The following is a 230,686-nucleotide window of genomic DNA, read 5'->3' as shown; positions in this document are numbered from 1 at the left end:
CTTGATCTCCTGTTTTTGAATAGTATGAAAAAGCTGTTTTGAATTTAGGGTATATTAGTGTAAAATCATCTGCTCCATCATAATAAACTCCCGTTTTTCTTCCCATAGATCCAATATATGAATCCTTATATTGAATAAAATTATAATTTTCTTTATTAGTATAAAATCCATTAGGATCTAAATTCATATCATAATCTTTGTTCAGTATATTAACCAATTGGCCAAATTCCCAAAATACGGTTTCTATTTTCCAATGATGATCTGTCTTAAAAAATAAATCATCTAGTGGAATTCCACTTTCAGTTAAATTTTGTCGTAAATCAATGTTGTCTACATCTTTTTTGCTAAGCAAGTCCAAAAAGTTATCTGCAGTTTCATTAGCATAATTATATGGGATTCCTGTAGATAATTCCGAATAACCTCTAATATATTTATCCGGTGTCATCAAATATATAAATTTTGTATTTTTATTAACTAACCCTTCTTTAAAAGCTTGTGTTCTTGTCACAATTTCATATACTGGATTAGGTTGATATGCTATAAATGTGTAATGCATAAATCCATTTTTATCTTTTATAACTTCAAAATTATTTTCTTCATTTTTATCCATTACTTTTTGTAAGTATCCATATCCATCTATAAATCTATATCTCCCATAAACATTTTCATTTGCTGTACTTTCAACTAACTTAGATACTTGATCTAAGTTTGATAAGTTTATCTCTTTATCTTTAAATACTTCTTTAAATTTAGTGTACATGGAGTATCCATTGAAAATAGAAAATAGAAATAGAAATCCTATGAATATTATTGAAGTAATTATTTTTTTCCTAAATATGTTCTCCATTGATTCATATTCCTCCTTTCTTCTAAAAAATAAAATCTTTCTTCTAAAAATTAAAATATATAAAAGGATTATATGTTCCTTTTATGATATAAGTAATGCATACAAAAAACAATAAAATCATAACAAATGGATATATAACTTCAAGTACTTTATGTCCTGGTGCACTATCTACAATAAACTTATTTGTTTTCTTTGCAATCGGAGTACTAAATATAATAGCTGCTATAAAGAAAATTAAATTTTCTTTGATAAACATGAACGTGTAATCACTCCAAAAACCATTACTCTTAGCTCCAAACATGCACCCTATGTAATTTCCAGCTTCTATTAAATCTTTTGATCTAAATAAAACCCATCCCAAATTAATAATAAACAATGCATAAATATGTCTTACTTTATTATTGATTTCTAATTTTTCAAACGAAAAAACTTTTTCAATCGTAATAAATACAAAATTTAATAATCCCCATATAATAAAAGTCCACTCAGCTCCATGCCAAATACCAGTTAAAAGCCATACAACTAGTAAATTCCTTATAACCTTATCTTTATTTGATACTCTTGATCCACCAAGAGGAAAGTAAACATAGTCTCTGAACCATGAACTTAAAGATATATGCCACCGTCTCCAAAACTCTGTAATAGATTTAGATATATATGGATAATTAAAATTCTCATTAGTCTTAAATCCAAACATTAGACCCAAACCAATCGCCATATCTGAATATCCAGAAAAATCGAAAAATATTTGAAGTGTATATGCTATTGATCCAAGCCAAGCAAGACTTATAGGTATGGCAATATTAGAATTCATTTGAAATATCCTATCTACAATTACAGCCATACTACTCGATATTAAAACTTTTTTACTTAAACCAATTATAAATCTGCAACATCCTACTGAAAATTTTCTTAAAGTCTCTTTTCTATTTAATATTTGCTCGCTAATTTCTGTGTAACGTGATATTGGTCCAGAAAGAACTTGAGGAAAAAATGCTATATAAAGTCCTACATAGCAAGGATTTTTTTCAGCAACACATTTTCCTCTATAAACATCAATAACATAAGAAATAGCTTTAAAAGTAAAAAATGAAATACCTATTGGAAGTGCTAACTTAGGAACTACTAATTGATAACTTTGCATTTCGTTAATATTTCGAATTACAAACCCTAAGTACTTAAACACAAAAAGCAGCGATAAGTTAATTGTACACATAATTATTATAATTATTTTAGAAACTTTCTCATTTCTTCTGTATCTTTCAATTCCCAACGCAAAAATATAGTTTATTAATATAGAACTGATTAGTAAAAGTACAACTTTTGATTCTCCCCATGCATAGAAAAACAAACTGAAGATAAGTAATATTATATTTTGTAATTTCCTAGAAAAAATTGTTCCATAGTACATTAATAAAACTATAGGTAGAAAATAGAATAAAAATATTACGCTTGAAAAAAGCAATATCTTCCCCCCTTACTATTGTTCTTATTTTTATATAATTTTAAATCTTTAATAGTATATAAATTTTAATTTCATACATATAATCTTTATTTGTTTGGCAGAAGTGCATCTAGCATTTCCTTATCCCACTTACCGGTATTTGAATCATATATTCCAAACCATGAACACAATTCCCAATATCCAAAACTAAAACCGTAATTTTGAGCTTCTTTTCTAACGGCCTCTGTCCAACGCTTTCGATCTTCAGCAGGTGCATTTTGATTAGCTCCAAATTCACCTAAAAATATATTAACATCGTTTTTCTCAGACCATTTTTTTGCAATATCAAAACGTGATTTTAAATAATCTATTTCCTCTTTAGACCCATTCCACTTAATATCCTTTAGATTCTCAAATCCTGGATGATATTGATTCCCTTGAAAAGTAAAGTTATTTGGTTCATAATAATGAAACGATACTGCTATATTTTCATCCTTTGGAATCGAAAGTGCCTCTAACCTATATACAGAATAATAATTATCTGGTCCGACAATTATCATTCTATTTTTATCATTCTTACGAATTTCTGCTACCCCATCTTTTATGAATCCATTCCAAATATCGCCTTTTAAATTATCTTTAGGTTCATTCAATAATTCAAAAACAAGTTCTGGGGGATAATCTTTATACCTTTCGCTTAGTTGCCTCCAAATACTAATAAAACAGTCTTTATATTTTTCTGGATCCTGCATTACCTCCTCAAAATGATGAAAATCTAATATCACAATTAAATTATCTTTAAGTGCATAATTCACATATGAATCTAACTGTTTCATAAAATCCTCTTCAAGGACATAATTAGGTGAATTCTTTGCATAATCTGAAAATCTTACGGGTACTCTTACACTATCAAATCCAGCTTTTTTTATATCATCAAAATATTCTAGCTTCATTTGAACACCCCATGAAATACCTTTAGGTGCTTCAAGCGTATTTCCAATATTCATACAAGACTTAAATTCCAAATTTTTTCGACTTTTAGAATCACATTCAAATAAAATCCCTGATGTAATTATGATACACACCATAAATAAACATATTATTATATATCTAGCCTTTATAATTGATTCCTCCTTTTTTCACTAATTAAAGAAAAATCTTCACACCAGTCAATTTATTATTCTATTCTAAGAAGTTTTATTATTCTTCTCTCTTTTCCACCACCAATATAATGTGGCAAATGCTGCGCATATAATGCAAGCTATAATTCTTACTGAATTCAAAAATTTCTCACTTAATATAAATTTATCATTGTTTGATAAAATGTTTGATATCTCCTCCGGTCTAGGGATACTCTTACTAGTACCATCTACTTCCCTAGCACTTAATGTCCAGGATTTAATTAATTGAACATCCATTATTTCTATTAATCTATTATCTAAAACAGCACTTATTCTTATATTTTGAGCCTCTACATCTGGCTTCACTGATAAACGTCCATTCTCATTTATTGATACCCCATCTATACTATCTAATAGTTGAAACTTTACATTTTTATTAGTTTCGTTAGTTCTATATTCTGAGATCGATTCTCCTACAACTGGTATCTCTACAATATTGTCACCTTTAATCGATATATCCGAATTTAAATAATATTCAATACTTGATTCTTTATTTATTAGTTGAAAGTTACTTAGACTAAATCTACCTTTATCATTCTCCGGCATTGTAGCAATAATTCCCCACGAAGTGATTTGAGTTATTCCGTTAAAAGCGCTTTCACTATTCGCTCCTTTCTCTTTAAAGCTATTAAACGGCATATATATTCTTCCCTTAAAACCTTGTGGTAATTCTATTGTCCCAAAAGAAGGTTGCATTTTCTCCAACATTTCTGAAGTTTCCCTCTTAACTACAATGTTACTATTATCTGATGGGGATAAAACTTTTCCATCATATCTTTTTACATCCATATTTATCCTTATTGTATTATCACTTTCATTTGATATATAAAAACTCATCGCCTCATAATTAGACCAGTCTCTATATTGGTTTTCATATAAATATGCGGTATAATACCCCTTACCTAATCCCATGGTATTCATATCAACATTTAACTGATATTCACTAGCTTTACCTATTTCTATTTCTATATGTCCTGCATCCATTATTTTTTGAATATTCACTGGATTAAAATTCTCATAATCTGAATCTGATATTCCATATACACTCATAGAATTCATAAAACATACTAATGTAATACAAATAGTTGTTATTATTTTTCTTCGTAACTTTTCAAATATCATTATATCCCCCTATTGACGCAAACATAACCTTTAAATATATTCATAACTTACTATTTACTATATATATAACATTTCATCAAATTCATCTAAATATTTCAATTTGATCTGTTCCACGCTTTCTTGTTTCTGCCTTAGCAAATCATGTTTACACTCAACTTGCCAACTTGACAACTTACTTTTAAAAACCTCATCTTCTGCTATAGTTTCATATTCTTGTATTTTATATAATTGTAATGACGTATCTATTTTTTGTTTTTTCTTTTTAAATGATTCATTATAATTTATTTGTTTATCTAATATAAATCTAATAGTTATTTCATCTTCAATTTTTACAGTTATTACTTTATTATTTTTGAATTTTAGATCTGTTTTTATAACCGCATATTCATAGTTAAAGTCATTAATTATAATTTCTCCGCATTCCTCAGATTTTAACTTCTTGTTTAATTTTATACGTGGAAGTTTTCTGTTTAGTAAATTCGATTTCTTTCCCCTACTCAATATATTAATTCTAATGTCATCAAAAATACTGTTATTTTTTTCAATATATTTAGGTAATGTAGGCTCTCTATCATAAATTAATGATAATAATTTTTTAAGGTTAGAATCATCTATTTCACTAATTTTAAGTGCATATTTCCAACTCTCTCTAATTTCACTTACTTGAACAATTTGTCCTTTAAATTTAGACACATACCTTTCTGTAGATAGCGCTATATCTAAACTTCTATCGTAAGGTATATATATTGGTTCATCTAAAACAATTCCGATACCACCTTCGGAAATATCAATAGTTTTACAATTAATTGTCTTATTACCATAAGAAATATTACAATCAATTTCTACAGAAACTCTCTCTGATTTCCTATAAGCGTTTCTCCCTAACATGAAAAATATTGACATTATAATATTGTATAGATTTACTATAAGCCAAAACAATAAAACACTATATGCAGGAGAACCCGTCTCAAATGTCATTTTAATACAATTTATAATCCCAATTACAGAAAGCACCGCAAAAAAAGAATGAGGTATAATCTTTTTTATCTGATAATTTCTATCATCTTCAGCCTTTCCATCTTTTCTTGTCACCGCAAACTTTCTTTGAGATATTCCCAAAGTCTCAAGAATAACAACAGGAAGAAGTGATGGAAATAAAATAGTTTCATATATATTAGTCCATTTAGTACTTCTTATGTTATTTGATAATTTCTTAAGAGTTGCATCACTAAATAAATACATTGGCAACCAAAAAATAAGAACCTGTATCAGATTACATTTTAGAACAACTACTCCAAATACAGAAAACATAATTGGGGCCATTATATATGCCAATCTTTTTAAGCAAGAGTACCAATAAGAAATAGCGGATATATAACTAAGTTTTTGCTCTATATTAAGGCCTTTTCTAAAAAGAATGTTTAGTTTTCTACCTGTCTGTATACACCCTCTGCTCCACCTTTCCCTTTGCTTGATTAAACTTTTTAAATCTGATGGTGAAAGCCCTGAGGCATGGATCTCATTAATTGCATAACACTTATATCCTTTGCTTTGAATTAGTAATCCTGTAGCGAAATCTTCAGTTATTACTTTCGTGTAAAATCCACCGATTTCTTCTAATGCTTTTCTCAAAATCATTGTATTAGAACCACCATATATAACTGAATTAGTCTTATTTCTTGAAACTTGTACATCACGGTAAAAATAATCTTGTTCATTAGGAATTCTCCCTTCGGAGAACAAACAGTATTGAAATAAATCTGGATTATAAAAACTCTGCGGAGTTTGAACAAATCCTATTTTTTCTTCAGTTAAGAAATAAGGAACACATGTTGTTAAAAAATCATGCATTGGAATCATATCTGCATCAAAAGTTACAATTAATGGTGAATTTGTTTTTGCTAATGCATTATTTAAGTTTCCTGCTTTAGCATCTATATGTTCAGTTCTAGTTATATAGTTAATCCCCATTGAATCTGCAAGTTCTTTCATTTCTGCCCTATTAGAATCGTCACAGATAAATATATGTACTTTACTTTTGTCTGGATAATCCATGTTAATACATCCATTAACTGTTTTATATAATAATTCTACTGGTTCATTATATGTTGCTATAAATACATCCACATCTGGAAATAAGATATCATCTACATTGGGCTTAACAGGATATTCTATATTTGACATACTATAATAATGTATAGCTGCCTCTATCATACCTACTATTTCAACCAGTAGTAAGTAAATCCCACATGTAATCGCCACAATTCCGTACCCAAAAGGTATTGTAAAGAATATTCTCCATACAAGATAAATAACAGAGGATACTATTGTTCCTATAATTAAAAATTTATTTCTTAAAACTTTCAAATTCATAACAATCACCTCTTTCGACTTTTTTCTCCAATTAATACTGTTGTTATTCTAATATAATGATATCAGTTTATTTGTATTAAAAATATATTGAGTATTTGGGTTTAATTCTTGAATAAGGAAATAAAATAGAGGAGCATATTATAAATATAACTCCTCTACTTTAAAATACTGTTTTCTTATTTAAGAACTTAAGAACAACTTATGTCATTTATACAATTCAAAGCACATTGCTTTGCTCTTTGACATCCATCTCTTTCACCTTGTTCATAACCATCATTGAAAGCAAAAAAAAGATACAGATATAAACGTATCTGTATCCTGAATAAAATTTATAGTTAGATGCCTAGCCAAGTGGGATGGCTAATGCAGTCTTCTTAATTATTATAATTCAATTAAGAAAAAATCTTTATATTAATTCTACATGTAAATTATACTAACACATGCATATATAGTAATCTTTTTATGTTCATTGTGGCATTTCAAAATTATTTTATTCAACATATTTTTTATATAGATTCTTTATCATAGATATCAATTGAGTATGGTAGAACTAACCCGCCACACGATAGTAAAGAAACTACTATTTGATGACCATATACATTCTTACTTTTTAAGTGAGAATTATGAAATGAACACTTTTCAATTGGATTTTTAGCCTTTGACGAGGGCTTTGTCTTTTCAGAAATAGTGTCATCAATAATAAAGTATATTGGTTGTCTTGATTCTCTTGATTTAGCCCAGATCAGTTCTATGATACACGATTTCAATGCTCTTTCTAAAGGTTTTTCATCCCAATTACTATTTGAAAAAAATCTAGTACTACTAGTTCGATGCCTCGAAGGAGCAAGCTCCGCTATGTCGGAAAAAGAAACATCTTTTATTTTTTTAACCTTACCAGATGAGGATCCTCAATGTAAGTAACATTTTCTATGCGTGGTGAATATGCTAATATATGGTGCTCCGGCATATAATTAGTATGTAATTGAGAGGTAATTGCAATGATGAAGCTTGCTTTGATAGGCTGTGGAAAATGGGGAAAAAATTATCTTAAAACTGTAAATGCTATAGATGGTTGTGAATTGAAGTGGGCCTGCGACCTAGACTATGAAAAGCTAAATCAGGCAGCTGCTGTTTACCCTCAGACTAGGTTCACTGAAAATAAAGCAGATATATTAAATGACAGTGAGGTACAGGGAGTTATCATAGCCACAACACCTGAAAGTCATTACATGCTGGCGAAGGAAGCAATAAGCAAAGGTAAAGCTGTTCTCGTAGAAAAGCCTGTGACAATTAACAGGAAAGATAGTCATGATCTAATTGAATTGGCTACTGCTCAAAATACCGTATTGATGGCCGGCCATACATTGATTTACCACCCTGCTGTCAAAAGGATAAAGGGGCTTCTAGAAGAAAAACATATTATCGATGATCTCTGTTACTTGAACATGTCCAGAACCAGTTCCACCTCTCAGGCCCCCAATGTAGATGTTCTTTATGATCTGGCAGTTCATGATATTTATCTTTCCCGCCACCTCATAGGGATGGACCCTATCTGGGTAATTGCCCATGGTGAAAGATATATTCAAAGTACTTATAACAATGTTATCAATATACTGTTGGGGTTCCCCAATGGTAAAATAGCTTCTATATTTGCTAGCTTCATTCATAGGTCAAAAACCAGGAAAATAACACTGGTTGCATCAAAAACAAAATTGGTATTTGACGATACACAAACTGCTGATAGAAAAATCAAAATCTTCAATAAGGTCGAGCAGGAACATTTTTTGGCAATGGAAGATAATTCGGAACCTCTGACACTGGAGTGTATTCATTTTATGGAATGTATTAGAGAACACAAGGAGCCTCTTAGCGGCAAAGAAAATATAGAATTTGTAGCAAAAATAATCGATTGCATTTCAAAATCTCTCGCAAAAGGCGGAGAGAAAATCAACATCTTTTGATGGAGATGGTAAGCACTATAATCAGAAAGGTGTGGTGAAATTATATTGTATGTAAAGATCTATTCAAAAGAATTTGAGAATGAATGGGAGGCATTTGTGAGGTCCTCAGTTAACGGCACTTTTATGCAGGAGAGAAGATTCCTAAGTTATCATCCTTCAGACAGGTTTTCAGATCATTCCCTGATATTTATGGAGGATAAGAGAATCATTGCTGTTCTTCCTGCTGCCGTTATAGAGCAAGAGGATAAACGCATCCTAGTTTCCCATCCTGGCGCTTCCCATGGAGGGCTCATAGTAAAGTCCAGTCTAGGCACTAAAAAATGTCTGGAGCTTGTAAGTGCCCTTATTGAATATTGTGCCACTGCTGGTTTTGACTATATACGGCTAAAACCTGTTCCGAAGGTTTACCATAAGGAGCTTTCAGACCAACTGGACTTTGCTTTAAGGTTTTCTGGGTTTAGGCTTGAGTATACAGAGCTGGCCACAGTCCTTGAGCTAAAAAAAGGTGAGGGATCTTTTGCAAAGCGGGTAATGAGTGGCACAGCTTTTCGAAACTATCAGAAGGCATTGAAAAGTGGGCTATCAGTGGTGGAGGATGCCGATATAAATGATTTTTGGCCCATTTTGGAACATAAACTTAAACTTAATCATAATGCAAAGCCTGCACATACATTAGATGAAATCAGACATCTAAAAACCCTTTATCCAGACAGGATAAAACTCTTTGCAGCATATGAAGGAGTAACTCCTGTCGCAGGTGTTTTGGCATTTTTACTGAACGATAGAGTTATAAACTGTTTTTATATTGCCCACCACGATGGTTTTCAGCATAAGCGACCCTTAAACCTTATTTTCGGTCATATGATGGAATGGGGACTAAAAAACGGCTTTTCTTATTTAGATTTTGGTATTTCCACTGAGGCAAAAGGAAGTATCGTTAATACAGGGTTGTTCCATTTCAAAGAAGGCTATGGAGGACATGGACTACTTCGGGAATGCTATTTGTATGAAATAAACAATAGGCAATAATTTAAAGGAGTGAGGTAATGAAATTAGCAGGTCATCAACCAAATTATATTCCCTGGCCAGGATATTTTGTTAAGATGGCACAGTGTGATATTTTTTTTATTTTAGATACTGCTCAGTTTCAAACAGGCAGTTCATTGGATAATAGGAATCTTATCAAAACTTCCCAAGGCACTCAAATACTAACAGTGCCGGTAAAACGCAAAGGCATGGGCTTGCAGCGGTTTAATGAAGTTACTGTCATACCGGGCTTTAAAAGGAATCATCTTATGGCACTCAAAGTAAACTACACAAAGGCGCCTCATTTCAAAGAAGTTTTCCCAATGATGGAGCAGGTATTGCAAGATACTGGATATCTTATAGATACCAACATAGCTTTTATCAAACTGGTACATGACCTGCTTGGACTTAAAACAAAGCTTGTGTTTTTATCAGATTTACCTCAATTTTCTGAGCTTCGAAAAAATGAGCTGATAGTTGCAATCTGCCGCCACTTTTCTGCTGATAGCTACCTGTCCGGTATTGGAGGAAAAGCATATAATAAGCCAGAGATTTTTGAAAAACAAGGTATTAAATTGGAGTATTTGGATTATGAGCCTATATCATATCCCCAGCTTTGGGGCAATTTTATACCCAACTTGTCAATAGTTGATATGTTATTTAATTGTGGGACAGCAGGCACACGCAAGCTTTTATTGAAAGAGGTGTAAGTATGAAAAAAATACTGTTTTTTGCACATAGTTCTAAATATACTCTTGGTCTACCCCAGGGCTTTGGAGAATTGAACTGCCCTGTTTTTATCCTGAAGGATTTAAGTAGAAGTTCTATAACAGATGCAATTGACAACTTTAGGCCTGATATTATGATAACAACGGGATGGGCTTACCGCAGATATAGCCGTAAGCATATAGACGAGCTTACGAAAAGAGCTTCTAAATATAAGGTAAAACATGTCTATTGGGCAACTGAAGATCCAAGATGGACAGAAAAATGTTCCTTCAGGTGTATTGAAACCTTTAAACCTAATGCAGTTATGACCATACATCCTGGTAGTGTAAATAAATACAGGGAGCTTGGGCTTCCAGCCGGGCATCTGGATTTTGGCTGCAATCCCGAATTCAATAAAAGTGAACCTCCAAGTAGTAAATATGATTATGATGTGGTCCTAATTGGAAATGGCGGACGAGAGTGGAAGTCATATCGGAAGGATAGCGTTCAGATATTACTTAAGCCTTTGGTAGAAAGAGGATATAACATTGCTATTTGGGGTAAGCGCTGGGACAGTTTTAATGAGGAGCTAATGGGTTTTAAGATCCCAAAGCACATGCTTAAAGGTGAACTACCTTATGAGGAAACAAATAAAGTATATAATTCAGCTAGAATTATATTAGGTTTGCAAAATGACCATGACATGTTAACATCTCGAACTTTTGAAGTACTAGGTTCGGGAGGTTTTTTGCTTACGGTACCAACACCATCTGTCACCAAGCTGTTTATAAATAATGTTCACCTGTCATGTGCCTCTTCCCAAGAAGACACAGTTGACCTGGTAAATTATTTTCTTAAAAATACCGCAGTACGACAAGAAATAGCGCGTAATGGTCAGCAGGAGGTTTATTTAAGACATAGTTATAAGGAACGGGCCAGACAAATTCTTGATTTCTGCAGTTTAGTTGAAAGGAATTGAAATTGAAATGGATAATCAGACAACTATTAAACAAAGGGTTTCATTAATGGGTACTAGCATTTCTGGCGGAACTGATGCAAAAGTAACTTTTTATCCAGCCCCGCCGAGTACTGGTATAATATTTATCCGTAACGACCTGCCAGGCTGCCCTAAAATAAAATGCTCACTAGAAAAAGCAAAGGTTGAATACAGATGGACTTCTCTTGTTGATGGAGATGTTCGCATCGAACACACGGAGCATGCCTTGGCAGCCTTATCAGGATTATGCTTAGACAACGTATTTATTGAGCTAGAACAGGCCAGCCTGCCCGTAACAGAGGATTACAGCAGTAAAATGTTCAAAGAGGCACTCACAGGAGCTGGGATAGTGGAACAAACTGCCAAGAAGGAAACGATAAAAATACTTAAGCCAATTATTGTATATAAACATGAAAGCTTAGAGGATATGGAATATGAAAAGTTCCTTATGGCTCTTCCCTACGATGGATTTAAACTAACCTATATGGTTGACTATCCCAATCTGCCGCAATTTTCTCAAGTAGCTGAAATGGACATAACTCCAGAAACCTTTGCTAAAGAGCTGGCAGATGCCCGTTCTTATATAATTGAGTCAGAGCTTGAAGATGTTGTAAACCTAACTGGGAAAGTCAGCTCAAATGTATTGGTAGTCAAATCCGCGGATGAGTACAGGTCGTGGAAATGGCCCAATGAACCTGCCAGACATAAAGTCCTTGACCTTCTCGGAGACCTTGGGCTACTTGGGAAAAAGGTACAGGGACATGTAATAGGATTCAGATCCGGTCACCGGTTAAATCTAGAGCTGTGTAAAAAAATTTATGAGGAGTGTAATGATGAGAGTTTTACCTAAACCTATGCTTGGTATAGATGAAAAAACACTTGTGAATGAAATCAATAGTGCTCTCAGAGTACTTATTACAGGTGCAGGTTCCGTATACGGGCAGGGTATTATCAGGTCACTGAAAGAATCGGTGCTTCCTGTTGAAACAATAGCAATTGACTCTAATCCATATTCCCTAGGTTTATTCTTTGCCCACAAAAGCTATATCGCTCCACAGGTAGCAGATGAAGAAATCTATTATATGTTTATTAAAAATCTTTGTATAAATCATCAGATTAAAGCGATATTTATCGGCTCTACAGCGGAGCTTCCCTTTTATTCAAGAAATAGAGAATCACTTGAAATATCTACAGGAGCAAAGGTGTTTGTAAATCCTCCTACAGTGATAGAGCTTTGCACCGATAAGTGGCTCACCATGTGCCATTTATCAAGCTCAGGTTTTCAAATTCCTGCAACTATCAGGTACCCTGAAGATGCTGGCATGCTCTCCTCATTTATTGAAAGCACTGGGTTTCCCTTGATAGTCAAGCCGCGTTTTGGACGTGGTTCAGTAGGTGTTGTTCTAGTTAAGGATAAGCAGCAGCTACTTGAAAATATAAAGGGTAAGGAAAGCCTAATAATACAGGAATACCTTACAGATGAGGAGCAAGAGTTTACCGTAGGGATTTGCATAAATCAAAAAGGAAAGGTCATTTCCAAAATAGCTTTAAGGCGGTATTTACTGGAAGGAGTTTCTATTGCTGCAGTTTCTGATGATTATCACCATATTGCAGATTATTGTGCCAAGGCTATAAGTACATTTGGAGCCTATGGGGCTATAAATATTCAATTGCGCCTTAAAGACTCCATGCCAGTAATTTTCGAAATAAATCCTAGGTTCAGCAGTTCTACAGGCATGCGTTTACTATTTGGAATAAATGAGCCAGAAAGCTTAATACGCTCAGAGGTGCTTTGCCAGGAGGTAATACCCGGCAGCCCAGCAACTGGCCTTGTACTTAGACAGTACATGGATTATTACTTCTCACTAGATAAGCTTAACTCGCTTTCTACATCCAGACTTCACTAGATATGCTAATGCATCTTCTTCCTATAAAAATTTGCGTTTAATACATTTTTATTCTAGCATTTTGAATTTGACAACAGTGTGTCATATTCAAATGCAATTGATAAAATAAAAAAGAATGATCTACTAGGGTGTATAGACCATTCTAAATACTGGTTAATATTTATTTAATAGGGGATAAATAATTTTTAACTACTTTATATTTATATACTACCGTAGATTTGTGACAATAATATGACAAAATATATATAATTTATATTTTTATAAAACAAGAAAATTTCTTTAGTTCACTATTTCTCTAATATAAATTTTTCAACAGATTTCTTTAATCTATTAGCTAAAACAACTTGATTTTCCATGGAACCTTTCGCTTCATTCATAATTAAATTTATTTCAGATAAACTATGATTAATTTCAACTGTTGAATCTGAAGTTTTTCCTGATATATAAGCAACTTCATCAATGACTTTGCTAATTTCTCCAATTGAGTTATTCATTGATTTAGCAGATGAAGTGACTTCTATAGATATATCATTTATAAGCTTAGCATCATTTTGATATTGCTCACCCGTTTGAAGTAATAATTCATAATCTGCCTTAACATTGTTATCAATATAATTTAAAATATCTTGAGAACTAATTGCAAGGTTATCAAAAACTTCTCTTACTTGGACAATGAGATTGTTCACATTTGAAATAGCTTCTGCGGATTGCTCAGCTAGTTTTTTTACTTCTTCAGCTACTACCGCAAACCCCTTACCTTGTTCACCTGCTCTTGAAGCTTCAATAGACGCATTTAATGCAAGGAGATTTGTTTGAGATGAGATACCTTTTATGGTATCAGACATTATCCTAATTTCTTCAACTATTTTACCTGCTTCAATAGCTCTAAGAATTTTTTCTTGTTTTTCACTATAAGTTATATTTGCTTTTTCAAGTGAACTAGAAACTTTTAGTTTCATTTCCTCTGCCCTTGTTTCCATTTCAGTTGATGAAGTTAAACTATCTTTTACTTTAGTTAAAAGTAATTCTTTTGTCTTTACTATCTCTTCTATGGATAAATTTGCTTTTTGAGTAGTATCTATTAAACTAAACGCTTCATCAGAAAGTGTAGATGAAGTTGAATTAATAGTATTTATGCTTGACCTAGAGCTTTTTGTACCTTCTAATAATTCATAGCTTGAAGTATTAATATTTTGAGAAATATTAGTTATATCTGATACTAATATTTTTATATTTGATACAGCTTTATTTAAACTCTCTCCCAACTTGCTTATATCGTCATGTCCTTTAAAATTAATCTCCCCGGACAAATCTCCATTGCCTAATTTTTGTGTGAAACTCAATACTTTTTTAAGTCTTTTTAAAACCAATTTATCATAAATATAAACTATGATAAAAACTGATATTATTATACTTATAGCAGCAGATACAAAAACACCAACAGCACCATCTAAAAAGAAAGTAGCCACACCTACTCCCTGTAGTGCATCTCTTCCTCTTGCTATAGCTAAATTTACACCTTGTCCTATATAGGAGCTGACGCATTGCACAATTACAATAGCAATTATTAATTTAAATTTAATAGAATCCAAAGTAGAACTTAAAATTTTTTCTTTCATGTTCATAAAAATTCCTCCTCAAAAGTAGAATTATATCGTCAATTTTTTACAATTTGATTGAAACCAAAAACATTTTTAATAAAATTTGGAGTTTCTTCCATGGTGTTTCTTTTTATAAAAAATACGAGTAAAGCTTGAGTTTACTCGTATTAACTTCTTTTCATAAATCTTCAGTTCTAAATTATACCAGTTTAGTATTTATAGTATCAGTTTATTTACTAAAAGTACTTTTGTCAATATGCAAATTAACACATTATCCATGTTTCTTAAGTTTAAATATAGCAAATATTTTTTAATTGAAAGTTTCTAGTTAATCACTTTAGCTTTTGCCTGATTCTCTTCAATTTTAGTATTAACCAAAGAATACATAACTGGCACTACTATAAATGTAAGGAAAGTTGCTGATGCAAGTCCAAATATTATGGTTACAGACATTGGTCCAAATAATGTACTCTTTGATAGTGCAAGTGGTATAAGCCCTGTAATAGTTGCTACTGAACTTAATATTATAGGTCTGAATCTTAAACTTACAGCATGTATACAAGCTTCATCTATGGAAAGACCTTCATGTCTGCCTTCAATTATATATTCTACAAGTAAAATGGCATTTCTTATAACTACTCCTATTAAACTTATTATTCCCATAACAGCAGTTAAGGATAGCGGCATGTTACACATTAGCAGCCCTATTATTACTCCTATTAATGATAGTGGCAGTGAATATATTATTACAAGAGGTTGTATAAACGACTTAAATTGAACAAATAGAATGATATAAATTATTACTATTGTAAGCACGCCCGCAATACCTAAGCTTGTAAAGTTTGTTTCTATTTGATTTTGTTCTCCATCATAAAGAACATTTACACCATTTAGATCCATTTTACCTATTTCCTGCTTCAATTCATTTTCTATATCACTTGAGTTAGAACCTGATTTTAAATCACTAAATACTGTTACAGTCTTTTCCTTTTTATAATGCTTTATTTGATCCAATTGAGAATTAAGTTTTATATCTGCAACTTGAGATAGTAAAATCTTATTACTTGTAATACTTGATTTTACTTGTAAGTTTTTCAAATCTTCTACTGAGCTAATATTGCTTTTAACTAATATATCGTATTCGCTTCCGCTTTTTCTATAAACAGACCCTGCATATCCTTTTAAGGCAATGTTTATCTGTTTTAAGATGTCAGACTTTAACAAACCATATTGAGATGCTTTATCACTATCTATATTCACTTCATATTCATATGTCTTTTTAGCTGCATCATCTCTTACATTTGTAGTACCTTGCATATTTTTTAATTTCTCTTGTATTTGTTCCGACGCAGCATAAATATTATCTAAATCATCTCCTGTAAGTCTTAATCTAATCAGTGATCCTATTGGTTCTGCTTGTTCTAAAAGTTTTACTGTTGCAGTTCCACCAGATATTTTATTATCCAACTGAGTTTGTATATATTCTACAAACTTTTCTCTTGTTTTAAATGTTTTAGTTTTATCTAAATCTACTTTAACCATAATTCGTGCAGTATCTTTTGATGGTGCAACTGTAGGGAGTGTAATGTAAAAACTAGGCATCCCGCCTCCTATCGCTGAAGTATAACCTGTAACTTCTTCTTGGGGTTTTAAAACATCTTCTACTCCTTTTACTAATTCACCAGTATTTTCTATGTCTTCAAATTTTTCATTAGAAACATCTATATAAATAACATTCTTATCTACATAAGGGAAAAATTGCGACCCTAGTAAATTCATTAATCCCATTGAAACTGCAAATATAAGTAAAGAGGCAGCAATCACTTTTATTTTATGCTGAAGCCCATAATTCAAAAGTTTATGAAAGAACTTTTGAATTTTATTTTCCTTCGCAGCTACTTTACTTTTCTTAAAAAATAAGGATGACATAGCAGGAGTTATAAATAATGCTGATATATATGAACAAGTTATACAAATCATTACTACTTGTGGCAGTGTTCGTATAAATTCTCCCACAGCTCCCGGTATATTTAAAAGAGGGGCAAAAGCGCCAACTATAATTAACGTGGAGGTAAATACAGGCACAAATAACTTTTTAATTCCTCTAAACGCTGCTTCATCTCCAGACAATCCATCATCAATTCCAACTTGTACAACATCACCTATTACAATTGCATCATCTACCAATATTCCGAGTGCTATAATGAGAGCTGTAGTTGACATTTGATGAACTTTTATTCCTAAAACCTCCATAGCAATAAATGATAGAGCAATAGATATTGGAATTACTGAAGATACTACTAGTGCATTCCTAATTCCCATCCCTATAAGAACAGTTATAACAACTAGAATTACACCTTCTTCAAGATTTTTCATAAAGAAGGAAACCGATTCATCTACGTCTTTAGGTTGAAAAGTAACCTCATCTATCTTTAAATCCTGTGGCAATTGTTTCTTTACCTCATCTAATTTTTTTCTTACATCATCTCCAATTAAAACTATATTTTTATTATCTTGAAAATACCCTGCAAGGAGCACTGCCTTTTCTCCGTTATCCGTGAACTTATAAGCTGAATCGTCATCATAATCCATCTTCACAGTAGCTATATCCTTAAGCTTCAAAGTTTGTCCACTCTCCGTTGAAACTCCTACAATTGTATTTTCTATATCCTTAATGGATGTGAAGCTTCCAGGTGTTTGCACTTTAATTTTCCCAGTTTTAAGCTCCAAATCTCCAGATGGAATTTCTACATTTTGCGCCTTTAATACTCCACATACTTCCTCAAGAGAAATAGAGTATTTATTTATTTTACTTAAATCCACCTCTACTTTTACTTGTTTATCCTGTTTTCCTTTTATATCAAATCTTGAAATACCACTGACATTACCTAATTGCTTCTTAATATCATCAGCATAATTTCCTAGTTGTTCATAAGAATAATTTTCACCAGATACGCTTAAAATTATACCTGCTGTTTCAGTAAGCTTTGTATCTATCGTACTTTCTTCACAGCCATCTGGAAGCTCTGATTTTAAATCTTTGACCTTATCTCTTAATGCTCGCCAGGCTTTATCTTTATCAGCATCACTATTTAAATAAACAATGACAATAGATGCACTATTTTGTGAGAAAGATTCAGCATAATCATATCCATCTATTTCTTCTACCTTATCTTCTATTTTTTTTGTTACTAAACTTTCTACATCTTTAGGAGAAGCTCCTGGATAAATAGTTGTAATCATTGCTGCTGGTGATGAAACATCTGGACTTTCTTGTTTAGGAATATAATGATAACATCCTAGACCAGCGACGATAGCAATTAACACTAAAAACAATACTATCTTTTTATTTTTTATAGCAGCATTTATCAATCCCATAATTTCTCCTCCTTTAGTTTACTGAAACTTGATATCCAGCTTTTATATTTTTCATACCTTCATTAACAAGATTATCTCCACTTTTTAAGCCTTCCACACACACTTGATTTTCGTTAGTCTGCCCTAAAGTTATATTTTTCTTAACAGCACGTCCGTCTTCTACAACATAAACATAATCTTGTCCATCATTTAAAATAGTCGTAATAGGAATCCAAATTCCACCCTTTTCTCCTTCATTAATATAAACTTTTACAGATTGGCCTATATAAAATTTACTATTATCTATCGGAGTTAAAAGTTTAATTTCTGCACTATATGTCCCTGACTTGCTATCAGCCATTTGAACTATATTCATAACTTCTCCCTCTACTTTAGCATCATCAATTTTAACTTGTGCTTTTGTTTCAAGCTGTATCTTCTTTACATCTTCATCAGATAATCCTACTGTAACCACCTGATTTTCACTTCTAATTAATACAACTGGATATCCTGCTGGCTGCATTTCTCCTTCTTTACAAATAACATCTACTACATAGCCATCTACATCTGCTGTAAGAGAACCATCTTCAAACAAATCAACTTTCGAATTATAATCAGCCTTTGCAGCATTAAGCTGCCCAAGTGCTGCTTTCTTATCTTCACTCCTAGTTCCATTTTGAACCTGATTTAAAGTTTCCTTTGCAGCGTTAAATTCACTTTCACTTCCATCTAATTTAATTTTAATATCATTAAGCTGCTGCTTAGTAACTGCATGCATTTCATATAAAGTAAGGTTTTTATTATATAAATCCTTGCAGTAATTATAATTATCCTCAGCATTTTTTGCTGCAATTTGTGCTTTATTTATATCCTCTGCATCCGCTCCATTTACTGCTTTTTCATACTGTGCTGAAGCAGCTTCCATTTGTGCTTTTGAGCCCTCCATTGCAAACTTTAAATCTGTTTTATCTAAATCAACAAGCTTATCTCCTTTTTTAACCTGCTGTCCTTTTGAAACATATATTTTAGCTACTTTTGCTGAGCTTTTAAAAGAAAGCTTTCTAACTTCACTCCCTCCTGTCAAGCCTTCATATTCCAAGGAAACTGGATAACTTTTATCTTGAAGTTCTACAGTTTTTACTGGATAAGTTTTTGTTTCTGCTTTTGAGTTACTTTCATCGCTACAGCTGCCTAATATAAAAATATTAAGAAATACTACACATCCTGCTAATATTTTCTTATTCATATGTCCTCCTATTATTTATGAAGTTCTATCCTTCACCTAATTCATACTTTTGATTTCTTTACAAACTTAGTTGTTACTTAATATCCAAGGTTTTTGTATGCTATCTTTTAAATTGTTATAAGTATAAACAAGTTTTCTTATTCCAGTATCTAAATCTTCACTTTCTAAAACCTGCTTATCATAATCATTTTCAAGAATTAATCCCATATCTACTTGTGCTTTCCCAAAACTTAATTTTGTATTTGTTGAATTAACCTGCTCTTTCAAAGTATCTATTTTATTTTCTAAATCAAGAAGCGTTGAATAGCCTTCTTTTAATCCATTTTTAAGGTTCCTCTTTGATTCCTCTAGTTTAACTTTTGCTTCGCTCACATTATAATCTCCATTAATATATTCTCCATATGCATTTAGCTTAGCTAAATATTCCATCTGTTTTTGTTGATATTCTATTAGTTTTAAAGCATAGGAACCTGAATCAAATTCATATGTTCCATCCTCCTTAGCTGTTATGCTTAAAGCTTTATCTGGAAGCTTCTCTGTATCCTTTATCATAATGTCTTTTATTCCATCATCTTTTAAATCTTTCATGTAATCTTTAGTAAGTTTTAATATTTCAGTATCATATTTTAAATATTTATCTATTTTGTCATCTATATACTCATCCATAGAACCACTTATTTTAAATTTTTCATATTTCATGCTATCGTCAAGTTTATAAGTATTTTTTATATCCAAATCTGTAAGCACTTTAAAATATTCTTTGTTATCATTTAACAAATTCTCCTTTGCCTTTATGTCATTTTCTAATGATTTTAATTCAATTTCTGCATCTTTAACTTCAGTAGGCGTTGCCATTTCCAATGATAATTTCCCTTTAATAAAATCAAAATCTTTTTTCTTAAGTTCTAAATATCTTTTTGATTTATTCATATCAATTTCTTTTAAAATCATATCGTTATATTTGTTAGTTATATCATTAGCAATTTGGTCTTCCATGAATTCTTTTGACTCTTTTGTTTGTTTTTCTTGAAGTTCAAGCTTATCATAAGGAAAATCATATACTTTCTGACCAATAGATTCATAATAATCATTGGTCTTTTCTTGAAGATTAATTTTATCTTGGTACATTTTAATTTCTTTTGATTTCAATTTTAGTTTGTCACTATTGCTTATAGCAGCTTCAATTGCTTTATCTAATGTAAGAATTTTTCTTACTTCAGTAATTTGTAGATTTTGAGTCTTAGTTGAGATATCTACTATTTTCTCATTTACTAGAGTTGTTTGAACCTTAGTTAACTTTTCCTTATCTTCTACTGCAAACGCTGGTAGAGAGCTGCTATTAATAATGCTTAGAACAATTCCAATTATTAATACTTTTTTTATTTTTTTACTCATTTACATCCACCTCTATATTATTAATTCTAAAACTCATTTTATTCTACAGTTGTATATTATCTTTACAACTGTATATTTATAATTTATACTGTTGCTATATAGTAATCAAGAAACAATATTTTTAATTTATACACTTAATCTACAATTTGGAATAAATGTAGATTATTAGTTTGGAGGAAAAAATATGAGTAATAATACAACTACAGAAACCCTTGATCTAAGAATAAGAAGAACTTATAAGTTACTATCTGATTCTTTAATATCATTACTTACAGAAAAAAGCTTTGAAGATATTAGAATTTCAGATATCTGTGATAAAGCTATGATACATAGAACTACCTTTTATAAACATTTTGAAGACAAATACCAATTGCTTGATTTTTTATTAAGACAATTAATAAAAGATTTTGAGGAAAAAAGTATGCAATATTCTGATACAGAAGACTCAAAGAAGTATTATACAAATTTATTTAAACTTCTTCTTGAACATATGTGTGAAAATAAGAAAATGTATTGCGTGGGATTATTAAAAAATGGTTCTGCAATGAAAACGCTTCAAAAAATAGTACTTGAATGCGTAAAAGCAAAACTTAAAAATGATGAGGCTAGTGGAATTAAATTTATTGTCCCTATAGATATCATTGCGGACTTCTATTCCCCTGCTTTAGTTTATTCTGCCGGTGAATGGCTTGAAGAAGGTATGCCTATATCAATTGACCAAATGGTTGAATATTGCAATACTATAGTTGGTGCATTACATATAAGTGATAGAAGAAAATAGTTACAATAGCTAGGTAAATTATTACTGCTTTCTTATTTAGCTTTTCAACAGTAAATTATTTAATATCTTCAACTATATAGATAAAATTTATGATAAACCTCAACAAAAAAAAGACTCCAAGGTTAGTTAAGCCTTGGAGTCCTTTTTGCTTAAATTTAATTTTCTAATCAAATTTAATTATTTATTTTTATAATTTACCTTCATAATCTTCAATCATGTGTTTAACCATAAAGCCACCAACACTTCCATTTTGTCTAGATGAAAGGTTGCCCTTATCTACATGTTCATAATCACCTAATCCAATTTCTGATGCAACCTCAGTTTTTAATCTGCTTAAACCTTGTTTTGCTTCTGGTACTAAAGTTCTGTTTCTTCCACTTTTATTTGAAGCCATTTCTATCTCCTCCTTTAGCAATTAATTTATTGGACACTATTATATTAACCATCATTACAAAAAATAATCTATTTAATTAATAACAAAAATAGCATTGAAAAGTTCTATTAGATAACTTTATATATTTTGTAATTAAAACTCGTTTCTTAAAAAATAAAGAAATTTCTATTTTAAATAAAAACAGATAACAGACCAATGTATCAATTGATCTGTTATTTTCATAGGCTCCTATTAAATTTAAAAGGTACACATAATCCTAAATTTTCTACTAAAAAATCATTCAGTAACCTCTGCATATATCCTTACTATGTTGCTATGATCACGTTCTACTTTCAATATTTTAATTAAATTATTATCCCAAATATACTCAGCTGCCTCGTTAAAATCTTCTGCGCTTAAATTTGCTTCATTACTTGATAATGTTATTATGGATTTCTTTCCTGATTTAATTGTTGGTACTGACTTTATTTTTTCTAATACTACATTTACATTATCACCCATACTCTCATTCCTTTCATATAACTATTATATAAAAATCAACTTATTTTATTCTTATAAAAATAACAAAAGCTAATGAGGCATCTCTATATATTTGTACTTGTCTACCAGCTTAATAATATAATTATAGTTCAATAATTGGTTAGAAGTAATTAATTTTTTGTTAATAATTATTCTACAAAAAATAATAGATGCGCTAAGAATTACCTTAATGCATCTATTAAAATTTATTTATTAAAAATTTTTTGTAATTTTTATTATATACTTGCCACCAAGCCAGCCAGTATTTCCATTTTGTCACAATAATAGCTTGTCTTTATTTTGGAGGCATTATAGTAGCAATTCCTTTAAGCACCTCAACTCCATTTTGATTAGTACATATAGTATTTAATTTTATTCTATTCTTTTCTTCAATCTTCTCTATTATTTCAACCTCAGCTTTAATTGTATCTCCTATTTTTACTGGGGCTAAGAATTTCAGTTCTTGTCCAAGATAAATTGAACCTGGGCCAGGCAACTGCATACCTAGCACTGCAGACACTAAACCAGCTGTTAGCATTCCGTGAGCTATTCTACCTTGAAACATTGTTGCCTCAGCTTCAACTTGATTTATGTGTGCTGGATTCAAATCTCCTGTTATACCGGCATATAAGTATACATCGGTTTCTGTAATAGTTTTTTGAAAAGAAGCTTTATCCCCAATATTTAATTCTTTTATAGTCAATCCTTTCATTTGCAATTCCTCCTTTTTAAGCTATACATAATCCTTATCTTCTTTTGCAATTCAAATTAAACAAAGTGAAATATGCTTTGTAATGCAATTAATACAAATACTGTCCCTGTCTTTATACAAGTGATTGCAAATATATCTTTATATGATTGTTTATGAGTTAGGCCTGCAATTCCTAGTAATGTAATAACTGCACCATTATGAGGTAATGTGTCCATTCCACCTGAAGCCATTGCAGCTACACGGTGAAGTAATTGAGGATCTATTCCTACACTATTTGCCCAAGTTAAATATTGTTTACCAAAGGTATCAAGAGCTATACTCATTCCCCCTGATGCAGAACCTGTAACTCCAGCAAGAGTATTAACTGTAACTGCTTCTGAAAGTAATGGGCTTCCATTTGGATTAATATTTGTTAAAGCATGAGCTATAGATTGAAATCCTGGTAAAGTCTTTATAACATTACCAAAACCTACTTCTGATGCTGTATTCATAACTGCTAATAATGATCCAACTGCACCTGCATTAATAGATGTAGCTAAGTTACCTTTCATACGCTTTGGATTAATAGCAACTGCAAGAATAATACCGCATACAAGTGCAATCATAAGTGCCCAGTTATTCATAGAACCGATAACTCCTGCTTCTGGAATTTTGTAAGGTTCCTTAGTTACCCAAGATACTATATCCCATTTTGGAAATACAACTTTTTGTAAAATTAAAGTTATTCCTAGTACAGATATTAGTGGTAATGCTGATATAAATGGATTTGGTAAATTACCGTCTTCAACCATGACAGGTTCTTGCTTATGATTTTCTCCGTAACCTTCTCCATTTGCTTGAGCTTTACGTTTACGCCATTCTAAGTAAGATACTCCACAAACTAAAACGATAATCGCACCCAATGTTCCAAATACTGGAGCTGCATAAAGATCTGTGTTAAAAAACTTCATTGGTATAGAGTTTTGAATTTGAGGTGTTCCAGGAAGTGCATCCATTGTGAATGTAAAAGCACCAACAGCAATAGTTGCAGGAACAAGTCTTTTTGGTATATCTGCTTCTTTAAATATTGAAGCTGCAAATGGATAAACAGCAAATGCTACAACGAAAAGGCTTACTCCACCATATGTTAATATAGCTGCTGCTAAGATTACAGATAACATAGCACGCTTTTTGCCTAACTTCTCTACTATAAATTTCGCAATAGATTTTGCTGCACCAGATTGTTCCATGACCTTACCAAATACAGCACCTAATAAGAAGAATGGAAAGTAAACTTTTACATAGTTACCCAAATTAGGTAGAAATATTTCTGTATAAGTTGGCATTACTGCCATTCCAGAAAATACAGCCGCTGCTATTGCAAATATAGGTGCGAAAACAATAACTGAGAACCCCCTATAGGCCATGAACATTAATAATGCTAAACTTAATAAAATACCTATAACTGCCATATATAAAACCTCCGTTATTTTATTATTTTTCTTTTCTACTACTCTATCCGTCTTTTCATTTATCTAAGTTTGTCCGTTATTTTAATCCCATAATTTTATCTTCAAAAATTCTTTCATCCATTATCTTTAAGTCTTTTGAGATTATTGGATTGAAATCCATTTGATCGAGAATATCCTTTTGTATATCTATACCTGGAGCTATTTCTTCCAAAGTCACTCCATTACTTGATAATCTAAATACTGCCCTTTCAGTTACATATAATACTTGTTGTCCAACATCCCTAGCATAATCTCCGCTAAATGTTATCTGTTCAACATCCTTTATGAATTTTTTTGATTTACCTTCATTTTGAATTATTAACTTGCCATCATTAACACTGATCTTAAGTCCTCCCGCTGTAAAAGTTCCACAGAATATAACCTTCTTTGCATTTTGAGTAATATTTATAAATCCTCCACAACCTGCTATCTTAGGACCAAACTTACTTACGTTTATGTTACCTTCTTCATCACATTGAGCTAGTCCCAAAAACGCTACATCTAATCCTCCACCATCATAAAAATCAAATTGAGATGATTGATCTATTATACTATCTGGATTTATAGCTGCCCCGAAACTTAAACCTCCTGCTGGAATTCCACCAATCGGGCCAGATTCGATAGTTAATTTCATTGTATCACCTATACCTTCTTCATTGGCGACAATTGAAATTCCCTCTGGCATGCCTATTCCTAAATTCGTAACTGCATTTGGTATAAGTTCCATTGCACAGCGCCTTGCAATTATTTTTCTTTCATCCATTGGCAGGCATTTGATAGTATTTGATGGCATTTTTATCTCTCCGCAAAAAGCCGGATTAAATGCTTCAGAGAATGTCTGCATATGATCTTCAGCATTTGCTACAACTATTGCATCTACAAGTATTCCAGGAATTTTTACGAGTTTTGGATCTAAAGTTCCTTTTGATACTATCTTTTCAACCTGAATGATAACTTTTCCCCCTGAATTTTTAGCTGCTTGGGCCATTGCTAAACCATCAAGGGTTGCAGCCTCTTTCTGAAGGCTTGCATTTCCATCCTCGTCTGCGTAAGTAGCCCTTAGTATAGCTATATTTATCGGAAAAGCCTTGTAGTATAGATACTCTTTATCATCTATTTCGATTACCTTTACAATATCTTCAATAGTATATTCATTTAATTTTCCACCTTCAACTCTCGGATCCACAAAAGTTTTTAAGCCAACATGAGTTATTGTCCCTGGCTTTCCAGCCGCAATATCTCTATACAGACTAGATATTACTCCTTGTGGAAGATTATAAGCTTTTATCTTATTTTCAATGGCAAGCTTTTGAACCTTAGGTGCTAACCCCCAATGTCCTCCAATTACCTTTGAAAGAAGACCTTCCTGCCCTAAATGATTTAATCCTTTTTCCTTACCATCTCCTTGCCCTGCTGCATAAACAAGCGTTAATTTGTTAGGGCTGCCCTGCTCTAGGTAAATTTCTTTAAGCTTCTTAGAAATCCCCTCAGCATGTCCAGCGCCTATGAATCCTCCAAATGCTACTGTGTCTCCACTTTTTATTAATGAGATTGCATGTTCAACTGACATTATCTTGCTCATATCTTATCCTCCTTTTCACATACTCCATAAAGCAAGAGTTTAATATTTATTGATAAGTTCGTTTATACTTATTTATATAAGCAACATCCATGCCAAAGTTTTAAAGGAGAATTTAACGTAAAATAGGGCTTTATCCGTCTAGAATTAAAGATAAAACATATAATACTCGAAAATTATGTACGTTTTTCCGTACATAATTTTAAGTAAACATTTACATATTGTGCGTGTTTCCGTACAATTATTTTCCATAAAAAAAGTAGTTGTTCGCATTAGCGAACAACTATACTTGTATTTTATACTTTTCTATTTTCTCATATAAACTGGTACGACCTATATCTAAAATTTTTGCAGCTTTTGTTTTATTCCCATTTGAAGCTCTAAGAGCAAGAATAATAGCATTTTTCTCGCTTTCCTCAATAATGTCGTGAAGTCTCTTAGGAATTATCGACGCTTTTTTACCTGTAATTTCTTTCGGTAAATCATCTACATTAATTACTTCACTATCCCCCATAATATTAATTGCGCGCTCTAAAATATTCTCTAACTCTCTTACGTTACCTTTCCATTCATAGGTTTTAAGATATTGTTCAGCTTCTTTTGAGATTCCTTTAACTCTTTTATCTAAGTCCACTGAGAGCTTTTTAATAAGATGATTTGAAATTAGTATAATATCATTTCCACGTTCTCTTAAAGGAGGAATTTCGATTGTTACAACATTAAGCCTATAGTACAAATCCTCACGGAACTTCCCCTCTGAAACTAATCTTTCAAGATTTCTGTTTGTCGCAGCAATTATTCTTATATTAATCTTCTTAGTTGCAACGCCACCAACCTTTTCAACTTCTCTTTCTTGAATAACTCTTAAAAGCTTTACCTGCATATGAAGAGGCATATCTCCAATTTCATCTAGAAATATTGTTCCTTCATTTGCAATTTCAAATTTTCCTATCTTCCCTTCTTTTTTTGCTCCAGTAAAAGCTCCCGCCTCATAACCAAACAACTCTGATTCAAGCAAATCACTTGGAATAGCCGCACAATTAACTTTAACAAATGGTCCTTCATGGCGGTTGCTTTCTGAATGAATAGCATGGGCAAAAATTTCCTTTCCAGTACCGCTTTCCCCTAAAATAAGTACATTTGAACTGGTATGTGCCGCCTTTTGCACTATTGCCTTAGCTAAAAGAATAGTATCACTTTCTCCTATTATATTTTCAAGAGAATAGCTAGCTGTATTTAATTCCTTAAGCTTTGATTTATAATTAGCCAATTCCTTTTCTATTACACTAATCTTTTTGTAAAGACTATTTAATTCTTTTACATTTCTAAATAGAACTTTTCCCACTACCCCAATAATTTCTCCATTCTTTATTATTGGTATTCTCGATGCTATCATATAATTTCCTTTAATCCTATGAAGCTGGGCTACTTCTTCTTTACCTGTTTCAAGCACTATTGGCATTCTTGTATTCTCTATAACTTCACTAACATGCTTGCCTATTGCATCTTCTCTCTTTATTCCTAAAAAATCTGTATATGCATTACTCATCATAGTTATTATACCCGCCTTATCAATAATAACCATTCCATCATAGGCAGTCTCTATTACTGTATTTAATATTTCAGTACTATTTCTCTCTTCATCAAGTTTATGAAGAAGTTGATTATAATTTGTAACATTACTAAAAATTAAGATTGATCCTTTTAAATCACTTGATTCACATAACGGTATAATACTCAATATCAAATTCAACTCACCAACTACTATTGTTCTCTTGATTTCTTCTCTTTTAGTTGATAAAAAATATGCTATTTCTGAATTTAGTATTAATTTATTAATATCTTCTCCCAAGCTGTTTTCACAATCTATATCAAAAAGAATGCTGGCAGCCTCATTAATAAAAAATATGTTGTTACTATTGTCTACAGCTATTATTGCATTAAACATATTATCCAATATAACTTTGAATTTTTCTAAATAGTTTGCTAGTAATGGCTCTTTCCCCATATAATAACCTCTCTCATAAGTCATATTTTTAACTTTAGTTTACTAAAAATTCTATATAAATTCAAAAAAGCTTTTTAAGGCTCCAAGTTCTTTAAGATTTCAATATCTATATCTTCCTCATAATTTACTCCATTTATCTCAAAACCATTTAACTGCATAAATTCTTCTTTATATCCTTCGTAATCGGATAATGTTTTAAAATTATCTGGAGTAATTTTCTCCCACAAATCATTCACTTCACTTTGTATATCTTCCCTAAGCTCCCAATCATCCATTCTAAGTCTTCCTGCTTCATCAAATTCAGCTGGATTTATTGAGTATACTTTTTCATTAAACATTCTTTGAGTCTGCATTATACAATTTTCGTGCAAGCCTTTTTCTTTCATTACCTTATATAGTATTGCTGCGTAAAGAGAAAAGCTTGGTATAAATGCACTTGCCTTTGTAACCAGTGCTTTATTCACTGAAACAAAAGCTTTCCCATTAATCTTATTTTTCCATTCCTTATCTATTTCTAAAGCAGAATTTTCAAGGTGACGTTTAGCCCCACCTATAGTTCCTTCCTTATAGATTTTGTATGTTCTTGGTGACCCAATATATGAATAAGCAATTGTTATAGCTTTATCTGAAAGACAGTCATTTTGAAGGAGTAATTCGCACCAATCCTTCCAATCTTCCCCTCCCATAACCTTCTCCGTCGCTCCAATTTCCTCTTCCGTTGCTGAATTAATTTTTGTCGTAATTAACTCATCTTTTTCTATATCAATTGTTGGCCCTGAAAATGCCTCTGAAGTAGTTTTTAATGTTGAATCATATATTTTTCCTGTCTTCGGATCTTTTCTTCTTGGAGCCGCCAAACTATAAATAAGCAAATCAATTTTTCCAAACTCTTTCTTTATATAATCTATAACATTTGCTTTAACTTCATAAGAAAATGCATCTCCAATAAAATTCTTTGCAATAAGACCTTCCTTTTCTGCAAATTCCTTAAAAAATATGTTATTATACCATCCAGCGGTGCCTGTTCTTCTATCTGTAAAACCAGTTTCAAATGAAACTCCTATTGTATCTGCCTTTGCTCCACCAAAAGCTAATGAAATTCTTGTTGCGAGTCCAAATCCTGATGATGCTCCAATAATCAATGCTTTTTTAGGCCCATTAAATTGTTTAGCCTTTTTACAATATTCTATTTGATTTAGTACTTCTTTTCTACATCCATATGGATGAGCTGTCTTAGCCATTCCTTTAATTAATTCAGGTTTAAATCTCATGGTATACCCTCCAATAAACTTGGTTACTATTTCCTTTTATTATATCAATTTCACATATAAAATAAACAATTATTTATCTTATATATTTAATATGTTAATTTCACTTTTGTACAAAGTTTATTGCTAGCATAATAATCTCTGCTATCATATAATACCGTATTAATAATGTTTTATGAGAAGGAATTAAATGAGCAAACTAAATCCAGAAAAACTTTCAGTTGAATTTAGAAAAGGGGTTACTTCTACAGAACCTATTATACCAAGACGCTACACATTAACTCACAATGATATGACTGCAGAACTTTTTTTAACAATTGGATTAAGATATGCTAATGATAAAATTACTGCCATGAGAGATGAAGTACTAGGCGAATGGGTTAAGCCAAAGGATAAATACATTTTTTATGTGTATCTATATGTAGATGGACAATTTGGCTCAGAAGTAGCAGCTATACGAGATTATATTTTTAGACGAGAACTTCCATTAGCCCTAGAATCTATACGGTATGGAGATAGGGACTTTTTTAATACACATCCTGAATTAAATAATTCTAGAATAACTGTTAACTTTTCATCCACAGATTCACAATACAATAAAATAGAAAATTGGGGTACTTTCCAAGACTACGATATTACAATGAAAATGGTAAACTAAAGAAGCCTGCTCGAGGTGAAGTCCTCGCCTTAAGCGCATTAGTTCCAATTCTAAACAATGAATTAATACTTTCTAAATATCTTCTAATATAATATAAAATTAGGCCCTCAAATGTTATTCTTAACATTCGAGGGCCTAAAATAATTGGCTAGGATGACAGGATTCGAACCTGCGAATAATGGAGTCAGAATCCATTGCCTTACCGCTTGGCGACATCCCAATATGTGGGGTGAACGATGGGACTCGAACCCACGACAACCAGTGCCACAAACTGGCGCTCTACCAACTGAACTACGTTCACCATAATAATATATTTAATAATATAAATTCACTTTCCAAATTTAAAAAGTAAATATTACTAAAATATATGTTATTAAATTCATTTGCCTGTTTATTATAAAATACATATTTTTATTTGTCAATAATATACATACTTTCTTTTTATAGATAGATAACGTATAAGTTAGGCTCATGTGATAAATTACCTAAATAAGTAACATATTGTGTTTCATTGGAGTTATTATTTTTAATCTTTTTTATATCTACTATTTCACTCATTACAATTAATTTTAAAAAAATTATATTCTTATCATTAATATTACTACACTCAAATCATAATTTTTCATCAATTATATTAAATACATAATAATATTGTTGATGATTTAAATATGAATGAAAAAAGATATCTGACTTCTAAAATCAGATATCTTAATAAAAATAAGTTAGGCATATATAAATATTATAATTTCTTTAATTATTTTATAATTTTAAATTCATAACCTTGCTTTTTTAAATATTCTATTATTCCCGGTAAAGCTTTTGCTGTTTCTTCTTTTCCATAAGTATCATGCATTAATATTAATGCCTTTTCTCTATTGCCTATAGTTTTTATAGCCTCCTGAGTCAACTTACTTGCATCTTTATGTCCACTTTCTGCATCTCCAGATAATGCATTCCAATCAATTTGATGCCAATCTCTTTCATGCAAAGCTTTGTCTATAGCCTCTGCTCCTTGTGGATCCTTCTTGCTCCAAGTCTCCTGCCCACCTGGAAATCTAATAGCACGAGATGAAAAATCCTGCCCTAAAACATTTTTTATAGCTTTATCTGTTTTATCAAAATCAGACATACAATTATCTAAATTTATCTTTCCATTTGGGAATAAGTATTTATAATCATGTGAATAAGAGTGAATGCCAATTCCATTACCTTCTGCTATTTCTCTCTTTACTAAGTTCTTGCTTTCATCATCTTTATCAACATATTTTCCTATAAGAAAGAAAGTTGCATGTACATTTTCAGATTTAAGAATATCTAATATTTGTGGTGTTACTGTTTCTGATGGACCATCATCAAAAGTTAAATAAGCAACTTTTTTACCATCAGCTCCATCTGGTTTTTGTCCTTTAATTTGCTGATCAATATACTTTTCCAAATATGCGACATTTTCTACATTACTTTCGCTTTCTTTATTTAGTGAATCATCATTTTTTTGGGTATCTTCATTATTTCGTTCAGCATCTTTACCATTAGTTTGTGCAAAACTACTAACTGCTTGTACCGCTTGATCTTTCCTAAAAAACTTTTGATCCATTATTGCAAATCCTACAATTCCAAATAATACAACTGCAATAAGTAATATAGAAATCCTCTTTTTCTTAATACTCTTCACTCTATTCTTATTATTTATATAATTACGTTTCATTTTTCTACCTCTTATAAATTGGCCATTTTCTATTATTTTTACAATTGATGCTTAAACTGACTGTTATAGAGTTCCGTATAAATTCCGCCCTTATTTACAAGTTCATCATGATTTCCTCTTTCAACAATTTTACCATTCTTCATAACAAGTATTATATCTGCATCCCTTATAGTTGAAAGTCTATGGGCTATAACAAAACTTGTACGTCCCTTCATCATTGAAAGGAAAGCACTTTGTATTTTTAATTCTGTTCTTGTATCTACACTACTTGTTGCCTCATCTAATATAAGCATTGGTGGATCTATAAGCATTACTCTTGCTATAGTTAAAAGTTGTTTCTGACCTTCTGAAAGGTTTCCTCCAGATTCAGTTATAAGCGTATCATAGCCATCTGGAAGTCTCTTTATAAAGCTATGAATAAATGCTGCTTTAGCTGCATTTTGAATTTCTTCTAATGTAGCATTTGGTTTACCATAAGCTATGTTTTCCCTTATAGTCCCCTCAAAAAGCCATGTATCTTGAAGTACCATACCAAATTGACTTCTAAGATTATCTCTCTTAAGATTATTTATTTCCCTGCCATCTATAGTAATCTTACCTTTATCTAAATCATAGAATCTCATAAGCAGGTTAACCATAGTAGTTTTTCCAGCACCTGTGGGCCCTACAATAGCCACTGTACTTCCTTGATTTATATCCACACTGAAATCTTCTATAAGTTTCACTTTTTTATCATAAGAGAAAGATACATTTTCAAACTTAACATTTCCTTCACATCCAGTTACATTTTCAGAGTCCTTAGCATCTGCTTTTTCTGGCTCTTCATCTATAACAGAAAATATTCTTTCACAAGATGCTAGAGCTGCTTGAAGCTGAGTAGCAACACTTGTAATATTGTTTATTGGTTGTGAAAATTGAGTTGAATAAGTTAAAAAACTCGAAATCACACCAACACTTAATCCACTTAAAACTGAAAGTATACCCCCAACCAAACCTACTAAAATATATGTAATATTATTAACAAGTCTTGTTGCTGGATTTGTAAGTGATGAATAAAACTGAGCAAGCTGTCCACATTTATAAAGTCTTCCGTTAATTTCTCCGAAGCTTTCCTCAGCTTTTGTTTCATATCCAAAAAGTCTTACTACCTTTTGATTTCCTATGATTTCTTCTATATATCCATTTAATTCTCCTAAAGTCTTTTGTTGCTCTTTAAACATTTTATTAGATCTTTTTGTAATAAAAGAAGCAATAAGGAAACAAAATGGTGTCATTACTACTATTACAGCTGTTAATTTAAAACTTAAGCTTACCATTAAAATAAGTGAACTTAATATTGTAATTATACCTGGATAAAATTGTGTTATACCTTGAAATAATCCATCTGAAATATTATCCATATCATTTGTAAGTCTACTTATAATATCTCCATGAGGATGTCTATCAAAATATTTTAGAGGAAGATTACTTATCTTACTTAACGCTTCATTTCTAAGATCCCTTACTGTGTTATAAGCTACAATATTGGCAACTATGGTAAATAGCCATGTAAATAAGGCACTTATTACATAAATTATTCCAAGTATTATAATTGTTTTTATTAAACCGTCAAAATCAACTTTGCCCTCTGTAATTATTTTATCAATAGCTTTTCCGACTATTAATGGCATAAAAGCAATAAGGATATTACTTATAAGTGCAAATATTAAAGATGCAAACATATAACCTTTATATTTTGAAACATAACCTATTAATCTAGAAAATGTACTTTTTTTCATTTACATAGCCTCCTTTGTAATTTGAGAACTACATATTTCTTTATAAACCTCTGATTCTTTAAGCAATTCTTCATGTTTTCCAACTCCTGCGAGCTTTCCATCATCTAAGACGATTATTAAATCCGCATCTTTTATAGTGCTTATTCTTTGAGTAACCATCATTACAGTTGTACCTTGAGAATTTTCCTTAAGAGCTTCTCTAAGAGCTGCATCTGTAGCATAATCAAGGGCACTTAAACTATCATCCATAATTAATATTTCTGGATTTTTCACTAAAGCTCTTGCTATAGTGAGTCTTTGTTTTTGACCTCCAGAAAAATTAACTCCTCCTTGAGAAATATATGTATCATATTTCTCAGGCATTTTTTCCACGAAATCAGCTGCCATTCCTATTTTAGCTGCTTTCTTAACTTCATCCATAGTCGCATTTTGAGATCCCCATCTTATATTTTCTGCTACAGTACCAGAGAATAAAACAGCCTTTTGAGGAACTAAGCCTATGTTATCATCAAGTTCTTTTTTATTTAAATCTTTAACATTAATTCCATTTATTAATATACTTCCTTTAGTTGTATCATATAATCTAGGAATTAAATTAACTAAGGTAGTTTTTCCTGAACCTGTACCACCTATTATTCCAACCATTTGTCCTCTTTTTATTTCAAAAGATATATTTGTAATAGCATCTTCCTTAGAATCCTTGTAAGAAAAAGATACATTATCAAATTTAAGTATTGGCATATTTTTATCATTATTTTTACTAAAAGTGCTATTTCCACTATACTTAATGCTTGCCTCCGTATTAAGTACTTCATTTACACGAGCTGCACTAGCTGCTGCTTTAGTAAAGGTAACTATAAGATTAGCTAGTACTATAAGAGCTGATAAAACCATATTTATATAGTTAATATAAGCAATAACCTTTCCTGTTGTCATTGCACCTTCATTTACTCTTATTCCACCAAACCAAATTACTGCCATAAGTGCAAAATTCATTATTATACTTGTAACTGGATTCATAAGTGCAGATATTTTTCCTACGTGAATTGCAGTGCTTGCAAGTTCTTCATTTGATTCTTTAAATCTTACCTTTTCCCCTTCTACTCTGGCAAACGCTCTTATAACTCTAACTCCAGATAGATTTTCTCTTAATATAAGTGCTAATTTATCAAGTTTTTTCTGAACCACTTTATAGAGAGGAAGTGATTTACTCATAATGAGATATATAGCAAAGGCAAAAAATGGTATTGATAAATACATTATTAAAGATAATTTAAGATCAAGATACATAGCCATTACAATTCCACCAATGCAAAGAAATGGAACTCTTATAGCTAGTCTTATAAGCATTGCAAGACCAAGTTGAAGTTGATTTACATCATTTGTTACACGATTAATAAGAGATGGTGTTCCAAAATCATCAATCTCATTATAGGAAAAAGTTCCTATCTTTTTAAACATCTCATTTCTAAGAGTTGTACCAAATCCCTGTGAAGCAATTGACGCAAAATATTGACAGGTAAAAGATGACACAACTCCAAGAATTGCCATTAAAAGCATTATTAATCCTACCTCAAAGATGTATTTAACATCTCCTGTTCCTATACCTTTATCTGTTATGAGAATCATTATTGTAGGTATAGATATTTCAAAAATAGCCTCAAGCAATTTAAATATAGGTCCGAGTATAACTTGTTTTTTATAAGGCTTTGCGAATCTAAATAAATTATTCAAAGTTTATCCTCCATTCTTTAGTGTATTGTTGAATATTTTTCTAATTTCCTTTATTATTATATCAAAAATGAATACATATAAAAAATACATGATATATATGAGTGTCATATATATTTTATATATGAGAAGGTGAAAAAATGGATATTAAACAATTAAAATATTTTTATGTAATTGCAGAAGAGGGCCAAATAACAAGTGCTGCTAAAAGACTTCACATCGCTCAGCCTCCTTTAAGTTACCAACTAAAAAGCCTCGAAGATGAGTTAGGTGTAAAACTTTTTGAAAGGGGAAGCCGTAATGTTACACTAACAGATGCAGGACATATACTTTATAAACGTGCGCAGCAGATATTATCTTTAACAAAATCTACAGTTGACGAATTAACAGATTTTAAAGATGGAGCTTATGGAACTCTATCCATCGGTACTGTATCTTCATCTGGCGCATCACTTTTAGACAGCAGACTAAGTATATTTCACAACAATTATCCATATATAAATTTTGAAATTTATGAAGGAAACACATATGAACTATTAAAATCACTAACTAAAGGTATAATTGAAATTGCCATTGTTAGAACTCCGTTCAACAATTCTGAAATAAACTCAATTTTATTACCAAAAGAACCTATGGTTGCAGCAATGGTAAAAGACTTAAGTTGGACTGATAATAAAATTATTGATATTACAGAATTAAAAAATAAGCCACTAATATTTTATAGAAGATTTGAAAGACTCATCCTTAAAGCATGTTCAGATTCTAATTTTGAGCCAACTGTGTTCTGCAAAAACGATGATGCAAGGACGTCCTTGCTTTGGGCAAACGCTGGACTTGGAATAGCTATAGTTCCAAAATCTTCAATAAAATTAATAGGCTCTTCAAATATAATTTTCAAAGAAATTGATAATGAAGATTTATCAACCCAAATAGCTATAATATGGTCTAAAAAAGGTTATCTTTCATCTGCTGGGAAAAATTTCTTATCCCTTTTCCAAGTTACATAAACTTTTCGTGTAAACTTGTAGCAATTCTACATGCAGTCATGTTTTGTGTTAGATTCAGTATCCAATGAATCTTAATTGGTGATTCTAAGACCAAAAGTATGCTGCCCATTTCTAGTTCAGATTCATTTAAAAGTAAATATAATTTGCTCATCCTTAATACTTAGTTATTTTATTTCCTATTAATTAATAATTATTATTGACTAATAAATTAAATTACTATATAATAATTTTAAAGATAAAGTTCTCACTTCTTTTAATTTATGGTAAATATATTTTTGGAATATGATCTTTATTTACAATGAGAAATAAAAATACCGAGATAGGTTATTCTAAATTTCGAAGGTATTAATATTATATATAGAATGTTAAAAACATTGATGAAAAGGATGTGTGATTATGAGTTCAAAAGAAATTTTTGAAGAGAGAAGATCTATAAACTTTTTTGATACTGAAAAAAGTTTGGATGATAATTTATTGAAAGATATTATAAACCTTGCTGCACTCGCACCTTCAGCATTTAATCTTCAACCTTGGGAGATAGTCGCTGTTAAATCAAAAGAGGCGAAGGAAAAATTGTATAGGCTATCAAGTAATCAACCAAAAGTACTTGAAGCACCAGTAACATTAATCATTGCTGGAGATAAGAATGGTTATGATAAATCTAATCCTATATGGGATATTTTTCTTAAGAATTTCAACGGTGATGAAGAAAAGTTAGCTAACGTTCAAGGTTATGCGTATAGTTTATATGGTACTTCTGATGAAAGAAAAATAAAATTTGCTGAAAGCAATGCAGCTCTATTGGCTATGTCAATTATGTATGCAGCCAAATCCTTTGGAGTGGACTCTCATCCTATGAGCGGGATCGACTTTGAAGGGATTAAAAAGGAATTCGAACTTGATGATAATAAGACAGTAGTAATGACAATTGCCCTTGGTTATTTAGACGAAACAAAAACTCTTTATCCAAGAGCATATAGAAAAAATTATGAAGAAATAGTTAAAGAAGTATAGTTAATTTTAGGAGGTATTAAGATGACTGAGTTAAAACAAGTTTATAAATGTGAAGTTTGCGGTAATATTGTAGAGGTTGTGCATGGTGCTGGTGGTACATTAGTGTGTTGCAATCAACCAATGAAGCTTAAAGTAGAAAATACAACTGAAGCTGCAACAGAAAAACATATTCCTGTAATCGAGAAAGTTGATGGTGGTGTTTTAGTTAAGGTTGGTTCAGTTGAACATCCTATGCTTGATAATCACTATATAGAATGGATAGAAGTACACACTGAAAACAATGTGTATAGAAAATTCTTAAAACCGGGCGAAAAGCCAGAAGCTTTCTTTAAATTGGATGAAGAAGTTCTTTTTGCACGAGAATACTGTAACTTACATGGATTGTGGACAGAAAAGGACTCTTAAATATTATGATTATATAGCTTTAATTTGAAATCTTTTTGATTTATAGCTTATAGATATTTATACAACCAAAACTCCCCTTTATATATAATAAAACCATGAATATAGGAATCCCCTCCTTATATTCATGGTTTTTTATTACAAATCATAAAAAACTTAGTTCAAAACGCCTTGTATTAACAAATGAAATTTTTCTTCTAACCATATATATTAAGAGCTCAAACCTTATGAATTAGACGAACCACTTGCTCCAGAAAGCAACCAAGGCTTTTGTAACTCTGATTTTAATGTATTATATCCATCAACCGCAGTTCTTAATTGGACATCTAAGTCTAAACTATTAACTACTAAAGTATCATAATCAGATTTAGTCATTAAACCTAAATCATATTTAAGTTTTGCATTACTTAATTGTTTATTTGTTAGATCAATATTTTGCTTAATATAATTGATGTTATCTTCTGTTGCAAGAAGATTTGTGTATAATGTTTTTAATGTATCTTTTAATTGTTTTTTAGTCTCATTTAAATTTGTTTCAGCTGTATAAACACCTAATTTAGCATTTAAGTATGATAGACGTCTTGATAAAGCATTTGTATAAGCACTTGCATCTGATTCATATTGATTATAATCTTTCACATACTTTTCATATTTTTCAAGAGTATCAACTGTAGCATCTAAAACAGGTTTATTAGCCCCATCTGACGTTCTTTTTGCATCATTTACATACTCTTCAGATACTTCATTGTCTTTATCATTGAAATAATCCTTATTAAGCTTAGTTAATTTTTCATTATATTTTAACTCAGTATCAATTATATTATCTAAATATTCATCTACAGAACCATCTATTTTAAATGACTCATATTTAATATCTTGCTGTAAACTATATTGTGTTACATCTTTACCAGTTAATACTTTAAAACTATATTCTGCATCTTTTAAAGCATTTTGGCTCGCTTTTAGCGAGTTTTGAAGACTTACAACCTGAAGCTCAGTACTTTGCAAATCAATTGCTGTTGTGAGTCCTAAGCTTTGCTTTAATTTCGCATCATTCAGCTGCTTAGTTTTTACATCTATACCTTTTATGGACTTATCTATTTTCATTTGACTTGTAACCATATTATTATAAGCAGTAGTAGTTTTTTGTATTAATGAATCTTCATCAAAATCTCTTTGTTGTTTAAGTTGATCTAATGTGGTATCACGAGTATCACTATTAAGATCCTCTTTATCACCTGATACTCCTGTAGCATCATCAATATTTTCATTAATATCATTAAATTTATCTTGATAAGTTATTTTTTTGTCATCAAGCTTTAATTTATCACTGTTACTAATAGCTGAATTTATTGCATCCTGCAATGTAAGAATTGGTTTTCCATTTACTTGTGCTACTGTACTAACATTAGCATTTGTATTTTGAGCTGTATCTGCCGCAAATGCTGGTACAATACTTCCACTAATAACACTTACTCCAATTGCTAAAGCAACTAACTTATTTATATTATTTCTCATGGATGATCTCCCTTTCACTAAATCTTATAATTTACTAATTCTTTTTAATTTTTTCAGTATTTAAAGGGACTATCTAAAAGTATATTTTAGAATAGTCTCTTTAAAATATTAAACTTTCTATAAACTTGTATTTACTTCTTCATTAACCTTTAATGGTTTCTTTTTAGTAACTTTTTTAAACTTATTTTTAAAATCATCTAATATTGTATAAGCTATCGGTACAACAACTAAGGTTAAAATTGTTGCAGTAATTAATCCTCCTATTATAGCCTGTGACATTGGTGCACTCATTTCTGAACCTGAACTTGTAGAAACAGCTGAAGGTATCATACCAAATATCATAGCCAAAGTAGTCATGACAATCGGACGAAGTCTTACAAGCCCTGCTTCTATTAAAGCTTCATTTCTTGGCATTCCTTCTTTAATTCTTTCTTTCGCCGCATCAATAAGCAGTATTCCATTCTTGGAGACCAGACCCATAAGCATTATTATACCTATTAATGCAGTCATAGTTATTTCATTTCCAAATACAAATAATCCAAGCATTGCTCCAATTATAGCAAGCGGAAGTGAGAACATTATTGCTGCTGGATCAATAAAGCTTTCAAATTGTGCTGCCATAACTAAATATAAGAAAAGTATTGATAGCACTATTGATTGTAATAAACTTATCATACTCTTTTGCATCATCTGATTCATCCCACCAAGAGATAGAGAAACCCCATCTGGTAGTTCACTTTTTATCTTTTCAAGATATTTATTTTGGAAAGTTCCCGTAGATGTACCTGTTACGTTACAAGAAATTTCAATTTGTGCTTGTCTATTATATCTGTGTAATTCCGCTGAAGTTGTTCCAATAACTTTCTTAGTTACTTGTGTTAATGGAATTTGAGTATTATTCGTACCTGATACATAAATTCCATCAAGGTCGTTAAGATTTTTACGCTGAGTATCTTCTAAGGACACTTTAACATCATATCTATTGGTTCCACCATCGTATTTTGTTACAGTTGAACCATTAAATAAGATTGCTAAAGTACTCGCGACATCTGAACTGTTAACACCTAAATCTGCAGCTTTATCACGATCTACATCCATTTTTACTATTGGTGACCCAGACTTATCATTACTGCTTACATCTCTTGCATTAGGATCCTTAGACATATCTGCCTTTATTTTCTCTGCAAATTCTTGAAGCTTTACTCGATCATCTCCAACAAGATTGTAAGATACATCTTTAGATGATCCTCCACCGCCTCCCATTGATGCAGCTGATACGGTAACTTGAGTTCCTGGAATTCCATTTAGATCTTCTCTAAGCTTTTCAGCTATCTGTCTTGAACTCTCTTTACGCTCTTTTTTATCCACCAACTCAATCTTAATTGATGTTCTACTTTTACTAACTGTAGAGTATAAAAATTTCACTTCTGGATACTTATTTTTAATGATTTCTTCAAGTTTTTCATTTTTTTGTTTCGCAGTATCTAAAGTTATTCCTGAATCAAAATTAGCACTAACTGTCACCTGACTATTATCAGTTGAAGGCATCATAGCAAAACCTAATGTAGTTGCGAGTCCAATACTACTTACAAACATAAGAGCACAAATAACTAAAATCACTACTCTATGATGAAGAGACTTCTCCAAAAGGTGAGAATATTTTTCAGCTAAAGTATCAAATTTTTCATTAAACAACTTAAAAAACTTACCAACAAATGTTTTACTTTCTTTCTTCTCTGCCTTGAGCATTTTAGATGACATCATAGGCACAAGAGTGAAGGATACAAACAATGAAACCGCCATACTAAAAACAATAGTAAGGGAAAATTCAATAAAGTATTTTCCAAGTATTCCTTCTATCATTGCCATCGGTAGGAATACCGCAATAACAGCTGAAGTTGTTGCAATTACTGCAAACCCAATTTCAGAAGTTGCATCTCTAGCAGCTTCCAATGGACCTTTACCCATATGCAAATGTCTTACAATATTTTCAATAACAACTATAGCATCATCAATTAAGAGCCCGACGGCCAGCGATAACCCCATCAAGGACATTGTATTTAATGAAAAATCCATCAATTTCAAACAAATGAAAGTGGTGATAATTGAAATTGGAAGAGATAATGCACTTATAAGAGTACTTTCCCATTCATATAAGAACAAGAATACTATAATAACTGCTAGTACACATCCTTCTATAATAGTTTCCATAACCCCATCAACTGTTCTTTGAATTGATTCTGAGTTATCACTAACAATATCAACATGTACGCCTTCTGGCAAGGAGCCTTTAATTTCATTTAGTATTGCCTTAACATTTTTTGCTACTTCAACAGTGTTAGCACCTGATTGCTTCACTATATTTATACCAATTGATTGGTTTCCTTGATAAAAAGCAAGACTTGTTTTATCTTCAAATGTATCTTCAACTTTTGCGACATCTTTTAATCTGATTTCTGTTCCATTTTTCTTTGTTATTAGAATATTCTTAAAGTCTTCTACTTTTTGTATCTTACTATTTGTTGTAATAGAAATTTCATTATCTCCATTTGTAACTTTTCCGCTTGATTGGTCAATATTATCAGTTTTAATACTGCCAATCACTTGACTTGCAGTAAGACCATATGATACTAACTTATCATTATCCAAATTTATATGAATTTCCCTTGTATCTTGACCTGATATATCCACTGATCCAATCCCTGAAACTGTGTATAGCTTTGGTTTAATAGTATTATCTACAATATCCGACAACTCTTTATTATCCTCTAATCCATAAATAGCTATAGATAAAATAGACGATGCTGACATATCAAATTTAGAAATAACCGGATCATTTGCATCAGTAGGTAATTCACCTCTAATACTTGAAACTTTATCTCTAACTTCTTGTGCTGCAACTTCGGAATTTTTACTTAACTCAAATCCTACAGTAGTTTGTGAAACCCCATTTGTTACAGTTGAAGTTACTGTATCCACTCCTGAAATTTTCTGAACTGCTTCTTCAACTTTCTTTGTTACTTTTGTTTCAAGTTCTTGTGGCGTTGCACCTGGATATGTAACCACGACTGAAACATAAGGTATATCTGCATTTGGCATATCATTAAGTACTAATTTCTCATAATTTACATAACCTAAAATAGTGAGGGCAATCATTATAACTGTAATAAATACGGGTCTTTTTATACTAATATTTGCTATATTCATTTATAATCCCTCCTATCTTAAGAAACAATATCTATTTCATCACCATCTTGTAATGAACCTGTATTAGAGCATATTATCTGATCTCCACTCTGTATACCAGATGTTATTTCCACATTATTTTCATCAGTTTCTCCTATGACAACTTTTTGCTTTTTAGCTTTTCCATTATCATTAATAAAAACTGAATAATTACCTTCACTTCCAACTAAAGCATTTATAGGTACTGTAATCATTTGAGTCTTTTCACCACTAATAAGTTGTACTTTACCAAAAATACCTGGATATAATGTTTTATCACTATTATCAATCTTTATTTTGCAATTAAAAACTCTAGCAGATGTGTCTGCTGAAAGATCTATATTTTGTATGATTCCATCATACTTTGTATCACTTCCGTCAACAGTAAGTGTAGCAGCTTGTCCTATCTTCACACTGTTTATCTTATCTTCTTGTATTTGAACTTTTGCATACACTGCTGATATATTGTTTACAGTTGCAAGAGCTGTACCTGGAGATGCCATCTGCCCTATACTTACACTTTTTCCTGTAATCACCCCACTTATAGGTGCTTTAATCACAGTATTATTTAAGTTATCTTGTAAATTTGATAAGCTTACTTTTTGAGCTTCTATATTTGCCTTTGCTGTTTCAATACTTACATTACCTGCCTCATAATCAGCTTGGGCACTATTTAATGATTTCTCTGCTGCCAGAAAATCAACTTGGGATATAACCTCTTTCTCATAAAGAGCTTTCTGCCTATCATAGTTACGCTGTACATCATCTAAATTAAGCTTAAGCTTTTTTAAAGAAACTTCTGCAGAACTTAATTGTTGTTCAGTTACCTTTATTTGACTTTCTGATACTTTTATATTATTTCTTATATCTTGATCATCTAATGTAATTAAGGCATCTCCTGCATTTACATATTGCCCATTTTCCAAAGATATACTAACAACCTTTGCTGATAACTTACTAGCTACAATTCCTTGCTCACTGGCTTCTAATGTAGCTTTATATGTATCCCCAGAATTTTTGTCAACTAACTTAGCCTCTTGAGCCTCAACTGCTACTTTACTTGCTGCAACTGCTGTTGGAATATTTTTTTTAGCTGCTGTAAACTTTCTAACTCCTACAACAGCGCCTATTACAGCTATAACAATAACTGCATATATAACTATCTTTTTTACATTTTTCATTTTCTATCCTCCCATTTTGTAACGGTGATTATCACGATTTTAGCTCTGTAATAAATCCAAAATTTATTATAATTTTTGGCATTATTGATTACTTTTATATTTTAAACCTTTATACACTACTTTTACCACTCCTATTTCTATTTAATTAGAAGTTTAACATTGAATTATTAACTCAATTTAAACTTTTCGCCTTATTTATAAATTTAGTTATAAAAATATAATAATTCTTATGATAAAAATATTTTTTTATAACTAATTTATTAACTTTAAAAAATATTTTACGCATAGTATAATAAGGACAGTTAAGGAGGTTAGCTGAATGTTTCATATTTTAATTGTTGAGGACGATAAAGAATTATGCGAATTATTTTCTACCGTTTTAGTGAAAAACGGTTACAATTCAACATGTGCAAGAGATGGTATTGAGGCTCTTGATATTTTAGATAGAGAATATATTGATCTAATTATTTCTGATATTATGATGCCTAATATGGATGGTTTTGAATTAACTAAAACTATTAGAGAGACTCAATTTAATATTCCAATCTTAATAATTACAGCTAGAGAAAGCTTTCAAGATAAGCAACGTGGGTTTATGCTTGGTACTGATGATTATATGGTTAAACCCATAGATGTTAATGAAATGATACTAAGAGTTGGAGCCTTACTTAGAAGGGCTAAAAGTATTAATGAAAGAAAACAGTGTGTTGGTGAAACCATACTTGAATATGATTCTCTGTCTGTTTACCAAAATGGCGAAACAATATTACTTCCCCAAAAAGAATTTCTAATTCTATATAAGCTTATTTCTTATCCTGGGCGTATCTTTACAAGACAACAGCTTATGGACGAGTTTTGGGGCCTTGACTCTGAAACAGATATTAGAACAGTGGATGTACATATTAATCGATTGCGAGATCGTTTTAAGAATAATAATGACTTTGAAATCCTAACTGTAAGAGGCCTTGGATATAAGGTGGTGAAAAAACATGAATCGTAAACACTCTTTAAAACTAGGATTAGTTTTTTCAGTCATAATTTTTTTAATCATTCTTGCTTCGGGGGTGATTTCTGCTCTCTTAGCTATTTCTCTACATATGAAAGTTTTCTCTCCTCCTAATAATATACTATACCCAATTCTTAATTTATATGCTGTTAGCGTTATTGTTGGAACAAGTATTTCAGCTGTGGTAGGGAAGAGAATATTGTCTCCCCTTGTAAAGTTCAGTGGGGCATTAATGGAAGTTGGTAAGGGTAACTTTAATATTCAATTAGATGAAAATAAATATCATATAGAAGAACTTAAAGAAATGTCTCAAAATTTCAATATAATGGTAAGAGAACTAAATAATATAGAGACTTTTCGTAATGACTTTATTGCCAACGTATCTCATGAATTTAAAACCCCTCTTGCATCTATAGAGGGATATACAATGCTGTTGCAGAGCGATAATTTAACAGATAAAGAAAAAAATGAATACACCAAGAAAATTCTTAATAATACAAAAAGATTATCGAATTTAGTTGGTATTATTTTGCAAATTTCAAGATTAGAAAATCAAGGTATCATCGCAGAAAAAAACAAATTTAAATTAGATGAACAACTAAGACAGACTTTATTGCTTTTTGAGTCAAAATGGACTAGTAAAAATATTGATTTAGATCTTGACTTAGATGAAATAACTTTCTATGGAAATGAAGAACTTCTAATGCAGGTATGGGCAAATCTCTTTAGCAATGCAATAAAATTCACTCCTGATAATGGAACTATTGCTTGTACGCTAAAACGATATGATAGCTTTATTATCACTACAATTTCAGACAACGGCATAGGAATTTCAGAAGATGTTCAAAAACATATATTTGAAAAGTTTTACCAAGGAGATAAATCACATTCTTCTGAAGGCAATGGCTTGGGGTTAGCTCTTGTAAAAAGAATTATTGATTTATGTAACGGCACAATAGAAGTACAAAGTGAATTAGGTACTGGTTCTACTTTTACTGTTAAATTACCATATTAATTGAACTTTTATAAACTGTATTTCGATCAATTAATTTTCTCTAATGACAGAGCTATATTAATTGATCTAAATGCAGTTTTTTATTATATAAATTTCTATCGAATAACCTTGAATATCTTAAAACAATTCACTCTAAAAACCTATCATCTTACTGAATAAATAATCAAATTTCCATAATACTATAAGTAATGCAATAATAACATTAATTGAAATATGTTAAGCAAAGTAATATATTGGTCCAACAATATTCAAAGGAGATATAACCAGTGAAAAAATTTATTTTCATTTTATTATTAACTTTTTTATCATTATATATATTTATAACACCTTCTATGGCTGATTCAAGATACTTAACTGAAGGTCTTTATGGGGCATCAGATTTAAATTTATCTCAAAATGCTACTCATACTGTTCAAAATAATTCTGATACTGAATATGCCTTTATAATGATTTTTGACTCCAATCAGTTGACTCAACAATACATGCTATTAAAACCTGAATCGAAAGAATATATTTTAGTTCCTATAGAACTAGGATATAAACTTTTGGTAGTCACCAATGACAGCATCACTATAAATTAAATGTAATCCATAGTTTATTTTTATTCTTACACCAAAATTCAAATTTGAAAGGTAGTTATTTGATGAAAAAATTCTTTTTTTTACTTTTATGTTTCTTACTTATCTTTACTGAACCTGCAGCAGCAAATCCAAAATCGCTTAAAGAAGGATTCTATAAAGTTACTGATTTAACTATATCAGAAAATACAACTTATACAGTACAAAATATTTCTTTTAATGAACGTATTTATGTGATTATTTTTGATTCTCATGCTCAACCTCTTCAAGGTGTTCGTCTAAAACCACAATCAAAAAAGTACAACTTAATTTCACTACAGCCAGGCTATAAGATTGTACTAATCGGCGGTGGTGAAATTAATATATCTCCTGATATTATGTTAAAATAAAAAACTAATGTTTTCTTCTATTTTTTATTAAAAACTCACTATGACTATTATAAATATGTATACTTTTCCTCAGTTTTCAAATAATAAATGAGATAAAAAATTTAGATGATATATAGAAAACATACGAGGAGGACTAGTCTAATGCAAAAAGTCACAAAAACAATGGACGGAAACCAAGCCGCAGCATATGCTTCATATAATTTTACTGAAGTGGCTGCAATATATCCAATAACTCCTTCTACACCAATGGCTGAGGGGGTTGATGAATGGTCTGCCCACGGAAAGAAAAACATGTTTAATCAACCAGTTAAAGTAGCTGAGATGCAATCAGAAGCTGGTGCTGCTGGTGCCGTACATGGATCACTTCAAGGTGGAGCATTAACTACAACATATACAGCATCTCAAGGATTGCTTCTTATGATACCGAATATGTATAAGATAGCCGGTGAACTTTTACCAGCAGTATTTCATGTAACTGCTCGTGCAATTGCAACTCATGCTCTATCAATATTTGGAGACCACCAAGATGTTATGGCAACTAGACAAACTGGATTTGCTATGCTTGCATCAAGCAGCGTTCAAGAGGTACTGGATTTAGCCTGCATAGCTCATTTAAGTGCAATTAAAGGAAGAGTCCCATTTACCCATTTCTTTGATGGTTTTAGAACATCACATGAATATCAAAAAATTGAAGTACCAAATTTTGATGCAGTAACTAGCCTTGTAGATAAATCTGCCTTAAAAGCTTTTAGAGATAGAGCTTTAAATCCAGAACATCCAGTTGCTAGAGGTACAGCACAAAACCCTGATATATACTTCCAAGGAAGAGAAGCACAGAATCCTTTCTTTAATGCAGTGCCTGACATAGTGGAAGATTATATGAAGGAATTAAAGAATATTACTGGAAGAGAATATCATCCATTTGATTACTACGGTGATCCAGAAGCTGAAAATATTATAGTAGCTATAGGTTCAGTATGTGATACTATAAGTGAAGTTGTAGACTACCTAAGAGAAAAAGGCGAAAAAGTTGGTATGATAAAAGTTCATTTATACAGACCATTCTGTGATAAATACTTCTTTAATGTTTTACCTAAGTCTGTTAAGAGAATAGCTGTTTTAGATAGAACAAAAGAGCCTGGCGCACCTGCGGAACCACTATACTTAGATGTTACTAAACTTTTCTACAATGAAAATAATAAACCAGTAATAGTTGGAGGAAGATATGGTTTAGCCTCTAAGGATACAAGACCATCTCAAATTATTTCTGTATTTGATAATCTTAAATCAGATAAACCGAAAGATAATTTCACTGTTGGTATAGTTGATGATATAACTAACACTTCTCTACCTGAAGGGGAAATAATTGATACAACACCACAAGGTACTATCAGCTGTAAGTTCTGGGGACTAGGATCAGATGGTACAGTTGGAGCTAATAAGAGCGCTGTTAAAATTATAGGTGATAATACGGATTTATATGCTCAAGCATACTTTTCTTATGATAGTAAAAAGTCTGGTGGTACTACTGTCTCACATTTAAGATTCGGTAAGAGCCCTATAAAATCTCCTTATTTAGTTTATAATGCAGATTATGTTGCGTGTCACAACAAATCTTTTATTTATAATTTTGATATTTTAAAAGGATTAAAGAACAACGGAACTTTTGTACTTAACTGCCCATGGGATAAAGATGAAATTGAAGATAAACTTCCAGCGGCATATAAAAGATATATAGCAAAAAACAATATAAAATTCTACACTATAGATGCGATTGCTATTGCTGGTGAGATAGGTCTTGGAAATAGAATTAATATGATAATGCAATCTGCTTTCTTTAAATTGGCAAACGTTATCCCTGTAGAAGATGCAGTTAAATATTTAAAAGATTCTATTTCAAAACTATATGGTAAAAAAGGTGATAAAATAGTTAAAATGAATCATGATGCTGTGGATAGAGGCATAGATTCATTAAATGAAGTTAATATACCTGACTCTTGGGCTAATGCAGAAGAAAGTAATAAACCAGTTAAAAACGAACCAGATTTCGTTAAGAATATTCAACGTCCTATGGCAAGACTTGAAGGCGATGAATTACCAACAAGTGCTTTTGCAGGTATGGAAGATGGTACTTTCCCACTTGGTACAACTGCTTACGAAAAACGTGGAATTGCTGTTAACGTTCCTGAATGGCAGACAGATAAGTGTATTCAATGTGGTCAATGTGCATTTATCTGCCCTCATGCAACTATACGTCAATTCTTAGTTAATGAAAACGAAAAGAACAATGCTCCTGAAGACTTTATCACAAAGAAAGCTGCCGGAAAGGACCTAGAAGACTATGGATACAGAATACAAATAGCTCCGTTAGACTGCACAGGCTGCGGAAACTGCGCAGATGTATGTCCTGCTCCTGGCAAAGCTCTTATAATGAAGCCAGCTGAAGAACAAATATTAGAACAGGCAGAAAATTGGGAATATGCGATGAGGCTTACTCCTAAGGAAGATTTAATTGACAGAAACACCTTAAAGGGTAGTCAATTAGTTAGACCTCTTTTAGAATTTAACGGTGCTTGCCCAGGATGTGGTGAAACACCATACATAAGACTTTTAACACAACTTTTTGGAGAAAGAATGATAATTGCAAATGCAACTGGATGTTCATCTATTTGGGGTGCAAGTGCTCCCTCTATTGCTTACACCACAAATGCCGAAGGAAAAGGTCCAGCTTGGGCAAATTCATTATTTGAAGACAATGCTGAATTCGGATATGGTATTTTCCTTGGTGTTAAACAAATTAGAGAAAAACTTGCAAACTTAATGAATGAAGGATTAGAATCATCTGACTTTAATGATGATATTAAGAATGCATTCCGTGAGTGGCTTGATAATTTTAATGATGGAAACGGTTCAAAAACAGCCTCTGCTAAAATTTTAGAAGTTTTAAAGGATTCTAACAGTGAAATTGCAAAAGAAATATTAGAAAGAAAAGATTATTTAATTAAGAAATCTCACTGGATACTTGGCGGAGACGGATGGGCTTACGATATAGGTTATGGCGGAGTTGACCAAGTGCTTGCTATGGGCGACGATGTAAACATATTTGTAATGGATACTGAAATATACTCTAACACTGGAGGTCAGGCTTCAAAATCAACTCAAACTGCTCAAGTAGCAAAATTCGCTGCAGCAGGTAAGAAAACTAGAAAGAAAGATTTAGGACTAATGGCTATGAGCTACGGTTATGTATATGTTGCTCAAATAGCTATGGGTGCAAACATGAATCATGCAATCAAAGTAATTGCTGAAGCCGAAAAATATCCAGGTCCATCAATAATTATAGCTTATGCTCCATGTATCAGCCATGGTATAAAAGTTGGTATGGGCAATAGTATTAAAGAGGAAAAGAAAGCTGTAGACTCTGGATACTGGCACCTATATAGATATAACCCATTATTAAAAGATGAAGGCAAGAATCCATTCTTACTTGAATCTAAAGAACCTTCTGCTCCATATAAAGATTTCTTACATGGTGAAATACGTTACTCATCCCTAATGAACGTATTCCCAGAAATAGCAGATAAATTATTTGACGAAGCAGAAAAGAACGCAAAAGAAAGATATGATACTTATAAGCGTTTAGCTGATATGCAATATTAAACAAGAAACGCTTCAAATACCTTATCAATAATATAGTAAATAAAATAAAAAAATCCTCGATTTTTCGGGGATTTTTTTATACGATAGTTTGAAAATCAAAAGTTATATTCCACTAGAAATAAGAAGCATGTTTTGTGAAGTGTTTCATTGGAATTTTGATGGCTATGATTCTTGATTAGAAGTTGTTCCAAATATGCTAGTTCAAACTCGCTTTTGAGACTAGCATTTTGGGTACAACTTCTAATTTAGAATCATCCATAAAAATTCCTTAGAAACCGTAATAAAACATGCTTCTTATTTCAGCGATGGACATATACTTACTTTTGATTTGTATCTACATATTCTTTTGCATTTCTTACTTGTATTTCGCTAGGAATATTTACGTTAGATACTGGTTGTGCATCTTCCATATTAGCCCATGCTGCTGCATCATGCTTTTCTATTGGCATACCAACAAATTTTTCTTTAAATCTATTTGTCATGTGTAAAGCCTCCTTTTTTGTTCAATAGAGTTTTAATAACTTGAGATTAATAATAGTATTAGCATAAAAATGAAAAGTATAACTGCAATTAATTCTTAACTTACTATTAGTTAAGAGGCAGATACTACTTTTATATTTTATGAAGCTTCTTATATTTTACTCGTTAAGCTAAAAAAATAGTATATGACAAAAAATAAAAGCCTCCTAATAAGACTTTTACTAAACCAAAACAAAGATTTAAATTTTACTTGTGCTTCTCTATTTATTAAAATTATACCTACTTATAACTATTACCAATCTTCTCTACAACATCAAATCCATATTCTTTATCAATAATATAACTATTTTCACTAGTTTTACATAGATAGAAAGCCATTAATAAATCTCCCATGCTTCCTAAAAAATTTAATATAAATATTATAGTTCCAATATTTCCCGAGATAAATATTGAAGCTACAGAAATTATGGTTACTGGAGCTAAAAGAACTAATAGAAACTTCGTTCTATGCAGTGGATTTCCCGAAACTTCCTGAACATAAGCATATAACACTTTAAAACCATATCTTACCTTACCACCAAAGATTCTATAAACAAAACCATGAATCAACTCATGTATACACGCTACAATAGAAAAAATTATTATAATAGAAATATTAAGTTTTATAAACTCAGTCCCTGTAATACTCATCATATTATTATGAAATAACATATTTGCAAACAAATTGTAGATATTTTCTTGCTCTATTAAACAGAATAGAAATGCTATAATAAAACATACTGCATGAAGTTTCCATGAAACTTTAAAAGACATATCAACACCTCCACTATGGAGTATTGACATATATTTTTTATTCTAATCCTACACTAAAGTAAACTATTTTTTTGCATTTCATGGAGTAGTGATTATAATATCTATTTTTAGAAAATCTAAATTGTACGATTCATAATAAATATCATGAAACTAATTTCCTATTTCATTTATCATCATTTCAGCATTTGAAACGTAATTTGACTTTGGATAATTTTCTTTTACTTTCTTGAAGTAAATAAGCGCATTAACTTTATCATTTGTTTCTTTATAGCATGTCCCTATTTGATATGTAATCCATGGCATAAGGTATAGATTAGGATCAATTTCTGATGCTATTATTAACTTCGGAAGTGCTTCAGAATACTTTTTTTGCTTATACAACTTATTGCCTTGATTATATATACTCCATAATGCATTAGGATTTAAATCTTTCCACAACTTATCAAACTTCATTTTAGTTTCACTATCAAAATTAGTATTTTTTATACTTATTAAAATACCGGCAGCCTTCTCATAATTACCATCCTTAAAAGCTTTCTCAGTATCATTTAACTTATTTATAATGTCCTCGTTACTCTTGTTCTTATCTGCTTCTACTTTAGAATCCTCTATCCCTTGTGGCACACTTTTGTTTTCTTCATAAGTAATATTTTCTTTATCCAAACCTTCACTTTCATCTAAAAGCTTATCAGTTTCTTCCTCTGAATCAATCATATTATTATTACCTTTAAATCTATCTAAAAAATCTTGAATATTATATGAATAGAAACGACTTGCCCCTGCTCCAGTAATAATCGTCATTATAATTAATAAACCTATTACAATGCTGCCTGTTGAACGTTTAGCTGATGTAGATTTCTTGAAATCATTATTAGGTATATATTTAATTTCATCTATGTCTATTACATTATTTTTAGCAATTAATTTTTGGGTTATTAAACTTTGTATGTATTCATTTGCCAATTCATTGTATATTAAATCCTTAGAAAGCTTTTTAAATATTTTTTCACCTTTCTTATATTCTTTCATATTAACATGGCATAACCCCTTAAGTTTTAATGCATCTGAAAATTCCTTATTGTAAGACAAAGATTTCTTCAAATCATTTATAGCTAGCTCTAATTTACCTTTTCGTATGTCTCCTATGGCCATATTATATAAAATTATAGATTTTTTGATGTTATCATTAATTCCATGTTTGTTTAATTCCATTTCTCTTATATTGATTGGCTGAGCTTTTTTTATTTCCAGATCAAAATTAACCAACTAATCTCCCCCTTAAAATTTTACATAATAACGCATAGTACCTCTTCATTTGATACTCTATTATTATAAAAAAAACTAAACTTTCCACATTTATTAAACTTTAACTAATATTTATATATAAAGTTTAGCAAATTATGTCACAAAACACAATAAAAAGTCTCATTGATAAAATCAAATTTTCTTTTTTAAAGGGTAGATAGATATTTAGATAATAAAGTTAATCATTCTTTAGAAATTTCCTTAGTAAATATCCACTGCTTATCTTTAATATTTCTCCCTTGAATAACAACCTTATCTCCATTGACTTCGATATATAAACCTTTAATATAAGGTTCTCTCCTCCTGCCACCTTCACTACCTTGATCAGGAATTATAGTATAGTGAACAGCACCAGTATGGACCATTGTAAATGGTTGATTTAATACTACACTATTTTCATCTAAGTCTCTATGAGTATGAGAAGAGAATAGTATTACTTCAGGATATTTAGATAATATTTCTTTAACTTGATCACTTTGTTTAACACCAACCCAGCTATTTGCTCCATTTCCGCTATTTAATGGTTGATGTAAGAATACAAATATCGGTTTCCCTTTTTGATATTTTTCAGCCAACTTTTCTTTTAGCCATTTTTGTTGTTCTTCAGATATAAAAGCTGTTATGGAATTCATAGTTTCTGAATTACCATCTTCCGATCCTAGAGATATAAAATGATAATCTTTTACCCATGTATCGTGATACACTTTATCTTCTTCAGCAAATTCAAGATATCTATTTATGAATGTTTGAACCTGTTCTGGTGAATTAACCTCTATATCATAGTTGAAAAATTCATGATTACCTATATTCTTAATAATTATTTTAGGCAGTAAATCTTTATTTTTATTAATGGTTTTCTTAACTGAGTCATATTGTTTTTCAATTCCTTGGTCTACAGTATCACCGTTTAAAACCAAAGCATCCATACCTGGATTTATTTTATATAAATCATTTATTGACTCCTGAAAGCTATCAATATTTTCATGGACATCGCCAAGTACTGCAAAAGCAAGATCCACATCAGGTACTTTCGATGCTGCACTTTTATCTATAGGTTTGGGTTTATTCATATATATAACTGCTGCTACTCCTGCAATTATTAATATAATGGAAATAACTACTTTCTTTATCTTCCTCATTATTACTCACCTCTTCCTTATTTTAATCAGCTTTATGAAAAATATATCATATTCTTTATAAATAATAAAACAAACCACATATTAGTTGATCAACTTAATATGTGGTTCATCTTTATATATTTAATTTGAAAGCATTTTTATTACTTATTGCAACTCATTAAATTACTTTTTTATAATTTGTACCTACTTAAAACTTTTAATAATTTTTATTAATTATTTATACAGCATTCTCTGAATCCTCTGAATCTTTTTCATTTTGAAGAACACTGTGCTTTCTTCCATAAACGAAATATACTATAAGTCCTATAATAAGCCAAACTATGAAACCTATCCATGTTATTAATTTCAATCCGCATAATAAAACTACACAACATATTATTGAAATTAATGGAGTAAATGGAACTCCTGGTGTTTTAAAAATTCTTTTAAAATCTGGCATTGTTTTTCTAAGCACTATAACTGCAACAGATACTGCTATAAAACTTAATAATGTACCTGTACTTAAAAATTCTACTATAATATCTAATGGTAAAAATCCTGCTATTATTGCAGCTATACTTCCAGTTATTATAGTTGATATATGTGGTGTCTTATGAGTAGAGTGTACTTTTGAAAATACTTTTGGTAAAAGACCATCTCTTGACATAACCATAAATACTCTAACTTGGCCATAAAGCACTACCATCATAGTAGAAATCATTCCAAGAATAGCACCTGTTCCTACTAACGCTGCACCCCATTTTATACCAACTCTAGCTAAAGCTCCTGGTACTGCATTTTCCGAAATAATTTCACCGAAAGGAACCATTCCTGTTAATACAATAGCTACTGAAACATAAAGCAAAGTAACTGCTATTAAACAAATTATAAGTCCAATCGGAATGTCTCTCTTTGGATTTTCAGCCTCTTCTGCAGCTGTAGAAATAGCATCAAATCCTATAAACGAGAAGAATATAGTAGCTGTTGCTGCAAAAATCCCTTTAAATCCAAATGGAGCAAAAGGTTGATAATTAGCAGTATCTATATGTCCCAATCCAAGTACTATAAATATAATAATTATTGATATCTTTATTCCTACAATAAGATTATTAACTCTAGCACTTTCCTTCATACCATAATATAATATGTAAGTTATTATTGCAATTATTAATACAGCTGGTAAATCTACTATTCCACCCTTACTTGGTGATGAAGTAAATACTGCCGGAAGAGATACGCCTACTGATTTTAGAATACCAACAAAAGTACCCGACCATCCCGATGCTACTGCACTACATGCAACCAGATATTCCGCAGTAAGACACCAACCAATTATCATAGCGATTATTTCACCAAATACTATATACGAATACGAATATGTACTTCCTGCTACCGGAAACATTGTTGACAGTTCACAATAACATAGTGCGCATAAACCTGCTACTATACCTGCTAAAATAAATGAAATAATTACGGCAGGTCCTGCTAAATGTGCACCTGTTCCTGTTGCGACAAAGATACCTACTCCAACTACTGCTCCAATCCCAAATGCAGCTATATCCTTAGCTTTAAGATTCCTCTTTAGGGATGTTTGCTGAGCACCTTTCAGCATCTTATCTACTGACTTTTTCTTGAAAATGTTCATAAGGGTCCTCCTATTTAATTAATATATGCCCCAAATATTTACGTTTTAATATGCTAATTTTTCAGCTTTTAAATATATATGCTGAGAAATTATAAACTTTTAACAAATCACTTGCTATTTTAACATATTTCGATAATACTCGGCAAGCTATTGATATAATGATAATTTGAATTTTTTTATAATTTTTATTTTCGCAGTGAAAATATTCATCATTATTACCTTAAGTATTATATTCCCAAAAGGAAAACTCATATAACAAAAACGCTTAAACAGATGATTATAACTCATTTTAAAGCAATATTACTTATTTATTTTATTGTTTATAAAAATCCATGCCTAGGAAATAAAAACATTTCTTTAAAGTTAAAAATTTCTTTTTTAATAATTGGGCACATTTAATTTTATATATTTAATATTAAATTTCCTATTATTCAATGTTTTATTCCTTTATAAATAAAATCACAAATTATAATTTTTTATATAAAAATTTATAATTCATTAAAGAGATACTCTCTAATATTTAGTATTTTTGAAAATATCCCCTATCAAAGACCCATAATTTAGAACAAAAAAAAAGAATGACTTACTAGGACGTAATAAGCCATTCAAATATTGGTTAATAATTATATTTTAATAGGGGTAAATAATTTTCAACTATCTTACACTTAATATATTACAGCGTGAATATGTCAGTAGTGTGGCAAAAGTATTAAAAATAATAAGCTGAATCAAAATCAAAAATTATTCTATTTGGGTACAACTTGTATATATTATTTATGACAATGGCAACTATTTTAGATTACTTTTCTTATCAATGTACCGTATTTAAATAATTTATTGTCTGAGTATCGATTGCTAAATAGAATTTCTCCACTCTCGTCAATTAAAATATCATTATCAGAACAATTTAGTAATATCTCTATCTTATTATCGCCATACTCATCAATTTTAATATATTCTATTACCCTATTATCCTTAATAGTGTTAGGAAAGTGAAAATTCCGGCTTTTAAATAATTTTTGTTCTTTTCTAAGTTTAACAAACTGTTTCATAATGCCAATCTTAACATCATGCTGCCCACCTTCAATTTCATCCCATGGCATACATCTTCTGCAATCCGGATCGTGTTCCCCTTCAAGAACTATTTCTGTTCCATAATATATACATGGGCTTCCAGGCATTGTGAAGAGAACGGCCAGTTGTTGATAAAATATATTAATATCCTTTACTTTAGAAATTAACCTTTCAGTATCGTGAGAATCCAACAAATTAAACAACACATCATTATTTTGTTGCATATACATGGTATAGCATCTATTAATTGTATATTCGAAATCTTCCTTAGTTAGACTATCATCAATCCAAAAATCAGATATGCTGTTAGTTAAAGGATAATTCATAACAGCATCAAATTCATCTCCTCTAAGCCAAGAAATTGAATCATGCCATATCTCCCCCAAAATATAGAAATCTGGTTTTATAGCTTTCATCTTTTGCCTTAATGTCTTACAAAACTTGTGTGATATTTCATTTGCTACATCTAATCTAAAACCATCAATATCATAGTTTTTCACCCAATATTCACAAACATTGATTAAATAATCAATTACTTCAGGGTTATTTGTATTTAGCTTTGGCATCTTTTCAGTGAAAGCAAAAGAGTAAAACCTTCCATCTTTTGTATCTCGATTATTATTTTCAAAAGGCCATTTATTTACCATGAACCAATTAAAGTACTTCGATTTTGGCCCCCTCTCTACAACATCAATCCAAGGCCAAAACTTAGTCCCGCAATGATTAAATACTCCATCAAGCATGATCTTAATTCCTTTTTCATGAGCTGCATTTACGAGCTTTCTAAATACCTCTTCATCTCCAAAACCAGAATCAATTTTCATATAATCAGTAGTATCGTACTTATGAGTTGAAACGGCTTGAAATATAGGAGTCAAGTAAAGTCCTGTAATTCCTAGATCTTCTAAATAATCTAATTTATTTAATATACCTTGCAAATCTCCGCCGTAATATTCCTTATTTGTAACTTTCCCCTTATGCCAAGGTTTTACGCCCTCAGTATTAATTGACGGATCTCCATTACAAAAACGTTCCGGAAATATTTGATACCATACTATATCATTTACCCAGTCAGGAGTTATATTTACATCTGCGCTATTCATCCAAGGAAATGTAAAACATTGAAGCATTCTTCCATCCATATGCATTTGCTTTTCACTTAGAAAACCATCTTCAAAGTAAAACCAAGTCTCTTTCTCTCCTACTAATTCAAAATAGTATCTACATCTCTTGAACTCCGGCTTCAATGTAGTTGTCCACCAAAGTTGTTGCTTAAGTCTCTTTTTATATGCAATTTCTTCTCTTTTACCTTCCCATTTCCACTCCCCACCTAAGATTCCTGTTGCAAAAGGATCTCCATAATGTATAAATACTTTTTTTATATCATAACCTGTTTTTAAATTTATAATTAAATCATATTCATTAATTGGATAACATAAGTTATCTGAAGTTCTATGATATACTGCTTCAAATTTCATAATGCTAATCTTTCTCCTTTTCACTTCGAGATAGCTGATACGCTATTCAAATTATAATATATAGTAAATAAAAATCTTACATAACCTTTCTCTACATCATCCTTTTACTGATCCAGCGGTTAATCCTTTTGCAAAGAATTTTTGTGTAACAACGAATATTGCAACAATTGGTACTGTCGCCATTACTGCAGCCGCAGAGAACTGGGTCCAGTTTGCTGAATATTGATCTCTAATGAAGTCTCTCATACCTGTTGCCACAGTTTGAGCTTCTTTAGCTTTTATAAGTGCTGATGTAAAATAAAATTCACTATATGTTCCAATAAAAGCAAAAATAAAAATTACCACTATCATATTTCTTATTAGGGGAATTATTATTTTTGTAAATGCTTGAAAAGTTGATGCCCCATCTATATAAGCAGATTCAGTTAGTTCTTTTGGAATACTATCCATGTATCCTTTCATGAGCCAAATATTATATGCGCTTCCTCCAGCTAAAAGTAATACTAATGCGCCTAACTTGTCCATCATGTTGTATTTATAAGCAACACCTAATATTGCTGGTAACGCCATAGTTGTTGGAAACATTTGTAGCAATAAAAGCGACATAAGTCCATATTTCCTGCCTTTAAATTTAATTTTAGAGAAGGCAAAAGCCGCCGGCATTGTCAATAATAGCTGTATTACAGCTACAGCTGTGCAAAGAATCATCGAATTTTTAACCCATATTAAAAATTGAGTTTTAGTTAAGACTTTAATATAATTCTCTAATGTAATAGTTTTAGGAAAAATAGATGATTGTGTAAATCCCTGACCTTTAGCTAATGATGCTGTAACAACAGCCATTAATGGTATAAGCACTATTATACACATAAACCAGATTACAACTCTTGAGGCCCATGCAGCTCTTCTCTGAGCAGGCCTTGTTTTCTTTTTATACTTTAATACTTCAACTTTTTGATTTTCAATTGATACCATCTTAATTAACCTCCTCAAATTGCCTTGATGCTTTCATTTGAATAAATGAAATTGTTCCTAATATTATAAATATAATAATACTTATAGTTGAAGCTATTTCATATCTTCCAAATTGCATTGACAATCTATAGTTAACTGATGCAAGTATATCTGTATAACCTGCAAATTGTGTCCCTGCTCTAGCCGGTGCACCGTTAGTTATTAAAAATGCTGTTCCGAAATTATTAAAGTTAAATGCAAAACTTGTTATTACCAATGGATATGCTGTTTGCGCAAGAGAAGGTAATGTTATTTTTAAAAATTGAGTAAATTTACTAGCTCCATCAACCTCTGCCGCTTCATAATAGGACTTTGGTATTGCCTGCAGAGCGCCTAAGCAAACATTCATCATATATGGAAACCCTAGCCATACTGTAACAACTACTACCACTGCCTGTGCATAAGTAGCGTTTGTTAACCAAGGAATTGGTTTTATTATAAGATGCATGCTAATAAGTAAATTATTGATAGCTCCATATGTTCCATTAAACAAACCTTGAAACGAAAGTACAGCAACTGTACCTGGCAATGCCCATGGAACAACCAAAATCGCCTTGTAAAAACCTCTTTCCTTTATGTTCTCATTGTTAACTAGTATAGCCATAATAAGACCTAATAAAAAACCTCCAAGTGTTGCTAATACAGCATAAACCATAGTCCATGCAAATACAGGGAAGAATACCTTGCTAAATGGTCCCTTAAACACTTCTATAAAATTTGCAATACCTACAACATGAATAACACCTTTTGAATATTGTGTATAATCTGTAAACGCAATATATATTGTATAAATTATCGGTAAAAATGATAATATGAATATTGAAATTAAGGCTGGTGATAAAAAAGGAATTGCGATATAATTCTTTTTACTTTTTACTATTTCTTTACTTTTCATGATTGCCTCCCTCTTTAGCATAAAAAAATAAAATTTAGAATAATAATATTCTTTCTATCAATCTTTATCTATTTATATAATTAGATTCATCAAGTATTCTATATAAAAATATTGTGATAAACCATTATTTGCAAATTCAAATTTCTATTATATGAAATAAGGGGAAGTATATTCCCCCTATTTCAACTATATTATTGTTGAGCTATACCTTCTTTTATTTGCTTTACAATTTCTTCTCCAGTTGTCTTAGGATCTTGTTGTCCTGCTGTCATTGCAGTTAACATGTTGCCTGCCGGAGTCCATACAGCTTGCATTTCTGGAATATTTGGCATTGGAACAGCATATTTTGCTTGTTCTGCAAATGCAATCATGTCCTTATTCGCCTTAAATGCATCACTTTCTACGCCTTCTTTAGTCACTGGAATTCTGCCACTGTCTATTATTATTGGATTGATATTATCTTGTATATATTTCATTAAATCCCAAGCAATATCTTTATTTGGTGATTTTTCAGCTACAAATGCTGTTTGAACTCCTAGAGCAGTTGTAACATTTTTTCCACCAAATGTTGGCATTGCGGCAATTTCATAGTTAATATTTGCCGCTTTAGCTGATGCAGTATCCCATGCTCCTGAGATATAGAATGCTGCATCTCCTGACATGAATCTATTTTTAGCAATATCATCAGTAGTATCTGGCGCCAAAAGTTTATCTTTAATAACTAGATCTTGAATAAATTGTAATCCCTTTATTGCACCTTCATTTGAAAGTCCTATATCATTTGGATCAAGTGTTCCGTTATTGTTCTTAAATACATATCCTCCTTGAGTTGTAAGGAATCCTAAATTATAAAATAAAGCATTAACACTGTATGAGAATCCAACGCCTGGTTCCTTCGCCTTAGTTACTAGTTCCTCAAAAGATTTTGGAACTTCTTTAACCTTGTCTTTATTAATGAATAAGGACACTGTTTCTTGAGCATATGGAACTCCATATTGTTTACCGCCTATAGTTACGGCATCAATAGGTCCCTTAGAAGTATACTTACTTGGATCTAGTAAACCACTTGGTACTTCCGCAAGTAAACCAGCTTTTTGGAATGTACCTAAATTATCATGAGGTATACCAATCATTATATCTGGAGCTGAAGAGCTGTTCGCCGCTTGCATGTATTCTTGAATCTTACCTTTATCATCGACGCAGTTAACTTTAACTCCTTTATCTTTGCCCCATTTTTCTACTAATTCTTGAAATTTTGGAAATTCTGATTCAGAAGTCATGTGTGACCATACTGTTATTGTTTTATCACCACCTGAGCTGCTACTTGTTGCTGCATCTTTTGATCCTCCTGAGCATCCAGCTAATGTTCCCATCATTAATGCTGTTGTCATTATTAACGACAGTATTTTCTTATTTTTTACCATTTCATATTCCCCCTATAATTTTGTACTTTTAAATTTTTTCAAGCCTAATAACTTTTGATTTTAGGTTTAAAAATATATGCAATGACTTTTATTCCATAATCTAGTATAATTATTATAACAACAAATTTATTTATAAAAAGAAAGTCATACAGCCATTTGGAATCGGTACCAAAAATAATTATGATATATCAACATTAAATGAGATATGTTGAATTGCACTTTTAGAATTGTTTTCTGGAACCTGTATAAAAATAATTGTGATGTATGCATTTTGAATATTCTAACACAATTAATGAATTCTATCAGATATGAACTTTTTATAGTTCTTATCTGAACATCGTTTACATTAACTATTATAATGCTATATTCATTTATAATATAGGTTTATATTATAAAAAACATTGCCAATTATTAATATTTTTTATAATATCACAGAACTCACATAATAAATTATTGCGTAAAGGAGATTTTATATATGGAATATAATTATGAAATAGTTACAACTCCCAAAAATATTCCTGCCAAAATTATTATAAATTCTTCTCCTGAAGTAGTTTATAGACATTGGCACAAGGATTTAGAATTAATATATTCTTATGAAGGTAGCTTCGTAAGTCATATAAATGGTGCAATTCACTCAATACGAAATAAAGAGCTTATTTTAGTTAATAGCGGAGATATACATTCCGTAGATGAATATAGTAAAGATAAAGCTACAACTTTATCTATCTTAATTTCATATGATTTTATAAAAGATAATTATCCAGAGATAGATAATATAGAATTTAAGCTGGACAAAAAGAATTTTAATGTGATAGACAAGCTCAATGAAATTCATGAGGAAATCTGTGGCATGTATGTGGACGATATGAAAATTAGTAATAAATCCCTTCTATTTGTTGAAGAAGAAAAACCTAATAATAAATTTCATCATTTAAAAATAAATAGTTACTTGTATGAAATTCTATATTTACTACTATACAATTATGGAATTGAAAAAGATACCCACATAACTCTTAAAACTCAAAAGCATTTGGAGCGTTTTAAAATCATTACAGAATTTATTGATAATAATTTTAAGGATAATATTTCTTTAGATGAAATAGCATGCAGATACGATATCACAAAAGAATATCTTGCAACAATTTTCAAGAAATATATGGGTATAACTGTTGGCACATATTTAAAAAACAAACGCCTTAAATCTGCATATATGGATTTAGTTAACACAGATTTATCAATTAACCAATTAGCTTTTGATAATGGTTTTCCTAATATTAAATCATTCATAAACTCTTTTAAAGAATACTATGGTCAAACCCCTTATGCATACAGAAAAGATTTAGAAAATAAGAATAAATTACTTTAAGTATAATTTCTTCTTAATAAATTAAAATTGAGTAGAATCGAAATGCCCTAATTCATATAATACCTAAAGTAATTCTATAAAGTGATAAGATGAGATACGTATTAGATACAAAAGAGTGTGAATTCTTAGGTAAAGGTAAAGAAGGCGCTGTCTATTTGACTCCTGAAGGATACGCCCTAAAGATATTTCATAATAAAAGAAAAGCTGAGGATGAAGCAAAGCTTCTTGAAGTAGTTAATGACAGTAGATTCTTTCCTAAAGTATTATTCATAGCAAATAATATGATTTTGAGAGATTATGTTCAAGGAGATAATCTTTATGATTATGTTAAAAAAAATGGTTTATCTTATAATCTTTCCATTGAGCTTATAAGCCTTATAGAAGAATTTAAACGCTTAAAATTTACAAGGCTTGATATTAGAAATGCTCATATATTTGTAGATAAGAATGAACAGATACAAGTTATTGATCCTAGAAAAGTATTTATAAAAAAGACTCCGTACCCAAAGGAAATTATTAAAGTACTTGTAAAGCTAGACCTATTTGATGAATTTTTAAAAAACCTTCTAATGTATAATCCTCAGCTCATTAAATATTGGGTTAATGGATATAACTACTTTAAGTATACATCAAAAAAAGTGATACGTATTAACATGTATGCCTGTTAGAAGATTTATATCCTTACTTTACCAAATGTTTTAATAATACTCTTTTTCTTAATCCTAAAAACCATAAAAATATCATCGGAAACATTAATTAATTTATTAAACAGAAGACAGGGTACTAATCAAGTAGTGCCCTGTCACTTAATTATGTGCTGTATATAAAACAAAAGTTCTATCTAGACTTATTTCTCCTAGCAAATAGTATAAGTCCTACTCCTAACAAAATACCCGCAATACTTATTAGTTGGGCTACTCTTATGTTTCCAAGCATCAAGCTATCAGTTCTCAATCCTTCTATAAAGAATCTTCCTAGTGAGTATAATGATATGTAGCTTCCTATAACAATTCCATCATTATGACGGCTTTTCTTATATAAAATTACTAATAATATTACACATACCATAAGATTCCACATTGACTCATACAAGAAAGTTGGATGATAATAAGTTCCACCAATATTCATACCTTTTTGAATGAACCCTGGAAATTTACTTATAAATTCATAAGGCACTTCCCCACCATGCGCTTCTCCATTCATGAAATTCCCCCATCTTCCAATAGCTTGAGCTAATATAATTGATGGAGCAACTACATCTAAATACTTTAGCATTTTCAGTTTTTTTATTTTGAAAAAGATATAAGTTGCTATAAAAGCACCTATCAACCCACCATGTATAGCTAATCCGCCTTTTCTAATATTAAATATATCCATTAAATTATTTTGGTAGTTTTGAAATTCAAAAATTACATAATACGCTCTTGCTCCAACTATGGCAGCCGGAAAAGCTATAAAAAAACAGTCAAGTATTGTATCAAAATCTACATCATTTTTCTTAGAATTATAACTAGCTAGTAATATAGCTGCTATAACGCCTAACGCTATCAATATCCCATACCATCTTATTTCAAAAGTTCCAATTTGGAAGGCTACTGGATTCATAAATAATTCCTCTTTTCTTTAGTCAGTATTTTTATTTAATTAATGATTTTATCTTGCTTTCTAAAATATCTTTTGATATTCCACCTGAATAATCATTAATAATATATCCATCTTTATCTATAATAATTGTCCTTGGTATAGCTGTAATATTATATTTATCTGATGCATCCATTTCATTATCAAATAAAACTTTCATATTATAATCATTTTCCTTAATAAATTTTTTTGCATCATCTACTGTTTCCCTTTGCCCATCAGTTAAGTTTATCATTAATATGGCTACTTTATCCTTGTACTTATTTGACATTTCGTTAAATGCAGGCATTTCTTCTCTACAAGGCGGACACCAACTAGCCCAAAAATTTAGCACTACAGGAGTTCCTCTATAATCTGATAACTTTACCTCTTTAGAATTTTCATTATAAACAGTGAAATCTTCTGCCATTACTTTTGCTTTAAATTTTGATGGTTTTGTACTCTGCTTGTTCTCATCGCCATCTTTTTCTGCCTGTATAGTAACATTCTTTTTATTATATTCTGAAGACAACAAACCATATCCAAAATATGTAACTACTAGAAATGCGGCAAATCCTAAAAAACCTATTATTAATATAATTAATTTTTTCCTATTTTCCATAGTTCCTCCTAAAACTTAAAAAGCGAAAGTATCCTATTTAAGTGCCCAGTCATAATAGATATACCTATTAAAACAAGCATAATTCCAGATACATAATTTATTATACTATAATTCTTCTTAATAAAATTAAAAGTTTCCTTTAAATTATCAATTAAAACCGCACATATTATAAATGGTATTCCTAATCCCAAACTATAAATAAGCAGCATTACTATCCCTTTTATTATATGTCTCGAATTCACTGCAATCATTAATGCTGAGCCTAGAAATGTACCTATACACGGGGTCCATCCTATAGCAAATATTATTCCAAATAAAACAGAAGAGAAAAATTTAAAAGATTTTATTTTAATGTTCAATTTCAAAGTTTTCTCCAAAAATCCAATTTTAATTACTCCCATATAGTTAAGACCGAATATAATAATTATTATTCCACTTATGATATTCAAAATTATGCTTTGCCTTTTTATTAAATTTCCTAATGAACCTGCTAATCCTCCGAGTAAAGTAAATACTACAGTAAAGCCTAATACGAACCCTAAAGAATTGGTAAGTGCACTACTTTCATTTTTCTCGGCTCTGCTCAAGTTATCGCCAGCGAAGTAAGAAATATATAATGGTAATAGAGGCAATATGCAGGGCGAGATAAATGTTATAATTCCCTCTAAAAATAATAAAAAATATTCCATTCCCTTATCCTTTCATATGAATAAAAATATATGGACCTCTAATATATACTTATTCTTTACTAATACATTATATCATTAATTTAAAATTATAGTTATTATATATAATATTTTCTATATATACCGCATATAACTTAGACTTATGTGTCACTTACCGAAATAAGTAACATATTGTGTTTCGGTTTCTAGTATAGTGATACACTCAAAGTTAATACGTATGGATAGTCATTTTAATTATAGGTTAAATATACAATTTAGGAGATCACTCCATAAATCTAATTTATATATTGTTTATCTATGAATAAAGACGAATTTGAATCTATAAGACTTCTTGAAATGATTGTATAAAAATAGAGCTAATATCCTATAGATCTCATATTCTTCTATGGATATTAACTCTGTTATGCAATTATATTTTAGTCTATAGCATAAATTTTCATAAAACTATCTAAGGTTTATTCCATATTCTTTAATACAGATTTCTAATGCCTCATCTGTAGTATAAAAATTCATTCCAGTGGAACGTGCCTTATCGCAATTTAATCTTATATCTCTTGGGTTTGTTTTGTATTTTTCTTTATCTTCTATTATTAGCTCATCTATCCTGCTTTCAAGACCAAGTTTTTTAAAAATAGATTTTACTATTTCATACCTATTTTGATTGTTTTCACTACCTAAATGATATGTTCCATAAGGAGATTTGAATAATATTTGGAAATTTTCAATCATATTATAAACATAGGTCATTCCTCTAAATTCATTGCTTGAAACTGTAATTTTTTCATTTTTCATAATACTGCTGATAGTCTCCCACAAGATATTTCCTGCCATACCACAATTTCTATCTGGCAATCCAAAAAGCCATGTGAATCTAACAATCCATAGTTCATCAATTATATCTCTTAATGATTTTTCTGCTTCAAGCTTATTTTTACCATACACTGTATCAGGAACAGCTTCATCTTCTTCTTTGAATGGACCAGGATTTGTATTTCCATTAAATACTTGTTCACTGCTTATAAACACAAGTTTTCCACCAATCTTTTTTGTTGCTTTTGCTACATTTATAGCTCCATTTACATTAATTTTATAAGCAGCTTCTGGATTCTTATTACAAAAATCAGTTACTGCTATAGCCGCTGCATGAATAACAATATCAGGATTAAACTTTTCAAAGATTTCATTTACATTCTTTTCATCTGTAATATCTAACTCATCTTTATCTGTAACTAAAAATTCGTATTTTCCCTTATAATATTGCACTAATCTGCTGGAAAAAAATCCTTTTCCACCTGTTATCAATATTTTTTCCATTTAAGATCCCCCCATTAATTACATACAATCACTTTATTTTTTCTCACTAAATTATTAGACATCTATTTTAGCTATTGAAGTTTTCACCGATACTCCATCTATACTTTCAAGCTGCTCTGAAAACTCGTTAATAACCTCCTCTGTTTCACCCGTAAGCGCTATAGAGATAACTGACAATTCATCCGCAAATGGTATTCCCATTCTTCCTTTTATACTGCCTCTAAATGATGCAACAACATCATTAAACTCATCTTGAACTTCCTTTGGATGCTCTAATATTGCACTAACTACTCCTAATTTTGACATTTTCTATTCCTCCATCGTTCTTAATATAAAAATAAGATCTTCTTTAATATGAAGATCTTATTTTTATACTATTCAAAATTTTATACATTATATTTTTTCCTATTTCATATATATTATTCACTAAATTAAAGTCGTCTATATTTTTTTATTCTAACTTATTTTTTATTAGCTTATTATCAACTCTTGAAATAATACCTTTAGAATAAGATTGAACAAAATTACCTTTATATTTTATTGATTTGTTGCTTATTAACTCTAAAACACTATTTTCTGATTTATTATTAATATATACCTTACCTGAATAATCAATAACTATATCAGTTTTATCTACTGGCTCCTTTAGATTTAATGAATTCCACTTTTTATTTGCATCTGATAATACTGCATAGAATATCTTATTAACCTTGTTATTTTCTATCTCACCAAAATATACATTATCATTCACATCTGCTCCTAATATTTTAGAACTTTTAACATTAGGTATTGATAAAGGTGCTTTAGCATTTAGTACTGTTATAGATGCACCTTCTTCCATAACCGCATTTGTACTAGTTGTGGGAACTACTACACTCCCTAAAACTTTATCACTCTTTACCTTTTTTAATTGATTCATAACGTTTGCGTAATATAAATCATATTTCCCATCGCCTTTTTTGACCTTAATATATAAGCTATGTGTTAATGTTGAAAATACTACGTTACTTATCTCCTCTTTGGAACTATTAAGCCTAATTCTCATTTTATTCAAGTCAAAATCTGCAAGATCTCTAACTTCTCCTTTTTTAGCATCAAACGATATAGGTTCAAAGTAGTATATCCCTTTGTCTTTTATTTTTTGGATTACAATCATATTATCTTCATTATTTAACCACTTATAAAATGATACCTGTGCACCACTATCAAGCTCACATTCTGTCTCTTTGTTATCATTACTATCCAATATTTTCAGCTTGTTTCCATCTATATATGAAACAAATCTACCATCTGAAGATACTTTAATTTCACTTATGTTACTTTTTATATCGATTTCTGTTTTTTTATCTGCTATATCTTCTTCTTCATCAATTTTCTCTGCCTGTATGCTAATATCTGAACCTAAATACACTTTATCTACATATAAAAATATGCTTTGCTGCAATATTAAAGCAATTGCAAACCACGTTAATCTTCTCTTTATATTCTTATTCATAAATTTCTCTCCTTTATTGTTCTACATAAAATGCTGTGGCAACAGATCTTTCACCATCCCAAGCATTAGGAGAATTTATTACATTGCCTTTATAATACATGGTTGATGAGTATCCGCCATCAAGAGCTCCTGCGTTAACCGCGCCTCTACTCATCATGATTTCTTGAACATCATATAAGCTAGCGCCAGGTGATGTTACTTTCCGTCCATCTATAACTAAAAAGATTATTGTTCCATCCGCCTTTTGACCAACAGCAGTTCTTGGGTTAAGACCTTCCTCCATTTTATTTTTCACTTGCCTTACTCCATTAATTATAATATTAGGTTTTCTAAAGCACATAGCTTCTTGAACATTTAATTTTTTAAGCTGAGAGATTGAATGATCCCCAACTATAAGCTCTCCATTTTTTGTAAATGCAACAACATTTTCAATTGTATTCTCATTAACGTTTCCTTGTGGGTAAACAACTTTTCCACCAGAAATTACAAAACCACCAGGTTCTGAACCAGTACCTGCATATGCAGTTCCATCAGAAGATTTATCTATAAATGAACCACCATTAATGGCTGCAACGGCATTATGTTCACCAGCCATATCACTTGTTTTTTGCCCCATTTTCCCTAAAAACTTGGTCATTGCCACCTTAACCTTCAAAGGATTTTTTATTTCTAATATATATGCATCAAACCTTTGTTCATGTACTTTATATCTGTTAACCTCATTACCAACTGTATATTTAACATTTACCTTTTTCATGTCTTGGAAAACCTCTGCACTATCATCATTTTCTTCAATTCCAAGCATTTTATCTAATAATGGTTTAGGGATTATATCATTTATTAAGTACGCGTGTCTTGTTGCAAGTACTGTTGAGATTAATGTTTTTCTAGTATTATCATAGGGTCCTAAAAAAAACACAAGAGGCGTAGTTACAACTAGGAATATAAGCATATCCAATACTCCTCTTAATAGTACTTTTGTATTAGATTTCTTTTTCTTTTTCCGTTTTTTAGGTCTACGATTAACTTGTTTATCCATGTATTCCTCCAATTATATGCTTTACTTAATATCTTCATTATTTCCTATTATATAGAAAATTATTTGCATAGTTGTTACAAAAAAATTAAAAATATATTTAAAAAGAGATATTTATAAAATAGGAACCAATCTCTATCTAAAAATATCTCCAACTAAATTTTAAACTAGATTTCTAAGCCATACCTTTTGTTTATACCTTTTAAATCCTAAAATAAATTTATATACTTCTTCAAATGCAACCATTGCATATACAGAGTATATAGGTAATTTTAAAACCATTCCACCAAGAAAAGCAAAAGGAATTCCAACTAACCATACACCACTAATATCTAACATTAATGCTACCTTTGTATCCCCGCCGCTTCTTAGAATTCCAACTATATTAACCCAGTTAAAAATTTTAAATGGTAAGTAAATTATAAAAACAATTAAGCATTTACTTATATCTCCTCCTACTGCATCTGATACACTAAAAAGAGTAATCAATGGATTCCTTATAATAAAGCATATCACACCCATTATTAGCGCACAAATAAATTGAAGAACAATGAAGTACTTTGCATGAGCCCTAGCCTCATCTAATTTATTCGCCCCTAATTCATTTCCTAATATAACAGCAGTTGCAGCACTAATGCCTTGGAATATTACTGTGATTATTTGTTCAACGGTTTGAGTAATTGTGATAGACGCAACAGCTCCATCTCCCATTCTTCCGTATACTAACGAATACATTGTAACTCCAAGTCCCCACATAAATTCATTTAGAATAACAGGTGAAACAGTTTTAAAATATAAATTAACAAAGTTTTTATTAAAAGACACTAATTCTTTAATTTTTGCTGCCGCTGGTCCTTTCTCATAATATACTATAGACAGAATGCACAAGCATTCAATTGTTCTAGCAATCAATGTTGCAATAGCCTCACCTTGAACCCCAAGAGCGGGTGCTCCAAAATGTCCAAATATTAAAGTATAATTTAGTATTACTTTTATAAAAATAGAAATCAATGTAATAAATACTGGCGCCTTTACTTGATTTACACCTCTTAAAAGCGCAACGTAGACATTGGTAATTGCTGTTAGTGGATAACTAATTGCAGATATTGCTAGATATCCCGCACCAATTTTTATAGTATTTTCATTAGGAGTAAATATCCCCATAACTAACTCGGGGCACATTAAACTTGGAATGACAAAAAGAATTGAACCCAGCAAAGCAATTGTAAGAGACATTCCCAATACTCTTCTTATATTTTGAATATCCTTTTTTCCAAAGTATTGAGCTGTTAAAATAGAAGAACCGCTTACAACACCAAATAACAACAATGTAAAAACAAAGAAAACTTTATTTGCTAGTCCAACTGCTGCAATCGAGCTCTGCCCCAAACTCCCAATCATTACAGTATCTACGAGATTTAAACTTGTATTTAATAGAGCCTGCAATGCTATTGGTATAGTAATTGCTACAGCTTTACGTATAAATTTTTTATCTTCTGAAATATCCTTTAAAGTTCTAGTAATAATCATAATCTTCCGTACCTCGTATATTCTGCTATTTTATCAAATTCTATTGTAACTCAGTTAAAATACTTATGTCCAGCACTAATACTTAGTTTATAACTTATTACAACCGAATCCTTACTCTTTTAAATGCATAAAAATTCTGAATAAAGCAAAAAAACCACACATGAATATGGAATAAGTTCCCTTTATATGTATGGTCTTTATACATTAAAATTTATAAATATACTTTTATGTTTCTAAATTCCCATTGTTCTGTTTTAATATATGAATTTCTATTTAGATAAAAGCATTTTTATTGAAATTGCAATCATCAATATAGCAAAACCCTTTTTTATTACTGATATAGGAACACTATTTGCAATCTTAGCGCCAAATACGGACCCTATTACCAAAAATATGCATATTAATATTCCTGCCTTTATACTCACCTGCCCTCTTCTATAATATTCGATAAAAGCTAAAATTCCAACGGGCGGCAACATAATTGCAAGTGAAGTCCCCTGTGCCTTTAACTGGTCAAAACCGCATAAATAAATAAGTGCAGGAACAATTATTATTCCACCTCCAATTCCAAACATTCCACTTAATACTCCTGCCATCAAACCAATTAATGTAAATAACATTATCTCCGTCATGACAACCTCCTATTTGATTTATTTAATTAATCAAACTTTTAATTTTATAGTTTAGCCTAAAAATTCTCATAATTACTCTTTAGTATTATAATCATTATTTTATATATCTACGCTAAGAAAAATAAAATTAGTAAAATATTTTAATATAGTATGTAATTAGTTAAATGTTTAAATATTTTATAAATTTATTGAGTTTTTAATATTGGGTGTTTTTATTTAATGATCTTGGTTGCGCTTCGCGCTTTTTTTAGATGCATGCTTTTTTAGATTCAATGATCTTGGTTGCGCTTCGCGCTTTTTTTAAAGGTGTATATTTTTTTAGAATTTAATGATCTTAATTGCGCTTCGCGCTTTTTTTAGATGCATGCTTTTTTAGATTCAATGATCTTGGTTGCGCTTCGCGCTTTTTTTAAAGGTGTATATTTTTTTAGAATTTAATGATCTTAATTGCGCTTCGCGCTTTTTTTAGATGTGTATATCTTTTATATTTTTAATCTGGTATAATAATGTAATGTTTAAATTTAACGCATATTAGCAATACTAAAAGATAGATAATCCCTTGTAAAATAACTTATTTTATGTTATTTTTTCAAATGGAAGTTATTATAGATTTTTTATTATTCAAATATTAAAATACTGAAAGAGGTGCTTAACCATAAATACAAATTATAAAACTCAAGAAAATAAATATACGCCAAAAGGTAACTTAACTGAAATTACTGTGCTAAAGAAGGATGGATCTGAACTTACTTGTAAAATAGATACATATGATGCCGAAAGAGTAAAGCAAGAAGGAATTTGGTTTGCTGAATGGCATAAAGATTTCAATAACTACTTAGTACAAACTCAATCTGTAACTAAGGTTAACGGCAAGACTACGGCTACTAAAAAAACTATTCACTCAGTAATTCTAGATGTTGATCCAAGAACTCCTATAAAGCATTTAAATGGAAATACATTAGATAACAGAAAAGAAAATTTAGAAGTATACAATAGAACATCTAAAAATGATTGTACAAAAATAGATCATGAAACAATGGGAATTATCTTAAGGGATAAATTCGGAAATCACAAAGAAACAGCCTTAATCTCAATGGAAGATGTAAATAAGGTCGTAAGGGATAATTATAACTGGGTTATATATAAAAAAGGTTCTGAATTAATGGTTGTAGCTAATACTCCTGAAGGCAGAATTCGTTTAGATAACTTAATTATGAATCCTGATGAAACAATGAAGGTGCATCACATAAATCTAAATCCTTTAGATAATAGAAGAAAAAATTTAGAAAATCAACCTATCTAAAATTTGATAAACGTGAATATAAGTCATTAATTAATACTAATAAAAAGGGAGGACATTCTATTTATAATAATAAGTGTTTTCTCTTTTTTTTATTTAATAAATATGAGAATTATGTCACTTCTATTAACAATTTATTGGAATTTTGTTATTTTTATTTAAGAGAATTAGGTGTAAACTATTAAGTAAGAGAATTTGTGTGACTAAATATGAGGTGATTAATTTGACTAAATTTGAAATACTATTTGGGGATATCACTAAGATTAAGTTTGATGCGATTGTAAATGCTGCAAATGCATCTTTACTTGGTGGTGGCGGAGTTGATGGTGCAATTCATCGAGCTTGTGGTGATAAATTACTTGAAGAATGTAGACATTTAAATGGATGTTTAACAGGAAAATCAAAAATAACTAAATCCTATGGGCTGAGAGATTATGGGATATCATGGGTAATACACACCGTTGGCCCCATTTACAGAAATAATGGCACAGAAGAAAAATATTTACGAAGTGCGTATCGCTCAGTTTTTGAAATTGCAGAAAATTATTCAAATTACTATGCTAAGCAGTGTAATGAAATCTTAGATAAAAATCTTTATCGTTTTAATACAAGCAGGCAAAAAGATCTTTTAGTAAAAGAATTTGAAGATTATATAAAAGAACATCCAATTAGAACTATTGCTTTACCCTCAATAAGTACTGGCGCATACTCATACCCACTAAAAGATGCTTGTAGTATAGCCTTAGATGAAATTCTAAATTTTATCGAAAATTCGCCTGAAGTTTTTGATAAAATTGCAATGGTCTGCTTAGATGAAAAGACTTATGATATGTATCAATCTTTATATCAAGAGAAGCTATAAAAATACAAACATAAATGCTTGTTTATCATTTATAAATCAAAATTAATAGCAGGTTATCCTAGTTTTGCTTGTCCAAATCTAAATTTGATTCATGCAAAACTAAATAACCTGCTATTAATATTTTCTATTAATCCATATAGAATTAAATCTGCATTTATTTTAAGTATATATTAAAGTCTATGCAAAATATCTATCTAAAAGTCCTTTGAATGCTTTTCCATGTCTAGCTTCATCTTTACACATTTCATGTACTGTATCATGGATAGCATCTAAGTTTAATTTTTTAGCAAGTGTTGCTAAATCTTTTTTACCTTGACATGCACCATGCTCTGCATCAACTCTCGCTTGTAAGTTAGCTTTTGTATCTGCTGCTACTACTTCACCTAATAATTCTGCAAATTTTGAAGCATGTTCTGCTTCTTCAAAAGCTATTCTCTTATAAGCTTCTGCTACTTCTGGATATCCTTCTCTATCAGCTTGTCTTGACATAGCTAAGTACATTCCTACTTCTGTACATTCACCAATAAAGTTTGCTTGTAATCCATCAATTATTTCTTTATCCACACCTTTAGCAACTCCGATTACATGTTCATCAGCAAAAGCTAAGTCTCCACTTTGTTCTACGAACTTGTCTGAACCTACCCCACACACTGGGCATTTTTCTGGTGCTGCTTCTCCTTCATAAATATATCCACACACTGTACAAACGAATTTTTTCATAATTTATTCCTCCTAAAATTTTAATTTATTTTAATTATATTTACTTATTTTTCTTTTGTTAATTTATTAATATTTAGCTATCTGCTACATTTGTTATTATATAATAATTATTATCCGCTGTAAAGAGTTTTTTAATAAATATTTGAAATTTATAACGAAATATTTATTAAACTCTATTATATCCCTATAGATCCTTTTTACTCCAAGAATATTATACTATTGTCCGTTAGTAAAAATGCATGCAGCAACATTTCTGACCACAAAAATTTCAGCCTAAATAATTCATTATTTCACTTGTACCTCCAGAAGATGATATAACTAGTTATATAGATGTTACTATACACGTACTTTAATATAATTACAAATACCTTCTCTAGTATTAAACAATAACACTTTAAATTGTTAATAATATCTGAATGTTTTATTATATATCTATAAACTTTATTGTTTGAATATTGATATTTACTGTATAATGTATTTATACTTAATTTTAAAGGAGTGTTTTTATTGTTTGGATATGTAACTCCCTTAAAGGCAGAAATGAAAGTAAAAGATTTTGCTAGATTTAAATGCTATTATTGTGGTTTATGTTGTCATATTAAAAATGAATTCGGTAATTTGCCTAGGATGGCTTTAAATTATGATATGACTTTTTTAGGCTTGTTATTGGACGCATTAATCCCTGAAGAATTAGAGGTTTCGAAGTATAGATGTTCACTTCATCCCACTGAGAAAAAAGCTGTAATTGTAAATAATAAAGCTTTATCCTACGCAGCCGCTATGAATATATCTTTATTTTATTACAAGCTTTTAGATGATGTTAATGATGATAAAAATATAAAGAGTAAATTTTTCTCAATTCTTTTGTCGACATATAAAAGAAAATTTTCTTCTTCAGTTATAAATATTAATGATAAAATTATGGAATCGCTAAATAAGCTTTCCACCTTAGAGAGCACAAAATCCTTTGCCTCTATTGATGAAATATGTGATCCATTTAGTGATTTAGTCGGGATAATCTTGCGAGACTATCCTTTTGAATTAATAAACGATTCTCCTGAACTAAGAAATACTTTATATAGTTTAGGGTATTCTATAGGCAAATGGATTTATTTAATTGATGCTTTAGACGATTTAAAATCTGATATGGAAAAAGGAAAGTTTAATCCAATAGATTTTTTATATAATAAAGATGCCTTAATATACGATAAATTTATAGGATTGATAAAATCAAAAATAGAATTTACAATTTTAAATTGCGGCTATAGCTGTAAAGAAAATTTAGAACGCTTGAAACTTAGGAGAAATGAAGATATATTATATAACATAATAGAATTAGGCTTAATGGATAAATATAACAATATAATTAATCATCCAGAAACTACTAATGAAACTAAAAGGAGAGATTTATAATGAATCCATATGAAATATTAGGCGTAAAACCAGGTGCCAGTCAGGATGAGATAAAAAGTGCTTATAGAAAATTAATTAAACAATATCATCCTGATCAATTTGGTGATAATCCTTTAAAAAATTTAGCTCAAGAAAAAATGATTGAAATTAATGAGGCTTATGAAAAATTAACCAAGAACCCAAATGCTAATTATAGCAATAATTCTTCTTATAATAATTCTTCTAGCAGCTTTTCTGATTTTCAAGAAATAAGAAGATTTATTCAATCTGGAAATTATGCAGCTGCTGAAAGCAGATTAAATTCTAATAATAATAGAAATGCAGAATGGAATTATTTATATGGCGCTGTACTTTTAAACAAGGGATGGTTTGATTCCGCTTTGGAACATATGAATACAGCGGTAACTATGGATCCAAATAACTTCGAATATAGACAAGGTTTAAACTCATTGAGGCAAAGAGGAAACAATTACTCTAATCCATATTATAGAACAACCAACACAAACAATGCAGACATGTGTAACTGTTGTATAAATCTTTGGTGTTTAGATTCTTTATGCGAATGTGCTGGTGGAGATTTGATTGGCTGTTGCTAATCTTTAGTTTGTTAAGGCTTTCCCATGAAAATTCACAGTACAAACTTGTACTTATTTAAAGAGGTGAATAATTTTATGAATGCAAAATCTATTGCTGAAAGTGGAATATTAGTGACTTTAACTCTAATAATACTTTATGCTGCTTCTATTATGTCAATAAGTACTTTATCTATTTTGACAGTTGCTTCATGCTTAATTCCTATATCAATTATTAGAACTTCAATTAAAGGAACAATACTGGTTTATATTGCATCCAGTATATTAAGCTTTTTCTTAACTCCAGTTAATATTGCTTTTTTATATACTTTATTTTTTGGTATTTATGGGATAGTAAAGTACTTTATAGAAAAACGCAGAAACATTGTTATAGAGATATTCTTAAAGTTAATTTCTTTTAATATTCTACTTTCTCTAATGTATTTTGTTATCTCAAATTTCTTAGATACTTTTAATATTAAATCGCCTATCTATTTAATGTGGATAGCAGGACAAATCGGCTTTTTAATATATGATTATGCCTTAACTCTTATAATAAGTTTTTACTTAAATAGAATTCACAAGCATGTTTAAATATAGGTGTGCAATAATTTGCATAAAGATGTTACCATCTTTTAGTAATGTCTAAAAAATAAACATAATAGTGAATTTATCAATATTATATAGATATTTTGCATTTGGTGAAAGAAAACTCTAAAGTCAGTTTAGCAAAAATCATATAATTCAGATGACTTAATGCATATAGACAAACTATATTTAACTTGTCTATATGCAGCTTTTATCATTCCTTATATTTTGTAATTAATTTATTTAAAAATTCAACTGTTTTGACTGGTGCTTTTCCTACTGATGTTTCACCAGCTAATAGAAATCCTGTAGCTCCTATCTTTATGAAATTATATATACTTTCCACTTCTGAAATAGCCGGCATTTTTCCGCTTTTCATACTATTAAAAAGGTGAGTTCCGATGATTATATCTTTTCCCTTATCCTTAATAACTTCTTTTATTATTTGCTCTTCATATACTGGCGTATCTTCAATTGATGTTTCTGGAATAAGATCTCCTCTGCCTATTACAATTCCATCTGCCTCAGTCAAAATAGTTTTTATATTATTTACGCCATTTAAGGTTTCAATCTTTGCCCAAATTTTTGGTTGAATACCACCTTCCATATTTTTATTTAAGAATAGTTTTATATCTTCTATATCTTCTTTACTTTCAACAAATGATTGGCATATAATATCTACTTTATTTTTTATTCCCCATCTTATTGCATTCTTATCATTTTCACTTAATGAGAAAGCTTTTCTTTCTAAATTTTTTATATTACAGCCCTTCCCTTTTCTTATTATCCCCCCTCTTATTGTAACAACCCTAATAAGTCCATCTTTTTTACCTATAACATTAAAAATCATGGTATTATCTTTTATTCCTATTTGTTCATAGTCCTTTTCATTTAATATTTTATTTTTTATATTTAATGGAATTATCTTTGTTTTTATTTTATTAGTATCTTTGTTTATCTCTTCATATTTATCTTCTCCACAAAAATAAATTTCTTCTCCATCATAAACTTTATATATATATTGAAATTTACTAGATACTCTTACTTTATTCCCTGAAAGGTCCAGCACAATTTCTATGTTATCTTTTATTTCCTTCGCCATCTCAAAAAATTCTAAAAATTCTGTTGCACTTCCGTGTATAAAATTAAATCTTAATGCATTTACGCCACTATCTATTATACCTTTTAGTATAGTTCTATCTTTTACATTTGGTCCTACTGTTCCTATTATATACATACTGTCCCCCAAATTTATCATTACTCTTATTCATATTATAAAATAACGTTAATTATCACCTATTCATTGTCCAAAATGTTCTAAAATATAATACAAAGAATAAATTAATAATGAATAAAGTATTTCAAGGAGGTCTTTTATTTGAAGAAATTACATTATATTTTTATTGTTCTTTTTCTTTTTTCCACTATTAGTGGTTGTAGCTTACAAGATCCTAAATACATAAGTTTATCTGTAAAACCGAACAATCATTATTATATTGATGAAATTAGAAATAAAATATTAAATAATGAAAAGTTTACCCTTTATGTGTTTGATACAAACTTATATAAGGAAATAGATGTTCCTAGTGATGAAAATATAATAATTGAAGATTTTATTTCTTCTTTAACTAGTGATAATTATTCTGATGAGGCTGCTGATAAAAAAGAGCCTTACAGAATAAAACTTATTTTTGATGATAAGAAACAGTATTTAATAAAAGTTTTTGATGATTGTCTCATATCTGTTTCTCCATGGGATGGAAACTTTAAAGAAGATATAGTATCAATAAAGAATTTACCTTTAAGATATAATCTTTTCGACTTCTGCAATCATATTGCAAACGAACCCTTAACTAAATAAACCCAGTAATATTAACATTTACAAAATATCGATAAAATTTTTGCCCCTTATAACATAGTACTAGATATTATATAAAAATATGAAAAGGTACTTTTATTTGTGAACATCCATAAAAAATTTAAAACCTATTATAAAGAACATTGGTAGACTGCTCCTTATAATAGGTTTGTTAAACTAATGCAAGAAATATTTATCTTCACTTTACTACTAATAATCTCTGGTCATCTTACTCTTATCTAATAGTTTGGATATACCAGTCTTTTCCCAATCCGATATCTCACTAGTAGCTTCATCAAAAGTTCTTCCTTGCCCTACAAGTATACCTACCATGATATATTTCTGAAATAAATGTTCTAAACTAACTCCACCATTAGCTTCTTCTAATGCATCATCAACTAATGGAGTAATATATCCAATCCAATCATCAGGGCTAAAATCATATGTATCTGCCAGTGCTACCCTAGCTTTAGAAGCAGTATTTATATTTTTACTTTCTGTAAGTATTCCAATCTTAGGTATTCCGCTAAGTTCTGTAATAACTCCATGATGAGAATTAAATTCGGTTGTTAAATCTTTCCCAGCAGTAAGATCAAAATGCTTACCTCCTGACCATGATTCTACTTTACTTAAATCATAGACTATACCATCAACTGCCACATAAATTGGCTTTCCATTACTTCCATCATATTGTGCTAATTCTTCTAAAGTAAATTGTTTTTGTTGCCTGCAATAATTTTCTCGTATAAGATCTTCGATTGTTTTTAAATCAAAATAAATAGACATAAATACCCCTAAACTATTTTTATCTATAAACATTTTATTAATATAATAATGATAATATGATACTTGTTTATTAATGTAGAATTTTTCTAAATATTGTACTACTTCTTAATTTCTATTATTATCAAATAGAAATTAAGGAATAATCTATAAAAACCACTCAAATTTAACACAACTTGAGTGGTTTTCTTATTAAGACCTTTCAAAACTTTATCTAAAATTATATTCTGTAACAATACTTTCTCTATTCTTAGTTTTATCATTAAAGTATTCATAAAAAGATAATGCTAAAAAGCTTCCTGTGATATTATACACCTTACTAAATCCTAAGTTTTGAAGTGCTAAAGTAGCATTATAACTTCTTTGTCCTGTCCTACAATGTAGATATACTGGTTTATCTTTTGGTATTTCATTTATTCTTTGTCTTAATTCACTTAATGGAATATTTACTGCATTTTTAATATGGCCGCTTGCAAACTCGCCTCTTTCTCTTACATCTATTATATGAGAATCATGCTCTACAAGGCCTCTTACTAAATCAACATTAACCTGTTTAAAGTCACCATTTAAGAGATTAGAACCAACATATCCTGCATAGTTAACCACATCTTTTGCAGTAGAAAATGGTGGTGCATAACACAATTCTAAATCTTTTAAATCTTCTAAAGTGCCTCCAAATTTTATAGCTGTAGCAATTACATCTATTCTCTTTGTGACATCACCTTTACCTATAGCTTGAGCTCCTAAAATCTTTCCTGTTGGAACTTCAAATAATAATTTTAAGTGCACTGGTGATGAATTAGGCATTATTCCTACTTTATCTGTAAGTATAACCCTTACAACATCATATTGTATTTTCATATTTAAGACATTTATAAGCGCTTCATTTAGGCCTGTCGATGCTCCATTATAATCAAAAACTTTTATAGCCGATGATCCTATATAGCCCTTATTTATTCCCTTCTTTCCGTTCATATGGTCTGCAACGGATCTTGCCTGCTTTTGAGCTGGTCCTGCAAGGGATAATTTTTGTACGGAATGAGTTAATGAATTATAAACTTCTATTGCATCTCCAACAGCATAAATATTCTCATCATTTGTTCTGTAATTTTGATCTACCTTTATTGCACCTGTTTCGCCAATGTCCAATGCTGCTTCTTTAGCTAAAGCAGTTTCAGGTGAGACACCAATAGCCATTACTACAACTTTAGCATTAACTTTTTTACCTGATTCTAAAACTACTGTATCCTTTTCAAATTTTTCAACTTTATCTCCTACAATTAAATCTATTCCATGATCATAAAGTTCTTTATGAAGAATTTGAACCATATCATAATCAAATGGCCTTAATATTTGATCTGTTCCTTCTATAAGTGTCACATTATAATCAGCTTCCCTTAAATTTTCAGCTGCTTCAACCCCTACATATCCACCGCCAATAACGACTATGTCTTTTGCATCCATTGATTTAATGTATTTATTTAGTTTATCTATATCAACTACATTTCTTATTGTAAAAACATTCACTTCTTCTATTCCTGGAATATTAGGTACAATTGGCTTAGCTCCTGGAGATAACACTAACTTATCATAGTTCTCTTTATATGTTTCACCAGTTAGTAGATTTTTAATAAGTGCATATTTTTCTTCTTTATTTATAGATAACACTTCATTATTTACTCTAGCTTGAATATTATATTGAACTAGAAATTTTTCTGGACTCATTAAAACCAATCTATCAGCTTCATCTATTAACCCACTTAAATGATATGGTAGGGCACAATTCGAAAAAGATACATGTGGCCCTCTTTCAAACATTATTATTTCATCTTCTTCACTAAGCCTTCTAAGTCTTGCTGCAGCTGATGCTCCCCCTGCAACTCCTCCAACTATTAATATTTTCTTCTTCATAATCACGAACCTCCTATTTTATCATAAAAGTCATTTATTTACTTCCATGACTTTATTATATATAAATCTCTAGAAAATTTATGCGATCTAGTCACACACATATACTATAGCAAAAGAAAACAAACTATTTTCTTTTAGTTCCTGCATATGACCCCATTCCACCTGAAACATTGACAACATTAAATCCTTGACTTGTAAGTGTATTACATGCTCTTGCGCTTCTGCCACCTGATTGGCACATTATGTAGTATTCTTTACTTTTATTTAAATATTTTTCTGGCTCATTTAAAAGTTTACCCATTGGTATATTTTTAGCACTTTTTATACTGCCACCCTTATATTCATAATCTTCTCGGATATCAATCAACTCAACCTTTCCTATTAACTCATCAATATCATTCACATTAATTACTCTTCCATTATCCTTCTTAAATAATCCAAACATTTTAATTCCTCCTCAAATTTTTCTTAATTAGTATTTCTTAAATCATTAATATCATTAATTTTTTATTATTTCATTTAAATCTTTTAATAATATTATTCTTTTTATCTATTTTCTCTAATACTGGATAATTGCCAGATAAAGCTTGTATATAACTTGATTTATCATCTAATATATCTAACTTACTATTCCTAGTGTGACTCCTTGATATTATTATATACTAGTATCTCAAAAACATTTGTGATTTAGTCACACAAATAAAATCCATTAAAAAAAAGAGGATATATTATTCTCAGTTTCCTCTCTTCTTATTATTAAACTATTTAAAATGCCATAATGACCATGCAATTTTAACATTTCGTACCTTAAAACAGAATCATTCCTATTTTATAGTAATGTTATTGTATCCTATGGCTTTTTTAGGGCATGCTATAGCACACTTTCCGCATTGAATACAATCTGGATGGCTTAATATATCACCTTTATAATCATATGGAACTAACCCTAATGGACATTTCTTTTCGCAAATTTTGCAAGATACACATGTATCTGATACATGCAATACGTTTTTACTTTTTCTAAATTTTCCTGTGATTGATGCTAAAGTTCCCATAGGACAAAAGCTGCACCAAGTTCTATGATTGAATACTAGGGATAATGCTATACCTATTATAGTTGTTACTACAATCAATCTATAAACGACCATTCCTATTCCATAAAGGTTCCCCCAATTTTTATATACTCCTGAGGTAAACATTGTCATCATTATTGTTAGAATAACCGCTCTAAAATAATAGGATTTAAAAAACTTAGGCGGCTTTCTCTTATTACTAAATTTTGATACTACGTTATCATAAAAATTTCCTCTTGGACATAAATTTCCGCACCAAAATCTCCCCTTATAAATAGATACAATTACTGGTGCTATCATACAAATTAAAGCCACCACTGCAAATCTCAAATCAAACATACCTAATACTATAAATGCGATTAATAGTGTAAATGAATACTTCTTCCATAACTTTAAAAATTTTTCCAAATAAAATCCCCCCGATTTGTTATTTATTAAATAAGCGCTTTCTATTTTTTTACCTTCGCTTTTTTGGTTCTCTTTTATTCTAATAAATATCGCTATTCTTATCTGTGACAATGTCACTCAACTAAAGTATTATCATTTTTCACTCAAACAAAAGTATGTCTTATTCGAATTATCACTTAATTTAATTATCTTAACTTTTCCCTAGCCCCTTCTACTTCAAAATCTGGAATTATGTTTTTAATGTCTTTTAATTTAGTATCTTTTGAAATAGACATAGGTAAATCAAGCTTTTTATAAACTTCATTTAAATCCATGTTTAATCCAATTGATAATTCATTTAAGGTCATATAACCTTTTATTTCTTCTGGATTTATTTTTGTTCCAGAAGTTATAGGCGGTGGAGTAATTTCATATACTCCCATAATTTTAGTGATTCCAATTCCACCAAAGAATAATACAAATACAAAAATTAGTACGAATATTGGTTTGATGGCTTTGTTCCTAATCTTAAATTCTAAAGTATTATTTTTAGGACATGAAAGTATACAGATTTGACAATTGATACATTCAGCTGATTTTACTTCTTTCTGCTCTGAAACTTTAATATTAACAGAGCAATTTTTATTGCATATACCACAATTAACACAAGTATTTTCATTTCTTGTAATTTTAGCTGGACTTAATTTTGAAATCATTCCATAAACAGCACCCATAGGGCAAAGATATTTACAAAAAAATCTATCATATAATAAAGACCCTATTAAGATAACAATTAATATAATCAATCCAATTAAATATTCATCAATTAAAGATTCTATTCCAGCAGATACATGTCCATATGCAGCCCAAGGATCATATGGATTTACCCATAACCCAGCTGTATTCCATGCAAAATATAAGGTAACTAGAAGAACAAGATATTTAAGATACCTTAAAGGCTTATCTACTTTTTCTGGCATAATAAACCTTTTTCTAAATAATTTCTTTCCTATAATCCCGAAGAATTCTTGAAGAGCGCCAAATGGACAAATAAGTCCACAAAAACTCCTTCTAAATATTAATGCTATTATTAGTGTTATTATCAAAATAACTACTGTACCTGAAAATATCTTTTCTATAAAGGTGCCTCCAAAAATCAAACTATAAAGTGACTCTAATCCTCCATAAGGGCACAGAGCATGTATCGATGGTTCCTTACCTCCTCCCAGAAGTTGGTGAAGATAAGCTTCTACAGTACTATGTATCAAAAATATCGCAAGTAGAATATAACGTAGACTTTTTAAAACTTTATTATTTGGCATTTGTTTTCCCCCTAATACTTTTTATTTGTTTCCATTCAATAGTTTTTATGAATTTATATTCTCTTTATAAAAAGTAATTCTATTTCCTAAGTTTAAACTCATCATAAGACAATTCTCCCTTTGCAAGTTTTTCACATGTTGAGTTATTAATACCTTTACTTTCAATTTCATTTTTAATATTTAAAAATTCCTTGGTGTCTATGGCACAATGTGCATATCTTTTTAAAAGTATAGTAGTATAAGGATTCGAATCCTCTGTATCTTCAATAACAGCTTTTCTTTCAATATACTCATCAGCATTGATTATACCTGCAGCATATTTTTCTTTAAGAATATCAATTAATATTATTGCAAATGGATTTTCAGTTTTCTTATTTCTTAATAAAATGAATAATAAGACTGCAAAAATCATTAAAATAAGCATTAAGATATACGAACCCCAAAATCCATATCCCATATGATATCCATGTCTCACAAAATCACCTCTTCCTACATAATTGAAAATGAAATAGTTATTGTTGTGCCTTTTCCTAAATCACTTTCTATAGAAACACTTCCATTTAAAACCTTTGCTAATCTTTTTGCTATTGAAAGACCAAGACCAGTTCCACCTGCATTTGCATTTCGTGCTTTATCAGCCTTGTAGAATTTTTCACCTAAATACTGAATTTCATCGTTAGGTATACCAATTCCATTATCTTTTATGGTTATATAAATATTTTTGTTATCTGCATATGTTGTTACTCTTAAAATACCTTTATTTTCAGAAAACTTAATTGCATTGTCTAAAAATATGATTAACAGTTGTTTTAATTTATCATAATCACTTAATAATGTTGGTAAATTTCCCTCTAAAGACAATTCCAAATCTATCTGCTTATTTCTTATTAATGGCCTAAGGCTTCTTATAGTATCATTAATGAGCATATTAACATCTAATTCACTAAAATCAATTTCTAATTTGCCTGAATCCAATTTACTTAAATTAAGTAAATCTTTAACCATTCTTTCTAGTCTATTTGTTTCTTTTATGAGAGTAACACAGGTATTTGCTACATGTTCTGGCTTTGTCATTCCATCTGCAATAGACTCTAAATTACCTTTTATAACTGTTAAAGGAGTCCTAAACTCATGGGAAACATTTGAAATGAAGTCCTTACGCATTTGTTCAAGTTTTTCTTTTTCACTTATATCTTGTATAAGAATGACACCACCTATAATCTCATTTGAATTACTCTTTATAGGAGACAATGAAAATCCCAACACCTTACTTTCATGCTCTTTTATTATTACTTTTTTCTCATTTTTTAATATAGCAGAATTGAATTCTTGAATTACATCTAATTCTGCTAATATTTTAATAACTTCATTTTCATCTACCATTTTATATGAAAGCAGATTTATAGCAGCTTCATTTATATTTATTATCTGTGAATTTCTATCCAAAGCTAAAATTCCATCACTCATGCTTGTTATAATATTACTTAATTTGTTTTTTTCTTCAAAAAGCTCATCTATAGTATACTTAAGCTTCAAAGACAACAAATCAAATGAATTCGATAATTCCCCTATTTCATCCTTTTGATATATGTTTGTTTTTATTCCATAGTGACCCCTTGCTAATTCCAAGGCAGATGAATTAATTATCTTTATTGGTCTAGAAATATTCCTAGAAAAATAATATCCTAATACCCCTACAAGGATTGTTTCACCTAAAACTGCTAAAATTAAATTTAGAAAGAATTTATTCATGGAATTTGATAAATCAGTTATTGATGAATTTAGAATTACAGCTCCTATTATGGTATTACTCTCTTTTATTGGAACTGCTATTGTCATTATTTCTTCATTATAATAAGGATTATAACCTTCATCATACGCTTCTTCTCCATCTAATACTTTGCTATTAATATCATTATATAAATCCGTTATTTCTGAATCATTAATGTACTTAATATCATTGTCAGTATCCGATGCAGTTATAATACTCTTATCTGTATTAAGTATCCAAATCTTTGCATTATCAATATCATTTAGTAAATGTATCATTTTTATAAACTCTTCATTATTTGAAGAATTCCCCACGTATGGTTTAATAGTTTCAGAAATTGCTATTGCATGTTTTTTCATATTATTTTTTTTAACTTCATAAATATTATTTCTAAATATATTTAAAGCTATAATACCTATAAAAAGAGTCGAAACTACGACAATTACTAAAAATCCAAGTGTTAGTTTGAAAGTAATATTTTTCTTAAACATCTTTCACCTCAAATTTGTACCCCATACCCCATATAGTTTTAATATCCCAATTATACTGTCCATTAATGTCAAGCTTTGCTCTTATTCTCTTTATGTGAGTATCAACTGTTCTTGGATCTCCAAAGTAATCGATTCCCCATACATTATCTAAAAGATCATCCCTTTTAATAATATTATTAGGTGAACTTGCAAGCATCCATAAAACTTCAATTTCTTTTTTCGTAAGATTTAAATATACTCCTTCTAATTTAACAGCATAATTATTTATATCTATTTCAAGTGATGAATATTTAATTAACGATAGCTTATTATTTTCAATAGGAGTAATGCGTCGTAGTATTGCTCTTATTCTAGCCACTACTTCTCCAGGGCTAAAAGGCTTTACAATATAATCATCAGCACCAGAATTTAATCCTAGTATCTTATCTGCATCTTCGCTTTTAGCAGTTATCATTATAATTGGAGTATTTGATTCTTCTCTAATTCTATTGCAGACTTCAATTCCATCCATTAATGGCATCATGATATCAAGTAAAATTAATACAGGATTATAATGTTTAAATTTTAATAATGCTTCTTCCCCGTCAAGTGCAAAAATCACATTAAATCCTTCCCTTTCTATATAAGGTTTTAAAATTTTAATTATTTCCATATTATCATCAGCAATCAAAATATCTTTACTCATTTTTATCACCTCACATCTTTTTTTTGATGTTCCTATGGCAAAATTATATCATCAACTGTAATTAAAATTGTGTCCTAATTGTGTACTTTTATTTCACAATTAGGACACTTTTACATATTAGAAATGATTTATTATTAGGGTGTAGACAATATCAAACTAAAAAACAGTTTAACAAACTTTCGCACTAACTTAAAATTTAAGGAGGACTATATAATGAAATCAAAGAAATTAATATTAGGATTAACTTTAGCTATTACAATGGGGTTAGGTGCAACTGCCTATGCAGCCAGTACAGAAATAACAACATCATCATCAACTGCTACTCACCAAAGAGCTGGACTTGGAAGAATTACAGGAATGAGAGGTTATGATTATATAGAATCAATATTAAAAAATAACCTTGGTATGACAGATGCAGAAATAACAGCGGGGCTTAATTCTGGAAAAACAATGTATACTTTAGCAGAAGAAAAAGGAATGACAGAAGATCAATTTAAATCAGCTCTACTTGAAGAAAGAAATAAAGCAGTTGATAAAGCCGTTGCAGATGGCACTATAACAAATGAAGAAGGTGTTTTACTAAAAGAAACTTTAAAAAATAATCTTGATAATTGCACTGGAACCCCAGGTCAAAAAACAGGCAAAAATGGAGCTGGACTCAAAAATGCACAAGGAACTGGACATATGTCAGGTGGTGGATTTAGAGGTACAGGTAATTGTTACATTGATAATACTGTAAAATAAATATAATCTAATAATACAACCAAAGAATGAGACTTAATGTTTCATTCTTTTTTATGTAAAATACATTAAGGCTCAATAGAAGCCGTTACTTTTTATCTTACATGATTTTTTACCTGAAATTAGGCAAAAAGGACAAACATCAAATACACCTGATAATATAGGAATTATACCTATTAGCCCTAAATACTTTAAATTCCCTTCTCCCCAAAACAAAATACTCAATAGCATTAATCCTGGAGTAAATTTCATTATTCTATTTATGTGTCCAACATTCTTCATTTAAAACACTCCTCTACTTAAAATCACTTTACTTTTTAATTCTAACTTAGCAAAATCTAATTCACTTTTCTGTGATAAAATCACATCCAATTTCTCTTATTATGTATTAATATAAATTATGATTATACTTAAGAATTTATATTACTTAAGTTGTATAATATATATGTTGCTATGTTCAACACTCAATGATCATTTAATTGAGATTTCCGTTTAAAATCATTAAGTTTTGAATAATTATTTCTGCAATATATATACGATTAAAATAAATTTTAGGAGGTGCATTTTAAAAAATGGCACATAAGTTTGATGCAAAGAATAAACATAAACTTGACAATGAAAAGCGAAGAGAGCTTTTACCACCAGAACAAACCCTTATAAGTCTTCATTTGCAGGAAGTAGATATAATGGCTGATATAGGCTGCGGTATTGGATATTTTACTATTCCAGCATCCAAAATTGTTGGAGAAAACGGTAAGATATTTGCAATGGATATATCGCCTGAAATGCTTAAAGATGTTGAAGTTAAAATTAGCGATAATAATATATCAAATGTAGAAACGATTTTGACAGAAGAAAATGATTTAAAATTAGAAGATAATAAAGTGACATTTGCTTTTATAAGCCTTGTATTACATGAAGCTAATGAAAAAGAAAACTTTATAAGTGAGATAAAAAGAATTATATCTCCTGAAGGGAAAATTGCTATTGTCGAATGGGAAAAAATTAATAGCGATTTTGGACCTCCTATTGATCATAGATTAGATAAAAAGGATTTAATAGAGGTACTAGATAAACTTGGATTTACTAATATATCTACTATAAATATTGGTGTGAATTTTTATGGTATCATAGCTCAAAAATAAGTCAATTATCCATAAACCTGCTTTTTGCAATATATCTGCTATTTGCATAATTCTTGCATTATTTTATACAAACCTTGCTGATATAGGAAAAGCATAGATCAAGGTTTAAATTCTCATTATTGTTATACTTTCTCACTAATAATAAACAAAAGACTTTGCGCAATTTACACGAAGTCTTTTGTATCTAAATTTACAAACATATGTGAGAGTATATTTCTTTGCTACTGGCAATCAATTTAAAATTCATTAACAAAAATATCTACTCATCTTACTCATTTTTAGTAATTGAGAGGTTCCTGTCTTTTCCCAATCTTCTACTTGTTCAATAGCTTCTTGAGGCTTATTCCCTAAGCCAACGAGTACACCTGACAATATAAATTCTTGGTATAAATGTTCTTGGTTAATACCTTCTTTTGACTCTGCTAAAGCACGATTAACTAATGGTGTAATATACCTTACCCAATCATCAGGAGTAAAATTAGCAGTATTTGTTGTACTTGCTGCATTAGTTACACTACTACCTTCATTATTAGTTGTATCTGTTATCGTATTTATCTTCTGTTTCATTAAATTTTCATTCATATTAGAATTATTACTTGTACTATTTAATGTAAATAAATAGTTATATTTAGATGCATGTTTTAATTCATCTGTAATTATATCAAATAATACATCTTTGTATGCTCCCATAGGAAGTCTTCTCCTAATAGCTTTATACCTTTCCACAGCTCCTAATTCTCCAAATAAAGCTTTCTTAATACCATCTAAATATGATTCAGGAGTTTCAAAAGTTTCTTCTTCTCCTACTGGGACTTCCATACCTGTAAAGTCTTGATATATTATTCTAAATATTCTGTTATGTCTGCGTTCGTCATCTCTAATAGATGCTATTATTTCCCTTTCTTCATCTGTTGGTGCCTGACTAATTAGATAATCATAAAACAATTCGTCTTCTCTTTCTCCTTGAACTGCTTTTCTTATGCCTTGAAGTACAATCTGTAACTGCTCATCATTAGTAGTTTGATTATTTGTATATTCCATAAAATGTTATTAATTCTCCTAAAATAGTTAACTCACTTATATTGTATTAATTCTACATTAATTTGTGTATTATTACATTTACATAGAAATTAAATAATATATTCATTTCAATATTCTACGATACTATATTTTGAAATGAGTTCTCATAATCCATTTTGTAAGATTTAATGATATACAATATTTTAACGTTAAGCCTTTGTTTCATTTGAATTAGAATTTTGAGTGTTTTGAGTATTGTTCTCATTTTGTGCACTTTGCTCATTTTGTGCCGTATCAGCTCTCGAAGCTATACTTAATCTCTGTAGCTGAATTAATGCCAGAATATCACCTATACTAGTGAAAAAGAGTGCCAATACTCCTAACCGGTCACCTTCAGGATATTGTTTTGCAATTCCTATAGATAGAACCGCTGTTAATGCAGTGAGCTCCTCTGGCGATAAATCAAAAATATCCATAAATATTACCTAAATAATTGTTTATAATTTATTTATATACATTACTTATAATAAAAGTTCTAAGCGAACTAACTATTTCAATCTATTTTCTTTTAATTTACCAATCTTATTCCAAGATTTTTATAAACTTCATTGTCTTATCTAAATTTCATCACATACCACTTCATTCCATCACTATATATATCATCAAATCTCCAGGATAATGACAAGAAGATTAAATTTCTTGGTATTCATAATAAACTTAATGGCAAAGAGAAAAAGCACTAATGATATAGTACCTATCATTTATTAAGTTCCCAGTCAGACCAGAATGCATAAATCTAATTTTCACTAAGATTTCCCCTATTACCAATTATAGTTAAACTTATTTATAAAGTTTCTCAAATTCATCAAAGTAATTAGGAAAGGTTTTTGAAACACAGTCAGGATCGGCAATAATAGTGCCAGGGATTTTAAGTCCAGCAATAGAGAAACTCATTGCCATTCTATGATCATCATAAGTATCTATTGTAACATTTTCTTTGTAATTATAGCTTGGTTCAATAATTATTCCATCCTCTAGTTCAATCACCTTTGCACCGAGTTTTGTAAGTTCAATATTTAAAGCTTTTAATCTATCTGTTTCTTTCAAACGCATATTATAAACATTTTTGATTTCTGTTTTTCCTTCTGCAAATAAGGCTGTAATAGCTAAAGTTTGTGCTACATCAGACATATGATGCATATCTACTGAGATTCCTTTAAGTTTACCTGTTCCTTTAACAACAACAAAATTCTCTCCATAAGTTACTTCAGCGCCCATTTCATGAAGAATATCTAGTAATTTTATATCCCCCTGCATAGCATTTTTTGATACATTATTAACTTTTATTTGACTGCTTGTAGCAGCTGCTATAGCAAAAAAATATGAAGCAGATGAGCAGTCACCTTCAACAATATATTCTCGCCCTTTATACTTTTGTCCAGCTTTAATAAAAAATTCCTTGTAGTTTCTATTTTGAACTTCAACCCCAAAATCTTTCATCATTTTTAAAGTTATATCAACATAAGGTATAGACACAAGTTTCCCTTGAATTTTAATCGTAACATCCTCTTTAGCATAAGGTGCAGAAAGTAAAATTGATGTGAGATATTGTGAACTTTTATCACCTTTTATGTAAAGTTCACCACCAGAAAGACCTTTTGCATTTATTTCAAAAGGTGGATAACCTTCTTTTTCTTTATAAGTAACATCTACTCCTAATTCAAGGAGTCCATCCACTAAATCTTTAATAGGTCTCTGTTTCATTCGTTGAATTCCTGTCAAGCTCACTTTACCCTCGCCAGTTGAAATATAAGTAGGTAAGAATCTCATGGCAGTTCCTGCATTTCCTACAAAAAGTTCTGTGTCTGAAAATATTCTATTCTTATTACTTTGAATTACTACTGTTCTGGTATTTTCATCAATAGTTACGTTGTTCCCCAATTTTCTTATAGCTTCCATCATATATTTAGTATCATCAGAAAAAAGCATATTTTTTAGTATAGTAGTACCTTCTGCAAATGCAGATATGACTAGTGCTCTATTAGCCACTGATTTTGATCCAGGTATATCTACTTCTGCAATGAAATTTTCACCAGTATTAACTTTATATATCTTATTAGACATTGAATACCTCCTAATTATGTAGCAATTTATTATGAAATATATAGTAACTAATATCGCTCATAATAAGTTTATGAATAATAGAATTTGAATTCTATTAATGCTCGTTCACTGCGTCAATAGAATTCGATAACTCTACGAAATTGGAATATAGCTTTATTCAATTTCAAGTGAATACGTTAATTCTTCTCTATCCTCTTTAGAAGATTTGTTCCTACGCCCTTGCATTTTACTAACTAATGACATTCCTAATCTCTCCATAACTCTATATGAACCGATATTTTCACTATCACAGTGTGCAACAAACTTTCTGACTCCGAGTTCTTGTATTGCAAAATTCAAGATTCCTTTTGCAGCTTCTTCTGCATATCCATTTCTCCAGTATTTTTTATTTATTATCCAGCCAATGTTCCCTTCCCCATTATCTTTATTAATATAAATGCTGACAGCACCGATGTGTTCCCCATCAAGCAGAATAGCATATTCATAAAACTGAGGGCTAGCCTTTTGCCATTCTTCCTGTACCCTTTCTAAGAAATCTTTCGTCTCGCTTACGGTAGTACTTGGTAGGCATTTCATATATCTTGTGTTATCAAAATCACTCGCATATTCATGTGTAGATATAAGATACTGTGGTCCTAACGGGACTAATAATAACCTTTTAGTATTTATATTCACTAGCTGATTCTCCTTTATAAATTACTATTTATCTTTCAATTAATCCTATAACACATTTTCAAAATGTTATACAAATCAATGCTCAAAGAACAATTTTTATTTACCATCCGAAACTCGGCTTAGTATTATTAGCCTAATGGGGACGGGATTACAATTATTAAAATTATAACGTTTCTAATTTCCAATCCTGAGAAGCTTAGCGAGACTTCGCTTAGCTTCTCAGGTATAGCTTGGCTGTTTCTTCACTCCAAGCCGTACGGAGTTTTCTTGTTAGGAGAAGTTTTTATTTTTTAATATTACTCAAATAAATTTTTTATTTTAAATCTTATCTTTTCATATGGCGGAACAATTCCAAGTGAAATAAAAAATATATCTGTAAATGCAATTACATTTGTTAATGCCCAATCTACACAACCATACGATAAGCATTTATCCGGGAAAAAGGGATTGTTATCTCCAGTAAATTTATTTATTTGAAATTTATACATTAATAGTTTTTCTAATTTCTGCCGATCTTTTGTATTATTTATAATATCTCTTGTTACTACCCATTCAGGTTCAAAATGAATCAATGCATTTCGAAGCTTAATCAATACTGAGATATCTTGTCCAGGCGAACAACCAAAATTAATTTTGTCTCTTTTACAGAGAGTTAATGCAATTTGATATTTTTCAACTATGTTATAACTGGCAGTTCTCGGTATTCCTAATTCCCACATTTGCCCTAATGAATCAATATATTCACTTGGCAAGTCTCTTACAATTCCTTCTGGATTATCATATGAATCTGAAAAAAATTCATTTATTAATGCCTCTAAAAAGGAAACTGCACTAAAAATTGCACTTGTACAAAGAGAGCGATGCTTTAAAAATTCATACTCATTATATTTCTTATTTAAATTATTTTCTAATTCTCTTATTTCTTTTCTGTATAACGCAGTAGATATTAAATGCTGAATTGAAAAATATGTTCTAACAGAAATGTTATCATTATCTTCTATATCGATAGCATCTTGAATATTACCAGAGCGTTTAATTCGAATTAGATTAGATAGATGGTGTTTAATTTTTTTCCTAGTTATTTCTCCAAACCATGAATCCTGATGGAAATCTTCCTCAATTACAGCTAAAGTTTCATATGTATATGGGAATATATCGACCTTATCCTTATTAATATATGGAAATATAAACTGTTGAGGTATGTACTTGTCTAAATTCTCAGTAACAAATTCAGTCTCCCAGAGTTCTCCACCTGATGATTTATCAATAACACAAAATACAGGGTAATAAGTGTTATCATTAGCCTTTAATATTGCCTTTGCATAGATAAATTCCTCGTCAATTATTTCTATGGATTCTTCAGGTAGTTTTCTCAAATAATTGTAAGCTTCAATTCTGGTTATAAATCCCCCAATAATAACTGGTGGTTTTGCTCTAAGACACTCTTCAAATTTTCTATCTTCCTTTGCTCTTTCATTATCTATATCCGCAAATATTTGAGAATATATATTATCTCGACACTTTTTACACATTCTATTTAACTGTTTAAATTCTTTTCTTTCTTTATCATAGTTAGATAGTTCAAATATTAGTTTTTCGTCCTTACAACAATCACAAATACCATAGCATTTCTGTATTTTTGAACTAGCCCAATCAACTATTTGTTTATCTATTGAATCTCCTTTATTTACATACTTTAGAAAAGATTCATTTGCACTATTCTCAAAAACAACTGCTATATCATCTTCAAATATATCAATTCGATAATTTCCCCACATTTTAATAGAAGTCATTTTATATTTGTGTTTTTTATAAACTATTGTATTAGTTTCTTTAAGTTTTTCATTCCAAATAAACATTATTAAATCTCCCTTAATTCGTCATTATTGCGACTAACTACAGTATTTTCAAAACTCTTAAAACAGCTATTCATATTCACTTTTTCAACTTCCCATTATCGACATTACAGGTATCCCCAAATTAGTTTTATCTACTTTTTACAAAATAACAATGATACACTATTTTTCCCATAAATATCATATCAATATTATACTACAAAGTTTTATTATTTTACCTATATTTCCCTTAATAATTTTTCATTATTTTCACACCGCATTATTCGAATTAAATATTTAACCACTCTCCATCAATTTCTTTCCAACTATTTTGAGATGTATAATAATATTTATTTATTACATCTATTCAGTACCACCATCCAACCTCGTTCCTATTCCAACCAATTTTCCATTCTCCATTATTCATATTATCTGCTCCAACTAAGCCATTAATAATAGCTCTAGCAATAACTTCTGGATTATAACCCTCTAAATCAGAACTATCAGCAAATAAACATTCAACTAAGATCGCTGGCATAACAGTTTTATTCAAAACAATAAGATTTCTTGTTTTGACTCCTCTATTAGGTAAATTTAAGGAACTAGCTAGTGCATTAGTTATCTTTGCTGCATACTGATTATCTACTTCTGACTTTCCAGTAACGCATACTTCGGGCCCTGTTCCTCCCCCTGCATTAATATGAATTTCTACATATAACTCAATACTTAAAGATTCTGCTATATAATTTTCTTGATTTGTTCTTTCATAGCAATCTTCACAGTTATAAATATTACTTTTATCAAGCTTACCAATAACTCCACATCCAATGTTCCCACTTGCTGTATGCCCTACAGCTATTATAAATGAATGTTACAAATCCCTTTTTAAATGTGTTTCCTTATATAATTTAGAAAAACATAGATTTGTTGCTTATGCTACAAATGCTATTAAAAATAATATGAATGATTTAATTAAAAGAATGAAAACTAGAAGCTCTACTGATGGAAATGATGCACTAAGCCTGCATAACGATGTTGAAATAGATCTCACATCTCAAGATATTAGCCTAGAAAATTTATTCTGTGATAAATGCGATTATGAAGATTTGATACTTGCTCTTAAAAATTTAAATGAAGAATAAAAGGAACTCATTGATTTCATATTCTTTAAAAATAATACCGTTCAAAGTTATGCTTACTATAAAAATTTATGCTACTCTACTGCTTGTCTAAAAAAGAAAGTTACTTTAAAGAAGATTTTTAAATTTATTTCTCTATATTATAAATACCCTAATACACAAAAATCCGAGGCCAACCTTGGATTTTTTGATTTCACTTATGTTCCAGCATTCAAATCTATTTTTATCTAATCAAATGTGAAATTACCCACAACTCTAGTTATCCTTTCTACATATTTATCAACTAATTCATTAGCCTCATTACAAATATCTTTAAGTCCACATGCCTCACATTTTATAATCCCTTCATCAAGTAAAGAACAACTAAGTTCATCCTCAATTGTTGAATTTCTAGTAGCTAAAGCAATTTGCTTTTTATCAAATCTTTCTTCTTCCTGTGACTTCATTTTAATTTCATTTCTAACCATACCAACACACTCCATAATTTTATTAGCAGCTTAAAATATTATTAGCTTCTACTATGGATATATATTTCATTATAAAAAATCACATTAAATTAAATAGCTTTTTTCATATTAATATACCGCAAGGCCTCATTTTTCAAGCATATTCTGAAGAATATATATTCTTTAGAATATCTATGGTGTAGAATATTTATTCTAGTATTCTGCAGAATATTTATGGTCCACAATATTAGAATATATACCTTTTAATCATATAACTTTATTAGAGTACCAATAAAAGGAGATATATTATGGCCAAGAAAAAAACATCTAAAGTACAAAAAAATGATTTTGCTCCTGAAAAGGACCTTGATATATGCGGATGTACTTCTGAACCAATTGAAGTTGGCGATTGTATTTCATCATTTTCATTTGATGATGATTCAAGTGAAAAAGTTTCTATATCAAGTGATAAAAATAATGCCATTGCTATTTCACCATAAGTCACTAAGAACATGGATTTTTATACTTCTTCTGTAAATAACGAGGATGGACAAATCACTATAATTTCAGCAGACAGAAATATATTAGAACATAACAGAAAAACTCCAATAGCAAAAGTAATATTGATAAACAAAAGTTTTTTCTACTGAATAAATTATCTTAATTTTCCCTTATACTAACAATAAAGTTTTTTATTCTTATTTAGGTTAAAAAAGCTATAATATAAAAATTTAAGGAGGATTTTAAATAGTAATGGCGAATTATATACATTGTAAACATTTACTGGTGTTTGCATAAATATAATTATTGATAAATTAAAGGGAGGCAGAATTATGAAAAATTTATTTAAATGTACTGTTTGTGGATTTATATGTGAAGGTGTAGAAGCTCCAGAAAAATGTCCAAAATGTGGAGTTACTAAAGAAAAATTTGTTGAATTAACTAGTGAAGAAGCTAATAAGATTTATCAATCTGATAGAACTAACGATATTCACTTAGAGATCATTAATTTGGCTGATAAAATTTTCAAGCTTTCTAGAGAAGGAATAAATATTAATTTAGATCCTACTTGCGTATCTGCCTTTGAAAAAGCTAAGAATGATGCTTGGACCATAAAACAAATATCTAAAGCTGAATTAGCAGCTCATATGAATAAAGGTAAATGGTAAGCTTATATAATTATAAAAGCCTATTGATTTAGAACATATTAATTAAAAAGCTGAGAATCTTTAAATTTAAGGATTCTCAGCTTTATTAAATATGAAATTTATTAAAAATATTCACTCAAACTTTTTTAACATCAAATTAAAATTATATTTTAGTCACCTTCAGCCAAGATATTAAATACTAAATTTTTGAGATAATTCACCTAATGTCTCAGCTGTTTCTGCTTGACTTTGAGATGATTTGGCTACTTCTGCAATTGCTAATGTCACTTCATTAATACTAACTAATATATCTTCAGAGCTAGTAGCTGATTCTACTGCTGTCGAAGATAAACTTTCTAGAGCAAAATTTATTTGATTTATGACTTCTTTCATTTGTTCTGATGAACTTGATATGTCACTTGCTATATCATTAACCAATTCTGCATCCTTTTCATATTGGATTCCTGTATTTTTAAGCAATTCATAACTTGGTTTAACGTCATTTTCAAGATAATCTAAAACCTCTTGTCCACTTTTTGATAAATTATCAAAAGCATTTTGAACCTTATGAACCATTCCTTGAATGCTAGATACAGCTTCTGCTGATTGTTCTGCAAGGCTTCGTACTTCATCAGCAACTACAGCAAATCCTTTTCCCATCTCTCCTGCCCTTGCTGCTTCTATAGCAGCATTTAATGCAAGCAAATTAGTTTGAGATGCTATTTCTCCTATTGATTCTGCCATTACTTTAACATCTTGAACTATTTTACCTTCTTCAATAGCTTTAAGAATATTTATTTTGTTTTCTTCATAAATTTTATTTCCATTTTCAATATTTTGTATTGCTTGTCCTTTTATTTCTTCTGCTCTCTTCTTTATTTCTTTTGCAGATTCAAAGCTTTTATTTGCTTTATTATTTAACTCGCTTGTCGCATTTGCTATTTCTTCTGCTGATGCACTTACTTCTTCAGTTGTTGCACTTAAATCTTGAGCTCCTTTAGTTATTTGTTCCGTAGAATCATTAACCATTTGCATTTTTGAAGAAACTTCTTCAGCTGTTGCTGATAATTCTTCACTAGCAGCGCTAATATCACCTGAACTGCCTATCATTTGAGATATTAGTACCTTTATATTGTCTTTGGATTTGTTCAATGCACTTGCAACTTCTCCGATTTCATCATTGTTTTTAATATCTATTTCCTTTGTTAAATCCCCTTCACCTAGTGCTTTTGAAAAATTGACTATTTTTCTTAATTCTTTTGAGATAGATACAGAAAATAACATTCCAATTATTATAGCAACAATAAATATAAATATAGTAATTGCAATAACTGTAATCTTTGAACTATTGTAAGTCATTATATTATTTTCTGAATTTGTGCTCGCCTCGTTAATATTCATAGAAATTATTTCATCTAATGATTTGAAAAGATTTTCTCTTACAGCAGTTCCATTTGAAATTTCTCCTATTGAAGATTTATTATTTCCATCTAAAGCAAATGTATATATCTTCTTTGCTATATCTGAATATTCTTTTGCTGAATTTTCTATTTTTACAAATGTATTTTTCTCATGCTCTGCAAGTAATTCATTATTATAGGTTTCCATAAGCTTTTCATTATTATTTAATAAAGTTTGTACCTCTTTAGCTATATTATTTTTTTGACTTACGTCCATGTCCTCATTATACGCTAATGTAGTTAAATTCCCACGAATGGATAAATAATTCTGTTTTATTTCATCCAGTTTTTGTATAGATCTAAAGTTATATTCATACATTAGTTTGGTATTATTGAATAACCCTGGTCATAATAAAAGAAACAGCATTCTGTTAATTGCTGCTTCTTTTATTTTTTAATTATTCATAATAATTAAACTTGATATTTCATTTCTAAAATCCTTTACAGATTATACTTGCTGATTTATGAAACGTAACTAATCGTTATAATCATCAACATCAAACTCGTTGTTTTTATAATAATATTTGCGATCTTCTTCTGTAATCTCACGAATAACCTTGCATGGATTTCCTACCGCTATAACATTATCTGGGATATCTTTAGTAACTACACTTCCTGCTCCAATAACAACATTATTTCCAATATGAACTCCAGGATTTACAACGACATTTCCACCAAGCCAAACATTATCTCCTATTGTTATACCAATTCCATATTCATATCCAGAATTTCTCGAATCAGGATGTATTGGATGTCCTGCTGTATATAGAGAAACATTCGGTGCGAACTGCACATTTTCACCTATGGTCACCTTTCCAACATCTAATATTATGCAATTATAATTAGCAAAAAAATTATTCCCAATTTCAATATTTTTACCATAATCACAGTGAAAAGGCTGCTCTATTAAAACTTTATCACCAGTTTTCCCTAATATGTCTTTAATCAATTCATCCATTTTATTTACTTCATCTGGAGGAAGTAAATTATACTCATGTATTTTTAACTTATTTTTTATTCTGTCTTCTCCAAGTCCATCTAACCACGCTTTATATGGCAATCCTGCTAACATTCTTTCTTTTTGATTCATTCTCTACTCCTCTTCCCTTCTCCTATCTTATTTCTATAACTATTTCTTAAGCACTTTTCCTTCATTCCCTCACAATCTGTTCCACCTATAGTGCATTATATTCAGTTTTTCCATCATAATTTATCATATCATAAAACATGTAAATTAAATTTATAAATAGTACAATCCAATTCTATTATATTGCTGAATTACTTCCATGATATTTTTATATTAATATATTTTCTATATACTTTAACTCTAATATAATTCTCAAAGCAAATCCCATAATTGAATATTAATTAGGAGTCATCTTTACCAATTCTTACTCATGGTTTTACTTCTTTATTGGAAAATATAGTTCTTTTGTTTCTTCAGTTATTGTTCTGAATTCATAGCCCTTTGATTTATAGTATTTTATTATTCTAGGAAGAGCTTTACATGTATTTTGATGATTATCTGTGCAATGCAAAAGTAATATACTGTTATCCTTTTTTTCACTTCCATTTATAGCTTTTAAGTATAATTCATCTGGTGAAGTTTTAGGTTTTAAGCCATCACTGTTTTCTAAATTCCAATCGTACACCTTAAAATTCCTCTCATGCAGCTTTTTAAGAAAACTATAACTTAAGCGTTTATGACTACCCCCTGGAAACCTAATTATATTAGGCGAAATTCCAACAACTTTGTTTATTTCATTCCTGCAAGCTACCATTTCTTTAATAAAGTTGTTTTCATCGCTATAAATTTTCTCATAATTATGAGTATAACTGTGAAGACCTATACTATTTCCTTCATTATAAATTCTCTTCACCACTACTTCCCTACCTTTAATCTGATTTCCAATCAAAAAAAATGTTGCCTTCACTCTATTCTCTTTTAATATATCTAGAACCGTACTTGTCACTTTAGAACTTGGTCCATCATCAAAGGTTAAATATATTATTTTTTTCTTACTTCTTGCAAAATTCTTATCTTCTTCAACTATTTTACTTGATTTAGGTGTAGTTTTCGCATTAGATTCTTCATTTCTATTGGGGGTGGCCTTTTCCTTATTTTCATCAGAATTTTTGCTTAATTCACTATTAGGTTTTTGATTTATTTCTTTCTCGTCTACTTCTTCATATTTTCTTTCTGATTGTTCATTATTGGATTGATTTTCAGGTGAAGACATACTTTTGCCAAATGTACAACCAATAAGTAGTATAGTAGAAGCAAGGATCAAAATATATTTTAATTTACTTCTCATAATAATACCTCCAAACGCAACTTGCTTCTTTATATTAATTAATCTACATGTCTTATTGTTTGTTTTTTTACCTTCTTTTATTTGTGGTAATTTAAAACACATTGAGCCGCAAATAAATTAATGATCCCTGGTAAAATGGAATCAATTGGTCTTGGATTTATAGTTATGTCTATTTCTTCCACTGTATTTAAAACTCAAATATTGCCTAAATCATACTATATTGTCAATATATCTTATAGTCACAATCAATATTGTTAAACACTTCTTCTTAATAGGTGGATGTGATGGAGCAAAACCTGGAAGAAATTATTACACAGAGTTTGCTGAAAAAATTCCTAATGATTGTATTATTCTTACTTTAGCATGTGGAAAATATCGTTTCAACAAGTTACAATTTGGTGAAGTTGCAGGACTTCCAAGATTACTTGATGTTGGACAATGTAATGATGCTTACTCAGCAGTTAGAATAGCTTTGGCTTTAGCTGATGCTTTTAGCTATACAGTTAATGATTTACCTCTATCAATAATATTGTCTTGGTATGAACAGAAGGCTGTATGTGATCTACTAGCGTTACTTTCATTAGGAGTAAAAGGAATGTATCTTGGACCAAGCTTACCTGCATTCATAACACCTAATGTATTAAATTTCCTAGTTGAGAATTTTGATATTAAGCCGATCAGCACTCCTGATGAAGACTTAAAATAAATATTAGGATAATTAGTCATTTAGTATAAGCAATTTAGCTTATTAACAATTAATAAGATTTTTTAAAAAATTAAAACCATACACATACAGAGATATCCTGCTTGTGTATGGTTTTTGCCATTCTTATTTTGCAATTAATCTTCCAAAACTAAAATACTTAATAATAATCAAATTTATATAATATATAAATATTTGATTTGAATCATATTTTTAGTAACCAAATAGTTATAAGATAAAGCTAAAGAAAGACAACAATCAAAATTAATTTGAATACATGAATAAAATAAAAGCATGGAGGATTTATATTATGGAAAAAAATATTATGTTAAATGAAAATATATATTGGGTTGGTAAGGTTGATGACAGAGATGTGCCTTTCCATAGATTAACTTTAACTAAAGGAACTACTTACAATAGTTATTTATTAAATACTGAAAAACCTACAGTAATTGATACTGTTGATATAAGCTTTGGAAGAGAATTTGTACAGAACTTAAGTAATATAATTGAACTAGACAAAATCAAATATATTGTAATTAATCACACAGAGCCTGACCACTCTGGCGCTCTTGGGAGCTTAGCTGCTAAAGCAAAAAATGCAGTGATTGTATGCACAGAGCCTGCTGTAAATGAACTTAAAGAAATGTATAGACTTCATAGTAGAGAATTTTTAGTTGTAAGTGATGGTGATACTCTAGATATAGGAGGTAAAATTCTTAAGTTTATGCAAACACCATATCTTCATACAGAAGAAACTATGATAACTTACTGTGAAGATGATAAAATTTTATTCCCTTGCGATATTTTCAGCACTCATGTTGCAAATTATGAATACTTCAATGACTTAGCTAAAGAAGATATTAAGGAAGATTTTACTGTTTATTATAAATTGATAATGCATCCTCATAGAAGATATGTTCAAGAAATGATTGAAAAAATCAAAGATCTAGACATAAAAATCATAGCTCCTTCTCACGGATTTATTATTAGAGATGATGTTCAAAGCTTTATAGATATTTATGATAATATGAGCAAGAGTACAGATCAAAGCAAGAAAGCATTAGTTTTATATTCTACTATGACAGGTAATACAAAAAAAATCGCAACTATTCTTAAGGAAAAATTTGAAAAACAAAATATAACTTCAGAAATCATTGATGTAAATAAAGTTCCAATGGAAGAAATAATAAGTGCTATTAACGAAGCTGATACAATCTTCTTTGGAAGTTCAACTAGATATGGTGACATGATTGGAAATATGGAAGAGGTACTAAAAAATCTTAAAACTCTAAACTTAGAAAGCAAGCTAGGTGCAGCATTTGGGTCATATGGCTGGAGTGGTGAAGCTATAGAGGTTATACAAGACTACTTGAATGAAAGTAATCTAAAAGCATTAAATACTTCTGACATAATTAAATCTACTGGTATGACTGATATAGAATTACCACTAAGAATCAGATTTTCCTCAAAAGAAGATAGCCTAAAGAGCATTGATAGATTAGTTACTTATACTAGCGATTTATTACTTAGTGCAATTTAAATCAAGTGAAACTTGATTCAGGTGGAGTTTGATTTCCATCTGAATCTTAGTTGAACTTATACCCACAAGGGGGACCTCATCTGATGTTTAGCCACATGAAAATAAATAACAAGTCCAAAATAGCCTAACAAATGGACTTGTTATTTTTTATGCCTAATTTTAATATTCTTCTAACATTTTTTCAGCAAAATTCTTTCCAAATGTTATACACTCTTCAAGCTCTTCGTCATTTGGCATATATTTCAGCTTTATTCCTTTGTCAATAATTTTAATTTTAGCCTTTGTTAAATAATCAGTAATAATATCTGTTGATTCACCGCTCCATCCATAGCTGCCAAAGGATGCGCCTACTTTTTCATTAAACTTTAGTCCAATTAAATCTTCGATAAGAGGTAGTAAAGAAGTTAAGATTCCATTATTGACCGTTGATGATCCAAGTATTATTCCCTTTGCTTTAAAAACTTCAGCCAATACATCACTTTTATCTGAAGTAGCAACATTGAATATTTTATATTCTATTCCTGCTTCGCCTAAACCTTTACCTATGAATTCAGCCATCTTATGGGTAGCTCCCCACATTGAGTTATATGCAATTACTGCACTTTTATTTGATTTACCGGCTGCCCATTCATAATATTTTTCTACTATCGTCATAGGATCTTTTCTCCAAATTACGCCATGAGCTGGGGCTATCATGTCTACGGGTACTCCAAGTTTTTTAAGTTCATCTATTTTTTTTGTAACTAGTCTGCTAAAAGGAGTAAGTATATTTGCGTAATATTTAAGAGCTTCCTGATTAACTTCTGTTTCATCTACTTCATCATTAAAAATGCTTGAAGATGCATAATGTTGTCCAAATGCATCATTAGAAAACAATATATTCTCCCCAGTAAGATATGTAAACATACTATCAGGCCAGTGAAGCATGGGAGCCTCTATAAATATAAGATCATTTTTACCTATATTTATTTTATCTCCTGTAGAAACAACCTTAAAATTCCATTCCTTGTGATATTGTTTTTGTATTGATTCTAAACCCTTTTTTGAAACAAAAACTGTTGCATTAGGAATGTACTCCATTAATGCAGGCAATGCTCCTGAATGATCAGGTTCCCCGTGATTCATAACCACATAGTCAATCTTTGATATATCAGTTATCTCACTTAAATTTTCAAGAAATCTATCCGTTAAAGGTTCCCAGACAGTGTCTATAAGAACTGTTTTTTCATCTTTTATAAGATATGAGTTATATGTGCTTCCTCTATGTGTAGATAATTCATTTCCATGAATATGCCTTACAATCCAGTCCGTTGCACCAACCCAATATACTCCATCTCTAAGTTTCTTCATGTTATCTCCTCCAATGGTTAAATTTCACTCCATAGATTCTATAAAATGTATAATTCAAACCTTAATATATGTAGTTTTCTGTTAGATTATACTTATTACAATTAACACCTAAACCATGAATAAGGGTGTCTGCGACACGTTTGATTAATGATGAATGATTAAAAATGAAAAAAGCAGCTAGATTTCTAGCCGCTTTTTTTGTTATTAAGAATCTCAATAAATTCATCTATTGAATATTTAGTTGATTTATTAAAGTTAACTTCTATTTTACTTTCTATAAGACTTTTAATCACCATAAATTTCTTATTATCACCTAATACGATGGTTCCAATAATATGATTGTTACGTATAAATATTTTATAATACTTATGTTCATCCTCTAATACTTCAACCAATGAATCTACATCTTGATCTCCTTCAATATCTCCCATTGAGAACACAGATATTCCAAAGGCACTTAATGAAGTTACTGGTGGTAACGGTTCGAAAATCAAACCCTTACTACATATATTAGCTCCTGCAATTTTTCCCTGCTGCATTGCCATGCCCCATAATCCATAAATTCTACCGTTAAACTCTGAAACATCTCCTGCGGCAAATATATCCTTCATATTAGTCTCCATTTTGTTATTTACTACTATCCCCTTATTCACCTCTAAATCAGTATTTTGGGCAATTGAAATATTAGGCATAATTCCAGTAGAATATATAACCATGTCACAAGCACCTTGCACTCCAGACTTTGATATAAATCCTTCAACCTTTTCTTCTCCAAATATTTCTTGTACTTGAGTATCTAACATTACTTCAATACTTTTAGCTTCAATTGATTGTTTTAGCTTATCTGATGCAAATTCATCTAACTGACGAGGCATTAAACGTGAAGCAAATTCTGCAATGATCACTTTTTTTCCACCTTCAGATAGTACATTAGCAATTTCTAGGCTCTGAACTCCACCGCCAATAAGTAACACTGTCTTAACATCTTTTAAATACTCTAAAATTTTTAATGCTCCATCTAATGTTCTTAAGTTAAATACTCCTGGCTTATCTATGCCTTTAATTGGAGGCGTAAGATTGCTTGCTCCATTTGCTAAAAGTAGTTTAGTATAAGTTACTCGGGTTCCATCTTCAAGAGTTACTTCTTTATTTTTTGTATCTATAGCTGTAACCTTATTATCAGAATGAACCTGAATATTATTATCCTTATACCATTGTTTTTTTTGAATTAAAAGTTTTTCTTCCTCCAAATTACCAAAAAGTCCTTTAGAGATCTTAATTCGATAGTATGGATAAAATTTTTCCTCACCAAATATGATAATCTCACTGTCTGGTCTCATTTCACGTATTGCTTTGGCTGCTGAAATAGCTGCAATACCACTTCCAATAATGACTATTTTTTCTTCCAATAAAAACACCTCTTTTTTATTCATAAAAGATATATGAATGTCTTAATTAGGTTCCTTTTATTATACCTATCAGCTAATTATATTATACTTCGTATCAGTTTAAGATTATATAATTATATATAGAAATGCCTATTTCTTTGTGATAGCAACTCTCCATACCTCTGGCCCTTGTTCAAGGTATTCCCACTCAAATTGCTCCGGAAGTTCCATTATAAACTGATAATGAAGGGGACGAGGATCATGATCATTTATAAGTTCCATCTTCTCATCATGCATTAACCCTTCAAAAGTTTTAAAAATCATAGGGTGTTTGTCTTTAGGTTCATATATTCTAGCATCCACAGTTGCAGTATAATTTGACATAATTAATTCCTCCTAAATTTGTTTATTTGTTATTAAGATTTATTTCACTCTTGAAACTATTATAGCTTTCCTGAATCAAATAAAATGTGATTAGAATCAAATAAGATTTTAAATATTAAAAAATACATTAATTTATCTAGTCATTCAAAATGTTCAAAGAAAATTCTACTTATTGATATTTTAGTTCTTAATATAATCTTTAGCCTAAAAATTACATAAAAGAGATATTTAATTCTATCCTTCTAAATTAAATATCTCTTTTTTAATGCTAAGATTGAGTTTCACAGTGACACAAAAATTTTAATCTCTCCATTTTAAAGTTCTCTTTTGCTAGTATTTCTGGCCAAGCTTTTACCATTTCGTATATCTTATTTTTCTTATCATCTGATAAGTTATCCCACTTCACAACGGAAGGGTCCGTTTTTTTTCTATTATCTATAAAATCCCCATACTTCCAGCCCAATTTTTTCTTATACTTATACCAACTTGTATGTTGATTTTTGGCTAAGATTTCTAATTCCTTAGCTGTAAATTCTATAAAGGGTTCACTTTCTTTAACAGATACAATGTCATAGTTTATTTTAAGCAAATCATTAGGAATATTTTTCGCTTGATGCCTAATGGAATCTTTAAGCTCTTCATTTAGTTCCAGCCATGGAATTATATCATCTAAGTATTTATCTTTATTACGTTCATAAATAGACATTGCAAGATTTTCGATTTTCTCACTATAGAATGCATCATGCATTAAATGACGCAGAAATTGTTCTTCATCTACATGAAGCCTTAATTGTTCTTTAGATGGTAAATGTGATTGTTCCCACTTTTTTGCATTTGTCAGCATGCTCATTTCAAGTATTGCTTCCATAGATCTTGATTCATGTTTATATCTCTTTATTTTAAGTAATGCTCTAAGTACACCATCATCAATTTGAGCTTCTCCAGCTTCATTTATAAGATGTGACACCTTACGTTCTAACAGTGAACGTAACAGCATCGCTCTTCTAATTATAAATAAATGATCCCACTTTTCATCAGTTTGATTAGGTCCTAAGATGTTTACATAACCTCTTAATCTACTTATAAAGTCAGGCCCTTTAGCTCCTTTAAACTCTAGCAAAAACTTTTTTTGTTCATTTTTATCTTCGAAATCTTCTCCACAAAATTCCCTAAATGTACTACTTGTTCCACCAGCAAATACAAAAATAGCCTTTCCTATAGGATGAATAGAATCTCCTTCTCTAAATACACCATCCTGCATAGGTGCTAAAAAATATTTTAGCCATCCAAGTTTTCCTTCAAGGGCAGAATCAAATTCATCAAAAAACACTAATGGAATTTTCCCTTCCAGCACTATATCTCTTACTTTATGAAAAGCATTAACCAAGTCTGCTGGTGTTCTAAATTGCGATAAATTAAAATCCAGCTTTTTAATTACATTTGAAGCTATGCTGTTAGCTACTTCAACTATACCAAAAGATTTCCCCGATCCCGGTGTACCAAATACTGCAATTGAAAGAGGTCTAACGGTATTTTTAGTAGATATGTATTCTAACATAAGATTTTTAATACTCCTATAACTTTCTATCTCCGCTTTATCTACTGTTGTCAAATTTCCAAATTGCGCTATTGGAATAGATTGTAATGCACTTTTCACTCCATTTTTAACTATATCATAAGCTATTTCAGCTAAATTGGTAGAACTTTTATCCTTTAAAATATACCAACAAGAACGACAATCAGAATTATGTGAAATAGGCACTAGTACGTCTTGTACATGCTCCTTCTGTACAAAATCATCTTCTTTTTCCATAAATATTATAGAATTAGGATATACGTATTCTTCGATATTTACTCCAAAACCCTCAACATAATATTTCTGTGCTGAAACAATTCCTTGACGTACTCCACTACCTATGGACTCATATAACTCTTCATTATCTTGACTTCCCGAAACAATTGCGCTCGCAAGTCCTGCCACAAAACAAGAAGTGAGCCCAATCATTTTGCCTTGTGAATCTTTAACCAAACTCCCCTCAAATCCATAAGGCAGAAAAAATAATCTAGTTTCAGGTACATTATCATTTCTATAATAGATTGCACCTTCAAGACCAAATGGTATTATAAGATGGCGGCATTTTGAAAGAAATGCAAGATTAGGATTATTACTAATTTGCCAAACAAAATCTTGTGCTGTCCTCTCCCATGAAAGACTTTTACTTATGTTAACACCCTTTGAACGTAAATCGTCACCGTTTATAATAACTATTGTCTTTTCATTATGAAACTTTTGAAGATGTTTCCAAAGTTCACTAGTATCAATAGGATTATTCATTTTATATAATACAATTGGTGATGTTTGAGTTGACTTTAAAGCCAAAGGCCAAAAATCCTTACTAAAATTAAAGCCATTATTTTCGTCATCTAATATAATCATATCTGCGTTCACATCGTCGTTCATAATAGGAAGAAGCCTTGTCATACCTGACATGGCTGCGGTAAATCCCATTAAACGCTTTATTCTATAAACTTTTGTGCCATTACTTTTACCATCAATTTTAGAAAAAACATCTAGTTCTGCAGTAGAACTAAGAAATTCTCTTTGCCAAACCCCTTCTATATCACGTATTTGTGGAGCAAGTACAGATGCATCTGTAGAGAGTTCTACAAGTTTCGATAGAAGCAATGCTTCCCCTGGTTTTAAAGTATTATGCACATTTAAATGTGTCTGCCAGTTTAAGCCGTTATTAATCTTAGGATATGTTACCCATTGCAGTGCATTTATACATATGTCACCTGACACTGCAATTTTATATTTTTTATGTTTCATATTCAGCTCCTTATAAAACTATTCTGATGTGATTATTTTAAAAATACGTACCATAAGTTATTCTTTAGGAGTAAAGCCACAGTATCCTATTTCATCACATCTACTTTTCATATCATCCCATATTTCATTATCTTTTATAGCTTCTATTGCTGTAGGGTATAAAATATAATTTTCCTTGAATATGTGATCTCTTAAGTTAAATATTATATATTTTGCTGTATCATCAACTTTTTCTTTTATTTCCTTAAACTCAGATTTAGAAGCATTTTCAGCTATTTCTTTTAAGAACTTCTTCTTCGCTCTTAAATCATCATGTTCCATTCTCATTATTCTAGTTGGACCCGTAATTTCTCTCTCTTCCATCTCTGAAAACAAAACTTGTTCTTCTCTTAAATGATGCTTTTCTGCATCTAAAATGTTATCAATAACAGTCTTCAATACCTCAAATTCTTTTGCGCAGCTATCATAATTATCTGATTTTTGAATTCTTGAATTAATCTCCTCAAGTTCTGTTAAAAATCCAAGAATTTTCTCATGCTCAATAATAAATGTATCAACAACATGCCCTGGTTTAATTTTTGTTTTAATCTTATCAAGTTCATCCTTTAAGACTTCCATGTGAATATCACAAAGATGCCTTAAATCTTGTGGGTTCATTCCTTTTTCTATTAAATTTTGTTCTGCAATTGACAACTCAATCGGATTTATATCTGAAACAATCTCTAAAGCTTCTTTTCTTAAATCATCTGTTACTCCATGCTTATTTAATTTTTCTAAAACATCAGTTAAATTTTTAATTTTTGTAGTGTTCATTTCTAATTCCTCCTACTTGACTATATTATTTCTATGTCCTAATTCTATTCGAATTTCATTAATAAACATGTGATTCAAATCAAAATCAAAAAACATTTTACTAGAGATTTCTGTTCCACTGCAGTGTACTACTTCTCCCTGAACAATTTTATATTACCCTTTTACTATACGATTCTAATTGTATTTTCGTTTCTTCTAATTGTCTGTCTACAATACTTGCTTGTTCTATGTGATTTGTTATAGTTTTTGATGTCACTTTTAAAATTTCATCTACATTTATTATTTCTTTACTCATATTTTCAATATATCGTTTTTGATTTGTTAAAATTTCAATTACTTCCCTTACTTCATGCTCAACTTTCCCTATAGAAGATAAACTTTCTTCTATCTTTTCTGCCGCATTTACTGATGCATTAACCCCTTTTGCAATAACTTCTTTAGATTTATCCGAATTATCTATAACAATTTTTGTTTCATCTTCTATATTACCTATTAACATTGAAATATCTTTAGTACTTTGCTTAGTCATTTCCGCTAGATTTCTTATTTCACCCGCAACTATCGCAAACCCTTTCCCTTGTTCTCCAGCCCTTGCTGCTTCTATTGCAGCATTTAAAGCCAGTAAATTAGTCTGATTTGCTATATTCGTTATTAACTTTACAACCTCATTAACCTTGCTAAACCGTCTTGCCAATTCATTTATGTTTTCAGTATTATTCCTATTCTCATCTTCTAAAGATTTTACCACTTTGACAATTTCCTCAATAGCACTTTTGCCTTCATGTGATTTATTAACTGTATCTTTTGTAATTTCTATAAGATTATTCCCTTCAAAATATAATTTATCAGTCAAGTCATTAGTATTTTCTGTCAAGTTAGAAATCTCATTCATATGTACCTTTACTTCATCAGCAAGCTTTCCTAAAACATCATGTTGATCATCTACTCTATGATGTTGTTTTACAATACCTGCTAATAACTTACTCATTTTCTGAATAAAATTATTAGTATTATCTTGTAATTCTTTTGTCTTTATTATTTCTTCTCCACCATCCATTGCGTGCTTATTTTCTAAATCTTTAATTTTCTTATTTCTAAATAGGTTCATTCAGTTTCCTCCTAAGTCTTTATATATATTAAATATTCCTTAACTTGTATCTTTAATTATTTTTATATCTTGTTCTTTCATTCTTGCCTGAGCCAAATAGAACCTTCTAGTAACGATAGTTAAATCTACCTCTTAATATAATTTTAAGCTAAAATATTCAAAAAGAATGTGATTTAAATCATATTTCACTAAATTTTCAGTAATTGTAAATCTATAGGGCGTAAAATACTATATATTCATAAGTTAGAACCAAAGATCTAAACTTTAAATCAAGTTAAACCGGGCATTGCTGTTAATTATACAATGAATTACTTGTATTAAATACAAATTTCATTTTTTGCGTTTAAACATAGATACAGAGACCTTAATACAACATCCAGCTACTATGAGCCATGCTGTGTGTTCAAAAGAAGAAAGATTATCAGCTGGAATTAGTGATGGTCTTGTTCGGTTGGCCGTTGGTCTTGAAGATGCTACGGATATAATCAAAGATTTAGAACAAGCTCTCAACTTAATAGCTATGTGATTTATATCACGGCGCTAAAATCTCTTATATTATAAAGTTGAATAGTTAAATAAAATAATTTACTAATAATACACAATTAAGGCACATGAAAATAAAATTTTTAGTAATATATTCTTAAAAATTTGTGCTTATTCTTTATCCTAATTAAAATTACTAAGGAGGAAATTAAATGTCTTATGAAGCAATTTGGACTAAGAATCAAAGATTAAATGAAGTAGAAATTATAAAGCTTGAAAAAGATGGTTTAGATGTAATTGAAACCATAATAGACAAATACTCAAAGGAAGGTTATGCGTCTATAACGCCTGAAGATATGAATAGATTTAAATGGGCTGGTGTTTACCAGCAAAAGCCAAGAGAGGGATTTTTTATGATGAGAGTACGTATTAATTCTGGAATAATGACTTCAGAGCAAGCAAAAGTTTTAGCAGGAATTGCTAAAGATTATGGACGTGGAATTGCAAATGTTTCTACAAGAGGAGCTATACAATTTCACTGGGTTCAAATAGAAGACTTACCTTCTATTTATGAAAGACTAGAGGCTTGTGGATTAAGTCCTTTTGAGGCCTGTGGCGATTGTCCTAGAACAATAGTTGGAAATCCTCTTGCTGGTATTGATAAAGATGAACTTATGGATACAACTAAACTTGTAGAAGAAGTTAATAATTTCTTTTTATTAAATAGAGATTTTTCTAATTTGCCTAGAAAATTTAAAATATCTATATCAGCTAGTATACACAATGCAGCTCATGCACAAATTAATGATCTTGCATTTACTCCAGCAGTCAAAAATATTGATGGCAAGGATGTAATAGGCTTTCATGTATGGGTTGGAGGCGGCCTTTCAGCCAGCCCTCATTTAGCACAAAAACTTGATATCTTTGTTAAACCAAAAGATGTGCTTAAAGTTGCTGAAGGTGTATGCACTATTTTTAGAGATTATGGGTATAGGGAAAAACGTACTCGTGCTCGTTTAAAATTCTTAGTAGCAGACTGGGGAGCAGAGAAATTTAAAGATAAATTGATAGAATTCACTGGAGATATGCCAACTAGTGGTGAAGATAAATTATCTACTTGGAATGCATCGTATTACTTTGGAGTACATCCTCAAAATGAAGCTGGGAAAAGCTATATTGGTGTTAGTTTACCATTAGGCGAAATTACTCATGACCAGCTTTTAGAACTTTCGGATGTTTCAGAAAAATACGGAGATAGCAAGATAAGAACTACACTATCACAAAATTTAATTATTACAGGTATAAGCGATGAAAACATACCTTCGTTATTAGAAAAAGACATATTTAAACAACTATCTCCATCTCCAAGTATCTTTACAGGATACACGGTTTCTTGCACAGGTAAAGAATTCTGCAATTTAGCCATTGTTGAAACAAAAGAACGTGCTAGAGAAGTTATTAAATATCTTGATTCTAAAATAAAGCTAGATACACCAATACGTATCCATTTTACAGGCTGTCCTAACTCTTGCGGGCAAAAGCATATAGCTGATATCAGTCTTCAAGGGGCACTTGTAAAAACTGAGAATAGCTGCGATGAAGCTTTTACTCTATGGCTTGGCGGCACACTAAACAATGGTGGACAGTTTGCAGAAAATCTAAACTGCCGTGTAAAATCCACTGAGGTTCATATAGTCCTTGAAAAGATAATAAACTTCTTTCAAGAAAATAAGTTAGAAAAAGAAAACTTTAATGAATTTATAGGTAGAGTCGGAATCGATGAAATTAGAAATATTATTTAAAAACTATTTTTTGTAGTGCAATTATTAAAACGACTGAATATGTACATAAACTAGAGCAATTATTTCAAGCGAGAAATTAATAACAACATATTTTATATTCTAAGCCGATGAGATGTTAATACTTATCTCATCGGCTTTATTTTTATTATTCTTGCTTTTTTCCAACAGCTGCAAGATATACTATAAACTCTTCATCTCCATCTAATCGTAAAATATTGTCTATCATCTTTTGATCGTATATTCCAATTGCACAAGTTCCTGCACCAATAGATTCACTAGCTAAGTAAAGATTCTGGCAGACATGTCCTATATCTATTAAGATTTTTTTATGTGCAGTAATATCGAACTTCCATTCTGAACGATATGGAATAGTGCTCCATGCAAACACCGCTGCTGCCTTTTTAGTAAAGTTAGGCACAAAAGGCTGATCTAACGTGATTTCATCTACTTTATTATCCATTTCGTCTAGTTCAAACATAAATAAAAGTGTATGATCTTCTGGTAAATACCTGTAAACTCCTTTCTGTATTCCATCCACTCCCATAATAAATAAATATGTTTCAAATGAGTGCGTAGCTCCACTACAAGGAACTGTTCTTAGAATAAGTCCAGCATTGTTTGTTCCAGTAATACCCTGAGTAGCCCATAATAGATATGATAATTCCTCTAGACTCATCTGTTTCTCAGCATAAAATCTTGTACTTCTTCTCTTCCCTATGCACTCGTAAATATTAGAATTTGTTACAGTTTTTTCACTAGGCTTTGGTAGAATAACTATTTTGGAGTTCGAATCATAGGATTTAATACTCGCCGGCTTAGGTATTCCATTCATTTTATCAGTTTTTATATTTTTGAATTCATCAAAGTTAGATTTTAAAAAATTTCTCTGCTTCTCATATCTTGCCATAAAATTTCTCCTATCTTTATTCTTTGCAAAATATATTACTATAATATCAAAAAGAAGTATGTACCATAAGTTACGGTTTTTAATTTCACCGCTAAAAACAATTACTACTACAATGTTGATATTATAAAGCAACTTAATAAACATTCAAGATATACTTAATTAGTTTATAAATAAAAATGCTGTTTATTCATAAAGGTAGGTAGTCTAACTTTAATTTAGACTACCTACCAAAATTTCTAACACCATTAAATAAATAGATTTAATCCAGAATCTTCTGTTGATCCTAAGTATGAAGCAACTCCACCTATTTCTACTCCATCAATAAATTCTTCTTTTTTTATTCCCATTAAGTCCATACTCATTGAGCATGCAACTACATTAACACCCATATCTATTGCATTTTTTATTAGAGTTTCCAAATCATCAACATTATGTTTTTTCATTATTTGCTTTATCATTGCAGGCCCCATTCCCATCATGTTCATTTGTGATAATGGTAATTTCCCTGGATGCCCTGGAAGCATAATATCAAACATTTTTTCCATAGTATCCTTAGCTACACTAGGTTTATTTTTACTCTTTAATATGTTAAGCCCCCAGAATGTAAAGAACATAGTAACTTCTTTCCCCATAGATGCTGCTCCTGTTGCTATTATAAATGAAGCTATTGCTTTATCTAAATCTCCACTAAATACAACCAATGTTGCTCCATTCTTTTCCACAACATTTGGTGAAGAAGCATTTTTCCTCAAAGCTGCTGATGTCCCCTTCTGAATATATGCTATGAAGGCTTTTTCTTTATTATCAAATTCAGATTTTAATAAAGTATTTCCTGTTGAATCACACCATGATTTTATGTCCTTTGTAAATCCAGGATCACTTGCTTTAACTTCTAATATATTGCCATCTTCCATCTTCTTAATTTCTTCAAATACTCTTTTTATTGGACCTGGACATTGGAGACCGCATGCATTTAACGTAATATTTGCATTTATTTCTGTTATATCTAGATCTTCTAATTTCATTACAGCCACCTCATCTTTTATTTCTTCATTATTTTCATGTTGATTTTTAATGCTTTCTTCTGCTCTTTTTACATATAGATATGTTTTTACACCACCATCTATATTTGCGCACTGTATTCCATTTTGTTCTAGAACTCTGCAAGCAACATATCCTCTAAGTCCAACTTGACAAGTAACGTATATTTTTTTATCTTTTGGAATTTCATTTAATCTGCTTCTTAATTGTCCAAGGGGAATATGAATAGAGTTATCAAAACCTCCTGTAACTAATTCAAACTCTTCTCTAACATCAATTATTAATGATCTTTCTTTGTCTAATTCATCTATTTCGTTCCATTGAATTGTTTTAACAAATCCCTCACTAATATTTGATGCATAGTACCCAAGCATATTAACTGGATCTTTTGCAGAATTATATGGAGGTGCATAACAAGGTTCAAAATCTTGCAAATCAAAGACTGTAAAATTTCCTTTAATAGCAGCTGAAAGCACATCTATTCTTTTTTCAACTCCATCAAGTCCTACACCTTGAGCCCCAAATATTTTTCCTGACTTTGGATCAAATAGCAATTTAAAAGCTATTGGGAATGATCCAGGGTAATATCCAGCATGAGAACCTGGATGAATATGAATAGCCTCGTATGCTATGCCTAATCTATTTAATGTCTTTTCGTTATTACCTGTTGTTGCTACTGTATAATCAAATATCTTCGCAACTGATGATCCAAGAGTTCCTTTGTATTCAGTATTTTTTCCACATATATTATCTGCTACTATTCTTCCTTGTCTATTAGCAGGCCAAGCAAGAGGAATCATTGTTTGCTTTTTATTTACAAAATCCATAACTTCTACTGCATCTCCTAAAGCATAAATGCTTGGGTCAGAAGTTTTCATAAATTTATCAACTACTATTGCCCCTCTTTCATTTAGTTTAAGATTAGCTTCTCTTGCAATTGTTGTTTCTGGTTTAACTCCAATTGATAATATTATCATATCAGTTGTAATTTCTTTTCCACTGCTTAATATTATCTTTTTACCTTTGTTTTCAAAAGCTGCTACTCCATCTTTTAATATTAATTCTACATTTTTATCTATTAAATGTTCATGAATTATACTTGCCATTTCCATATCTAGAGGAGCCATTACCTGGTCACCTGCTTCTACAAGTGTGATATTTATTCCTCTAGCATGAAGATTTTCAGCCATTTCAAGCCCTATAAATCCACCACCTATTACAGTTGCGTGTTTAGGCTTATAGTTATCTACATAAGATTTAATTTTATCTGTATCTGGTATATTCCTTAGAGTAAATAAATTATCACATTCATTTATTCCTGGTATTTGTGGTTTAAGTGGCGCTGCTCCAGGAGATAAAACTAAAACATCATAGGTCTCTTCATATTCCACATCTGTTTTGTGATTTTTTATTTTAACTTTCTTATTTTCTTTATCTATACTTATAACTTCATTTAAGTTTCTTATATCTAAATTAAACTTGCTGCTCATTTCTTCTACTGTTTGAACTATTAATTTTCCTCTTTCATCAATAGTTTCTCCTATATAATATGGAAGTCCACAATTAGCAAAAGATATGTATTCACCTTTTTCCACCATAATTATATCAACATTTTCATCTAACCTTCTAAGTCTAGCTGCTGTAGATGCACCACCTGCAACGCCACCAACAATAATAATCTTTTTATTCATAAGAATCTCTCCTTTTTAATTTACGAATTAATATATAAATTATAAACTTCTATTTCTTTTAAATTTATATAGGATATATTCATTAACCTTAGTTCATTAATTAAATTAATGTTACTTCAAGTTTAATTAAAATAATTATTATTGTCTGTGACTTTATCACACTTGAAACTCTATTATTAAATTTTGCTATATTAATTATCAAGTCCCTATTTATTTCCTCTTTGTACCTACATAATTAATCTTTTAATATTTCATTTAAATCTTTAATTATTATTACCTTACCTCTTTCTAACTTTATGTATCCTGATTTCTCAATGCTTTTTAATTTTCTACTCACAACTTCACGAGCAGAATCAATTTGAAAAGCTAGTTCGCTATGCGTTGCATAAATTATATTACTATTTTTGCTTATTAATAATTTTATTAGTCTTGTTTCTAGAGACTCATGCATCATTTCTTCTTTGTTTTCAATAACAGCACTGAATTTTCTATGCAAATCTCCATATATATATAATAAAAATTCTTCATCTATCATAATGTACTGCTTAACAACCTCCATTGGTATAATGCATACTTCTGAATATTGAATTGCTTTTCCAATTATATTTAGTGATTCAAATTTCGATATACAGCTTAAGGCTTCATGGCAGAATTCACCTTCTTTAATATTGTATAAATTAGTTTGCTCTCCATTTAAATTTATCTTTTGTATATTAATTGCTCCTTCTAGAACAAATAAAATCCCATGACATGTTCCTTCTGCCGCTTCTACATATTCATCAGCATGTAAAATTTTAAAATATGCTTCCTTACTTATTACTCCATTACTCTTTTTATCAACTTTCTCTAACACGGGATATTTGTTATATAAAGTATTAATACATTTTCCTCTATTATCTAATGTTCCACTATTATCACTCAACATTTGCTTCCCCCTATGATTTTATTATATATGAATCTTTGAGAAATTTATGTGATTTAGTCACATAAATATAATATAACCCCAGAACGGGAATATAAACTATTATATATTTAGAATATTTTTAATATAAGAATCAACTGCCCTTTCAAAACCTTTATTCTCAAGATATTCTTCTCTTACCGCATCCAAATTGTTTTACTCATTATCTACAACCAGTATCCCAAATTTATTGTTCAAATTTACACCTTTTATGCGGATTTAATGATTATATTATAGTTTAAATTATGAAAAAATAGAGCGAGGCTAATATCCTGCTCTAATCTTTATAGTTTTATGTTATTCTATTTTTTAATTGTGTCTTAGCTTTGTTCACCTTGAATGTTTTTAAGAATAGCAATTTGATCCTGCATATCTTCTCTCCTCACATTAATTTTTGTCCATTCTCCAATTAAATCACAATCCTCATACTTAAGATGTTCATAAAGGTTGTCCTCATTAACATGACTCCTGTGATTCACTATAACAGTAAATGTATTAACTTTATTAATATTGTTAGCTGCACATATTTTTTTTAATTCCTGGGAAATCTTACTCAACAAAATAGTATCGTGCATATTTTTCACTCCCTACACTTATTTATAATATATTTTTCTATTTTATCTAAAACGTCTTTAGAAATGACTTTTAATTTTTCCTGCAATGCAGAACTTAATCCGATTCCAAACTCAACTTCTTTAACTTCAATTGCACAAATTTCGCCTTTAACACCAGGATAATAAAGTTTCAATAAATCTAAAAAACTATAATTATGCTGTGAACATCCTTTTTTCTTTGAAATGAAATCATTTAGTGGCAAGCAAGTAATTTCACCTGGCTCCTTTCCGTAATATGCAGCATCTAAAACAAAAATATAATCATCCTTTTCTATATTAGAAATTCCATATTGAGCATCAGTTTCAGCATAAATAACTTCAATTTCTTTTTCTAAAAGCTTTTCTTCTATACCTTTTGCCACTTCAATGCCTATAGCATCATCTCTCATTAGCATATTTCCAATAGCAATAACCTTCACATCAGAACTTCTATTTCTCATAATAATTTCTCTATTTTCATCTATATTCAAACTAAAACCTCTACTATTTCTGTGTCTCCTGCTGCTCCAATTAAATGAGTTGCACAAGATACACAAGGATCAAAGGATCTTACAATACGACCAATTTCTATAGGTTCTTTAACATTATTTAATTTAGTTCCAATCAAGGCTCTTTCTGTAATTCCTGGAAGACTTGATGCATCCTTAGGTGATAAATTCCATACAGAAGGTGTTATGATATTATAATGATTAATAACATTTTTATCTATTTCAATCCAATGTCCAAGTGCACCTCTAGTAGTATCTATCATTCCAACTCCATAAGCTTTTTCTGGAATATTATAGACCTGTTGATTATTTGGTTTTAGTTCTACCCTTTCAGCAAGGTTCTTCATTATTCCAAGTATCTTTTTTGTTTCTAACACCCTTGCAATATTTCTGTCCATACAGGAATGTCCATTTGTGTATTCTCCGCTAATAATTAACCGTGCTAACGGCCCAACTTCCATAGGTAGACCTAAATAACGAGGAGCCTTTATAAAAGAGTATGCATCTAATTTAGACAAGTCCACTTCCTCTATACCTGCATCTTTTTTATACCAAGAATAATGGATTTGTTCTGTTATTTTATCTGGTTCTAAATTATATTTAATATTATCCTTCATTACTCCTGGTTTAACATATGTGATTTCTGTATCTTCATACTTATCAAAAGTACCATAGGTCATAAAATTTGGATAAGATTCACCCTTCTTAAAATAATCATAATAATATTTTGAAATTATTCCTACGTCTTCTATCATTATATTTTTTACAAAAGACTCTACCTTTCTAATAATACTCTTCACTTTTTCAAGTTTATATGCATCTATATTTACCGTAACTCCTCCCACAAAAATCCCATGATTATGAGGAGCCTTTCCTCCAAGAAGTGCAAGTCCTTCATGAGCTAATCTACTAAGTTCAATACTTTTAATATAATCTCCTTCTATTTTTTTGCTTATTCTTTCTGGAAGTCTGTAATCAGTATATTGTTGTTCTTCTACTAGTTTTATGCTTGATATTTCTACGTAGCTTGGCATTGAAAGTAAATAAAAATGTCTTAAATGATTTTGTACAAATTCAAAGCCATGCATAATATCTCGAATATAATTATCATTCAAACTAACTGTCACTTTTAATGCATCCTCTAAAGCTAAAGTAGAAGCCATAGAATGAGCTGTAGAGCATATTCCACAAATTCTCTCTGTAAAATACACTGCATCTAAAGGCGACCTTCCTTTTAGCATTTTTTCAAATCCCCTAAAAAGCAATCCACTGGCATTTGCTTTAGCAATTGTATTCCCTTCTACTTCTGCTTTTATTTCCAAGAATCCACTAATTCTAGTTACTGGATCTATAGTTATTGTTTTACCCATAATTCCTCCTAATACTTTACAAAAGGTTCCATTCCATCTGGGAATTTTGATTGCGCACATCCAATACAATTTGTGTTATCTCCAATAGGCCAATTAACATATCCATTCCATTTTCTCCTTGGACAATCCGTTTTTGTTACAGGTCCTCTACACCCAAGTTTGAGCATACATCCTTCTTCACCAAATTTTTGTGCAAAAATGCCTTTATCAAAAAATCCACGCCTTGTACAAGTATCATGAATTGTAACTCCATAAAAAAGAAGAGGTCTTCCCTCATCATCCAATTGTGGCATACCATACCCTACTAAATGTGCTATCGTTCCAACTACCCAATCAGGATGACATGGACATCCTGGCAGCTTTATAACCTGGCGGCTTAGAACTTCTTGCACGCTTTTGCTTTCTGATGGATTAGGTTTTGCAGCAGATATACCTCCGTGAGAAGCGCAAGTTCCTACAGCAACAACATACTTTGCTTTTCCACCTGCTAATTGTATTGCCTCTAATGCTGTAATGTTTTTTCCATTATAATTTGCCACAATGTTATAACGGCCCTTTTCTTTTGTTGAAACTGCTCCATCTACTAATAATATAAACTCCGTATCCAATGTCTCTAAAAATTTTTCAAAAGCAAACTCTCCTTCTGAACCCATAAGTGTATTGTTATACGTGAAATTCACCATATCAGTTAAAATATCATACAGTCCTGGATTTTCACTATTAAGTAATGATATTATATTTCCTGAACAACCTGTTACTTCCAGCCATATAGCGTTTACTTTCTTGGTATCTTCAACCATTCCCGCAACATCATTTACTAGTCTCCTTGCAGTATGTTTTTTAACTTCTGTAAGTGGACATCGTTCCTTACTAGTCAACTTAATTCCTCCAATATAATATATTGCTTTACTATAGTTCTTTCAAATTATTAGAAATATGACCTCTAATATTTCTATGTAAAGTGTATGCTTTAAATGTTAAAAAATAAAAAATTCAGCTTAAAAACCTTAATTTATAAGTTTTAAAGACACAATTTCTTATATACGCATCTATTATTTTCTAAATCATATACTAGTAGTAATTTATTATAATAAAATATATTTTTAAATTGATTTTGTAAAACAGATATATTTATTCATATACTTATGTTCATCTACTATGATATGATTATGTTATTATAATTTTGTAACTAAAAATCCATAAAAATAGGGGGTTAAATTTATGCTTAAAGTGGACTTCCATGTTCATACTACTTCTTCAGATGGGACTCTCTCTCCAAAGGAGGTTGTTCAAAGAGCTCATAAAAATAATGTCAGATATTTAGCCATAACTGATCATGACACTCTAACCGGCTTAAACGAAGCTATAGAAGAGAGTTACAAACATGATGTAGTTGTAATACCTGGTATTGAACTTTCAACACAACATAATAATGAAAGTATACATATTTTAGGTTTTTTTAAGGATGACAACTTTAAAAATGATGAACTTGCAAAAGAATTAGACAACATTAAAAATCATAGAATCGTTAGAGCAAAAAAGATGATTGACAAACTTAAAGAGGAATATAATATAGAAATAAATTTTGAAAAGATTCTTAAAGAAGCTAAAGATACAATTGCAAGACCTCATATCGCAAGAGAGATAATTAAATGTGGCTACCCATATGAAATGGATGAAATATTTGATAAGTTTATTGGAAAAGGCTGTAAAGCCTATGTGCCTACATTAAAGTTATCTACTACTGATGGGATAAAACTCTTAAAAAAATATAATGCTCTTGCATTTCTAGCTCATCCTAAATTAATTCGTCATTCTGATATTAATGATTTTTTAGAAATGAATCTTGATGGCTTGGAATCGATTTACTACCAGAATTCAGAAGATGAGACTAAAAAATTTGTGAAAATAGCAAATGAAAATAATCTATTAACCACCTGTGGTTCTGATTTTCATGGTGATTTAGAGACAGATACTCGTCATGGAGACATTGGTTCTATGGAACTACCATATGAATATTTATCAAAATTAATTTCAGCTTTAAATTTAAAGTAATCTCGAGTACGCACATACTTAAAGTGAAGCAATGAACAACCGAAAGAGAATACATATATGTTCCTCAGGCTGTGAAAAATTTCGCTGAGCATATCTAAACAGAAAGTTGCACCCACTTCTGCATGTTCCTATGACAAGCACAGGACAAGCAAAAGTGGAACAACTTTCTGTTAAGATATTCAGCAGCTTATTTTTCAATGCCTGCTCCACATATATGTATTCTCTTTCTTTGTTTGCTATCTCTTTAAGTATTTCACCAATGCCTATTCTCGAAAAATGAAGTATATATTTTGAGCCATCATGAAATTTTGTGATGCTTGATATTGTGCCTCAAAAGTAAATGTAATTAAATAAAGGCATTGTAACAACAGAAATATAAAAATACTTGCATTAATATAAGTTTACTTCAGATTTACTGCTAAAACTAGAAATGGAATTAAAGATAATTTTACTTTTGATATTAAATTTAGACATGATTAATAAAAGGTACCATTGTTACTGTAATATATGTTATATATTACAGTAATTACCTTGGATAAATTACATATATTTTAAATTACATTCCTGTAAGACCATATAATCTAAGAGTTCTCTAATACTTTTATCACCTTTTCTTATTGATTTCATTGCAAATCTTCGAAGTGTATCAATAATTGTATTAATTAAAATCAAAATACTGATCTCGTCTTCAAAAACTTTTATTCTAAGAATAGGGAAAAATTCTTTGACTTGTTTAAACGCTTTTAAGTCATTTATTTCTTTTTCGTTATTATCTGATTTCTCATTATGAATACTCTCCTTTACTACAGAAACTATCTTAGATGAGAAAAGTATTGAAATTAAACGCCCGTACAAAAAACACTTGAATCTTTGAATCTTGATACTTTTATTATTTTTCGTGTTAGATATTTTAAATATAGATTTCCATACTTTAAACATATAATCTTTTTAGATATACCTGTGAAATAAAATACTTGAAGTGCTAGCATAACAAAGAAATAGAATACATATATGTGGAGTCAGGCATTGAAAAATAAGCTGCTGCATATCTTAACTGAAAGTTGTTCCAATTTTGCTTGTCCTGTGCTTGTCACAGGAGCATGCAGAAGTGGGTACAACTTTCAGTTTAGATATGCTCAGCGAAATTTTTTCACAGTCCTGCGGAACATATATGTATTCTATTTCGGTTGTTCATTGCTTCACTTCAAGTTCTTCACAATACCTATAATTTATGCTTCAATTAAGAAAGCTTTATATCCCTTTATTGTTTCATATATATCAACTTTACTTGCCACTTCCCATGGTGAATGCATATTATGAAGCGCTACTCCACAATCTATTACTTCCATATTATATTGAGCTAATATATAGGCAATAGTTCCACCACCACCTTGATCAACTTTTCCAAGTTCTGCAGTTTGAATTGATACATCATGTTTTTCCATTATATTTCTAAGCTCTGCCATGTATTCAGCACTAGCATCGTTAGAGCCTGACTTTCCTCTAGCTCCAGTGTATTTATTAAACACCATACCTCTTCCAAAAAATGCTGCATTCTTCTTTTCCATTACTGATGGGTAATTAGGATCAAACGCTGCGCTTACGTCGGAAGACAGCATCTTAGAATTAGTAAGACATCTTCTTAGTTTAAGATCATTATAACCTTCAACTTTATCAATTATTTCTGCAACTATATTTTCGAAAAATCTTGAATGCATACCAGTAGCACCTATACTACCTACTTCTTCTTTATCAACAAGTAAACAGCAACAAGTTTTATCAACGTCTTGTATTTGGAACATAGCCATTAATGAAGTATAAGAACATACTCTATCATCATGTCCATATGCCATTACCATACTTCTGTCTAAACCATAATCTCTGGCTTTTCCCGCTGGTACAATTTCTATTTCAGCTGATAAGAAATCTTCTTCATCAAAATCATATTTGTCTTTAAGTATTTTCAAAATATTTGCCTTTACAGATTTTTTGTCGCTTCCTTTTAAAGGCATACTTCCAACTAATACATTTAAATCTTCACCTTCAACTACCTTATCAGCTTTTTTCCCCATTTGATCTCCTGCTAAGTGAATCAAAAGGTCTGATATTCCTACAACAGGATCGTTTTCCTCTTCACCAATGGTGATATCTATTAAACTTCCATCTTTTTTTGCTACTACTCCATGTAGGGCTAACGGTAATGTAACCCATTGATATTTCTTAATTCCACCATAATAATGTGTATCAAGCAGTGCCAATTCACTATCTTCATAAAGAGGATTTTGCTTTAAATCTAATCTTGGTGAATCAACATGGGCCCCTAAAATCTTCAACCCCTTTTCCATAGGTTCATTTCCAATGATAAATAAAGCAATTGCTTTCCCTTTATTATTAGAATAAACTTTATCTCCTGGCTGTAATTTCTTGTTTTCATTAATTATTTCTTCTATATCCATGTAACCTTCTGCTTTTGCTAACCTGATTACTTCTTTTATGCATTCTCTCTCAGTTTTACACTTTGACATAAAATCTTTATATTCATCACAAAATTTAAATATATCTTTCACTTGTTTCGCATTGTACTTATTCCATATATTTTTACATAACTCTTTCTTATCATTTTTCATAGCCATTCCTCCTTCTTTGATTCTTAATCAATTTTAATCATTAAGGTCATTCATTCTACTTTCTATTACATCTACTGGCGTAATCTTTGACATCAATGCATGCCTATAATTAACTGCTGCTGCTTCGATAATAACGGCTATATTTCTACCTGGTCTGATAGGTACAGTTAATTTCTTCACATTAATTCCTAGTATATTCATATATTCATTATCTATTCCTAATCTGTCGTAATCATTATCATCTTTCCAGTGTTCGAAATGCATAACTAACCTAATTTCTTTTTCTTGTACCACCGAACTCAATCCATATAAAGTTGTGACATCAATAATTCCAAGTCCTCTAACCTCTAACATACCTACTGTTATTTTAGGGGATCTTCCTATTAATTGGCCATCTATATCTTTTATATCGACCGCATCATCGGTAACAAGTCTATGCCCTCTTTTTATTAATTCCAACGCTGTTTCACTTTTTCCAATTCCACTTTCGCCAGTAATTAATATTCCTATACCTGAAACATCGACTAAAACACCATGCAATCTTGTTTCTGGAGCAAGTTTATCCGCTAAATATATTGTGGTCTTGCTTATAAACTGTGTAGTTACTAAGTTACTTCTAACAAACCAAATATTATGCTTTTTAGCTTCTTTTATAAATTCAGGATGTGGCTCTAATCCTCTAGTAATTATTAAACAATTTATATCAAAACTAAAATATTTCTTAACTCTTTTTTTTCTTAGTTCTATTTGCATATAATCTAAAAAGCTCCATTCAGCTTTTCCTATAACTTGAATTCTCTCAGGAGCAAAATAATTATAGAATCCTGCTAATTGCAATCCCGGCCTATTAATATCGTTTACTGATATTTCTACGTCTTCCTTCCCCTCAACTAGAACTTCTAAATTCAAATCGTCTATTAACTTTTTAACTGAAACACCCAAATACTATCATCCCTTTTTTCTATTTTTAGGTTCTACACCTTCTAATTGTGCTCTAAAGTTTTTCTTAACATTATCTATGTACTTTTTTCTAAGTTTTCCTTGTAATTCTTTTTCTTCTTCTGTCAATTCTCTTTCTTGACTAGTTCTGTATAATAAATTTATTTTTTCTACAACTTGTTCTATTTTTGCATTTTCAAAATCCATTACAAATTCATCCTTTCTATGTATCTATCAATAATTTTACCATTTAAAATAATATAATCAATATGAATTTTTTCGACATCATTCATTTTATTTTTAGTATGCGTGTCGAACAGTTTTTTTGTAAAATATATACATTTTTGTTTTATTTGGAATATTCTCGGGTAGAAAAATATACTTTTTATAACTTTATATCATTTTTTTACACATTATTGTCATTAATTGTTAAATGAAATATTTTTACAAATTTTATTTTCTTGTTTATAATAAATCTATAATATTAACCAATCATGGTAAAAAGAGGTGTAATTATGAAAACTTGGGCATTATTTAAACTTAAATGTAATATTTCTTTTAGAAGACATTTACTTAATTTACTTTTATTATTTTTCTCACCAAGTAAAAGGTTTATAATTGCTTTATCTCAAAATTTGGACAAGCACATTGTTTTATATCAAAAAGAATTAAATTCTTTATACAGCAAGCAACATAATTCCAAATCTGTCAAAGAGATAGCTGCTTAATATAAATAAATATTATCATAAATTTACAATTCTATATTCTTAGTTTTATGATAATTTGAAATAATATACTGTAAAGTCTTCTTTTAAAATTTGCATGATAAAAAGACTAACTCGAGTTAATTTAGTTAGTCTTTTTAATTAATTATATTTTCATAATAAATAAAACACCTCATTACTGAGGTGTTGAATACAAATCATAGCTCCCAACATGCCGTCCACCTATATATTCAAGTCCTGCGCCTCGCAGGTGGGTTAAGCGCAATCCATTCCTGTCTTCTACCGTCACAATCAGTGATAAAATGAAGCCTGACATTTATGAATCTATTGCAAATCCCGATAATATCATGTAGGTTGAATATCATAAGCTTTACGCACATCTCAGGAAATCTATGATTTAATTATAGCATATGATACTATATTTTCAATAGTATTTTTATTCCAATTTTACTCAAAGTAATCGTTTAAAATATCTTCCATTTCCGTATCTGTTAACTCATCTGAAAATGCTGCAATAAATTTACAGTATCCGCTATCTCCATTTTCCATTCCAAACTCTTTGTATTTAGCTTCTAATTCAAACTCTTCCATTGCTTCTTCTAATATTGATTCAACATTATCTACTGCAATATCTCTTAAATATGGAATGTAGTATTCTTTATACCATTCGTCACTTTCTGGTTCAAAATCGCTTTCCTCTGTTGAATAAGCTTTTGCTGCACTTAATTCTTCTTTATCAAAATCATAGTAAAATTTTATTATTACATAATCGCCTTTTCGTTTTATTTCCTCAACATCAGTTAAATCGCTATCTTCTAAAAAGCTTATAATTTCTGAACTTTTCATTGATTTCACCTCTTTTATCTAATACAATAATTTCTTATATTCCTTTTTAATCTCTTCGAACTCCTTATCATCTTCAACAAGATTAAGCTCTTCTATACCTTCCTCATTTACATCTATTCTAAAGGCAAACATATCATCACTTGTTTCATCTACAGGTGATAATAATAAATACCCTTGTTCCCCTAAGTATATTTTTGCTATTGCTTCAAAATCGACTTTGTTTCCCTCTTCATCTCTAAATGACATTATTTCTTTTTCTTCCAAAATGTCCACCTCTTCTTTTCTACTTGTAACTCATCTTATTATATTCGGAGTTGAATCACAATGTTTTTAATTTATTCTAACCTTATTATATGATATTTCATATTTTTGTCTATATTTTTTTATTATTTTTCTATAATTTCTATCCTATAGCAAAAACTAAAAAACTCAGTTCATACTTTAGTATATAAACTGAGTTTTCTCTTTAAAAGTTTTAACTTGTTTTAGTCAATTGATTTTACATTAATTTTTACTTGATATAACTATATTGCTGTTTAGTTTTAAAGTCTCCAAAGACATTATAGATACTCTTCTTACTCGCTCTTGCAACTGATCTAATTATTCCATATGCAATTACACTATCAACAGCATGATGTACAATTGTTCCAATACCTGTTACTACAATTAAAGTAAAAAGATTTAACCCAACAAAAGGTATTACAACTAATGCTTCTAATATTCCGTGAATAGGTGCTGTAATAGCTACCGCTTTAGTATAACTTTGATTTTTCATAATTAAGTAAGCACCAACATATCCAACAACAATATGAGTTGCTGCTCTTGCCACTATTGGGGCTGGCATTCCTGCTATTAAAAACCCAATTGTAGAACCAATTCCAACTACCACCGCTACAAAAGGTGATATTAACATTGATAACATCATTGGTACATGTGAAGCTAATGTCGCTGAGAATGGTGGAATCATTATTCTTAAAAATCCAAATTGAATAGGTATTAAAATCGCTAAAGCAGTAAGTAGTCCGGCATAAACCATTTGTTTTATTTTATTATTCATTTATCCTGTCTCCTCCTCTGTTTACACACTGTATATACACTAGTATATATTATACACAAGCATAAGTAAATGCTTTTAAATAATTTATGTACAAACCTTCTATGTTTTTTCAATCTTTTATTTCCTTGATATTATTCCTTATAACTTTTATAATATAGTTAATTTGAAACTACATATAAGAAAGAAACTTAATTTATCCTATTAACTGGATATAAAACTCTACTTGAAAAGTTTCACTCTATATTGTCTTTAATATTCTTATCTTTATGCAAGGAGATTTAAAATGGAAAAAATAAATATACTTGGTACTGGTTCTGCTATGGTTACAAAATGTTATAATACTTGTTTTACTTTATCAAAAGATGATGAGCATTTCCTTATTGATACCGGTGGCGGTAATACTATACTTACAAATTTAGAAAAGTTAGATATCCCAATTAATAGAATACATAATATGTTTATATCGCATAACCATAATGATCACATATTAGGTAGTGTGTGGATTATTCGTGCTGTGGCGCAAGGCATATTAAATAATAAATACACTGGAAACTTAAATATTTATTGTCATGAAACTTCTATAGATGCGGTAAAAACCATTTCGGCATTTGTCCTTCAAAAAAAATTTTTAGATATGTTTGATTCAAGAATTATATTCAATAAAATTAGCGACAATTATACTGTCACTATATTAGATAGACCTACTACTTTCTTCGATATACATAGTACTAAAGATCTTCAATATGGTTTCAGGACTTTACTTTCAAACGGTAAATTCATGACTTTTTTAGGCGATGAACCTTATAGAGATGCTGTTAAAGATTACTGTGAGAATGTGGATTATTTATTTCATGAAGCGTTTTGCCTGTACTCTCAAAGAGAAATTTTCAAACCATATGAAAAACATCATGCTACCGCAAAAGACGCATGTAAAAATGCTAAAGAATTAAATGTTAAAAATGTTATACTATATCATACTGAAGATAAAAATTTAGAAAAGAGAAAAGAACTTTATACGAATGAAGGAAAAGAAGAATTCCAAGGTACAATATATGTACCTGATGATTTAGATATAATCGAATTATAAATATTCATTATCTATAAAATAACCTAATTATATCTACAAATCGCAGCTTTATAATTGTTTTAACAAAAGTAAAATTGAGGCTATACCTTATGAGTTTGCTCTATAATATAGTTTAGGACAAACTCATAGGTACAACCTCTAAATATAAAGTTCTTTGTATATTTAATCCCGATTAATATTTTATTACAATAGTACATATGTCTTGAATTTCTATATATTTTCATATGTAAATTCTTTATCTAAATTTTAATTCACTTATGTTATGCTCATTCCAAGTTCCAAATCCCTCAGAAAACTTCCTATCAAAAAACATTGGTAATCTTTCTTTAAAGCCATCTGAGAGTTTTAGTTCCAGCAACTCCTCCCTATTAATCCAAAACACCCTGCCCTCATCAGTTTCTTCTAAAAGTTCTCCACTAAATGTTTCAGTTCTATAATTGAATACGAAATATTTATCACCCGTTTGGTCATTAAATCTATAAATAATTCCACATGGCTCTAATTCAGATATAGTTAACCCGGTCTCTTCCTTTATCTCTCTAATAATTGATTCTACTATACTTTCTCCATCCTCAACGTGTCCTCCCGGAAAAGCAATGCCTTTCCAAGACTTAATCCTCTCTTGAACTAAAACCTTGTTATTAGTTCTATCATAAATCATACACATATTTGTTAATTCAACTTTTGACATTATCTACTCCACCCCACAATTTATAAAACTAAAATCTTATGCTTCATTCGATAAAGCTAACAGCTTAGGTTAATACATATTTTTCTATAATTATTATAACTTATCTTTGCATTATTTTATCAATTCTCCATTTATTTGTATTATTATTTAGACAAACAAAATTTAAAGAAAATTAATACTTTGACATATATTATATACTAGAAAGAGAAGGTGCTCTTTTACGCAGAGTTGCATTGAAAATGGAACTGTAGGCATTTCTTCATTAAAAGTTGTTCCATTCTTGCTTGTCATTAGCTTGCCTAAGGAACAAGCAGGAATGGTGCAACTTTTAATGTTTGAAATCCACAGTTCTATTTTCTAGCAACCGAGTAACAGAGCTCCTTCTCTTTCGGTTGTTTATTATATAATTTAAGCTTATCAGAAATTATCTAAGTATTAACCTAATACTTCTTTTGCTATTTCTACTGATTCTTTTGCATCTTTTGCGTAAAAATCAGCCCCTATTCTTTCAGCAGTATCTTTTGTTACTACTGCTCCACCAACGAATATCTTCCCATCATATCCGTCTTCTCTCAAGGCCTTAATTGTTTCTTCCATGCTCCTAAGAGTTGTTGTCATAAGGGCACTTAATCCTATTAAAGAAACATTATGCTTTTTAGCTTCTTCTACAACAGTTTTTACAGGTACATCTTTACCTAAATCTATCATTTCATAGCCATAGTTTTCTAATATTACTTTTACTATATTCTTTCCTATATCATGAATGTCACCTTTTACTGTAGCTACTATTATTTTGCCTTTTGAGATAGATTTAGCATTACTCTTTACTATTTCAGCCTTTAAAATACTAAAAGAGTTTTTTACGGTTTCAGCAGCTTGAATTAATTGTGGCAAGAAAAGTTCTCCCTTTTCATACTTGTTTCCTACTTCATCTAAAGCTGGAATTAAATATTCATTCACTATTTCAAGCTCTTTTTTGACTTTTAAGAGTTCTATTGTAGCTTGTTTCGCTTCTTCTTTCAACCCTTTGATAACAATGTATTTTAAATCATGTTCTACATTTACATTATTACTTGAAGTATTCTTTCCTGCTCCGCCACCTTTAGCAGTAACTGCTGTTGATACTTCAACATTAGCATAGTTATTAATATATACTTCGGCTCCTTTATCATAATTGTATAGTACATTATAAGAATCAATGACTCTAGTCATTCCACTTACATTTGGATTAATTATAGGTAAATCCAATCCATTTGCGAGAGCTAATGCTAAGAAAGTTTCATTAATTAATTCCCTATTTGGAAGACCAAAAGATATATTAGAAACTCCCAGTACTGTTTTTGCGCCCAAGTTTTCTTTAACCATTCTCACAGCCTTCAATGTTTCCTGAACTTCTTTCTGTTGTGCAGAAACAGTTAATACTAAACAATCTATAAATACATCTTCTTTCCTAATTCCATAATGCGCTGCTCTATCAATTATTTTTTTAGCAATTTCAAATCTTTCTTCAGCCTTTGCTGGAATTCCTCTCTCATCTAAAGTCAAACCGACAACACTAGCTCCATATTTTTTTACTAGAGGTAGTATTCTATCTAAGACTTCATCTTCACCATTTACAGAATTTAAGATAGGCTTCCCATTATAATATCTAAGTCCCGTTTCTATAGCTTTATGATCTGAAGAATCTATTTGAAGTGGTGTATCCATTATTCCTTGAATTTCTTTTATAACCCTATGCATCATAGTAGGTTCATCAATTTCAGGTAATCCAACATTTACATCTAAAATATGTGCCCCCGCCTCAATTTGAGAAACAGCTTGGTTTAATATATAATCAAAATCTCCATTTTTTAGTGCCTCTTTAAATATCTTTTTACCAGTTGGATTAATTCGTTCACCTATTATTCTAACACGATCTATTCTCACAACTTTTGAAGGCGTACATACTGCTGAATAATAACTTCTTTCTACAGCTGTAAGTTTTTTGTCTTTTACTCTTAAGTTCAATTCCTTTATATAATCTGGAGTTGTTCCACAACATCCTCCAATAACTCTGACCCCCGAGTCAATAAAGCTGCATAATGTGTCTGCAAATTCTTCTTTTGTAACATCATATTTAGTTTCATTTCCTATTGATAGCGTTGGAAGTCCTGCATTAGGCTGAACCATAACTGGAATATGTGCCAAATTACATATTTCCTCTATAACAGGTTTCAATTGCTTTGGCCCTAATGAGCAGTTTACTCCTAGTGCATCTACCCCTAATCCTTCTAGTACAAGTACCATGGCTTCTGGAGAACATCCTGTAAATGTTCTTAAATTCTCTTCAAAGGTCATTGTACAAAATACAGGTAAGTCTGAGTTTTCTTTTGCTGCAAGTATTGCAGCCTTAAGCTCATATAAATCGGTCATCGTCTCAATTAGAACTATATCAACACCCGATTTAGCACCTTGAACCACTTGACGTTTGAAAATTTCATATGCTCTATCAAAACTCAAAGTCCCCATTGGTTCCAAAAGTTCTCCAATTGGTCCAATATCTAAAGCAATGTAGGTATTACTATCTCCTTTTGCTTTTCGTGCAATCTTTACTGCAGCATCTACAGCCACCTCTACTTCAAGATTACAAAGCTTCAACTTAAGTTCATTAGCACCAAAAGTATTAGTTGTAATTACATTTGCACCACTTTCTATATATTCCCTATGAATTTCTTCTATTATATCTGGTTCTTTTATATTTAATAGTTCAGGATTTTCACCTAGTTTTAATCCCTTTTTCTGAAGCATAGTCCCCATTGCTCCATCAAATATTAATATATTATCTTTTATATATTCCTTAAGCCCCACAATTTTCGCCCTCTCTTCTAAAACTGCAATTTTGATAATTATTACATTCTTCACAGCTCTTTTTTTTCTTTTTTATTCCATTCTCTACTATTCCTATTATAGCTGTAACAGATTTCCTAGGAAATAATAAATTATTTTCTGATACAGTAAGTCCAATCTTTTTCTGTGCATCCAAAGCTCTTAAAAAACTATTTTGAACATCTAAGGGTAAATCACCATAACCTGGACTATACCTAAAAGTTATATCCATACCTTCCAATGCGGCTTTTTCTTTAACATCATTCTCAACTATGTCACAAACTTCTTCTACCGCAGTAGTAGCACAAGCATCTAATATAAGCGCTCTCGTTAGATCAATCTTTTCATATAATCTTGTCTTTTTCTCTACTTCATTTCCTAAGGTTACTGCCATTAATACACATACCTTAGAATTGCTTAAATGTTCTTTTATATCCTTGCCTTTTAAGACTAAATTTGTAGTTATAACCTCTACACCTTCATCATTCTGATGTATATCTTTATAATTATAGACAACTCTAGGATTTATAATTTTTTTAATCTCTTCTCTGCATTCATCAATTATTGAAATCATCTTTTCATCTATATCTTGCCCTTTATACCCCAGGTACCTTAGCACTTCATCTCTGTTTATCTGTAGTTCATAAGCCCCCATTTGTTCACCACCTTATTGCTAAAATATAAATATGTACTTACATAAAGTTATAAAAAAAAGCCTAAAGGCATTCCTCTAGGCTTAAAACTTCCTAAAACACCTTATCTTTCAGTTCTTACACTGCTGGATTTAGCACCAAGTATACTTCAAAAAAATAAACCGGTTGCTGGGTTTCACAGGGCCAGTCCCTCCACCACTCTTGATAAGTTCTTATATTTAGTGATTATATATTATAAAATATAGTTTGTAAAGATTTTATTTTTCATAGTCTAAATTAAAATATAAACAAGTGCTCTAATTTTGATCAATATATAATTTGTTTTATTTCTTACATGGTTTATTGTTTTACTAACAAAAGAATTATAGAAAATATACTAAAAGTTAAACTTATGAGCATGATATAATTTATAACTTGTACAGTTGTAAAACCTTTTTCTTCCAACCTAAAATGTATTTGACTTCTATCTGCCTGATACACCGGTTTACCTTCCGAAAATCTTTTAAATATAACAAATAAATTATCAAATATTGGAACAGCCAAAGCTAATATTGGTATAAATAAACTCATAACTGTAGCTTGTTTAAACGCACCGTCTAACGCAGTAATACTTAGAATAAATCCTAAAAAATTTGCTCCTGAATCACCCATGAATACTTTTGCTGGAAACTTATTGTAGTATAGAAATCCTAAAATTGTTCCACCCAATATTATAGATAATAATGCTGATTTACCTTGATCAAGTATAAGTGCTGCTAGAAAAAATGTTATCGCAGAAATTAATGACAAACCTCCTGCTAATCCATCCATTCCATCAGACCAATTGATTACAGTGGTAACTCCAAATATCCATGTTATTGTAAGTATAAATTGTATTGTTGAATTCAATTCTATATAAGAATTTGTAAAAGGATTTGTAAACCCTCTAAAAAAAATTCCTGCTTTAAATACAAGTATCGCTGATAACAATTGGATAACCAACCTTGGAAATATGGCAAATTCTTTTCCTTTTGACTTATACCAATCGTCTATTAGTCCAATTAATACTATCATTGTTGCTGCAACAAAAATTGCTAATTGTTTTTTCATATCATCATCTTTATAAAATATAAAATATGATATAAAAAAACCAATATATAAAGCTATCCCTCCACACAATGGTGTTGGAGCTTTATGTTGCTTTCTTTTATTTGGTTTATCTGTAAAATGTAATTTGTTAGCTAGTTTCATAAGAAATGGCATGATAATCAGTGCAATTGAAAGCGAAACTACCATCGCTAATATATAATCCATCTTTCCTACTCCTTAGTTAAGTCTTTAGAAGTAAATTATCCCCAAGTATTCCATAATGGCTTACTTCCTATTAGATTATACTATTAATGATATGTTATATCAATTACAAAATTATTAATGTTGCTGCCATCTCTTAAAATATTTAACCTCTATTATTCATTTATGTATCTATCTGACAAATAAAATTACAAAGTAAATTATCATAATGAAAAATCCTAATGGAACACCTAACCTAATCCATTCGCTACTTTTAATTTTCAATTTACCAGCTGAAATAATATTAGGAATATTCCCCGGAATCATCATTCCACCACTAATAAGTAATCCCATTAATACCGCTTCAATTTGTAATTTTGACATTTTAACACTTATCTCAGCTGCAGCTAATGTTGCATTATCTAGAATTGCTGAGCATATATTAACCCAATATAGATAACGGGTATCGAGAGATATTATATATGTATCAATAACTGGTTTAAATCCTTCCCCTAGTAAATCTAATGCTATAATAAATAAGAAAATTTTAAGTGCTCTTATTACTATAGTTCTATTTGTTTCTTGGATAATAATTTCTTCTTCTTTCTCTTCTTGAATCCTCTCCTCTTTTGCAAATATCATTCCAAAAATTCCAAGAATCAAGATGCCTGGAATAATATAAATACCAAACTCATTGAAAAGAAACCAAAAGCTTTCATCAAGCCTTGAAACAACAATTGTAGCTAAAGGCTCACCTATTGGTGTTAATACTGCTCCAAGCCCAATTGAAAAGCATGAAATTATATTTATGTTTATTTTATTTTTTCTACTAATCGGAAGCATACTTATTATCTCAACAAGTAGAAGAGATGCTATAATTGCAGTTATAATGCTGGATAAAAGCCCCAAAACTACAATTAATAAATATACAAAAAACTTTAGTGGAATATATTTTAATATATTGGTTAGTACTGCGTTCACATGATCAGTTAACACTTTAAATAATAACCCACCTAATAGTACAGCTAATACGATGATATACATAAATTCATTTTTAAAAATATTTAAAAAAAGTTCTTTATTTAGAACACCAGAAGTAATAGATGCCAGAATCCCTATAATAAATAGAAATGGTTCAAGGTTTTCTTCTACCGTCTTCGATATAATAGGAAATACGAAAGTTATTACTAAAAGTGAGATTAATATGTACAACATTATTATTCCTCCCTTCCTTTGTCATATGATAGGTTAAAATAAGTCCTCAAAGCAATAATAAAGTTATTATTTAAAATCCCCACTTCAATTATTGCTTTAATTAGATTCCATCCTATTTATTTTCTAAATATATATATTTAGAATTATCATTAAAAATATAATATGAATTTTTATCTAATATTTCATTATTTGAAATATATCTTTCTATGTCCATATTGAATTTTTCTAATTGATATTCTTTAAACGAATATTCTTCTCTTAGTTCCTCTTTAATACTTTTCTCTTCTTCCTTTAACATATCACTTCTTAAAAACTCAGGTAATCCTCTTCTTTTATTGTATATTAGATAATTAAATCTAATTATTTCTTTTAAGTACTTATTGCTTTCTTTTAGTATCATTTCATTAAAATCTAGAAATAATTTGTAATATTCTGCATTTCCTATATTTTTGCTAAAGTATCCTTGTTTTTCAAAAAACATGCCTAAGCTATAATAAAAATCAAAAGGTTTCTCAAATTTATCTTCAAAATACTTAATTATAAGCTTAAACTTTTGAGAATTGTAATACTTATCAACCATTTCTTCTACTTTCTTAAGCTTTAATAGTTCTTCATAAGAAAGTTTATCCGTTTTTAAAATTTCATATGGAGGGTATGGTGAATATTCCATTCCATATTTATCTGCATCTTCTCTCATAGAAGATCCTTTTAATAACTTTAAGAAACCAAGTTGTATTTCTTCAGGTTTTATTTCATACATATCATTAAAAGACTTTTTGAAAGATTCATAATCTTCTCCTGGAAGTCCTGCTATTAAATCTAAATGCTGGTCTATATTTCTTAATGCTTCAATTTCTAAAACTTTTTCTTTTATATCATTAAAATTAACAAATCTATTTATATTTCTTAAAACCTCATCATTAGTTGTTTGCACCCCAACTTCAAATCTAAATCTCCCTTTTGGAGCCTTTGATAAAAGTTCTATTTCTTGAGGCTTCAATATGTCAGCTGATATTTCAAAATGAAATTGAGTATTTGTATCTTGTTTTATTAAAAAGTCCCATATTGCCATAGCAAATTTAGAATTGCAGTTAAATGTACGATCAACAAATTTAACTAATCTGACTTTTTTATTTATGAAATACATTAAATCTTTTAATACTCTATCAATATCTAAAAATCTAACTCCATGGCTTGTAGATGAAAGGCAGTAACGACAACTGAATGGGCATCCTCTTGAAGCCTCATAATATACAATTTTATTGCTTAAATCTTCATCTTCTTCATATGGAAATGCTATTTCATCCATTGACATAAGTGGACGCTTTTCATTTGAATAAACTATATTATCCTTTTTGTAATGAAGTCCTTTTATATTTTCTAACTGTAGCTTTCCTAATTTATATAATATAAAATCTCTATATGTTTTTTCTCCTTCCCCTTCTATAACATATTCCCCTACATTATTTTGAAGAAAATTTCTTGAATCAAAAGAAACTTCTGGACCACCATAAAGAATTTCTATATTAGAATCTACTCTTTTTATCAGATTCGCTACCCTTGAAATTAATTCAACATTCCAAATATAGGTTGAAAATGCTACTACATCTGGTTTTTCTTTCATTATCTCTTCTAGTATTCGGCCTTCTCTATCATTTATAGTGAATTCCTTTATTTTGCTTTCATAATCAATGTCCCTTGTAAAACTTTTTAAATACCTAACAGCTAAATTACTGTGAATGAATTTAGAGTCAACTGCTGTGATTAACACTTTCATATTCAACTTTCTCCTCTACTTTAACTTTTGTCGTTAATTTTTTCCCTTTAATGAAAAAAACATCTTCCCATGCTTTAGTTTCTTCTATTTCAAAGTATTTTTCAAGAATTTTTTTTATTTCTTCAATATTTGAACTTAAAAGTACATTTAAATTTCTAAAAGTAAATTCCTTTATTTTCCCATTAGGTAATATAACCTTTATTTTATTGTTAAATACTTTCCCCCTTTCCTTATTTATGTCCCAAACAAATATTTCACCATTTTCTTTTAAATAAGAACTTATTTCCTTGATTATTTTTTCCTTTTCTAAACTAGTCCATATCTTGTTTAAATCAAAGAAAAATGTACATGCATCATATTCTCTACTTATTAATTCAATCTTTGTATCATTGCATACATAGTCCAATGATAATTCATCCTGAGCTTCTTTAGAAATATTATATATAATGCCTAAGTTTTTTTCTCCAACATCTAATATATCTCCTTGCAAAACAATATCCTCTAAATCTATTACCAATGTCTTTCCCATAACTAACTATTCCTCCAAACCTATATACTTACAATTATATTCTACCATTTATTTACATAATTTAAATATTAAATTTAATTTCTCACACCTAAAACTGCCTTAAAAGATAAATTCTCTTAAGGCAGTTTGTTATTTCTATTTATTTTTTTTAGAGTGAAATTTATAAATAACTATGCAAGTTAGTGTGAAAAGAAATCCACAAATGAATATCCAAACTGAATTTGGCAAGTTAAATTTCAAATCCAAATCTTCTGATTGTAACTTGTATATACAACCTATACCACTATCTAATATATAGATATATCCTTCTGAATATTTTATCCCTTTTATCTGACTTGTATCTTTTAGTTTTAATAAATCAGATACAACATTATCGGTGCTTATTTCTGATATAACATTCCCTTTTTTATCAAAATATACTTTTGTATTCTTTCCTAAAATATTCCCCTCTTTATCTATAGCCAGATATTTTATTATTCCTGCATCAGAGTATTGGTGAATAGGCGCCGCAACAGTTTTATTAGGAGGGTTATATATTATATTAGATACTATCCTATCCCCTTTAAATCTTGGAGAAGTTATAGGATCTCCTCCACTAAAATCTGGCCATCCATACCATTTTCCTTTATCTATTTCATATAGATAATCAAAATCTCTATTTATAGGTCTTTCCCCAATATTCTCCATCCCGCCAACAATTCCAATTAATGATCCTTCACTGTCTAAATCCCACCCAGTAATATTCCTTATTCCTGTTGCATACAATGTTCTCTTATTAGTATTTAAGTTTATTTCGATAATGCATGAATTACCTAAGTCCTGAGCTTTTATCCTTTGTCCCTCCTGACTTGAGTTTCCGTATGGCATAAACGCTCCTGTTTTCTTATCTCCATAATTAAATCCATTTAAAGTTATATCTATAGAGCTTTTATCGTATGGAATTTTATTTATTGGGTAAGATCCATCGTCAGAAGCTATACCAGAATTTGTAGCACTTCCAATTGCTAATAGAAGCTTTGAATCTTTAATAATTAAATTTCTATCTAAATATTTACCTTCAGCTGGTATTTTATCTAAAATCTGTTTTAACTCTTTATTAGCTAGGTCATATCCATATAAGGTTGATTTAGAAATAAAGTACAATTTATTATTATAATAAACTATATTTTCTATTTTTAATGACTTATCTTGCAGTAAAGTTTCTTCTCTTCCATCTTCCTTTATAACCTTAATATAATTATCATAGGCCAAATACGTATCCTTATTCTCTGCTCTATCAAAGGCTACAGCATTTTTACAATTTTTATAAGCAACACTCCAACTAATATTATTTTTTAATGTATTCATTCTATATTGATTAGAAAATTTATATACGCCAAATGCTACTACAACTATTATAACTGAAACAATTAAAAACTTTAGGAATCTTCTCACTTCACTCTCCCCTTACTGCTCTAATGTAATATTAAATATATTTTCTCACTAAGACTTATGTATCAAAATATAATATTCATATTTAATTTATATTGTAAAGTTACTAAAATAAGACCTCTATTTTAAAATCTTATTTATTTATATAGATAGACAAAATACAACTTAGATTTATGCAATAAACCACCGAAAGAAAAGGTGCTCTGTTACTCGGTTTCTAGAGAATTTGTCTGTGGATTTCTAACAGCAGAAGTTGTACCCAGTTATGCATGCTCCTTTGGCAAGCAAATGACAAGCACAACTGGAACAACTTCTACTGAAGAAATCCTACAGACAAATTCTCAATGAAACACTGCGTAAAAGAGCACCTTTTCTTTCTGGTATAGTATATATTTCAAAGCATAAGTTAAACTCTTAATTGGTTTATCTATATATGGATAGACATAACATAATTAGACTTATGTGGTAAATCATTAAAATCATAAATATAATATTAAATTTATCTACATACATACAGAGAATTAGGCTATGCTTAAAAATCAGTGATGTGAAATTGTATTAAAAATAAACTAATAAAAGCACTAAATGCAACGTTGGCTTATTTCAACTTGTACAGTTAAAATGGTTCCAACTTCACATTTAATGCTTTTAAAAAATTTTAATAATTCTATCAAAAAAGGATTTAAATAAATTCATGTTTTTTAATTAGGTATGTATGAGTTCAATTATAATTGGTTAGCCAAATCTTCTAATTTTTTAGCTGTAACATTTAATTCTGAAATAGATGCTGCAATTTCTTCTAATGCCGCTGATTGGTTTTGAGAAACATCATTGGACTTAGTTAAATTGTTATTTATGCTGTTTATTGATGATGAAATATGTTTTATAACTGAATCAATCTTTTTAATGGATTCATTAGAAGAATTTGATAATTTTCTGATCTCTTGCGCAACAACACTAAATCCTTTTCCTGATTCACCAGCTCTTGCTGCTTCAATTGCTGCATTTAATCCAAGAAGATTTGTTTGTGATGAAATTCCTTGAATAAATGTTAGTATATCATCAGTATTTTTTGCTCTTTCATTAGCCTCTTTTGTTTCCACTAATAATTGCTCATTCATGGTGGCTAATTCTTGTACCCCCTTAGATATCTCATTAATCCCTATTGAAATCTGTGAAAGAGACTCTGTTAAATTTTTTGTAATACTGGTTACTGAATTTTTCTTAGCTAAACTCTTTGCCGCAACAAATACACCAATTACATCTCTTCCTTCCTTTATTGGAAATGCAAACGACTTGAATTCAGTTCCATAAATATTTTCTGGCACAATTTTTATTATATTATTTCCTGTTCTAAGTGCCTCAACTACAGCACCGCCATCAGGTATTGGATCTCCTTCCTTTGCATTCAAAACTAGATCTTTACAATACTTAGTATACAGATATTTTTTAGTATCTGCTAACGCCACAGATACCTCTCCATCAAGTAGTATTTCTATAAATGGAATTGTGTTATAAAAGAAATTTATCTCTTCTTTTTCTGAAATTTTATTCATTATCTTCACCCCTAAATATTCCTGTTTGTATAATTATATCCTTTTTCCAACTTCTTTTAAAGCAGTTGTCATATTTTATAGAATTTTCTTAATGATTAGTATTTTTATAAATTCATATTTATAGTTTATTTTGAATATGAATTTATAGTGGTTTATAAGGAGTGAGTTAACATTGGATAAAGATAATTTTTTCAAAAATTCCTTTTTACTGGTATCATCAAATGTGACTACTGGTATACTTGGATTTATATTCTCGATATATCTCTCTAAGATCTTAGGTCCCGAGGGAATGGGACTTTATAATTTGGTTATGCCGATTTACAATTTATTTATATGTCTTATGACAGCTGGAATAGTCGCTTCCATTTCAAAAATAACAGCTGTTTATGCTCAAAAAGGTGAACACAATAATATAGTTAAAACTATTAGGGCTGTTTCCCTATTTAATATATCATGGGCATTCCTAATAGGGCTTATTGTATTCTTTTGCGCCCCATTAATAGGAAAATATGGTGTTAATGATATTCGGACAATAAATGCTATAAAGGTTATTTGTCCAGCTATGGTGTGTATCGCAATTTCTAATATCCTTAAAGGATATTTTTACGGAACTTCAAAAATAGCAATACCTGCTATAATTGATATTTGTGAAAAAGCTATGAGAATTTTAACCGTGAGCTTACTTATCTTTCTAACTAATGCTCATACTTTAGAAGGAATGGTAACTATGGCTACAGTTGCATTGTGTATAGGTGAATTTCAGAGTTTGCTTTTTCTCTATATTTATTATAAATACTCTATAAATAGAATGCCAATTTCTCACGAAGTGCCTGAGAGCAGGTTTCAGCTACTTTTCGATGTAGTAATAATATCTATTCCACTTTTATTAAATGGCTTTTTAACAAATATTCTTGGAACACTTGCCACATTAATTGTTCCAAGGCGCTTACTAGTTGCAGGCTTTACCTATCCAGATGCATTAAGCATGATAGGCAAGTATACAGGTATGGCCCTTAGTATAATAACAATTCCTCTAATTGTGGTTTCCACAATTAATACACTGTTAATTCCAGATTTATCTCAATCCTTAGCCTTGGGGAAGCAATATGAGGTATCGGTTAGAATAAAAAAGATACTTAAAATTGCATTTTTGCTTGGCATTGCAACAACAATAATATGCAATATAATTCCTAACTCTTTAGGTGAAATGTTCTACGGTAGAAATGATTTAGGTCAGTATATTAGATTTGCCTCGCTTACTGCACCAATATTTTTTCCTGCTGTAACAATGTTCGGAGTTTTAAACGGGCTTAATAGACAAAGCATTATTCTTAGAAATTCGCTAATTGAAGCTATAATCGAGCTAATATGTTTATACATATTTACTGCAGTTCATTCCATTAATATATTTGGATATAGCCTAACTATGCTTATAGCATGTACAATTGGTTTTATACTTAATATGTATGAAGTAAATAAACATATTGATCTTGGTTTAAACAAATCAAATATAATTATATATGCTTTACTCGGCTTTTTAACATTTTTAGTTGTTAATACATTTTCAAAGCATATGCATACTAATTCTCTAATTATTAATAACTTCGTTATAATGGGACTCGTGTTCTCAATATTTGCATATCTCGGAACTTTTGGAGAAAATGAAACCTAAATAATAATAATCAAAAAAATTGGATACATGTCTATCGTATAGATATGTACCCAATTTATATTTGTACGTTATTATAATTTTTTCATACCACCATGGATATCACTTTAAGTTTTTCCTTATAAAACGAGGTAAATAATTAAATATTCTAGATGATATGCTATCTATATCACTTTTTTTAATTCCACCTAATAGAACTAGCAAGTATAGGTATACAAAACCGCCTATTGAAATAAGTATAAGCGTTATTATTCCCTTTAACAGCGTATTTCCATTTGCGATTTCTATAAGCAGTACTGCTGGTGTTTTTATAGCTAATATTACTACTGCCATAACTGCTGATGCTATGAGTGGTTTTATTGCATTTCTTAATATCGATATTCTCACTCTTAATGCTCTTTTTAGTGCTCTTTGGTTCAAGAGCATTGGTATTACAAACCACAAAAAATTTCCAGCTACTACACCTAAAATATTAATCTCTGGCATTCCAACTAATATGTAATTAGCTATTATCTTTGCAATAATCCCTATACTAAAGGTACCAAGTACAAAATATAATTTATTCATACTTTGGAGTATAACTGTTTGTATTTGTACCACAGACATTAGAATTAATACAACTGAACCCATTACCATTAATTCAAACCCTTGATCTGTCCCGTATAAAAGTTCAAAAACTTCTTTTCCCAAACACGAAAGACCTACTGCCGCTGGGACAGTTATTATTAGTGTTATTCTAAAAGCAAAAGTTGTTTTTCTTCTTATTTCCTTTTTATCTTTTAAAGCCATAGCTGCTGCCACTGCTGGTAAAACGGTTGTCCCAAGAGCTGTTACAATAATAAGTGGTACAGATAGTAAAGTTTTATATCTTCCAAGAACTCCGTATAATATATGAGCTTCTTCTGAATTAAATCCTGCAAATGCTAATCTACTATTTACATTCACCATATCAACTAAACTTCCAAAGTTTTGCAATCCTGAACTTAAAGTTATTGGCAATCCATATTTAATTAATTTTCTAATTATATGTTTGGTTCTTACTCTTTTACCATTTTGTTGAGCTACTATAGAATCTTCCTCAAATTTATTTTGCCCATAAATATAAACCATATATAAACATGCAACCAGAGCACCTACTGAAGTTCCTATAGTACCTCCGGCACTACCGTATTCAACACTTATGTGTACTAAAAAGTATGCACAAGCTAAGCTGATTACAATATTTATAACTTGCTCCAATACTTGAGAGACAGCAATAGCTGTCATGCTATTTCTACCTTGAAAATACCCTCTGTAAGACGATAACAATGATGTTACAAAAATACTTGGAGCAAGCATTAGTATCCCAGACGTTGCTGATGGATTTCCTATTAAATTCCCGATAGGAGCTGCAAACAGCATTAAAAAAATTGTTAATATTGCACCAATTACAGCTAGAAGAGTTCTTGATATTTTAAGTGCTCTTATAGCATCATTGGGTTTTTCTAAGGCTGTAAGTTCAGCAACTACTTTAGCTATGGCTGGCTGAGTACCTAAATTGGTAACTGCATATACAAATAAAAATACTTCATAACAATTTGTATATATTCCATACCCTTCAAGACCGATTATTCTTTGAAGGATTGGTATGTAAAATACTGATATTACTTTGGTTAAAAGCCCTGCTATTGAAAGAATTAAAAAGCCTCTACTACCGGCTGATTTCTCTTCCATAATTACCCCCTATCTAAGTGAAAACTTAAACACATCTTGCTTTATTTTTTTTAACATTGGAGGTAGTGCAACTGCAATAGTCTTATTTTTTAAATACTCAAGCTTACCATTTATTTTTCTAAAATTTAATTTATAAGCATATAAATATTGATAATTTAGACCATACTTATTTTCAAAAAATGAATTTAATCTCTTATCTCCATATTTATTATCTCCAATTATAGGATTTCCTAAATGCGCTAAATGCGCTCTAATTTGATGGCTTCTTCCAGTAATTAAGTTAATGTCTATAAGTGAATAAGCACCATTTGTTTCCACTGTACTTATCTCCATTGATATCTTTTTAGAATTCTTAACTTCAGTATCATAAATCTTCGATACATTTGTTTCAGGATTCTTTAGTATGTACGCTTCATAAAGCCCATCTCTTATTTTTCCTTTTGCTAAAGTATAATAATATTTTTTTATTTCATCTTCCCTTATAGCTTCATTTATGCATTTCAATCCATCAAATGATTTTCCAAATACAACTATACCAGCTGTATTTCTGTCTAACCTATTACACGCTGCTGGGGTAAACGTCAATTCATTTTCTGGCACATAAGCTCCTTTATCGTTTAAGTATGAAAGTACATAATCAGTAAGGGTTGGCTCAGTGCTATCCTTAGTGTCTGAATGAACCAATACATCTGGCCATTTTTCAAGTACTAACATATTGTCATCTTCATATGCAATTTTAATTCCTTTTGCATTAACTTTAATAAACTTTTCGGTTTTATCTTCCTTTTTACTTTGTATGTATCTAATCTCTACTACATCGCCTACTTGTAAGAAATACTTTTCGTTTTGCTTTGCATCATTAACTCTTATATCTTTTTTTCTAAGTGCCTTAAAAATAGCACTCAATGGTACATCTTTTAATAACTTTCTTAAAAATTTATCTAATCTTTGACCTGCTTCATTTGGACCTATTTCTATCTTCAAATACAATCACTCCTAATTTTATTACCCTTAGCATTATGTAGTTTTTTTAGGATATTGTCAATTTAAATTATAACAACATCCTAAAATACGACTACTTTGTTAAATAATTAAATGCTGCCAACGCCTGAATAGAAACTCCAATTGAAAGACAATCTTCATCAATATCAAACAAATTGCTGTGTGCTGGCTCTGTAGTTTTCTTTTCTTTATTCCCAGAACCTAAGAAATAAAACGCACTTGGCCTTTCATTAGCAAAATAAGCAAAACTTTCAACTCCCATTTTAGGAGCCTTTTGTTCTAAGACATTTTCTTTACCTATAATTTCGCTTGCACTGTCATTAATTATATCTACAAATTCATCACTATTATAAAGACAAGGATAACTTTCTTCTATTTTAATTTCAGCTTTAGCCCTTGACATCGCTGCAATTCCATTTACGATTTCACTCAACCTTTGAGTAGCAAATGCCCTATCCTCCTTAGTCATTGTTCTAATCATTCCACTTAAAGTCGCTTCTCCTGGAATAATATTTTGAGCTGTTCCTGCATGCAGTGTCCCAACTGTTATAACTATTGGATTTACAGGAGCTATTTCTCTACTTACTATTGTTTGAAGCGCTACTACAATATGACTTGCAATAACTATAGGGTCAACAGTTGTATGGGGTGATGCACCATGGCCTCCTTGACCTGTTATTTTTATGCTAAATGGATTTGAAGCTGCATTAACAACACCTTTTTTTATCTTAATATTCCCACATTCTGTTTCTTCATCTACATGAAGTCCTAAAATGCAATCAACCCTAGGATTTTCTAGAATCCCTTCATTTATCATGGGAGTAGCTCCACCTGTAGTTTCCTCTGCTGGTTCAAACAATAACTTTACTGTCCCAGAAAATTTATCTCTATTATCGTTTAATAACTTTCCTGCTCCCATAAGTATTGTTGTATGTGCATCATGACCACATGCATGCATCCTACCATCTATTTTAGATTTAAACTCACAAGCTTTCATATCTTTAATAGGAAGCCCATCTATATCTCCTCTTAAAGCTATAGTTTTATTATTACCTTCTTTTGTTCCTTTTATTATCCCACATACTCCTGTTTTTGCCACTTCAATATATGGAATATTATTAGATGTCAAGAAATCTTTAATGACCTTAGATGTTCTTACTTCCTCGAAGCCAAGTTCAGGATGTTCATGTAGATCTCTCCTTATTTGAATAAGTTCCTCTTTTATTAGATCAGCCTCTTTTTTAAAATCTATCACTCTATTGGTTCCTCCAATTTTAATTAATTTATATTAAACTACTAAAATTAATTGCAATGATTTAATTATCACTCCAAAAAATTTTGATTATATCTCCATCATTTATTTTAGCTGTATATGCAGCTTTCTCTCCATTTAAAATTAAGTTTATTATACCTTTCGGAACAGTTAAATCAAAATCAATATAATCAAATATATCAACAATAATGTATTCAGATTTTCCTTTTAATAATATATTGTTTTCATTTATATTTACCGTTATGCTATTAACATACTCTTTAGCTATTGCAACTTCATTTTGTTTGTTCTCTTCAAAATTTTCCGGTTCTTCTACATTGATTGCTACCATATTTTGATCATTATTAGTTTGATATATATCATTTAAGTAATCTTTTTCTTCTGTTATGTCCTTAGAAACTTTAATTGATTCTGTGGAACCAACTTTTTTTATAATGCGATCACCTTCTGAGAGTTTATAATTATCTTCTAGAATACTATTATTCATATACAAATCAACATCTTCTTCTAAAACATATTTTTTAAAATCACTTATCTTAGATGGCAAAAATACATTTACTTCATCACCGTTACTAATTTTATAATTTAGACTCTCTATTTTTTCATTAACAATAATTATAGGTTCTATATTCTTAATTTCTTCATTTAGATAGATAGAAATTGAGTATATATTTCTAATATGTTCAGATAGTTTCGGTGCTGCATCTTTACCATTTTGCGCATATTCTAGGACTATATTATCATTTGCTTTTACTTCAGTTTCAAGTGTAGCCTCTTCTCCATTAATTGTAATCTTTGCATTTGTTCCATATTCTCCAAAGACTATCCTTTTACACCCATTATAATTGAATCTAATGCTCTTTCCATTCTTACTTATAAGTAATGATGGATTTATCCCTGCTTGAAGCAATACATCCATTATAGTATGTTTATGCGAATTGAACAAACTAATAGGATCATTGTTTAAAATTACATCAATAAAATCATTTCCTAAACTTCTTAATGCCGATAGAGCTATTCCCAGAACCGTAACCCCTGCTGAACCCAACTTGTTATCTGAAATACATTCTATTACTGCCTGCCTATCTTTAATTGCGATCCTCTGAGGCGGTAAATTTAATTTCTCTGATATTGCCTCTAAAATACCTGGCGTATGAGCACCACCGCCAACTAAGAATACAGCACTAGGAGCTTTCCCTCCATTTAATTCTAATATCTTTTTAGATATCTCTTCAGCAGTTTTAGTAACAATTGAGTTAATTAATTTAAACACATTTTCTGATAGCAATGTGTTTTCCATCCCTAAAACATCTATATATGTTACTTCCTTTTCTTCTACTATGGATCGCTTTATATTTTCAGCAGTATTAAAATCAACTAAATATTCCTGAACAATCGTTTCTGTAATTTCATCTCCTGCCATCGGAACCATTCCATATGCTGATATACTTTCTTTGGAACTTATAGCTATATCCGATGTTCCTGCTCCAATATCTACCAATGCAATATTTAATAATCTCAGATTTTTAGGTATGGCTGCCTCCATTGCTGCTATTGGTTCCAATGTTAAATTTACAACTTTTAAGTTAACTCTATTCATTACTGCATAGAGAGAATCAATTACAGACCTTGGTAAAAACGTAGCAATAACTTCTGCTCCGATATTCTCTCCTTTATGACCTATTAGATTTGAGATTAGGAACCCATTTAAATAATAATTTTTAACTGAATAACCAACACAATATAGTTTACCTTCAGTCGTTGCTGATATTTCATCTTCAGCCTTTTTAACAGCACTTAATTCAAGGCTTCTTACTATTTCCTTGTTAACTTCTTCATCTTCATTAAGTTCAATATCAGCTTTTACATCAATCGTTCTTAGAAATCTCCCTGCCGCTGCAATGGATACTTCACTTAATTGAATTTGAAGCTCTTCTTCAAGATGATTTTTAACTTTTTGAACAACAGATGCAACTAATGTTATATCATGGATCTGACCATCAATCATTGCTCTTTCTTCATGTTCTATGTACTTTTCACATACTACTTGAAACTTTTTGTCTTTTATAACCCCTACTGTTCCTATAATTGATCTTGTTCCAATATCTAATGCAAAAATAATATCCTTTTGATTAAATCTCTTTAATTCCATATAAACACAACCTTTATTGCTTTATTTATCGGACGTTTAGCTGTTCAAACATCTCATCTCTAGATTCAAACTAAAAACGCCATCTCTTTAGATTGGATAACTCTTTAAGACATCAGTCCAACTAAATTTAAATTGGTGGATTAAATCCACCCCAAAAATTTTACTTAAATATCTTTCTTTTACCTAAATATACTATAAATTATATATTATAAGCTAATTTCACACAATGATTTAAAACATTTGTTTAGACATTTTGTGTCAATTCAGCTTGTTTACTTATCATCTTTACTCTGGTAAAATGATATCGATATACTATGTAAAATTTAACTACTATATGTTTTATAAGAAATAATGTAAAATTAGTCAAAGTTAAAACTAAGAGGTGGATAATATGCAAAATAGACCTGATGTATCTTTATTAAAAAACACATATCTTGAGACTTATAAATCAATAAAATCGTGTTTAATGCATCATAATTTTAGTCTTTTACTATCAAGAAACGTAGAAAGACAAGTTTTTGATATCGTGATTACAGCTCAGAAACAAAAAGTGCCAACAAAAAAATTAGAATGCAATAAAGATTTAAATAAGTTCTGCAATAATCTTATCTATGAGTATAACAAAGGGGTTTCGGTAGTGCAGCAAATGATTGAGGGAGTATTTATTTACTCACTATTAATGTTTTTTTTCTCTTTATTAGACGTTGTTGTTGGAAAAGTAGTAGCAGTAAATACAATAGTAATTTGTTCATTAATTTTTATTGGTTACTTTACAGCAAGCATGGTTTTACGCCGTAAAAAAGAGTATGATCCTAAGCTTCGTTCACTTTTAGTTTTAGTGCTTATATTCATACCTTTTATGTTGATGTCTTATTTAAAATCTCAAGTAGGAATATTAACTATGGTTATTCCATTAACATATAGCTTGCTTATTCTACTAATCACTTTCATAGTAGCCGCAATTTCATATTATATACTTATAAAAAAATATGATTTATTCCTTTTTATAAAAGGTAAATAAATACAATCATTTATACATTAAGCATTATAAAATCTGAAGCTAGAGATATTATTCCCTAGCTTATAATTTTTATTTCGGCTTTAATATCTTTCTCTTTTTTACTAAAATTTATTTAATGTTTATAATTCTGTAACACTTTTGTCATAAATAAGAGGTATAATAATATTTGTAAAGTAGTTAAAGCATTATTATTTTACCCTTATTTAGAAATACTTATAACAGTATTGAAAAAGAATGACTTATTCCCCTAAGTAAGTCATTCTTTTTCGTTTTAAAGTATTTTATTATCAATATTAAAAACATAAATATAAATAAAGCACTAAATAAAATCAATCACCTTTATTGTCCTTAATTTTTTCTGAGACAAAGTCCAAAATTAACTGTCTATGCTGTGTCTTTATATCATTATATTTAAAAGCTATTCTATTATGTCTAGAATCATTAGTGTAATCTAACCTAACTTTTTCACATAGTGCCATAATTTTTTCATTCCTCAAAGATAGAGATACAACAGCGAATTTAGTGTCTATTTCATTCTTTGGAACTATGAAATAGACTCCACCTGCACTAATATCTACCGTATATGTTTTTCTAAATGCCCTAAGATATCTTGATTCTACATTGTTTAGTTTTAGATAACTTGTTTCTGGTGGAAGTATTGAATATTCAATATCAATAACAATTGGAAGCCTTTCGAATTCCCTTCTATCAATAGCTAGAATAAACTTCGGAATAGTAATTAAAACAGCTTGTTCAAAATCACTTTGGCTAGTTCCTATTACAATAGAAGCACATTTTATAGCTTGACGTGCATGAACTAAGATCAACTTAACCTGCTGGTCTTTACTTAGCCTTACAAAATTCTCTTGTCTCACATCAATGGTAAGACCTAAACAGTTTTCAGATACCTTTTTTACTTTTCCTTCAAACAAAGTTTTATTGGGTGTAATAAATTTAATCATGTCATTTTCATTTATAATACTCACATCTATTAGCCCCATATATAACCCTCTCCTTTTTCTCAAAATATAATAAACACTCTTATATTCATTTATACTGATAGATATAAAATACGAAAATAATCCTTTTTTATATATTTTACCCATAGAAATTTATTCAACCTAATACAATAATAACATATTTTTGACATCAATTAAATTTATAATCATATATTTGTCTATTCATAAAATATTATAGATTTTATTTTATAATTTTAATTCCAGTTTGCGCTGGAATCATATCATGAATATATTTAGCATCATCTATGGAAAGTCGAACACACCCGTGGGATACCGCTTCACCTAAGCAATCATCAATAACTTCTCCTATTTCATTATATGGGACGCTATGAAATAGATAATTCCCGTTTATTTGTGTAAAATACTTTACATGTATCTCATTTATTCTTAATTCTTTCCCTTTTAAGCCACTATAAAAATTGCCTTCTATAGTTGGATTTTCTGGCGATCCTATACTACACGGAAATACTTTTATATTTACCCATGAATCTAACTCTTTATGATAAATATAAACTTCCCTTTTTGATTTACTTACAGCTATAAAGTAATTTGTATCTGAATTTATCTCTTTAGAATTCAATTGTGATTTTATCATTTCATTCACATTAATTACCTTTTCTGTTTGCTCATCATTCTTAATCTGTGATTTTATAATATTTGATTTAGGTTTAGCATCAATATTTAATAATTTTACTGCTGTCTCCTTACCCACAATACCATCCTGTTTTAAGCCATTTTTAGATTGATATTTAATTATGGCATTATAAGTTTCCGTCCCATATATACCATCCTCCTGAATATTATAGCCCTCAACAGTGTTCAGCAATCGCTGTATACTTTTTACAACGTCGCCCTGAGAACCTAGTGAAAGTATCTTACCACTATTTTGTAATGCCAATATTGTAGTAGAATTCTTTATGGTATCACTAGTGGTATTTATCGTTGCGGCATGGGCATTAGTTTTTATACTACATCCTATAATAATTTCTGCCACTGCCAAACTTAAAATTGTTTTCTTCATATTATTTATTCCCTTTTCTCTTTTGCTCTTTATTTTTCATTTTTATCTTATTTGTGAATTATAATCCTCTATATCCTTAAAATGCATAATAAGGACACACATTACTTTAATTCGTAATTCTATATAAAAATCTGACAAAAAATTTAATAATTCTGTTCAATAGATCCTTTGTCCATTATCTTGAAACTTGAACTTCTCTAGATAAATATATTTATTTAATCATAAAAACAAGACCAGGGCTTATTCTTAAACCCTGGTCTCATTGAGAAATTAGTGTACTTCTATTCAACTTTCTCTACTAAATTATTATCAATCAAAACCTTCAAAGAAAAACTTCGAAGCGTATTATCAAAGCTTATTGTTATTTTATCTTCCTTAAGTTCCTCTATCTCTCCCATTCCATAAGCCTTATGAGCTATCTTATTTCCTACTTCATAGCCATAAGTCTCCACAGGCATATCATTCAACTTCCCTTCGACTATAAACCTTGAAACTTCTTTAAATTGCCCTTTTCTGTTTCTTGGTGAAAATAAATAAAGGTTATCTATTGCCCGGGTTATTCCAACATAAAATAATCTTCGCTCTTCTTCAATGTTATCTTTTATGCTATTTGAATGAGGAATTGTTTCTTCTACGCAGTTTATAACATAGACATTTTTAAACTCCATTCCTTTTACGCCGTGAATAGTGCTTAGAATAACTCCCTCTCTTTTTGTATTCTTCTTACTTGCCTCTATACTTTCTTTTACTTCTTCTACATGTTCTAAAAACTCAAAGATAGTCTTATAACCTTCTGCTGACAATTTAAATTCTTCAATTATATCTTCTAAATCTTCAATACTTTGACTAAATTTTTGAGCATAATCTCGTAAGTGATCTATGTATCCTAAATCCATAACAATATACGCAATCGCTGAGGATAATGATATCTTGTTTAAATAGAGTATATCTTTTCTTAAATCATCAAGTTTTTTCTTCTGAAAAGGTGGTGTATCACTTTTATTTATTAATATAGTGAAGGGACTTTCTTCTTCCCTGTAATTTCTTATATATGCAGAGTTACTTTTACTTATATATCTAAATGGTCTGTTAATTATTTGCAAGAAACTGTCCCTATCAAATTCATTAATTGATAATTTTAAATAACCTATTAAGTCTTTGCATATAAAATGTTCAAAAAAATTATATTCTCTATCTAATAGTGTAAAAGGAATCTTCCTCTTTGTTAAATTTTCAACAATCGTCATTGATTCCATATTAGTTCTATATAATATAGCATTATCTTCATATGAAATACCAAGATCTTTATTATTACTTATTATCTTTTCAATACTCTCTGCCTGCATTCTCTCATTATAAGGGCTGGACCATTTTATTATTCCTTCGCTATCCCTATTCCATTTTATTTCCTTATCATTTCTCTCTTTATTAAAGCTAATTACTGACTTCGATTTATCAACTATATTCATTTTGCTCCTATAATTAATTGATAAATAATACTTTTTGCCATTCTTAAACATTTTATCGAAACTCACCATATATTCTGGCTTAGATCCTCTAAATGAATAAATGCATTGATCCTCATCTCCAACAGCAAAAAGACAATTGTCTTCGCCCCCATTAATCAGCTTTAAAAAATCAATTTGCATTTCATCGCAATCTTGAAATTCATCAACAAGCACATATTTAAATAATTTCCTATAAGATAACAACATTTTCTCATCTTTTTTTAGTAACTCTAGCACTTCTATAGCCAGATCATCAAAATCTTTTTTATTATTTTCATGTTTATAAGCTTCATATTTTTCTAAAGATTCTTCAAAAATTTCTTTTGTAAGGGAAGGTTTAAATTCCTGCAAAGAAACTCTCGATGTTTTATATAAAGATATATTATTTATTGCTTCCTTTATTTTATCTTCATTAACTTCATCAAAGTATTTACTTAAAACATTACTTACAATTTTATGTACAACAGCTCCATCTACAATATCTATACTTTTTCCGCATCTTAAAAGCATCTTATAAAATAAGCCATGAAATGTCCCAAAAAACGGAGAAACATCTGCATTGAACATCTTAGCATATCTATTCTTCATGTTTTGAGCTGCAGCTTTTGTAAATGTAATTACAATTATATTTCCATTAGGTATTTTTCTATTTTTAACTAAATGATTAACCTTATTTATTATAACGGTTGTCTTTCCAGATCCTGGAGCCGCAACTATTAAGGTATTCTTTTCCTCAGCATTTACTGCATTCATTTGAAACTTATCAAGATTGTACCCCACAATTAAAATCCCTCTTTCTTTAAAATTAGACTCGCCTTTACTTTCGTTATTTCTATAATAAGTTATACCTCTTTTAGATTCTTACCAAATTTAATACACATATTTCAATTCTGTCTCAAAATCTCGAATATTAAATTTTTATATTCAAAAAATTATAATATCACTAAAATTAAGTTAATAGCAACTATATTGTAATCAAACGGTTATAGATGTACAATAGTTTTAAGTATTTTAATTAATAATGAGATAATATACCAATTATTAAACAGAAATTATTTTATGTTTTTATTTAAAGGAGATTGTTATGGATAATAAACCCGATTTCAATGTAAAAGATGAAAGAAACTTAACAATGCTAGTTGATTTTTATGAACTAACTATGGGAAATGGCTATTTCGATAAAGGACTTAAAGATAGAATAGCTTACTTTGATATGTTTTTTAGAAGAGTTCCAGACGGTGGTGGATATTGCATAATGGCCGGCGTTGAACAATTAATTGATTACTTAAAATCTTTAAAATTCACACATGATGATATAACTTATCTAAGATCTAAACAGTTGTTTTCTGAAGAATTTCTCGAATATCTTGAAAACTTTAATTTTAGTTGCGATGTTTGGGCAGTTCCAGAAGGAAATCCTGTCTTTCCAAATGAACCACTTGTAACTGTTCGTGGTCCTGTAATTCAGGCACAATTTTTAGAGACAATGATTCTCTTAACAATAAATCATCAAACATTAATTGCAACAAAAGCTAATAGAATTTGTAGAGCTGCAGAAGGTCGTCCTGTAATGGAATTTGGCTCAAGAAGAGCTCAAGGGTATGATGGTGCTATTTATGGTGCTAGAGCTGCTATTATAGGTGGCTGTAGCTCAACTGCCTGCACTATGTCTGATAGAATGTTTAACATACCTGCTGTAGGTACAATGGCTCACAGCTGGGTTCAATTATATGATACAGAATACGATGCATTTAAAGCTTGGGCCGAAATTTATCCTGATGATTGTGTATTACTTATAGATACCTATAATGTTATAAAATCAGGTATTCCAAATTCAATAAAAGTATTCAACGAAATCTTGAAACCACTCGGCAAAAGACCTCGTGGAATCAGAATTGATTCTGGTGATATCACTTATTTGACAACAAAGTGCAGGCAAATGCTTGATGAAGCTGGTTATCCCGATTGTGGCATCGTAGTTTCCAATTCTCTTGATGAACATATTATAAAAGATGTATTAGACCAAGGCGCATGCATAAATTCATTTGGAGTTGGTGAACGTCTCATAACCGCAAAATCTGAGCCAGTTTTTGGAGGCGTATATAAATTAGTTGCTTTAGCTGGAGACAACTCAATTATTCCTAAAATAAAGATCAGCGAAAACGAAGAAAAAATCACTAATCCTGGATTTAAAAAGATCGTTAGAATATTTGACAAAAATTCTCATAAGGCTTTAGCCGATTTGATAGCTTTAAGAGATGAACATATTAATGAAAATGAACCTCTAGTAATATTTGACCCTATTCATACCTGGAAGAGAAAAAAGATCAGCAACTATTATACTAAAGACCTTCAAGTTCAAATCTTTAAATCTGGTCAGTGTATATATGAATCTCCAAGTGTTTTAGATATAAAAGAATTTTCTAAAACCGAAACTGATAAACTTTGGCCTGAAGTATTAAGATTTGAGAATCCTCATACTTACTATGTTGACTTATCGCAAAATCTATGGTCACTAAAGCACTCTTTACTTCATAAATATACTAATTCATATGAAACACAGGATTAATTTCTAGCTCAATAACTTTCTAGATATTTTTCTATAATAAGTTAAAAACTTATTTGTGCTCATATGTAAATAAGAAAGGATTAGAATATACCATCATATTCTAATCCTTTCTTATTTATTTTAATAGTTTACATTTATACTATTTTCCTCATCATATATAGCTAAATTCAAAAAGCCATAATCTTCCTTTATAATCTCTTTAAAGTTTAAACTATTTGATTCAGTACACTCGTTAAAAATACATTGTGACACATCTTTTCCTTCAAACGCCTCACTTGTTATTATAGGGCACTCCTTATAACATTCAACTCTCTCTCTCGCTGTTGACCAAAATGGACACCTACTCATAATCCCCCGCCATCCTTTTCTCATCCTCGTAATCTCAAATTAATAAATTTATGAAATCATTATATTACAAATACTACAAAAAGTAAAGTTTTACAAATATTTTTATATATTTACTCCAGAAAGTTAATACTATTAAAAAAAGAGCATCTTTTATGTTAAAGATGCTCTTTTTATAAATTTTAATATTACCATTTATTTTTATTAACAGAAATATCTATTACTTCATTTTGAAATGCTCTAAGTAATGCCTTTTCTAAAACCTTTTCCTTATCAAAGTTTTCTATGTCTTTACATACTGCAAAAACCTTGTTTTTCTCGCCATTAACATTTTTATAAGTTAATGTTACGTTAGGTTTATCATATTCTACTTCTAATATCTTTATCCCCCATGATATTTGAGCAAAATCCCCATCCACTATCAAATTTGTTAATTCTTTCAACTTAGCATTGTCTTTATTTGGATCATTAACTATTATTAATTCTTCTCCAACTTTATATTTTCCCACAACAATACGCCTCCTTATTAATTCAAATATTATTTGTATTTTTATCATAGGCTATATAATTTCAAGTCTGTAATAAAAATTAGTATCTTTTCTGTGGTTTAAATTAATTGTATACTATTATTGTTCCAAAAGAATGTTAATAAATTAACATTCTTTTTCTTACTTTTATTTTAACAGACTTTTCCTAACTATACAATAAATTTTTATCATTTTTCATTTAATCTGTGTAATATTTAAGTTAAAATAATGTAAACTGATCATTAAAATCATTTTTATATATTATAGCTTAATAACACTCATTTATTTATAAATAATAATTGTTTCTAAATAACATTAATCAATATCGTTGACTATTTATTTATCTTCATGTTATAATTTCAACATAATCTTAATAAAAGTGAGGTATTAAAGATGGATTATATAGCTTCAATTTTTAAAGAAAAAAAGCTAAAGTTAACTCCTCAAAGACTTGCAGTATATAACTATTTAATTGGTACAACTACTCATCCTTCGGCTGATGTTATTTATACAGATATACATGTCCAATACCCAACTATGAGTTTAGCGACAGTTTATAAAGCCTTAAAAACATTAGTTGATGTTGGATTAATTCAAGAAATAAATGTTGGTGAAGGTAACTTTAGATATGATGGAAATTCTTCTCCCCATCCACATTTACAATGTTTAGGCTGTGGTAGGGTTGATGATTTTAAAGACTTATCTCTTGATAATCTTAACTCTTTAGCGGAAGAGCATACTGACTATAAAATTGTTTCCAATAAAGTTTATTTTTATGGGTATTGCAATAACTGTAAGTAATTTCTATTCTCGACTATAACGTTAAATAAAAGTATACTAAATGAAGTATACTTTTATTTAACGTTATAGTCTTTTTTTCTCTATATACCGTATATTATTAATATGCACCTCATTATTAACATATAATTTATTGAGGTGATACATAATGAAAATTATAATAATAAAGAAAAAACTTTTAGCAAACACAGTGCTATATTTGAGCTTATTTGCTGTAATTATAACTCTAATTTACTTTATATCAAATAATTTTGAATCTATCCAGACCATTTCCCCTATAAACATTTCCCAAGATGCACACTATGATTTAACAGGTGATGGCACAAAAGAGACCCTCGAAATGTTAAATTCACAGAATAAAATTGATTTTAACATAAAAAGTTCTAAATATGATTATTATCTTTCTAATGAAATTAAGGATAAAACACTTTTCACTATAAATAATCATTGGGAGCCTAAAGTTTTTATTCATGATATTTCAAGAGATAATATACCAGAAATAATTCTTATTGGTTCTAAAGATAATAAACCTACATCCTATATTTTTCATTGGAACAAAGATAAATTCAATCTAATATCTTCGAATCAAAATAACATATCTGGCATATTAGATTGCAAAAATTCAAGAACTCCTCAGTTCTATTCATTATTATCTTCAGAAGGACTTTCTTCATTAAAAAGTTTTATGCTTATTAATAATAAATCATTGGATACTAGCAAGGAAAATGTAACTCTTCCTTCTCTCGATTCTGCTACACAATTTATAAACTTAATTGAATTTCAATATTTGCCTGATGATCTTCCTGGCATATTTACATCTACTATTGACAAGAATAATTTATCTCTACTTTGGACTTTGGACAAAGAGAATTATTCATATACTTTCCAAAATGCTTTCTTCTATGATTATAGATGGAATGACTCTGGAGAACCATCTTCTATAAGATGGAGACTTTCTTTTGAAAAAAGTGATAAAAAAGGTTCCAATGCTGGTAAAAGTGAGCTTGTACTATTAATAGATTTAAATTTAGATCAAATTGACTCATCCTATAAAATTAATAGTATACAGAAAATTTCATAAAAATATGAAGGCCGCATTATGCGGCCTAAAGGGGGATGAGGGGTTACTTAATGAAATAAATAAATTATAATTCATTAAGTTTGTAAGAGAATGCTTTCTCTATTACATTAATATTATTGACATGTTTTTCTATTGTATACACATTTATAAAAAATATTTTTAAGATTTTTAAGCATCCTTAAGTTCCCCTCTTTTATAAGCTTCAATGATACTATCTATAAATTTTATTCTATCTGGATGAGCATAGCTTCTTAATGCCATTAGAAATTGCAAATTCACATCATTTTCACTAATATTTTTGCTTGCACTATGCCTTCTATTACTTTTGTCCCCATTTTGATTTTCAGTGCTCTTTGAGCTCACAGTATTTGCATTTGACGTACTTGAATGCTCCTTTGGTGTTTGATTAACATTCGGAAACATATTCCTACTAAAATCATTACTTTGAGTATTCATATTACCTTGGAAAAGGTTATTATCTAAGTTTAATCCCATCATTTGAGCTAACGAGCTTAAATTCCCCATATTGAATCCATTTGTATTCATTGAAGCTAACATATTCCCCATATTATTCATATCAACATTTCCTCCTAACAACCCCATCAGCTGCATAGGATCTATCCCAAAAGGAGTACTAGTATTATTTCTGCTGCTGGTATTGTTATCTGTTTCGTTCCTTATTGTATCTTGTTCTCTATGTTTACGCTTAGACATCTTAAATTCCTTTCAACTATAATTGCCTCTTTTTAATATATGTATATTATCATAAAAATGTTTATGTTTTTGGGCATTTTTTTAGAGGGCTTGAAGCCCTCTATCCATTATCCTAGCAGCAACAATTAGATTCTTGATTTCCACCGAATCCTAAAAAGCTTCCACCGCCACATAATAAGAATAATAAAATAATTAAATATGATTTATTACAATTTAGCAATCCTGAACCACATGCTATTAATAAGAATATGATTGGTGTACAACCACTTCCACCTAATAGCCCTCCTCCAGAATAATTAGAAGATGTTGAGGTACAGCAGCACTCTTGTCGTCTCTTCTCACAGCAGCATTTATTCTTCTTTCTAGACATATTTATCTCTCCTTCCTAAATATTTCAAATTTTAACAAGTTGTAGCACAACCGTTATTGAAAGGACTTATTCCTCCGCCAAAACCTTGCCCACAACCAAAGCAATTATTTAATCCATTGCCAGCAAAGCTATTATTGCAAAGGAATAATATTACTAGTATAAACAAGTATGGTGAACAATTATTTAAGAATCCACTACCTCTGCCATTGTTTCCTTGATTACAGCAGCAATCATTTTTCTTCTCACAGCAACATTCCTTTTTCTCACAGCAACACTCACAACAATTATTCATTCCTCTGCCGTAGTTATTTCTTCCACAACCGCAATAGAATAATATTAATAAAATCCAAATCCAGCTACCAAATCCACCATTACATTGCCCTTGTCCAAAGCCACCCATTCCACCTGGAAATCCTCCGATTCCTGGCCCACCGAAGCTTGGACCGCAACTATAATTGTTAGACATTGAATCAGAACAATCATCATCACATGAATTTAAACCATTTAGGATATCATTCATCTCCATTTTTATTCCTCCTTGGAAATATTTTTTCTTTTTTATACTATATATTATTCCTACCCAAAACTTTTGACACTATTTTTTATAATTTATAATTTAAATTATTTGTACAGTTATTAAGAACAAATTATCAAATAATGTCTGAATTTTAGATAAAAATAACCTCCTACAAATATTATATTTGTAAGAGGTTATTTGTTTACTATTATATATACATATATCTAAAATTTTTTATTAATCTAAATCCGTCGCGAATTCCAAGAAAAGATTATCAATTAACTGGTCTCTTCCATCCTTATTTAAAGATGAGAAGAAATATAATTTATCTTCAGGATTTAACTTCAATGTTTCTTTTATTATCTTTTCGCTTTTTTTCAAATCATTTCTTGTAAGCTTATCACTTTTAGTAGCAACAACTCTAACGTCATATCCAAAGTGTTTACTCCATTCATACATCATTATATCATCACCTGTAGGCTTATGCCTTGAATCAACAAGCAGCACAACTCTCTTTAACTGTTCTCTATCAGTTAAATACATTTCAACAGTTTTTCCCCAACTATCTTTTTCTGCTTTTGATACTTTAGCATATCCATACCCTGGTAAATCAACTAAATAAAAATCATCATTAATAAGAAAAAAGTTAACTAATCTTGTTTTTCCTGGGGTTTGACTTACTTTTGCCAGCTTCTTTCTGTTTGTTAAAGAGTTAATCAACGAACTCTTTCCAACGTTAGACCTTCCAACAAAAGCAACTTCCACTCTATTATCAATTGGATATTGATCTCTTTTTACTGCCGATGTTATAAATTCAGATTTTTTAATTCTCATTAGTATCCTCTCCAATTAGCGCATTTTTCAATACCTCATTAACTTCCTTAGCAGAAATAATATTTAAACTATTTCTAATTGAATTTGGTATCTTATCTATATCTTTCTCATTTTCCTTAGGAATTATTATAGTATCCACTCCAGCTCTAAATGCTGCTAATGATTTTTCTTTTAAACCACCAATCGGAAGTACTCTGCCTGTTAATGTCACTTCTCCTGTCATTGCTACATTATGCTTAACCTTCTTACCTGATAATGCAGATACAAGTGCTGTTACCATTGTAACTCCTGCTGATGGGCCATCTTTAGGGACAGCACCCTCTGGCGCATGAATATGAATATCTTTTTCCTTATAAAAGGCTTCATTAATTCCAAACTTAATTGCATTAGCTCTAACATAACTATATGCAGTTTTTGCTGATTCCCTCATGACATCTCCCAGTTTACCTGTAAGTTCAAGTTTTCCTGAACCTGTCATAACCATAGCCTCTATAGGAAGCGTATCTCCACCATAAGCTGTCCATGCCATTCCTGTTACTACTCCAATTTTGTCCACCTTGTCAATTTTATCAGAATCGAATGTTCTTTTTCCTAAAAGTTCTTGAACCACGTCATTTTCTATTATAAACTCATTCTCTTCTTTCTTTAACATTTCCGCTAATGCTTTTCTTATTAAGGAGCTTATCTTTCTCTCTAACCCACGCACTCCTGATTCTCTTGTATATCCCTCAATAACCATTCTAATAGACTCATCATCTATTTTAATCTTATCTTCAGGTATATCCAATTCTTTAAAAATCTTTGGAATCAAGTGATTCTTAGCTATATTGAATTTCTCTTCATAGGTATATCCTGATACTTCAATAACTTCCATTCTATCTAAAAGTGGTCTTGGAATTGTTTCTAAAGTATTAGCTGTTGCTATGAACATCACTTTTGATAAATCAATCGGTACTTCTAAATAGTTATCTCTAAAATCTTTATTTTGCTCACTATCTAATATTTCTAACAATGCATCTGATGGATCTCCTTTATAATTTGAACTTATTTTATCAATCTCATCAAATAACACAAGAGGATTCATTGATTTTGCCTCTTTCATTGCATAAACTATTCTACCTGGAATAGCTCCAATATAAGTTTTTCTATGACCTCTAATCTCAGCCTCATCCTTCATACCACCGAGAGAGATTCTAGTATACCTTCTATTAATAGCATGTGCTATAGATCTCGCGATAGATGTCTTTCCTACCCCTGGAGGTCCAACTAAACAAAGAATTGGGCCCTTTTGAGATTTACTAAATTGTCTTACTGCTAAATATTCAATTATTCTGTCTTTGACATCTTCCAATCCATAGTGTTCATTATCTAAAATTTCTCTAGCTTTAGTAACATTTATACTTTCCTTTGTATATTTACCCCATGAAATGTCCAGTATCCAATCTAAATATGCTTTAACAACATTCCCTTCAGATGAGGTAGCACTCATGCCTTTAAGTCTAGATAATTCATAATTAGCTTTATCTTTAACTTCTTTAGTTAATTTTGCCTTAGCTATTCTCTCCTCATATTTTGCTATCTCTTTTTTGTCTTCATCATCTTCGCCTAATTCTTCTTGAATAGCTCTTAGTTGTTCCCTTAGATAAAATTCCTTTTGTTCCTTTGCAACAGTATTCTTTACTTTGTTTGCTATTTTACGTTGAATTTTAGCTATAGAAATTTCTATCTTAACTCTTTCTAAGACTTTCTCTATTCTTTTCGTCAAATTTATAGTTTCTAATATATCTTGCTTTAACTTTTCGTCAGTTATAGCGTAGGAAGCCACCATATCAACAAACTGACTTGGCTTTTCTGATACATCAATTAGTTTTACTACATCTCCGTAATTATCCTCACTAAGTTTAAGTAATTTCAAAAATTCTTTATTTAAATATTTTATATAAGCATCTAATTCTTCATTTTTAACTACGTGATCGTCTAATTTCTCTGCTGAAACCTTTATATAATTTTCTTCTTCCTCTATATATTCAACTATTTTACCTCTTTCTTGTCCTTCCACAAGAACTCTAATAGTATTATCAGACATTTTTAGGATTTGTTTTATTTTGCATATAGTTCCAATTGAATAGATTTCATCCTGATTAGGCTCTTCTATTGCTGAATTTTTTTGACCTACAAGAAATATTTCTTGTTCATCTAGCATAGCTTGTTCGATAGCTGCAATAGATTTTTCTCTTCCCACATCAAAATGTACAACTACATTAGGAAAAACAGTCAATCCTCTTAAAGGAATTAGCGGAATCGTATATAACTTTTTCATAGTACTATTTCCCCCCATATCATAATCAAATTATTTATTTTGACTTATCTAGTATACACATAATAATTATTTTTTTCAATGATTCTTCATATAAAAACTTACTACTATCTTATGTTTTATACAGAATAAGTAAAACATAAAATAGTTTCATAGTTTCAAATAATTTATTCAACATAATTAGCTCGCATATTATTTAGTTATCTATTATAACATATATAGATCAATAAGCAATAGATGTGATCTAAAATAAAAAAGATTAATAAATAATATATAACATTTATTATAATATTATTTATTAATCTAAATTTTCTTCTAAATAAAATCTATAGAGCGTTATTCCCCTCAGCAGATAGTATTTCTCTATCTCCTTCACATATGACATCTTTATCCTCTATTGCAAATTTTATAACATCCTTGAAATTAGATACTGGAATTATATCTATTTCGCATATATCATTTAATGAGTCATCATAGTTATCTTGTGGAATAATTACTTTTTGTGCTCCTCCCTTAAATGCTGCTGATATTTTTGCCTTTACACCTCCAATTGCTTTCACTGATCCCAATATACTTATTTCACCTGTCATTGCAACGAATCTATTCACTTCTTTCTTATTTATAGCACTATAAATTGCTGTTGCTATACTTATTCCTGCTGATGGCCCATCAACCGGCATACCCCCAGGTATATTTATGTGTATATCATATTTATCTGTGCATAAGTCAAACAAATTATCTAAAACTGTAAGTACATTTTGAATTGATGAATACGCTGTACTTTTCATTTTTATTTTTTTATTATTATTAGTTATCTCTTCCTCCTCAACTATACCTGATATTTTTAATTCTCCTCTTCTTCCATTTACCCTCTTGCAGCTAACTTCAAGAGGCATTAACATTCCTATATTAGCTCCATATACTGCCAATCCATTGACAACCCCGATTTTAGATTTAGTTGGAATTTTATTACTCACTATTTTATTATATTGGCCATTTTCTAATACCCATCTAATATCTTCTAATGTTATTTCTTTTCTATCCTCATTAATTGCAATTCCGGAAGCTAGTTGAATTAAATTTATTACCTCTCTTCCATTAGTGCAGTATTTACTTACTTCTTCAATGCCATCTTGCGTTATTTCTAATCCTACTTTATTAACACAATTAGCAGCTATTTTTTCTATTTCTTCTGGCAATAATGCTCTAAAAAATATTTCTACACATCTTGATCTTATGGCTGGTATTATTTCTTCTGGCGATCTTGTAGTTGCACCAATTAATCTAAAATCTGCTGGAAGTCCATTATCAAATACTTCCTTTATGTATTTGGGCATATTAGTATCTTCTGAACTATAATACGAGCTGTCTAAAAATACTTTTCTATCTTCTAAAACTTTCAAGAGTTTATTTAATTCAATCGGATGCAATTCTCCAATTTCATCTAAAAATAATACTCCCCCATGAGCTTTAGTAACTGCGCCAGCCTTAGGTTGTGGGATTCCTGCTACTCCCAATGCCCCTGCCCCTTGATATATTGGATCATGAACCGATCCAATAAGTGGATCTGCTATTCCTCTTTCATCGAATCTCAATGTTGTTGCATCTATTTCAACAAATTTTGATTTATCGGTAAAAGGTGATAAATTTGATTTTATAGCCTCCTCAAGTACTAATCTAGCTGCCGCGGTTTTTCCGACTCCAGGAGGCCCATATATAATAACGTGTTGTGGGTTAGGACCACATAATGCTGCCTTTAAAGCCTTTATGCCTTTCTCTTGGCCTATTATCTCATCAAAAGTTGAAGGTCTGCTCTTTTCTGTTAAAGGTTTCGATAAACTTATTTGCCTAAGCTTATTTAACTTATTCAACTCCTTAGTATTTTCTCTATCAATTACAATCTCTCTATTTTTTTGCGGTTTATTTATTGAATTGCATAATACATAAACCATAAGCACTAAAACTATTATTTGTAAAATCATTAATATATTTGCCATATCCTATTTATATATTTACAATCAATAATACAAAAACTATAACATCTAGTAATTAATACTATCTTAGTAAATATATTTCCTCCTTCTATTTTTATTAATAGTATTATTTGCTTAATATTACAAATATATTCTTATTTTATAAATATAATTAAAAATAACTTTTTTATTATATTTAAAAATAATATCGCAATTATATATTATCCTCAACTCTAAACCTTCTATACCTCTATAAAGAGTTTATAATTTTCGCTCGTCTAGAAATACTCATGAATTTGTTCCTTATTTATCAATTCTTATACCTAGCTATATTTTCAAACTAATCACGACAAACAAAAAAACAAGTTGGTACACACTAAATATTGCATACCAACTTGTTTTTTAATATTATTTTCTAAGCAGATTCGATGTCTTTTTTAGCCCTAGCTTTTACTAACGTAGGTCTAATTTTTCCCTCTTCTACTCTTTCAATCTTAGGTTCTTTCTTATCTTTAATCGCATCTTCAGTTATTGTTACCTTTGTAATTCTATTATCCGAAGGTATTTCATACATAACTTCATTCATTATATCTTCAATTATAGCTCTTAATCCTCTTGCACCTGTTTGCCTACTTATAGCTTCATCTGCAATAGCATTTAAAGATTTTTCATCGAAGTCTAATTTAACATCATCTAATTCAAATAGCTTCTTATATTGTTTTACAAGAGCGTTTTTAGGTTTAGTTAAAATTTGAATTAATGCATCTCTATCTAAAGACTCCAATGTAACAAGTATTGGAAGTCTTCCAACAAACTCAGGAATTAAACCAAACTTTAATAAGTCGGCAGGCATAATTTCCTTAAGTAAGCTTCCAACATCTTTTTCATTCTTAGCTTGAATTTCTGCACCAAATCCCATTGAGCTTTTTCTTGTTCTATTTTCTATTATCTTATCAACACCATCAAAAGCTCCACCACAAATAAATAATATATTTGAAGTATTTATTTGTATGAATTCTTGATGTGGATGTTTTCTACCACCTTGAGGTGGAACTGATGCAACAGTTCCTTCTAATATTTTTAGAAGTGCTTGCTGAACACCTTCTCCAGACACATCACGAGTAATAGATGGATTTTCAGATTTTCTTGCAATCTTATCTATTTCATCAATATATATTATTCCTCTTTCAGCCTTCTCAACATCATAATCTGCATTTTGTATTAGCTTTAGAAGAATATTTTCAACGTCTTCTCCAACATACCCTGCTTCAGTCAATGTTGTTGCATCAGCTATTGCAAAAGGTACATTTAGAAATCTTGCTAAAGTTTGAGCAAGTAATGTTTTACCTGAACCTGTTGGTCCTAATAATAATATATTACTCTTTGACAATTCAACATCTATATCTTCTTTATTAGTATTTATTCTTTTATAATGATTATAAACTGCTACCGCTAAAGATTTTTTTGCTCTTTCTTGCCCAATAACATAAGAATCTAAATACTCTTTAATCTCATTTGGTTTTGGGACACTCTTAGGATCAAAGTCAACAGTTTCTTGAAATTCATCTGCAATGATTTCAGAACATAAGTCAATACATTCATCACAGATATATACTCCTGGACCAGCAATTAATCTTTTTACTTGTTCTTGAGTTTTACCACAGAAAGAACACTTTAACTGTTTCTTTTCATCGTATTTAGCCATATACTCACCTCACTTAAACGTATAAATAAAACTATTTTCTTATTTATCTTTTCCTATTTTATGTGTAGTTATTACGTCATCTATTAATCCATAAGCTTTAGCTTCTTCTGCAGTCATGAAATTATCTCTTTCAACATCTGCCTTAATAGTTTCTAAAGGCTTACCTGTATTCTCACTCAAAATTTTATTTAAAGATTCTTTCATCTTTAATATTCTCTTTGCGTGTATTTCAAAATCTGTTGCTTGACCTTGGAATCCACCTAATGGTTGATGTATCATAACTTCAGCATTTGGAAGTGCAAATCTTTTTCCTTTAGCTCCAGATGAAAGTAAAAATGCTCCCATAGAAGCAGCCATTCCTATGCATATTGTTGACACATCACACTTTATATACTGCATAGTATCATAAATTGCATTTCCTGCTGTTATTGATCCTCCTGGACTATTTATATATAAATAAATATCTTTATCTGGATCTTCACTTTCTAAGAATATTAATTGTGCTACTATTAAATTAGCGCTATCATCATTAACTTCACCACTTAACATGATTATTCTTTCTTTTAATAATCTAGAAAATATATCATAGGAGCGTTCTCCTCTACTTGTTTGTTCTACGACCATTGGTATTAGTGCCATGTAAATCCTCCTTCTACTCTTTATACTTTTCCCTAATTTTAATTATATATATTTTTTATTAGTTTGTTAATTATTATTTGAATAAATTGCCAGAAAATTTTATTTCTGGCAATTATAATTCATATACTTATTTTATATTATATCTCAAAAAAAATTATTTGCAATTTTCTTTTATAAATTTAAGAGTATTTTCTAATACTATATCTTTTTCAATCATATTCTTTTGAGACTTAACTAATATTTTAGCCATTTTTTCTGGGTCCTTAGGTCCATATATTTTTCCTAATTCAAGAGCTCTTGCATTTAATTCTTCTTCAGTAGCTTTAACATCTTCTGCCTTAGCAATTGCTTCAAGAACTAGATCAGCTTTAACTTTTCTTTCTGCATTTTCTTTCATGAACTCTCTCATTTTTTCAGTTGTATTTCCTGTGAATTCCATGTATTGATCTAGGCTTAAACCTTGATATTTTAATCTTTGTTCAAGATCTTGCATCATAGAATCAATTTCTTTATCTACCATTACTTCAGGAATATCCATTTTTGAAGTTTCGATTACTGATGTAATAACAGCTTCTTCAAATTCTCTTTCAGCCTTTTCATCGTTGTTCTTTTCTAATGTGTTTTTAAGATTTTCTTTTAATTCTGCAAATGTATCAACTGCAGCTACATCTTTAGCGAATTCATCATCTAATTCTGGTAATTCTTTAACTTTAATTGATTTAATTTCAACTTCAAACATTGCAGGTTTTCCATTTAATTCTTCTTTACCATAGCTTTCAGGGAAAGCAACGTTAACTTCTTTTTTATCTCCTATAGCTAATCCGATTAATTGCTCTTCGAAGTTATCTATAAAAGTACCTGAACCTATTTCTAAAGAATAATCAGTTCCTTCTCCACCTTCAAAAGCAACACCATCTATGTATCCTTTAAAATCTATAACAGCTATATCGCCTTTTTCAACGTTTCCTTCTTTTTTAACTTCTACTCTAGCATTCTTTTCTTGCATTTCTTTGATTTGCTTATCTATTTCACTATCTTCTACTTCGTATTTAGGTTTCTTTATATCTAAACCTTTATATTCTCCTAATTCCACTTCTGGATAAGTACTAACTGTTGCAGTATAAACTAGTTCTTTACCTTCTCCTAATTCAACAACATCAATTTGTGGATAATCTACTGGTCTAATATTTTCATCATTTAATGCTGCAGAATATGATTCTTCAATTGCAAAGTTAACAGCATCATCATAAAAAACTTCTACTCCGTAGAATTTCTTAACCATTGCCATTGGAACTTTTCCTTTTCTAAATCCTGGTATGTTATATTTGCTCTTATTCTTATTATAAGCTTTAGTTAATGCCGCATCAAATTTTTCAGCTTCAACCCTTATTTCTAATTTAATCACATTTGTTTCTATCTTTTCCACTTTAGCTTTCATTTTATTCTTTCCTCCTAAATAGTGTGCATCTAATTTAACTAAGTCATTATACCATAAACCCTTAAATCTTATCAAATAATTTATTAATATTATCTTTATTGAATATAATTTCCATTTACATCTATATAATATATCTTGCCATCAACTGTAACTTTTATTCCTTTTTCTTCTTTTTCTCCAATTTGTATGCTTACTCCAGCTAATTCCCATAGTATTTTATCTTCATTTGTTTTCACATCTGTTATCCATAGATATTGCTTCGTTGCTGATTTCCCGAAATAAGGTCTATTGGTCACAAATATTATCTTATCTTCATTAACAAATTTAGGGCTAAAATTCCATAAATATTCTGGTTGCGCTTTCAATGTTGCTTCTTTTGTAAAAACACTACCACTAGTAGAAATATATTGATCTTTAGATACTACTCTACTAGTACCGTCATCTACATTATATAAGGTAATTATTGAATTAGTATCTGTTACAATCATTTGCTTCCCAGATTGACTAATATCAAAGCTTACCCCGCTATCAGTTGTATCTAAAGTTTTAAATGCCTTTCCAATTTTACTATCATTTATATAAATAGCTTTTGCAGCATTTCCACTAATTAGAGTAACATTTATATATTCTTCTACAGGCTTTTGCGGCTCTTCTTTTATTGGTTCCTTATTTATAGTATCATCATTAGTTATTTCCTTTTTTTCCGCTTCAGTCTTTTCTGAAGTATTAGTAGTATCACTATCAATCCATGCTTGTATATTCTTTTTTATGTTTGTATAATCTATAGGATTATATGCAAATTTAATCGCTATTCCAGACATAGCTAATACTACAACCAAAAAAAATATAATAATATTTCTTCTTCTTCTCTTCATTCTTTTTTCATATTCTCTACTAAAAATACTTGGTCTTCCCAAAAATGGCCCCTCCAACTCTTTTTAATTTACTGCAAAATAATAAACATATTTATTATATATTATTCCTTCCCTTAAATCTACAATATATTTAAGATTTTAATATTAAATTTATTATCTAAGTTTAAGAAGATTATTTTTTACAGCTATTCTTGCTTTTGCAATTAGTGCATTTATCCTTTTTCTTATCTCCTTTTAAACAACATCCACCGCACTGCAGTAATCCCTCTTCTTTTAATTCTTCCAATGTAAGTTTACAAACATTTTCTGAGTATTCTTCATAATCTATTGTATTTTTTAGTAATTCTTCTTTATAAATTTTAATCATAATTTTTCTCCTATACTCGATATTTTATTCTTATGTTTATTATAGTATACACTACTTTTTGTTCATAAAAACGCCTCAAATATTTTTTTGCTCAATATCTAATTCTATTATTTAAATAATTCGCTTAAATATATATGTATCTTTATAAAGATTTTTTACATTAACTTTTTAAATTTTGCATAATTATTTTATAAAATCAAATTTTTCTCTTGATTTCACCAAAAAATACATACTTTTCTAACTATAATGCTTGTCGTATTATAAAAAATTATTGTTTTTTTATCTGTTTATTGTATAATAAAATTAGTAGGTATTAATTACGCCCATACACTTTTCAGCATACCGCTGTAAAGTTTATAAACCCATATAACATGTTCGTTTTCCCTTTCTCAAATGAACATGCGAAAACCTGTATTATGAAAATACAGGTTTTCTTTTTTGCACAATGTTGCGAAATAATTTCTTCACCACTATATTATATACTTAAACTTATTATACTTCTGTTATAGGTTTTCTTTCACCTTTAAAATTATTTATTTTATTTCTTCTCTTTTCTAGCTCTGATGATACTTCCTCTACTGATATATTCATTTGGGCCATTAATACTAACAAATGATAAGTAAGATCACAAATCTCGTTTATTTGTTCTTCTTTATTATCTTCTTTACAGCTTATTATAACTTCCGTACATTCCTCTCCAACTTTTTTTAATATCTTATTAGTACCTTTTTCAAAAAGATAATTTGTATAAGAACCTTCCCCACCTTCAATTTTTCTCTTTAGTATTGTATTATACAAAGCACTTATATTTTCATTCATATTCAATCCTCCAAGCTCCTCAGCTGATATATTATAAATCTCTGTAGAAACAGCTCATATTTCCTGTATGACATGCTGCACCTATCTGTTCAACCAAAATTAAAATAGTATCATTATCACAATCTACTTTTATTTCCTTAACATACTGAAAGTGTCCAGAAGTTGCCCCCTTATTCCAAAGTTGATCTCTGCTTCTGCTGTAAAACCAAGTAGTGTTTTTTTCTAATGTTTTACTCAAACTTTCTTTTGACATATAAGCAAGCATTAAAACCTCTTTAGTTTTGTAATCTTGAACTATAGCTGGAACTAGTCCATTACCTTTTTCAAAATCAACTTGCTCTACTCTTTTGCAAATTTCCATATAAAGTTCTCCTTCCAAGACTCTAGCAATATAAGATGTATTATAACTTAAATTAACATATCATTTTTCTATTTAAATACGAACTGGAATATTCCTATCATTTAAGTATTTTTTCACTTCATCAACAGTTAGCTCTCCATAGTGAAAAAGTGAAGCTGCAAGAGCTGCATCTGCTACATTGTTCTTAAATACATCATAAAAATCTTCTAGACATCCACATCCACCAGATGCAATTACTGGAACATTAGTTATATCACTTACTGCTTTTGTTAATTCTAAATCAAATCCTTTTTTAGTCCCATCTGCATCCATCGAAGTTAAAAGTATTTCTCCAGCACCAAGCTGCGTTGCTTCTTCAATCCATTTTAACAAATCAATTCCTGTATCTATTCGTCCTCCATTTATAACAACATTCCATCCTGTATTATCGGCTCTCTTCTTTGCGTCAGCAGCTAGCACTATACATTGACTGCCAAAATAAAACGCACCTTCTTTTATAAGGTTTTTATTTCTAACGGCTGCTGAATTTAAACTTATCTTATCTGCACCTGCTCTAAGTATTGATTTTATATCATCTACAGTTTGAAGTCCTCCACCTACTGTAAAAGGAATAAAGATCTTCTCAGCTACACTTTGTACAACCTTTTCCATTATCCCCCGCTTTTCATGGGTTGCAGTTATATCCAAAAAAACAAGTTCATCTGCTCCCTGCTTATTATAATGTTCCGCAAGTGCAACCGGATCACCCACATCTACTAAACCTTCAAAGTTAATTCCTTTAACAACTCTTCCTTCTTTTACGTCAAGACACGGAATAATTCTTTTTGTATGCATGATCCTATCTCCCTTCTTTAGAAATTTCTATTGCTTCTTCTAAAGATAATGTTTTAGCATATATTGCTTTACCAGTTATTGCCCCATACAAATCTATATCAATTAATTCCTTAATATTTTCAATATCTTTAATTCCACCTGAAGCTGTGATATCTATGCTTACTGTCTCTTTTAATTTTCTAAGCATTTCAACATTAGGTCCCTCTAAAGTTCCATCTTTACTTATATCTGTCACAATAATATTCTTAACACCAAGACTCTCCATTTTTTGTGCAAAATCTATGTAGTCTAAATCACTGCCAGCTAGCCAGCCTCTTCCATATACTTTACCATCTTTACAATCTATTCCAACAGCAATTTTATCACCGTATGTTTCTATTGCTTTTTTTAATAGCTCCTCATCTTCCATCGCAATTGTTCCAAGGATTACTCTTGATACTCCATTATCCAATAAATATTTAATAGTTTCAAAAGATCTTATTCCTCCACCTAATTCCACAGGAATTTTAAGTTCTTTAGCAATTTTTATTACCAATTCATGATTTTCGTTACTACCACTTTTTGCACCATCTAAATCAACTAAGTGCACATATTCCGCACCCATATCTTCAAATGATTTTGCTGTTTGAAATACATCCTCGGCAACTATTTCTTTCTTATTATAATCTCCTTGATACAATCTCACTGGCTTGCCATCAATTATATCAATCGCTGGTAAAATTATCATTTAATCAACTCCCCAAATTTTTTTAAAATGGCTAACCCTACAGTACCACTTTTCTCTGGGTGAAATTGAGCCCCCATAATATTATTACACCTAACCACACCCGGAATTTTATTTTCTCCATACTCACTATAAGCCACTAAATCTTCATTATTATAGTTTTGTGCAAAATAAGAATGTACATAATAAACAAACTTGCCCTCTTCTATATTATTAAACAGTTCATCTTTTCTATTATATATCAAATCATTCCACCCAATATGAGGAATTTTAATGTTATTTTCCTTATCATCTTTCATTTTAACTATATTGCCTTTTAATAATCCAAGGCCATTTCTCTCGATACCTTCAAAACCACTTTCAAATAACAGCTGCATACCAAGACATATTCCAAGAAGAGGTTTATTCTTATTAACTTCTTCCTTTATTACTTTATCTAAAGACAATTTTTCAATAGTATCCATAGCATCAGGAAAAGCACCAACTCCTGGTAATATTAATGCCTTTGAGCTTTTTATATCCTCTAATTCAGATGATATTTTGCTTTCAAGTCCAAGAAAATCTAGTGCATTCTTTACACTTTTTAAATTACCCATACCATAATCTATTATAACTATCATTAGAGCACCCCTTTCATAAGTTATTTTCTATAAGCTGCCTTTTGTGGATGGAACTCCATTTTCAGCGCTTCTAAATTTAGCTTCTTTAATAGCTCTTCCAAAAGCTTTAAATAGAGCTTCTATTTTATGATGATCATTTTCTCCATACAATATCTTTAAATGAAGTGTTATACCAGCATTAAAAGCAAATGCTCTAAAAAATTCAATTACCATTTCAGTAGACATTTCCCCTACTTTTTCTCTCTTGAATTCACAATCAAAAACCACGAAAGGCCTGTTACTTATATCCAGAGATACTAATGCTAAAGTTTCATCCATAGGCACATAAAATGTTCCATATCTATTTATTCCTGACTTATCCCCAATAGCTTCTTTGAATGCCTCACCAAGAGTTATTCCAATATCCTCAATTGTGTGGTGATCACAAACCTCTATGTCTCCTTTAGCAATTACATTTAAATCTACTTTACCGTTAAAGGCAAACAAGTTTAACATATGATCAAAAAAACCAATCCCTGTACTTATTTCGCTCTTTCCAGTTCCATCTAAGTTAAGTTCTAAATTTATACTAGTTTCTTTAGTTATTCTCTCTCTTTTTGAGCATCTATCTAACATATTAGCCCCCTCTTATAACTGCTGTGCAGCTTAATAATAATTTAATAATAAATAATAAACTTCTTCTATTAGTTGGCAATGCTTTGTTGATATATAAATATCTTCTTTATTCCATCTACCACTTTTCTATTCTGCATAGGAGATCCAACTGTAATTCTAAAGGTATCATCATTAAAATTTCTAATCACAATACCGTTATTTTCAAGCCCCTTTATTAAAGCTTCCTTATGTGGTGTTCTTCCATATATAAAATTACCTTTGGATGGATAAAATTCTATTTTCATAGCGGCATTTTTTTCAATCTCTTTAAGGCTTTTATACAACTCTTCTCTTTGCTCTATTACCTGTTTTGCATTATTCACAACATTTTCTGGATATCTCAAAGCAATAGAAGCCAAATTTTGTGAGAAAGAGCTTATTGAATATGGCACCTTATAGTTTAATAATTCAGGTATATTATCTTCATGAGTTATTAAAAAACCAACTCTTAGTGAGGCAAGCCCCCATGCCTTTGAAAGGGTTCTTGTTACAATCAAATTCTTGTATTTGCTTATGTAAGGAATCATTGATTTTCCATAAAACTCATAGTAAGCTTCATCAACAACAACTTTTATATCTTGAAACGCTTCTAATATAGCGATAATATCTTCTACATCAATAGCAATTCCAGTAGGATTATTGGGATTCGAAAAAACAATTAAATCTACACATTCCTTTTTCCCAAGTTCAATAAATTCTTGTACTTTAAAGCTCATTGATTTATCTATATCGTAAGTTTTAAGTTCACCACCAGATCTAGAAACAAAAAAATTATACATTACAAAGTCAGGTCCCAAACTCAATGCCTTCTTGCCATGTCTAATCTCTTTACTAATGACAAGTTCTAGCACTTCGTCTGATCCATTTCCTACAATAATATTTTTACCTTCTGTGTTCGCATATTTTGCATATAGCTCTTTTATTATCTTAAGTTCATTAGTGGGATATTTATGAAGTTCTATGTTTGTTAAGCATGACTTCATTTTCATAAGAATATTTTTATCCATTTCTAAATAGATCTCGTTGCTATCTAGCGTTATTATATATTCATCATAAGCATTTATATATTCATTATAAACTCCCATTGTTTAACCTCACTTTTACTGAATTAGCATGAGCTGTCAAACCTTCCTTATTAGCTAATGTTATAATTTTTTCTCCATTCTCTATAATTGCTTCTTGTGAATAATAAATAAATGATGATTTTTTTATAAAACTATCAACTGATAACGCCGAGAAAAATCTTGCTGTACCACTTGTAGGTAATACGTGGTTTGTTCCACCAAAATAATCGCCTATCGGTTCTGGGCAATATCTTCCTAAAAATACTGAACCTGCATTTTTAACCATACCTAAATATTTCATCGGATCATCTACCATAATTTCTAAATGCTCAGGTGCAATTGCGTTAGAAACATCAATACACTCTTCAATAGATTTGCAAATTATTGCACTTCCGAAATCTTTAAGAGAAGCCCTTATTATTTCTTCCCTTTCAAGAGTTTTGACTTGTCTCTCTAATTCAATCTCAACTTTCTCATATAATTCTTTAGATGTAGTAATTAATATGGATGATGCCAATTTATCATGTTCTGCTTGTGACATTAAGTCTGCTGCCACAAAACTCGGGTCAGATTTTTCATCTGCTATAACCAAAATCTCACTAGGACCGGCTATCATGTCTATATCAACTTCTCCAAATACAAGTTTCTTTGCAGTTGCAACAAAAATATTTCCTGGTCCTACTATTTTATCAACTTTTTTAATACTTTCTGTACCATAAGCTAAAGCCCCAACCGCTTGTGCTCCACCAACTTTGTATATCTTGTCTATTCCTGAAATTCTTGCTGCTACCCCTATATATGGATTGATTCCCCCATTTTTATCTGGTGGTGTTACCATTATAATTTCATCAACGCCAGCAACCTTAGCAGGAATTACATTCATAAGCACAGATGATGGATAGGCTGCAGTGCCTCCCGGAACATATACCCCTACCCTTTCTAATGGAAGAACTCTTTGTCCTAAGAAAACACCTTTATCCTTAGTCATTAAGAAACCATTTGACTTTTGTTTATTATGATATTCTTCAATATTTACCTTGGCTTCTTCTAATGCCTTAATAAACTCTTCCTCAACTTCACTGAAACACTCATCAATCTCTTTGCTTGAAACTTCTAGGTTTGTAAGTTCTACTCTATCAAATGATTTAGTAAATTCAAATAGAGCTTTATCTCCATCTTTTTTTACTTTTGATAGAATCTCATTTACACTTAAAAGTATTTCTTGTTCTGTTTCTGTAACTCTACTTTTAAGTTCATTAATTAATATTTTCTTATTGCTCTCCGTAATCTCCATCAAATTTAACATATAACAATGGCCCCCCTTTAATTTGATATCAAAACAATTTACTAAAAAATCTGTTTAATTTTCATAGCAATTTATTATCATTTGTATAAAATATATTACTTATAATTATCAACATTTCACGAATAATGTCAATTATTAATCACTTTTTTAATTCTATCTATAAATTCCCAAATCTCAGCTTGCTTCATTTTAAAACTGGCCTTATTTACAATTAATCTTGCGCTAATTTCACAAATTCTATCCAAAACTACTAATCCATTTTCTTTTAATGTTGTTCCAGTTTCCATAATATCGACTATACCATCACATAACCCTAGTATTGGTGCTAGCTCTACTGATCCTTCTATTTTTATGACTTCAACATCCATTCCTTTATTCTTAAAATAATCTTTTGCTACTTTAGGATATTTACTTCCTATCTTTATATGGCCAACTTTTTTAAAAATATCATTTTCAGGTAATGAAGCTACTATGAAACCACACTTTCCAAATCCCAAGTCTAATACTTCATAACAATTATTATCACTTTCTAGAATCGTGTCCTTTCCTACAACCCCAAGATCGGCCACCCCATGTTCAACATAAGTTATAGAATCGGCTGCCTTTACTAAAAAATACTTTATATCTTGTGTTTTGTCTTCAAACACAAGTTTTCTTCCTTTATTTTTTAATTCTGAAGGATCAAAATTAGCTTTGTCTAAAATTTTAATTGTTTCTTGTTCCAATCTTCCTTTTGTTAATGCTATGCTTATGCTCATTATTAAAATCCCCCACCCTTAACAATTTTAATTTCTTCTATATCATCCTTTGTAAACAAATCAACTATATATCCTTGGTTTCTAAGTTCTTGACTTTTCTTAATAGCCTCTATTCTATCCTTTTGACTGTAGTATATCTTATATACCTCTTCACTCGAATTATTAAATTTAACATTTGGTATTACAGAATCAATATCTATTGAGAATCCTATTGCTGGAACAGAACTTTTTGAAAAATGAATTAAATTATCATATCTTCCTCCACGTAAAAGCGTATTACCTACACCTTCACCATATCCTCTAAATATGATCCCTGTATAATAATTAAGTCTTGGAATCATTCCTAAATCAAATGTTACATTTTCTCCGTAGCCTAATGCTTCCAATTCTATATATAACTTCTCTAAATATTCGAGAGTTTCTTTTATATCGTCATTAAATGCTAGCTTTTTTGCATCCTCTAAAACTTGTTTGCTTCCAAACAACCAAGGCAGCTTATTAAAAAATATTCTGTATTCTTCTTTAATATCTAAATTTGCCAAATAATCCTCTAAACTTTTTAAATTCTTATCTTCTATAAATTTAGCGATAATTTCTTTATACTCTTCATCAATTTCTAAATTTTTAAATGCTCCATTAAAGAAACCGATATTACCTATTTCAAGCTTAAAGTCATTTAACCCCAATTTTTTCAGTGCTTCCAATGCCAATACTAAAACTTCTAAATCTGACTTTTTATCCTCTAGGCCTATAAATTCAACTCCGCAGTCTGTATATTCATTTCTTTTACCTCCAAGACTTTCGTGAACTCTAAATACATTAGACGTATATCTAAGTTTTATCGGTAATTCAACATCTTTTAATTTAGTCTCCACTACTCTAGCTATTGGAATAGTCATATCTGGTCTTAAAATCAATATACGTCCCCTATTATCGAAGAACTTGTACATATCTTCTTCTCTTAAAGTTTGAGAATTATGATTAAATGTTTCATAAAATTCTAAAGTTGGTGTTATAACTTCTTTGTATCCCCATTTTTCAAAAAGTTTATCTATATCTCTTTCTAAGGCCCTTTTCACAATACATTCGTCTAATACTAAATCTCTTGTTCCCTCTGGGAGTATATTTTTTTTGCTCATTGCCCATCCACCTATCTTTTATCGCTATGCTATTGCGTTGTTTTAACATTTTACCAATTTAGCACGCTAAATTATTGTTAAATTTATCATATATTATTTCTAACTCCATGTCAACAATTCAAATCTATTTTCCACTTCTGTTTATTATACCGAAAACTTATTCATTGGCTAATTCCTTATATATTATTAACATAAATAAAAAAATACATTACATATAATAAAATAAAAACCAACATAATCACTAATTCTCCTTAGTAATTGTATTGATTTTTATTTCTTAATTATTTATTATATAAAATAGTTAGTTAAGAATATTTAAACTTAAGTAATATTTAGTATAAACTTAATTATCCCATAATATTCTTAAGAAAATTATAGTGAAAGGAGATATTTTATATTGATTACAAAAGATATTAACAATAGTTCCCCCCAAAAAACTCAAATCTACACAAAAACTTCTGAATCAGTCCAACTTGGATTTCTTCTTGCAATAGTAGGCGGTTTTTTAGATGCATATACATTTATTTGTAGGGGGGAAGTCTTTGCTAATGCTCAGACCGGTAATATTGTTTTAGTTGGAATAGAACTTACTAAAGGTGATTTTGTACAAGCTCTTACGGCTTTTTTCCCTATTTTAGCTTTTATAGTTGGTGTGCTTGTCGCCGAGAGACTCAGGGATGTTAATTTCTCATCACCATCTTTTATTACAGGTGCAGAACGTATAATTTTGATTATAGAAATCATTGTACTTATTATTATAGGATTTATCCCAAATACAGTGCCACATATATTTACAACTGTTCCTATTTCCTTTGTCTCTTCAGTCCAAATATCTTGCTTTAGGAAATTGGTTGATTCTCCTTACTGTACGACTATGTGCACTGGAAATTTAAGGTCAGCCTGTCAATCAGCCTATATAGCTTTTACAAGAAAGGATAAAAAATCTATTACAACTACTATTCGTTATGGAATAATAATATTTTCGTTTTTAGCAGGTGCATGTATTGGAGGGATACTAACCTTACAAGTTGGTGTTAAATCTATATGGTTTGCTGCATTGATACTTATTTTTTCTTTATGCTTGTATATTATAGATGAGCGTAGATTTTCTAATAACACTTCAGTTAATTAATTTGGGAATAATACTCTCTTGGAGTGAAAATAACTTTATATCAATAAAAAAACTAGACCCACATTTGTGAAATAGACATAAAATAATTTCTATTTACAAATATGGATCTAATTATTAAATTGAATACTGATATATGATTTTAATTTGATTTTTTTACATAATTTCAATACTCTGTTTATTATTGCGCAGCAACACTAAAGAACAGTGCTTTTCCGATGTTAGTTTCTTTTATTGCTTGCTTTATTATCCCAGCAGATTTTTGATCATCTCCAAGAGAAGATTCAAAAATGATCTTAAGCCCTTCTTTTTTAACATACTTAAAAACTTTTTCATTTTCTACTTGAATGTTTTCAACAATTTCAACAATATCATCTTGTCTTAATGCACAGTTAACTACTATCATTACTTTCCCTCATTTCTATTAATCTTCTGCAAAGATAATATGTACTAGTAAGAACTTATCACATATAATCATTCTTGCAAAATAACTAATCATATTTTTTCTTTATACATATAAAACTTTTAAATAATTAGTTATATCATTTAATAAATTAAATATATCATATTTAATTTACTTTTTCAATTTTTTTATGTAAAATTAATAAAAATTAAAAATAAAAATTTATTCCATTGTCTTTAAACATAACTTATTGCTGTAACCATCTTCCTCTTTACCATTTTAATACTAAAAGATTAAATCCCCCAAGAAACTTCTTGGGGGATTTAATTAGAATGTTACAACTTCAATATTTTCAATTGAGTTTTTAACTAACTCATCTATATCTAATTTTTCCTCTTCTTTTCTTATAGCATCAAGCTTTGGATTAGTCTTTGGATGTTTGGGAACAAATATTGTACAACAGTCTTCATAAGGAAGAATTGAAGTTTCATACGTTCCTATTTTTCTTGCTATTTCCATAATATCTGTCTTATCCATAGCGATTAATGGTCTAAATGCAGGTCTATCGGAGCAATCATCACTTACAACAAGACCATCCATAGTTTGACTTGCTACTTGACCAATACTTTCTCCGGTACTTACTGAATTTATTCCATACTTATCCGCAAGGGCACAAGCTATTCTCATCATAAATCTTCTCATTATAATAGTTAGCTCATCTTCTCTACATTTATTTATGATTTCCATCTGTATATCAGTAAAAGGAACTATGTATAAGTTTATTTTCTCTGTATATTGGGCTAATATTTTTGCCAAATCCTTAACTTTATCCTTTGCTCTTTCTGATGTATATGGATGGCTGTGATAATATACGCAGCTTACTTCAACTCCTCTTTTAGCCATAAGGTATCCAGCGACTGGCGAATCTATCCCACCTGATAACATAAGCATTGTGCTTCCATTCATTCCATAAGGAAGACCTGCTACAGCCTTTGTGGCATCTTGAGTTGACCAGACGTAAGCATAATTATTTCTAATTTCGATATTTATTAAAATATCAGGCTTTTTAACATCAACTGATATATCGCCTTCGAAATTAGTAAGAACGTATGCGCCAACTTTTTGTGAAACTTCCATGGAGTTTAACTCAAATTTTTTATTTGCTCTATTAGTAATAATCTTAAAAGTTTTTCCTGTTGCGCTCTTTGCTTTTTCTAAAGCTACTTCTTTTATACTATTAAAATCAATTTCAACTTCTCTAACTCGGCACACTTCAAGAACCCCAAATACTTTGCTTATTCTTTTAATACTTTCTTCTATTTCTTCAGTTCTTATAAAGTATCTTCCACTATCATGTATAAATTCAGCTTGTATTCCCTCAAGTTTTTTACCTATATTATCTCTTAATTTTCTTTCAAATTTTCCTCTATTCAATCCTTTTAGAAATATTTCTGGTGCATATTTCACTAAAATAAGTTCTTTCATTATTTTTTAATCCTCCTTAAAAACGTAAGTCCTTTGCTTAAAATTTCTATTACATAATCAACTTCTTCTTCTTTATTTTCCTCTGAAAAAGAGAATCTGATTCCTCCTGATATCTCATCTTGAGTTAACCCTAAAGATTTTAGTACATAACTTCCTCCAATTTTTTCTCTTTCTTTAGAAGAACACGCTGATCCAGTAGATACATATATTCCTGATTCTTCTAAGAAATGAAGCAGCACTTCACCTCTAACGCCTCTAAATGAAACATTTAATATATAGGGTGAAAATTTTTCATTTAATGGGCTATTTATTTTAATATTATCTATCCCTTTTAGTTTCTCTATAAATTTCTTCTTTATTTCAAAAACTTTTTCATAATTTTCTTTTATAAGAGCATTAACTATTTTAGCCGCTATACCCATTCCCATAATACCAGGTATATTTTGTGTACCAGCTCTTACGCCAAATTCCTGTGATCCACCTTCTATAAGTGGACTTAGTGTATTAGGCTTCTTTATGTATATAAATCCTACACCCTTTGGTCCATGGAACTTATGAGCACTTACTGTTAAGAAATCAATATTTAATTTTTTAACATCAATTTGAAACTTCCCATAACTTTGTACTGCATCAACATGAAATTTAGCTCTATTACTATTTTCTTTTATTATTTGGCTAATTGCACCTAAATCCTGAACAACTCCTATTTCATTATTCACATGCATTACTGAAACAAGCACAGTTTCTTTGGTTATAGATTCTTTTAAATGCTCTAAATCAACTTTCCCATCTTCATTTATCTTTAAATATGTAACTTTAACATTGCTCTCTTCTAATTTTTTTATGGTATTTAAAATAGATGCGTGTTCAAAAGGCGTTGTAATTAAATGAGATCCACTTTTTAAAACACCCTTAAGAACTAAATTATTACCTTCGCTTCCACCTGAATTAAAATATATTTCACTTTCGACAGCATTTATAGTCTTAGCTAACATCTCTCTGCATTCTTTTAATTTTCTTTCACTTTTCAATCCCAAATTATGCAAAGAAGAAGGATTTCCATAAAATTCTTTCATACCTAAAGCCACTTCATCTATTACTTCATCAAAAGGCCTTGTTGTTGAACTATTATCGAAATAAACTTCCATCTAATATCTCTTCCTTTCAAGCATAAATATAAATCAACATATATTATATTATTTATATTTTTAACTTTTCTTATAAACTTACTATACAAATACATGTTTTATTATAACAAAAATTTTATATCTGCATAGTATTATTTTATATACACGAAAAATAAAGCAGTAAATAAGCTATTCTTATTTACTGCTTTAGAGAGAGAGAAAATTGTTAAGGGGTAATTAATTAGTATTTATTAGGGTAATTCTATTATATCATATTTTGACAAAAAGCAACATAATTATTTGATGTGTATTTATATTTTTCTTCTTTTTTAACTTTTTTCAAAGCCAATAATAAGTATACGAAAATTATATGATAAAACCTCTGATAACTCTTATTTCTTGCACCCATTATTTATTTCTTAAGCTAATAAGTATTCTTTTTAATTTTTTAATTAAATAACCGTAATCTATCCCTAGTATTACAATATTTTTCAGATCAAAATTACTTAGAATGTCTAGAATTTCTTCATTATCTCCTAATGTCTTTATAACAGACCTAAATTGCATAATTGTTCTCTATTCAATCCTAGTTCTGACCCTATTGCTATTGATATAACTGTAACACTCAATGAATGTAGATAAGTATTTTCGTCATATGATTGTAAATCTTAAATTCCTATATTAAATTTTACTTTTCAATTTATTTATTTCGACTTGTTGATTTTCTATTATCTTTCTATAGTTTACTTCCTTCTCTCCCCATTCCTTGCTCAGGTTATTAATTAGTGATGCCATTTCATCTGCACTCCCTACAATTCTATTGAATAACAATAGATTAGACTGGAGAATTTCAGGGATTTCCCTATGTGAATATCTTAATCTATGATCTATTTCTCCATAACCTTCTTCAAAAATTGTTCTGACTTGTATTTCAGCTATGACCTTCTCATTAGTGGGATAAAACTCCACAAGATAATGAACCGATCTGTATCCTGAAGCTTTTGATCGTACCTCTATATTCGTATCGTCAAAAACATCAATATTGTCCCCATCTCTCACATTAGCAGTTATTTCAATAACTCTCCAAGTTTTCACGATAAAATTATGTATCTCTTGCCATTGATCTTTAAATATATGTATTACTCTAATGCCTATCAAATCATTTATTTCATTTTTGTAATTATTTACAGTGAATTCAAAATCATCTCCATATTTACTTCTTCTATCTTCTGTCTTTCTTATAACTTTTTCAATTAATCCACTTGGGTCCTTTATTCTTGATTTAACTGAATGCACCATTCTCTTTGCCCTTAATATATTAGCTATAAATTCTGCTTGATTATCATATGAACTTTTATAATCTATGTAATCTTCATAAATTTCTTTAAGATTATTAATATCTATGTTATTCTTTGATATTGTTTCTTTAGCATAAGGATATTTCTTTAAAAATTCATCTATACTAAAACTTTTTTTCATCTTCTTCACTTCCTTTATTAAATTCTGTCAAACTTCCTATTATCAAAATTATACTATATAAGCAAACAATTATTTATGATTTAACCATTCTCTTTAATAATTTCTTAATAAAATTAAATAGCTATCTTAAAATTTTATAATCATTTTAAGATAGCTTATTTAAGCCATACACTCTAAAATAATGGCCTAAAACATTTCTAAACTAATTAAATTTAATATGACAATATCCTGTCGGATTTTTTTCTAAATAATCTTGATGATATTCTTCAGCCGAATAATATTTTTCTAGTGGTTTAACCTCTGTTACCACTGGATTTTCATATTGTTCTTGTACCTTCATTTTACTTTTATTTATCATATCTAAATCCGACTCTTCAATATAATAAATTCCACTTCGATACTGAGTACCGATATCTCCAGCTTGTTTATTCAATGTCGTAGGATCAATTATGTTCCAAAACTTATCAAGTAGTGTATATAACGAAACAATTTTTTCATCATAGGTTATGTAACATACCTCAACGAAATCCGTATCATTTTTACATACTTCTTCGTAAGTGGGATTTTCTGTTTTTCCGTTTGCATATCCCACTTCCGTTTCTAATACTCCTGGTATCATAGCGAAATATTTCTCTACTCCCCAGAAACAGCCTCCACCTAAAACTATTTTCTTCATATTTAACACATCCTTTAACAGCATTATAAATCCAAGCAATAACATTTTGCAATTATATTTTATCTAAAATCTATTTTTAATAAAGAACCACTATATTTTTTCTGTTTTAGAATTATTCATCCAACTTAGAATATCCTTGTATACTTCTAGTTTATTTACTTCATGTAATATATCATGATATTTATTTAAATATGTTTTTGATTCTATATTTCTGTAACCAATTCGATTTAAGAATTTTATTAATTCACAAAACTTTTTCTGGCTTATTACTACAATATCATCTTCTCCTGCAATTATTAGTATAGGAAGATTTAAGCTTTTTTTAATCCAATTTTTCTTACTATATACATTAATTATTAATGTACAAATGTTATCAAATCCATTTATCGTGAATATAAATCCACAACCTTCATCATTAGTAAATTTCTCTATTTCATTTTCTGAATTAGTCAGCCAGTTATCGTCTATTCCTCGAATTATTTTATGTATAAAAGATGATCTAAAATGATCCCCCTTTATTTTCTCTATGACCTTACACAACTTTTTAATAATTGGTATAGCACTGTTCTGAACTGGCGGCCCACATAAAATAAGTCCATCCAACTCGTAATCATATTTCTTTAAATACGCCCTTGCTATTAACGCCCCCATACTAAACCCTAACAGATAAAATTTATAATCTCCACACCTGTTCTTTATGTACAAAGTTATTTGGTGCAAGTCTTCAACAAGATTTATATCGCCGTTATCATAAAAATACCCATAATCATCTTTAGATTTTACACTTTCACCATGGCCTATATGATCATGCACTACACATATATATCCACAGTTCCCTAAATAATTCATAAATTCTATATAGCGCTTTCTATGCTCCATCATACCATGGCTAATCTGTAAAATTCCTTTAATTTCACCTCGTGGCACATAAAGGGTAACTCCCAAATCCACTTTATCTTTAATTGATTTAATTTTAAAATCCTCAAATTTTTTTGAATAATCAACTATCCCTTTTTCGTATAATGTTTTTTTCACATAATACCTCACAAAATCCGTAACTAATTTTTTATATCTTTCCCAATTTTTCATTATTTAAATATAAAGATATTTGTATTTAAAGTTTTAATTTAAATTATGCAAAACAAAATTACCCTGAAAGCTCAACTATAACCTCCAGGGGATTTCATTACTCTAAAAATCTATAAATTATAGAATTAATTTAATTTTTAGCAACTGTATTTATTTAATTGGTTCTGTTTATCTTAACATCTATTTCCGAAAAAATTCTCGATATAATATTCTCGCCTCTTTTATTAATCAAAACTTCCCCTAACTGTTTACTTAATAATTGGATCTCATTAATTAAGCTACTAATTTCTTTATCCTTTTCAATAATACTTGTATCCTTAAGTGCCAATTGCTCCTTAAGGATTTCCACTTCCTTATTAAAGGTTTCTATATTATTATATTGAATGCTCTGTAGATGATTACTTGGAATCCCAATCTCAACTTCCTTATATAATTTATGTTTTATTGAATCGAATATTTTATCCTTATAACCATATTCATTATATGATATTAATTTTCTATCAATTTCTCTTATCCCATTTGATACCCTACAAATAATATTATTCAACATATTATTTAATTCAATACCTGTGCCATAAGTCTTATTATTTTTTTCGCAAACTATAAAAGTATTAATTTTATCTTTAATATTAGACGGAATACTTAAGTTTGTATTTCTTTCATAATATACATTAAAGAAGTTTTGTTGCATTATGCAGCTAGATCTCTCATTTCTAGCTTCCATAATCACTCCACCCGATTCTCCATTTTTCCTTATAACAAATGAATAGAATTTTTTTAATAACCTCCTAGTTACTAAAGAATATGAATCATTTGTTTTATTGCTATCATGTTTTGCAGAGCTCGATATTATTGTAAACTTTAAGTTTTTTAATAATGCTGGTAGATGATTAACAAATCTCTTTTTCTCGATAATATCGATATTCTTATAGACATTTTTATCAAAAACTATATCATCTAGAAATAACTTACAGTTTATCTCACTAAGAATCCCTTTTTTATACTCTTTTAGCTTTGATTTTAACTCACACTCTTTATTTTTTGAATTTACACAATAATCATATTCAAATATTACACCAATCATAGTGATATTATCATTAATGTTCTTACTTAAGAAACCCCTTTCATCAACAAACATTAAATATTTTTTACCCATACAACTCTCCCCTTTAACAATTATTCCGTAACCTGAATATCCATTTTATCAATTAGTATATTTAGTACTTAATAAGAATATAAAATATACTTATGTACACATTTTCATAGACATACGTCTAAATTTTTCATGTTAACGTTATTATACAAAGGCAATTAGTTCATGTTAATATTCTGTCAATCTATCCTATCTCATATAATTCCTCCTCATTTTAATTCTCCATATAATCACTTTGTATATTAATTCTACATAAGGTATATTTTTCCTTTTTATTAACATTAATCACAATAATAAATACAATTGTAAAATATATAAAAGATCATCTTACAATTGTATTTATTCAATTCTAAATTAGTATATGTTATGTAAATACTAACTTAGAACAATTTTTAAAATTATAAGTTAATTAAGTAACCCAATATAAATAAAGATAGAGTAATTTACTTTATAAATCACCCTATCTTTTAATTTACACTCTTTTCTTTTCTTAATTGATAGTGATAAGTGAATTAGTTATTCTTGCCTTTACCTATATTTTCTGAACTCGAATTACCATTTCCGCTTTTCTCTGACTTAGAGGAATTTCCCTTTCCTTGTGAACTATCACTATTTTTTTCTGATGCTGCTCCAGACTTTTCTTCTTTCTTTGCAGCGTTTTCTTCCTTCTTAACACTACCGTTATTACTATTCTCCTCTTTCTTAACACTGCCAGTAGTGCTGTTCTCTTCTTTTTTAATTATGCCATTGCTTGTTTTCTCACTAGAAGAGTTCTTATTTTTTCCTGGTACAGCAATTGTAGCAGAGTCTACTGATGATTTAGATACAGTCTCGTCTTGTTCAACATTTTCATCAGCTGTCATATCAGTATTAGTAGATTTAGTATCAGTGTCAGTTGTCGTACTTGTCGTTGTGTCTGTACCAGTAGTTGTTTCACTGCTTGTCTTCATTTTTCTTAATTCTTTAGTTTTCTTTTGAATATCTTTTACGGAACTAGATTTATAATCTTCAACTTTAATTTCCGGATCTAATGCTTGAAGCTTTTGTATAAGATTTAGTTTTCCTGGTGTCATTCCAAGCTGCCTTGCTTCATCTCTTCTTGCAAGTGCCACTTTATTAGTTTCAACTTCTGCATCTACATTATTATTTTCTAGTGTCTGATCAGCAGTTTCTTTTAGAGATTCATTTAGTTTATCTGCAATACCATCCTTATCCGTAGATACTGTAATTTCAACTGCTGCAGATGTAGTTGCAGTTTCATCAGTTGTAATTGCATCATCTTCTTCTATATATCCATCAGAAATTGCATTTGTTATCACAGCACTTACTGCATCATCAACATTTGTATTTATTAGATCGGTACCTTCTAATACTTTTTCACCGTCTTCATTATAAGCCTCAACTGATACTACTTGATCAAAAGCATTTACTCCTAATTCAACGCTTGGATTAATATCCACACTTACATATGCTACTGGAGTTTTTGCGTATGCGTATCCGCCTCCTCCTAATCCTAAAACTGCTACAGCTGATAATGCTAGCGCTATCTTTCTTTTCATATAAATTCCCCCTAAATAATCATTTATTCTTCCTGAAAGTGTATTGGCTGCGGCATAAAATCCCGCCTTTTTCTTTACTGATCTCTCTATACGTTTTCTAGTAAGAGTGTCTAACGATAAATTCATCTCTTCATTTAATAATAAATCAGTATCAGCTATACCTAGTTTCTCTAATTCCTCAAATAACTTATCATCCAATTATAATATCCCTCCCAACACATTTTTTAATTTTTGTATACATCTCGATACTTTTTTATCAATAGTATTAACTTTAATTCCCAAATCACTAGAAATATCTTTTGAACTTTGATATAAGTAATATTTTCTTATAACTATTTCACTATCAGGTTCTCCTAATGATTTTATTGCGTTGATTAATACTGACTTGCTCTCCTTTAGCAGAAGCGAATTAGCTACGTCATCAACCATACTATATAAATCTTCTGGTAAGTCCTCTATAGGAATATGATTATTATTCTTATTTTTTCTGTACATATCTATTGCTTTTCTTTTTGCTACGACTGCCAAAAACGCTTTTATTGATCCCTTTTCCAAATCAATCCTATTTTTATAGTGGAATACTTGAAAAAACACATCGCTTACACATTCCTCAATATCCTCTTTTGAATATGTTCCTGAAAGTTTATTTAATATAATAGTATAAATAAGTGCCATATAGCTGTCCATCATCACTTTGAGGCCTTCCTCTGGTTTATCATGCAAAAGCTTAAGTAGTTCTATATCTGAAATCAAAGTGCACCTTCTTTCCCTCAAATTTCCTCTATATTATTTAATTCGCAATAACCTAACGAAATCTGACACAAGATTTCAAAAAACATATTATTTATTATTTACATAATCTTTTCTAAATAATTATATTTTCTTCTCTAAAAATACATCATGTATTAGATTCTTAAGTATTACTAACTAAACTTTAAATTTGAGTTAAAATATCAAATTTAATCTACACAAAATAATAGAGCAGCTAATACCGAATTCAATATTAGCAACTCCTTTCTTATATCACTCCATTAATATCCTTACTTTTTATCCTTATTATTTTCCTTATTTTGTGCATTTGCATTGTCATTACCATTTTGTTTTTCAGACTTATCTACATTATCTTTTGCATTTGTAGTCTTAGTCTCAGCTTTCTTAACTTCTGTATTTTTCTTTTCTTCTTTATTAGCATTCTCGTTTGCTTTTGAAGAATTATTGGTTTTGTCTTGAGTAACTACATCTTTACTTGTGTTTGTTTCTGCATTAACATCGGTGTTGGTATTTTCTTCAGTAGTAACTTCATCACTCTTATTTTCTTTTCTTAATTCTTTAGCTTTCTTTTGAATATCTTTTACAGAACTATCTTTATACTCTTCCACTTTTATATTTGGATCTAATGCTTGTAGTTTTTGTATAAGATTTAACTTTCCAGGTGTTATTCCAAGTTCCCTTGCTTCATCTCTTCTTGCAAGAGCTACATTATCAGTTTCAACAGTTGCATCTGCGTCATTTTCTTCTAATGTTTTATCAACTGCATCTTTTAAAGCTTCTTCTAATTCAGCTGCCACATTATCCTTATCTGTAGATATTGTAATTTCTACTGCCGCAGATGTAGTTGTATCAGCTAATGTGTCAATTGCAGCTGTATCATCTTCTTTTATATATCCATCAGAAATTGCATTTGAGACTACAGTACTTACTGCAACATCAATATCAGTACTTATTAAGTTAGTTCCTTCTAAGACTTTCTCACCATCTTCATTATAAGCTTCAGCTGAAACTACTTCATTAAAAGTATTCACTCCTAATTCTACACTTGGATTAATATCTAAACTAACATATGCTACTGGAGTGGTTTTTGCATGTGCATATACGCCTCCACCTAAACTTGAAACTGCGACAACCGCTAATGCCAATGCTATTTTTCTTTTCATAATAAATCCCCCTAAAATATTATTTATCTTTTGCTTGAATACATTATTCTCACTATAATAACCAGTTTTTCTTTTTATAGATTTTTCAATCCTTTTTATAGTTAGATCATCTAATGATAGATTAATATCTTTGTCTAATAGTAACTCAGTCTCTCTTATATTTAGGTCATCTAACTTTTCGAACAATTTTTCTTCCAAATTATCAAATCCCTCCTAACGATTATTATTAATCGTATCTAGATACTTTCAACTGCATTTATTTCTTAACCATGGTTTGGATAAATACTCTTTTTAACTTTTATAAGCTTAATTTTGTTTTATATAATATAGTTCGCTAGAGCAATTTCAAATCTGACAAAACGAGCAGATAATTTTATTATTTTTTTAATTTAATATAATTAATATTAAAAAAAGAGCCTTTTATTTAGTCTCTCTTCTCACTGGTTTATATTTTGAATCTTTATCATTAGGATTTATATAATCATAGTCTCCATTTTCAGTTTTTTTCAATCCTAATGAGGCCATTTGATTTTTAGTAACTTTACGCTTATTTGTCATGATTATTCCTCCAACATTTCAAATTTAAAACAAAATAATATTGATATGTATATTTATATTTCCAACCCAAATTATAATTTGAATTTAACTTGGCACATATCGTCTATATGGAATACGTACACTCACTCCAGAATCATCAAAGGTATAATCTGTTCCTTCAAGAGGTTTTTTATTTGCAATCAAATTCATTCCAATTCTATATACAGCATTTGCTATGCCTCGAGCATCTTGAATAACAGTTCCTGTCATGTATCCCTTCTTAATGAAATCTATAGCTTCAGGTATCGCATCAACTCCAACAACTGAAATTGTTCTCCCTTTATCTCCAGCATTGTATCCAAAAGCTTGAAGTGCTTTGATTGCACCTATTGCCATTGCATCGTTATTGGCAATTATAGCTTCAATTCTATCACCATATCGTAAAAAAATTGAAGTCATAAGTTTTTTTGCTTGTTCCTCATCCCAATTCGCAATCTGAGAAGTGAGCTCTTGTGTATTTATACCTGCATCATTAATTGTTAAAATTGAATATTTTGTTCTATAATCAGTATCTAAACTCTCTTCCCTTCCCTTTAACATTACATATTCCATTATGTCATCATTATTTCTATCGATTAACTCTTTATTTTTATTCCACTCATCAATGAGAATTTCACCTTGAAATATACCTGCATCTTCTAAAGTACTTCCTACGAAGACGGCTTTCCCATAAGATTGAATTGCATCTTTTTTATACGGTTCCCTATTAAAGAAAATTACAGGAATATTATATTGCTTAATTCTAGCAACGACTTCCTGCACTGAATTTATATCAACTAATGCTAATAACAACAAATCATATTCGCTGCTCTCTAGTACTGTTTTAATAATTTCATTTTCAGTTTCCTGACTTTCATTGGCCGAAAAGGTTGTAATCTGTACATTTCCGCCATTTTCCTTCGTAATCTCTGCTAAGTTCTTAAAAATTTCATTTATAAATGGTGCATTAATGTCGTAAACTATCATTGCTACTTTAATTGTTTTTACTGTCGAATCACCTGAATTAATCATTTTTGCATATGCACAGTTACTTTCTATGGCTGTGGAAAAAACAAAAATTACAGCTATGATAGATATAATTCTTATGCCTAATTGCTTCATATTTTCATTTTCCTCCATGTAACTGTAATATACAAATTATATACTTACAATTAGTTTCAGTCATATAAAACTTATTTGTTCCATTCATTTGCAGTTTTCACTATATAAACACATATAGTTTTGTTTATTAATCTCACTTTCTATTTTAGTATTTACTTTAGTAAAAAGTTTATTCTACGCAATTATTGATTCAACCTATAACTAAATTTTATTTTAAAATTATTAAAGCAAAAAATAGAGCTCGTTAATCAAGCCCTATTAGGTATATAATTTCCAAACATTAATTATACTTAGTTTTAATAAATTCTCAAATTATAAAAAAATTATATTTTAAATCTATAACCAGCTCCCCATACAGTTTCAATTAACTTTATATTATTATTTTCTCCCTCAATCTTCTCTCTTATTCTATTGATATGAACAGTTACTGTCGCAACATCTGCATAAGAATCAAATCCCCATATTCTGTCCAATAGAGCTGTTTTTGAAAATACTATATTGGGATTAGTTGCTAAAAATAATAATAATTCAAATTCCTTATTCGTAAATTTCACTTCTTTTTCATCAACATATACCCTCCAAGCTTTTGTTAAAATCTTCAATCTTCCAAATGTTATGGTTCCAAGCTCTGACGATTCATTCTTTTTATCTATTGATGTTAATCTATCATAACGTGAAAGGTGAGCATTTACTCTAGCCACTAGCTCACTTGGATCAAACGGCTTAACTATATAATCATCTGCTCCAAGTCCAAGCCCTCTTATTTTATCTATTGATTCTTTTTTTGCTGTGACCATTAAAATAGGTATTTCTTTGCAATTTCTTATTTCTCTGCAAAGTTGAAATCCGTCCTTAATAGGCAGCATTAAATCTAAAAGAATTAAATCAAATTCCTTATTTAATGCAAGTTCTAATCCCTTATCTCCGTTTTCTGCAATTTCAGTTTCAAATCCATTTATCTCCAAATAGTCTCTCTCTAATTCTGCAATAAGCCTATCATCTTCAATAATTAAAATTTTTCTCATTTTCTCTTCCCCCATCACGGTATTTACTCCAAATTATTTGCTAACCTTCGTAAATAGATCCTTCATAGTTACTTATTGGTAGCGTTATAATAATTGCTAATCCATTTATATTTTCAGCTGATATTGTACCGCCATGTGCTCTTACTATATACTCAGATATAGACAGTCCAAGACCACTGCCTTGACCTGGATTAGTTCTAGCAGAGTCCTCCCTATAGAAGCTAACAAATAAACGATTAAGATTTTCTTCTAAAACCCCTGGCCCATCATCCTTAATTTTCAAGATAATATTCTCTTCTTTCTGATCTATTATAATATTCACGTTCCCACATTCCTTTGTTTTATACCTTACGCTATTTTCAAGTATGTTAACTAGCACTCTATTCATTTCTTCAATATCAATACTGATTAAAATATTATTGTCACAACTATTTTCATAAGATAAATTAAGTCCTTTCCCTTTAAATTCGTCTACAGCATTAACAAAGAAACTTTGAAAGAAGTCGATACAGTTTACTATTTCAAAATGAAATGGAAATTTTCCTGTATCTAGCTTAGAAAATAGAAATAATTTATCTACCAACATATCCATATCACAAGCTTTATTATATATAATTTCATGATACCTTTCACGTTTTTCAGGTGTATTCGCCACTCCATCTTTTAACCCTTTTATATACCCCTTAATTGTTGTTAACGGTGTACGCAAATCATGTGATATTCCTGCCACTAACTCTTTTCTATTTTCTTCATATTTTAGCTGCATATGAACAGATTCCTGTAATCTAATCCGCATTTTATCAAAATCTGAACAAACTTTTGCAAATTCATCATTTCCTTCGTAATTCATTTTAAAATCGAGATTACCCTCTTCTATTTGCCCCGCGCCATAACTTAATAATTCTAAAGGTTTAATCACACTTTTAGCTACACGGGATGATAAAATGCCATTTGTAAATATAATGATAAGTAATGCTATAATAAATACAATTCCCATATAACTAACAAAGAAAGATCTTACTTCAGTTCTCATATGGTCTTTATTGATGATATTATTTGACTTAACAGCAAGTAAAGTAATGCTTTTATTATTTTTTGTAATAGTATTTTTAATTAAACTTACCGAATTTACTTCAAGTACCATTGAATCTGATGAAGAAATTATATCACTTTGTAATTTAGAAATAGAATCTCTATCTTCATCAGTCAAATTTGAGAAGATAGTATTTTCATTGCTTGTAACTAATAAATTATACCCCGCATCATTTAAGGTTTCTCCAAACTTTTCAAAACCTTCCTCTCTCATATCAATATTTTTTAAACTTTTGCTATATGAACTTATAGCCCTCTGTACAAAATAAGTTCCGTTTTCATCATTTAATCCCCTTATCTTCTTTCCATATATCTCCGTAAATCCTTCTAGGACACCTCCGGCAATTACTACAATTAATATCGCTGGAACTATCAACATTAAAATATTGGAGATAATAAGACGTTTTTTTATCATCATAACAAGATACCCCCTAATTTATCTTATGACACTTCACTTTCTGTTTGTTTTTCCTTAATTCTTTCAAAATCAAGAAGTAACCTATAACTATCTAATATTCCCTTTTTTCAAACAATGCATATGCACCTGAAAAGAAAATTAAGGAGTATCCTGATAATAATCCAATAACTGTCAGTATCGACTTTACTGGCATTTGAGATCCAATAAAAAACTTATATAAATTTGTGTATGAAGTAAATAAAACGGAAGATATTGATGGAAATATTAACCCCAAAGCCATTATTATGATATAAATTAATACTGAAAGCATTACTGAAGAAGTACTGCTTTTTGACAATTGAGATATTAATATGGAAAGAAAGATTATTGGAATTGATGGTAGTATGGAAATTATATACGCTGCAAAAATCCCTGGAATATTTATCACCTGCGTTCTTCCGAATAATACTCCAATGACTGAACTTATAATAAATGTTATCATTAATACGCATATTACGTAAATCAGAATCGATATCATCTTAGACACAAGAATTTCATATCTACTTATAGGCCTTGTTATTACAGCTTTAATAGTTCCATTTTCTTGTTCTGCTGCAAATAAATCTGCAACTGCCATAAAAACAATTAATGGGATTAATATATTAGTGAATATTGATAATATGTTTAATTCAAAACTAGATAATGAAACATTAATATGTCCTTCTGTAAAATTACTTATAATTCCTATAAATATAACTAATAATTCAATACAGATTAGTAATACTTTATACTTAGTTCTCTTAAATAACTTAGTGCTTTCGCTAATTATACCTGCTTTCACTGAACTCATACATCCTCCTCCTTTTCTACAACTTGACTAAGAAAATATTTTTCTAAAGTTTCGCATTCACTAAGTGCGTCCTTCATTAATGATATATTTAATAACTTTCCTTCTTTAATTATACCAACTTTATTACACATTAACTCTATCTCGTGAGCAATATGACTAGAAACTAAGAATGTTATTCCTAACTTTGATTGCTTAATTATTATTTCCCTAATTTCTACAGTTCCTTCAATATCTAATCCATTAGTAGGTTCATCTAAGATTACTAGCTTAGGTCTAGCTAACAGTGCTAGTGCAAGACCTAATCTCTGCTTCATCCCAAGAGAAAAATTTTTCACTTTCTCATTTGCATATTTTATTAGTCCAGTCTGTGTAAGAATATCATCTATTCTCGGATCTTTTATTCCTGAATAATAATTTGCTGCCAATTTTAAATTTTCCTTAGCCGTAAGATACTCATATATAGCTGGGGCTTCAATAAGACACCCTATCTCTTTTGAACTTTCCTCCATAATATCTTTTCCTAATATTTGAACACTGCCTTTATCTGCATATGACAAGCCAGTGATAATTTTCATAGTAGTTGTTTTTCCTGATCCATTTGGACCCAGTAACCCAAAAATATCTCCCTTTTCAATTTTAAAGGATATATCACTAATTCCGCGGCCATTTTTATAGTTCTTCGTTAAATTATTAACTTCAAGTATCGGCTCCATAATAATTCCTCCTCATTTTAGGATTTACTGTCTCAAAATCAAGTCAAGCTATATTTCCAAAAAACTTTAAGAATATAAAGTTGTTTCCCTTACAATATTAATTTTGAGACAGAATTGTAACTTTAAAATATTTGTCATACAACAAAATTACTAAATAGTCAATTTAAGATATATGATTAAAATATATCTTTTATATTCTATATTTATTTTTATTTTGATCGTTTATTTTCCATTGTTTGAACTTGTTTACCTGTTGTGTCAATTGAATCAGCTTTTGTAGAATTTACATTGCTAACTGCAGTATTAACAGATAGTTCAAATTCATGTGAAACTCCTTTTTCATCTTCTCCAGTAATTACTACTTTTACATCATTTTCAGATAGTGTATTTCCATCTACTTTTGCAGTCAGACTTAATGATTTTATATCTACATTTTTTAAAGTTGGTATATCACTTATTGCTTTTCTTAGTTCATCGTTTGCAAATTCACCCTTGTTATAACTTTTTTTATCATTCTGCTCCTCAACAGCAGCTGAGATTGCTAGTTTAGCAAGTTCAGGAATTTGTGCACCCTCTAGTTTTACACTAATTTCATCTCCATCTACAACAAATTGATTTTTAACATCTCCAACTAATGTATCAAGAACCATTTCTCCGAGTTTTGCCCTACTAGATGAAGCATCAATTTTTCTGTTTCCTCTTCCAATATTACCCTTGGCGCTATTCCCCATAGAATAATAATTATCCCCTTCTTTAATAACAATCTTGCCATCTACTCTACTTGTTTCAGTATCCTTAGTGACATCACCAATTTTCACCTCAATATTTGAAGAACTGTTGGTACCTTCAAGTTTTTCTACACTATTTCCTGAAATATCAGTATTTCCGTTATCCTTTACCTCAAAAGAAGTTGAAAATGTAGCATTTCTAGTCGTAACTAGTTCTCTTACTGCACTTTTATAAGTTTCATACCCTGATGCTCCACTTGCAGATGCTGATACAGTAACTGCTAATAACATACATCCTGTTAATGCAGTTATAACTATGGTCTTTATTTTCTTACTTTTCATAGTTTACATCTCCCTTTATTTTTTCAGCTATTAACCATGTCGAATGTCAAAAAAAGTTTATTAACTAATAGCTTAATTGCATTATAAATAGTAGGTGTAATCTTTTTATAAAAGAAATATAAACAATTTATAAACTCTCCCACAGTAATCAATACTTTTTTTAAGTTAATAAAAAACTATAAGCAAGTTTTCACACACATGTTCAACCTTGCTTATAGTTTCATTATTGATATTCTTATTCATTTTTACTTTACATCATCTACTAATCAATCATCGAATCAAGTCTATCAAAAATTTTTTAAAACTTATAGAGAAATTATCTTATTTGACAGTCCTAACTTAAGAACTAATATACTTCTTCAGCCATAAATTAGCAACAACATCTGGACCTACGACATTTTCTCATGCATATACCTTTTAAGATTTCTTGCTTTGCTAAAACATACCCAGCTTTTACACCTTGAGTATAACATTCATTGCAACCTCTAACTCTTCCGTCGTTAAATCCCTCACTATACCCATCTCTATATCCTTGATCATAAGTGTCTGCTAATGTATCTGAAAAAGGTCCATTCCCCCTACAATAAGGTCCTCTAGCAGCTCCGGCTGTATTTGCAATTTGATTTGGATTGCCTGGTCTGTATCTTCTGATACGAGTTCTATTTTGCATTTTTTTACTCCTTTGTATTTTGATACATTTCTAATAGTATATTATGATAATTTATGTTATTTGTTATTAATAAATAGCATATGAGCTTAACTTTTTCATGTGTACGTTAATTGATTATCACAAACTTTACCAATCATAAATGTATATTATATTGTTTTAACATTCTTCCTATCTCAAAAATAACTCCCAATTCAAAATTTTTCACTCTATATATAATTTCATTTGTCTTAATCTCTCTATAGTATGTTCCATCAAATTTAATTTCATCATATTTATTACCCATATCAAAAACATAGTCAGACTTTATTTTACCTTCTTTTTTTAAAATCCCTGCTAATAACGAGTGATTTCCATAATAAATTATGGCTATATTAATAGGTAGAAATAAGTGTGCCTTGTAATCATTATGGTTATAAAAAAATGAACTTCTATTTCCTCTAGTATCCTTAGCTAATCTCTTTGCAAATCTTTTTCTATCCCCTGCAATAGGGATAGCCATATCATTATCTAAAGATATATCTATCATTTTCTCTTCTTCATTTAAAAGATCTCTATCAAAATATTTTCTTAATCTAAATCCTAAATCATTAAATATACTTTCTATAAAATCAACTTCTTCTCCTAAATACATTTTCATAATAAGTCTATCTCGCACTATTTGTCCTAGTGAATTAATATATAATTTTATAGGTACGTAATTTGCTCCTCCTTCTGCGATTATAATTTCCGCTAACTCTAAGAGTTCTTCTAATTTATTCATATTTCTTAATTCTTCCTCTAATTTAGGCACCTCAGAATTTGACCTTGCTAACTTATGTATTCTTTTTCTAAAATCGATAGACATCTCATCACCTCTACCAGATTTATATTAGAAAATCTAAATAAATATGTTACTAATGAGATTTTATGAAGAAAGATGTGTAGTAAATAAAGAATAAACACCATTTACTTCCAACGAATTTAACTAGAGCTTCTATAGTTCTATTTATCTAAAGATATATCCATTCTATTAGAATGATTCAATGTATTAAAATCATGAAAATCTGAACCTCCAGTAATTAAAAGTTTATGTTGTTCGCATATGTCTAGAAATTTAGAATTATCGTCTTGTGAATTAAATCTATATATAGCTTTCATCAAATTTAAAATTAGTCAATAAATCTTCTATTTTCGTTTTTCTAATCAATATAGGATGCGCCAATACTACAGTTGCATTATTATTTCTTAATAAATCTACTCCTTCTTGCACCGATAAAATAGAACTTCGAATATATGCCGGGCTACCATTCACCAAATATTTATTAAAAATCTCATGCATACTAAATTCATATCCTGCATTAATGATTTCTTTTGCTATATGAGGCCTTCCAATCATTCCATTATTCTTTGACAATAATTCATCTCCATTTATTTTTATACCAAAATTTTTCCAAACTATTAACAATTGTTTTGCAACGATTTTCACTACCTTGTTCTTTTATCCTAGCAAACTCGATTATTTCAATACCTGTTATTACTTTGCCATATACAATAGCTTCCTTGCAACCTTCTAATGTATCATTATCTGTTTATAGAAGCTATATTATACCCACTCTTTTTATATAAATCTAATAGCCCGTTAATACTACACTTTCCATCAGAATAATTTGAGTGAATATGGAAATCTCCCTTGCTAAACATAAATCTACTCCCTCTCTAGTCAATCATCCTCAAAAATATTGAAACTTGCGGTGTTTATATTGAGGATTAATTATATCATAGTTTCTAAACTCATATTTATCTATTAATTATAATCTTCTAATTCCTATTGAGCAGATAGATAGAACTTTTTGTCCAAAAGAATTCTCTACATATTGTTAAAATTAATGTAATAAAAAAAAAGAGAATCTTTATAATTTCTAATTCTCTTTCTTTGTTATTTGTAATATTTCTCCACAAAGTTAAACTTATTCACAAAATAATATAAACTATTTACTCTGATATAATTTCTTTAAAAACTTTTAGCCGAATATTTCGATTCCTAAGCTTGTTAACCCCCTCAGATGAAGCCAATTTATATATTCTTATCTTATCTTCATAACTTCCTTCTTCAATAATACTTCCAGAATCGTTTTTAAAATCATTATATTGAGTTATAAAGGAATCAATTTTATCTTGTATTTCAGATGTAATTTTAATATTATTCTTTCTCATATATCTTATTAATGAGAACAAAGTGTAAAGTTGTGTCTTTTTTCTAAAGAATTTCAGATTATTTTCATTAAAAATTTCTGTTGCAATTTTCATCCATTCAAAGATTTCAGCTTTGTCGGCTTCCATTTGTTCATAATTTTCAGCATAGTCTGTATAAGCATCATTAATAGCTTTTTGAGTTGTTTGATCTATTACACCTTTTCTTGCCAATATAATTAATGTAGCGCAAAATTCATTATCTCGCATTCGTCTTATATCTTGAGAATTAAATAATGAAAATTTTTCCCAAAATTCTAACGATGCAATTTCGGTTGTTAGATCTGCAAATTTCCCCCAACTTGTACCATGTCTTTTCTCTTGTGCATTTAAATCATAATCTGTTAAGTTTAATCTATAGAACATCATTTTTATACGTTCTTTAGATTCTTCGTTAATTTGTACAACTGATAGTGGATAGTTCCAAAATTCAATTTTTTCGGATTCGCTAAAATCATTAAAATACTTATTTCCATATTTCTCTTTAGCCTCATCACTAATGAGGCAATCTGTACTTAATTTGTATGCACCTTCTGTAAATTCAAAAATTGCATTCACTCTTTGTTGTCCATCTACAATATGAGTAATTGATAACCCCGTTTCCGGATCGGTTGCAGCATCCCAAAAAAATAACTCTGGAATTATGTATCCTAAGGTAATTGTTTCTATCAATCTAATCTTATCTTCTGGCAACCATACTTTTCTTCTTTGATATGATGTATCAACCACTAATTTCCCTCTTTTAAATTGACTTCTTATTTCTGCTAATTTAACAGCAGACCTAATATAATCAAACCCCATTTAAATTCCCCTCCTTTATTTCTCTTAATCCTCTTATTTGATAATCCATTAAGTCTCTTAAACTGCGATAAATTCTATAGTTTACTTGATGATCAAACCCAAAATCTGATACTAAACTATCATTTAATTTATCAACTTTACGATTCCACATACTTCTAATTTCATCAATCTCAGTAAAGGTTTTATCATTTACAAAACCTCTAAATATTTCTTTTGCCACTTTATTATAAGAATAATTAAATGTTATTGAATGAACTCCCCTAAATTCACTCCACAATTGAGTAAATATTTCATTTGATATAAGAGCTATATCAATATCTGATGGATGCTCGTCATCATCCACCCTAAATTCTTGGAATAGCTTTTTCGTAGGGGAAATACTATATCCTATTTTACTACTCCCAATTGTTACTATATTATTAAATCCAATATCTAATTCTTTTGATATTAAAGCTTTTATATTATCACTTATTTTATGTATTTGATCTTGTTTATATCCTAAATACTCGGATAAATACCAATTATCTGTTCTAAAATAATATTTTATTATAAATTCATCCTCTGGCAACTTGTACAAATCATTTTTAATACATTCAAAATCAAACATGTTAGATTTACTTCCTTTCCAAAATTTTATTTAGTGCCTTAGCAATAGCTCTACTCATTTGAACCGGGACTCCATTGCCAATAGCCTTAAACTTTATAGTTAAAGGCATTTTATGTGGCATTATATACTCATCTGGAACTGATTGAATTCTTAGTGCTTCTCGAATACTTAGTCTTCTTGGCAAAGTTGGATGCAAATGAACTTCATTATTACCATACGCCACTGTGGGGCTAAATCTATACCTATGCAATCTCTTAAAACTTTTTCTACATGTATCCCCCTCATCAATTTCATGGAATTTCTTTGATTTTGGCTTAAAATACTCTTCAATATTTTCAACTTTTGATTTTTTATCATCAAAGGTTAAGCACCAATCTACCATTAGTTCGTTTGGTATATCTTTGGGCTTTTGAATAAAATCGCCGAATTTATTCTTATCTGGCCATAAAAATTTTCCTTTAGCATTTTCATACTTTACTCCTTCTAACCAAGGAAACCACTTATCTTTTTCATTTAATCGAGAATTATTTTTAAAGAAGTCTTGCTCAATTCCAATTAAAATAACACGTTCTCTATCTTGTGGAACTCCATAATCCAATGCATTTAGAACTTTAAAATCAACTATGTATCCGCTCATTTCCAATTTAGCTTTTAATGTTAAAAAATACTCTCGATGTTTTTTAGTTGTAATTAATCCTTTTACATTTTCAAAGACAAAAAATGTTGGTTGAAGATATATTATTGTATCTACATAAACACTAGACAGAATTCCATTCTTACCTTTTTCCCCCAATTGATTACCAGCTACTGAAAAATCTGGACATGGTGGACCACCAATTATTCCCCAAATTGTATTATCATCTAACCATGAAGATTTAAACTGCCTTTTTAAATCTCTTAAATTCAAATCTGCAATTGAATCGTTAGATATAACTTTCATTTCCTTTTGTAAAACTGCTGACATACCAACTCTATATATTTCGGAAAAATCTTTAGATATCTCATTAGACCACATTACATCAAAATTTTCCAGTTCAAAGCCCAAATCTAAAAATCCTGCACCCGAAAAAAATGACACTATTGGAATTTTATTCATACGTTATTACTCCTATTTCTCTGCAAAAATCAATTATTATGATTATATATCAATTCAATAAAATATAATAGCAACTTTTTATATTAGTAATTTTAAAAGTATAGTTAAAACCAACACTAATAAATTAATTTTTATAAGAAACTATAAAATTCTAAATTATATATAATGTTTCAATCGTAAAACCGTCAAATATTCATTATATTTCTAAAACCATATTAGTTCCTAATTATACATTATATGGTTATTATCACTGTCATTATATAATTTTAACAATATACTCTTATTATAGCATATTTTATAAATACTTAATCATAAAACTACAATCTCACCAATTTACATATAATTCTTAAACGACCGTTTATATTGTATTATAATAACATCATAACTTATATAATAGTAATAGACAAATAATAAAATTAGCTTTTTAACATTATTTATAAATAGAATCTACTTATTGTAATAACATAATTTTAATAATACTTATTTCATAAAGGATTATACTTTAAAATTCTTGAATTACTTCAACCATAATCGTAGAAAAATCTATTGTTAAGGACCGATGTAAACTTATTTTTACTCTTTCTGAGGAATTGATTTGCCTCTCACAATTATAGATAATTTAATTGAAGATATTAATATTTATGCTGAATATCTTCTAAAAAGCAAAAAATAAAATTAAATTAAGCTAGACTACAAAAATGAGAAACGAGTCACTTTTATTATTCCTTTTATTACACTAATTATATTAAGGCTAAAAAGAAGAAATATATTTTTTGTTTAGGCGATATTACTCAGTATTAAAGAGCACATAAATATCCAGCCGCTATATTAGAGCTCGCCTGCAGCATATTTATTTGTATACACTAACATTTGAGAATATATCTACACCAGAAATCAAATACATTTGTGTGAAGCAGGCATCAGAAAATTTCGATGCTAAAAACACTTAGAGGAAGGTTGTTCCACTTTAGCTTGTCTAACCGAATGGTTGGAGCAAGCTAAAGTGGGTGCAACCTTCCTCTTAGTGTTTTCATCGAAATTTTCGTAAGTCCTGCGGAATACAAATGTATTTGATTTCGGTAGATTACCACACAATTATGGTTGTATACATAAAAATAGCGAGGATTTCTCCTCGCTACTCCATTCCTATAAACTCAACCTTTTCAACATTTTTAAGGTCAAGAAGACCACTTGTTAACATTTTTATGTCGCCATCCACTGTTGAAAGATCTATTGTTATACTTAAATTAGCATATCCATTTAACGGTATACCTTGATTTATTGTCAAGATATCTCCGCCTTTTTCTGCTATATAATTACTTATATTCGATAAAACGCCCTTTTCATTTTTTAATATTATATTATAAGTAACTTTTCTTCCTTCCGAAGTTTCAGAAAAATCAAATACAAAGTCTTTATATTTATAATATACACTTCTGCTTATGCCAGCTATTTTCACAGCTTCTGTTATTTCTTTTATCTTTCCATCTTTTAATAGTTTTTTTGCAAACAGAACTTTTTCATAAACGTCAGGTAAAACCCTTTTATCTATAACTAAGTAATCTCCACTCATTATTTTGTACCTTCTATAATGGTTGCCCCCGCATTATCTAAAGATAACTCTAATATATTCCATTCCAATCCTTTTATTCTTAAAAATTCTCTAAGCTTATTGCTAAAGCGCTCATCACCTTCGTCGATAATCGCCATGATTGTTGGGCCTGCTCCACTTAGGTAACAAGCCAATGCTCCTAATTCATAGCTCATATTATACACCTCTTCAAAACCTGGAATTAACTTACTCCTGTAATTTTGGTGAAAGGCATCTTTACATGCGTACTTTATTAATTCATATTTCCCACTACAGAAGCAAGATACCATAAGAGCAGCCCTTGAGACGTTATAAACTCCATCTTTTAAGCTTATTTCTTTTGGAAGTACGCTTCTTGCTTTCTCAGTAGATAATCTAAAATCAGGAATAATTGAAACAAACTTGATTCCATCCTTAACATTCACTTTATCATAGTAAGTCTTGTTTTCATCAACTATTGCAACAACCATACCCCCAAGCAAGGCTGGTGCAACATTATCTGGATGACCTTCAATTTCTACTGCCATCTCCAATAATTCTTCGTCTGAAAACTTCTTCCCCAAGATTTCGTTAGCTCCTACTAGTCCCCCAACTATACATGTAGAGCTACTTCCAAGACCTCTAGATACTGGTACATCTTGTTTAATTTCGCTTATTTCTAATCCTTTTATTTTATAGCCCGCTTTATCAAAACAATGCTTCATTGCTTGATAAATAATATTTTCTTCATTACAAAATTCCTCTGGCATTCCATTAAACTTCAAACCATCTTCTAATTCCCTGAATTCAAAATCATTATATAAATTTAATGCTATCCCTAATGAATCAAATCCAGGTCCCATATTTGCTGATGTAGCTGGTACTCTAACTCTAATCATATATTATCCCCTATGAATTTAAGTAAGAAAGTAGAGCATTTCTCATCTCACTCTTATCCCAAACTTCATCATGTAATACCTTAGCATTTTCTAAAGTACTTAAGCTATTTGGTATCTTAGTGTTTGTTGAATTAGATAATTCATTTAATACTTTAAAATCATCTACTCCATCAACATCTATATCAAGTGCATTACAAATACTTCTTGGGAATTTGTATGGACTTGCAGTTGATAGTATTAAAGTTGGTTTGTCGTCTTTAGTTTCTTCTACATATTTCTTCTTAACTACATATGCTACAGCTGTATGAGTGTCCATTAAATAATTATCTTTTTTATATATTTCTTCTATAGCATCATACACTTCTTCTGTTGTTGCAAAATTTCCATAGAATTCTTTAATGAAATTTCTAACTTTTTCATTTACTTTATAAACACCTTTAGTATTTAAGTTGTTCATCATCTCACTAACCACTTCAGCATCTCTACCACTTGCTTCAAATAATAATCTTTCTAGATTAGATGAAACAAGTATATCCATTGAAGGTGATTCTGTTAAAACAAGTTCTCTCTTCTTATCATACACCCCTGTTTCAAAGAAGTCTGTTAGAACTTTGTTTTCATTAGATGCACATATAAATTTATCTATTGGCAGTCCCATTTGTTTAGCATAATATCCAGCCAAGATATTTCCAAAGTTACCTGTTGGAACTACTACATTTATAGAATCATCCTTTTGTATTACTCCTTGGTTTACTAAATTAAAATATCCATAAAAATAATACACTATTTGAGGCACAAGTCTTCCAATGTTAATTGAGTTTGCAGATGATAAGATAAATCCCTTTTGAGCTAGCCCTGCCCTAAAATCATTATCTCCAAAAATCTCTTTTACTCCAGTTTGAGCATCATCGAAATTGCCATTTATTCCAATGACTTTAACATTATTTCCTTCTTGACTTGACATTTGTCTTTCTTGAATTGCACTTACTCCATTCTTAGGATAATAAACTACAACTTTAAAGCCTTCAACATCTTTAAATCCTTCAAGTGCAGCTTTTCCTGTGTCTCCCGACGTTGCAGTAAGAATTGTTATATCTTCTTTAACATCACAAATTTTCTTAGCTCTTTTCATAATTTGTGGCAGAAATAACAGCGCTGCATCCTTAAATGCACAAGTTGGCCCATGATATAATTCCAAAAAGTTATTTTTTACTTCTACACTGAATCTATCATTATATGCATCATTAATTGCCCCCATTAATTCTGCATCATCAATGTCTGTAAAATACTCATTGATAACTTTAAATGCTAAATCTTCGTATTTAATGTGTGTATCTTTTTTTAATTTATCATATACTTTAGGAAATCCATCTGGAACATATAGCCCGCCATCTTTAGAAATTCCATTAATTATTGCTTTAGCAGATTCTATATCTTTCTCTAAGCCTCTAGTACTTCTAAACTTCATTTAATCTCACCTCAAAATTGTATTAAATATGAATATATATCCACTTATATTTACAAAATTAAATATTTATAAACATATTTCACCTGTAATATATATTATCATGTATTCTATTGATATACAAGTGTTTTTCTGCAAAATACATTTTAAATATAATAAAAATTTTACATGTAAATGTTTAACGGCATAATTTGTATTGCACATTCATTTATTCTAAAATTGGGGAATTCCGGTACTAGAATATTATTCTTTCTTAAACATTCTAAAAGAGGTTTACATTGTTCAAAAAACTTTTCATAAAATTCTTCCTGCCCTGTTTTTCTCAATAAACTTATAGTGTCACATTCTTCTGTACATGTTTTAATCACCTTACCGATTACTTTACAATGACAATTAACATTATCAAAAACGTTATATCTATTGTTCATAAAGTTTTCCTTATTTACAGTTAAAATTGCCGTTCCATTCCCGCATTTCATTATTAGATCCACCGTATTATTATATGCCAAAATACTTTTTACATAGTTTAACATCTTTAAAAACATAGTAAAATCAATTTTCCCATCACACTCTTTGGTCACTGTGTTTAAATAATCATCTCCAAATATAGTTATTAAATTTATTAAAGTATCAATAAATGGCAGAACACCTTTATTGGTAATAGTTCCTTCAAGCTGTATTAAATCACCTGGATATATGTTATTATTTTCAATATCATCTTCGTTTTTCTGATGTAGATGTTTGTGCTCATTAAAATAATCCATTAAACTTCCATTTAAAACAAAGGTCGTGTACGTTGTTTTAATCTGTTTTTCTTCTCTTATGAACTGTTTTGCATCAATATCTTTATCCACATGATGATTCAATAAGTTATTATTTGCATTTATTTTATTTTTATCCCTAAAGCCTTTTCTTTCAATTCTTGAAATACTACCTTGATTAGAACTTTCAATTCTGTCACCTTCATGATATCCTGCAGATAAAGTCCTATCAAAGGCTTGAGTTCTAGTTATTGTTTCTATAAATCCAGTTAATACTAGTGAAGATAAATTTCTCACTAAGTTTTCATCTAAATAGACAAGCACATCAAAAGAATTGTTCATAATATCTCCTTTCAAAAGGATTAATTCTAATTGTTCTGTTCTTATATATTATTAATATTCATATAAATATAAAATATTATTTTAATTATATATTTACTTAGCAAAACACCATTGTCTCTCAATATATTACAAAATTCTTAATTTACGATTTTTACTAATTTCCTATGATATAATTTTATAGTATAAATTATTATTCATATACAAACTCTATTAAAGTGTTTAGCGTGGTTCTAAAAAATAATTTGTAATTAATATTATATAGAATACTTATAAATGCTAATTATTATATAAATTTATTAATATTCTATAAATTTTATAAGAAAGGAGATAAGCCTAATAAAGTAAAACTTTTCAGGTGGAAGTTTTAACTCCAGCTGAATTTTGTTTAATTTATACCCATAAAGGGCACAATGTCCGTGAGTTTGCAGCCGTTATCTCCGATTTGAAAAAAATATGATTTTACGGATGCTAGATATCGGATAAGTATATTTATTTCTATATATTAGGCATATATTTTAATGAAGAAATTTTTTAAAATGTTTTTTCTGATTTTATTTATTACAATTATTGTTTTAGCTATAGTATTTTATAAGAGAATTATGTTGTCTTACAGAATAGCTGATAAATACATCTCCTTAAAAAATCATGTATGGACTACTCAAGACTTTACTATGAATAAATCATCAAGTTCTATGAATTATAAAGATGTAGTCTACAAAAATACAAACGGAGTGCCTTTATCCTTGGATATCTATGGGCCAATAAATCAAGTTTATAAATCTTCTCCAGTGCTTATATATGTACATGGTGGAAGCTGGGCCTATGGTGATAAAAGTATTCCTGAGGCTATAAGTCCAATTCTTGATACATTCAGAGAACAAGGATATACAATTATAAGTACTTCATACGAGCTTATGAGAAATAAGGAAAACTTTAGCAAGCAAATTTCAGATGTAAAAGACACAATAAGATGGGTATATAAAAATAAATCTACCTATAACCTTAATACAGATGAAATAGGGGTTATCGGCGTTTCTTCTGGCGCTCATCTTTCACTTATGGCAAGCTATAGCGATAATAATGAATTTATAGACGATACAGATTTGAGTAGTTATCCATCAAAAGTCAAATACTTAATTGACTTTGCAGGTCCAACTGATTTAACTCTTTTAAATACTACAAGCTTAAACTATGATTTATCAAAAATTTTTGCATCTATTACAGATAAAGAAAGTGTAGAAAAAATATATAACCCTATAAACTATGTTGATCCAACAAATCCAAATACACTTATAATTCACAGTAATTCAGATGCTATGGTTCCATACGAAAGTTCTAAACAGCTTTATAATAAATGTATTGAAGTTAATGCGAAAGCTAAACTTATCACCTTAAATAGCAGTGCTCATGACCTTTCAACTATATCAAATGATGATATTATTTCTATTTCTGAGGGATTATTGAAATTTGTCATATTCAATTCTCCATTATAAAGTGAAAAATGCAGTACAAAAATCTTAATTTTAGATTCTTGTGCTGCACTTTTTTACCATTTAAGGTCAAAACTTTAACATATTTTTAGTACTCATAACTTTTCGTATTTTCACATAAAACTATATTTATTTTCTTATCTTCAATTACTTTTTTATATGAACATAAAAATTCATTTAATTCAGTATCATTTAAATCTATATTCTTCTCACTTATTAAGAATACCTCTTCGTTTTCTAGGAATATTTTAAGATCATTTTTTTCATTTTTTATAAAGTATTCTGACATTGATTTAATTGATATTCTGCTCTTATATTTTTCTTGAAAACCCATAGTCTTTTTAATAGTGCTATAATTAGTATTTGAACTTTTTGCACCAAATCCCGGAATATTTAGCTGTTGTTCTATCATGGATGGATCTAATCCATATCTCTCTAAAAATTTTTTTTGAATATTAATAAGCTTATCTTGTGAAATATTGTTTTCTTCCATATAAGCCATTATATTTTTAGAGAAATCGGCCATGTTCATTTTTCCTTCAGCTAATTTATAATACATAGAATAAATATACTCTTCAAATTTATCTATATCTTTATCTTTAACTTTATTTTTCAATTCATTAAAGTCTATGATTTTATCAGACATATTAATCCTCTCCTTTACACTATTATATAATAAAAAGTATTTATCTGTTGTAAATTTTTTATTACATTTATAAAGTGAAACTTTTAAGTTGGAGTTTCATATAGATGAAGTCTTACGGATGCTATCTATCGGATAAAAAAGATATTGCTATATGTATTATGTTTTAAAAATTCATATTAATATTCTTTATACCATTGTATCATCTGAATTAATCCTCTCATTATAAGAAAAAACGCATCCACAATAATCTTGTCTATATAAGTTATATTCTTTAGATAACTCAATAGAACGTTTATATCCTTCTTTCTTTTTAAAATCTGAATATAAGTATTTAACTCCATATTCTTCACTTAAAATTTTTCCTATTTCATTTAGCTTTTGTGCATTCTTATGTGGGCTTATAGATAAGGTAGTAGTAAAATAATCATAACTTTTTTCACTTGCAATAAGTGCTGCTTCTTTAAGTCTTAATTCATAACACTTAAAACATCTTGCACCACCTTCTTTTTCCTGTTCTAATCCCTTTGATATCTTATAAAAGTTTTCAGTATCATATCTACCTTCTATAAACATTATTTCATGTTTAACTTTAAGTTCAGATATAAGTCCCTTTTGTTCTGCTACTCTTCGCGAGAATTCTTCTAATGGATATATATTTGGATTATAAAAGAAAATTGTTATGCTGAAATACTGAGATAAATATTCCAGTACATAGCTGCTACAAGGAGCACAGCAGCTATGCAGTAACAAAGTTGGAACTTTTTCTTCTTTAACCAAATTTTCTATTAGGGAGTCTAATTCCTTTTGATAATTAATTTTATTCATATGTAGTTCATTCCTTTTATAGGTTTTATATTATGCTAAATACTATACATCATTTTATATAAACTTGTTAAACTTCACTTGCAGCAAATTTCTCGAAAGTATTTAAGAATGTATTAATATGGTTTTCTTCATGCTTAACACTTAAAAACAGTGCTTCAAATTGTGAAGGAGGTATATTTATACCACTCTTAAGCATGTGCTCAAAGTATCGATTAAATCTCTCAACATCACAAGTTTTTACATCATCATAAGTTCTAACTTCTTTTAAGTTACTAAAGAATATTGTCATCATTCCTCCAACTCTATTCATTACTACTGGAAGATTATATTTTTGCGATATTTTTAATATTCCTTCTTGAAGTTTAGCTCCTATATTTTCAATATGATTATAATAGTCTAAGTTATTTTTTAGTTTAGCTAAAGTTGCAAGCCCCGCAGCCATAACTATAGGATTTCCTGACATTGTACCTGCCTGATATACTCCTCCTAAAGGCGCTAAATTCTCCATTATTTCTCTTCTTCCTCCATATGCTCCACATGGTAGTCCACCACCCATAATTTTTGCATATGTAACTAGATCCGGTTTTACCTTAAATAAAGATTGCGCACCTTTAAATGCAACCCTAAAACCATTCATAACTTCATCAAATATTAATAATGACCCATATTCGTCGCAAAGTTCTCTTAATGTTTCCATAAAATCATCTTCTGCTTTTATTACTCCCATATTTCCAGCTACAGGTTCAATAATAACACCAGCAATTTCATTACCATATTTCTTAAATAATTCTGTAATTTGTTCTTTATCATTATATATACCAATTAAAGTATTTTCTATACTTTCAGTTGGAACACCAAGTGAACCTGGTATCCCTCCAGTAATTACACCTGAGCCTGCTTCAATTAAAAATCCATCGAAATGCCCATGGTAGCATCCTGCAAATTTAACTATTCTTTTTCTATTAGTATATCCCCTTGCAAGCTTTACCGCGCTCATAGTAGCTTCTGTTCCTGAGTTAACCATTCTAATCATTTCGATATTATCTAAACTAGTGCACATAAACTTAGCCAAATCTAATTCTAATTTTGTTGGCGCTCCAAAAGCTAAAGCCTTTGAGCTTACTTCCTTAATCGCTTCTACAACATCTTCATCACAGTGACCAAGGATTAATGGTCCCCAAGCCAACACAAAATCTATATACTCGTTATCTTCTTCATCTTTAATTACTACACCTTTTCCAGACTTTATAATAGGTGGATTTATCTTTACTCCCCTAAAAGCCCTAACTGGACTGTTAACTCCACCAGGCATATACTGTTTCGATTCTCTAAATATATCAATATTTTTCATAATAATATCTCCTTAGCCCGCATAAAATCTATAAATATTTATATATATTCATATTTTTATTGTTTTATAGTTATGTTTTTTATATTTAAATATTTAAATTGTTATCTATTTAAAATTTTTGCCGCCTCTAAAGCATGGTAAGTAATAATTATATCAGCTCCAGCTCTCTTAATAGAAGTTAAAGTTTCCATCATTACTTTTTCTTCATCAATAACTCCAAGCTTTCCAGCCGCCTTAATCATAGCATACTCTCCGCTCACATTATATGCAACAAGAGGTAAGTTAAAATTTTCCCTGCAATCTCTAATTATATCTAGATATGAAAGAGCTGGCTTAACCATTATAAAATCTGCGCCCTCTTCTATATCCATTTGAGTTTCACGAATAGCTTCCATTCTATTTCCTGGATCCATTTGATATGTCTTTCTATCTCCGAATTGCGGTGCTGAGTTTGCAGCATCTCTAAATGGTCCATAATAAGCTGAGCAGTACTTAGCTGAATAGCTCATTATACTAACATTTTTAAAATTGCTCTTATCTAAAGCCTGCCTTAATGATTCAATTCTTCCATCCATCATGTCAGAAGGCGCTATAATATCTGCACCAGCCTTCGCATGAGATACTGCTATCTTATTTAAATATTGTAAAGTTTCATCATTATCTACATATTCATCATGAATTATTCCACAATGCCCATGAGAAGTATATTCACACATACATACATCAGTGATAACAAGTAAATCTTTATCAAGTTTCTTTATTTCTCTTATTGCTTGTTGAACAATTCCATCATCATTATAGCTTTCAGAACCACATTCATCTTTATGATCTGGTATTCCAAAAAGAAGTATTCCAGAAATATCTGCTTCTCTAACTTCCTCAACTACTTCAAACAATTTGTCTACCGAATAATGATAAACTCCAGGCAATGATGATATTTCATTTTTTATATTTTCTCCTTCAACAACGAAAATAGGATAAATAAAATCCTTTGAATCTAAAGTTGTTTCTCTAACCATATCTCGAATGGCAGCATTAACTCTAAGTCTTCTACCTCTTTTAATCACAATAAATACCTCCATTTTTTATGAATATTGTGAAACACTCAAAGTGAGTCGTAACCAACCGAAATAGAATACATATATGTTCCACAGGACTGTGAAAAATTTCGCTGGGAATATCTAAATGGAAAGTTGCACCACTTCCGCATGCTCCTTTGACAAGCATAGGACAAGCAAAAGCGGAACAACTTCCCATTAAGATATTCCAGCAGCTTATTTTTCAATGCCTGACTCCACATATATGTATTCTATTTCTTTGTTTTGCCATCACTTTAAGTATTTCACTAAAGCCTTCTTAAATATTTATGTCTTTTGTATTTTAAGCATATAAACTGTATAAGATATTGTAAATATACTCCATTAAAAGTATTGATAAACTAGGAAATATAAAAATACTTGTCTAAATGCGCTTTACTTTAAATTTACACTAAATCAGAAATGGAATATATGTTTTTGCGGAGTGTTCATCAGAAGAGTCTGCTGGCCATGATTCTTAGAATATAAGTTGTTCCAAATGTGCTTGTTCAAAGCTGTGTCTTTGAAGCAAGCACTTTGGGCACAACTTATATTCTTAGAATCATCCGGCAAACTCTTCAGAGAACCGGAGCAAACACATATATTCCATTTCGGTTTTTAGCTGTAAACTAAATTTTTCATGAGACTGTAAGTATTTTTATATTTCGGTTGTTTACCTCATCACTTTAAGCTCTACACAACATTCTTAATGTGTGCAAAAAGCCACGATTTCTTTTAAAAATCCTTCTTCTGAGTGTTCCTTGCATACAAATGCTTTTATTCCTAATTTCTCTATAGGTTCATTTGTTTTTGGTCCTATAGCTATAACCTGTTTTTTCTTAATTTCTTCTATTCCAAGCATTTCTACCATATTTTCAACCGTTGATGGGCTTGTGAAAAACACCATATCAACTTCATCAAAAGATCTTTTGTTAACTATTGCTCCACAAACCGTATCATATATGTAGACTTTATCTACACTTACTCCACAATTTGTAAGCTCTTCATAAATATATTTTCTGCTTTTTGCTGAACATGGCAAAAGTAAAGTTTCGTTTTCCATTAAATGAGGCTTTAGTATACTTACTAACCCTTCACCAACAAATTCTTTAGCTTTTGCAAAACAAATAATTCCTCTTTGCTTTAGAGCATTTGCTGTTGCCGCTCCTATAGCAGAAATCTTCGCTTTAATTCTTCTTACATCATAGTCTTTTTCAATAAGATAATCAAAAAATATCTCAACACTATTCACTGATGTAAACACAATATGATTATAGTTGTCTATGTTGTCTATGTAATTATCTAAGTTTTCAGAAGTATTCTTTATCTCTATTGAATTAAAACTTGTAACTTCAGCACCTAGCTCAACCAACTTATTCTTTAAATTCTCAGATTGTCTTCGTGACCTTGTAATGCATATATTTTTTCCAAACAAAGGTTTATTTTCATACCAGTTTAAATCTTTACTTAGGTTCACAACCTCGCCAACAACAATTATACATGGAGATTGTAAATTAGCTTCCTTTACTTTTTGTGAAATGTTCTCTAAAGTTCCTATTACCTTTTTTTGTTTAGCTGAAGTTCCCCTCATCACCACTCCGCATGGAACATCTGAATTTTTTCCATTCTTAATGAGCTCACTGACTATATTATCTAAATTGCTTAATCCCATCATAAATACTAATGTGCCTTCTTCCTCCGCTAAAGCCTTAAAGTTTACATTTAAATCTTGTGCTGATTTACCTGTAACAACATGAAAGCTTTGGGCTATCTTTCTATGAGTTATTGGGATTCCTGCATAATTTAAAGCTGCAATAGGAGATGTCACTCCTGGTATTACCTCAAAATCTATATTTTCATGGACTAAAGCTAATACTTCTTCTCCACCTCTTCCAAAAACATATGGGTCTCCACCTTTAATTCTTCCAACTATATGACCTTCCTTTGCAAGTTTAACTAAAAGCTCATTAATTTCTTCCTGTGTTTTTGAATGAGCTCCTGGTTCTTTTCCACAATAATAGACTTCACAGTTTTCATTCAAGTAATTCAATATATTATTCGAAACTAATCTATCATAAAGGACAGCTGTACATTTTTTTAATACCTTAACAGCTTTTAATGTTAATAATTCTTCGTCTCCAGGACCTGTTCCTATTATATATACTTTACTCATATTCCGATTCTCCTATATCTCTAATATCTTATTAGCTAATTTTCTTCCAAGTTCGATATGATCTTCTTTATTTCCTAAAATATCTTTTTTAACTATTCTTCCACCTATATCATATATTCCAATCATATATAAATCATCACCCTGAATTTCCGAATATGCTCCAATAAGGCTATGACAATCACCGTTTAGCATTCTCATAAAGGTTCTTTCAGCTTCAACAGTTAGTTTGGCGTTTGAATCTTCTAGCTTTTTAAAATACTTTTTAGCATCACTAGTTTTCAGGCATTCAATACCCAGTGCACCTTGAGCAACTGCTGGTATAAATACTTTAGGATCAAAATACTCTGTAATTATAGCTTCTTCATTTAGTCTTTTCAATCCAGCAGAAGCTAGTATAATACCATCTAAATTCTGGCTCTTCATTTTCTCCAATCTAGTTTGGACATTTCCTCTAATTGAAACTATCTCTAAATCATTTCTTAAAAGTTTTAGCTGACAAGCTCTTCTTATACTGCTAGTTCCAATAACTGCACCTTTTCTAAGTTCTTTAAACGGAATGTTATCTTTAGAGATCAATGCATCTCTTATATCTTCTCTCTCTGTTATTGCTGCTATTTCAAATTCAGAACTCAATTCATAAGGTACATCCTTCATGCTATGAACAGCACCATCCGCTCTTTTCTCTAAAAGTGCAACTTCTATATCTTTTACAAATAACCCTTTACCTCCGATCTTAGCTAAAGAAACATCTAGCTTTCTATCACCTTCGGTAACTATAAGTAGTTTTTCGCCATCTATATCAAATCTCTCTTTTAAACTTTTCATTATTATTTCTGTCTGAGTCTGTGCTAATTTACTTTTTCTTGTTGCAATAATCAAATTATTCATTAATCTTTAATACCTCCACGCGTGTTATGTACCTTTGCTTTACAATTCAAGAAGATAATCTACAATTTCCTTTGGGAATTTTTCTCTTAATACATTTTCACCTTTTCCCTCATCGAAAAACTTTTTAAAATTATCATTACTAGTAAGTTCTATTATATCATTTTTATACTCTGGAAGTTTTTTTGCTTTATTGCGTATTATTCCAATAAATTTGATAAAATCATCATACTCTTCAATTATATTTTTTATTTTGCTCGCAAGGATAATCGCCCCTTTGGGATTGCCTTGTTTAGTGTTTAAGGCAAACGTTATATTTTCTGTCTTCCTTTGGATTGGAACAACTCCCATTCCATCCTTAAAATTTGATGAATCTATATATATTTTATAATTTTCCTCACAATAATCTCGTATTTTTATTTTTAAAACCTCATCATCGACTGCTAAAACTATTAAGTGCTTATCGCTTAAAAAATCATAACTAAATTCTTCATTTATAAGATTAAGGCTTTCTTTAAAAGAATTTGCAAGTTTAATTATTTCTTCATCAAACTCCCTTGAAAGTACTTCTACATAGCACTTATTATTTACAAAATGTTTTGTTTTTATTGTGCCAGCTTTTCCTCCTCCAATTATTCCAACCCTAACTTTTTTAGATATCAAGGAAATATATGAATATTCTATTCCTTCGTCATAAATATCTTTTCTATTATCTTTATCCATTCATCACCACATCCCTTTAAAGTTTCTTCTTTAATAACTTCAATGGCTCTATTTATGTAAAAGTCAGATGTACTTTTAATCAATTTGCGTGCTAAAGCAATATCTTTCTCACTATTGCTTTTATGTTCAAAAGTTTCAATTCTGTTTTGATAAACCTCATTCCCTAAGGATTTTAGCCTCTTAATAGCAGGAGAAATACTTCTTAATTTAAGCCACTCTTTATATTCATTCATATACTTTGTCATAATATATCTATGCTCTTCCATTTTTTCTTTTCGAAGCTTTTTATTCTCATCATCTATACGACTTATAGTGTCAATATTGTACACTTCTGTCCTTTCAATTAATGCGACTTCCTTTTCAACATCTCTAGGGACTGATAAATCATATATTACGAGTCTATCTCCACCTTCATTAATATCATCTCTTTTTACAACAGGGTGTGGTGCTGACGTACAGCTTATAATGCATTCAACTTCATCAATATATTGATTCTTTTCTTCGAAGCTAATTACTTTGACTCTTTCGTCATGAATCTCATCACTTATTTTACTGTTCCTCACAATCAAATACACAACATCTATATTATTAGATATTAGGTATTTCATGACAAGCTGCCCTACTTCCCCATAGCCTAAAAGCATAAATCTACTGCATCCATGAGTAATAGCTTCATTCACTACAATCGAAGCTGATGATACCGGAATTTCATATAATTTAGCTTCTTTTCTAAATCTTTTTCCGCAAGTAACTGCTTCTTGAAATAACCTGTGTAATTCTTGAGAAACAGCCTTTATACTTAAAGCTTCTTCATAAGCATCTTTAATTTGTCCTAAAATTTGATCTTCTCCTAATATTTTCGAATGAAATCCAGCGCATACTTCAAACAAATGCCTATATACGTCTTCATCACTAGTTATAAAAATATAACTCCTATATTCATAATCCCAATTAAAAGTATCAAAAATCTTTTTTAATAATTCTTCTTTATTAAAAGAAGCATTAAAATAAATTTCTGTTCTATTACATGTTGCTAAAATCACTACCTCATTTACATCCTTAAGCAGCTCATTCATATATTCCCTATGTTTTTTAGGTTTTATTATAAACTTCTCTCTAATCTCCAGAGGAGTATTTTTTCTAATCCCAAATAAGCCTATCACGTATTGTCACCTCACAAGTTTCCTTCTACTTTATCCTAATAATATTTTAATATATACTATTATTACACAAAAAACATCTAATTCAAAATTAATTCTTAAAAAGTATAGTTTTTTATTCTCTGACATATTATTGACACATTGGGATATTATAATAAAAACATAAAGTAGTTAATTATTATTTACCCCTTATTAAATGATAAAGTAATTTAACTAAAAATGACAAAACCTAAGTACGAGAACCCCTAATCTCAGTGCTTAGGTTTTTTATTTCCAAAAATTCTTAATTGCATGTTACACTAAAGATATTTTGAAGAACTTAAAGTGAAGCGAGAACAACCGAAATAGAAGACATATATGTTCCTCAGGACTATGAAAAATCTTGCTGGGAGTATCTAAATTAAAAGTTGCACCACTTCTGCATGCTCCTGCGGCAAGCGCATGACAAGCAAAAGTGGAACAACTTTCACTTAAGATATTCCAGCAGCTTATTTTTCAATGCCTGCTTCACATATATGTCTTCTATTTCTTTGTTTTGCTAGCACTTTAAGTATTTCACATATACATATCAAAGAATATATGAGTATTGTATTATAAATATATATACTGTATGAAAAGTCTTGAATATTCATTCATTAAAGGTATCATAATCAGAGAAATATAAAAATACTTGTATAAATATATAGCTATTTAAGCTTACTATTAAACAAAGAAATGGAATATATGTTTTTGCGCAGTGTTCATAAGGAGATTTTGCTGGTAGTGATTCTTAGAATATAAGTTGTTCCAAATGTGCTTGTTCAAAAGCGTAGTCTTTGAAGCAAGCACTTTGGATGCAACTTATGTTCTTAGAATCACCCAGTAAAATCTTCTAAGAACCGAAGCAAACACATATATTCCATTTCGGTTGCTTAGAAGTAAACTTTAAATAATCTCTAATGCAATTATTTTTATATTTCGGATGCTTCCCAATACCTTTAAGGTATGTATTATTTAACATTAATTGGTTATACTCTTATAATGTAACATTAATTTAAGAGGTGAATATAATTATGCGAATACCAAAACATATAGGTATTATTCCTGATGGCAATAGACGTTGGGCTTTATCGAATTCATTGAGTAAAGATAGGGGCTATGATCATGGAATAAATCCAGGACTTGAAGTTTTTAAATTGTGCCAGAAGGAAAATGTACAGGAAGTAACCTTTTATGGATTTACAATAGATAATACAAAACGTCCAAGTGAACAAAAAATCGCTTTTACAAAAGCTTGTATTGATTCTGTTATGCTTTTAACTAAAGAAAATTGTGAAATATTAGTCTTAGGAAATACAGACTCAAACTGCTTTCCAGAGGAATTAATACCTTTTACGAAAAGAAAAAAATTTGGTACTGGCGGAATCAAAGCAAATTTTCTGATTAATTATGGGTGGGAATGGGATTTAAATTTATTAAAACATAGTGATGCTTCTAAGAAACATATCCAACCATATTTGCATTCAAAGGATATATCAAGAATTGATCTTATTATAAGATGGGGTGGAAGAAGACGATTAAGTGGTTTATTACCAGTTCAATCTGTTTATTCAGATTTTTATATTTTAGATAATTATTGGCCTGATTTTAAAAAACAAGATTTTTATGATGCACTTTCTTGGTATGACGAACAAGATGTAACTTTAGGTGGTTAATATAATGTTCAAATAAATAGATTGGTAAAATTCCAATCTATTTATTATTTTTTGGAGATTTCTATACTAACTTGCAACCAGTAAATTTTTACGATTTATCTTTGTACTTTGTAATTAATTATAAATCTGCTATCATAATATTATGATTAAGGACATGCTCAGTCCTAGAGATTACAAAAGTAAGCAAGGAGGAAACATAATATTATGATCAAATATGTTTTAATATATTTACTGATTATTAATTTAGGAGGCTTTTTAATTATGCTAATAGATAAACAAAGAGCTGTCCATAAGGAATGGAGAATATCTGAGAAAACTCTTATGAGCATTTCTATTTTAGGTGGCTCCATTGGTATGCTGATTGGAATGTCTACCTTTAGACATAAAACAAAACACAAGAAGTTTACAATTGGAATTCCACTTATACTTCTTATTCAAATTTCTCTAAGCATATTATATTTAAAATATTAAACAATTCATGTGTTAATATTAGCAGTATTTTCTCAATTGAAATCTTTATTATCTAATAAATTTCCATGATATTTTCCTAATGTTAACACTGAAAAAATTGAACCTAAGAGTGCTAAAACCATATCCCACTGAGTATCCCAAACATCTCCCTGTGTTCCTAAAAAAGCGGTCGCGCTTTCGCCAGTAATTCTTGCCACAGCGAATTCCACTATTTCATATGAAGCACTTATTGCAAGGCAAATTGATATTGTAATAAAATTTACCCATGCATTATTTTTAACAATTTTATTCTTCATAAGAATTTCTCTAATAACTATTGCTGGTATAAACCCTTGTGCAAAATGCCCTAGCCTATCGTAATAATTTCTACTTAATTCAAAAGTATCCTTTATCCAGTTAAATAAAGGCATTTCTGCATAAGTATAATGACCGCCTACTATTAATATAACTGCATGAAACCAAACCAGAATATAAACTAAGTTAGTACACATGAATTTATTATAAGTAAGCACTAAAGCCGTAATTCCTATTATTGCTGGAAAAACTTCTAAAAACCATGTAAATCTATCATACGGATTTATTCCTGAAATAATTAAGATAATAATTATACTAATCAGCAACATTAAATGAACTTTTTTTCCTTTCATTAGTATCCTCCTCAACTATGACTTCTGCAAAAACTGATATGAAAAGAGCGAGCACTTTATTCTTTTTATAATCTAATCATAAAATACTCGCTCTTTTATTATATTATTAAATATATACATATAATAATATTTACATACAAATTTTTTAAAGTGTATTAAGATCAAAAGGTGTATTTTGGTATACACAATAATTTAACCAGTTTCCAAAAACTATACTAGCAGGTCCTCTCCATATATAGAGTGGTTTTTGATCTACATCATCATTTCTAAAATAGTTCTTAGGTATGGCTATTTCATCGCCTTTTTCCTTATCTCTTATATACTCCTCCATTAATGTATTTCTATCATATTCCATATGTCCAGTTACAAATACATTTCTTCTATCTTTTGTAGCTACAATAAATATGCCAGCTTCTTCAGATTCAGATAAGATTTCAAGTTCTGGAACCCTTTCTATATCTTCACGCTTAACTTCAGTATGTCTAGAATGAGGCGCATAAAACACGTCATCTAATCCTCTCGTTAAATCCGCTTTCTCATCATTTACCCAGTGTGAAAATACTCCAAACATTTTTTCTTTAAGCATATATTTAGGTATGTCATAGTGATAATACAAACCTGCCTGAGCTCCCCAGCAAATGTAGAATGTTGAAAATACGTGTGTTTTGCTCCATTCCATTATTTCTGTGAGTTCCTTCCAATATGTAACCTCCTCGAAAGACATTTGTTCAACCGGAGCTCCAGTTATTAGAAGACCGTCAAATTTTTCGTGCTTTATATCATCAAAATAACTGTAAAACTTGTCTAAATGTTCTGATGGTGTATTCTGAGAAGTATAACTCTTAGTTTGAATTAGTTTTATTTCTACTTGTAATGGTGTATTAGATAAATATCTTAATAATTGATTTTCTGTCACTATTTTTTTAGGCATTAAATTAAGAATTGCAATTTTTAATGGCCTTATATCTTGATTATTAGCCCTCTCTTCATTCATTATGAATATATTTTCATTAGATAAAACCTGAAATGCAGGTAATTCTATTGGAATTTTTATTGGCATCCTTTAATTCCCCCCCAATTTTAATATTTCTTCTTTGAAATAGTTATTAAATTTTTTATGTATAATTATTATTATATCAAAAATCTATACCTTATCAATAAAATATGACGAATATCTTTTCATCAAGTCTTTGAATTATATTTATGCTATACTAATTAATATATGTGAACAAAAGGAGGATACTTTAATGATAAAAAAAGAAAATGTTATGACAGGCTTTGTCGGTACTTATACTAAAAATAAGAGTAAAGGTATTTATACGTTTAATTTTAATATAGAATCTGGAAATATTGAAGAAGTAAATTTAGCTTATGAAATTGAAAATCCCACTTATTTAATCGCTGATAAAGAAAAGCAGATTATTTATTCTACTTGCAAAATTAATGAAAAAGCTGGTGTCTCTTCCTTCAAATATTTAAGTGAACAAACTGATCTTCATCTTATTAATAACAATCTTTCAGAGGAGAAACCACCTTGTCATGTAAATATAGGCAACAACAAGCAAATGCTGATCTCATCAAATTACCACGAAAACAAGATGATAGTTTATAATACTCAAGATGGCTTAATATTAAATTCTCCTATGATTGGAAGCCACAGTGGATCTAGCATAAACCCTTCAAGACAAGAAAAACCTCATATTCATTGTTCCATGTTTACTGCAGATGAAAAATATATTTTATCGATTGATTTAGGTATTGATAAAATGATGGTTTATACATTAGAAGAAAATAACCTTATTCAAAGGGATGATATTAGTTTCTCTTTCCCTTCCGGAAGTGGTCCAAGGCATCTAACTTATTTAAAAACAGCACCTTTTTATTATGTTCTGAGCGAATTAACTTCTGAAATTTTCGTTTTTAAATATAATCCAACATCTAAGATCCCTTTTTATAATATTCAGACACTAAGCAGCCTACATCAGAAATATAAAGGTGAAAAGTCTGGTGCTGCAATACGTATTCATGAGAATAATAAGTTCTTATATACCTCGGACAGAGGTAATAATTCCTTAAGTTTATTTATAATAAACGAATTAGATGGAACTTTAACTTTTGTAGATAGTTTCTCTTGTGAAGGAATCTCTCCAAGAGACTTTCAGATAGATCCTACAGGTAGATTTTTGCTTTGTGCCAATGAAAATACTGATAATATTTCTATCTTTTCTATTGATCCGTCATTAGGAACTTTGGCATTTGTTAACTCTTGTTCTCTTCCAACACCTACATGTATAGAATTTATTTAAAAAATATTGAGATGGGTATCAATGATATCCATCTTTTTGTATATAAGCAAACAAAAATTTTGTTGTTTTAAAAAATAAATTCCATATAATAATAATATTTATTTATTATAAGTTTATCCTATATATAATACTATATTTAATAAGAATATTTATTTTTAGTTAAACCTTTTCTGACTTTGACAAAATTAACTATATTAAATTATAATAAGAAAATATATTTTTGCGGATATTCCTATACATATCTAATTATAACTGCAGAAAAGGAGGACATTATTTTGGATAAACAAACATTAATAAATCATATCAAAGCATCAAACAAAAGTATAAAGTGTGATTTAGTGATAAAAAACGTAACTATTATTGACGTTTTTAATAAAGATAAATTTGTAGATAGTGTTGGTGTTAAAGATGGCTATATAGTTGGTATTGGAGACTACGATGGATATCAAGTTATAGATGGCACAAATAAATATATTTGTCCCGGACTTATCGATTCACATTGTCATATAGAATCAAGTTTAGTTCCCCCAAGCGAATATTATAAACTAGCCTTATTAAATGGGATTACTTCTGTAATTACAGACCCTCATGAAATCTCAAATGTTATGGGAACTGATGGTATAAACTTTATGCTCGATTCGTCAAAAGAAATTCCTTTTGATGTATACTTTATGCTTCCTTCTTGTGTTCCTGGTACTAGTTTCGAGAGTTCTGGCGCAACCTTGTTATCTAAAGATCTAAAAGACTTTTATTTAAATGATAAAGTTTTAGGTTTGGCTGAAGTTATGGATTATCCGGCAGTATCAGATTGCAAAGATAATATGGTTGATAAACTTTTAGATGCTATAAATTGTAATAAAGTTATCGATGGACATAGTGCAGGCTTTAATTCTATGATGACAAATACCTATAGAAGTGCCAATATTCTAACTGATCATGAATGTAATAACTCAGAAGAAGCTATAGACAAGGTCAGACGTGGAATGTATGTTTTAATTCGCGAAGGCAGTGTTGCTAAAAATTTAAAGGAATTACTACCAGCAGTTAATGAAGGAAATAGCAGTAGATTTTGCTTATGTACCGATGATAAACACATTGATGATATAGCTCATAATGGATCAATTAACAGTTCTATAGTTTATGCAGTACAAACTGGCTTAAAACCTGAAACAGCTATTCAAATGGCAACTATTAATCCTTCTAATTTATACAGGCTTAATAATAAAGGAGCAATTGCACCTGGATATATTGCTGATTTTATTATACTAGATAATTTAGAGGAATTTAAAATATCCAGCGTATACAAAGATGGTAAACTAGTTGTGAATGATAATAAATTGATTAATATAAAAACTACAGTATCACCTTCTAGCATTATTTATAAAAACACTATAAACCTTCCTAAGTTAGATGAAAGCAGCTTTAATATCAGAGTTAATAAAGATTATAGTAAACTTAATATTATCGAAATAATTCCAAATAAATTAGAGAGCATTCATTTAAAGCTTAATATTTCAGATATTGATTCATTAAAAAATAATAATTCTGAATCTTTTCACTGTTCACTTAGCGATGATTTAATAAAAATTGCTGTTATTGAAAGACATAAAGCATCAGGCAATATAGGACTTGGAATATTAAAAGGACTTGGAATTAAAGAAGGTGCTGTAGGAACTACAATTGCCCACGATTCACATAATCTGATTCTTGCTGGAACAAATGATAAAGATATGTTATTTGCTGCTAAGGAACTTGAAAAAATGCATGGTGGCATAATAGTGGTTAAAAACGAAAAAGTGCTTGCACATATTCAACTAGAAATTGGTGGTCTTATGACTAACAGAAAATATACAGAAATTGAAAATGAATTAGAAAAACTTCACTTAGCTATTAAACTAATAGCACCTGATATTAATTTCAATCCATTTTTAACACTCTCATTCTTATCATTGCCGGTAATTCCTGATTTAAAAATTACTGATAGGGGATTATTTGATGTTATTAATTTTAAATTTATAGATATTTGTGAATAATAATAATAATTACTACATTAAAATATAATACTAAAAAATAAGGCAGCATGTTTTTATTGTCATTCCAGGAATTCAAAAATTTTAATTCCTAAGAACTTTAATAAAAACATGCTGTTTATTTCTATATCTTTATGCTTGAAATTCGTATTTAACTTTTGTAATTACAATTGATATCTCTTTAATAAGTTCAACTTTTTCGTTTATTCTGCTAACCCTATTACTTTCAATTATCTTTAAAGTCGGCCTTAACGGAAAACCTGGCACTGTTTCTTCAACTATTGCAGTCTCCCCAGTGCTGATTTCTACGATAGTCCCTTTGGGATATGGAATTACTATCCTACAAAAAGTATTAACAATATTATAATCAAACATTGTCCCTGCATTTGACATCAGAAATTCTAAAACATCACTTGGAAACATTGCTCTTTTACTCGGTAAATCTGTTGATAAATTATCATAGATATTTGCAATGCTTACTATGTTACTTAGATCAACAATATTATCTTTGTCTAGCCCATCGGGATATCCATTTCCATCAGGTCTTTCATGATGTTGAAGAACTATCAGCTTGCTTAAGCTATTTATATTATAAGTGCTTGATAAATACTTATATCCAAGCCTTGGATGCTGCTTCATTATTTCTTTATCCTCATCACTTAAGTCACCTTGTTTGTCTAAAATTTCTTTTGGTAAAAGCGATTTACCAATATCATGGATTAAAGCTCCAATACAAAGAGCCTCTAATTTCTTTTTTGGTAATTGGAATGCTATACCTAATGTGAGTGAAATTACGGCAACATTTACACAATGTGAATAAGTATAATTATTCATACTTCGAATATCAACTAATGCAAGCATTACATCTTTACGATTTAGTATATCATCTATTATACTCACAGCCATTTTACCTATATTATAAAAATAACTTTGTTCCTGCCAGGTATAATCACTTTCTCTATCCCGTACTGCGTTCTTTCCATTAAGTCTTCCAATATTAGAAAAGGCTTCTTTTATTGTTATAATTGCCTTTTGTCTCAATTCTGGTTTAATTATATCTTCAATTTCTTCATCACTATACTTATCAACAATATATATGGATAAAATATTTATTTGTTTAATTTTCGCAATTGTATTTTCTCTTAAAACTACTCCTGCTCTTAGTAATATCCTACCGTCTACATCATATAGGGATTTACCAAGCACTGTATTTGGTTTTACATTTTCAATCGGGACTAACCTCATAGCGTATATCCCCCCTAATTGCTATAGTATCTCCCATTCCCCTTATAATTATTTATTATGTGGCTCAATCCCTTATTATAGTTTATCTAAATAATATTTAGAATTTAAATTACTCTACTGATTCATTTAATATAAATTTCTCTATTACAAGAGCTATTCCGTCTTCATCATTTGAAGAAGTAATAAATTCCGCAGCCTCTTTAACTTCATCAGTTGCATTACCCATCGCAACACCAAGTCCTGCATACTTAACCATAGATAAATCATTTCCTGCATCTCCACAAGCTATTATTTCCTCTTGTTTAATACCAAGATGCTCTCCAAGCCTTTTTAATCCAAGACCTTTATCAACTTCTTTATTGGTAAATTCCAAGAAAAATGGAGCGCTTTTAAATACACTGTATTTTTCATATACTTCATTAGGCAATTTTTCTATTGCAGGATCTAGCATTTCCTGTGGATCTATCATCATAACCTTTATTATATCTTCATCATCATCAACTTCACTAAAATCCTTTATAGTAAAATCAATCCCGTTTAATGTAGCCTCATATTCAGTATATTTACTGGCTTTTGGAGCTATTAATCCTTCCTTAGCAGAAAAAGCATGTATATTAATATTAAGACTTTTACTTATTTCATATATATATTTTAAGTCAGAACCCTTTAAAGATACTTTAGACACAATTTCTCCAGTCTTTGTATTTTGAACTAAACCTCCATTGAAGCTAAGTACAAAATCATCTCCCTTTAATAAATCTAATTCTTCCAAATATCTAGTTAATCCAGCCAATGGTCTCCCTGATGCTAAAACTATTTTAACTCCTTTTTTCTCTGCCGCCTTTATCGCTGCTTCATTACTTTCTGATACTTTTTTATCACTTGTAAGTAATGTTCCATCCATATCTAATGCAATTAATTTGTACATATAAATCCTCCAATTGTGTAATTATTGTTTGCTATTCTTTTCTATAGTTTATCTCTATTTTCTACTTATTTCAATTAATTCAATTAATAAATTATTAATTTTTATTAATCATCTAAATTTGTAACTAATAGGATTTTTTTTTCATATTATGAATTATATCGAAAACTTATGAGGTAACATTTATGCTTGAATCTTTATTATTAGTATCTTCATTATGTATAGATTCTTTTGTTGCAAGCATGGCTTATGGTACATCTAAAATTAAAATACCACCTTTATCAATGATAATCATAAATTTAGTATGTACTCTTACCCTTGCTTGTTCTTTATTTGTTGGATCTATATTTAAAAGCTTTCTTCCAAGTAACGTCCCTATTTTTCTTGGATTTTCACTTTTAATGTTACTTGGAATATACAGACTATTTGAATTTATTTTTAAGTCATATATTACAAAATGTTCAAAATCTGATAAACCATTAACTTTTAAACTCTTTGATTTTCAATTTATATTGCAGGTATATGCGGATGAAATTAAAGCTGACTTTGATAAATCAAAATGCTTAAATGTTAAAGAATCTGTTTATTTAGCTTTAGCTCTTTCTCTAGATAGTCTAGCTGTTGGATTTGGCTCTAGTTTATGTAGCATTAATTATATGCAAGTTCTAATATTATGCTTTATCGTTGGAATGTTCTGCGTATCTCTTGGTGTATTTTTGGGGAGAAAATTTGCTCAAAAGTTACATTTTGAACTATCTTGGCTTTCAGGCGTACTATTAATACTATTGGCAATACTTCGAGTTTTAAAATAAATTCTTATGAAACTTGGTATTATTTTAAAATACCTCTTTGTTACTTAATAATGTAAAGCTAACAATAAAATTAATAATTACTTATCGAGAATTTCGATACACAAAATCTCAAAATAAAGAACACTCTTATTATTGGTGCATATGCCTTTATTAATTTGCATAGCACTTAATAAGAATGCTCTTTATTATTTAAAATAATACTTTATAAATTAACAAATCTATTAAATTGTTTATCTAATTCATCTAAATTAGACTCTAAAAATCTAT

The 230,686-nt window shown here is 29.8% G+C and carries 207 protein-coding genes, 2 tRNA genes, 1 other RNA gene, 6 pseudogenes and 1 riboswitch (2 of these 217 cut by a window edge); of the genes and pseudogenes, 49 read left to right on the top strand and 167 right to left on the bottom strand.

The annotated features are described in order from the left end of the window. The 6 genes and pseudogenes from D2A34_RS09560 to D2A34_RS09535 form a co-directional block, all read right to left on the bottom strand. On the bottom strand, positions 1–847 hold the 5' portion of the coding sequence (locus D2A34_RS09560) for an alginate O-acetyltransferase AlgX-related protein (RefSeq protein WP_119366458.1). It extends 368 nt beyond the left edge of the window; 847 of the gene's 1,215 nt are visible here — the first part of the coding sequence; it begins with the start codon at positions 845–847; the stop codon falls past the left edge of the window. Between the two features lie 43 nt (positions 848–890). Further along, a complete protein-coding gene (locus D2A34_RS09555; protein WP_119366457.1) occupies positions 891–2,312 on the bottom strand; it encodes an MBOAT family O-acyltransferase in 1,422 nt (473 codons plus the stop codon). Between the two features lie 86 nt (positions 2,313–2,398). Next, positions 2,399–3,316, bottom strand: a complete 918-nt coding sequence (locus tag D2A34_RS09550) for a glycoside hydrolase family 5 protein (protein ID WP_243128286.1) — start codon at positions 3,314–3,316, stop codon at positions 2,399–2,401. A gap of 162 nt (positions 3,317–3,478) precedes the next feature. Beyond that, on the bottom strand, positions 3,479–4,594 hold the full coding sequence (locus tag D2A34_RS09545) for a hypothetical protein (protein ID WP_079437903.1): 1,116 nt from the start codon (positions 4,592–4,594) through the stop codon (positions 3,479–3,481). 57 nt (positions 4,595–4,651) lie between these two features. Further along, on the bottom strand, positions 4,652–6,967 hold the full coding sequence (locus tag D2A34_RS09540) for a glycosyltransferase (protein ID WP_119366456.1): 2,316 nt from the start codon (positions 6,965–6,967) through the stop codon (positions 4,652–4,654). 509 nt (positions 6,968–7,476) lie between these two features. Continuing rightward, positions 7,477–7,830: pseudogene (locus tag D2A34_RS09535) on the bottom strand (IS701 family transposase); the annotation flags it as partial. 135 nt (positions 7,831–7,965) lie between these two features. On the opposite strand from D2A34_RS09535, the gene D2A34_RS09530 reads away from it, so the two are divergent. From D2A34_RS09530 to D2A34_RS09505, 6 genes are read left to right on the top strand one after another with little or no spacing between them, the layout of a single operon-like run. Continuing rightward, positions 7,966–8,928: a Gfo/Idh/MocA family protein gene (locus tag D2A34_RS09530; protein ID WP_119366455.1), complete on the top strand. Its 963-nt coding sequence runs from the start codon at positions 7,966–7,968 to the stop codon at positions 8,926–8,928. 45 nt (positions 8,929–8,973) lie between these two features. Then, a complete protein-coding gene (locus D2A34_RS09525) occupies positions 8,974–9,957 on the top strand; it encodes a GNAT family N-acetyltransferase (RefSeq protein ID WP_147357738.1) in 984 nt (327 codons plus the stop codon). Between the two features lie 17 nt (positions 9,958–9,974). Continuing rightward, complete coding sequence (locus D2A34_RS09520; RefSeq protein ID WP_119366453.1) at positions 9,975–10,664, top strand: WbqC family protein; 690 nt, start codon at positions 9,975–9,977, stop codon at positions 10,662–10,664. 2 nt (positions 10,665–10,666) lie between these two features. Beyond that, on the top strand, positions 10,667–11,641 hold the full coding sequence (locus D2A34_RS09515; RefSeq protein ID WP_119366452.1) for a CgeB family protein: 975 nt from the start codon (positions 10,667–10,669) through the stop codon (positions 11,639–11,641). Then, positions 11,628–12,509: a UDP-3-O-acyl-N-acetylglucosamine deacetylase gene (locus D2A34_RS09510; RefSeq protein ID WP_182629337.1), complete on the top strand. Its 882-nt coding sequence runs from the start codon at positions 11,628–11,630 to the stop codon at positions 12,507–12,509. The genes D2A34_RS09515 and D2A34_RS09510 overlap by 14 nt, the downstream gene beginning before the upstream one ends. Next, a complete protein-coding gene (locus D2A34_RS09505; protein WP_182629336.1) occupies positions 12,490–13,566 on the top strand; it encodes an ATP-grasp domain-containing protein in 1,077 nt (358 codons plus the stop codon). The genes D2A34_RS09510 and D2A34_RS09505 overlap by 20 nt, the downstream gene beginning before the upstream one ends. A gap of 287 nt (positions 13,567–13,853) precedes the next feature. On the opposite strand, the gene D2A34_RS09500 is transcribed toward D2A34_RS09505, so the two are convergent. The 4 genes from D2A34_RS09500 to D2A34_RS09485 all read right to left on the bottom strand — a co-directional run bounded on the left by D2A34_RS09500 (position 13,854) and on the right by D2A34_RS09485 (position 21,165). Next, positions 13,854–15,191: a methyl-accepting chemotaxis protein gene (locus D2A34_RS09500; RefSeq protein WP_119366449.1), complete on the bottom strand. Its 1,338-nt coding sequence runs from the start codon at positions 15,189–15,191 to the stop codon at positions 13,854–13,856. A gap of 300 nt (positions 15,192–15,491) precedes the next feature. Continuing rightward, positions 15,492–18,545 (bottom strand): efflux RND transporter permease subunit, encoded by a 3,054-nt coding sequence (locus D2A34_RS09495; protein WP_119366448.1) that lies wholly within the window; start codon positions 18,543–18,545, stop codon positions 15,492–15,494. A 13-nt stretch (positions 18,546–18,558) separates the two neighbouring features. Next, positions 18,559–19,770, bottom strand: a complete 1,212-nt coding sequence (locus tag D2A34_RS09490) for an efflux RND transporter periplasmic adaptor subunit (protein ID WP_119366447.1) — start codon at positions 19,768–19,770, stop codon at positions 18,559–18,561. Positions 19,771–19,836: 66 nt separating this feature from the next. Next, positions 19,837–21,165: a TolC family protein gene (locus D2A34_RS09485; protein WP_119366446.1), complete on the bottom strand. Its 1,329-nt coding sequence runs from the start codon at positions 21,163–21,165 to the stop codon at positions 19,837–19,839. A gap of 184 nt (positions 21,166–21,349) precedes the next feature. On the opposite strand from D2A34_RS09485, the gene D2A34_RS09480 reads away from it, so the two are divergent. After that, positions 21,350–21,946: a TetR/AcrR family transcriptional regulator C-terminal domain-containing protein gene (locus tag D2A34_RS09480; RefSeq protein WP_079437890.1), complete on the top strand. Its 597-nt coding sequence runs from the start codon at positions 21,350–21,352 to the stop codon at positions 21,944–21,946. Positions 21,947–22,133: 187 nt separating this feature from the next. Here D2A34_RS09480 and D2A34_RS09475 read toward each other — a convergent pair whose 3' ends face one another. The 7 genes from D2A34_RS09475 to fabV form a co-directional block, all read right to left on the bottom strand. Beyond that, on the bottom strand, positions 22,134–22,340 hold the full coding sequence (locus tag D2A34_RS09475; RefSeq protein WP_079437889.1) for an alpha/beta-type small acid-soluble spore protein: 207 nt from the start codon (positions 22,338–22,340) through the stop codon (positions 22,134–22,136). Between the two features lie 276 nt (positions 22,341–22,616). After that, positions 22,617–22,841 (bottom strand): hypothetical protein, encoded by a 225-nt coding sequence (locus D2A34_RS09470; protein ID WP_079437888.1) that lies wholly within the window; start codon positions 22,839–22,841, stop codon positions 22,617–22,619. A gap of 313 nt (positions 22,842–23,154) precedes the next feature. Then, complete coding sequence (locus D2A34_RS09465; protein ID WP_079437887.1) at positions 23,155–23,571, bottom strand: MaoC family dehydratase; 417 nt, start codon at positions 23,569–23,571, stop codon at positions 23,155–23,157. Between the two features lie 56 nt (positions 23,572–23,627). After that, entirely contained in the window at positions 23,628–25,022 is a 1,395-nt protein-coding gene (locus tag D2A34_RS09460) for a GntP family permease (protein ID WP_079437886.1), read from the bottom strand. Positions 25,023–25,098: 76 nt separating this feature from the next. After that, entirely contained in the window at positions 25,099–26,643 is a 1,545-nt protein-coding gene (locus tag D2A34_RS09455) for an acyl CoA:acetate/3-ketoacid CoA transferase (RefSeq protein ID WP_079437885.1), read from the bottom strand. A 280-nt stretch (positions 26,644–26,923) separates the two neighbouring features. Next, positions 26,924–28,648 carry a sigma 54-interacting transcriptional regulator gene (locus D2A34_RS09450; protein WP_079437884.1) on the bottom strand — a complete coding sequence of 575 codons (1,725 nt, stop codon included), beginning with the start codon at positions 28,646–28,648 and terminating at the stop codon, positions 26,924–26,926. Positions 28,649–28,722: 74 nt separating this feature from the next. Continuing rightward, positions 28,723–29,919: an enoyl-ACP reductase FabV gene (gene fabV, locus D2A34_RS09445; protein WP_119366445.1), complete on the bottom strand. Its 1,197-nt coding sequence runs from the start codon at positions 29,917–29,919 to the stop codon at positions 28,723–28,725. A 187-nt stretch (positions 29,920–30,106) separates the two neighbouring features. On the opposite strand from fabV, the gene D2A34_RS09440 reads away from it, so the two are divergent. After that, a complete protein-coding gene (locus D2A34_RS09440) occupies positions 30,107–30,574 on the top strand; it encodes a staygreen family protein (RefSeq protein ID WP_119366444.1) in 468 nt (155 codons plus the stop codon). A 145-nt stretch (positions 30,575–30,719) separates the two neighbouring features. Here the strand turns inward: D2A34_RS09440 and D2A34_RS09435 are convergent. The 5 genes from D2A34_RS09435 to D2A34_RS09415 form a co-directional block, all read right to left on the bottom strand. After that, positions 30,720–30,794 (bottom strand) — tRNA-Gln (locus tag D2A34_RS09435). Between the two features lie 5 nt (positions 30,795–30,799). Then, positions 30,800–30,875: transfer RNA gene (locus D2A34_RS09430), tRNA-His, on the bottom strand. Between the two features lie 453 nt (positions 30,876–31,328). Continuing rightward, positions 31,329–32,279 carry a polysaccharide deacetylase family protein gene (locus tag D2A34_RS09425; RefSeq protein ID WP_119366443.1) on the bottom strand — a complete coding sequence of 317 codons (951 nt, stop codon included), beginning with the start codon at positions 32,277–32,279 and terminating at the stop codon, positions 31,329–31,331. Positions 32,280–32,317: 38 nt separating this feature from the next. Further along, the gene (locus D2A34_RS09420; protein WP_119366442.1) at positions 32,318–34,057 is read right to left on the bottom strand and encodes an ABC transporter ATP-binding protein; all 1,740 of its coding nucleotides are present in this window, start codon (positions 34,055–34,057) and stop codon (positions 32,318–32,320) included. Continuing rightward, positions 34,058–35,791, bottom strand: a complete 1,734-nt coding sequence (locus D2A34_RS09415; RefSeq protein WP_119366441.1) for an ABC transporter ATP-binding protein — start codon at positions 35,789–35,791, stop codon at positions 34,058–34,060. A gap of 137 nt (positions 35,792–35,928) precedes the next feature. Here D2A34_RS09415 and D2A34_RS09410 point away from each other — a divergent pair, with 137 nt between their 5' ends. Beyond that, entirely contained in the window at positions 35,929–36,795 is an 867-nt protein-coding gene (locus D2A34_RS09410; protein ID WP_119366440.1) for a LysR family transcriptional regulator, read from the top strand. Here the strand turns inward: D2A34_RS09410 and D2A34_RS26645 are convergent. Then, complete coding sequence (locus D2A34_RS26645; protein ID WP_182629335.1) at positions 36,788–36,946, bottom strand: hypothetical protein; 159 nt, start codon at positions 36,944–36,946, stop codon at positions 36,788–36,790. The genes D2A34_RS09410 and D2A34_RS26645 overlap by 8 nt on opposite strands. A 245-nt stretch (positions 36,947–37,191) precedes the next feature. On the opposite strand from D2A34_RS26645, the gene D2A34_RS09405 reads away from it, so the two are divergent. Then, entirely contained in the window at positions 37,192–37,809 is a 618-nt protein-coding gene (locus tag D2A34_RS09405) for a nitroreductase family protein (protein WP_182629334.1), read from the top strand. 21 nt (positions 37,810–37,830) lie between these two features. After that, positions 37,831–38,214 carry a desulfoferrodoxin gene (locus D2A34_RS09400; protein WP_079437877.1) on the top strand — a complete coding sequence of 128 codons (384 nt, stop codon included), beginning with the start codon at positions 37,831–37,833 and terminating at the stop codon, positions 38,212–38,214. A gap of 222 nt (positions 38,215–38,436) precedes the next feature. On the opposite strand, the gene D2A34_RS09395 is transcribed toward D2A34_RS09400, so the two are convergent. From D2A34_RS09395 to D2A34_RS09385, 3 genes are all read right to left on the bottom strand, one after another. After that, complete coding sequence (locus tag D2A34_RS09395; RefSeq protein ID WP_079437876.1) at positions 38,437–39,729, bottom strand: TolC family protein; 1,293 nt, start codon at positions 39,727–39,729, stop codon at positions 38,437–38,439. 117 nt (positions 39,730–39,846) lie between these two features. After that, complete coding sequence (locus tag D2A34_RS09390; RefSeq protein ID WP_119366439.1) at positions 39,847–42,936, bottom strand: efflux RND transporter permease subunit; 3,090 nt, start codon at positions 42,934–42,936, stop codon at positions 39,847–39,849. Between the two features lie 17 nt (positions 42,937–42,953). Then, complete coding sequence (locus D2A34_RS09385; RefSeq protein WP_119366438.1) at positions 42,954–44,135, bottom strand: efflux RND transporter periplasmic adaptor subunit; 1,182 nt, start codon at positions 44,133–44,135, stop codon at positions 42,954–42,956. A 319-nt stretch (positions 44,136–44,454) separates the two neighbouring features. Here D2A34_RS09385 and D2A34_RS09380 point away from each other — a divergent pair, with 319 nt between their 5' ends. The 5 genes from D2A34_RS09380 (at position 44,455) to nifJ (ending at position 50,783) form a co-directional block, all read left to right on the top strand. Beyond that, positions 44,455–45,135 (top strand): response regulator transcription factor, encoded by a 681-nt coding sequence (locus D2A34_RS09380; RefSeq protein ID WP_119366437.1) that lies wholly within the window; start codon positions 44,455–44,457, stop codon positions 45,133–45,135. Further along, on the top strand, positions 45,125–46,156 hold the full coding sequence (locus tag D2A34_RS09375; RefSeq protein WP_119366436.1) for a HAMP domain-containing sensor histidine kinase: 1,032 nt from the start codon (positions 45,125–45,127) through the stop codon (positions 46,154–46,156). The genes D2A34_RS09380 and D2A34_RS09375 overlap by 11 nt, the downstream gene beginning before the upstream one ends. Before the next feature lie 266 nt (positions 46,157–46,422). After that, the gene (locus D2A34_RS09370; protein ID WP_079437871.1) at positions 46,423–46,737 is read left to right on the top strand and encodes a hypothetical protein; all 315 of its coding nucleotides are present in this window, start codon (positions 46,423–46,425) and stop codon (positions 46,735–46,737) included. 62 nt (positions 46,738–46,799) lie between these two features. Next, positions 46,800–47,123, top strand: coding sequence for a hypothetical protein (locus tag D2A34_RS09365; RefSeq protein ID WP_079437870.1), 324 nt, complete (start codon positions 46,800–46,802; stop codon positions 47,121–47,123). 141 nt (positions 47,124–47,264) lie between these two features. Beyond that, entirely contained in the window at positions 47,265–50,783 is a 3,519-nt protein-coding gene (gene nifJ, locus D2A34_RS09360) for a pyruvate:ferredoxin (flavodoxin) oxidoreductase (protein WP_119366435.1), read from the top strand. A gap of 317 nt (positions 50,784–51,100) precedes the next feature. Here nifJ and D2A34_RS09355 read toward each other — a convergent pair whose 3' ends face one another. The 9 genes from D2A34_RS09355 to D2A34_RS09315 form a co-directional block, all read right to left on the bottom strand. Then, positions 51,101–51,265: a CDIF630_02480 family spore surface protein gene (locus D2A34_RS09355; protein ID WP_119366434.1), complete on the bottom strand. Its 165-nt coding sequence runs from the start codon at positions 51,263–51,265 to the stop codon at positions 51,101–51,103. Between the two features lie 277 nt (positions 51,266–51,542). Continuing rightward, positions 51,543–52,076 carry a DUF3267 domain-containing protein gene (locus tag D2A34_RS09350; protein WP_182629333.1) on the bottom strand — a complete coding sequence of 178 codons (534 nt, stop codon included), beginning with the start codon at positions 52,074–52,076 and terminating at the stop codon, positions 51,543–51,545. Between the two features lie 150 nt (positions 52,077–52,226). Further along, entirely contained in the window at positions 52,227–53,342 is a 1,116-nt protein-coding gene (locus tag D2A34_RS09345) for a tetratricopeptide repeat protein (protein ID WP_119366432.1), read from the bottom strand. Positions 53,343–53,563: 221 nt separating this feature from the next. Continuing rightward, the gene (locus D2A34_RS09340) at positions 53,564–54,520 is read right to left on the bottom strand and encodes a metallophosphoesterase family protein (protein WP_119366431.1); all 957 of its coding nucleotides are present in this window, start codon (positions 54,518–54,520) and stop codon (positions 53,564–53,566) included. Positions 54,521–54,737: 217 nt separating this feature from the next. Then, positions 54,738–56,144 (bottom strand): amino acid permease, encoded by a 1,407-nt coding sequence (locus tag D2A34_RS09335; RefSeq protein WP_119366430.1) that lies wholly within the window; start codon positions 56,142–56,144, stop codon positions 54,738–54,740. Between the two features lie 794 nt (positions 56,145–56,938). Further along, a complete protein-coding gene (locus D2A34_RS09330) occupies positions 56,939–58,696 on the bottom strand; it encodes a glycoside hydrolase family 13 protein (RefSeq protein WP_119366429.1) in 1,758 nt (585 codons plus the stop codon). A gap of 96 nt (positions 58,697–58,792) precedes the next feature. Continuing rightward, positions 58,793–59,671 carry a sugar ABC transporter permease gene (locus D2A34_RS09325; RefSeq protein WP_119366428.1) on the bottom strand — a complete coding sequence of 293 codons (879 nt, stop codon included), beginning with the start codon at positions 59,669–59,671 and terminating at the stop codon, positions 58,793–58,795. 1 nt (position 59,672) lies between these two features. Continuing rightward, positions 59,673–60,605 (bottom strand): carbohydrate ABC transporter permease, encoded by a 933-nt coding sequence (locus D2A34_RS09320; RefSeq protein ID WP_119366427.1) that lies wholly within the window; start codon positions 60,603–60,605, stop codon positions 59,673–59,675. 191 nt (positions 60,606–60,796) lie between these two features. Continuing rightward, complete coding sequence (locus tag D2A34_RS09315) at positions 60,797–62,029, bottom strand: sugar ABC transporter substrate-binding protein (protein WP_119366426.1); 1,233 nt, start codon at positions 62,027–62,029, stop codon at positions 60,797–60,799. Positions 62,030–62,504: 475 nt separating this feature from the next. On the opposite strand from D2A34_RS09315, the gene D2A34_RS09310 reads away from it, so the two are divergent. Together D2A34_RS09310 and D2A34_RS09305 are read left to right on the top strand one after the other, a co-directional pair. After that, entirely contained in the window at positions 62,505–63,398 is an 894-nt protein-coding gene (locus tag D2A34_RS09310) for an AraC family transcriptional regulator (RefSeq protein ID WP_079437859.1), read from the top strand. Positions 63,399–63,487: 89 nt separating this feature from the next. Beyond that, the gene (locus D2A34_RS09305; protein ID WP_079437858.1) at positions 63,488–64,066 is read left to right on the top strand and encodes a serine/threonine protein kinase; all 579 of its coding nucleotides are present in this window, start codon (positions 63,488–63,490) and stop codon (positions 64,064–64,066) included. A gap of 169 nt (positions 64,067–64,235) precedes the next feature. Here D2A34_RS09305 and lgt read toward each other — a convergent pair whose 3' ends face one another. From lgt to D2A34_RS09260, 9 genes are all read right to left on the bottom strand, one after another. Beyond that, positions 64,236–65,003, bottom strand: a complete 768-nt coding sequence (gene lgt / locus D2A34_RS09300; RefSeq protein WP_079437857.1) for a prolipoprotein diacylglyceryl transferase — start codon at positions 65,001–65,003, stop codon at positions 64,236–64,238. Positions 65,004–65,034: 31 nt separating this feature from the next. Beyond that, complete coding sequence (locus tag D2A34_RS09295; RefSeq protein ID WP_119366425.1) at positions 65,035–65,640, bottom strand: TlpA family protein disulfide reductase; 606 nt, start codon at positions 65,638–65,640, stop codon at positions 65,035–65,037. Positions 65,641–65,648: 8 nt separating this feature from the next. Next, complete coding sequence (locus tag D2A34_RS09290; protein WP_079437855.1) at positions 65,649–66,329, bottom strand: cytochrome c biogenesis CcdA family protein; 681 nt, start codon at positions 66,327–66,329, stop codon at positions 65,649–65,651. Positions 66,330–66,770: 441 nt separating this feature from the next. Further along, positions 66,771–67,640: an SDR family oxidoreductase gene (locus D2A34_RS09285; protein ID WP_119366424.1), complete on the bottom strand. Its 870-nt coding sequence runs from the start codon at positions 67,638–67,640 to the stop codon at positions 66,771–66,773. A gap of 54 nt (positions 67,641–67,694) precedes the next feature. Continuing rightward, positions 67,695–67,946: a TM1266 family iron-only hydrogenase system putative regulator gene (locus D2A34_RS09280; protein ID WP_079437853.1), complete on the bottom strand. Its 252-nt coding sequence runs from the start codon at positions 67,944–67,946 to the stop codon at positions 67,695–67,697. A gap of 145 nt (positions 67,947–68,091) precedes the next feature. Then, entirely contained in the window at positions 68,092–69,135 is a 1,044-nt protein-coding gene (locus D2A34_RS09275) for a hypothetical protein (RefSeq protein WP_079437852.1), read from the bottom strand. Positions 69,136–69,148: 13 nt separating this feature from the next. Further along, positions 69,149–70,174 carry a phosphodiester glycosidase family protein gene (locus D2A34_RS09270; protein WP_079437851.1) on the bottom strand — a complete coding sequence of 342 codons (1,026 nt, stop codon included), beginning with the start codon at positions 70,172–70,174 and terminating at the stop codon, positions 69,149–69,151. 159 nt (positions 70,175–70,333) lie between these two features. Further along, positions 70,334–71,701: an MATE family efflux transporter gene (locus D2A34_RS09265; RefSeq protein WP_079437850.1), complete on the bottom strand. Its 1,368-nt coding sequence runs from the start codon at positions 71,699–71,701 to the stop codon at positions 70,334–70,336. A gap of 269 nt (positions 71,702–71,970) precedes the next feature. Then, complete coding sequence (locus D2A34_RS09260; protein WP_079437849.1) at positions 71,971–72,333, bottom strand: sulfite exporter TauE/SafE family protein; 363 nt, start codon at positions 72,331–72,333, stop codon at positions 71,971–71,973. 655 nt (positions 72,334–72,988) lie between these two features. Here D2A34_RS09260 and D2A34_RS09255 point away from each other — a divergent pair. Beyond that, complete coding sequence (locus D2A34_RS09255) at positions 72,989–73,636, top strand: hypothetical protein (protein WP_119366423.1); 648 nt, start codon at positions 72,989–72,991, stop codon at positions 73,634–73,636. Between the two features lie 220 nt (positions 73,637–73,856). Then, positions 73,857–74,495, top strand: a complete 639-nt coding sequence (locus tag D2A34_RS09250) for a macro domain-containing protein (RefSeq protein WP_119366422.1) — start codon at positions 73,857–73,859, stop codon at positions 74,493–74,495. Between the two features lie 177 nt (positions 74,496–74,672). Here the strand turns inward: D2A34_RS09250 and D2A34_RS09245 are convergent, their stop codons facing one another. Continuing rightward, positions 74,673–75,215: an NADH peroxidase gene (locus D2A34_RS09245; protein WP_079437846.1), complete on the bottom strand. Its 543-nt coding sequence runs from the start codon at positions 75,213–75,215 to the stop codon at positions 74,673–74,675. A 507-nt stretch (positions 75,216–75,722) separates the two neighbouring features. On the opposite strand from D2A34_RS09245, the gene D2A34_RS09240 reads away from it, so the two are divergent. The 3 genes from D2A34_RS09240 (at position 75,723) to D2A34_RS09230 (ending at position 77,794) form a co-directional block, all read left to right on the top strand. Continuing rightward, positions 75,723–76,628 (top strand): DUF5685 family protein, encoded by a 906-nt coding sequence (locus D2A34_RS09240; RefSeq protein ID WP_119366421.1) that lies wholly within the window; start codon positions 75,723–75,725, stop codon positions 76,626–76,628. Next, entirely contained in the window at positions 76,628–77,224 is a 597-nt protein-coding gene (locus D2A34_RS09235; protein WP_119366420.1) for a J domain-containing protein, read from the top strand. The genes D2A34_RS09240 and D2A34_RS09235 overlap by 1 nt, the downstream gene beginning before the upstream one ends. Positions 77,225–77,299: 75 nt before the next feature. Then, entirely contained in the window at positions 77,300–77,794 is a 495-nt protein-coding gene (locus D2A34_RS09230) for a hypothetical protein (RefSeq protein WP_119366419.1), read from the top strand. Between the two features lie 208 nt (positions 77,795–78,002). On the opposite strand, the gene D2A34_RS09225 is transcribed toward D2A34_RS09230, so the two are convergent. After that, the gene (locus tag D2A34_RS09225; RefSeq protein WP_119366418.1) at positions 78,003–79,025 is read right to left on the bottom strand and encodes a pyruvate kinase; all 1,023 of its coding nucleotides are present in this window, start codon (positions 79,023–79,025) and stop codon (positions 78,003–78,005) included. A 141-nt stretch (positions 79,026–79,166) separates the two neighbouring features. Here D2A34_RS09225 and D2A34_RS09220 point away from each other — a divergent pair, with 141 nt between their 5' ends. Further along, the gene (locus tag D2A34_RS09220) at positions 79,167–79,649 is read left to right on the top strand and encodes a DUF4883 family protein (RefSeq protein WP_119366417.1); all 483 of its coding nucleotides are present in this window, start codon (positions 79,167–79,169) and stop codon (positions 79,647–79,649) included. Positions 79,650–79,856: 207 nt separating this feature from the next. Here the strand turns inward: D2A34_RS09220 and D2A34_RS09215 are convergent, their stop codons facing one another. From D2A34_RS09215 to D2A34_RS09175, 8 genes are all read right to left on the bottom strand, one after another. After that, positions 79,857–80,432: a cytochrome b5 domain-containing protein gene (locus D2A34_RS09215; RefSeq protein WP_119366416.1), complete on the bottom strand. Its 576-nt coding sequence runs from the start codon at positions 80,430–80,432 to the stop codon at positions 79,857–79,859. 207 nt (positions 80,433–80,639) lie between these two features. Continuing rightward, the gene (locus D2A34_RS09210) at positions 80,640–82,340 is read right to left on the bottom strand and encodes an FAD-dependent oxidoreductase (RefSeq protein ID WP_119366415.1); all 1,701 of its coding nucleotides are present in this window, start codon (positions 82,338–82,340) and stop codon (positions 80,640–80,642) included. Between the two features lie 124 nt (positions 82,341–82,464). Then, complete coding sequence (locus D2A34_RS09205) at positions 82,465–82,785, bottom strand: rhodanese-like domain-containing protein (protein WP_079437838.1); 321 nt, start codon at positions 82,783–82,785, stop codon at positions 82,465–82,467. A 379-nt stretch (positions 82,786–83,164) separates the two neighbouring features. Further along, complete coding sequence (locus tag D2A34_RS09200) at positions 83,165–83,821, bottom strand: 4Fe-4S binding protein (protein ID WP_079437837.1); 657 nt, start codon at positions 83,819–83,821, stop codon at positions 83,165–83,167. 185 nt (positions 83,822–84,006) lie between these two features. Beyond that, positions 84,007–85,122, bottom strand: a complete 1,116-nt coding sequence (locus D2A34_RS09195; RefSeq protein ID WP_119366414.1) for a 4Fe-4S binding protein — start codon at positions 85,120–85,122, stop codon at positions 84,007–84,009. 79 nt (positions 85,123–85,201) lie between these two features. Continuing rightward, positions 85,202–85,597, bottom strand: coding sequence for an SHOCT domain-containing protein (locus tag D2A34_RS09190; protein ID WP_119366413.1), 396 nt, complete (start codon positions 85,595–85,597; stop codon positions 85,202–85,204). 14 nt (positions 85,598–85,611) lie between these two features. Further along, positions 85,612–87,384, bottom strand: coding sequence for an ATP-binding protein (locus D2A34_RS09180; protein ID WP_119366412.1), 1,773 nt, complete (start codon positions 87,382–87,384; stop codon positions 85,612–85,614). Continuing rightward, on the bottom strand, positions 87,377–88,069 hold the full coding sequence (locus D2A34_RS09175) for a response regulator transcription factor (protein WP_119366411.1): 693 nt from the start codon (positions 88,067–88,069) through the stop codon (positions 87,377–87,379). The genes D2A34_RS09180 and D2A34_RS09175 overlap by 8 nt, the downstream gene beginning before the upstream one ends. Before the next feature lie 213 nt (positions 88,070–88,282). Here D2A34_RS09175 and D2A34_RS09170 point away from each other — a divergent pair, with 213 nt between their 5' ends. Then, positions 88,283–88,813, top strand: coding sequence for a hypothetical protein (locus D2A34_RS09170; RefSeq protein WP_119366410.1), 531 nt, complete (start codon positions 88,283–88,285; stop codon positions 88,811–88,813). A 72-nt stretch (positions 88,814–88,885) separates the two neighbouring features. Here the strand turns inward: D2A34_RS09170 and D2A34_RS09165 are convergent, their stop codons facing one another. Then, a complete protein-coding gene (locus D2A34_RS09165) occupies positions 88,886–89,092 on the bottom strand; it encodes a YgaP family membrane protein (protein WP_119366409.1) in 207 nt (68 codons plus the stop codon). Between the two features lie 290 nt (positions 89,093–89,382). Here D2A34_RS09165 and D2A34_RS09160 point away from each other — a divergent pair, with 290 nt between their 5' ends. Next, positions 89,383–89,955 carry a class I SAM-dependent methyltransferase gene (locus tag D2A34_RS09160; protein WP_119366408.1) on the top strand — a complete coding sequence of 191 codons (573 nt, stop codon included), beginning with the start codon at positions 89,383–89,385 and terminating at the stop codon, positions 89,953–89,955. Positions 89,956–90,201: 246 nt separating this feature from the next. Here the strand turns inward: D2A34_RS09160 and D2A34_RS09155 are convergent, their stop codons facing one another. The 6 genes and pseudogenes from D2A34_RS09155 to D2A34_RS09130 all read right to left on the bottom strand — a co-directional run. After that, positions 90,202–90,996: a ferritin-like domain-containing protein gene (locus tag D2A34_RS09155; RefSeq protein ID WP_119366407.1), complete on the bottom strand. Its 795-nt coding sequence runs from the start codon at positions 90,994–90,996 to the stop codon at positions 90,202–90,204. A gap of 188 nt (positions 90,997–91,184) precedes the next feature. Next, positions 91,185–91,451 carry a hypothetical protein gene (locus tag D2A34_RS09150; protein WP_079437831.1) on the bottom strand — a complete coding sequence of 89 codons (267 nt, stop codon included), beginning with the start codon at positions 91,449–91,451 and terminating at the stop codon, positions 91,185–91,187. A gap of 364 nt (positions 91,452–91,815) precedes the next feature. Then, on the bottom strand, positions 91,816–93,099 hold the full coding sequence (gene aroA, locus D2A34_RS09145) for a 3-phosphoshikimate 1-carboxyvinyltransferase (protein WP_119366406.1): 1,284 nt from the start codon (positions 93,097–93,099) through the stop codon (positions 91,816–91,818). 153 nt (positions 93,100–93,252) lie between these two features. Next, on the bottom strand, positions 93,253–93,774 hold the full coding sequence (locus D2A34_RS09140; RefSeq protein WP_182629332.1) for a GNAT family N-acetyltransferase: 522 nt from the start codon (positions 93,772–93,774) through the stop codon (positions 93,253–93,255). Positions 93,775–94,070: 296 nt separating this feature from the next. Continuing rightward, positions 94,071–95,633 (bottom strand): hypothetical protein, encoded by a 1,563-nt coding sequence (locus D2A34_RS09135; protein WP_119366404.1) that lies wholly within the window; start codon positions 95,631–95,633, stop codon positions 94,071–94,073. 277 nt (positions 95,634–95,910) lie between these two features. Continuing rightward, positions 95,911–96,471, bottom strand: a pseudogene (locus tag D2A34_RS09130) (N-acetylmuramoyl-L-alanine amidase); the annotation flags it as partial. On the opposite strand from D2A34_RS09130, the pseudogene D2A34_RS09125 reads away from it, so the two are divergent. Next, positions 96,467–96,979: pseudogene (locus tag D2A34_RS09125) on the top strand (sigma-70 RNA polymerase sigma factor region 4 domain-containing protein); the annotation flags it as partial. The pseudogenes D2A34_RS09130 and D2A34_RS09125 overlap by 5 nt on opposite strands. On the opposite strand, the gene D2A34_RS09120 reads toward D2A34_RS09125, so the two are convergent. Beyond that, positions 96,976–97,215: a hypothetical protein gene (locus D2A34_RS09120; protein WP_119366403.1), complete on the bottom strand. Its 240-nt coding sequence runs from the start codon at positions 97,213–97,215 to the stop codon at positions 96,976–96,978. The pseudogene D2A34_RS09125 and the gene D2A34_RS09120 sit on opposite strands and share 4 nt — an antisense overlap. 287 nt (positions 97,216–97,502) lie before the next feature. Here D2A34_RS09120 and D2A34_RS09115 point away from each other — a divergent pair, with 287 nt between their 5' ends. From D2A34_RS09115 to D2A34_RS09110, 3 genes are all read left to right on the top strand, one after another. Beyond that, the gene (locus D2A34_RS09115; protein ID WP_119366402.1) at positions 97,503–97,694 is read left to right on the top strand and encodes a hypothetical protein; all 192 of its coding nucleotides are present in this window, start codon (positions 97,503–97,505) and stop codon (positions 97,692–97,694) included. Positions 97,695–97,706: 12 nt separating this feature from the next. Further along, a complete protein-coding gene (locus D2A34_RS26640; RefSeq protein ID WP_182629331.1) occupies positions 97,707–97,844 on the top strand; it encodes a hypothetical protein in 138 nt (45 codons plus the stop codon). A 183-nt stretch (positions 97,845–98,027) separates the two neighbouring features. Then, positions 98,028–98,363, top strand: coding sequence for a rubredoxin-like domain-containing protein (locus D2A34_RS09110; RefSeq protein ID WP_079437824.1), 336 nt, complete (start codon positions 98,028–98,030; stop codon positions 98,361–98,363). 171 nt (positions 98,364–98,534) lie between these two features. On the opposite strand, the pseudogene D2A34_RS09105 reads toward D2A34_RS09110, so the two are convergent. The 3 genes and pseudogenes from D2A34_RS09105 to D2A34_RS09095 all read right to left on the bottom strand — a co-directional run. Further along, positions 98,535–100,124, bottom strand: a pseudogene (locus tag D2A34_RS09105) (methyl-accepting chemotaxis protein); the annotation flags it as partial. Between the two features lie 153 nt (positions 100,125–100,277). Further along, positions 100,278–100,892 carry a sugar O-acetyltransferase gene (locus tag D2A34_RS09100; protein ID WP_119366400.1) on the bottom strand — a complete coding sequence of 205 codons (615 nt, stop codon included), beginning with the start codon at positions 100,890–100,892 and terminating at the stop codon, positions 100,278–100,280. Between the two features lie 313 nt (positions 100,893–101,205). Further along, the gene (locus D2A34_RS09095) at positions 101,206–102,117 is read right to left on the bottom strand and encodes a polysaccharide deacetylase family protein (RefSeq protein ID WP_243128282.1); all 912 of its coding nucleotides are present in this window, start codon (positions 102,115–102,117) and stop codon (positions 101,206–101,208) included. 253 nt (positions 102,118–102,370) lie between these two features. Here D2A34_RS09095 and D2A34_RS09090 point away from each other — a divergent pair. Together D2A34_RS09090 and D2A34_RS09085 are read left to right on the top strand one after the other, a co-directional pair. Further along, positions 102,371–102,823 (top strand): annotated as a pseudogene (locus tag D2A34_RS09090) (hydroxylamine reductase); the annotation flags it as partial. A 307-nt stretch (positions 102,824–103,130) separates the two neighbouring features. Beyond that, positions 103,131–104,363, top strand: a complete 1,233-nt coding sequence (locus tag D2A34_RS09085; RefSeq protein ID WP_119366399.1) for an FprA family A-type flavoprotein — start codon at positions 103,131–103,133, stop codon at positions 104,361–104,363. Positions 104,364–104,522: 159 nt separating this feature from the next. On the opposite strand, the gene D2A34_RS09080 is transcribed toward D2A34_RS09085, so the two are convergent. The 6 genes from D2A34_RS09080 to D2A34_RS09055 form a co-directional block, all read right to left on the bottom strand. Next, positions 104,523–105,713 (bottom strand): oxygen-binding di-iron domain-containing protein, encoded by a 1,191-nt coding sequence (locus D2A34_RS09080; protein WP_119366398.1) that lies wholly within the window; start codon positions 105,711–105,713, stop codon positions 104,523–104,525. A gap of 185 nt (positions 105,714–105,898) precedes the next feature. Next, a complete protein-coding gene (locus D2A34_RS09075; protein ID WP_119366397.1) occupies positions 105,899–107,122 on the bottom strand; it encodes an NAD(P)/FAD-dependent oxidoreductase in 1,224 nt (407 codons plus the stop codon). 129 nt (positions 107,123–107,251) lie between these two features. Beyond that, a complete protein-coding gene (locus tag D2A34_RS09070; protein ID WP_119366396.1) occupies positions 107,252–107,485 on the bottom strand; it encodes a DUF2249 domain-containing protein in 234 nt (77 codons plus the stop codon). Between the two features lie 268 nt (positions 107,486–107,753). After that, complete coding sequence (locus tag D2A34_RS09065; RefSeq protein WP_119366395.1) at positions 107,754–110,315, bottom strand: RyR domain-containing protein; 2,562 nt, start codon at positions 110,313–110,315, stop codon at positions 107,754–107,756. 57 nt (positions 110,316–110,372) lie between these two features. After that, positions 110,373–111,128: a DUF438 domain-containing protein gene (locus D2A34_RS09060; RefSeq protein ID WP_119366394.1), complete on the bottom strand. Its 756-nt coding sequence runs from the start codon at positions 111,126–111,128 to the stop codon at positions 110,373–110,375. Between the two features lie 148 nt (positions 111,129–111,276). Then, complete coding sequence (locus tag D2A34_RS09055; RefSeq protein WP_119366393.1) at positions 111,277–112,236, bottom strand: methyl-accepting chemotaxis protein; 960 nt, start codon at positions 112,234–112,236, stop codon at positions 111,277–111,279. 352 nt (positions 112,237–112,588) lie between these two features. Between D2A34_RS09055 and D2A34_RS09050 the strand changes: the two are divergent. Further along, positions 112,589–112,762, top strand: a pseudogene (locus tag D2A34_RS09050) (PLP-dependent transferase); the annotation flags it as partial. 169 nt (positions 112,763–112,931) lie between these two features. After that, positions 112,932–114,521 carry a nitrite/sulfite reductase gene (locus D2A34_RS09045; RefSeq protein ID WP_119366392.1) on the top strand — a complete coding sequence of 530 codons (1,590 nt, stop codon included), beginning with the start codon at positions 112,932–112,934 and terminating at the stop codon, positions 114,519–114,521. A gap of 145 nt (positions 114,522–114,666) precedes the next feature. Here D2A34_RS09045 and D2A34_RS09040 read toward each other — a convergent pair whose 3' ends face one another. The 7 genes from D2A34_RS09040 to D2A34_RS09010 all read right to left on the bottom strand — a co-directional run bounded on the left by D2A34_RS09040 (position 114,667) and on the right by D2A34_RS09010 (position 122,471). Next, positions 114,667–115,428, bottom strand: a complete 762-nt coding sequence (locus D2A34_RS09040) for a SagB/ThcOx family dehydrogenase (RefSeq protein ID WP_119366391.1) — start codon at positions 115,426–115,428, stop codon at positions 114,667–114,669. A gap of 245 nt (positions 115,429–115,673) precedes the next feature. Further along, entirely contained in the window at positions 115,674–118,160 is a 2,487-nt protein-coding gene (locus D2A34_RS09035) for a CoA-disulfide reductase (RefSeq protein ID WP_119366390.1), read from the bottom strand. A 235-nt stretch (positions 118,161–118,395) separates the two neighbouring features. Beyond that, positions 118,396–119,085, bottom strand: a complete 690-nt coding sequence (locus tag D2A34_RS09030; RefSeq protein WP_119366389.1) for a Crp/Fnr family transcriptional regulator — start codon at positions 119,083–119,085, stop codon at positions 118,396–118,398. 356 nt (positions 119,086–119,441) lie between these two features. Further along, positions 119,442–119,696: a hypothetical protein gene (locus tag D2A34_RS09025; RefSeq protein ID WP_119366388.1), complete on the bottom strand. Its 255-nt coding sequence runs from the start codon at positions 119,694–119,696 to the stop codon at positions 119,442–119,444. A 5-nt stretch (positions 119,697–119,701) separates the two neighbouring features. Then, positions 119,702–120,205: a hydrogenase maturation protease gene (locus tag D2A34_RS09020; protein WP_341467239.1), complete on the bottom strand. Its 504-nt coding sequence runs from the start codon at positions 120,203–120,205 to the stop codon at positions 119,702–119,704. After that, complete coding sequence (locus tag D2A34_RS09015; protein ID WP_119366387.1) at positions 120,202–121,593, bottom strand: nickel-dependent hydrogenase large subunit; 1,392 nt, start codon at positions 121,591–121,593, stop codon at positions 120,202–120,204. The genes D2A34_RS09020 and D2A34_RS09015 overlap by 4 nt, the downstream gene beginning before the upstream one ends. A gap of 8 nt (positions 121,594–121,601) precedes the next feature. Next, positions 121,602–122,471, bottom strand: coding sequence for a hydrogenase small subunit (locus D2A34_RS09010; RefSeq protein WP_119366386.1), 870 nt, complete (start codon positions 122,469–122,471; stop codon positions 121,602–121,604). Positions 122,472–122,814: 343 nt separating this feature from the next. Between D2A34_RS09010 and D2A34_RS09005 the strand changes: the two genes are divergently transcribed. After that, entirely contained in the window at positions 122,815–123,648 is an 834-nt protein-coding gene (locus D2A34_RS09005; RefSeq protein ID WP_119366385.1) for a PHP domain-containing protein, read from the top strand. 540 nt (positions 123,649–124,188) lie between these two features. Here D2A34_RS09005 and D2A34_RS09000 read toward each other — a convergent pair. From D2A34_RS09000 to D2A34_RS08985, 4 genes are all read right to left on the bottom strand, one after another. After that, positions 124,189–124,503, bottom strand: a complete 315-nt coding sequence (locus D2A34_RS09000; protein WP_182629330.1) for a hypothetical protein — start codon at positions 124,501–124,503, stop codon at positions 124,189–124,191. A 374-nt stretch (positions 124,504–124,877) separates the two neighbouring features. Further along, complete coding sequence (locus tag D2A34_RS08995) at positions 124,878–126,275, bottom strand: aminopeptidase (protein ID WP_119366383.1); 1,398 nt, start codon at positions 126,273–126,275, stop codon at positions 124,878–124,880. Between the two features lie 33 nt (positions 126,276–126,308). Continuing rightward, the gene (gene hprK, locus D2A34_RS08990) at positions 126,309–127,217 is read right to left on the bottom strand and encodes an HPr(Ser) kinase/phosphatase (protein WP_079441501.1); all 909 of its coding nucleotides are present in this window, start codon (positions 127,215–127,217) and stop codon (positions 126,309–126,311) included. 6 nt (positions 127,218–127,223) lie between these two features. Next, entirely contained in the window at positions 127,224–127,421 is a 198-nt protein-coding gene (locus D2A34_RS08985; RefSeq protein ID WP_079441500.1) for a DUF896 domain-containing protein, read from the bottom strand. A gap of 308 nt (positions 127,422–127,729) precedes the next feature. On the opposite strand from D2A34_RS08985, the gene D2A34_RS08980 reads away from it, so the two are divergent. Continuing rightward, complete coding sequence (locus D2A34_RS08980) at positions 127,730–127,942, top strand: hypothetical protein (protein WP_079441499.1); 213 nt, start codon at positions 127,730–127,732, stop codon at positions 127,940–127,942. A gap of 196 nt (positions 127,943–128,138) precedes the next feature. Here D2A34_RS08980 and ssrS read toward each other — a convergent pair. The 4 genes from ssrS to D2A34_RS08960 all read right to left on the bottom strand — a co-directional run bounded on the left by ssrS (position 128,139) and on the right by D2A34_RS08960 (position 129,842). Then, a non-coding RNA gene (gene ssrS, locus D2A34_RS08975) (6S RNA) lies at positions 128,139–128,330 on the bottom strand. Between the two features lie 56 nt (positions 128,331–128,386). Beyond that, positions 128,387–128,785, bottom strand: a complete 399-nt coding sequence (locus D2A34_RS08970) for a hypothetical protein (protein ID WP_119366382.1) — start codon at positions 128,783–128,785, stop codon at positions 128,387–128,389. Between the two features lie 18 nt (positions 128,786–128,803). After that, positions 128,804–129,049: a DUF1292 domain-containing protein gene (locus D2A34_RS08965; protein WP_079441497.1), complete on the bottom strand. Its 246-nt coding sequence runs from the start codon at positions 129,047–129,049 to the stop codon at positions 128,804–128,806. A 247-nt stretch (positions 129,050–129,296) separates the two neighbouring features. Then, positions 129,297–129,842: an ECF transporter S component gene (locus D2A34_RS08960; RefSeq protein WP_079441496.1), complete on the bottom strand. Its 546-nt coding sequence runs from the start codon at positions 129,840–129,842 to the stop codon at positions 129,297–129,299. 283 nt (positions 129,843–130,125) lie between these two features. On the opposite strand from D2A34_RS08960, the gene D2A34_RS08955 reads away from it, so the two are divergent. Next, positions 130,126–130,929, top strand: coding sequence for an MBL fold metallo-hydrolase (locus D2A34_RS08955; RefSeq protein WP_119366381.1), 804 nt, complete (start codon positions 130,126–130,128; stop codon positions 130,927–130,929). Positions 130,930–131,164: 235 nt separating this feature from the next. Here the strand turns inward: D2A34_RS08955 and D2A34_RS08950 are convergent, their stop codons facing one another. The 9 genes from D2A34_RS08950 to D2A34_RS08910 form a co-directional block, all read right to left on the bottom strand. Next, positions 131,165–131,620, bottom strand: a complete 456-nt coding sequence (locus D2A34_RS08950; protein WP_119366380.1) for an 8-oxo-dGTP diphosphatase — start codon at positions 131,618–131,620, stop codon at positions 131,165–131,167. A gap of 435 nt (positions 131,621–132,055) precedes the next feature. Further along, positions 132,056–134,467: a homocysteine S-methyltransferase family protein gene (locus D2A34_RS08945; RefSeq protein WP_119366379.1), complete on the bottom strand. Its 2,412-nt coding sequence runs from the start codon at positions 134,465–134,467 to the stop codon at positions 132,056–132,058. Continuing rightward, positions 134,457–135,140, bottom strand: coding sequence for a vitamin B12 dependent-methionine synthase activation domain-containing protein (locus tag D2A34_RS08940; RefSeq protein ID WP_119366378.1), 684 nt, complete (start codon positions 135,138–135,140; stop codon positions 134,457–134,459). The genes D2A34_RS08945 and D2A34_RS08940 overlap by 11 nt, the downstream gene beginning before the upstream one ends. Positions 135,141–135,238: 98 nt before the next feature. Continuing rightward, a riboswitch (SAM riboswitch) is annotated at positions 135,239–135,349 on the bottom strand. A 128-nt stretch (positions 135,350–135,477) separates the two neighbouring features. Beyond that, entirely contained in the window at positions 135,478–136,431 is a 954-nt protein-coding gene (locus D2A34_RS08935) for an MraY family glycosyltransferase (protein ID WP_079441491.1), read from the bottom strand. Positions 136,432–136,599: 168 nt separating this feature from the next. After that, positions 136,600–137,622 (bottom strand): DUF1646 family protein, encoded by a 1,023-nt coding sequence (locus D2A34_RS08930; RefSeq protein ID WP_079441490.1) that lies wholly within the window; start codon positions 137,620–137,622, stop codon positions 136,600–136,602. Positions 137,623–137,734: 112 nt separating this feature from the next. Continuing rightward, the gene (locus D2A34_RS08925; protein WP_119366377.1) at positions 137,735–139,399 is read right to left on the bottom strand and encodes a B12-binding domain-containing radical SAM protein; all 1,665 of its coding nucleotides are present in this window, start codon (positions 139,397–139,399) and stop codon (positions 137,735–137,737) included. Further along, positions 139,374–139,928, bottom strand: a complete 555-nt coding sequence (locus D2A34_RS08920; RefSeq protein ID WP_119366376.1) for a hypothetical protein — start codon at positions 139,926–139,928, stop codon at positions 139,374–139,376. Before D2A34_RS08920 ends, D2A34_RS08925 begins: the two co-directional genes overlap by 26 nt. A 135-nt stretch (positions 139,929–140,063) precedes the next feature. Next, positions 140,064–141,362 carry a PQQ-dependent sugar dehydrogenase family protein gene (locus D2A34_RS08915; protein WP_119366375.1) on the bottom strand — a complete coding sequence of 433 codons (1,299 nt, stop codon included), beginning with the start codon at positions 141,360–141,362 and terminating at the stop codon, positions 140,064–140,066. A gap of 722 nt (positions 141,363–142,084) precedes the next feature. Further along, positions 142,085–142,915 carry a methyl-accepting chemotaxis protein gene (locus D2A34_RS08910; protein ID WP_119366374.1) on the bottom strand — a complete coding sequence of 277 codons (831 nt, stop codon included), beginning with the start codon at positions 142,913–142,915 and terminating at the stop codon, positions 142,085–142,087. 172 nt (positions 142,916–143,087) lie between these two features. Between D2A34_RS08910 and spoVB the strand changes: the two genes are divergently transcribed. Continuing rightward, positions 143,088–144,587, top strand: a complete 1,500-nt coding sequence (gene spoVB, locus D2A34_RS08905) for a stage V sporulation protein B (RefSeq protein ID WP_119366373.1) — start codon at positions 143,088–143,090, stop codon at positions 144,585–144,587. A gap of 99 nt (positions 144,588–144,686) precedes the next feature. Here spoVB and D2A34_RS08900 read toward each other — a convergent pair whose 3' ends face one another. The 4 genes from D2A34_RS08900 to D2A34_RS08885 all read right to left on the bottom strand — a co-directional run bounded on the left by D2A34_RS08900 (position 144,687) and on the right by D2A34_RS08885 (position 150,724). Next, positions 144,687–146,297 (bottom strand): putative polysaccharide biosynthesis protein, encoded by a 1,611-nt coding sequence (locus D2A34_RS08900; RefSeq protein ID WP_119366372.1) that lies wholly within the window; start codon positions 146,295–146,297, stop codon positions 144,687–144,689. 9 nt (positions 146,298–146,306) lie between these two features. Beyond that, the gene (locus D2A34_RS08895; protein ID WP_079441483.1) at positions 146,307–147,281 is read right to left on the bottom strand and encodes a pseudouridine synthase; all 975 of its coding nucleotides are present in this window, start codon (positions 147,279–147,281) and stop codon (positions 146,307–146,309) included. A gap of 91 nt (positions 147,282–147,372) precedes the next feature. Next, complete coding sequence (locus tag D2A34_RS08890) at positions 147,373–148,554, bottom strand: M20 metallopeptidase family protein (RefSeq protein ID WP_119366371.1); 1,182 nt, start codon at positions 148,552–148,554, stop codon at positions 147,373–147,375. A gap of 61 nt (positions 148,555–148,615) precedes the next feature. Beyond that, the gene (locus tag D2A34_RS08885) at positions 148,616–150,724 is read right to left on the bottom strand and encodes a cell division protein FtsA (protein ID WP_119366370.1); all 2,109 of its coding nucleotides are present in this window, start codon (positions 150,722–150,724) and stop codon (positions 148,616–148,618) included. Between the two features lie 391 nt (positions 150,725–151,115). On the opposite strand from D2A34_RS08885, the gene D2A34_RS08880 reads away from it, so the two are divergent. Beyond that, entirely contained in the window at positions 151,116–151,745 is a 630-nt protein-coding gene (locus D2A34_RS08880) for a hypothetical protein (RefSeq protein WP_079441480.1), read from the top strand. A gap of 329 nt (positions 151,746–152,074) precedes the next feature. Here the strand turns inward: D2A34_RS08880 and D2A34_RS08875 are convergent, their stop codons facing one another. From D2A34_RS08875 to D2A34_RS08865, 3 genes are all read right to left on the bottom strand, one after another. After that, a complete protein-coding gene (locus D2A34_RS08875) occupies positions 152,075–152,746 on the bottom strand; it encodes a PilZ domain-containing protein (protein WP_079440584.1) in 672 nt (223 codons plus the stop codon). A gap of 199 nt (positions 152,747–152,945) precedes the next feature. Beyond that, a complete protein-coding gene (locus D2A34_RS08870; protein ID WP_079440583.1) occupies positions 152,946–153,785 on the bottom strand; it encodes a L,D-transpeptidase family protein in 840 nt (279 codons plus the stop codon). Positions 153,786–154,066: 281 nt separating this feature from the next. Further along, positions 154,067–156,073 carry an ATP-dependent helicase gene (locus tag D2A34_RS08865; RefSeq protein ID WP_119366369.1) on the bottom strand — a complete coding sequence of 669 codons (2,007 nt, stop codon included), beginning with the start codon at positions 156,071–156,073 and terminating at the stop codon, positions 154,067–154,069. Between the two features lie 304 nt (positions 156,074–156,377). On the opposite strand from D2A34_RS08865, the gene D2A34_RS08860 reads away from it, so the two are divergent. Then, entirely contained in the window at positions 156,378–157,862 is a 1,485-nt protein-coding gene (locus tag D2A34_RS08860; protein WP_079440579.1) for a nicotinate phosphoribosyltransferase, read from the top strand. Positions 157,863–157,982: 120 nt separating this feature from the next. On the opposite strand, the gene D2A34_RS08855 is transcribed toward D2A34_RS08860, so the two are convergent. Both D2A34_RS08855 and D2A34_RS08850 read right to left on the bottom strand, forming a co-directional pair. Next, complete coding sequence (locus D2A34_RS08855) at positions 157,983–158,210, bottom strand: hypothetical protein (protein ID WP_119366368.1); 228 nt, start codon at positions 158,208–158,210, stop codon at positions 157,983–157,985. A 185-nt stretch (positions 158,211–158,395) separates the two neighbouring features. Then, positions 158,396–158,716: a hypothetical protein gene (locus D2A34_RS08850; protein ID WP_079440577.1), complete on the bottom strand. Its 321-nt coding sequence runs from the start codon at positions 158,714–158,716 to the stop codon at positions 158,396–158,398. Between the two features lie 411 nt (positions 158,717–159,127). On the opposite strand from D2A34_RS08850, the gene perR reads away from it, so the two are divergent. Together perR and D2A34_RS08840 are read left to right on the top strand one after the other, a co-directional pair. Further along, a complete protein-coding gene (perR, locus tag D2A34_RS08845) occupies positions 159,128–159,535 on the top strand; it encodes a transcriptional regulator PerR (RefSeq protein WP_079440576.1) in 408 nt (135 codons plus the stop codon). Positions 159,536–159,680: 145 nt separating this feature from the next. Further along, positions 159,681–160,613, top strand: coding sequence for a hypothetical protein (locus D2A34_RS08840; protein WP_119366367.1), 933 nt, complete (start codon positions 159,681–159,683; stop codon positions 160,611–160,613). 168 nt (positions 160,614–160,781) lie between these two features. Here D2A34_RS08840 and D2A34_RS08835 read toward each other — a convergent pair whose 3' ends face one another. The 21 genes from D2A34_RS08835 to hisZ all read right to left on the bottom strand — a co-directional run bounded on the left by D2A34_RS08835 (position 160,782) and on the right by hisZ (position 180,641). Next, the gene (locus D2A34_RS08835; protein WP_079440574.1) at positions 160,782–161,327 is read right to left on the bottom strand and encodes a hypothetical protein; all 546 of its coding nucleotides are present in this window, start codon (positions 161,325–161,327) and stop codon (positions 160,782–160,784) included. Positions 161,328–161,439: 112 nt separating this feature from the next. Further along, positions 161,440–161,697, bottom strand: a complete 258-nt coding sequence (locus D2A34_RS08830; protein WP_079440573.1) for a hypothetical protein — start codon at positions 161,695–161,697, stop codon at positions 161,440–161,442. Positions 161,698–161,728: 31 nt separating this feature from the next. Beyond that, positions 161,729–162,223: a hypothetical protein gene (locus tag D2A34_RS08825; RefSeq protein ID WP_079440572.1), complete on the bottom strand. Its 495-nt coding sequence runs from the start codon at positions 162,221–162,223 to the stop codon at positions 161,729–161,731. Positions 162,224–162,451: 228 nt separating this feature from the next. Continuing rightward, positions 162,452–163,048, bottom strand: a complete 597-nt coding sequence (yihA, locus tag D2A34_RS08820) for a ribosome biogenesis GTP-binding protein YihA/YsxC (RefSeq protein WP_079440571.1) — start codon at positions 163,046–163,048, stop codon at positions 162,452–162,454. Then, positions 163,038–165,368 (bottom strand): endopeptidase La, encoded by a 2,331-nt coding sequence (gene lon, locus D2A34_RS08815; RefSeq protein ID WP_079440570.1) that lies wholly within the window; start codon positions 165,366–165,368, stop codon positions 163,038–163,040. The genes yihA and lon overlap by 11 nt, the downstream gene beginning before the upstream one ends. A 323-nt stretch (positions 165,369–165,691) precedes the next feature. Beyond that, positions 165,692–167,362, bottom strand: coding sequence for an ATP-dependent protease LonB (lonB, locus tag D2A34_RS08810; RefSeq protein WP_119366366.1), 1,671 nt, complete (start codon positions 167,360–167,362; stop codon positions 165,692–165,694). Positions 167,363–167,753: 391 nt separating this feature from the next. Further along, entirely contained in the window at positions 167,754–169,043 is a 1,290-nt protein-coding gene (gene clpX, locus D2A34_RS08805) for an ATP-dependent Clp protease ATP-binding subunit ClpX (protein WP_079440568.1), read from the bottom strand. A gap of 39 nt (positions 169,044–169,082) precedes the next feature. Then, entirely contained in the window at positions 169,083–169,682 is a 600-nt protein-coding gene (clpP, locus tag D2A34_RS08800) for an ATP-dependent Clp endopeptidase proteolytic subunit ClpP (protein ID WP_079440567.1), read from the bottom strand. A gap of 154 nt (positions 169,683–169,836) precedes the next feature. Then, positions 169,837–171,120, bottom strand: coding sequence for a trigger factor (gene tig / locus D2A34_RS08795; protein WP_079440566.1), 1,284 nt, complete (start codon positions 171,118–171,120; stop codon positions 169,837–169,839). 95 nt (positions 171,121–171,215) lie between these two features. Further along, positions 171,216–172,037 carry a hypothetical protein gene (locus D2A34_RS08790; RefSeq protein WP_079440565.1) on the bottom strand — a complete coding sequence of 274 codons (822 nt, stop codon included), beginning with the start codon at positions 172,035–172,037 and terminating at the stop codon, positions 171,216–171,218. 130 nt (positions 172,038–172,167) lie between these two features. Then, on the bottom strand, positions 172,168–172,362 hold the full coding sequence (locus D2A34_RS08785; RefSeq protein ID WP_079440564.1) for a hypothetical protein: 195 nt from the start codon (positions 172,360–172,362) through the stop codon (positions 172,168–172,170). Between the two features lie 492 nt (positions 172,363–172,854). Then, positions 172,855–173,181, bottom strand: coding sequence for a phosphoribosyl-ATP diphosphatase (hisE, locus tag D2A34_RS08780; RefSeq protein ID WP_079440563.1), 327 nt, complete (start codon positions 173,179–173,181; stop codon positions 172,855–172,857). 31 nt (positions 173,182–173,212) lie between these two features. Next, a complete protein-coding gene (hisI, locus tag D2A34_RS08775; protein WP_079440562.1) occupies positions 173,213–173,542 on the bottom strand; it encodes a phosphoribosyl-AMP cyclohydrolase in 330 nt (109 codons plus the stop codon). A 72-nt stretch (positions 173,543–173,614) separates the two neighbouring features. Then, positions 173,615–174,376, bottom strand: coding sequence for an imidazole glycerol phosphate synthase subunit HisF (hisF, locus tag D2A34_RS08770; RefSeq protein ID WP_079440561.1), 762 nt, complete (start codon positions 174,374–174,376; stop codon positions 173,615–173,617). A gap of 4 nt (positions 174,377–174,380) precedes the next feature. Beyond that, on the bottom strand, positions 174,381–175,103 hold the full coding sequence (hisA, locus tag D2A34_RS08765; RefSeq protein ID WP_079440560.1) for a 1-(5-phosphoribosyl)-5-[(5-phosphoribosylamino)methylideneamino]imidazole-4-carboxamide isomerase: 723 nt from the start codon (positions 175,101–175,103) through the stop codon (positions 174,381–174,383). Continuing rightward, entirely contained in the window at positions 175,100–175,720 is a 621-nt protein-coding gene (hisH, locus tag D2A34_RS08760; RefSeq protein ID WP_119366365.1) for an imidazole glycerol phosphate synthase subunit HisH, read from the bottom strand. Before hisH ends, hisA begins: the two co-directional genes overlap by 4 nt. A gap of 27 nt (positions 175,721–175,747) precedes the next feature. Next, positions 175,748–176,335: an imidazoleglycerol-phosphate dehydratase HisB gene (gene hisB / locus D2A34_RS08755; RefSeq protein WP_079440558.1), complete on the bottom strand. Its 588-nt coding sequence runs from the start codon at positions 176,333–176,335 to the stop codon at positions 175,748–175,750. 68 nt (positions 176,336–176,403) lie between these two features. After that, entirely contained in the window at positions 176,404–177,459 is a 1,056-nt protein-coding gene (locus D2A34_RS08750) for a pyridoxal phosphate-dependent aminotransferase (RefSeq protein ID WP_079440557.1), read from the bottom strand. Next, a complete protein-coding gene (hisD, locus tag D2A34_RS08745; protein ID WP_079440556.1) occupies positions 177,446–178,744 on the bottom strand; it encodes a histidinol dehydrogenase in 1,299 nt (432 codons plus the stop codon). The genes D2A34_RS08750 and hisD overlap by 14 nt, the downstream gene beginning before the upstream one ends. A gap of 128 nt (positions 178,745–178,872) precedes the next feature. Continuing rightward, on the bottom strand, positions 178,873–179,502 hold the full coding sequence (hisG, locus tag D2A34_RS08740; RefSeq protein ID WP_079440555.1) for an ATP phosphoribosyltransferase: 630 nt from the start codon (positions 179,500–179,502) through the stop codon (positions 178,873–178,875). Positions 179,503–179,504: 2 nt separating this feature from the next. Next, positions 179,505–180,641 carry an ATP phosphoribosyltransferase regulatory subunit gene (gene hisZ, locus D2A34_RS08735; protein WP_079440554.1) on the bottom strand — a complete coding sequence of 379 codons (1,137 nt, stop codon included), beginning with the start codon at positions 180,639–180,641 and terminating at the stop codon, positions 179,505–179,507. Between the two features lie 397 nt (positions 180,642–181,038). Here hisZ and D2A34_RS08730 point away from each other — a divergent pair, with 397 nt between their 5' ends. Beyond that, positions 181,039–181,773, top strand: a complete 735-nt coding sequence (locus tag D2A34_RS08730; RefSeq protein WP_119366364.1) for a YoaK family protein — start codon at positions 181,039–181,041, stop codon at positions 181,771–181,773. 178 nt (positions 181,774–181,951) lie between these two features. Here the strand turns inward: D2A34_RS08730 and D2A34_RS08725 are convergent, their stop codons facing one another. The 29 genes from D2A34_RS08725 to D2A34_RS08595 all read right to left on the bottom strand — a co-directional run bounded on the left by D2A34_RS08725 (position 181,952) and on the right by D2A34_RS08595 (position 209,960). Then, a complete protein-coding gene (locus D2A34_RS08725; RefSeq protein ID WP_079440552.1) occupies positions 181,952–182,176 on the bottom strand; it encodes a hypothetical protein in 225 nt (74 codons plus the stop codon). Between the two features lie 324 nt (positions 182,177–182,500). Then, entirely contained in the window at positions 182,501–183,658 is a 1,158-nt protein-coding gene (thiI, locus tag D2A34_RS08720) for a tRNA uracil 4-sulfurtransferase ThiI (RefSeq protein WP_119366363.1), read from the bottom strand. Then, positions 183,658–184,806 carry a cysteine desulfurase family protein gene (locus D2A34_RS08715; protein WP_119366362.1) on the bottom strand — a complete coding sequence of 383 codons (1,149 nt, stop codon included), beginning with the start codon at positions 184,804–184,806 and terminating at the stop codon, positions 183,658–183,660. Before D2A34_RS08715 ends, thiI begins: the two co-directional genes overlap by 1 nt. A 387-nt stretch (positions 184,807–185,193) precedes the next feature. After that, positions 185,194–185,352, bottom strand: a complete 159-nt coding sequence (locus D2A34_RS26635; protein WP_169896807.1) for a hypothetical protein — start codon at positions 185,350–185,352, stop codon at positions 185,194–185,196. Between the two features lie 114 nt (positions 185,353–185,466). Then, positions 185,467–186,264 (bottom strand): RelA/SpoT domain-containing protein, encoded by a 798-nt coding sequence (locus D2A34_RS08705; protein WP_079440549.1) that lies wholly within the window; start codon positions 186,262–186,264, stop codon positions 185,467–185,469. Positions 186,265–186,466: 202 nt separating this feature from the next. Then, positions 186,467–186,940, bottom strand: coding sequence for a peptide-methionine (S)-S-oxide reductase MsrA (gene msrA / locus D2A34_RS08700; protein WP_182629329.1), 474 nt, complete (start codon positions 186,938–186,940; stop codon positions 186,467–186,469). Between the two features lie 90 nt (positions 186,941–187,030). Next, positions 187,031–187,975 carry an alpha/beta fold hydrolase gene (locus D2A34_RS08695; RefSeq protein ID WP_243128279.1) on the bottom strand — a complete coding sequence of 315 codons (945 nt, stop codon included), beginning with the start codon at positions 187,973–187,975 and terminating at the stop codon, positions 187,031–187,033. 208 nt (positions 187,976–188,183) lie between these two features. Next, complete coding sequence (locus D2A34_RS08690; RefSeq protein ID WP_119366359.1) at positions 188,184–189,185, bottom strand: DUF3800 domain-containing protein; 1,002 nt, start codon at positions 189,183–189,185, stop codon at positions 188,184–188,186. Positions 189,186–189,694: 509 nt separating this feature from the next. Beyond that, positions 189,695–190,939 (bottom strand): anti-sigma-I factor RsgI family protein, encoded by a 1,245-nt coding sequence (locus D2A34_RS08685; protein WP_119366358.1) that lies wholly within the window; start codon positions 190,937–190,939, stop codon positions 189,695–189,697. Then, positions 190,940–191,494: a sigma-70 family RNA polymerase sigma factor gene (locus tag D2A34_RS08680; RefSeq protein ID WP_119366357.1), complete on the bottom strand. Its 555-nt coding sequence runs from the start codon at positions 191,492–191,494 to the stop codon at positions 190,940–190,942. It lies immediately after the preceding gene. A 287-nt stretch (positions 191,495–191,781) separates the two neighbouring features. Then, positions 191,782–192,873, bottom strand: a complete 1,092-nt coding sequence (locus D2A34_RS08675; protein WP_119366356.1) for an anti-sigma-I factor RsgI family protein — start codon at positions 192,871–192,873, stop codon at positions 191,782–191,784. 222 nt (positions 192,874–193,095) lie between these two features. Next, complete coding sequence (locus D2A34_RS26630; protein ID WP_182629328.1) at positions 193,096–193,233, bottom strand: hypothetical protein; 138 nt, start codon at positions 193,231–193,233, stop codon at positions 193,096–193,098. An 84-nt stretch (positions 193,234–193,317) separates the two neighbouring features. Then, entirely contained in the window at positions 193,318–194,373 is a 1,056-nt protein-coding gene (locus tag D2A34_RS08670) for a galactose ABC transporter substrate-binding protein (protein ID WP_182629327.1), read from the bottom strand. Positions 194,374–194,696: 323 nt separating this feature from the next. Further along, positions 194,697–195,398, bottom strand: a complete 702-nt coding sequence (locus tag D2A34_RS08665) for a response regulator transcription factor (protein ID WP_119366354.1) — start codon at positions 195,396–195,398, stop codon at positions 194,697–194,699. A gap of 40 nt (positions 195,399–195,438) precedes the next feature. Next, complete coding sequence (locus D2A34_RS08660) at positions 195,439–196,908, bottom strand: sensor histidine kinase (protein ID WP_119366353.1); 1,470 nt, start codon at positions 196,906–196,908, stop codon at positions 195,439–195,441. 91 nt (positions 196,909–196,999) lie between these two features. After that, positions 197,000–197,737 (bottom strand): ABC transporter permease, encoded by a 738-nt coding sequence (locus D2A34_RS08655; RefSeq protein WP_119366352.1) that lies wholly within the window; start codon positions 197,735–197,737, stop codon positions 197,000–197,002. Then, entirely contained in the window at positions 197,734–198,450 is a 717-nt protein-coding gene (locus tag D2A34_RS08650) for an ABC transporter ATP-binding protein (protein WP_119366351.1), read from the bottom strand. The genes D2A34_RS08655 and D2A34_RS08650 overlap by 4 nt, the downstream gene beginning before the upstream one ends. Positions 198,451–198,659: 209 nt before the next feature. Further along, complete coding sequence (locus D2A34_RS08645) at positions 198,660–199,520, bottom strand: hypothetical protein (RefSeq protein ID WP_119366350.1); 861 nt, start codon at positions 199,518–199,520, stop codon at positions 198,660–198,662. A 370-nt stretch (positions 199,521–199,890) separates the two neighbouring features. After that, positions 199,891–200,190, bottom strand: a complete 300-nt coding sequence (locus D2A34_RS08640) for a FliH/SctL family protein (RefSeq protein ID WP_079440536.1) — start codon at positions 200,188–200,190, stop codon at positions 199,891–199,893. A gap of 133 nt (positions 200,191–200,323) precedes the next feature. Then, complete coding sequence (locus D2A34_RS08635; protein ID WP_119366349.1) at positions 200,324–201,034, bottom strand: DUF6710 family protein; 711 nt, start codon at positions 201,032–201,034, stop codon at positions 200,324–200,326. 137 nt (positions 201,035–201,171) lie between these two features. Beyond that, on the bottom strand, positions 201,172–201,327 hold the full coding sequence (locus D2A34_RS26625) for a PHP domain-containing protein (protein ID WP_182629326.1): 156 nt from the start codon (positions 201,325–201,327) through the stop codon (positions 201,172–201,174). After that, a complete protein-coding gene (locus tag D2A34_RS08630) occupies positions 201,311–201,655 on the bottom strand; it encodes a PHP domain-containing protein (protein WP_119366348.1) in 345 nt (114 codons plus the stop codon). The genes D2A34_RS26625 and D2A34_RS08630 overlap by 17 nt, the downstream gene beginning before the upstream one ends. A 506-nt stretch (positions 201,656–202,161) precedes the next feature. Then, a complete protein-coding gene (locus D2A34_RS08625; protein WP_119366347.1) occupies positions 202,162–203,220 on the bottom strand; it encodes a DUF262 domain-containing protein in 1,059 nt (352 codons plus the stop codon). Continuing rightward, complete coding sequence (locus tag D2A34_RS08620) at positions 203,210–203,827, bottom strand: hypothetical protein (RefSeq protein ID WP_119366346.1); 618 nt, start codon at positions 203,825–203,827, stop codon at positions 203,210–203,212. Before D2A34_RS08620 ends, D2A34_RS08625 begins: the two co-directional genes overlap by 11 nt. 7 nt (positions 203,828–203,834) lie before the next feature. Next, complete coding sequence (locus tag D2A34_RS08615; RefSeq protein ID WP_119366345.1) at positions 203,835–204,923, bottom strand: DNA cytosine methyltransferase; 1,089 nt, start codon at positions 204,921–204,923, stop codon at positions 203,835–203,837. 1,135 nt (positions 204,924–206,058) lie between these two features. Beyond that, complete coding sequence (locus D2A34_RS08610) at positions 206,059–206,496, bottom strand: ACT domain-containing protein (RefSeq protein WP_079442436.1); 438 nt, start codon at positions 206,494–206,496, stop codon at positions 206,059–206,061. Then, positions 206,496–207,392, bottom strand: coding sequence for a homoserine kinase (gene thrB, locus D2A34_RS08605; protein WP_079442435.1), 897 nt, complete (start codon positions 207,390–207,392; stop codon positions 206,496–206,498). The genes D2A34_RS08610 and thrB overlap by 1 nt, the downstream gene beginning before the upstream one ends. 10 nt (positions 207,393–207,402) lie before the next feature. Then, entirely contained in the window at positions 207,403–208,860 is a 1,458-nt protein-coding gene (gene thrC / locus D2A34_RS08600) for a threonine synthase (RefSeq protein WP_119366344.1), read from the bottom strand. Between the two features lie 161 nt (positions 208,861–209,021). Next, positions 209,022–209,960: a DUF6414 family protein gene (locus D2A34_RS08595; RefSeq protein ID WP_119366343.1), complete on the bottom strand. Its 939-nt coding sequence runs from the start codon at positions 209,958–209,960 to the stop codon at positions 209,022–209,024. 518 nt (positions 209,961–210,478) lie between these two features. Here D2A34_RS08595 and D2A34_RS08590 point away from each other — a divergent pair. Next, positions 210,479–211,453 (top strand): alpha/beta hydrolase, encoded by a 975-nt coding sequence (locus D2A34_RS08590; RefSeq protein WP_119366342.1) that lies wholly within the window; start codon positions 210,479–210,481, stop codon positions 211,451–211,453. 85 nt (positions 211,454–211,538) lie between these two features. Here D2A34_RS08590 and D2A34_RS08585 read toward each other — a convergent pair whose 3' ends face one another. The 8 genes from D2A34_RS08585 to hemA form a co-directional block, all read right to left on the bottom strand. After that, positions 211,539–212,096, bottom strand: a complete 558-nt coding sequence (locus D2A34_RS08585; protein WP_119366341.1) for a DUF3867 domain-containing protein — start codon at positions 212,094–212,096, stop codon at positions 211,539–211,541. A gap of 186 nt (positions 212,097–212,282) precedes the next feature. Continuing rightward, positions 212,283–212,921 carry an epoxyqueuosine reductase QueH gene (locus D2A34_RS08580; protein WP_119366340.1) on the bottom strand — a complete coding sequence of 213 codons (639 nt, stop codon included), beginning with the start codon at positions 212,919–212,921 and terminating at the stop codon, positions 212,283–212,285. Between the two features lie 67 nt (positions 212,922–212,988). Then, positions 212,989–214,272 (bottom strand): glutamate-1-semialdehyde 2,1-aminomutase, encoded by a 1,284-nt coding sequence (hemL, locus tag D2A34_RS08575; protein ID WP_119366339.1) that lies wholly within the window; start codon positions 214,270–214,272, stop codon positions 212,989–212,991. A gap of 101 nt (positions 214,273–214,373) precedes the next feature. Next, positions 214,374–215,339, bottom strand: coding sequence for a porphobilinogen synthase (hemB, locus tag D2A34_RS08570; protein WP_119366338.1), 966 nt, complete (start codon positions 215,337–215,339; stop codon positions 214,374–214,376). A 715-nt stretch (positions 215,340–216,054) separates the two neighbouring features. Then, on the bottom strand, positions 216,055–217,521 hold the full coding sequence (cobA, locus tag D2A34_RS08565) for a uroporphyrinogen-III C-methyltransferase (protein ID WP_119366337.1): 1,467 nt from the start codon (positions 217,519–217,521) through the stop codon (positions 216,055–216,057). A 12-nt stretch (positions 217,522–217,533) separates the two neighbouring features. Next, positions 217,534–218,409, bottom strand: a complete 876-nt coding sequence (hemC, locus tag D2A34_RS08560; protein WP_119366336.1) for a hydroxymethylbilane synthase — start codon at positions 218,407–218,409, stop codon at positions 217,534–217,536. 39 nt (positions 218,410–218,448) lie between these two features. Then, positions 218,449–219,129, bottom strand: coding sequence for an NAD(P)-dependent oxidoreductase (locus tag D2A34_RS08555; protein ID WP_119366335.1), 681 nt, complete (start codon positions 219,127–219,129; stop codon positions 218,449–218,451). Then, positions 219,087–220,292 carry a glutamyl-tRNA reductase gene (hemA, locus tag D2A34_RS08550; RefSeq protein ID WP_119366334.1) on the bottom strand — a complete coding sequence of 402 codons (1,206 nt, stop codon included), beginning with the start codon at positions 220,290–220,292 and terminating at the stop codon, positions 219,087–219,089. The genes D2A34_RS08555 and hemA overlap by 43 nt, the downstream gene beginning before the upstream one ends. 1,049 nt (positions 220,293–221,341) lie before the next feature. On the opposite strand from hemA, the gene D2A34_RS08545 reads away from it, so the two are divergent. Then, positions 221,342–221,983: an undecaprenyl diphosphate synthase family protein gene (locus tag D2A34_RS08545; RefSeq protein ID WP_119366333.1), complete on the top strand. Its 642-nt coding sequence runs from the start codon at positions 221,342–221,344 to the stop codon at positions 221,981–221,983. A gap of 204 nt (positions 221,984–222,187) precedes the next feature. Next, the gene (locus D2A34_RS08540; RefSeq protein ID WP_079441842.1) at positions 222,188–222,454 is read left to right on the top strand and encodes a DUF1294 domain-containing protein; all 267 of its coding nucleotides are present in this window, start codon (positions 222,188–222,190) and stop codon (positions 222,452–222,454) included. A 32-nt stretch (positions 222,455–222,486) separates the two neighbouring features. Here D2A34_RS08540 and D2A34_RS08535 read toward each other — a convergent pair whose 3' ends face one another. Further along, the gene (locus D2A34_RS08535; protein ID WP_119366332.1) at positions 222,487–223,101 is read right to left on the bottom strand and encodes a DUF2238 domain-containing protein; all 615 of its coding nucleotides are present in this window, start codon (positions 223,099–223,101) and stop codon (positions 222,487–222,489) included. A 145-nt stretch (positions 223,102–223,246) separates the two neighbouring features. Continuing rightward, entirely contained in the window at positions 223,247–224,161 is a 915-nt protein-coding gene (gene metA, locus D2A34_RS08530; RefSeq protein ID WP_119366331.1) for a homoserine O-acetyltransferase MetA, read from the bottom strand. A gap of 187 nt (positions 224,162–224,348) precedes the next feature. Between metA and D2A34_RS08525 the strand changes: the two genes are divergently transcribed. Together D2A34_RS08525 and ade are read left to right on the top strand one after the other, a co-directional pair. Beyond that, a complete protein-coding gene (locus D2A34_RS08525) occupies positions 224,349–225,407 on the top strand; it encodes a lactonase family protein (RefSeq protein ID WP_119366330.1) in 1,059 nt (352 codons plus the stop codon). A gap of 275 nt (positions 225,408–225,682) precedes the next feature. After that, the gene (gene ade, locus D2A34_RS08520) at positions 225,683–227,440 is read left to right on the top strand and encodes an adenine deaminase (protein ID WP_119366329.1); all 1,758 of its coding nucleotides are present in this window, start codon (positions 225,683–225,685) and stop codon (positions 227,438–227,440) included. Between the two features lie 129 nt (positions 227,441–227,569). On the opposite strand, the gene D2A34_RS08515 is transcribed toward ade, so the two are convergent. After that, positions 227,570–228,682: an HD-GYP domain-containing protein gene (locus tag D2A34_RS08515; protein WP_119366328.1), complete on the bottom strand. Its 1,113-nt coding sequence runs from the start codon at positions 228,680–228,682 to the stop codon at positions 227,570–227,572. Between the two features lie 109 nt (positions 228,683–228,791). Then, the gene (yidA, locus tag D2A34_RS08510) at positions 228,792–229,610 is read right to left on the bottom strand and encodes a sugar-phosphatase (protein WP_119366327.1); all 819 of its coding nucleotides are present in this window, start codon (positions 229,608–229,610) and stop codon (positions 228,792–228,794) included. Positions 229,611–229,792: 182 nt separating this feature from the next. Here yidA and ytaF point away from each other — a divergent pair, with 182 nt between their 5' ends. Then, complete coding sequence (gene ytaF / locus D2A34_RS08505; RefSeq protein ID WP_119366326.1) at positions 229,793–230,419, top strand: sporulation membrane protein YtaF; 627 nt, start codon at positions 229,793–229,795, stop codon at positions 230,417–230,419. 202 nt (positions 230,420–230,621) lie between these two features. Here ytaF and D2A34_RS08500 read toward each other — a convergent pair whose 3' ends face one another. Beyond that, positions 230,622–230,686 carry the end of a hypothetical protein gene (locus D2A34_RS08500; RefSeq protein WP_119366325.1) on the bottom strand. It continues 451 nt past the right edge of the window, so 65 of the gene's 516 nt are visible here — the last part of the coding sequence; the start codon falls outside the window, past its right edge; the stop codon is at positions 230,622–230,624.

Source organism: Clostridium chromiireducens (assembly GCF_003575225.1).
Taxonomy (GTDB): domain Bacteria; phylum Bacillota; class Clostridia; order Clostridiales; family Clostridiaceae; genus Clostridium; species Clostridium chromiireducens.
The sequence above is the reverse complement of the archived record's forward strand: the minus strand, read 5'-3'. Positions and strand labels throughout refer to the sequence as shown.

Excerpts from the sequence above, each read along its gene's own strand:
- D2A34_RS08920 (WP_119366376.1), bottom strand. The coding sequence starts at position 139,928 with ATGGGAAAGACATTGGTAATAGATTTAGAGGATATTGTTTTGCAAGGA.
- D2A34_RS09545 (WP_079437903.1), bottom strand. The coding sequence starts at position 4,594 with ATGATATTTGAAAAGTTACGAAGAAAAATAATAACAACTATTTGTATT.
- D2A34_RS08645 (WP_119366350.1), bottom strand. The coding sequence starts at position 199,520 with ATGAAAAGTAAGAAAATAAAGACCATAGTTATAACTGCATTAACAGGA.
- D2A34_RS09520 (WP_119366453.1), top strand. The coding sequence starts at position 9,975 with ATGAAATTAGCAGGTCATCAACCAAATTATATTCCCTGGCCAGGATAT.
- D2A34_RS08900 (WP_119366372.1), bottom strand. The coding sequence starts at position 146,297 with ATGGAAGAGAAATCAGCCGGTAGTAGAGGCTTTTTAATTCTTTCAATA.
- D2A34_RS08930 (WP_079441490.1), bottom strand. The coding sequence starts at position 137,622 with ATGTTGTACATATTAATCTCACTTTTAGTAATAACTTTCGTATTTCCT.
- D2A34_RS09120 (WP_119366403.1), bottom strand. The coding sequence starts at position 97,215 with ATGGTTAGAAATGAAATTAAAATGAAGTCACAGGAAGAAGAAAGATTT.
- D2A34_RS09425 (WP_119366443.1), bottom strand. The coding sequence starts at position 32,279 with ATGAAACGTAATTATATAAATAATAAGAATAGAGTGAAGAGTATTAAG.
- nifJ (WP_119366435.1), top strand. The coding sequence starts at position 47,265 with ATGCAAAAAGTCACAAAAACAATGGACGGAAACCAAGCCGCAGCATAT.
- D2A34_RS08875 (WP_079440584.1), bottom strand. The coding sequence starts at position 152,746 with ATGGGGCTAATAGATGTGAGTATTATAAATGAAAATGACATGATTAAA.
- D2A34_RS09180 (WP_119366412.1), bottom strand. The coding sequence starts at position 87,384 with ATGTTTAAGAAAAATATTACTTTCAAACTAACACTTGGATTTTTAGTA.
- yihA (WP_079440571.1), bottom strand. The coding sequence starts at position 163,048 with ATGAGAATTAAAAAATCTGAATTTATAACATCGGCAGTAAAAAGAGAT.
- hisZ (WP_079440554.1), bottom strand. The coding sequence starts at position 180,641 with ATGAGCAAAAAAAATATACTCCCAGAGGGAACAAGAGATTTAGTATTA.
- D2A34_RS08690 (WP_119366359.1), bottom strand. The coding sequence starts at position 189,185 with ATGGGTAAAAAATATTTAATGTTTGTTGATGAAAGGGGTTTCTTAAGT.
- D2A34_RS09495 (WP_119366448.1), bottom strand. The coding sequence starts at position 18,545 with ATGGGATTGATAAATGCTGCTATAAAAAATAAAAAGATAGTATTGTTT.
- D2A34_RS09460 (WP_079437886.1), bottom strand. The coding sequence starts at position 25,022 with ATGGCAGTTATAGGTATTTTATTAAGTTTAGCATTATTAATGTTCATG.
- msrA (WP_182629329.1), bottom strand. The coding sequence starts at position 186,940 with ATGAAGAAAATAGTTTTAGGTGGAGGCTGTTTCTGGGGAGTAGAGAAA.
- D2A34_RS08635 (WP_119366349.1), bottom strand. The coding sequence starts at position 201,034 with ATGTCTATCGATTTTAGAAAAAGAATACATAAGTTAGCAAGGTCAAAT.
- D2A34_RS09080 (WP_119366398.1), bottom strand. The coding sequence starts at position 105,713 with ATGAAGAAACTTAGAGATGGAGTATATTGGGTTGGTGCAACGGACTGG.
- D2A34_RS09070 (WP_119366396.1), bottom strand. The coding sequence starts at position 107,485 with ATGTCAAATTATACTGCAACTGTGGATGCTAGAATATATGAACCTAAA.
- D2A34_RS08515 (WP_119366328.1), bottom strand. The coding sequence starts at position 228,682 with ATGAGGTTAGTCCCGATTGAAAATGTAAAACCAAATACAGTGCTTGGT.
- D2A34_RS08925 (WP_119366377.1), bottom strand. The coding sequence starts at position 139,399 with ATGAAAGTGTTAATCACAGCAGTTGACTCTAAATTCATTCACAGTAAT.
- hisH (WP_119366365.1), bottom strand. The coding sequence starts at position 175,720 with ATGATAGTTATAATAGATTATGGTATGGGTAATTTAAAAAGTGTAAAG.
- D2A34_RS09170 (WP_119366410.1), top strand. The coding sequence starts at position 88,283 with ATGAAATCAAAGAAATTAATATTAGGATTAACTTTAGCTATTACAATG.
- D2A34_RS08825 (WP_079440572.1), bottom strand. The coding sequence starts at position 162,223 with ATGGAGATGAATGATATCCTAAATGGTTTAAATTCATGTGATGATGAT.
- D2A34_RS08585 (WP_119366341.1), bottom strand. The coding sequence starts at position 212,096 with ATGTCTGATAAAATCATAGACTTTAATGAATTGAAAAATAAAGTTAAA.
- D2A34_RS09210 (WP_119366415.1), bottom strand. The coding sequence starts at position 82,340 with ATGAAGAAGAAAATATTAATAGTTGGAGGAGTTGCAGGGGGAGCATCA.
- D2A34_RS09515 (WP_119366452.1), top strand. The coding sequence starts at position 10,667 with ATGAAAAAAATACTGTTTTTTGCACATAGTTCTAAATATACTCTTGGT.
- D2A34_RS09405 (WP_182629334.1), top strand. The coding sequence starts at position 37,192 with ATGAGTTCAAAAGAAATTTTTGAAGAGAGAAGATCTATAAACTTTTTT.
- yidA (WP_119366327.1), bottom strand. The coding sequence starts at position 229,610 with ATGTACAAATTAATTGCATTAGATATGGATGGAACATTACTTACAAGT.
- D2A34_RS09380 (WP_119366437.1), top strand. The coding sequence starts at position 44,455 with ATGTTTCATATTTTAATTGTTGAGGACGATAAAGAATTATGCGAATTA.
- D2A34_RS09115 (WP_119366402.1), top strand. The coding sequence starts at position 97,503 with ATGGCCAAGAAAAAAACATCTAAAGTACAAAAAAATGATTTTGCTCCT.
- D2A34_RS09390 (WP_119366439.1), bottom strand. The coding sequence starts at position 42,936 with ATGAATATAGCAAATATTAGTATAAAAAGACCCGTATTTATTACAGTT.
- D2A34_RS08785 (WP_079440564.1), bottom strand. The coding sequence starts at position 172,362 with ATGATTAAAATTTATAAAGAAGAATTACTAAAAAATACAATAGATTAT.
- D2A34_RS09285 (WP_119366424.1), bottom strand. The coding sequence starts at position 67,640 with ATGGAAAAAATATTGATAACAGGTGGAAAAGGATTTTTTTCCAGCAGA.
- lon (WP_079440570.1), bottom strand. The coding sequence starts at position 165,368 with ATGAAAAAGTTATATACGATTCCGCTAATTCCTTTAAGAGGATTGACT.
- ytaF (WP_119366326.1), top strand. The coding sequence starts at position 229,793 with ATGCTTGAATCTTTATTATTAGTATCTTCATTATGTATAGATTCTTTT.
- D2A34_RS09150 (WP_079437831.1), bottom strand. The coding sequence starts at position 91,451 with ATGGATATTTTTGATTTATCGCCAGAGGAGCTCACTGCATTAACAGCG.
- D2A34_RS09505 (WP_182629336.1), top strand. The coding sequence starts at position 12,490 with ATGATGAGAGTTTTACCTAAACCTATGCTTGGTATAGATGAAAAAACA.
- D2A34_RS09095 (WP_243128282.1), bottom strand. The coding sequence starts at position 102,117 with ATGAGAAGTAAATTAAAATATATTTTGATCCTTGCTTCTACTATACTA.
- D2A34_RS09530 (WP_119366455.1), top strand. The coding sequence starts at position 7,966 with ATGATGAAGCTTGCTTTGATAGGCTGTGGAAAATGGGGAAAAAATTAT.
- thrB (WP_079442435.1), bottom strand. The coding sequence starts at position 207,392 with ATGATTAGAGTTAGAGTACCAGCTACATCAGCAAATATGGGACCTGGA.
- D2A34_RS09215 (WP_119366416.1), bottom strand. The coding sequence starts at position 80,432 with ATGTCTATTTATTTTGATTTAAAAACAATCGAAGATCTTATACGAGAA.
- clpX (WP_079440568.1), bottom strand. The coding sequence starts at position 169,043 with ATGGCTAAATACGATGAAAAGAAACAGTTAAAGTGTTCTTTCTGTGGT.
- D2A34_RS09540 (WP_119366456.1), bottom strand. The coding sequence starts at position 6,967 with ATGAATTTGAAAGTTTTAAGAAATAAATTTTTAATTATAGGAACAATA.
- D2A34_RS09385 (WP_119366438.1), bottom strand. The coding sequence starts at position 44,135 with ATGAAAAATGTAAAAAAGATAGTTATATATGCAGTTATTGTTATAGCT.
- D2A34_RS09235 (WP_119366420.1), top strand. The coding sequence starts at position 76,628 with ATGAATCCATATGAAATATTAGGCGTAAAACCAGGTGCCAGTCAGGAT.
- D2A34_RS09480 (WP_079437890.1), top strand. The coding sequence starts at position 21,350 with ATGAGTAATAATACAACTACAGAAACCCTTGATCTAAGAATAAGAAGA.
- D2A34_RS08580 (WP_119366340.1), bottom strand. The coding sequence starts at position 212,921 with ATGAATAAAATTAATTATCAAAAGGAATTAGACTCCCTAATAGAAAAT.
- D2A34_RS08545 (WP_119366333.1), top strand. The coding sequence starts at position 221,342 with ATGCGAATACCAAAACATATAGGTATTATTCCTGATGGCAATAGACGT.
- D2A34_RS26635 (WP_169896807.1), bottom strand. The coding sequence starts at position 185,352 with ATGCAATTTAGGTCTGTTATAAAGACATTAGGAGATAATGAAGAAATT.
- D2A34_RS08955 (WP_119366381.1), top strand. The coding sequence starts at position 130,126 with ATGGAAAAAATAAATATACTTGGTACTGGTTCTGCTATGGTTACAAAA.
- D2A34_RS09420 (WP_119366442.1), bottom strand. The coding sequence starts at position 34,057 with ATGAAAAAAAGTACATTTTCTAGATTAATAGGTTATGTTTCAAAATAT.
- D2A34_RS26625 (WP_182629326.1), bottom strand. The coding sequence starts at position 201,327 with ATGAAAGCTATATATAGATTTAATTCACAAGACGATAATTCTAAATTT.
- hisF (WP_079440561.1), bottom strand. The coding sequence starts at position 174,376 with ATGCATACAAAAAGAATTATTCCGTGTCTTGACGTAAAAGAAGGAAGA.
- D2A34_RS09450 (WP_079437884.1), bottom strand. The coding sequence starts at position 28,648 with ATGGGGAAAGAGCCATTACTAGCAAACTATTTAGAAAAATTCAAAGTT.
- perR (WP_079440576.1), top strand. The coding sequence starts at position 159,128 with ATGGATTATATAGCTTCAATTTTTAAAGAAAAAAAGCTAAAGTTAACT.
- D2A34_RS08615 (WP_119366345.1), bottom strand. The coding sequence starts at position 204,923 with ATGAATAAAATTCCAATAGTGTCATTTTTTTCGGGTGCAGGATTTTTA.
- clpP (WP_079440567.1), bottom strand. The coding sequence starts at position 169,682 with ATGGCACTAATACCAATGGTCGTAGAACAAACAAGTAGAGGAGAACGC.
- D2A34_RS08650 (WP_119366351.1), bottom strand. The coding sequence starts at position 198,450 with ATGGAGCCGATACTTGAAGTTAATAATTTAACGAAGAACTATAAAAAT.
- D2A34_RS09165 (WP_119366409.1), bottom strand. The coding sequence starts at position 89,092 with ATGAAGAATGTTGGACACATAAATAGAATAATGAAATTTACTCCAGGA.
- D2A34_RS08620 (WP_119366346.1), bottom strand. The coding sequence starts at position 203,827 with ATGTTTGATTTTGAATGTATTAAAAATGATTTGTACAAGTTGCCAGAG.
- D2A34_RS09060 (WP_119366394.1), bottom strand. The coding sequence starts at position 111,128 with ATGAACACTACAAAAATTAAAAATTTAACTGATGTTTTAGAAAAATTA.
- D2A34_RS09320 (WP_119366427.1), bottom strand. The coding sequence starts at position 60,605 with ATGAAAAGTAAAGAAATAGTAAAAAGTAAAAAGAATTATATCGCAATT.
- hisB (WP_079440558.1), bottom strand. The coding sequence starts at position 176,335 with ATGTTAGATAGATGCTCAAAAAGAGAGAGAATAACTAAAGAAACTAGT.
- D2A34_RS09205 (WP_079437838.1), bottom strand. The coding sequence starts at position 82,785 with ATGTTTGGATTATTTAAGAAGGATAATGGAAGAGTAATTAATGTGAAT.
- hemC (WP_119366336.1), bottom strand. The coding sequence starts at position 218,409 with ATGAATAATTTGATTATTGCAACAAGAAAAAGTAAATTAGCACAGACT.
- D2A34_RS09100 (WP_119366400.1), bottom strand. The coding sequence starts at position 100,892 with ATGAATCAAAAAGAAAGAATGTTAGCAGGATTGCCATATAAAGCGTGG.
- D2A34_RS09270 (WP_079437851.1), bottom strand. The coding sequence starts at position 70,174 with ATGGATAAACAAGTTAATCGTAGACCTAAAAAACGGAAAAAGAAAAAG.
- D2A34_RS08935 (WP_079441491.1), bottom strand. The coding sequence starts at position 136,431 with ATGGATTATATATTAGCGATGGTAGTTTCGCTTTCAATTGCACTGATT.
- metA (WP_119366331.1), bottom strand. The coding sequence starts at position 224,161 with ATGCCAATAAAAATTCCAATAGAATTACCTGCATTTCAGGTTTTATCT.
- D2A34_RS08855 (WP_119366368.1), bottom strand. The coding sequence starts at position 158,210 with ATGAGTAGGTGTCCATTTTGGTCAACAGCGAGAGAGAGAGTTGAATGT.
- D2A34_RS09315 (WP_119366426.1), bottom strand. The coding sequence starts at position 62,029 with ATGGTAAAAAATAAGAAAATACTGTCGTTAATAATGACAACAGCATTA.
- D2A34_RS09280 (WP_079437853.1), bottom strand. The coding sequence starts at position 67,946 with ATGTCAAAATTAGGAGTAGTTAGTGCAATATTAGAGCATCCAAAGGAA.
- D2A34_RS26630 (WP_182629328.1), bottom strand. The coding sequence starts at position 193,233 with ATGACAAATAAGCGTAAAGTTACTAAAAATCAAATGGCCTCATTAGGA.
- D2A34_RS09015 (WP_119366387.1), bottom strand. The coding sequence starts at position 121,593 with ATGGGTAAAACAATAACTATAGATCCAGTAACTAGAATTAGTGGATTC.
- thiI (WP_119366363.1), bottom strand. The coding sequence starts at position 183,658 with ATGAAAGAACTTATTTTAGTGAAATATGCACCAGAAATATTTCTAAAA.
- D2A34_RS08985 (WP_079441500.1), bottom strand. The coding sequence starts at position 127,421 with ATGGATTTTGAAAATGCAAAAATAGAACAAGTTGTAGAAAAAATAAAT.
- D2A34_RS09225 (WP_119366418.1), bottom strand. The coding sequence starts at position 79,025 with ATGTATATAATAGGAACAGTAGGACCAAATGTAAAAGATAGAACTATA.
- D2A34_RS09355 (WP_119366434.1), bottom strand. The coding sequence starts at position 51,265 with ATGACAAATAGATTTAAAGAAAAATTTGTTGGTATGCCAATAGAAAAG.
- D2A34_RS08535 (WP_119366332.1), bottom strand. The coding sequence starts at position 223,101 with ATGAAAGGAAAAAAAGTTCATTTAATGTTGCTGATTAGTATAATTATT.
- D2A34_RS09275 (WP_079437852.1), bottom strand. The coding sequence starts at position 69,135 with ATGAATAAGAATATAAAGAGAAGATTAACGTGGTTTGCAATTGCTTTA.
- D2A34_RS09175 (WP_119366411.1), bottom strand. The coding sequence starts at position 88,069 with ATGAGTAAAGATATTTTGATTGCTGATGATAATATGGAAATAATTAAA.
- D2A34_RS09085 (WP_119366399.1), top strand. The coding sequence starts at position 103,131 with ATGGAAAAAAATATTATGTTAAATGAAAATATATATTGGGTTGGTAAG.
- D2A34_RS09110 (WP_079437824.1), top strand. The coding sequence starts at position 98,028 with ATGAAAAATTTATTTAAATGTACTGTTTGTGGATTTATATGTGAAGGT.
- D2A34_RS08880 (WP_079441480.1), top strand. The coding sequence starts at position 151,116 with ATGCAAAATAGACCTGATGTATCTTTATTAAAAAACACATATCTTGAG.
- D2A34_RS08995 (WP_119366383.1), bottom strand. The coding sequence starts at position 126,275 with ATGAAAAATGATAAGAAAGAGTTATGTAAAAATATATGGAATAAGTAC.
- D2A34_RS08870 (WP_079440583.1), bottom strand. The coding sequence starts at position 153,785 with ATGAAGAAAACAATTTTAAGTTTGGCAGTGGCAGAAATTATTATAGGA.
- D2A34_RS08525 (WP_119366330.1), top strand. The coding sequence starts at position 224,349 with ATGATAAAAAAAGAAAATGTTATGACAGGCTTTGTCGGTACTTATACT.
- D2A34_RS09195 (WP_119366414.1), bottom strand. The coding sequence starts at position 85,122 with ATGCCAAATAATAAAGTTTTAAAAAGTCTACGTTATATTCTACTTGCG.
- D2A34_RS09245 (WP_079437846.1), bottom strand. The coding sequence starts at position 75,215 with ATGAAAAAATTCGTTTGTACAGTGTGTGGATATATTTATGAAGGAGAA.
- D2A34_RS08910 (WP_119366374.1), bottom strand. The coding sequence starts at position 142,915 with ATGAATAAAATTTCAGAAAAAGAAGAGATAAATTTCTTTTATAACACA.
- D2A34_RS09035 (WP_119366390.1), bottom strand. The coding sequence starts at position 118,160 with ATGAATAAAAAGATTATTATTGTTGGTGGCGTTGCAGGTGGTGCATCT.
- D2A34_RS09500 (WP_119366449.1), bottom strand. The coding sequence starts at position 15,191 with ATGAACATGAAAGAAAAAATTTTAAGTTCTACTTTGGATTCTATTAAA.
- fabV (WP_119366445.1), bottom strand. The coding sequence starts at position 29,919 with ATGAGATTTAAACCTGAATTAATTAAAGGAATGGCTAAGACAGCTCAT.
- D2A34_RS09260 (WP_079437849.1), bottom strand. The coding sequence starts at position 72,333 with ATGACGGAGATAATGTTATTTACATTAATTGGTTTGATGGCAGGAGTA.
- D2A34_RS09325 (WP_119366428.1), bottom strand. The coding sequence starts at position 59,671 with ATGGTATCAATTGAAAATCAAAAAGTTGAAGTATTAAAGTATAAAAAG.
- D2A34_RS08595 (WP_119366343.1), bottom strand. The coding sequence starts at position 209,960 with ATGAACAATTCTTTTGATGTGCTTGTCTATTTAGATGAAAACTTAGTG.
- D2A34_RS09065 (WP_119366395.1), bottom strand. The coding sequence starts at position 110,315 with ATGAAACATAAAAAATATAAAATTGCAGTGTCAGGTGACATATGTATA.
- D2A34_RS09475 (WP_079437889.1), bottom strand. The coding sequence starts at position 22,340 with ATGGCTTCAAATAAAAGTGGAAGAAACAGAACTTTAGTACCAGAAGCA.
- D2A34_RS08860 (WP_079440579.1), top strand. The coding sequence starts at position 156,378 with ATGGATAATAAACCCGATTTCAATGTAAAAGATGAAAGAAACTTAACA.
- D2A34_RS09455 (WP_079437885.1), bottom strand. The coding sequence starts at position 26,643 with ATGAGCAAGATAATGTCAGTTGAACATGCAATCTCATTAATAAAAAGT.
- D2A34_RS09135 (WP_119366404.1), bottom strand. The coding sequence starts at position 95,633 with ATGTTTATTTGGAATGAAAAACTTAAAGAAACTAATACAATAGTTTAT.
- D2A34_RS08670 (WP_182629327.1), bottom strand. The coding sequence starts at position 194,373 with ATGAAGCAATTAGGCATAAGAATTATATCTATCATAGCTGTAATTTTT.
- D2A34_RS09055 (WP_119366393.1), bottom strand. The coding sequence starts at position 112,236 with ATGAACCTATTTAGAAATAAGAAAATTAAAGATTTAGAAAATAAGCAC.
- D2A34_RS09335 (WP_119366430.1), bottom strand. The coding sequence starts at position 56,144 with ATGAACATTTTCAAGAAAAAGTCAGTAGATAAGATGCTGAAAGGTGCT.
- D2A34_RS08715 (WP_119366362.1), bottom strand. The coding sequence starts at position 184,806 with ATGGAAGTTTATTTCGATAATAGTTCAACAACAAGGCCTTTTGATGAA.
- D2A34_RS08555 (WP_119366335.1), bottom strand. The coding sequence starts at position 219,129 with ATGGATAAAGATAATAGAAAAGATATTTATGACGAAGGAATAGAATAT.
- D2A34_RS08625 (WP_119366347.1), bottom strand. The coding sequence starts at position 203,220 with ATGGGGTTTGATTATATTAGGTCTGCTGTTAAATTAGCAGAAATAAGA.
- D2A34_RS26645 (WP_182629335.1), bottom strand. The coding sequence starts at position 36,946 with ATGAGCAAATTATATTTACTTTTAAATGAATCTGAACTAGAAATGGGC.
- D2A34_RS09340 (WP_119366431.1), bottom strand. The coding sequence starts at position 54,520 with ATGAGGAAGATAAAGAAAGTAGTTATTTCCATTATATTAATAATTGCA.
- hisI (WP_079440562.1), bottom strand. The coding sequence starts at position 173,542 with ATGGAAATTTGCAAAAGAGTAGAGCAAGTTGATTTTGAAAAAGGTAAT.
- D2A34_RS08835 (WP_079440574.1), bottom strand. The coding sequence starts at position 161,327 with ATGTCTAAGCGTAAACATAGAGAACAAGATACAATAAGGAACGAAACA.
- D2A34_RS08660 (WP_119366353.1), bottom strand. The coding sequence starts at position 196,908 with ATGATGATAAAAAAACGTCTTATTATCTCCAATATTTTAATGTTGATA.
- lonB (WP_119366366.1), bottom strand. The coding sequence starts at position 167,362 with ATGGCAAATATATTAATGATTTTACAAATAATAGTTTTAGTGCTTATG.
- tig (WP_079440566.1), bottom strand. The coding sequence starts at position 171,120 with ATGAAAGCTAAAGTGGAAAAGATAGAAACAAATGTGATTAAATTAGAA.
- hisD (WP_079440556.1), bottom strand. The coding sequence starts at position 178,744 with ATGTTAAATTTGATGGAGATTACGGAGAGCAATAAGAAAATATTAATT.
- D2A34_RS09465 (WP_079437887.1), bottom strand. The coding sequence starts at position 23,571 with ATGAAAGGATTGACTATAAAAGAATTAAATATTGGGGATAAAGCTTCT.
- D2A34_RS08610 (WP_079442436.1), bottom strand. The coding sequence starts at position 206,496 with ATGAGTGGAGATTACTTAGTTATAGATAAAAGGGTTTTACCTGACGTT.
- D2A34_RS08540 (WP_079441842.1), top strand. The coding sequence starts at position 222,188 with ATGATCAAATATGTTTTAATATATTTACTGATTATTAATTTAGGAGGC.
- thrC (WP_119366344.1), bottom strand. The coding sequence starts at position 208,860 with ATGAAGTTTAGAAGTACTAGAGGCTTAGAGAAAGATATAGAATCTGCT.
- aroA (WP_119366406.1), bottom strand. The coding sequence starts at position 93,099 with ATGTCTAATAAGATATATAAAGTTAATACTGGTGAAAATTTCATTGCA.
- D2A34_RS09155 (WP_119366407.1), bottom strand. The coding sequence starts at position 90,996 with ATGGAATATACAAATAATCAAACTACTAATGATGAGCAGTTACAGATT.
- D2A34_RS09290 (WP_079437855.1), bottom strand. The coding sequence starts at position 66,329 with ATGGAATATTTTTTATTATTTTTAGAGGGAATTATAACATTTATCTCG.
- D2A34_RS09440 (WP_119366444.1), top strand. The coding sequence starts at position 30,107 with ATGAGCAAACTAAATCCAGAAAAACTTTCAGTTGAATTTAGAAAAGGG.
- D2A34_RS09400 (WP_079437877.1), top strand. The coding sequence starts at position 37,831 with ATGACTGAGTTAAAACAAGTTTATAAATGTGAAGTTTGCGGTAATATT.
- cobA (WP_119366337.1), bottom strand. The coding sequence starts at position 217,521 with ATGAGTAAAGTATATATAATAGGAACAGGTCCTGGAGACGAAGAATTA.
- D2A34_RS08665 (WP_119366354.1), bottom strand. The coding sequence starts at position 195,398 with ATGAGAAAAATTTTAATTATTGAAGATGATAGGCTTATTGCAGAATTA.
- hisE (WP_079440563.1), bottom strand. The coding sequence starts at position 173,181 with ATGAATGAAAATATAAGTGCTTTGTATAATACAATACTAAAGAGAAAA.
- D2A34_RS08705 (WP_079440549.1), bottom strand. The coding sequence starts at position 186,264 with ATGAAAAAAAGTTTTAGTATAGATGAATTTTTAAAGAAATATCCTTAT.
- D2A34_RS09330 (WP_119366429.1), bottom strand. The coding sequence starts at position 58,696 with ATGAAATTTGAAGCAGTATATCATAGAACTTCAGATAACTTATGTTAT.
- D2A34_RS08950 (WP_119366380.1), bottom strand. The coding sequence starts at position 131,620 with ATGTCAAAAGTTGAATTAACAAATATGTGTATGATTTATGATAGAACT.
- D2A34_RS08940 (WP_119366378.1), bottom strand. The coding sequence starts at position 135,140 with ATGGGGGCTTATGAACTACAGATAAACAGAGATGAAGTGCTAAGGTAC.
- D2A34_RS09410 (WP_119366440.1), top strand. The coding sequence starts at position 35,929 with ATGGATATTAAACAATTAAAATATTTTTATGTAATTGCAGAAGAGGGC.
- D2A34_RS09295 (WP_119366425.1), bottom strand. The coding sequence starts at position 65,640 with ATGGAAAATAGGAAAAAATTAATTATATTAATAATAGGTTTTTTAGGA.
- D2A34_RS09350 (WP_182629333.1), bottom strand. The coding sequence starts at position 52,076 with ATGTCTTTTAAAGTTTCATGGAAACTTCATGCAGTATGTTTTATTATA.
- D2A34_RS09045 (WP_119366392.1), top strand. The coding sequence starts at position 112,932 with ATGTCTTATGAAGCAATTTGGACTAAGAATCAAAGATTAAATGAAGTA.
- D2A34_RS08980 (WP_079441499.1), top strand. The coding sequence starts at position 127,730 with ATGAAAACTTGGGCATTATTTAAACTTAAATGTAATATTTCTTTTAGA.
- D2A34_RS09305 (WP_079437858.1), top strand. The coding sequence starts at position 63,488 with ATGAGATACGTATTAGATACAAAAGAGTGTGAATTCTTAGGTAAAGGT.
- hisA (WP_079440560.1), bottom strand. The coding sequence starts at position 175,103 with ATGATAATTTTACCAGCGATTGATATAATTGATGGCAAGCCAGTGAGA.
- D2A34_RS09230 (WP_119366419.1), top strand. The coding sequence starts at position 77,300 with ATGAATGCAAAATCTATTGCTGAAAGTGGAATATTAGTGACTTTAACT.
- D2A34_RS08970 (WP_119366382.1), bottom strand. The coding sequence starts at position 128,785 with ATGAAAAGTTCAGAAATTATAAGCTTTTTAGAAGATAGCGATTTAACT.
- D2A34_RS08655 (WP_119366352.1), bottom strand. The coding sequence starts at position 197,737 with ATGAGTTCAGTGAAAGCAGGTATAATTAGCGAAAGCACTAAGTTATTT.
- D2A34_RS09005 (WP_119366385.1), top strand. The coding sequence starts at position 122,815 with ATGCTTAAAGTGGACTTCCATGTTCATACTACTTCTTCAGATGGGACT.
- D2A34_RS09375 (WP_119366436.1), top strand. The coding sequence starts at position 45,125 with ATGAATCGTAAACACTCTTTAAAACTAGGATTAGTTTTTTCAGTCATA.
- D2A34_RS08725 (WP_079440552.1), bottom strand. The coding sequence starts at position 182,176 with ATGATAGTAGTTAACTGTGCATTAAGACAAGATGATATTGTTGAAATT.
- D2A34_RS09310 (WP_079437859.1), top strand. The coding sequence starts at position 62,505 with ATGGAATATAATTATGAAATAGTTACAACTCCCAAAAATATTCCTGCC.
- D2A34_RS09395 (WP_079437876.1), bottom strand. The coding sequence starts at position 39,729 with ATGAGAAATAATATAAATAAGTTAGTTGCTTTAGCAATTGGAGTAAGT.
- hemL (WP_119366339.1), bottom strand. The coding sequence starts at position 214,272 with ATGAAAAATATTGATATATTTAGAGAATCGAAACAGTATATGCCTGGT.
- D2A34_RS08885 (WP_119366370.1), bottom strand. The coding sequence starts at position 150,724 with ATGGAATTAAAGAGATTTAATCAAAAGGATATTATTTTTGCATTAGAT.
- D2A34_RS09160 (WP_119366408.1), top strand. The coding sequence starts at position 89,383 with ATGGCACATAAGTTTGATGCAAAGAATAAACATAAACTTGACAATGAA.
- D2A34_RS08960 (WP_079441496.1), bottom strand. The coding sequence starts at position 129,842 with ATGAATAATAAAATAAAACAAATGGTTTATGCCGGACTACTTACTGCT.
- D2A34_RS09265 (WP_079437850.1), bottom strand. The coding sequence starts at position 71,701 with ATGATTATTACTAGAACTTTAAAGGATATTTCAGAAGATAAAAAATTT.
- D2A34_RS08750 (WP_079440557.1), bottom strand. The coding sequence starts at position 177,459 with ATGGGAGTTTATAATGAATATATAAATGCTTATGATGAATATATAATA.
- D2A34_RS09040 (WP_119366391.1), bottom strand. The coding sequence starts at position 115,428 with ATGGCAAGATATGAGAAGCAGAGAAATTTTTTAAAATCTAACTTTGAT.
- D2A34_RS09470 (WP_079437888.1), bottom strand. The coding sequence starts at position 22,841 with ATGGGTGATAATGTAAATGTAGTATTAGAAAAAATAAAGTCAGTACCA.
- D2A34_RS09365 (WP_079437870.1), top strand. The coding sequence starts at position 46,800 with ATGAAAAAATTCTTTTTTTTACTTTTATGTTTCTTACTTATCTTTACT.
- D2A34_RS08840 (WP_119366367.1), top strand. The coding sequence starts at position 159,681 with ATGAAAATTATAATAATAAAGAAAAAACTTTTAGCAAACACAGTGCTA.
- D2A34_RS26640 (WP_182629331.1), top strand. The coding sequence starts at position 97,707 with ATGGATTTTTATACTTCTTCTGTAAATAACGAGGATGGACAAATCACT.
- D2A34_RS09030 (WP_119366389.1), bottom strand. The coding sequence starts at position 119,085 with ATGTTGAGTGATAATAGTGGAACATTAGATAATAGAGGAAAATGTATT.
- D2A34_RS08640 (WP_079440536.1), bottom strand. The coding sequence starts at position 200,190 with ATGCAAAATAGAACTCGTATCAGAAGATACAGACCAGGCAATCCAAAT.
- D2A34_RS09490 (WP_119366447.1), bottom strand. The coding sequence starts at position 19,770 with ATGAATAAGAAAATATTAGCAGGATGTGTAGTATTTCTTAATATTTTT.
- lgt (WP_079437857.1), bottom strand. The coding sequence starts at position 65,003 with ATGAATCCAGTAGCCTTCCAAATTGGAACTTTTGAAATAAGATGGTAT.
- D2A34_RS09485 (WP_119366446.1), bottom strand. The coding sequence starts at position 21,165 with ATGAGTAAAAAAATAAAAAAAGTATTAATAATTGGAATTGTTCTAAGC.
- D2A34_RS08590 (WP_119366342.1), top strand. The coding sequence starts at position 210,479 with ATGAAGAAATTTTTTAAAATGTTTTTTCTGATTTTATTTATTACAATT.
- D2A34_RS09025 (WP_119366388.1), bottom strand. The coding sequence starts at position 119,696 with ATGCACGATACTATTTTGTTGAGTAAGATTTCCCAGGAATTAAAAAAA.
- hisG (WP_079440555.1), bottom strand. The coding sequence starts at position 179,502 with ATGAGCATAAGCATAGCATTAACAAAAGGAAGATTGGAACAAGAAACA.
- D2A34_RS08830 (WP_079440573.1), bottom strand. The coding sequence starts at position 161,697 with ATGTCTAGAAAGAAGAATAAATGCTGCTGTGAGAAGAGACGACAAGAG.